174 protein-coding genes, 2 tRNA genes, 2 pseudogenes and 1 riboswitch (1 of these 179 running past the window's edge) are annotated in these 187,930 nt (G+C 42.2%); of the genes and pseudogenes, 48 read left to right on the top strand and 130 right to left on the bottom strand.

The window, feature by feature from the left end; all coding sequences use genetic code 11:
- The 10 genes and pseudogenes from HMPREF9186_RS04435 to HMPREF9186_RS04475 all read right to left on the bottom strand — a co-directional run.
- Positions 1–532, bottom strand: the start of a protein-coding gene (locus HMPREF9186_RS04435) for an AAA family ATPase (protein WP_009731613.1). 2,405 nt of this gene lie to the left of the window's left edge; 532 of the gene's 2,937 nt are visible here — the first part of the coding sequence; it begins with the start codon at positions 530–532; its stop codon lies off the left edge, out of view.
- 131 nt (positions 533–663) lie between these two features.
- Entirely contained in the window at positions 664–1,539 is an 876-nt protein-coding gene (gene metF / locus HMPREF9186_RS04440; protein WP_009731614.1) for a methylenetetrahydrofolate reductase [NAD(P)H], read from the bottom strand.
- A gap of 71 nt (positions 1,540–1,610) precedes the next feature.
- Positions 1,611–3,860 (bottom strand): 5-methyltetrahydropteroyltriglutamate--homocysteine S-methyltransferase, encoded by a 2,250-nt coding sequence (metE, locus tag HMPREF9186_RS04445; protein WP_009731615.1) that lies wholly within the window; start codon positions 3,858–3,860, stop codon positions 1,611–1,613.
- 311 nt (positions 3,861–4,171) lie between these two features.
- Entirely contained in the window at positions 4,172–5,779 is a 1,608-nt protein-coding gene (locus tag HMPREF9186_RS04450; RefSeq protein ID WP_009731616.1) for an alpha-glucosidase, read from the bottom strand.
- Between the two features lie 69 nt (positions 5,780–5,848).
- Positions 5,849–8,080, bottom strand: a complete 2,232-nt coding sequence (locus tag HMPREF9186_RS04455) for a glycoside hydrolase family 31 protein (RefSeq protein WP_009731617.1) — start codon at positions 8,078–8,080, stop codon at positions 5,849–5,851.
- Positions 8,081–8,226: 146 nt separating this feature from the next.
- Positions 8,227–8,322, bottom strand: a pseudogene (locus HMPREF9186_RS11620) (CPBP family intramembrane glutamate endopeptidase); the annotation flags it as partial.
- A 345-nt stretch (positions 8,323–8,667) separates the two neighbouring features.
- Positions 8,668–9,342, bottom strand: coding sequence for a potassium channel family protein (locus HMPREF9186_RS04460; RefSeq protein ID WP_009731618.1), 675 nt, complete (start codon positions 9,340–9,342; stop codon positions 8,668–8,670).
- Positions 9,343–9,351: 9 nt separating this feature from the next.
- On the bottom strand, positions 9,352–10,734 hold the full coding sequence (locus HMPREF9186_RS04465) for a TrkH family potassium uptake protein (RefSeq protein ID WP_009731619.1): 1,383 nt from the start codon (positions 10,732–10,734) through the stop codon (positions 9,352–9,354).
- A 32-nt stretch (positions 10,735–10,766) separates the two neighbouring features.
- A complete protein-coding gene (locus HMPREF9186_RS04470) occupies positions 10,767–11,531 on the bottom strand; it encodes a nucleoside phosphorylase (RefSeq protein ID WP_009731620.1) in 765 nt (254 codons plus the stop codon).
- Complete coding sequence (locus HMPREF9186_RS04475; protein WP_009731621.1) at positions 11,528–12,097, bottom strand: sugar O-acetyltransferase; 570 nt, start codon at positions 12,095–12,097, stop codon at positions 11,528–11,530. The genes HMPREF9186_RS04470 and HMPREF9186_RS04475 overlap by 4 nt, the downstream gene beginning before the upstream one ends.
- Before the next feature lie 177 nt (positions 12,098–12,274).
- Here HMPREF9186_RS04475 and HMPREF9186_RS04480 point away from each other — a divergent pair, with 177 nt between their 5' ends.
- The 4 genes from HMPREF9186_RS04480 (at position 12,275) to HMPREF9186_RS04495 (ending at position 18,396) form a co-directional block, all read left to right on the top strand.
- Entirely contained in the window at positions 12,275–13,018 is a 744-nt protein-coding gene (locus HMPREF9186_RS04480) for a DeoR/GlpR family DNA-binding transcription regulator (RefSeq protein WP_009731622.1), read from the top strand.
- 12 nt (positions 13,019–13,030) lie between these two features.
- Positions 13,031–13,840 (top strand): Cof-type HAD-IIB family hydrolase, encoded by an 810-nt coding sequence (locus HMPREF9186_RS04485; protein WP_009731623.1) that lies wholly within the window; start codon positions 13,031–13,033, stop codon positions 13,838–13,840.
- A gap of 271 nt (positions 13,841–14,111) precedes the next feature.
- Complete coding sequence (locus HMPREF9186_RS04490; protein ID WP_037613930.1) at positions 14,112–15,530, top strand: vWA domain-containing protein; 1,419 nt, start codon at positions 14,112–14,114, stop codon at positions 15,528–15,530.
- Between the two features lie 151 nt (positions 15,531–15,681).
- Complete coding sequence (locus HMPREF9186_RS04495) at positions 15,682–18,396, top strand: DEAD/DEAH box helicase family protein (RefSeq protein ID WP_009731625.1); 2,715 nt, start codon at positions 15,682–15,684, stop codon at positions 18,394–18,396.
- A 56-nt stretch (positions 18,397–18,452) separates the two neighbouring features.
- On the opposite strand, the gene HMPREF9186_RS04500 is transcribed toward HMPREF9186_RS04495, so the two are convergent.
- The 4 genes from HMPREF9186_RS04500 to HMPREF9186_RS04515 all read right to left on the bottom strand — a co-directional run bounded on the left by HMPREF9186_RS04500 (position 18,453) and on the right by HMPREF9186_RS04515 (position 24,546).
- Positions 18,453–19,490, bottom strand: a complete 1,038-nt coding sequence (locus HMPREF9186_RS04500; RefSeq protein WP_009731626.1) for a zinc-binding dehydrogenase — start codon at positions 19,488–19,490, stop codon at positions 18,453–18,455.
- A gap of 89 nt (positions 19,491–19,579) precedes the next feature.
- Entirely contained in the window at positions 19,580–20,674 is a 1,095-nt protein-coding gene (gene hemH, locus HMPREF9186_RS04505) for a ferrochelatase (protein WP_009731627.1), read from the bottom strand.
- Positions 20,675–20,994: 320 nt separating this feature from the next.
- Positions 20,995–23,520: an ABC transporter ATP-binding protein/permease gene (locus HMPREF9186_RS04510; protein WP_009731628.1), complete on the bottom strand. Its 2,526-nt coding sequence runs from the start codon at positions 23,518–23,520 to the stop codon at positions 20,995–20,997.
- A 111-nt stretch (positions 23,521–23,631) separates the two neighbouring features.
- Positions 23,632–24,546 carry a cation diffusion facilitator family transporter gene (locus HMPREF9186_RS04515; RefSeq protein ID WP_009731629.1) on the bottom strand — a complete coding sequence of 305 codons (915 nt, stop codon included), beginning with the start codon at positions 24,544–24,546 and terminating at the stop codon, positions 23,632–23,634.
- Positions 24,547–24,678: 132 nt separating this feature from the next.
- Here HMPREF9186_RS04515 and HMPREF9186_RS04520 point away from each other — a divergent pair, with 132 nt between their 5' ends.
- Together HMPREF9186_RS04520 and HMPREF9186_RS04525 are read left to right on the top strand one after the other, a co-directional pair.
- A complete protein-coding gene (locus tag HMPREF9186_RS04520; RefSeq protein ID WP_232198426.1) occupies positions 24,679–25,218 on the top strand; it encodes a TetR/AcrR family transcriptional regulator in 540 nt (179 codons plus the stop codon).
- A 38-nt stretch (positions 25,219–25,256) separates the two neighbouring features.
- A complete protein-coding gene (locus tag HMPREF9186_RS04525) occupies positions 25,257–25,589 on the top strand; it encodes a hypothetical protein (protein WP_009731631.1) in 333 nt (110 codons plus the stop codon).
- Between the two features lie 63 nt (positions 25,590–25,652).
- Here the strand turns inward: HMPREF9186_RS04525 and HMPREF9186_RS04530 are convergent, their stop codons facing one another.
- The 8 genes from HMPREF9186_RS04530 to HMPREF9186_RS04565 all read right to left on the bottom strand — a co-directional run bounded on the left by HMPREF9186_RS04530 (position 25,653) and on the right by HMPREF9186_RS04565 (position 37,961).
- Positions 25,653–26,525 carry an SDR family NAD(P)-dependent oxidoreductase gene (locus tag HMPREF9186_RS04530; RefSeq protein ID WP_009731632.1) on the bottom strand — a complete coding sequence of 291 codons (873 nt, stop codon included), beginning with the start codon at positions 26,523–26,525 and terminating at the stop codon, positions 25,653–25,655.
- 1 nt (position 26,526) lies between these two features.
- Positions 26,527–27,363 (bottom strand): alpha/beta fold hydrolase, encoded by an 837-nt coding sequence (locus tag HMPREF9186_RS04535; RefSeq protein ID WP_009731633.1) that lies wholly within the window; start codon positions 27,361–27,363, stop codon positions 26,527–26,529.
- Between the two features lie 13 nt (positions 27,364–27,376).
- A complete protein-coding gene (locus HMPREF9186_RS04540) occupies positions 27,377–28,381 on the bottom strand; it encodes an NADP-dependent oxidoreductase (RefSeq protein WP_009731634.1) in 1,005 nt (334 codons plus the stop codon).
- Between the two features lie 77 nt (positions 28,382–28,458).
- A complete protein-coding gene (locus tag HMPREF9186_RS04545) occupies positions 28,459–28,890 on the bottom strand; it encodes an Rrf2 family transcriptional regulator (RefSeq protein ID WP_009731635.1) in 432 nt (143 codons plus the stop codon).
- A gap of 95 nt (positions 28,891–28,985) precedes the next feature.
- A complete protein-coding gene (locus tag HMPREF9186_RS04550) occupies positions 28,986–29,924 on the bottom strand; it encodes an AEC family transporter (RefSeq protein WP_009731636.1) in 939 nt (312 codons plus the stop codon).
- Between the two features lie 147 nt (positions 29,925–30,071).
- Positions 30,072–30,863, bottom strand: coding sequence for a nicotinamide riboside transporter PnuC (pnuC, locus tag HMPREF9186_RS04555; RefSeq protein ID WP_009731637.1), 792 nt, complete (start codon positions 30,861–30,863; stop codon positions 30,072–30,074).
- A gap of 338 nt (positions 30,864–31,201) precedes the next feature.
- Positions 31,202–36,601 carry a Cna B-type domain-containing protein gene (locus tag HMPREF9186_RS04560; protein WP_009731638.1) on the bottom strand — a complete coding sequence of 1,800 codons (5,400 nt, stop codon included), beginning with the start codon at positions 36,599–36,601 and terminating at the stop codon, positions 31,202–31,204.
- 304 nt (positions 36,602–36,905) lie between these two features.
- A complete protein-coding gene (locus HMPREF9186_RS04565) occupies positions 36,906–37,961 on the bottom strand; it encodes an acyltransferase family protein (RefSeq protein ID WP_009731639.1) in 1,056 nt (351 codons plus the stop codon).
- 118 nt (positions 37,962–38,079) lie between these two features.
- On the opposite strand from HMPREF9186_RS04565, the gene pabB reads away from it, so the two are divergent.
- The 5 genes from pabB (at position 38,080) to HMPREF9186_RS04590 (ending at position 42,612) form a co-directional block, all read left to right on the top strand.
- Complete coding sequence (gene pabB, locus HMPREF9186_RS04570; RefSeq protein WP_009731640.1) at positions 38,080–39,807, top strand: aminodeoxychorismate synthase component I; 1,728 nt, start codon at positions 38,080–38,082, stop codon at positions 39,805–39,807.
- Positions 39,807–40,424 carry an alpha/beta fold hydrolase gene (locus tag HMPREF9186_RS04575; protein WP_009731641.1) on the top strand — a complete coding sequence of 206 codons (618 nt, stop codon included), beginning with the start codon at positions 39,807–39,809 and terminating at the stop codon, positions 40,422–40,424. Before pabB ends, HMPREF9186_RS04575 begins: the two co-directional genes overlap by 1 nt.
- Before the next feature lie 273 nt (positions 40,425–40,697).
- On the top strand, positions 40,698–40,883 hold the full coding sequence (locus HMPREF9186_RS04580) for a hypothetical protein (RefSeq protein WP_009731642.1): 186 nt from the start codon (positions 40,698–40,700) through the stop codon (positions 40,881–40,883).
- A gap of 12 nt (positions 40,884–40,895) precedes the next feature.
- Positions 40,896–41,804, top strand: coding sequence for an ABC transporter ATP-binding protein (locus HMPREF9186_RS04585; RefSeq protein WP_009731643.1), 909 nt, complete (start codon positions 40,896–40,898; stop codon positions 41,802–41,804).
- 55 nt (positions 41,805–41,859) lie between these two features.
- A complete protein-coding gene (locus HMPREF9186_RS04590; protein WP_009731644.1) occupies positions 41,860–42,612 on the top strand; it encodes an ABC transporter permease in 753 nt (250 codons plus the stop codon).
- 20 nt (positions 42,613–42,632) lie between these two features.
- Here the strand turns inward: HMPREF9186_RS04590 and HMPREF9186_RS04595 are convergent, their stop codons facing one another.
- Both HMPREF9186_RS04595 and HMPREF9186_RS04600 read right to left on the bottom strand, forming a co-directional pair.
- Positions 42,633–43,520, bottom strand: coding sequence for a sensor histidine kinase (locus HMPREF9186_RS04595; protein ID WP_009731645.1), 888 nt, complete (start codon positions 43,518–43,520; stop codon positions 42,633–42,635).
- Positions 43,520–44,209 carry a response regulator transcription factor gene (locus HMPREF9186_RS04600; RefSeq protein WP_037614048.1) on the bottom strand — a complete coding sequence of 230 codons (690 nt, stop codon included), beginning with the start codon at positions 44,207–44,209 and terminating at the stop codon, positions 43,520–43,522. The genes HMPREF9186_RS04595 and HMPREF9186_RS04600 overlap by 1 nt, the downstream gene beginning before the upstream one ends.
- Before the next feature lie 203 nt (positions 44,210–44,412).
- Here HMPREF9186_RS04600 and HMPREF9186_RS04605 point away from each other — a divergent pair, with 203 nt between their 5' ends.
- Positions 44,413–44,946, top strand: coding sequence for a hypothetical protein (locus HMPREF9186_RS04605; protein WP_009731647.1), 534 nt, complete (start codon positions 44,413–44,415; stop codon positions 44,944–44,946).
- 114 nt (positions 44,947–45,060) lie between these two features.
- Here HMPREF9186_RS04605 and HMPREF9186_RS04610 read toward each other — a convergent pair whose 3' ends face one another.
- The 6 genes from HMPREF9186_RS04610 to HMPREF9186_RS04635 all read right to left on the bottom strand — a co-directional run bounded on the left by HMPREF9186_RS04610 (position 45,061) and on the right by HMPREF9186_RS04635 (position 52,906).
- Positions 45,061–46,500 (bottom strand): 6-phospho-beta-glucosidase, encoded by a 1,440-nt coding sequence (locus tag HMPREF9186_RS04610; RefSeq protein ID WP_009731648.1) that lies wholly within the window; start codon positions 46,498–46,500, stop codon positions 45,061–45,063.
- 524 nt (positions 46,501–47,024) lie between these two features.
- The gene (locus tag HMPREF9186_RS04615) at positions 47,025–47,372 is read right to left on the bottom strand and encodes a VOC family protein (protein ID WP_009731649.1); all 348 of its coding nucleotides are present in this window, start codon (positions 47,370–47,372) and stop codon (positions 47,025–47,027) included.
- 110 nt (positions 47,373–47,482) lie between these two features.
- Positions 47,483–49,258, bottom strand: coding sequence for a pyruvate oxidase (gene spxB, locus HMPREF9186_RS04620; RefSeq protein WP_009731650.1), 1,776 nt, complete (start codon positions 49,256–49,258; stop codon positions 47,483–47,485).
- A gap of 629 nt (positions 49,259–49,887) precedes the next feature.
- A complete protein-coding gene (locus HMPREF9186_RS04625) occupies positions 49,888–52,110 on the bottom strand; it encodes a heavy metal translocating P-type ATPase (protein ID WP_009731651.1) in 2,223 nt (740 codons plus the stop codon).
- Positions 52,111–52,120: 10 nt separating this feature from the next.
- A complete protein-coding gene (locus tag HMPREF9186_RS04630; RefSeq protein WP_009731652.1) occupies positions 52,121–52,492 on the bottom strand; it encodes a cupredoxin domain-containing protein in 372 nt (123 codons plus the stop codon).
- A gap of 18 nt (positions 52,493–52,510) precedes the next feature.
- A complete protein-coding gene (locus tag HMPREF9186_RS04635; protein ID WP_009731653.1) occupies positions 52,511–52,906 on the bottom strand; it encodes a CopY/TcrY family copper transport repressor in 396 nt (131 codons plus the stop codon).
- Between the two features lie 230 nt (positions 52,907–53,136).
- Between HMPREF9186_RS04635 and HMPREF9186_RS04640 the strand changes: the two genes are divergently transcribed.
- Genes HMPREF9186_RS04640 through HMPREF9186_RS04655 form a run of 4 tightly spaced genes read left to right on the top strand, consistent with a single transcriptional unit; the run spans position 53,137 to position 56,135 of the window.
- Entirely contained in the window at positions 53,137–53,415 is a 279-nt protein-coding gene (locus tag HMPREF9186_RS04640) for a hypothetical protein (protein WP_003008749.1), read from the top strand.
- Between the two features lie 5 nt (positions 53,416–53,420).
- Entirely contained in the window at positions 53,421–53,768 is a 348-nt protein-coding gene (locus HMPREF9186_RS04645; RefSeq protein WP_009731654.1) for a hypothetical protein, read from the top strand.
- On the top strand, positions 53,759–55,492 hold the full coding sequence (locus HMPREF9186_RS04650) for a hypothetical protein (RefSeq protein WP_009731655.1): 1,734 nt from the start codon (positions 53,759–53,761) through the stop codon (positions 55,490–55,492). Before HMPREF9186_RS04645 ends, HMPREF9186_RS04650 begins: the two co-directional genes overlap by 10 nt.
- A 4-nt stretch (positions 55,493–55,496) precedes the next feature.
- The gene (locus HMPREF9186_RS04655; protein ID WP_009731656.1) at positions 55,497–56,135 is read left to right on the top strand and encodes a TipC family immunity protein; all 639 of its coding nucleotides are present in this window, start codon (positions 55,497–55,499) and stop codon (positions 56,133–56,135) included.
- 163 nt (positions 56,136–56,298) lie between these two features.
- On the opposite strand, the gene HMPREF9186_RS04660 is transcribed toward HMPREF9186_RS04655, so the two are convergent.
- The 10 genes from HMPREF9186_RS04660 to HMPREF9186_RS04710 all read right to left on the bottom strand — a co-directional run bounded on the left by HMPREF9186_RS04660 (position 56,299) and on the right by HMPREF9186_RS04710 (position 67,092).
- On the bottom strand, positions 56,299–56,931 hold the full coding sequence (locus HMPREF9186_RS04660) for an SGNH/GDSL hydrolase family protein (protein ID WP_009731657.1): 633 nt from the start codon (positions 56,929–56,931) through the stop codon (positions 56,299–56,301).
- Positions 56,932–57,780: a Cof-type HAD-IIB family hydrolase gene (locus tag HMPREF9186_RS04665; protein WP_009731658.1), complete on the bottom strand. Its 849-nt coding sequence runs from the start codon at positions 57,778–57,780 to the stop codon at positions 56,932–56,934.
- A gap of 136 nt (positions 57,781–57,916) precedes the next feature.
- On the bottom strand, positions 57,917–58,495 hold the full coding sequence (locus tag HMPREF9186_RS04670; RefSeq protein WP_009731659.1) for an HD domain-containing protein: 579 nt from the start codon (positions 58,493–58,495) through the stop codon (positions 57,917–57,919).
- Between the two features lie 225 nt (positions 58,496–58,720).
- Entirely contained in the window at positions 58,721–59,263 is a 543-nt protein-coding gene (locus HMPREF9186_RS04675) for a ClbS/DfsB family four-helix bundle protein (protein ID WP_009731660.1), read from the bottom strand.
- Between the two features lie 40 nt (positions 59,264–59,303).
- On the bottom strand, positions 59,304–60,146 hold the full coding sequence (locus tag HMPREF9186_RS04680; RefSeq protein ID WP_009731661.1) for an AraC family transcriptional regulator: 843 nt from the start codon (positions 60,144–60,146) through the stop codon (positions 59,304–59,306).
- Positions 60,147–60,294: 148 nt separating this feature from the next.
- Positions 60,295–61,017 carry a DUF554 domain-containing protein gene (locus HMPREF9186_RS04685; protein WP_009731662.1) on the bottom strand — a complete coding sequence of 241 codons (723 nt, stop codon included), beginning with the start codon at positions 61,015–61,017 and terminating at the stop codon, positions 60,295–60,297.
- A 23-nt stretch (positions 61,018–61,040) separates the two neighbouring features.
- Positions 61,041–62,705: a MutS-related protein gene (locus HMPREF9186_RS04690; RefSeq protein ID WP_009731663.1), complete on the bottom strand. Its 1,665-nt coding sequence runs from the start codon at positions 62,703–62,705 to the stop codon at positions 61,041–61,043.
- 3 nt (positions 62,706–62,708) lie between these two features.
- Positions 62,709–64,052 (bottom strand): CapA family protein, encoded by a 1,344-nt coding sequence (locus HMPREF9186_RS04695; protein ID WP_009731664.1) that lies wholly within the window; start codon positions 64,050–64,052, stop codon positions 62,709–62,711.
- 675 nt (positions 64,053–64,727) lie between these two features.
- Positions 64,728–65,663, bottom strand: coding sequence for a peptide-methionine (R)-S-oxide reductase MsrB (gene msrB, locus HMPREF9186_RS04705; RefSeq protein ID WP_009731665.1), 936 nt, complete (start codon positions 65,661–65,663; stop codon positions 64,728–64,730).
- A 493-nt stretch (positions 65,664–66,156) separates the two neighbouring features.
- Complete coding sequence (locus tag HMPREF9186_RS04710; protein ID WP_009731667.1) at positions 66,157–67,092, bottom strand: dihydroorotate oxidase; 936 nt, start codon at positions 67,090–67,092, stop codon at positions 66,157–66,159.
- Positions 67,093–67,468: 376 nt separating this feature from the next.
- Here HMPREF9186_RS04710 and gdhA point away from each other — a divergent pair, with 376 nt between their 5' ends.
- Together gdhA and HMPREF9186_RS04720 are read left to right on the top strand one after the other, a co-directional pair.
- Positions 67,469–68,815 carry an NADP-specific glutamate dehydrogenase gene (gene gdhA, locus HMPREF9186_RS04715; protein ID WP_009731668.1) on the top strand — a complete coding sequence of 449 codons (1,347 nt, stop codon included), beginning with the start codon at positions 67,469–67,471 and terminating at the stop codon, positions 68,813–68,815.
- Between the two features lie 280 nt (positions 68,816–69,095).
- Entirely contained in the window at positions 69,096–69,416 is a 321-nt protein-coding gene (locus HMPREF9186_RS04720) for a hypothetical protein (protein ID WP_009731669.1), read from the top strand.
- A gap of 192 nt (positions 69,417–69,608) precedes the next feature.
- On the opposite strand, the gene HMPREF9186_RS04725 is transcribed toward HMPREF9186_RS04720, so the two are convergent.
- Positions 69,609–70,457 carry a mechanosensitive ion channel family protein gene (locus HMPREF9186_RS04725; RefSeq protein WP_009731670.1) on the bottom strand — a complete coding sequence of 283 codons (849 nt, stop codon included), beginning with the start codon at positions 70,455–70,457 and terminating at the stop codon, positions 69,609–69,611.
- A 137-nt stretch (positions 70,458–70,594) separates the two neighbouring features.
- Between HMPREF9186_RS04725 and sstT the strand changes: the two genes are divergently transcribed.
- A complete protein-coding gene (gene sstT / locus HMPREF9186_RS04730) occupies positions 70,595–71,812 on the top strand; it encodes a serine/threonine transporter SstT (protein ID WP_009731671.1) in 1,218 nt (405 codons plus the stop codon).
- A 53-nt stretch (positions 71,813–71,865) separates the two neighbouring features.
- Here sstT and HMPREF9186_RS04735 read toward each other — a convergent pair whose 3' ends face one another.
- The 5 genes from HMPREF9186_RS04735 to HMPREF9186_RS04755 form a co-directional block, all read right to left on the bottom strand.
- Positions 71,866–73,050 (bottom strand): alanine/glycine:cation symporter family protein, encoded by a 1,185-nt coding sequence (locus HMPREF9186_RS04735; protein ID WP_009731672.1) that lies wholly within the window; start codon positions 73,048–73,050, stop codon positions 71,866–71,868.
- 102 nt (positions 73,051–73,152) lie between these two features.
- Positions 73,153–73,247, bottom strand: a riboswitch (glycine riboswitch).
- A 129-nt stretch (positions 73,248–73,376) separates the two neighbouring features.
- Positions 73,377–74,795, bottom strand: a complete 1,419-nt coding sequence (locus HMPREF9186_RS04740; RefSeq protein ID WP_009731673.1) for a C69 family dipeptidase — start codon at positions 74,793–74,795, stop codon at positions 73,377–73,379.
- 440 nt (positions 74,796–75,235) lie between these two features.
- On the bottom strand, positions 75,236–77,575 hold the full coding sequence (locus HMPREF9186_RS04745; RefSeq protein ID WP_009731674.1) for an endonuclease MutS2: 2,340 nt from the start codon (positions 77,573–77,575) through the stop codon (positions 75,236–75,238).
- Between the two features lie 73 nt (positions 77,576–77,648).
- Complete coding sequence (locus tag HMPREF9186_RS04750) at positions 77,649–78,203, bottom strand: CvpA family protein (protein WP_009731675.1); 555 nt, start codon at positions 78,201–78,203, stop codon at positions 77,649–77,651.
- 10 nt (positions 78,204–78,213) lie between these two features.
- Complete coding sequence (locus tag HMPREF9186_RS04755) at positions 78,214–78,504, bottom strand: hypothetical protein (RefSeq protein ID WP_009731676.1); 291 nt, start codon at positions 78,502–78,504, stop codon at positions 78,214–78,216.
- A gap of 137 nt (positions 78,505–78,641) precedes the next feature.
- Between HMPREF9186_RS04755 and rnhC the strand changes: the two genes are divergently transcribed.
- The 3 genes from rnhC to recD2 all read left to right on the top strand — a co-directional run bounded on the left by rnhC (position 78,642) and on the right by recD2 (position 82,691).
- The gene (rnhC, locus tag HMPREF9186_RS04760) at positions 78,642–79,538 is read left to right on the top strand and encodes a ribonuclease HIII (protein WP_037613938.1); all 897 of its coding nucleotides are present in this window, start codon (positions 78,642–78,644) and stop codon (positions 79,536–79,538) included.
- Positions 79,539–79,541: 3 nt separating this feature from the next.
- Positions 79,542–80,192, top strand: coding sequence for a signal peptidase I (lepB, locus tag HMPREF9186_RS04765; RefSeq protein WP_037613940.1), 651 nt, complete (start codon positions 79,542–79,544; stop codon positions 80,190–80,192).
- A 66-nt stretch (positions 80,193–80,258) separates the two neighbouring features.
- Positions 80,259–82,691 (top strand): SF1B family DNA helicase RecD2, encoded by a 2,433-nt coding sequence (gene recD2 / locus HMPREF9186_RS04770; RefSeq protein ID WP_009731679.1) that lies wholly within the window; start codon positions 80,259–80,261, stop codon positions 82,689–82,691.
- An 8-nt stretch (positions 82,692–82,699) separates the two neighbouring features.
- Here the strand turns inward: recD2 and dinB are convergent, their stop codons facing one another.
- Positions 82,700–83,806 (bottom strand): DNA polymerase IV, encoded by a 1,107-nt coding sequence (dinB, locus tag HMPREF9186_RS04775; protein ID WP_009731680.1) that lies wholly within the window; start codon positions 83,804–83,806, stop codon positions 82,700–82,702.
- A gap of 260 nt (positions 83,807–84,066) precedes the next feature.
- Between dinB and pflB the strand changes: the two genes are divergently transcribed.
- The 6 genes from pflB (at position 84,067) to HMPREF9186_RS04805 (ending at position 90,988) form a co-directional block, all read left to right on the top strand.
- Positions 84,067–86,382 carry a formate C-acetyltransferase gene (pflB, locus tag HMPREF9186_RS04780; RefSeq protein WP_009731681.1) on the top strand — a complete coding sequence of 772 codons (2,316 nt, stop codon included), beginning with the start codon at positions 84,067–84,069 and terminating at the stop codon, positions 86,380–86,382.
- 418 nt (positions 86,383–86,800) lie between these two features.
- Positions 86,801–87,559, top strand: coding sequence for a threonine/serine exporter family protein (locus tag HMPREF9186_RS04785; RefSeq protein ID WP_009731683.1), 759 nt, complete (start codon positions 86,801–86,803; stop codon positions 87,557–87,559).
- A 4-nt stretch (positions 87,560–87,563) separates the two neighbouring features.
- Entirely contained in the window at positions 87,564–88,031 is a 468-nt protein-coding gene (locus tag HMPREF9186_RS04790; RefSeq protein ID WP_037614050.1) for a threonine/serine exporter family protein, read from the top strand.
- A gap of 106 nt (positions 88,032–88,137) precedes the next feature.
- On the top strand, positions 88,138–88,362 hold the full coding sequence (locus tag HMPREF9186_RS04795; protein ID WP_009731685.1) for a hypothetical protein: 225 nt from the start codon (positions 88,138–88,140) through the stop codon (positions 88,360–88,362).
- 191 nt (positions 88,363–88,553) lie between these two features.
- Positions 88,554–89,726 carry a hydroxymethylglutaryl-CoA synthase gene (locus tag HMPREF9186_RS04800; protein WP_009731686.1) on the top strand — a complete coding sequence of 391 codons (1,173 nt, stop codon included), beginning with the start codon at positions 88,554–88,556 and terminating at the stop codon, positions 89,724–89,726.
- Positions 89,726–90,988, top strand: coding sequence for a hydroxymethylglutaryl-CoA reductase, degradative (locus HMPREF9186_RS04805; RefSeq protein ID WP_009731687.1), 1,263 nt, complete (start codon positions 89,726–89,728; stop codon positions 90,986–90,988). Before HMPREF9186_RS04800 ends, HMPREF9186_RS04805 begins: the two co-directional genes overlap by 1 nt.
- A gap of 48 nt (positions 90,989–91,036) precedes the next feature.
- Here the strand turns inward: HMPREF9186_RS04805 and HMPREF9186_RS04810 are convergent, their stop codons facing one another.
- From HMPREF9186_RS04810 to HMPREF9186_RS04850, 9 genes are all read right to left on the bottom strand, one after another.
- Positions 91,037–91,864, bottom strand: coding sequence for a PrsW family glutamic-type intramembrane protease (locus HMPREF9186_RS04810; RefSeq protein ID WP_009731688.1), 828 nt, complete (start codon positions 91,862–91,864; stop codon positions 91,037–91,039).
- Positions 91,857–93,518, bottom strand: a complete 1,662-nt coding sequence (locus HMPREF9186_RS04815; RefSeq protein ID WP_009731689.1) for a C69 family dipeptidase — start codon at positions 93,516–93,518, stop codon at positions 91,857–91,859. Before HMPREF9186_RS04815 ends, HMPREF9186_RS04810 begins: the two co-directional genes overlap by 8 nt.
- 598 nt (positions 93,519–94,116) lie before the next feature.
- Positions 94,117–95,121 carry a type 2 isopentenyl-diphosphate Delta-isomerase gene (gene fni / locus HMPREF9186_RS04820; RefSeq protein ID WP_009731690.1) on the bottom strand — a complete coding sequence of 335 codons (1,005 nt, stop codon included), beginning with the start codon at positions 95,119–95,121 and terminating at the stop codon, positions 94,117–94,119.
- The gene (locus HMPREF9186_RS04825; RefSeq protein WP_009731691.1) at positions 95,118–96,125 is read right to left on the bottom strand and encodes a phosphomevalonate kinase; all 1,008 of its coding nucleotides are present in this window, start codon (positions 96,123–96,125) and stop codon (positions 95,118–95,120) included. Before HMPREF9186_RS04825 ends, fni begins: the two co-directional genes overlap by 4 nt.
- Positions 96,115–97,065 (bottom strand): diphosphomevalonate decarboxylase, encoded by a 951-nt coding sequence (gene mvaD / locus HMPREF9186_RS04830; protein ID WP_009731692.1) that lies wholly within the window; start codon positions 97,063–97,065, stop codon positions 96,115–96,117. The genes HMPREF9186_RS04825 and mvaD overlap by 11 nt, the downstream gene beginning before the upstream one ends.
- Positions 97,047–97,925, bottom strand: a complete 879-nt coding sequence (gene mvk, locus HMPREF9186_RS04835; protein ID WP_009731693.1) for a mevalonate kinase — start codon at positions 97,923–97,925, stop codon at positions 97,047–97,049. The genes mvaD and mvk overlap by 19 nt, the downstream gene beginning before the upstream one ends.
- Before the next feature lie 172 nt (positions 97,926–98,097).
- Positions 98,098–99,039, bottom strand: coding sequence for a serine hydrolase domain-containing protein (locus HMPREF9186_RS04840; RefSeq protein WP_037613944.1), 942 nt, complete (start codon positions 99,037–99,039; stop codon positions 98,098–98,100).
- A 10-nt stretch (positions 99,040–99,049) separates the two neighbouring features.
- Positions 99,050–99,817, bottom strand: a complete 768-nt coding sequence (locus HMPREF9186_RS04845; RefSeq protein WP_009731695.1) for a CppA N-terminal domain-containing protein — start codon at positions 99,815–99,817, stop codon at positions 99,050–99,052.
- Positions 99,818–99,923: 106 nt separating this feature from the next.
- Complete coding sequence (locus HMPREF9186_RS04850) at positions 99,924–101,201, bottom strand: HdeD family acid-resistance protein (RefSeq protein WP_009731696.1); 1,278 nt, start codon at positions 101,199–101,201, stop codon at positions 99,924–99,926.
- Positions 101,202–101,302: 101 nt separating this feature from the next.
- Between HMPREF9186_RS04850 and HMPREF9186_RS04855 the strand changes: the two genes are divergently transcribed.
- From HMPREF9186_RS04855 to HMPREF9186_RS04865, 3 genes are all read left to right on the top strand, one after another.
- Entirely contained in the window at positions 101,303–103,591 is a 2,289-nt protein-coding gene (locus tag HMPREF9186_RS04855) for a Xaa-Pro dipeptidyl-peptidase (RefSeq protein ID WP_009731697.1), read from the top strand.
- Positions 103,592–103,695: 104 nt separating this feature from the next.
- On the top strand, positions 103,696–104,190 hold the full coding sequence (locus tag HMPREF9186_RS04860; RefSeq protein WP_003008835.1) for a DUF536 domain-containing protein: 495 nt from the start codon (positions 103,696–103,698) through the stop codon (positions 104,188–104,190).
- A 53-nt stretch (positions 104,191–104,243) separates the two neighbouring features.
- Positions 104,244–104,837: a 3'-5' exonuclease gene (locus HMPREF9186_RS04865; protein WP_009731698.1), complete on the top strand. Its 594-nt coding sequence runs from the start codon at positions 104,244–104,246 to the stop codon at positions 104,835–104,837.
- A gap of 205 nt (positions 104,838–105,042) precedes the next feature.
- Here HMPREF9186_RS04865 and HMPREF9186_RS04870 read toward each other — a convergent pair whose 3' ends face one another.
- The 17 genes from HMPREF9186_RS04870 to HMPREF9186_RS04950 form a co-directional block, all read right to left on the bottom strand.
- Positions 105,043–105,342 (bottom strand): YbaB/EbfC family nucleoid-associated protein, encoded by a 300-nt coding sequence (locus tag HMPREF9186_RS04870; RefSeq protein ID WP_003005613.1) that lies wholly within the window; start codon positions 105,340–105,342, stop codon positions 105,043–105,045.
- A gap of 78 nt (positions 105,343–105,420) precedes the next feature.
- On the bottom strand, positions 105,421–106,572 hold the full coding sequence (locus HMPREF9186_RS04875) for a site-specific integrase (protein ID WP_009731699.1): 1,152 nt from the start codon (positions 106,570–106,572) through the stop codon (positions 105,421–105,423).
- Position 106,573: 1 nt separating this feature from the next.
- Complete coding sequence (locus HMPREF9186_RS04880; RefSeq protein ID WP_003005186.1) at positions 106,574–106,822, bottom strand: DUF3173 family protein; 249 nt, start codon at positions 106,820–106,822, stop codon at positions 106,574–106,576.
- Between the two features lie 16 nt (positions 106,823–106,838).
- The gene (locus tag HMPREF9186_RS04885; protein WP_009731700.1) at positions 106,839–107,951 is read right to left on the bottom strand and encodes a CHAP domain-containing protein; all 1,113 of its coding nucleotides are present in this window, start codon (positions 107,949–107,951) and stop codon (positions 106,839–106,841) included.
- 16 nt (positions 107,952–107,967) lie between these two features.
- The gene (locus tag HMPREF9186_RS04890) at positions 107,968–108,192 is read right to left on the bottom strand and encodes a hypothetical protein (RefSeq protein WP_009731701.1); all 225 of its coding nucleotides are present in this window, start codon (positions 108,190–108,192) and stop codon (positions 107,968–107,970) included.
- Position 108,193: 1 nt separating this feature from the next.
- Positions 108,194–110,077 (bottom strand): hypothetical protein, encoded by a 1,884-nt coding sequence (locus HMPREF9186_RS04895; protein ID WP_009731702.1) that lies wholly within the window; start codon positions 110,075–110,077, stop codon positions 108,194–108,196.
- An 11-nt stretch (positions 110,078–110,088) separates the two neighbouring features.
- A complete protein-coding gene (locus HMPREF9186_RS04900) occupies positions 110,089–112,593 on the bottom strand; it encodes an ATP-binding protein (RefSeq protein ID WP_009731703.1) in 2,505 nt (834 codons plus the stop codon).
- 13 nt (positions 112,594–112,606) lie between these two features.
- Positions 112,607–113,017 carry a conjugal transfer protein gene (locus HMPREF9186_RS04905; RefSeq protein ID WP_006149323.1) on the bottom strand — a complete coding sequence of 137 codons (411 nt, stop codon included), beginning with the start codon at positions 113,015–113,017 and terminating at the stop codon, positions 112,607–112,609.
- Between the two features lie 2 nt (positions 113,018–113,019).
- Positions 113,020–113,244, bottom strand: a complete 225-nt coding sequence (locus HMPREF9186_RS04910; RefSeq protein WP_001095596.1) for a TcpD family membrane protein — start codon at positions 113,242–113,244, stop codon at positions 113,020–113,022.
- A gap of 9 nt (positions 113,245–113,253) precedes the next feature.
- Positions 113,254–114,249 (bottom strand): conjugal transfer protein, encoded by a 996-nt coding sequence (locus tag HMPREF9186_RS04915; protein WP_009731704.1) that lies wholly within the window; start codon positions 114,247–114,249, stop codon positions 113,254–113,256.
- An 11-nt stretch (positions 114,250–114,260) separates the two neighbouring features.
- Positions 114,261–114,818 carry a hypothetical protein gene (locus HMPREF9186_RS04920; protein ID WP_009731705.1) on the bottom strand — a complete coding sequence of 186 codons (558 nt, stop codon included), beginning with the start codon at positions 114,816–114,818 and terminating at the stop codon, positions 114,261–114,263.
- Position 114,819: 1 nt separating this feature from the next.
- On the bottom strand, positions 114,820–115,053 hold the full coding sequence (locus HMPREF9186_RS04925; RefSeq protein ID WP_000456042.1) for a hypothetical protein: 234 nt from the start codon (positions 115,051–115,053) through the stop codon (positions 114,820–114,822).
- A gap of 14 nt (positions 115,054–115,067) precedes the next feature.
- The gene (locus tag HMPREF9186_RS04930) at positions 115,068–116,300 is read right to left on the bottom strand and encodes a replication initiation factor domain-containing protein (RefSeq protein ID WP_009731706.1); all 1,233 of its coding nucleotides are present in this window, start codon (positions 116,298–116,300) and stop codon (positions 115,068–115,070) included.
- A 207-nt stretch (positions 116,301–116,507) separates the two neighbouring features.
- A complete protein-coding gene (locus HMPREF9186_RS04935; protein ID WP_009731707.1) occupies positions 116,508–118,196 on the bottom strand; it encodes an FtsK/SpoIIIE domain-containing protein in 1,689 nt (562 codons plus the stop codon).
- A gap of 13 nt (positions 118,197–118,209) precedes the next feature.
- Positions 118,210–118,671, bottom strand: coding sequence for a hypothetical protein (locus tag HMPREF9186_RS04940; RefSeq protein WP_009731708.1), 462 nt, complete (start codon positions 118,669–118,671; stop codon positions 118,210–118,212).
- A 21-nt stretch (positions 118,672–118,692) separates the two neighbouring features.
- Positions 118,693–118,989, bottom strand: coding sequence for a hypothetical protein (locus HMPREF9186_RS04945; protein WP_009731709.1), 297 nt, complete (start codon positions 118,987–118,989; stop codon positions 118,693–118,695).
- Between the two features lie 34 nt (positions 118,990–119,023).
- Positions 119,024–119,206: a hypothetical protein gene (locus HMPREF9186_RS04950; protein WP_009731710.1), complete on the bottom strand. Its 183-nt coding sequence runs from the start codon at positions 119,204–119,206 to the stop codon at positions 119,024–119,026.
- 659 nt (positions 119,207–119,865) lie between these two features.
- On the opposite strand from HMPREF9186_RS04950, the gene HMPREF9186_RS04955 reads away from it, so the two are divergent.
- On the top strand, positions 119,866–120,195 hold the full coding sequence (locus HMPREF9186_RS04955) for a helix-turn-helix domain-containing protein (protein ID WP_009731711.1): 330 nt from the start codon (positions 119,866–119,868) through the stop codon (positions 120,193–120,195).
- A 133-nt stretch (positions 120,196–120,328) separates the two neighbouring features.
- On the opposite strand, the gene HMPREF9186_RS04960 is transcribed toward HMPREF9186_RS04955, so the two are convergent.
- A complete protein-coding gene (locus HMPREF9186_RS04960) occupies positions 120,329–121,084 on the bottom strand; it encodes an SDR family NAD(P)-dependent oxidoreductase (RefSeq protein ID WP_009731712.1) in 756 nt (251 codons plus the stop codon).
- Between the two features lie 282 nt (positions 121,085–121,366).
- Here HMPREF9186_RS04960 and HMPREF9186_RS04965 point away from each other — a divergent pair, with 282 nt between their 5' ends.
- The 3 genes from HMPREF9186_RS04965 (at position 121,367) to HMPREF9186_RS04975 (ending at position 123,448) form a co-directional block, all read left to right on the top strand.
- Positions 121,367–121,729 (top strand): MerR family transcriptional regulator, encoded by a 363-nt coding sequence (locus HMPREF9186_RS04965; RefSeq protein ID WP_009731713.1) that lies wholly within the window; start codon positions 121,367–121,369, stop codon positions 121,727–121,729.
- Positions 121,730–121,892: 163 nt separating this feature from the next.
- Positions 121,893–122,753 carry an ImmA/IrrE family metallo-endopeptidase gene (locus tag HMPREF9186_RS04970; protein WP_009731714.1) on the top strand — a complete coding sequence of 287 codons (861 nt, stop codon included), beginning with the start codon at positions 121,893–121,895 and terminating at the stop codon, positions 122,751–122,753.
- An 8-nt stretch (positions 122,754–122,761) separates the two neighbouring features.
- Positions 122,762–123,448 carry a helix-turn-helix domain-containing protein gene (locus tag HMPREF9186_RS04975; RefSeq protein WP_009731715.1) on the top strand — a complete coding sequence of 229 codons (687 nt, stop codon included), beginning with the start codon at positions 122,762–122,764 and terminating at the stop codon, positions 123,446–123,448.
- A 169-nt stretch (positions 123,449–123,617) separates the two neighbouring features.
- Here HMPREF9186_RS04975 and HMPREF9186_RS04980 read toward each other — a convergent pair whose 3' ends face one another.
- The 3 genes from HMPREF9186_RS04980 to HMPREF9186_RS04990 are packed head-to-tail and all read right to left on the bottom strand — an operon-like array spanning position 123,618 to position 125,977.
- Positions 123,618–124,406, bottom strand: a complete 789-nt coding sequence (locus tag HMPREF9186_RS04980; RefSeq protein ID WP_009731716.1) for an ABC transporter permease — start codon at positions 124,404–124,406, stop codon at positions 123,618–123,620.
- Entirely contained in the window at positions 124,407–125,177 is a 771-nt protein-coding gene (locus tag HMPREF9186_RS04985; RefSeq protein ID WP_009731717.1) for an ABC transporter permease, read from the bottom strand.
- Positions 125,178–125,185: 8 nt separating this feature from the next.
- Positions 125,186–125,977, bottom strand: coding sequence for an ABC transporter ATP-binding protein (locus tag HMPREF9186_RS04990; protein WP_009731718.1), 792 nt, complete (start codon positions 125,975–125,977; stop codon positions 125,186–125,188).
- Positions 125,978–126,056: 79 nt separating this feature from the next.
- Here HMPREF9186_RS04990 and HMPREF9186_RS04995 point away from each other — a divergent pair, with 79 nt between their 5' ends.
- Positions 126,057–126,908, top strand: a complete 852-nt coding sequence (locus HMPREF9186_RS04995) for a helix-turn-helix domain-containing protein (protein WP_009731719.1) — start codon at positions 126,057–126,059, stop codon at positions 126,906–126,908.
- A gap of 119 nt (positions 126,909–127,027) precedes the next feature.
- Here HMPREF9186_RS04995 and HMPREF9186_RS11110 read toward each other — a convergent pair.
- Positions 127,028–127,246, bottom strand: a pseudogene (locus HMPREF9186_RS11110) (helical hairpin domain-containing protein); the annotation flags it as partial.
- 308 nt (positions 127,247–127,554) lie between these two features.
- Here HMPREF9186_RS11110 and HMPREF9186_RS05000 point away from each other — a divergent pair.
- Entirely contained in the window at positions 127,555–128,094 is a 540-nt protein-coding gene (locus HMPREF9186_RS05000; protein ID WP_232198427.1) for a hypothetical protein, read from the top strand.
- Positions 128,095–128,626: 532 nt separating this feature from the next.
- On the opposite strand, the gene HMPREF9186_RS05005 is transcribed toward HMPREF9186_RS05000, so the two are convergent.
- The 3 genes from HMPREF9186_RS05005 to HMPREF9186_RS05015 are packed head-to-tail and all read right to left on the bottom strand — an operon-like array spanning position 128,627 to position 131,018.
- Positions 128,627–129,355, bottom strand: coding sequence for an ABC transporter permease (locus HMPREF9186_RS05005; protein WP_006149384.1), 729 nt, complete (start codon positions 129,353–129,355; stop codon positions 128,627–128,629).
- Entirely contained in the window at positions 129,352–130,101 is a 750-nt protein-coding gene (locus tag HMPREF9186_RS05010; protein WP_009731722.1) for an ABC transporter permease, read from the bottom strand. Before HMPREF9186_RS05010 ends, HMPREF9186_RS05005 begins: the two co-directional genes overlap by 4 nt.
- A gap of 5 nt (positions 130,102–130,106) precedes the next feature.
- Positions 130,107–131,018, bottom strand: coding sequence for an ABC transporter ATP-binding protein (locus HMPREF9186_RS05015; RefSeq protein WP_008534392.1), 912 nt, complete (start codon positions 131,016–131,018; stop codon positions 130,107–130,109).
- A 223-nt stretch (positions 131,019–131,241) separates the two neighbouring features.
- On the opposite strand from HMPREF9186_RS05015, the gene HMPREF9186_RS05020 reads away from it, so the two are divergent.
- The 3 genes from HMPREF9186_RS05020 (at position 131,242) to HMPREF9186_RS11745 (ending at position 133,645) form a co-directional block, all read left to right on the top strand.
- Entirely contained in the window at positions 131,242–131,940 is a 699-nt protein-coding gene (locus HMPREF9186_RS05020) for a response regulator transcription factor (protein WP_002892257.1), read from the top strand.
- Between the two features lie 2 nt (positions 131,941–131,942).
- The gene (locus HMPREF9186_RS05025) at positions 131,943–133,307 is read left to right on the top strand and encodes a sensor histidine kinase (RefSeq protein ID WP_232198428.1); all 1,365 of its coding nucleotides are present in this window, start codon (positions 131,943–131,945) and stop codon (positions 133,305–133,307) included.
- Between the two features lie 164 nt (positions 133,308–133,471).
- Entirely contained in the window at positions 133,472–133,645 is a 174-nt protein-coding gene (locus HMPREF9186_RS11745) for a DUF6609 family protein (protein WP_009731724.1), read from the top strand.
- A gap of 78 nt (positions 133,646–133,723) precedes the next feature.
- On the opposite strand, the gene HMPREF9186_RS05035 is transcribed toward HMPREF9186_RS11745, so the two are convergent.
- A complete protein-coding gene (locus HMPREF9186_RS05035) occupies positions 133,724–134,086 on the bottom strand; it encodes a hypothetical protein (protein ID WP_009731725.1) in 363 nt (120 codons plus the stop codon).
- 227 nt (positions 134,087–134,313) lie between these two features.
- Between HMPREF9186_RS05035 and HMPREF9186_RS11750 the strand changes: the two genes are divergently transcribed.
- Positions 134,314–134,547: a DUF2513 domain-containing protein gene (locus HMPREF9186_RS11750; protein WP_198006030.1), complete on the top strand. Its 234-nt coding sequence runs from the start codon at positions 134,314–134,316 to the stop codon at positions 134,545–134,547.
- A gap of 418 nt (positions 134,548–134,965) precedes the next feature.
- Here HMPREF9186_RS11750 and HMPREF9186_RS05040 read toward each other — a convergent pair whose 3' ends face one another.
- Both HMPREF9186_RS05040 and HMPREF9186_RS05045 read right to left on the bottom strand, forming a co-directional pair.
- Positions 134,966–135,661: an LrgB family protein gene (locus HMPREF9186_RS05040; protein WP_009731726.1), complete on the bottom strand. Its 696-nt coding sequence runs from the start codon at positions 135,659–135,661 to the stop codon at positions 134,966–134,968.
- A complete protein-coding gene (locus HMPREF9186_RS05045) occupies positions 135,654–136,034 on the bottom strand; it encodes a CidA/LrgA family protein (RefSeq protein ID WP_009731727.1) in 381 nt (126 codons plus the stop codon). The genes HMPREF9186_RS05040 and HMPREF9186_RS05045 overlap by 8 nt, the downstream gene beginning before the upstream one ends.
- Positions 136,035–136,270: 236 nt before the next feature.
- On the opposite strand from HMPREF9186_RS05045, the gene HMPREF9186_RS05050 reads away from it, so the two are divergent.
- Together HMPREF9186_RS05050 and gla are read left to right on the top strand one after the other, a co-directional pair.
- The gene (locus HMPREF9186_RS05050; RefSeq protein WP_009731728.1) at positions 136,271–137,443 is read left to right on the top strand and encodes an NAD(P)/FAD-dependent oxidoreductase; all 1,173 of its coding nucleotides are present in this window, start codon (positions 136,271–136,273) and stop codon (positions 137,441–137,443) included.
- A 123-nt stretch (positions 137,444–137,566) separates the two neighbouring features.
- Entirely contained in the window at positions 137,567–138,439 is an 873-nt protein-coding gene (gla, locus tag HMPREF9186_RS05055; RefSeq protein ID WP_009731729.1) for an aquaglyceroporin Gla, read from the top strand.
- Positions 138,440–138,485: 46 nt separating this feature from the next.
- Here the strand turns inward: gla and HMPREF9186_RS05060 are convergent, their stop codons facing one another.
- The 9 genes from HMPREF9186_RS05060 to tsaB form a co-directional block, all read right to left on the bottom strand.
- Positions 138,486–139,136 carry a hypothetical protein gene (locus HMPREF9186_RS05060; RefSeq protein ID WP_009731730.1) on the bottom strand — a complete coding sequence of 217 codons (651 nt, stop codon included), beginning with the start codon at positions 139,134–139,136 and terminating at the stop codon, positions 138,486–138,488.
- A 100-nt stretch (positions 139,137–139,236) separates the two neighbouring features.
- Positions 139,237–139,563: an AzlD domain-containing protein gene (locus HMPREF9186_RS05065; RefSeq protein ID WP_009731731.1), complete on the bottom strand. Its 327-nt coding sequence runs from the start codon at positions 139,561–139,563 to the stop codon at positions 139,237–139,239.
- Positions 139,550–140,245: an AzlC family ABC transporter permease gene (locus tag HMPREF9186_RS05070; RefSeq protein WP_009731732.1), complete on the bottom strand. Its 696-nt coding sequence runs from the start codon at positions 140,243–140,245 to the stop codon at positions 139,550–139,552. Before HMPREF9186_RS05070 ends, HMPREF9186_RS05065 begins: the two co-directional genes overlap by 14 nt.
- A 100-nt stretch (positions 140,246–140,345) precedes the next feature.
- The gene (locus HMPREF9186_RS05075; protein WP_009731733.1) at positions 140,346–141,257 is read right to left on the bottom strand and encodes a hypothetical protein; all 912 of its coding nucleotides are present in this window, start codon (positions 141,255–141,257) and stop codon (positions 140,346–140,348) included.
- A 44-nt stretch (positions 141,258–141,301) separates the two neighbouring features.
- A complete protein-coding gene (locus tag HMPREF9186_RS05080) occupies positions 141,302–141,847 on the bottom strand; it encodes a hypothetical protein (protein ID WP_009731734.1) in 546 nt (181 codons plus the stop codon).
- A gap of 45 nt (positions 141,848–141,892) precedes the next feature.
- Positions 141,893–142,873, bottom strand: a complete 981-nt coding sequence (locus HMPREF9186_RS05085) for a hypothetical protein (RefSeq protein ID WP_009731735.1) — start codon at positions 142,871–142,873, stop codon at positions 141,893–141,895.
- A gap of 136 nt (positions 142,874–143,009) precedes the next feature.
- Positions 143,010–144,020, bottom strand: a complete 1,011-nt coding sequence (gene tsaD / locus HMPREF9186_RS05090) for a tRNA (adenosine(37)-N6)-threonylcarbamoyltransferase complex transferase subunit TsaD (RefSeq protein WP_009731736.1) — start codon at positions 144,018–144,020, stop codon at positions 143,010–143,012.
- Positions 144,010–144,450, bottom strand: a complete 441-nt coding sequence (gene rimI / locus HMPREF9186_RS05095) for a ribosomal protein S18-alanine N-acetyltransferase (protein WP_009731737.1) — start codon at positions 144,448–144,450, stop codon at positions 144,010–144,012. The genes tsaD and rimI overlap by 11 nt, the downstream gene beginning before the upstream one ends.
- Complete coding sequence (gene tsaB, locus HMPREF9186_RS05100; protein WP_009731738.1) at positions 144,447–145,130, bottom strand: tRNA (adenosine(37)-N6)-threonylcarbamoyltransferase complex dimerization subunit type 1 TsaB; 684 nt, start codon at positions 145,128–145,130, stop codon at positions 144,447–144,449. Before tsaB ends, rimI begins: the two co-directional genes overlap by 4 nt.
- 293 nt (positions 145,131–145,423) lie before the next feature.
- On the opposite strand from tsaB, the gene HMPREF9186_RS05105 reads away from it, so the two are divergent.
- Both HMPREF9186_RS05105 and rnjA read left to right on the top strand, forming a co-directional pair.
- Entirely contained in the window at positions 145,424–145,654 is a 231-nt protein-coding gene (locus tag HMPREF9186_RS05105; protein ID WP_009731739.1) for a DNA-directed RNA polymerase subunit epsilon, read from the top strand.
- A 3-nt stretch (positions 145,655–145,657) separates the two neighbouring features.
- A complete protein-coding gene (gene rnjA, locus HMPREF9186_RS05110; protein WP_009731740.1) occupies positions 145,658–147,340 on the top strand; it encodes a ribonuclease J1 in 1,683 nt (560 codons plus the stop codon).
- 252 nt (positions 147,341–147,592) lie between these two features.
- Here the strand turns inward: rnjA and glnA are convergent, their stop codons facing one another.
- From glnA to HMPREF9186_RS05130, 4 genes are all read right to left on the bottom strand, one after another.
- Positions 147,593–148,939, bottom strand: a complete 1,347-nt coding sequence (gene glnA / locus HMPREF9186_RS05115; protein WP_009731741.1) for a type I glutamate--ammonia ligase — start codon at positions 148,937–148,939, stop codon at positions 147,593–147,595.
- 39 nt (positions 148,940–148,978) lie between these two features.
- The gene (locus HMPREF9186_RS05120) at positions 148,979–149,338 is read right to left on the bottom strand and encodes a MerR family transcriptional regulator (RefSeq protein WP_009731742.1); all 360 of its coding nucleotides are present in this window, start codon (positions 149,336–149,338) and stop codon (positions 148,979–148,981) included.
- A gap of 67 nt (positions 149,339–149,405) precedes the next feature.
- A complete protein-coding gene (locus HMPREF9186_RS05125; RefSeq protein WP_009731743.1) occupies positions 149,406–149,939 on the bottom strand; it encodes an FUSC family protein in 534 nt (177 codons plus the stop codon).
- A 568-nt stretch (positions 149,940–150,507) separates the two neighbouring features.
- Positions 150,508–151,707: a phosphoglycerate kinase gene (locus tag HMPREF9186_RS05130; protein WP_009731744.1), complete on the bottom strand. Its 1,200-nt coding sequence runs from the start codon at positions 151,705–151,707 to the stop codon at positions 150,508–150,510.
- Between the two features lie 139 nt (positions 151,708–151,846).
- On the opposite strand from HMPREF9186_RS05130, the gene HMPREF9186_RS05135 reads away from it, so the two are divergent.
- The gene (locus tag HMPREF9186_RS05135; RefSeq protein WP_009731745.1) at positions 151,847–152,554 is read left to right on the top strand and encodes a hypothetical protein; all 708 of its coding nucleotides are present in this window, start codon (positions 151,847–151,849) and stop codon (positions 152,552–152,554) included.
- A 369-nt stretch (positions 152,555–152,923) separates the two neighbouring features.
- Here the strand turns inward: HMPREF9186_RS05135 and gap are convergent, their stop codons facing one another.
- From gap to rsgA, 11 genes are all read right to left on the bottom strand, one after another.
- Positions 152,924–153,934 (bottom strand): type I glyceraldehyde-3-phosphate dehydrogenase, encoded by a 1,011-nt coding sequence (gap, locus tag HMPREF9186_RS05140; protein ID WP_009731746.1) that lies wholly within the window; start codon positions 153,932–153,934, stop codon positions 152,924–152,926.
- A gap of 287 nt (positions 153,935–154,221) precedes the next feature.
- Positions 154,222–156,303 (bottom strand): elongation factor G, encoded by a 2,082-nt coding sequence (fusA, locus tag HMPREF9186_RS05145; protein ID WP_009731747.1) that lies wholly within the window; start codon positions 156,301–156,303, stop codon positions 154,222–154,224.
- 276 nt (positions 156,304–156,579) lie between these two features.
- Complete coding sequence (gene rpsG / locus HMPREF9186_RS05150) at positions 156,580–157,050, bottom strand: 30S ribosomal protein S7 (protein ID WP_003003105.1); 471 nt, start codon at positions 157,048–157,050, stop codon at positions 156,580–156,582.
- A gap of 19 nt (positions 157,051–157,069) precedes the next feature.
- A complete protein-coding gene (gene rpsL / locus HMPREF9186_RS05155; protein ID WP_001142332.1) occupies positions 157,070–157,483 on the bottom strand; it encodes a 30S ribosomal protein S12 in 414 nt (137 codons plus the stop codon).
- Between the two features lie 206 nt (positions 157,484–157,689).
- A complete protein-coding gene (locus HMPREF9186_RS05160; protein ID WP_009731748.1) occupies positions 157,690–158,268 on the bottom strand; it encodes a hypothetical protein in 579 nt (192 codons plus the stop codon).
- 23 nt (positions 158,269–158,291) lie between these two features.
- On the bottom strand, positions 158,292–159,107 hold the full coding sequence (gene purR, locus HMPREF9186_RS05165) for a pur operon repressor (protein ID WP_037613949.1): 816 nt from the start codon (positions 159,105–159,107) through the stop codon (positions 158,292–158,294).
- Between the two features lie 132 nt (positions 159,108–159,239).
- Entirely contained in the window at positions 159,240–160,187 is a 948-nt protein-coding gene (locus HMPREF9186_RS05170; protein WP_009731750.1) for a 3'-5' exoribonuclease YhaM family protein, read from the bottom strand.
- Entirely contained in the window at positions 160,174–161,424 is a 1,251-nt protein-coding gene (locus HMPREF9186_RS05175; RefSeq protein WP_009731751.1) for a DNA recombination protein RmuC, read from the bottom strand. The genes HMPREF9186_RS05170 and HMPREF9186_RS05175 overlap by 14 nt, the downstream gene beginning before the upstream one ends.
- 1 nt (position 161,425) lies before the next feature.
- Positions 161,426–162,058, bottom strand: coding sequence for a thiamine diphosphokinase (locus HMPREF9186_RS05180; protein ID WP_009731752.1), 633 nt, complete (start codon positions 162,056–162,058; stop codon positions 161,426–161,428).
- The gene (rpe, locus tag HMPREF9186_RS05185; protein WP_009731753.1) at positions 162,051–162,710 is read right to left on the bottom strand and encodes a ribulose-phosphate 3-epimerase; all 660 of its coding nucleotides are present in this window, start codon (positions 162,708–162,710) and stop codon (positions 162,051–162,053) included. Before rpe ends, HMPREF9186_RS05180 begins: the two co-directional genes overlap by 8 nt.
- 14 nt (positions 162,711–162,724) lie before the next feature.
- On the bottom strand, positions 162,725–163,603 hold the full coding sequence (gene rsgA / locus HMPREF9186_RS05190; protein WP_009731754.1) for a ribosome small subunit-dependent GTPase A: 879 nt from the start codon (positions 163,601–163,603) through the stop codon (positions 162,725–162,727).
- A gap of 198 nt (positions 163,604–163,801) precedes the next feature.
- Here rsgA and HMPREF9186_RS05195 point away from each other — a divergent pair.
- Positions 163,802–163,884: transfer RNA gene (locus HMPREF9186_RS05195), tRNA-Leu, on the top strand.
- Positions 163,885–163,888: 4 nt separating this feature from the next.
- Positions 163,889–163,977, top strand: a tRNA-Ser gene (locus HMPREF9186_RS05200).
- A gap of 446 nt (positions 163,978–164,423) precedes the next feature.
- Here the strand turns inward: HMPREF9186_RS05200 and rsmA are convergent.
- The 22 genes from rsmA to HMPREF9186_RS05310 form a co-directional block, all read right to left on the bottom strand.
- Positions 164,424–165,299 carry a 16S rRNA (adenine(1518)-N(6)/adenine(1519)-N(6))-dimethyltransferase RsmA gene (gene rsmA, locus HMPREF9186_RS05205; RefSeq protein ID WP_009731755.1) on the bottom strand — a complete coding sequence of 292 codons (876 nt, stop codon included), beginning with the start codon at positions 165,297–165,299 and terminating at the stop codon, positions 164,424–164,426.
- Between the two features lie 63 nt (positions 165,300–165,362).
- Positions 165,363–165,989, bottom strand: coding sequence for an immunity protein Imm33 domain-containing protein (locus HMPREF9186_RS05210; RefSeq protein WP_009731756.1), 627 nt, complete (start codon positions 165,987–165,989; stop codon positions 165,363–165,365).
- 20 nt (positions 165,990–166,009) lie between these two features.
- Positions 166,010–166,594: a ribonuclease M5 gene (gene rnmV / locus HMPREF9186_RS05215; RefSeq protein WP_198006035.1), complete on the bottom strand. Its 585-nt coding sequence runs from the start codon at positions 166,592–166,594 to the stop codon at positions 166,010–166,012.
- Positions 166,566–167,336 carry a TatD family hydrolase gene (locus HMPREF9186_RS05220; protein ID WP_009731758.1) on the bottom strand — a complete coding sequence of 257 codons (771 nt, stop codon included), beginning with the start codon at positions 167,334–167,336 and terminating at the stop codon, positions 166,566–166,568. Before HMPREF9186_RS05220 ends, rnmV begins: the two co-directional genes overlap by 29 nt.
- A gap of 125 nt (positions 167,337–167,461) precedes the next feature.
- Positions 167,462–167,596: a 50S ribosomal protein L34 gene (gene rpmH / locus HMPREF9186_RS05225; RefSeq protein WP_003003086.1), complete on the bottom strand. Its 135-nt coding sequence runs from the start codon at positions 167,594–167,596 to the stop codon at positions 167,462–167,464.
- 147 nt (positions 167,597–167,743) lie between these two features.
- Positions 167,744–168,373 (bottom strand): hypothetical protein, encoded by a 630-nt coding sequence (locus tag HMPREF9186_RS05230; RefSeq protein WP_009731759.1) that lies wholly within the window; start codon positions 168,371–168,373, stop codon positions 167,744–167,746.
- 76 nt (positions 168,374–168,449) lie between these two features.
- Entirely contained in the window at positions 168,450–169,397 is a 948-nt protein-coding gene (jag, locus tag HMPREF9186_RS05235; protein ID WP_009731760.1) for an RNA-binding cell elongation regulator Jag/EloR, read from the bottom strand.
- A gap of 15 nt (positions 169,398–169,412) precedes the next feature.
- Positions 169,413–170,228 carry a YidC/Oxa1 family membrane protein insertase gene (locus tag HMPREF9186_RS05240; protein WP_037613952.1) on the bottom strand — a complete coding sequence of 272 codons (816 nt, stop codon included), beginning with the start codon at positions 170,226–170,228 and terminating at the stop codon, positions 169,413–169,415.
- A gap of 1 nt (position 170,229) precedes the next feature.
- Positions 170,230–170,571 (bottom strand): ribonuclease P protein component, encoded by a 342-nt coding sequence (gene rnpA, locus HMPREF9186_RS05245; protein ID WP_009731762.1) that lies wholly within the window; start codon positions 170,569–170,571, stop codon positions 170,230–170,232.
- A 78-nt stretch (positions 170,572–170,649) separates the two neighbouring features.
- The gene (locus HMPREF9186_RS05250) at positions 170,650–171,327 is read right to left on the bottom strand and encodes a CPBP family intramembrane glutamic endopeptidase (protein ID WP_009731763.1); all 678 of its coding nucleotides are present in this window, start codon (positions 171,325–171,327) and stop codon (positions 170,650–170,652) included.
- Positions 171,328–171,410: 83 nt separating this feature from the next.
- Complete coding sequence (locus HMPREF9186_RS05255) at positions 171,411–172,304, bottom strand: TDT family transporter (protein WP_009731764.1); 894 nt, start codon at positions 172,302–172,304, stop codon at positions 171,411–171,413.
- Positions 172,305–172,698: 394 nt separating this feature from the next.
- Positions 172,699–172,923, bottom strand: a complete 225-nt coding sequence (gene asp5 / locus HMPREF9186_RS05260) for an accessory Sec system protein Asp5 (RefSeq protein ID WP_009731765.1) — start codon at positions 172,921–172,923, stop codon at positions 172,699–172,701.
- Position 172,924: 1 nt separating this feature from the next.
- Positions 172,925–173,116, bottom strand: a complete 192-nt coding sequence (asp4, locus tag HMPREF9186_RS05265; RefSeq protein ID WP_037613955.1) for an accessory Sec system protein Asp4 — start codon at positions 173,114–173,116, stop codon at positions 172,925–172,927.
- A complete protein-coding gene (gtfB, locus tag HMPREF9186_RS05270; protein ID WP_009731767.1) occupies positions 173,109–174,464 on the bottom strand; it encodes an accessory Sec system glycosylation chaperone GtfB in 1,356 nt (451 codons plus the stop codon). Before gtfB ends, asp4 begins: the two co-directional genes overlap by 8 nt.
- Positions 174,448–175,962, bottom strand: a complete 1,515-nt coding sequence (gene gtfA, locus HMPREF9186_RS05275; RefSeq protein ID WP_009731768.1) for an accessory Sec system glycosyltransferase GtfA — start codon at positions 175,960–175,962, stop codon at positions 174,448–174,450. Before gtfA ends, gtfB begins: the two co-directional genes overlap by 17 nt.
- 11 nt (positions 175,963–175,973) lie before the next feature.
- A complete protein-coding gene (secA2, locus tag HMPREF9186_RS05280) occupies positions 175,974–178,358 on the bottom strand; it encodes an accessory Sec system translocase SecA2 (protein WP_083890002.1) in 2,385 nt (794 codons plus the stop codon).
- A gap of 25 nt (positions 178,359–178,383) precedes the next feature.
- Positions 178,384–178,854 carry an accessory Sec system protein Asp3 gene (gene asp3, locus HMPREF9186_RS05285; protein WP_009731770.1) on the bottom strand — a complete coding sequence of 157 codons (471 nt, stop codon included), beginning with the start codon at positions 178,852–178,854 and terminating at the stop codon, positions 178,384–178,386.
- Positions 178,851–180,395 (bottom strand): accessory Sec system protein Asp2, encoded by a 1,545-nt coding sequence (gene asp2, locus HMPREF9186_RS05290; RefSeq protein ID WP_037613957.1) that lies wholly within the window; start codon positions 180,393–180,395, stop codon positions 178,851–178,853. The genes asp3 and asp2 overlap by 4 nt, the downstream gene beginning before the upstream one ends.
- Positions 180,388–181,977 (bottom strand): accessory Sec system protein Asp1, encoded by a 1,590-nt coding sequence (asp1, locus tag HMPREF9186_RS05295; protein WP_009731772.1) that lies wholly within the window; start codon positions 181,975–181,977, stop codon positions 180,388–180,390. Before asp1 ends, asp2 begins: the two co-directional genes overlap by 8 nt.
- Before the next feature lie 8 nt (positions 181,978–181,985).
- Positions 181,986–183,203: an accessory Sec system protein translocase subunit SecY2 gene (gene secY2 / locus HMPREF9186_RS05300; protein WP_009731773.1), complete on the bottom strand. Its 1,218-nt coding sequence runs from the start codon at positions 183,201–183,203 to the stop codon at positions 181,986–181,988.
- Between the two features lie 227 nt (positions 183,204–183,430).
- On the bottom strand, positions 183,431–184,432 hold the full coding sequence (locus HMPREF9186_RS05305; RefSeq protein ID WP_009731774.1) for a sugar transferase: 1,002 nt from the start codon (positions 184,430–184,432) through the stop codon (positions 183,431–183,433).
- Between the two features lie 187 nt (positions 184,433–184,619).
- Positions 184,620–187,930 (bottom strand): LPXTG cell wall anchor domain-containing protein (locus HMPREF9186_RS05310; RefSeq protein WP_009731775.1); only part of this gene is annotated, 3,311 nt, incomplete at its 5' end.

Raw genomic sequence — 187,930 nt, forward strand, 5'->3', positions numbered from 1 at the left:
CTTCAAATTCATCCAGCTCTACTAAATGGTGGAGTAAGGACTCTATACCAGGGTCTCCCAACCCCTCTTTGTCAATCTTTTGATAACAGCTTTCGATATAGAGTTGCTTATACGTGCTCTTTTTTCGAGAAGCCCATTGATCAAAATCTTCATCATCCTTTACATAGAAACCTTCTAGAAACTCTCCCTGGTAAAGCTCTAAATTTCCTATTGGATCCCTTTCAAAGAGCTGAACATCCAAAGAAAGTCTCAAATCAGGATTAAGAGCCAAACTGCTCCTAGTCGGAGAGACGATAACATCTCCTTCAAAGATTTTATTGGCTTGATAAACTGTATTCCGTAAATTTTTTCGAGCTACTTGGTTTTCTTTATCTCCCCAAAGAATACCGGCTATTTCATCACGATTGACCTCCCCCATTACAGCTAAGTAATAGAATAAAGCCTCCATCTTCGAGAAGGAAAAACGAATATCTTTCTGATTAAAAATAACCTTAGGGGGTCCAAATAACTTCAACGTGAGTTCTCTCTTCATTGCAAGCGCCTCCAAAATCTTCATATTAATACTATAAAAAAAAAGTTGCCTTTTAGCAAGCGATTGGCCCAAGAAAAAAGAGACTGAGAAAAATTTTTCTCAATCTCTACAATTCCTACTTAGACTGTTGATTAAATCACTTCCAACTTTGGTTGGTGTTCAAATAAGGCTTTTGTTGCATGGTGGACATGATAGGCTACATCTTCATTGTTCATGGTGTAGAGATGGACACCGGCAACATCTTGTGTGACCAAATCAACGATTTGATCCACCGCATAGGCCAAACCAGCCGCACGAAGGGATTCTGGATCATGTTCATACTTATCCAGGATGGCTTTGAACTTCCGTGGGATATGAACATTTTCACAAGTCTTCAACAAGCGAAGGGCCTGATTTCTGTTAAGAATTGGCATCACCCCTGCATGAATAGGTACATCGATCCCTGCCAAGGTACACTTATCTTGGAAATCATAGAAGCGTTCATTATCAAAGAAAAGCTGCGTCACCAAGCTCGAGCATCCAGCATCTACCTTCTTTTTAAGGTTTTGAATGTCTGAAATTTGACTAGGTGAATCCGGGTGACCTTCTGGGTAACAAGCACCGATCACATCAAAGTGAGGAGCTTCTGTTTTAATGAATTCAATTAAGTCCGTTGCATAACGAAAGTCTTTTAAAGGCTCAATACCAGGAATAATATCACCACGAAGGGCCAAGATCCGATGAACCCCTACTTGATCTAATTCATGAAGGGTATCTGCTACTTTTTCCTTGCTTAGATAGATGGCAGGTAAGTGGGCAATGGTCGGAATAGACAATTCATTCTGAATATGATTGGCTAAAGCAACCGTCGTCTCTTTGATATTGTATTTATTATTGCTAGCTGTCACACTGATAAAGTGAGGAGCTAATTCCTGCATATTTTCCAAGGCACGTAAGAGCTTGGCATTGCCTACTTCAGGATTTGGAGGGAAAACCTCAAAGGAGAGCGACGGTGTTTGCTTAGTCATCAAATGTATTCCTTTCTTGATTGAGCAATTCTTTCTTTGCTATCGAGCAAGCTTAGGAAGTTCTGCTTGCCTTATAGCGCTTTACGAGCAGCTTTTGCCGCTTCTACAAGACGGATCAAGCTTTCTCTCGTTTCTTTGATACCACGTGTTTTCAAACCACAGTCAGGGTTGATCCATACTTTTTTGCTTGGTACTTTAGCAAGGATGGCTTCGATGGTGTGGTCGATTTCGCCTTCGTTAGGCACACGAGGAGAGTGGATATCGTAAACTCCAGGACCCACTTCTGTCTGGAAGTTTTGAGCTTTGAGTTCGTCCAAGATTTCAAGGTTTGAACGGCTCGCTTCAAATGAGATCACGTCCGCATCCATGTTATCGATGGCTGGGATGATATCTGTAAATTCTGAGTAACACATGTGTGTGTGGATCTGTGTATCTGGCGCAACTGTTGAGTGTACCAAACGGAAGGCTGGAATAGCCCAGTCAAGGTAATCTTCATACCAGTCGCTACGACGGAGTGGCAATTTCTCACGAAGAGCAGCCTCGTCGATTTGGATGATTTTCACGCCTGCTGCTTCAAGGTCAAGAACTTCCTCCTTGATGGCAAGAGCGATTTGAAGAGTTGAATCCTTAATAGAGATGTCTTCACGTGGGAATGACCAGTTAAGGATGGTCACAGGTCCAGTCAACATCCCTTTAACAGGTTTGTTCGTACGGCTTTGTGCGTAGCTAGACCATTTCACAGTGATTGGGTTGAGACGAGTGACATCACCCCAGATAATTGGCGGTTTCACCCCACGCATACCGTATGATTGTACCCAACCGTTTTTAGAGAAGAGGTAACCTGACAAGTTTTGACCGAAGTACTCAACCATGTCGTTCCGCTCGAATTCACCGTGTACAAGCACGTCAAATCCAACTTCTTCTTGCCATTTAATCCATTCGTCGATGGTTTCAGCAAGGAATGCATCGTATTCTTCTTGAGTCAATTCACCCTTACGGAAGGCCAAACGTTTAGCGCGAACTTCCTTCGTTTGAGGGAAGGATCCGATGGTTGTTGTTGGAAGAGCTGGAAGTTTGAAGGCATCTTCTTGGATAGCTTCACGTTCAGCAAAGGCTGGCAAACGAGTGTAGTCTGCGTCAGTCAATCCTGCAATACGAGCACGAAGTTCCACATTTTCACCAACACGTTCCGTCGCAAAGAGTTCTTTGTTGGCAGCAAGAGCTTGTTCTCCTTGGCCGTTGCGGATAGCATCCAAGTCACGAAGTTCTTCCAATTTTTCAACTGCAAAGGCAAAGTGGTTTAAGATAGCTGGCTCAAAGTCTTCGTTAGCAGTTGTAAATGGCACATGAAGTAGTGAGCAAGAAGTTGTCAAAACAAGGTTTTCAGCTGGCACTTGTTTCAAGATTTCCAAGCTTGCTTCGTAGTTGTTGCGCCAGATATTCTTACCGTTGACAATCCCTGCATAAAGCGTCTTGTCAGCTGGGAAGCCACCTTTAACGAGTTCAAGAGTCTTCTTACCTTCAACGAAGTCCAAACCAATCGCATCTACTGGCAAGTTCACAAGGTCAGCGTAGATGTCACGAACATCACCGAAGTAAGTTTGAATCAAGACCTCAAGACCTTTCTTGTCAGCCAAGAGCTTGTTGTAAAGGTTCAAGAAGAGCGCTTTTTCTTCAGCTGTCAAATCTTTAACAAGAGCTGCTTCATCCAATTGAATACGAGTCGCACCAAGTTCAGCCAATTTAGCAAAAACATCTTGGTAAGCAGCCACTAAGCTATCGACGAAGTCTTCTGCTTTCACGCCTTCTTCAAAGTCTGATAATTGAAGGAAAGTGAAGGGTCCAACCACAACTGGGCGAGTGTCAAGACCCAATTCTTTGGCTTCTTGGTACTCATCAAAAATCTTGTGACCAGCCAATTTAACTTCTGTTGTTTTTTCAAATTTTGGAACGATATAGTGGTAGTTCGTGTTAAACCATTTCTTCATTGGAAGAGCACGCACATCCCCTTTTTCACCTTGGTAGCCACGCGCCAAAGCGAAGTAGCGTTCAAGATCTGTCAATTCTAAGTTTTGCACAGACTCAGGAACCACGTTGAAAAGAAAGGCTGCATCTAGGAAGTTGTCATAATGTGAAAAATCATTTGATGGGATTTCAGTGATCCCTTTTTCTTTGACAATATTCCAGTGTTTGGCACGCAATTCTTTTGCAGCATCCAACAAATCTGCAGCTGTGATTTCATTTCTAAAGTATTTTTCAGTTGTAAATTTTAATTCACGGAATTCACCCAAACGAGGGAAACCGATAATTGTAGTTGACATGTTGTGTCCTCCAAAAATTCTAATTGAGACTATCATATCAGAAGATAGCAGTCTTGTATAATTGCTTTTACACGAATCTTGATATAGCCAAAAACTATAACATCGATTTAATAGGCCTTTAGAGCAAAGATTAAATGCAAAAACTAGGACTTCTTATAAAAATTTCCTATACCCCTAATCTAAGCTGGTATCACTAAACCATCTTTAAGTCAATGCTCTACAATGACATTTGCAAAGAAATAAAGCAGGCCTTCTCTAAGGAGAAAGACCTGCTTCTACAAGGAAGTGATTTCCTATTTTTCTTACGTTCATTAGGCTAATTTGACACAGAAAGCATCCCAAGGGGCCAACTTGCCTGATTCGAGGACTTGTTCCACCTTGGTATTGGCAATGAGAACCTCTTCAACCCCATTGACGAGTGGCAACTCTTGCTCTTGACTTGAGAGATTGACAACCACCAGATAGGCTTGCTCTCCTTCTACTCGCTTGTAGGCAAAAACCTTTTCGGCTGCGTCCACCAATTCATAATCAGCTGTCACAAGCCAAGGATGCTCTTTTCGCAAGGCGATGAGAGCTTGGTAGGTATAGAAAATGGAGTCTGGATCTGCAAGAGCAGCTTCTACATTAATCTCCTTATAGTTTGGGTTGACCGCAAGCCATGGACGACCTGTTGTAAAGCCGGCTTCTGCTTCATCATTCCACTGCATCGGTGTCCGTGCATTGTCCCGACCAATATGGCGGATCTGATCCATAATCACTTCGAGTAGCACACCTTTTTCTAAGGCTTCATGGGAATAGTTGATTGACTCGATATCTTCTACGTCCTCAAGGGTCTTAAATGGATAATTGGTCATTCCTATTTCTTCGCCTTGATAGATATACGGAGTTCCCTTCATCAAGTGAAGCAGAATTGCTAAAGCCTTGGCAGATTTGACACGGCAGTCGCCATCATCCCCCCAAGTTGACACAATCCGTGGGAGATCGTGATTGTTCCAAAAGAGGGAATTCCAGCCTTCGTCTGTCCCCAATTCTGTCTGCCACTTGGTAAAAATTTCCTTCAATTTAGGCACATCCAATTCTTTAGCGTAATGCCATTTTGGTTGACCCGGTTGGTATTGAAGACCAATGTGTTCAAATTGGAAGACCATGGACAATTCTTGATTTTTTGGATTGGAATATTGCTTAGCAATCTCAGGTGTCGCCCCCCAAGTTTCTCCCACGGTGAGCAGATCCTTATCGCCAAAGGTGGCTTGATTCATTTCCTTCAAGTAAGGATGAAGCATGGGACCATTGCTGATGATTTCCTGATCTGGGATCTTACCGATCATATCGATGACATCCATACGGAAGCCACCAATCCCCTTGTCAATCCAGAAATTCATCATGTCATAGATCTGATGACGAAGCTCCTCGTTTTCCCAGTTGAGGTCTGGTTGCTTCTTACTGAAGTTATGCAGGTAGTATTGGCCTGATGCTTCATCCAATTCCCAAGCAGAGCCACTAAAAGCAGAAATAATACCATTGGGCTCATCGCGCCAAATATAGAAATCCCGCTTTGGACTATCTGGATTTTCACGTGCTTCGATAAACCAAGCATGCTCATCAGAGGTATGGTTGACCACCAAGTCCATGATGATTTTGATCTTGCGTTTATGGCCTTCTGCGATCAATTCTTCCATATCTTCCATAGTCCCAAAGATGGAGGCAATATCCTCGTAATCCGAGATGTCATAGCCGTTATCATCCATGGGACTCTTGTAGACTGGTGAGAGCCAGATCGCTGTAATCCCTAATTTTTCCAAGTAGTCTAGCTTGCTCGTGATCCCCTTGAGATCCCCGATGCCATCGCCATTACTATCCTTGAAACTCTTTGGATAAACTTGGTAAATTACGGCATTATGCCACCATTTTTGTTCCATTTTTTTCTTCTCCTTTATGATTGTGAAATCACTTTCATCATACAAAAATAGGGATGAAATTGCAAGAATTTACAAGTCTTCATTCTCTTCACTGGAATAAATCACTTCAAAGAGACGTTGACGCAAACCTTCCTCTAAAGGCGTAATGACCTTCATCAACTGTTTCCAATTCTTGGCTGTTGAACAAGCCGCAAATAATTCATTCTTTCTATCGTAGGCCAGGTTGGCAGATTTCAAGAGCTCAAACATCCGATCTTCTTTTGCAGTAGGACGCGATTGCAGCTCACCCATCGCAATCTCCTGACTGTGATTGTCCACTAAGATAGGGGCTGTCTCAAAGGTATGGAGGAAGAACCGGTGCTGTCTCTTTTCAGGAAGCAGCGTTCGATCACCTGTTAAATCCAACCTAATCTTTCTTTCATCCCAATTGACAGTTAGGCGGGTTTCAACCCTGTTATCTCCTTCTCCTTCAAGGAGCACGAAGGAACGATTGTCACCTGGGAAAAGATGCCAGTCCAGCATTTCTGGGAGCTCTACCCCTGTCTGCGGTTGTGCATCCATAGGGATGACGGCTCCTGCACGCGCAAAGACCGGAATATCCTGGCTAGCTCTAAAGACTGTAAGCTTGCCTTTTCCTTCGTACTTCCAATCATGGAAGAAATCATACCAAACTCCGTCTGGGAACCAAACACTCACAGAAGCACTATGATAGACAGGATCCAGAGCCTCTGAAATTGGGGCCACCATGAGTTCACTACCAAAGAAATATTGATTTTTAGCCTCATAAGCATCTTCTTCGTTTGGATAGTGGTAATAGAGGGGCTGAACCAAAGGCAGTCCTTGTTCATGCGTCGCCACATTCATGGTGTAAAGATAAGGTAGTAAGCTGTGACGCAGGCGTAAATATCGCTTCATCCAGCGACAGGTCTCAGACGAGTAAAACCACGGTTCCTTGCTGTTAAAAGCATTACAAGAACTATGGAGACGATTGATCGGGCTAAAGACCCCAAATTGCAACCAGCGAAGAGCCAAGTCTTCATCATAGTAACCCCGCATATGGCCACCAATATCGTGACTCCACCACGTATAACCGATATTTGAAGCTGTGCTGGTAAAATAGGGTTGAAAGGCTAGGGATTCCCAAGTCACAATGGTATCCCCTGAAAAACCGATCGGATACCGGTGGCTGCCAGGACCTCCATAACGCGATAAGATAAGACCAGCTTGACCTGTACGACAATTGTCTAGATAATGATAATGATTTAACAACCAAAGGGGATCCATCTTGCCATGACTTCCCTGTTGCCAATCAATCCACCAAAAGTCGACTCCTTGATCTTCCAAGGGATGATGGACATCTTCGAAATAAGCTTCGCGAAAGGCTGGACTGTAAAAGTCAAAGCTAGCCGCTTCTTCTTTTTCCGCATCTAATCCCAAGCGTTTTGCGACCATGGGGTAAGCATCCTCGAAGGCACGAATGCCATCTGCTGGATGGACATTTAAGGTCACCTTTAAACCACGCTCATGAAGACCATGTAAGAAGGCAGCTGGATCAGGAATCAAGTCCCGGTTCCAACTATAGCCCGTCCAACCACTTCCAAAGCGAGCAGGAATCGCTGTCTTGTGCCAGTCCATATCGATCACACTGACAGCCAAAGGCACCCCTTCAGCCTTGAAACGATCCATTAAATCTGTGTACTCCTGACTGGTATAAGGCCAATACCGACTCCACCAGTTTCCCAGAGCATAACGTGGCAAGAGAGGGGGTTGTCCCGTCAGATGGTAAAAATCTTTCAAGGCCCCTAGATAATCGCGCCCATAACCGAAGAAATACAGATCCACTTCTGGACATGGCCGTGCTCTAAATCCGCTTTCGACATCATACAAGTAGGAGCTGGAATCGTCTAAAAGAGCATAACCGGCCTTGCTCAAGATCCCATCTTCCAACTCCATAGCTCCATCGACCTCGTCAAGCGTCCGACTGGTCCCTTTCAAGGTCTCAGGCTGATCACCATAGTGCCACCGGCTACCATAGACTGCATACTGACCCTTGAGCTCGATAAAAAGCCGATCCGGTGTAAAAGGTCCCTTTTCAAAATGAAGGTGGAGATGCTCCGTATGCAGATCGAGGACCTCTTCTGTCTCTACGACCTCACAGGCAACAGGTCCAAAATCACGATTTTGCACAACTTGCGTCTGACCATCTTCAAAAACACCACCCTCTGAATATTCCAAGCGCACCAAAGATTCCGTTAATACGGAGATTCGGTAGTTCTCTCCCTGTATCACTGATCCTGCCATTTGTCTTTCCTCCTCTTTTTATGGAGCATCTGACTGCCCGCTTTTTATCTGCTTCACCTCACCGTGTAAGCGTTTACGATTTTACTATAGCACTCAAAAAAAGGCCTGTCAACACCTGACAGAACCTTTCCTAAAATATTATAAGATCAACTTCCCCAATGGATCAAGAGATACATGAGACTCGATCCAAACATATCTGCCAAGACATGCATGAGGAAAAATGGCAAGAGATTCTTGACGACCTTGAGGACGGACGTTAGGTGAAATTATCCAGTGGATGATTTCAGCAATTCAGGAAGTTCCATGACTAAATTAAGATACAGAGGGCATCTGCGGAGTAAAAATTAAAAATCATATTTCTGCAGAATCATTTCACCTATTTTAGTTAAAAAATAGGTTATCAACATTCTGAGGCTGGGACAAAAGTCCTAGCCTCTTAATTGTTTTTGTACTGTTGAGCAAGACGCAGTGGTTGAGTGGGCTCTACTACGCTGATTTCATCAGCTTTTACAGCCCTACTCAACTATGCGGAGGTGGGACGACGAAATCGAATTCTAACGAATTCCCGATTTCTGTCCCACTCTCTCTCAGTTTGTTTCCTCTAAGAGGTCTTGGATTCTATCCAGATACTGGTTGTCTGTCACCGCCATCACGCGCACCCCTTCTGGCCAGATAAAGTCGGGACCAATCTGACTTCGCAAAGGCTGGTCTTCCGCATCTCGATAGCCAATAATATTGAGTTGAAATTGGTCTCTGATTTCCAAGTCTCGGATGCTTTTTCCTACCCAGCTAGCTGGAACCGTAAACTCGACCACCACCACTGCTTCATCCAACTGGAAAACTTCAATCCCATGTTGGAAGAGGATCATCTTAGCTAGAGACATGCCCGCTTCTACCTCTGGTAGGATGACCAAATCAGCCCCAATCCTCTCAAGGACTTCCTTGGTCACTTCATTTTTAACCTTGGCAATGACGTGCTCGACTCCAAGGGCCTTACAGTGCATGACCGCCAGCACACTGGACTCTAGGTTTTCACCCGTCGCGATCACGACTGTGTCACAGGTACCGATATCAGCCGCATCCAAGAGGTCCATTTCTGTAATGTCTCCAACAATTCCAGTCGTAATCATGGATTCATATTGGTTGATCACATCTGCGTGATCGTCAATTGCAATAATATCCACATCCTGATCCTGTAAGGTTTTCAGGACACTCTGTCCAAAAATTCCCAATCCTAAAATTCCAATGGTTCGATTCGCCATGAGTTTCTCCTATCCGATAATGATGTCTGCCTTGGCATACTGCAAGGTATCTGCTTTCTTGGCTTGGTAATTGTTCAAACTGACCATAAGGGTCAAAGGACCAATCCGTCCGATAAACATGAGGACCATAATAATGGCTAGTCCCGCCCCATTTAAGGTCGAGGTCACATTGGCTGTCACGCCTACTGTCGCTAGAGCGGATACCACCTCAAAGACCAAATAAATAAAGCGTTGGCCATCCGGCGTCACCAAACAGATTCCTAATAGACCCACTAAGAAGGTCAACTGGAAAATCACCGCCGTCCCAAAGGAACGTTGAACAATGTCTGGTGAAATGGTACGTTTTCCTAAATTGGTATGTGGTAGCCCTAATAGTTCCTTCCGAGCCAGGAGCAAGAGGACCAGGAAGGTGGTGATCTTCATGCCCCCTGCTGTCCCACCCGGTGCTCCACCTAAAAACATCTGCAAGAGATAGACGAAGAGCGTCACTGGCCGGACTGCTGTATAATCTAAGGATGCAAAACCAGCTGTCCGCATACTGACAGTTTGGAAGAAGCTGACCAAGATCTTCTCTCCTAATGGAAGGGACCCAATCGTTGCTGGATTATTAAACTCGGTCAAGAGACTGGTTACTGTCCCAAAGAGAAGGATCGCAGCTGTTAACCAGAGAACCACCTTGGTATGGAAGCGAAGAGTCCGCCGTCCTGATTGATTACGGGCCTTGGTAGCCAGGTCAAACCAGACCATGAAGCCCAAGCCCCCAGTAATAATAAGGGCAGATAAGGTCATATTGACCAACCAATCGGTCTGGAAGCTCATCATACTATCGCCCCCAAAATTATCAAAGCCCGCATTACAAAAGGCCGAGACCGCAACAAAGATAGAGTTAAAGATTCCATGGCCCCAACCAAATCGAGGAATGAAGCGAATCATGAGGAGCAAGGCCCCCAGTCCTTCGATGGTAAAGGTGGTAATGAAAATAGAACGGACAAAACGGGCCAAGCTCTGGTTATTGCTAAAGCTAAAGCTGTCCCGGATGGTCTGTCGGTCCTTGTAGCTAAGCTTTTGGCGACCTTCCATAAAGAAGAGACCGATAAAGGTCAAGATCCCCAGGCCACCAATCTGAATCAAGAGCATACAAATCAATTGCCCCCAACCATTATAGGTCGAAGCTACTGATTGGGTAAAGAGCCCTGTCACACAGACCATGGAGACTGCTGTAAAAAGGTGGTCGACATAACCTGCTTTTGAGATTGCTTGCTGGACAAAAGGCAGACTCAATAAGAGGGAGCCCACCAGGATAACCAAGGCAAAGCTGAGAAAGATTCGCCTTGCCGGAGACAGGCTTTTAATTTTGGCCTGCCATTGTTTAAAAAATAATTTGACTAACATAGCTTCATTGTATCATAAAAAGGTGAAAAGACCTACAAGTGATGAACCATCTCTAGGCACAATTCTAGGGCCTTCTCAAAAGCTTCAGCACCCCAGTCACGCTGGTCATAATTTTCCAGGTCTGCAAGAGAATCTGCGGTAAATAGGAGCAAGCCCCAAACTACATCACGAAGCTGGGCGACTGCTGCCAGTGAGGCGCACTCCATCTCCACAACACTGCACCCTTCTTGAATGCGATAGGCTACCTTGTCAGGCGTTTCTCGATAAAAGCCGTCCGTCGACCAGGTCATGACTTCTTGATAGGGAATGGACGCTTGTTTTAGAACCCTTTCAATAGCAGTCAGTGCACGACGATCCACTTCCATATAACGAGAAGGCGCCACATAATGGTAACTGGCTCCCTCATCTCGCAAGGCCTTGGTCGGGATCAAAAAGGAATTTTCTTCTATGTCTACCAAGACGCCACAGCTGCCTGCGGAAATGATTTTCTTCACCCCATAGCCAATCAACCAATCCATGAATTGAGCTGCTGGTGCAGATCCAACTGGCGCTTGGGCCAAGCAGAGTTTCTCCCCTTGGTGCTCCAGAACATAGACTGGATAAGCCTTGGTAGCTGAGACAAAGGTAGCCACTTGCTCAGCTCCAACAGCTTTGGCAAAGCGATCAATTTCATCCTCTAAAAAAGCATAAACGCATTTTTCAGGCAGGTGCAGGTCTAACCCCTCATGAGTCGGCATCAGGACTGCCTGTGGGTTGTCGTCAAACTCTAAAATAGGAATTTCATGTTTATGGATCATCCCTTCTCCTTTTTAACGGGTATTTCTTTAATGACACGGGCTGGGTTTCCTCCAAGGACCACATTATCTCCAAAGGACTTGGTCACGACTGCCCCAGCACCAGCGACCACATTATCACCCAGCGTCACACCAGGAAGGATGGTGACACCTCCTCCTGCCCAGAAATTGTCCCCAATAGTAATCGGAGCCCCATACTCCAGACCAGAATTGCGTTCATCTGGATCCAGTGGGTGCAAGGGTGTCAAAAATTGGCAATTAGGACCAATCATGGCATTCTTTCCAATCGTAATGGGACATATATCCAACATAGTCAAATTGTAATTGGCATAGAAATGCTCTCCCAGATGGATGTTGATCCCATAATCCACAAGAACCTGACGGTTGAGATAGAGGTTTTCACCGGTAGAGCCAAACCACTCTTTGATGATGGCCGCCCCTTTTTTAGGGTCTACTTCTTGGTTAAAGGCCTCTTGTTTCTCCCGAGAGGCTTTGGCCAAAGCCCGTAATTCAGGGTCTGCAGGTCTATAATAGTCACCTGCAATCATTTTTTCATATTCACTGGCCATAAGGAAACCTCCACGTTATTTTGACATATTATAGCAGAATTCCCCCTTTAAAACAAACGTCAGAAATAAGGTTTTACAAGAAAAAGATCATAAACACTTAAATACACTTAATAAAACTTGCATCCACTTACAAAATGATGTACAATGAAGGCAAGAACAGCAATAAGGAGCGAATTCATGTACCAGGAACAACGGCTCGAAAAAATCCTAGAACTTTTAGAAGAGCGAAAACAGCTATCCGCTAAAGAAATGGTCGATTATTTCAAGGTCTCAAAAGATACTATCCGCAGAGATTTTGCCCTTCTGAGCCAACGCCAGCTAGTCCGTAGGACCCATGGTGGACTTCTCCCCTTAAACAAAGAACCTGGCCCTTCTTACCTAGACCGCAGTCAGAAAGCCAACAAGGAAAAGACTGCCATGGCTCAAAGGGCCCTGCAATTGATCCAAGATGGACAAGTGATCTTTCTCGACGTTTCCACCTCGATGACCCTGCTTGCTGGCATGCTGAATAAGGAAGTCACGGTCTATTCGCATTCTCTTGACAATGCCATCCAGCTCAGTAGCCATTCCCAGGTTGACGTTCATCTCCTAGGCGGGAAATTCTACCCTAAAAACCGCTTCTACTATGACGCGAATCAAGCACACATACTGGACAATCTTCGCTTTGATCTTGCTTTTTTTGGAGCGAGTAGCTTAGCCAATGGCGAAGTCACCTTTGAGGATGCTGAAGACGTTGCAGTCAAGTCCCTCGTTTTTGAACGGACTCGTACCAAGGTGCTGGTAGCAGAAAGTGCAAAGTTCCACAAACATGCCAACTACTATCTCGCTCGTCTCAAGCAATTTGACTATTGGATTACTGATCAAAAACCAAGCCCTGAAATCCTTAAACAAATCGGCAGTGAAACCACTATTCTCTATTAGGAGGTCCTCATTATGTCTCACATTCGTCTCATCATCAGCGACATCGATGGTACTATCTTAAATGATCACCATCAGATCGATCCACAGTTGGTAGCATTGATCCCAGATTTAAAACGCGAAACCATTCCTTTCGTACTGGCTTCTGCTCGTTCTCCAAAAGGAATGGCTCCCATTGCCAAAGAACTCGGTATAGAAGACTGCCCCATAGCTTGCTACAATGGCGCCTTGATCCAAAAGGGAGAGCAGGTTCTTTTCGAGCACCCTGTGAACAAGACGGAGGCCCGGAACTTTATCGACTGGGTCAACCAACACTTTCCTCAGGTTTCGATCAACCTCTATAGTGGAAAAGACTGGATGACCGACCGACTTGACCAATGGAGTCAAGAGGAAGCCCGGATTACAGGGGAAAAACCTCTCATTCTTCCCCTATTGGATCCTTTGCTGGATGCGACTAAGCCCCTCCACAAATTGCTCTTAATTGGAGAGCCAGAAGAGATCCAAGCTCTCTATCGCACTATTTCTGCCGACGACTTCCCTTCTACCGCCTTTTATCTCTCCAAAGCCAACTACCTAGAAGTCACGGCTAAGCAGGTCTCCAAAGAGGATGCTCTGGTTGAGCTAGCCAACCACTACCACTTGTGCTTAGAAGAAGTCCTCACCATGGGAGACAACTTCAACGACCTCCCTATGCTCAAAAAAGCAGGCATCGGGGTCGCTATGGGCAACGCTCCACAAGAAGTGAAAGACGGAGCGACTGTCGTGACAAAGACCAACAATGAAAATGGTGCTGGACAAGCGGTTGAAATCTATGTGTTGATTTAGAGACATAAATAAAGTGACTAGCTAGTATTTTTTACAGCAAAAAAATAGAGTAGAAATACTGATAGAATAGGGTTTCTTGCCAATTGCTAGGAATCCTATTTTTTATTGTATATTTTGTATATTAAACCTATTTTATGCATATTTTTCTTGTTTGGTTATTTATCAATAATTAGGAATATAAAAGTCAGTGAAACCCTTGATTATTATACCGTTGACAAGTTTTTCAAAAACCTGTATGATAGAAAAAAGTTTATTAAAAAGGGGACGTATTTTGAAAAAATATACTATTTCACGTAAACAAACTTTAACTTTAGCTTCCGTTGTTTTAGGAACGATCTTCACAGGAACGACTATTGCTTCTGCTGATGAGGTTGCACCTAGCACAACCCAAGCCGCTCCTGCAACTTCTACAGAAACAAAATCACCTATCACTGCTGCAACAGAAGAAATCAATGCCAAAGCCAATACACCAGTTGTTCCTGCTGATAAAGCAAAAACCGGCGATGTCATCGCTGTGGACGTCAAGAAAACTGGCCCATCTGCTAAAACAGACGGCGCAGACACAATCACTACTTCAACAGCAACTATCAAAACCACTAGCTTAGCAGATCAAGACACACCTGTTGGCACTTCAAAACCAGTGTCATCTACCAAGACAGCTACATCAACTAAGGAAACAGCTGACTACACTGAGACAACTACAGAAACAGTTAATAAAACAACTGTAGTCGAAGTGACAAAAGAAGCAGATGTCGTCAACAAAAAAGAAGTCCAAGGAACATCAGATATCGTCTTTGTCATTGATAAATCAAGTTCGATGGATTCTCACATCAAGGATACGATGAAGAATATCGAGACCTTTGTTCGTAATCTTTCTGCTAAAAATATTCAAGCTCGTTTAGGGTTGGTTGAATATGAAGACTCAAAACAACAAAAATACCACGATTTTAATGGATCAAAATTCACAAGTGATCCAGAAAGCTTCATTTCTGCTCTGAAAACTATCAAAATCTGGGGTGGTTTTGAAGATGCAACTGTTCCATTGCACCACATCGCTACTTCAAAAGACTACGACTGGGGATCTGGTGCAAACAACCATCGCTTTGCTTTCCTCATCACAGACGAAGACATTGATCTTACACCATATACACCAACCAAAGAAGCGACACTGAAGGCTCTTCAAGATGCTGGTATCTCTTTGACAGTGGTTGGTGAAACACGTGATAAAAAAGACTTTGATCCATTGGTCAATGGAACAAATGGTCTTTACCTAGATATCCGCAAAAATTTTGGTGACTTGTTGAACGTTCAATTTGCCAATAAAGTGGTTGAAACTGTCCAAAAAGGTCGTGTCTTCAAAGTCCAAACAGACAAGTATGAGTTGATTTCAAAAACTCACCGCGTGGCGAAAGCAAAACCACAAACGCCTAGCATCCAAACACCTGCAACACCGACTCCTACTCCTCAGAAACCGGCTGTTGTCACTCCTGCGAAACCGACAGTCTTCACACCAGCTAAAAACGAGCCTGTGAAAACAGAAGTCTATATAGCACCAGCAACTCTTCCTCAAAAAGAAGCAAGTCTTCCAAATACAGGAAGCAAAAATTCAATTGCCTTGACAACTCTTGGCCTTGGTCTTCTTAGCATGGGTGCTGCCTTTGGTCTCTCTCGTAAAACAAAAAAAGACTAACATGCAGAGCCTAATCAGTTGATTGGGCTTTTTAACTCACTCAAAATTTCCCCTTCGCTATTTTTATTAGAAAGCGGAAATCTTCAACTTCAACCAAGGGATTCTTGTCCTCCGCTATGATATAATGGGGACAGTACAAGGGAGGAAACCTATGTTACAAGAACTAGCCTTTACAGGCCAATGGAGACACTACCAAAAACGCGTCCTCGATAAGAGTGAGGCTTTTATGGCGGATGGCCACCTGCATTTGGTAGCAGCTCCTGGCTCTGGGAAAACAACCCTGGGTATCGAATTTATCCGGCGCTTTGGGCAACCAACTCTGATCTTAGCTCCTACGGTCACGATTCGTCAGCAATGGGTCGACCGGATTGTCCAGGCATTCTTGAAAGATGAAAGCCAAGCGGAGCAATTGATATCTCAGGATCTCAAACATCCTAAGCTGATTACAGTGGCTACCTATCAGGCCCTCCACAGTGCTATGAATCAAGTCGTCGGTCAATCGCAAGCTGAGGATACCGATGACCAGGCAGAGATTGAAACATTTGATTTCAAAGGCTTTGATATCTTTACTACTTTCAAAGACATCTCACTTGGAACCCTCTGTTTAGATGAGTGTCACCACCTGCGCAATGAATGGTGGAAGAGTTTGGAAGCCTTTCGCCAAGCCTTCCCTGACTTAAAGATGATCTCCCTCACTGCTACCCCTCCCTATGAAGGGGACCCTGCTCTTTGGGAACGCTATATCCGCATGTGTGGGGAGATTGATGAGGAAATCACGGTTCCCGAATTGGTCAAGGAAGAGACCCTTTGTCCCCACCAAGACTATGTCTACTTTGCCTTTCCAACAAAGGAAGAGCAAAAGCAGTTAGATGCCTTTAGCCAACAAAAGCATGCTCTCTTGCAACAACTGACTTCCGATCCCCTCTTTTGTCAATACCTGCAATCCTGTCAGGCCTTATCTGGTCAGATCAGCCATGATGAATTGCTCAATGAACCCAAGTATCTCTCTGCTACCCTGATCTTTCTTCGAAGCAAGGGAATCGCCTTTCCCAACCGTTTCCAGGACCTTTTAGGAGCTAAAAAACTACCTTCTTTCACTCTGGACTGGCTTGAAATTCTCCTGCAAGGCCTGCTCTTTCAGGTTCCCCACTGGTACAATCTACCAGAAGAATACGAAAAGCAACTCCTCCATGAATTAAAAGCAGCTAGCTTAATCGATCGAAAACAAGTCAAACTGGTCCGCAACAAAAAACAAGATCTCCTGCTGAATCAATCCCTTGGAAAACTCAATGCGGTTCGAGAGATTTTCAAGGCGGAATACCAGGCTCTTGGAAGCCAACTGCGCCAACTGGTTTTAACAGACTATATTCGCCAAGACTTTGAAGTTCATCTAGGGGACAAGGACGCCCAATTCACTCAGTTGGGAGTTCTCTCGTATTTTGAATCCATTCGCAGGGAAAGCATAGAGCTAACGACTCCTCCTGCCATCGCTGTCTTAACAGGTACTATCGTCATCATCCCAACAGTTGCTAAGCCAAGATTAGAAGAGCTTCTAGGAGCGGATCGACTGACTTACCAAAATGTCGGCCAATTATCTCCTGATGATTTTCTCAAGGTTCGCTTGGTAGGTTCGCAACATGATTTGGTGACAGCTGTGACCCAGCTCTTTCAAGAAGGGCTCATCCAAGTTGTCATTGGAACCAAGTCTCTTCTAGGAGAAGGCTGGGATGCTCCTTGCGTCAATTCTCTGATCCTAGCGAGCTTTGTCGGCAGTTTTATGCTCAGCAACCAAATGCGAGGCCGTGCCATTCGAGTGTGGCCTGAGGATCCAGACAAGACCAGTAACATCTGGCATCTTGTCTCCATCAATCTTTCCCTAAAGAAATGGTATGAAAAGTCCGATCTTGAAAAAGAAGAGATCGAAGCCATCACTGATCAGCTGAAACAATATAGTCCTGATCTGGAGCTCTTAGAAAGACGGATGAAGCAATTTTTAGGCCTCCACTACAAGGAACCCTTTATCGAATCCGGTATCGAGCGTCTGGCCTTTGACAATATCCGCTATACTAAAAAACAGTTACAGAAACTCAACGAAGAGACCTTAGAGCGCTCCACCCATCGTCAAGAACTCCGGGATGGCTGGCAAAAAGCTCTTCCGATTCTGGAGAATATGGAGATTGCAAACGAGGTCCAAGTGGATAAACACTTCCTACCTCTTGCCCTATTTTTTGACGCCAGAAAGCTAGCTCGTTGGCTGACGGCCGCTGCTTTGACCGATTCTTTCGCCAACCTTTTTTACTATTCACATAGAGGAGGAGGGAATAAAGCGTCTCTAATTCTTCTATTCGTCTTAGCTGTTCTCGCTCTCCTTGCTTGGCTCCGCTACTATCTCTATAAGAGTCCTTATAAACGGTTAGAAGTCTTCGGCCAGGCTATTCACCAAGCCCTGCTCCTTTCTGGGCAGATTCAGACCCAGGAGACCCGTATCCAAGTGGTCCGAGATAGGAAGGATGCCATCAACACGCTGATCTATATGAAGGGCGGAACCATGCGAGAGAAAGAGCTCTTTTCGCAAACCATGATCGAATTTTTCGCACCGATTGAAAATCAGCGCTACATCCTAAAAGCACAGGAAAAGGTATCCGATCAGACAGAATATTTCGCCGTACCAAGCCTCTTTGACAAACGTAAAGAAGAGGCCCAATCCTTTGTCGAGCAAATCCGAAAGAGCCTAGGTAAGTATGACCTCGTCTATACCCGAAGTGCCGAAGGTCGTGCCATTCTCCTAGATGCTCGCATCAAGGCCCTAGCCAACAAACAAGAGCGCACCTTCACCAAGAAGCAAGTGATGTCGGATTTGAAATAATAACTGATTTCACTACAAAAAAATTCTAGTAGACAACCTCTACTAGAATTTTTTCATTACTCAATGACAATCATAGCCTTAATGGTCTTGCGTTCATCCATGTCTTTGTAAGCTTGATTAATATCGTCCAAGCTATAGCTATGGGTGAAGACGCGTCCTGGATTGATATCGCCATCAAGAACGGCCTTGAGCAAGAACTGCTTGTCATAGGTAGTGACAGAGGCTGCTCCACCTGCCACTGAAATGTTTTGGGCAAAGGTCGAACCTAGAGCACGGTTATTGTAATGAGGCACACCGACAAAACCTAAACGTCCACCATTGTGAAGAACCCCAAGGGCCTGATCAACAGCTGCTGCGGTACCGACACATTCAAGAGCGGCATCCGCTCCTCCTCCAAGGATTTCACGGACCTTGGCAATCCCTTCTTCCCCACGCTCTGCTACAACGGCTGTAGCACCAAATTCTAATGCCATTTGTTGGCGGTCTTCGTGACGGCTCATGAGGACAATTTGCGATGCTCCCCGCATCTTGGCAGCAATCACAGCGCATTGCCCCACGGCCCCGTCCCCGATGACAACCACTTTGTCGCCCCGTTTTACATGAGCCACACGCGCTGCATGGTAGCCTGTCGGCATGACATCTGCTAGCGTCAAGAAGGATTTGAGCATGGCTTCGGTATAATCTGACGGTTGCCCAGGGATTTTGACAAGGGCCCAGTTGGCGTATTCAAAGCGCATGTACTCTGCTTGAACCCCATCAGACCAGTTGATGCCAATATGGCGGTCACAGGTCCCGTCATAGCCAGCACGACAAGCATCACACTCCCCACAACCATGAGTGAAAGGGGCGATGACAAAATCTCCCGGTTTCACCGTTGTAATAGCTTCTCCGATTTTTTCAACGATCCCAATAGCTTCGTGGCCACTATTTTGATGACCCGCTTCAATATCTGGATTGCGGTAGCTCCAGAGATCAGATCCACAGACACAGGTACGAACGATGCGGAGAATGACATCATCCGGTGCTTCTATGTGTGGACGCTCCACTTCTACAAGGCCCACTTGCCCAGCTTTTGTATAAACTGTTTTCTTCATAGGAACAACCTACTTTCTATTGCTTACTTTTCTATAGTATACACTTTTTATCGAGCTCTAGCCCACTTCCTGGTTTAAAACTCCGTCATTTAATCATATTTTTTCCCATACTTCTTTTCTAGCATTTTCTTAATCAGATAGGGCATTTTGACATTTTCGCGGCCTTTCTTATCAATCAATTTTCTGACAAAATCGGGCATTTGAATATCTTTTTCTGCTTCCAAAATCTGACCTGTACTTGAAGGAGCTTCCAACTCATCAAAAGTCTCTAGCTGAGGTTGATAGTCACTATAGTCACCATCTATATGAGACTGAATGGTTGACAGAAGGGCTTTAATCAGTCGTGAATCGCTATTTGGCATAGGAGGTCGGTGATAAGCCACTCCGAGCTCCTGGCATAGCTCCTTACACTCCACATCATTATCAAAAAGAACTTCAATATGCTCACTAATAAAAGCAATCGGAACAAAAATATAGTGGTCAGGGTGTTCCTTCTCATCATGAAGGTATTCTAAGACATCAGGTTTAATCCAAGGAATACCAATATCACTCTCACTCTGCCAAGTATTGGTGTACTGATCCTCTTCAAGCCCTAAAATCTCTGCAATCATGCGACTATTGTCATAAATCTGATCGATATAAGGATCACCAAAATCAAGTGCCAAAACTGGGACACTATGAGCTGAAAAAATCACCCTAAAGCTGTCATCTCTAATTTGATCTAAAATATTTCGAATCTCATCAGCCCAGTAGTGAAGAAGTGAAGGTTCTTGGTACCAATCCTTGATAATTTGGAACCTAATCTGCTCACTTTCTAAAAATTTTTCATATCCCATGACAGAATAGTAGGAATAATGAGGCTCTAAAATCAAGCACAAACATTCTTCAATTCCGTCATTCTCCATCTCTTTGATTACATCAGTGATAAAAGGGCGGGAAAATTTATTAGCAAAGTAAACCGACGCTTGATTTCCAAGAGCAGTAGCAACCATGTCCACTTCTTCTCTAGTTATCCTTTGGAGTGGGGTTCCACCGATTCGGACGTAATTGTCATATAAAGTCTGAATTTCATGTGGTTCAGGACGAACCCCACGGCGTATATTTGTGAAAAATTCCGCTACTCCTTCATAGGTAATCTCTTCTGGTGAACCAAAGGTCATCATCAACACAGCTCTTTTACTCATAACTGCTCCTTACTATATCCTTTCCACTATTTTACCATGAAAAGGATTTCTTTAGGAAGCTCTTTTATAAATCATTTGGAAGAAGCAACCAATTTTCTAGGTAAATACACAAGCTATTAAAAGAAATCATTCAAAGAAGGTGGAACAAATATCTTTTTATGTCCAATCCGATACTGTATTATTCTTTGAAAACAACATCTATTTGAAATGACCATCTTTCATGTAAGGAGAGAAGATTTGAATCTCTTTCTAAGAATTTCTACACAATAGAAAAAGTGGATAAAGAAACATTCTTCTATCCACTTTATTGTTTACAGCTTTTATTCGCTACGTAAAGATTCCACTGGGTCTTTCTTTGCGGCGATGCGTGAAGGGATGAGACCAGCTAACATGGTAAGGACAATGGAGATACCAATCAGGATGATCGCTGCTTCCCATGGTAACTGCGCTACGTTTTCCACGTTAGTCATTTTCGCAACGACGGCATTGATTGGAAGTGTTGCAAGGAGTGTAATTCCGATACCGAGCACTCCGGAAATAAATCCTTCGATAGCTGTTTCGGCCGTGAAGATACGACGGATGTCTTTCTTCGAAGCCCCCATTGCACGTAAGATTCCGATTTCTTTTGTACGTTCGAGAACCGAGATGTAGGTGATAATCGCAATCATAATCGATGATACGATGAGCGAGATGGCTACGAAACCAACGAGTACGGTTGTAATCACGCCCACCATTGTCGTAATCGAAGACATAATGGTTTGAATATCGTCGGAGTAGGCGAGCACTTTGTCGTCTTCGCCAGCGTCTTTTTTCGCCGTGTTATAAGCGTTGATGAAGTCCTTCAACTCTTGTTTTTGTTGGAAGGAAGAGGTGTAGAACTCGATGGCAGCCGGTTTGGATTTGTCGATGACACCCAATTTCGCGAGATTTTCCTCGTAAGTGGCAGCCGAGTTTTCGTTGTATTGTTGGATATATTGTGCTTGTTGTTCAGGCGTCAATTTGACCAACTTGATTTTTTCTTCTTCGGTTAAATCAGCCGAATTGAACGGTTTTGGATCTTTGGCAAATTCTTTTCCAGTAAATACATTGATAGTTGGGTTAGCTTCTTGCTCCTTCACGATGTCACTGTTTTGAATTTGTTCAGAAGTGTCATCGATAAGGGCGCTTGTATAAGCTACCCCACCAGAAGGAGAGTTCACCCCAGAACTGGTGCCTTCTTTTTGACGAAGAACGCCGACAATTTTAAGCTCAAGGCCATTCTCTATTTGCGTCTTCATATAGGCTTCGTCGTTAATTTTATTTATCCATTGGTTGTTTTCTTTGACGAAGCGATTCGTGTTGACAACAGCTTTGAAAGTTTTTCCAATGAAATCCCTATACTGATAGGTTTGGGATTTGAGTTCATCCAGTTTCTTCGCATCGTTTAATTCGCTAGGGTCTTTGATGCGTAAGCTATAAAGGAGGAGGTCACTGATTTGGTTCTCTTCATCCACGATCAGGACGATTTCAGATTTATCCTTCGGAAGGCGACCTTCTAGCACATCATATTGCGCCTTAAGCATTTCCTGGTCGCTTGACAGTTGGCTCCAGTAGTCGATGTTTTGCAAATAGCCTTTAATTGTTTGGTTGGCCGTATCGACTTCGTCCGCGAGGTTAGACGGAAGAATGCTCTTTGGACCGTTAGAGGTGTCACTGGCGTAAATATAGGGTTGTAAATTGTACTGGTAACGAATATCTTTTGTAAGGTGTGCGGCTTCTGAAGCGTGTTTATCTAAGTAGGTTTTGAAGGACGCGAGGTCATTTTTCCCTATTTGTTTTTTCAATAGATTCGTTAAAAGCGTATTGACACCGAGTTCGTTTTTATCCCTATAAGGCTTTTCACTCAAGTCTGGAGAGGTTGCCATCAGATTACTCTGGTTCTGCTCGCTAATCGTCAATGGCAAAGAGACAAGAGTGTCTTCTTGCACCTTTTTCACATAATCGCTCACACCGTTTGAGAGGGCCAAGATCAGGGCAATCCCGATAATCCCGATGGAACCAGCAAAGGCAGTCAGAAATGTCCGACCTTTCTTCGTCAATAGGTTATTAAACGAAAGGGACAAAGCCGTCAGAAAGCTCATCTTTGTCTTTGTAAACTGAATGTCCCCTTGTTTGGGTTCTTCGGTTGGTTCGTATGGATTCGAGTCGCTTAAGATATTTCCATCTAATACTTGTACGATACGTGTAGAGTAGGTTTTCGCCAGTTCTGGATTATGCGTCACCATGATCACGAGACGTTCTTTGGCGATGTCTTTTAATAACTCCATGATTTGAAGAGAAGTCTCAGAATCGAGCGCTCCTGTTGGCTCATCAGCTAAAACGACTTTAGGATTATTGACAAGAGCACGCGCAATCGCGATTCGCTGCATTTGTCCGCCAGACATTTGGCTTGGTTTCTTATATAAATGATCTTTTAGGCCAACGCGTTCAAGTACTTCGATGGCACGCCTCTTACGTTCCGATTTAGAAACGCCAGAGAGCGTCATCGCAATTTCGACGTTTGAGAGTGCCGTTTGGTGACCAATCAGATTATAGGATTGGAAGACGAATCCGATGGTGTGGTTTCTGTAGCTATCCCAATCGCGGTCTTTAAATTGCTTGGTTGATTTTCCTTGGATGAGTAAATCACCCGATGTGTATTGGTCGAGTCCACCGATGATATTTAAGAGGGTGGTTTTCCCTGAACCCGATTGTCCGAGAATCGAGACGAACTCATTTTCACGGAAACGAATCGATATATCCTTCAAAGCGTGAAACTCTTGATTCCCCGTATAATAAACTTTTGAAATACGTTGTAGTTGTAACATATACTCGATCCTTTCATAAATATGAGTAGTCTATCACAATTTGAATTGGGAGTCAATATATTAAATCGATGATTTCTAAAATATCCTCAACAAAGGAAAGATCGATTTCCATTAATGATGGTGATGGTGGTGGTGATCATGTCCATGACTTTGACTGGCTTCCAGCTCTTCGATATTTCGCTTGTGGGAGCGGTGAGTTGCTAGGTCTTCATCCACTTCGATGGTGACATTTTGAAAGCCACTCTCTTTGAGCAAGTCTCGAATAGACTCTTTACAGACCTCCATATATTTGACATGGTCCAGACAAACATGGACAATAGCATTTTTCTCTAAGCCATCCATGGTCCAAAGATTAAGCTGATTGATACTAGCTACATTGTCCAACTGCTCTAAATCATTCTTAACTTGATTGATATCTACCCCTTCTGGCACAGCATCCAGGAAAATCTTGAGCGTGCTCAAAAAACGGGGAATAGCTTTGGACAGAATAAAGAAGGAAATAGCAAGAGACAAGAGGGGATCTAGGATATACCAGTCAGTAAATCGGAGGACAATGGCCATCAAGATGACAGCCAACCAACCTAAGGTATCTTCCAAAAAATGCAGGCTGAGAATGGATTCATTCTTAGTTTGCCCCTTGCGAATAACCAGACTCGCCAGCACATTGACACTGATAGCAATCATTCCCAACCAAAGAAGCCCTTCGTCATTGACGGGCTGAGGGTGGAAAAGCTTGCTTACATTTTCTAAAATCACCATACCAGACCCGGTCATCAGAATGACTGCCGTTACTAAAGCCCCTAATAAGCTAAAACGCTTGTAGCCTAGGGTATAGCGGCTATCTTCTTGACGATTGGAGATCGTTTCTAGAAAGGCCGAGAGGCCAATGGCTAGAGCATCCCCCAAGTCATGGACAGAATCAGCGAGAACAGCACTGGAACCAAAGATTCCCCCTGCAATAAACTCAACAATGGCAAAACTTAGATTCAAGAAAAAAGCCAGCCAAACAGCACGTTTTGAACTCATTTTTTTACCTTCCTTTGGTATAATAGTAATAGTATTATCTTCTCACTAGTATTATCTCTAACTCTAAAAAGAAAGGATAGGGGCAAACTGTTTAGGATGTACGTTACTGAACAATTTGTTCAAAGTGTCCATATGACAACACAGGATCGTCGTATTACCAAAACTAGGAAAGCTATCTATCATGCTTTTTTACACTTACTCAACCAAAAAGACTACGACATTATTACCGTTCAGGAAATTATTGACCGTGCTGATGTGGGGCGTTCAACTTTTTACAGCCATTACGAGAGTAAGGAACTCTTGCTGGATGAACTCTGCCAAAAACTCTTTCACCACCTCTTTGAGCGAGATGATCAGCTCTCTCCCCAAGACTACCTAGCCCATATCTTTCAGCATTTCAAGAAAAACCAAGACCATGTGACCAGTCTCTTGCTTTCCAAAAATGATTATTTTATCCGGCAACTGAAAAAAGAACTGGAGCACGACGTCTACCCCATGGTAGCTGAGAAACTGATTCAATCTCACCCCAACATCCCCCACTCCTATCTCAAACACCTGGTCGTAACCAACTTCATTGAAACCCTCAGCTGGTGGTTGAAAAAAGGCAAGACTTATACCGAACAAGAAGTCATCCAGTTTTATTTGGAGATTTTAAACGTCGCTTCTAACTAAGGTGCGACTTTACATCATGTATCATAGAAAGGAAAACTATGCTCCTCCCCATTCTTCTCGGCTTTTTCACAGCCTTATTTGCCCTTGTTTTTGCTCTTCTTCATTTATTGGTCAGCCTTTCCGAATTAAAAAATGGCAAAAAGACCCTTGGAATTTACCTACTTTTTCTAGGAAGTAGCCTTGCGACCTTCTCTCTCATCCTCTACTTCCTTTTGCCAATTCTTGCTTTATTCATTTGGCTGATCGGAGTTAGCTTGATTTGCTACGGAGCCTATTGGAATGGCAAGCACAAAGAAAACTTCCATCTAGCCCACCATGTCATTCGGATCGGAATTGCTCTGATTCTTACCATTTTATTAGCCCTTATCTAAGAAAAACTCAAGTTTTATCAATGAAAACTTGAGTTTTTTGATAGTTACGAAATCAATAAGGAATTAAAAATCCTGCTTTTCTTTAAACAGTTTAATCTTTTCTTGGCAGTAATCCATCAATTTCTGTGCTTTTTCAAATGAGTAGCCTTTTTCAGATACAGACTTGACTTTCTTTTCATCAAAATAGTAGCCTGTCAAGCCCCTGACTTCCTCTGATAAGGTGAGATAATAGCCTGTTTCGATTCCCTGATCTAGATCTTTCGAGAGAGATTTCATCAGGCGTCCGAAGAGAGACTTTTTCGTCTTTGCATCACTAGAATGATTCCCTAAGTTAGTCGAATTTAAGCCGGGATGGTAGGCATTAATAGTGATATTTGAACCTTTTAAAAAGAAATCTCTTGCTAGATAGCGTGTCATCCAAATGGTATAGAGTTTGGAATTATTATAGGCCAATCCTGGATGATAGTTGTTCTCAAATCCAAAGTCCAAATCCTTGACTTTGGCAAAATGATGCATATAGGAAGAGGTATTAATGACACGGCCATCAGTCGCTTTTTCTAACAAGGGGCTTAGCTCAGTTGTTAATATATAGGGAACGAGAACGGATAACATAAATGTCAACTCGACATTTTCAGCACTCGCTTTTCGGTCTTTTCCTGCATACAGTCCCGCATTGTTAAATAAGACATCGATACGTTGAAAGTCTCGCTTAATTTCCTCTACAAATCGATAAACATCCTCTAATTTTGAAAAATCGGCCAAGTAACCAGACACTCTGCCTCTCAAGGAAACTGCCCGAACCTCTTGAAGCACTAATTCCAGTTTTTGAGGATTGCGACCATGAAGAATGACCTGATGACCTTCACTGGCCAGTTTCTTTGCCAAGTGCTTTCCAATGCCATCCGTAGCACCTGTTATTAGAATGGTTTTGACCATATTAGTCCTCCAAGAAAGCAATGAGTTCTTTTGAAAACTCCTCTGCATATTGGAAGATCGAACCGTGACCAGCATGTGGATAGATGATGAGTTTACTATCTTTTATTTTCTCATGCATATCATAAGAATTTTCCGTTGGAACCTGCATATCCTTGTCTCCGTTGACGATTAAGGTTGGTTGGGTGATTAATCTTAGGTCGTCTTGAGAATCTTTCCCCCAACGTTTAATAGCTTTGAGTTGAGTCAAGAAACCAGGCACACTCATGTCTTTGTCCGCAAATTCCTTGGTTCGCATTCCCATTCGTCCGAGAACTTTCAAGGCTTCGATTTTTCCTTGTTCATCATGTTTATAGAAGATATAGCGTTTAGGATCGATGCGCTCGAGTCCAGCTTTAAACATATAGTTAAAGGTTTTCCCTGTAACCTTATCGACCTCTTTTCCTCCTCGAGGTCCTGTTCCTGCCAAGATGAGACGGTTGACCAAATCAGGCTTGATTCGGACCATTTCTTGAGCAATCATGCCTCCCATAGAAAGACCAAGGAGATTGATTTTATCGTAACCAAGGGCTTTTACAAAGGCAATTGTCTGCTCAGCCATTCCAGGAATGGTTGGCGCCACTTTGCCTTGACTGGCTCCCACACCAGGAAGGTCGACCACAATCACATGGTGTTTTTCAGCAATCAATTCCAAGAGTTTTGGATCCCAGTTGTCGAGGGTTGCTGCCAAATGGACTAGCATCAGAGGAGGTAGTTTTGATTTGCCTTTGCTGAGTTCGCGATAGGCAATTTGATTTCCTTGGACAGTGATGTATTGATTTTTAGTTGTAAGATATGACATTGTCTTTTCCTTTTTATTTCTTAAAGCTGAGGACTGTTTTTCCACGTGAGCGCCCATTAGCGACCTTGTCTAAGGCGCTATTCACCTCTTCAAATGGATAGACTGTATCGATAGAGGGCTTGATTTCGAGTTTGCTAAAGAGGTCAGCTACCTCTTGTAATTGAGCACCATTGCTTTCTACAAAGATAAAATGGTAGTGAACGCCGTATTTGTCAGCCATCTTATCAAATTTGCGACCGGCTAATCCAAGAATCATCTGTTTCCATTTTGGCAGGTTCATGCGTTTGGCAAAGTCACCATTTGGCATAGCACGGAGGGAAACAAGCTGACCACCTTTTTTCATGATAGACATTTGTTTTTCAGTCTCAGCGCCACCAAGGGTATCGAGGACATAATCAACCTGGCTAACAGTTTTTGCATAATCCTCTGTTTTGTAATCGATAAAGCGGTCTGCTCCTAGCTTCAAAACTCGCTCAGCACTATCTCCAGCCCCATTGGTAATGACTGTCAAGCCCTTGGCCTTGGCAATTGGAATGGCCATTCCACCGACACCTCCAGTACCACCAGAGATAAAGATCGTCTTGCCAGCTTGAGCTCCCATGAGTTCTAAGGCTTGCATAATGGTTAAGGCAGTCAAAGGCACAGCAGCGGCTTCCTCGTCAGACAAATAGTCTGGAACCTTGGCTAGAGCCTGATTATCGACGGCTACGTACTCTGCAAAGGCACCAATATGATCAAGTGGTAAACGTCCAAAAACTCGGTCTCCAACTTTGAGATTTTTGACTTGTCTACCGGTCTCTTCAATGATACCGACCACTTCATTTCCAGCAGTTTGTGGGAGTTTGTAAGGGACGATCATCTTGACTTCTCCTCGGGAAATCATATTATCCAGAGGATTAACACCAGCAGCGGTAACTTTGACCAAAACTTCTTTGTCTGTGATACTTGGTGTAGCGATTTCTGTGATGTTCAGTGTGATATTCTTTTTGTTGTATGATGTATGTTGTGCGGCTTTCATTGTCTTCTCTTTTCTATTTTTTGTTGTATCTGATTAAGATACAAGTTTAGTCTTTTTAAAACTGATCTGCATGCAAATCAGTTTCGTTTTTGTTTGGCTTCTTTATAAAGATTGTTAATGACTTCTTCTAAGGTTTGCTGGGCTAATTCCTTCTCAAGTTGAGCTTCAGCGCTAGTAAATAGTGGCGAAACGGCAGCCTGGATATGTTTTCCAACGGGACAATCGGGATTGCTATTTTGGTGAACAGGAAATAAGCTGATGTGGCTGACTTCTTGTGTCGCAAAATAAATGTTAAGTAAGTTCACTTCCTTTGGGGACTTACTGAGTTGATAGCCTGTTTTTCCTTGATGAGACTGGATTAGTCCAGCATTTTTCAATAAGGCAATCACCTTACGAATATAACTAGCGTTAGTCCCAACGCTCTCAGCCAGAGCTTGTGAACTTAGGTTTTCCTTACTCTCACTAATCATGGTTAGGATGTGCAAGGCTACTGAAAATTTCGTATCCATATAAACTCCTTTAGATGACTTGTATCTGATGCAAGAACAAGTATAACACAAATAAAAAGAAAAGCAAGACTTTTGCTTCACTTTTTTTAAAACGATCAAGCCATCAACACCATGAGTATCGGAATGACCACCATGGTAGCAAGGGTCGTCTCTGTCACCATGACCGCTGCGTAATCACTATCAGCTCCGTAGAGTCTGGCAACGACCGGGGCATTGGTCATCACTGGCATAGCGGACTGGATGATAAAGACTTGCTTCATCAAGCTTGGAAGAGGGGCCCAGTAAACAATGGTCGCCATTAGGAGTGGAGCAACCACGAAGCGTCCTAGTAGAATGAGGAGCTGATCTTTTCCAAGCACCAACTGCTTCACGCCTACATGAGATACCGACAAACCGATGAAAATCATGGATAAGGGGGTTGTTAAATTGCCCAGATACTGCAAATCACTGGCTAGAAATGCAGGGAGCTTTATCTGCAGTATCACCATGACTAGTCCCAAGATGAAGCCCATCAGAGGAGGTGAAAAGACTTTTTTCACACTCGTTTTGAGATCAAACTGAGCTTCTCCTTCGCCATCCCGCTGGATCAAGTAGGTCCCCAAAGTCCAGAAAAAGGTCGTATTACACATGTAATAGATCAAAACATAAGGAATACTAGCATCCCCGAAGAGGGCTTGGTTAATGGGGAGCCCCACAAAAATCGTATTGGAGTTAAAGAACATGGAAATAAAGAGGCCACGGCGGTCCTGTCTCACTGCAAAGATCCTGGCTACTGCTGTCGCTATTCCAAGCAAAACGACCATAGACAGGGCAGGAAACCGCAATGCTGGCAACATTTTTAGGAGGTCAGCCGCTGTAAAACGCTGTGTAATGGTATAAAGCATATAGCAGGGCAGAGCGATTTGAGTAACTAATTTTGCGATCAAACCACGTGACTTGTCATCAAACCAGCCTTTTTCACCTATGACAAAGCCCACTAATATCATCCCCAGAATGACCAGAATCCCCGATATGCTCTTAAGAAAGATATCCATGTTCTCTCCTTTTCTTTTTATAAATTTGAACTAGAAAACCCATTATTTTCAAGTCTCAAAAACTACTCTAGTATATCACAAATAGAGCTCGATTTTTCAAACAAAGAGGACCTCTCGGTCCTCTTGATAAATTAATTCAAACGGTTATTAAGCTTTCTTAGCTGCCTTGCTCCATTGGTACCAACCAACTAGACTGTTGATTAAGTAAATGAAGTATTTCCCTTGAATTTGAAGGCTCTCTCCCCACCAAAGGTAGATAGAGAAAACGTTGGTCGCTGCCCAGAAAATCCACTGTTCACGGTAAACAGCTGTCATTAAGAGTTGGCCGACCCCATTTGTTGCATCCGTAATGGAATCCCGATACGGACGATTGGCCCCAATTGACTGATAAATAAGCCCGAAAACTAACCACCAAAGCACGCTAATAGATAGATACTTGGTCCATCCGACCTTATCTAATTTACGGGCAACAAATTCTTGTTGTTCATTTTTGAATTGAGCTTGATAAATCCATACCAAAAGGCCAATCGGCTGCATGACTGTGAAGTATAGGGTTGTCAAAACCTCACCATAAAAGCCTTTTTGTAGGGCCAATATCAGATAGATAATAGAATTGATCAAACCGAAGAGATAGTTACTAGCACGACCTTCCGATACGAAGATCACACAGATAATCCCTGTTAAACTACAAATCATCCCTGTCCAATCTACTATGCGGTGCTCGTATATAAGCTCCAACCACAGTGGGAAACTCCCCAACACCAGGAGGTAGATCCAGGCTCCAAGACTTCTATGGGCAAAGAGGTCTTCCCAGATTGCTTTTAAGCTCCCAAGAAAGCCAAGCTTCTTCATCCCGGCAACCATCCTGTGATAACCACCTGACATCTCACCAAGAGTCAATTTGGCATTTGCGAGTTTCTTTTGGAAATAAGTATTCATTTTTTCTCCTTTTGTTTTTAAAGAGCCGTGTCTGTTTAGACTTTCGGACGCAACGCTCTATAGATTTTTGTTTTAAACTGCCTCCCCTTTCACAGATCCCTTAGTCGACATTAGGAACTATATTGAAAATGATTGTTCAACAGTTCACAACTAATCATACGCCGATTTCATCAGATGTCAAGAATTTTCTGATTTTTTCTTGAAAACGTTCGGAAAATGGATTTCAACTACTCCCCTAATCCTAATTGAAAGGGTTGTAACCCCCATCATCCGATCATTTAAGGCCAGAAGAACAAAAACAAACACCATTTCTGGTGTTTGCTTCATTTTAGACTAGCTTATTTTTTCTTTTTCTTCAAAATATAAGCAGCGATACTTGCCAAAACAAAGGCTAAAACAAGGCTAATAATGGAGATCGTCGTACCCGTATTTGGTAAGAATCCTAAGATTTTGCCTGGTTTCTTCGGCTCTGGTTGGCTTGGTTTTTTAGGTTCAGGTTGACCCGGTTTCTTTGGTTCAGATGAACTTGGCGGAGTTGGTTGTTTCGGATTTTCTTTTGGAACATGCTTGTTTGTAATCACCACATTTCCTTTACCATCCCCGTCATTACGAGCTTCATAGCCCTTTGGAACACTGACTTCTCTCACTGTATAAGTGATTGTGTTTCCATTTGCTTTTTCATCCAAATCTGCAAAGGTATGGGTCCACTTGTTTTCAGCTGATAATTCTATTTCTTGGCCAACTCTTTGATCATTGGCATAGAGCTGAACATGAATGTTCTTCGGACGAAGACCATCCTTGTCATTCTCATCATCCCACTTCTTGGTAACAGTGATGCTTGTCTTACCAGGTGCATGGGTGTTGGTGATGGTATAAGCAGCTTGATCGATCGCAGTTGTATATTCAGCTACTTTCTCTTCTTGAATTGTATAGACGATTTCTTTACCATCCTTGAATTTTGGAAGACCTGTGAAGTTCTCTTTCCAATCTGCCGCATTGGTGAGTTCTTTTTGGGCAACTTTTTCACCATTGGCTAGAAGATTTACCACGATACTTGCTGGGCGAAGACCATCTTGATTGTTTTGGTCATTCCAAATCTTGGTCACTGGAATATCGATCACCGCTGGCGTATGCGTATTGGTCAAGATCGTGTGAGCAGGATCAGAGGTATCAGCAGTTACTTGGTAGTCTTCAGGAACAGCCACTTCTTCCACACGGTAGCTAATGGCTTGGCCAGCTTTCTTTTCAGGCAACTTGCTGAAGGTGTGGGTCCACTTATTGTCCGCTGATAATTCAACTGGATCTCCTACTTTTTCATCACCAGCATAGAGTTGAACCTGAATTGATTTTGGACGGAGGCCATCTTGGTCATTGGCATCATCCCACTTCTTAGTGACTTTCATCTCTGTAAGAGCTGGTTCATGCGTGTTGGACAAGACAACATTAGCCTTGTCCTTATCATTTACCGTCACCTTGTAACCATCTGGAACAGCTACTTCTTTAACCGTATACCTAATGGCTTTTCCAGCAGCCTTGGCATCAAGGTTTTCAAACGCGCCTTTCCAATCATTCGCTGCAGAAAGTTCTAATACTTGGTCAGTAGGAACGCCATCTTTGTATAATTGAACTTGAATGCTGGCTGGGCGTAGACCATCTTGGTTATCAGCATCTTCCCACTTCTTGCTCACTTCTACCTTGGTCTTTTCTGGAGCGTGCGTATTGGTCACGACTACTTGGCCTGGATTCGTTGCTTCGACTGCTTGGGTGTAGCCTTCTGGGACATCGATTTCTTTGACGGTATAGTTGATAACTTGGCCAGCTTTCTTCTCGTCTAGGTTTGAGAAGGTATGGGTCCATTTGTTATCTGCTGACAATTCAACAGCTTGACCAACTTTTTCATCCCCAGCATACAATTGAACCTTAATCGTTTTTGGACGGAGGCCATCTTGGTTATTGGCATCTTCCCAGTTTTTGGTAACGGTGAGGCTTGTCTTACCAGGTTTGTAGCTATTGGTGATCGTTGTTCCATCAATCTTAGTGGTGTAATTATCCACCTTGTCTTCTGTCACTGTGTAGACAACTTTTTGGCCATCTTTGTAGACTGGTAGGTCTGTGAAAGTATGCGTCCATTCATTTCCTTGACCAGCAAGATCGATTGATTGCACTTCTTTTCCATTGGCTAAGAGGTGAACTTTGATAGTTGTAGGACGAAGACCATCTTGATTATCGGCATCATCCCAGACTTTCTTGACGGTAACTGTCGTTGTCTCAGGAGTGCGTTTATTGGTGATGGTTGCTTTTCCATCAGTAAAGCTGGCTTCTTCTGTATCGGCCGTATAATGAGTCGGAACTTTCACTTCTTTGATAGTGTAGGTGATGAGCTTGCCATCACTGTCTTTATCTGGAAGGTTCGTAAAGTGAGCTTTCCAGTCTGTTGCAGCTGAGACCGTGACTGGTTTTCCTTGCGCTTTTCCATTCTTGTAGAGTTGGAATTCCACACTTTCTGGGCGAAGCCCTTCTTGGTTGTCTTGGTCATCCCAAACTTTTGAAGCTTCAAGATCAATATACTTGATATCTGCTTCATTCGCGATTTCTAAAGGAAGAGCTTTTGAGCCAACAGCTTTTCCATCCACCGTGACGTGGTAGATTTGCTTGTCTGCATCATAGGTCACAACCACTGCATGTTCTGTTTCATCCAACTTGTAATTTTCAGGTGCTTTGGTTTCTTTGAGCGTATAGTTTCCTTCTGTTAAGGTGTTAAAGGAAAGTTCTCCATTCTTATCAGAAGTTGCCGTCGCAACAACAGCTCCATTTGCATCTGTTAAGGTGAATGTAGCACCTTCAAGGACTTCCTTCGGATTGTCCTTATCCACTTTCTTGACTTGGAAAGCAGCTGAGAAGATTTGTGCGGATACGGTATTCGATTCACGGTTTCCTTCGTGGCCTTTGGCCTTGTAACCAAATTGGTTATGGGCTTGGACTACACCTGAACGACCACCGTTGTCTTCATTATCTTTGGTGCGTTTTTGCATCAAGTCTTTGACGTCTTTGGTCAACTCCGTTGGATTAACAACTGGGACACCAAAGTTTGCTTCGCTACGTGCTGGGATCGTCGTTCCTTTATCCGCCACAAACTTGATACCCGTCACTTGACTGTAATCTGCTACAGCTGTCGTCCAGATATCCTTATCTGCTGCCTGCTCCATAGTGTCACTTGTGACGCTAGAGTCTGTCGTGTAGTAGACTGTCCAGCCTTCAGGGGCAGATACAGGTCCACGGAGGCTAACCGTATATTCAGTCAAACGATTTGAACCATCTAGGGTATTGACATCGTGTACTTTTGGTAGGGCATCGTAAACAACTCCGTCTTCGACTGGCTTATCTGTATTGTTTTTAATGGTGATCTTGTAGTTAAAGGTTTCACCAGGTTTGAAGGTACGAGTAACAGTAGATGCATCGGATAGATCATCATTTTTAGCGATGTATTTGCGGGCATAAATCCCTTCTGCTGCGACAATCGTATAATTTGATTGAGCATAAGGAATCTTATCGGTTGTTGAACCATTACCGTTTAAGTCATAGACGTCTTCGGTAACTCGATCAGGATTGGCATTTTCAAGATCGTGGATTCCGTCTCCTGCAACATAAAGCTTATTGGTAAAAGTTCCACCATCATCTTTCCCTTTTAGTTTTGCATAGATGAATGGCAGACGAATTTGACCATTTTTTTCAAGAGAAGCTTTAATAAACTTTTTCTGGTCAAAATGCATCACAATAGCCGTGCGACCAGAGTTGCGATAGTTTTCAACGACATCGTAGCTCTTGAAGGAGTTCATACCGTTCTCGCTAGAAGCAAGGGAACGATTTAAATTTTTAAAATCGACATCCAAAGTATTGGGATCATAAAGATCGATCACCCGAAGATCGCCATAATTCTTATCAGGATCAAGGATAACTCTTGTTGCTACCAGACCGAAACGAATTGTCTTCCCATCTGTGTATTCCACATCGTTGTAATCCGTCGTTTTGGAAATCTCAAAACTTTCCTTCAATGGGATGAGTTTGAAGGACCAATCTGCCGACTGATCTTTGGCAACGTTTGACTGTGTTTTATAAGTCACACGACCTGTATTCTTGTAGACATTTTGGGTTGCATCATTTTCATCGTAACGCGTCTTTTCAGGATCCTTGAAGCTTGTATAGCTATGGAGGCGAATTCCCTGACCAGATTGAAGGACAAAATCATCCTTCATTTCCATCCGCCAGCCCACAACAGTTCCATACTTGGTCAAATCAATCAGACCATTTCCATCTTTATCTGCTTCTGACTGGATTTCTTTGGTGCTACCATCTTCCATGGTCAGGATAATTCGTTTGACAATGGTATGGATTTGCTTCCCAATACCATAGCCTCCTTCCATCAGACGAGTATAATCGATCTTAGTAAACTTCAAGCGAGGGTCCACAGCCTCATCGTAAAAAACAAAATTCTTCTGCGGTGCAGGGGTATTGTTTTCGAAATTTAAAAGCCATTTATAATTAGCAGCCTTGTATTCGGTTGAGTCATAAACATTCCCATCTGCCCGTTTAGCAAAGCTTCCAGCACCTTCAAGGTCACGTGAAGTCAAACGGAAAATAAGGGAATCTTCCGCTGTAATATCTGGTTCTCCCTCTCCACGGTTGTCAGGAATTCCTACGATGCTACCAGTATTGGTCAAATCCTTACTAAGAACGTCCTTGAGGGTTTGGTCTTTTTCTAAGACCAAATCAGGGAATTTCAAGTAGAGGTAACTTGTATCCTTGATTTTGGTCATAAATTCTTGGTGATAAGCTGCTGGATTGTTGTTTGCATCCGCCTTGAAAGTCTTCGTAACGGTACCATCTCCATTGTCTACCCAGCCTTCAGACTTGGTTGTATCAAGAACAGCTGTGCGAGTCTTCCCACTCTTGTCTGTATAGGTTGGTAACTTATCAGTGATCGTTGCTGATTCTAACTGACGGTATTGACCACCGTATTGACCACGCATTCCGTCCAATTGGAAGGCAAATGGGACAGAAGTTGGTGTTTCAATATAGTTCTTACCATCCGCACCTTTGACAATACCTGGCATTGCTTCCGCATAGTCCTTAGACATGGCTTCGTTCAAGTTTTGGTTGATGTACTTGGTGAAACGATAATCGTTGTACTTAGGCTTCCAAATGATATCATTGAGCGCTGTTTCTTGCCCATTGATGTTCAGGGTCCCCGTAATATCTAATGAATAATTTGTTGGTGCATAACCAATATTAAATTTTCCAATAAATGGCAGAGTTAGGACTTCTGACTTTTGGTAATTGTTAAAGTGAAGGGTGACTTGATAATCATCTCCAACTTTTGTAACCGTTGGTTTATCATGCTCTGAAGCACTATTGAAGTCAGGAATACTAACTTCTCGTAGGTACTTCCCAGGGATATTCAAGGTAACCGTTACCTCATTAATATCCGTTGTCAAATTCTTAGGGGTAATCTGGATGTAACCAGACATGGTGTCACCTGTATAATAAGACATGCCACTTGGATGATCTTGTTTGTCCCCATATAAGAGAGTGACATCCAGAGCCCCACTATCTCCGACCGCTAGCTCGTTCGCAAAAGCTGTAATAGCTCCTTGCCCAATTTGACCTAGCATCATGAGAATCGTTAAAATGGCAAAACCTTTTTTCAAAAAGTTTTTCCATAATAAACTAAGCTTTTTCATGTTTTATCTCCTTTACTTTTGTTAGCCTTCCAAAAAGGCCCTCCCTTTAATTTTATCAATTATTTTTTAGAATATCTATTTCTTTTCAAATTAAATAATAAATATTTAATAATATAGACATTGTTTGCACTAATGTCTATATTATAAGTCACTATCTGGTAATGATTTCCCCTTCCTTCTATCCAAGGGCAATCAAATAAAACATCTATAAAAGAGGTAGAGCAAGCCTAACAATCCTTATCCCCCCTTAATTTGTCCATACAAAAAAAACTCAAACACAACTGTTTGAGGTTTGTACACCCTACTATTGGTTGGTTATTTCATCTAACTCTTCACCATTTGAAGGAATCTTTTGTATTTTCCTTCTATCTCGTACCCACAGCATGGCGAGGCCAAAGAGATGACTGCCAAATAGGGCTACCACAAAAATCAGTTTTCCCCTGTCTGGATAAGAAAGAGGGAGAGTTCGAAACCCGTAGCGAGCCAACTCAATAAAGATAGGATGAGAAAAGTAAAGGGCCATACTCATCTGTTTTAAATACTGTAGGTCATAGGTTTTTAGAAAAGACGATTTCAGGCAAGCATTGACCAAATAGACCGTTACAAAGGGAAGGAGAAAGAAAAAATTCTTATCAATTCCTTCATGTTGAAAAATGATCATGCCTTCTAAACAGAAGAGTCCAAAGGCAAGAGCTACTTTTTGCCAACGGTGAACCCGAAAGCTCGGTGAATCAAAATGATCATAGAGATAGTAACCCATAAAGATAAAAATAGGCGTATAGAAGAGACCATTTCGCGCTGTGAAAAATAGGTTGCTATAGAGTTGGTAACCCTTGAGAAGACTGGTGGTGTCCAAATAAGACGAATAAGTTTCGATCAAGCCCCAGCAGTATAGAAGAAGGGTGATCACCCCCGTCCAAACCATACCTAGCCGTTTGACTAATTGATTGACCAAAAACAAGCCCAGCAGAAAAGCAGGGATATACCAGAGTTGGTAGCACATCCCCAGGTAGACTAGAGCAATCAAGACTCCTGCTGGAAAGAGATAGACAGGGAGTTGGAGACTAGAAAAAAAGATCCAGGCATAGGGGAGATAGACACAACTCCAAAATACATAGGTTTTAACGATTCTAACCAGATAAGCTTTCATTTTCCTTGCATCCTTTATGGATTGCTTAAGGAAAAAGCTGGCACAGATGATAAAAAATGGCACCGCTAGCCGTCCAAGGATGCTCTTTAAACCAAAATGGACTGGTTCATAAGAAGTTAAGCGACCACTATGCACCAAAATCACTGCAATCGCAAAAAGGTATTGAAAGAGACTAATACTAGAAGTATTGTAGAGGGAATTCTTTTGCATGTTCCTGCTCCTTGCAAAATGCAGATTCTAAGGTTATTTTAGCATGAAAGAGAGGCCGGAGCATGGAATCTTGTATCCTGATCTACCTTTTTTCCTCTATTTTTGATATACTCAAAGCATGCATAAACAAACGATTATTGATTTTAAAGAACTTGGATTGAGACACCTTTTCACCAAGCCCATAAAAGAATTAAAAACCAGAGACCTCGACCGGGTAGAGGCTCTTCTAAGAGAGGTAGAAGCCTATCAGGAGGCTGGTTTTTATGCCGTTGGCTATGTCAGCTATGAAGCCGCTCCTGCTTTTGAGAAAAAATTAGCCGTCCACCCTGCACCCCTCATGGGAGAGTATCTCCTCTACTTCACCATCCATGAGGAAGTCGAGACCCTTCCTTTCCCAGAGGACTACGAGGCTGTGGATCTTCCAGCCAATTGGAAGGAAGAGGTCGAGGCGCCTGCTTATCAAAAAGCCATCGAGACCATCCATCACCACATCCGCCAGGGGGATACCTATCAGGTCAACTACACCGTCCAGCTTTCTCAAGAACTAAAGGCAGATCCTTTGGCCATCTACAATCGCTTGGTGGTAGAGCAGAAGGCCCATTACAATGCCTTCATCCAACACGATGATGTCGCCATCCTCTCCATTAGTCCTGAGCTCTTTTTTGAACAAGAAGATCGTCTATTGACCACGCGCCCCATGAAGGGAACGACGCGTCGCGGTCTCACCAACCAAGCGGATCTCAAAGAGGCAGCCTGGCTAGAAGCAGACCCCAAAAATCGGGCGGAAAACATGATGATTGTGGATCTCCTGCGCAATGACATGAATCGGATTTCGGAAATTGGAAGTGAGCAGGTGACCCGCCTCTGCCAAGTCGAGCAATACTCCACCGTTTGGCAGATGACGTCGACCATTGAAAGCCGCTTGCGACCCGAAGTCGATCTGGTCCAAGCCTTCCAAGCCCTCTTCCCTTGTGGATCGATCACAGGCGCACCGAAGATTTCTACTATGGAAATCATCCAACAGACAGAGATTGCTCCTCGAGGCGTCTACTGTGGCACGATTGGGATCCTTCTTCCAAGAGGGAAACGGATTTTTAATGTGGCCATCCGGACCCTTCAAATGCAAGGCACCAAAGCTATCTATGGCGTTGGTGGTGGCATCACTTGGGATAGTAAATGGGAAGGCGAATACCAGGAAACCAAGCAAAAATCGGCTGTCCTCTACCGACAAGAGCCTCGATTTGAGCTCCTGACGACCGGTCTCATCCATCAAGGAAAGCTGACTTTCCTAGAGCAACACCTGACCCGTTTGAGAGAGGCTAGTCGCTACTTTGCCTATCCTTTTGACGAACCAAAACTCCTGAACGACCTTCAAGAAGAGCTCGCTCATGTAGATCCTAGCCTTGACTACCGTTGTCGCATTGCCTTGCAGAAAAACGGAAGCTTCCAACTGACGATCACCGAGCTAACAGACTTGCCAGCGAGCTATCTGCAGGCCCAATTGAGAAAACAAACAGCTCCATTAGACCGACCTTTTACCTATTTTAAAACGAGCCAGAGAGACCACCTCATCCAGTCAGATCGGGAGCAGATTTACTTTTTAGAAGATGAGACCTTGCTAGAGACAACCATTGGCAATCTCATCCTAGAGATCAAGGGCAAGCTCTATACCCCACCAGCTCATCTCCCTATCCTCGATGGAATCTACCGCCGCCATCTTCTTGAGAACCAGCAGGTTGAAGAAAAACTCTTGACGCTGAAGGATTTAGAAATTGCTGACAGAGTCTATGGCTGCAATGCCCTTCGTGGCCTCTATCCACTCGATTTTACAAGAAAGGACTCCTAATGAAACTGATTTTTTTACACGGGCTAGGGCAGGATGTCCTCTCTTGGCAAGGGGTCCAATATGCCCTTTCTCCCTTGCACTCCAAAACTTTTGATATTTTCTCTCATCCAAGCGAAAGCTATCAGGAGGTCAAAGCAAGGCTGATGGAACGCCTCCAGCAGGAGAGCGAGCCCTTTATTCTGGTAGGCCTCTCACTAGGGGGTGTTCTCGCCCTTGATCTCTCTAGACAAGATTTCCCGCAGCTCAAGGGCTTGGTCCTTGCAGGGACACAATACAAACTCAACACCAATCCCCTCTACAGACTCCAGATCCTCCTCTTTCGTCTGCTTCCCAAGCATTTCTTTGAAAGGCAAGACGCCAATAAACAACAGATGCTTCAAATCTTGACTGAATTAAAAGGACTCAATTTAACCGATACCGTTAAAGCTTGCCCTCTTCCTAGCTTGGTGATTTCTGGCAGCAAAGATTGGGCCAATCAATCTTCTTCTAAGAAGTTGGCCAAGCTCCTGCCTAAAGGTCGTTATCAAGAAATCGCAGACGGAGGCCATCTACTCAATACAGAGAAACCCTTTGAACTCGCGCAAGCCATCAAGCAGTTTGTCGGTGAATTTAAATAGGAACAGAGGCTGGGCATAAAGTGTCCAGTCTCTTATATATGATAGTTATAACTGCAAGACGCAGTAGCTGATTGGCATCTTTGTTCGCCTTTTAAGCTCCAAAGATGACCTAATCAGCCTTGCGGGGGTGGGACAACGAACGATTTTTAGTCAAAATTCGTTCTGTCCCACTCCCGTTTTTTTTTAGAAATATTTTAGAATTACTTGATAGTTATTTGAAAAGCAAGCTGTATACTAAGAGTGTAAAGAAATTAACCAAGAAGGAGTTCACTTATGAAAAAGAAACTAATGATTGTCGCCATCGCCTCTATCATTGCTCTTAGCGTCTGGAGCCTCGTACATAACGATTTTAACTTTGAGGTCACATTCAACGATAGTCAAACAAATTTTACAGAGCATAGCTACGAGCATGAAGCCTACGGAATCGTTTTCGATTTGCTAGAAAATAAGCTGTACTAAGGAGAAGAAGCCATGGAAAAAGTATTAGAAATTAAACACTTGAGCAAAAAATTCGGTCAACAGTACGCCTTAAATGATGTGAATCTGAGCATTCGCAAAGGCGATGTCTACGGCCTCATCGGTAAGAACGGAGCTGGGAAAACCACCCTCATCAAGGTCATCACCCAGCTGATTCAAGAGACTGACGGAAGCGTCTCCCTCTTTTCTTCTACAAATCGCTCCCAGTGGACGCAAGCGCTGAAACGGGTCGGATCTGTCATTGAAAGCCCTGTGGCTCACAAGCATATGACCGCTTATCAAAACTTAGTCTACTATTGCAAGGCTCGCCATATCCCAAATCCCGACCAGGTCATCAAAGAAACCTTGAATTATGTTGGCCTGAATAATACGGGTAAGAAGAAATTCCGCGATTTTTCACTCGGGATGAAACAACGGTTGGGAATTGCGATTGCGCTGATTGCCAAGCCCGACTTCCTCATTTTGGACGAACCCATCAATGGTCTCGATCCTGTCGGAATTAAGGAATTCCGTCAGATGATCAAGCGCCTCAACGATGAACTCGGCATGACCATCCTCATTTCCAGTCACATCCTCTCTGAACTCTATCTGGTTGCCAATCGTTTTGGCATTGTCGACCAAGGACGCCTGATAAAAGAAATTAGCAAGGCTGAATTCGAGGAGCAAGGCGAAGACTACATCATCCTCAAGACCAGCCAGCTTGCCCTTGCGAGTCAACTGATCCAAGATCAACTCCATCACCGTATCAAAGTCATCGATAAGGATGGAGAAATCCATATTTTCGGACAAACTCACGATATTAAAGTCATTGTCAAAGCTCTCGTTCAAGCAGATATTGATGTGGACGAAATCTACTATGCCCGCCAAGATTTGGAGAAATTCTTTACGGACTTGGTAGACTAGTCAAAGCACCGTCTTGTATTACTTATCCCACACATTTCATTTTAGGAGATTTATCATGTTGCATACCATTCAAGCAGATTTTTATAGACTTTTTCGCTCCAAAGGTTTTTGGATTACAGAAGCCATTCTCGTTCTCAACATCCTGTCTGGAGTCATTTTTGGCGCTACCGGTCACGTCGGTGTCAATACGGAATCCAAATTACCCCAAGCAACCGAAGTTTGGACGGGCTTTAAAGCCTTGACCAACTACTCCGCCAGCATCAGTGTGACCATTCTCTTTACCATTATTGTCATCACCTTGGTCCTGGGAACAGACTTAACGCAAACCTTATACAAGAACAGTCTGGCCTACGGCGTTTCGCGCACCAGCTACTACTTTGCCAAAAGTGCCGTTGTTCTGACCATTGCTCTCTTCCAATTCCTTGTTTCTTATGCTCTTGTCTTCTTTCTCGCGACCCTCTACAATGGAATCGGGACCATGCCTGAGCACTTCCTTGCTCATTTTGGACTAACCGTGCTGATTCAGTTCCTCTCCACCCTGGCTTGGGTAAGCATTATTTCCTTCCTCCTTTATGCCAGCCAATCCATCACCTTGGCCTTCGTTGGCTACTTCATTGGAAATATCTTCTTAAGCCTTCCTGCGCTCTTCTTTAAAAATATTGATCTTCTCCACTATCTAAACTTGGAATTCCAATATTCCATGGTCCAAAGTACGACAGCAACAAATAACACCCTCTCGATCGCCCTTGGTTTCATCCTTGTTTTCGGCTTCCTAGGACTAACTACGTTTAAACACAAAGATTTATAACAAAAAGGCTTGAGCAGTGCTCAAGCCTTTTTTCTTAGTGTAATGGTTAAGATAAACCAGTCTGCCTCAGTAGCCAGTTGCAAGTCTCCCCCTAAGATCTCTACAAAATTTTGAATGATGTAGAGACCCAAGCCAGAAGACTCTTCTGTATCCGATAGATTTTCTGAGTAGAATCGACTAGCCAGTTGGTCTAAGTGCTGAATCGGTTGTTGCACAATATTGCGTAGCTCAACCTGAATAGTGTCCGCGTCCGACATCAGGGTCAGACGGGCCTGCTCCTTCCCATGCTTGAGGACATTGCTGAGCATATTTTGCAAGAGGCGCTCCCAAAGCTCAGGATCGGTAGCATAATGGAGATGCTCTTCTAACTCTACCTCTAAGGCAATCCCCGCCTCAGACAAGCTATCATAATACTGGAATAACTGCTGGGTTAGGACTTGGCTGAGATTGACGTCTGAAAGCCGAGGCTGGATGGCTCCCTCCATCAAGCGTCTGTACTCCAAGAGAGATTCCAAGCGTTTTGAGACGACTTGAAGATTGGAAGCAATTTTCTTCAGCTTTTCCTCTTCTTGCGTCCCACCCTTGATGATTTGTTGGGTATAGCCCGATGCAATGGTCAAAGGCGTCCGGATATCGTGAGCAATATTACTGATGGCCATATCCAAGGTTTTCTTCTCTTGAAAGGCAATCCGATTGGTCCGCTCGATCTGTTCAAACAGATCACTGACCTGCTTGGTCAAGGCGACCAATTCTTTTTTTGAGACCTGAGAGGTCAACCGTACCCCACTCCCATTTTGGAGCTTCTGTTGAATCTGCTCCTGCAAATCTTTGAGAGCAGAAAGCAAGCGAGCATAGCCCAGTCCCAAGAAAAGGACAAGGACGACTAGAACTAGAACCAATCCCCACATTACTGGTCTCCTTTCAAGCGAACACCCAAGCCCCAGACGGTTTCAATATAGTCCTCATCTGGATCTAATTGGGCAATTTTCTTTCGGAGATTGCTCAATTGGGCATTGAGGGTATTGTCTCCTGGCAGATAGACTTCTTCCCAGACCGCTTCATACAATTCTTCTTTGGTGAAAATCTTCTTTGGATGCGCCAGCAAGGTTTCAAATATTTGAAATTCTTTTTTGCCCAAGCGAAGCGTCTGTTCTCCAGACTCCAATTCAAAGGTTTCTGGGTTCAGGACCAGATTTTTAAAAGTCAGCTTTTTCGATGATGGAGGTTCCTGTGCCGGAGTGTTGTTATTTCTCAGCTGCACCGTTACCCGAGCTGCCACTTCGTCCAGATTAAAGGGCTTGACGATATAATCATTAGCACCTGCAAGGAGATACTGGCTAATGAGGTGTTTGTCTCCAAGAGCGGTCATCATGATGACCGGCACTTGACTCTGCAAACGGATCTCCTCCAAGACCTGATCGCCATTTTTTCCAGGAAGCATGATATCGAGAAGGACCAAATCAATGCTTTCTTGCTGGAAGAGTCGCAACCCTTCTGTACCTGAAAAAGCCTGAAGCACCTCATGGTCTTCACTTAAGAGACTGTATAAAATTTCTTGGATATCATTATTATCCTCGATTAATAAAACCCGTGCCACTTGCCACACTCCTTTTTCCTTTGAACTCCAAATCATTTCTATTCCTCTAGCCTATCAAATAAAGGGACCTTCGTCAATGAAAATCTGATAAAATTCCATAGTACTTAGATAGATCTGAATGTTAGGTCATCACAAGATGAACTTGACGATCCTTTCTTTCAAAGGGTATAATAGGACCAATGACACAATAGGGAGACCAGTTTATGAAAAATAATGCTAAAACTAAAATCAGCCTTGTATCCATCCTCGTCATCCTGGGCGTTGCTGCAAGAATGATGCGAATTATCCACCGCCAGCAAATCAGGGAGCAAAACAGACAAACCATTCAAACGACTAAAAAGGTTGCAGAGTTTCAGAAAAAACTAGACGAGGAAGAAACGAAGAAACGGAACGAAACCTTCAACAAGATTTATAATGAATCCCTTGTTCGGAATAAGTTCGAGAATTGGCAAAAAGTCGATGAACTTCATGGTTTGGGACAAAGAACTGGGCAATTTTATATCTATAACTTTGAAAAAAAAGAAGAGATTCTCTTAGAGAATACTGATCAAGCATTTGTTCTACCTATTCGACACAAGAGTGATAACGTCACATTTCAGGCTATCTTTGCCCACAAGGACGGTCAGTGGCACATCATAAATCCAGACGGAAGTTCGCAGTTGCAACTAGGAGAAGCCAGCATTTCCGCTGAATCTAAGTTTGTCATCGAAAACAATGTCTTAGATTATGACCAGTAAATCAGTAAGGAATTGGCTTAGCTACATACAAAAAGCTTAGGACCCCAACTTGTGGTTGGAATTCTAAGCTTTTTAGTTTATAGGAGAGAGTCGGCCAGCAAGTAACGAAAACTTTTATTTAACAGATGCTCCATTGGTCGCAATGACCTCTTTGTACCAATAGAAGGATTTCTTGCGCGAACGAGCTAAGGTTCCCTTGCCTTCGTTGTCCCGATCGACATAGATAAAGCCGTAGCGCTTCTTCATTTCTCCAGTCCCGGCAGAGACCAGGTCAATACAGCCCCAAGTCGTATAGCCCCAGAGGACAACACCATCTTCGTTAATGGCATCTCGCATGGCCTTGACATGGGCAGCCAGGTAGTTAATCCGGTAATCATCAGCTACATAGCCATTTTCATCTGGAGTATCCACTGCACCAAGACCATTTTCCACGATAAACATGGGCTTTTGATAACGATCCCAGATGGTATTGAGGGTAATGCGGAGACCAAGAGGGTCAATCTGCCAACCCCATTCCGAGCTTTCTAGGTAGGGGTTCTTCAGAGAGGCAAAGATATTGCCCGCTGTTTTTTCCCTTTCAGCTGGATCCCCTGAAGCGACCCGACTAGCATAGTAGGAGAAGGAAATAAAGTCCACCGTATGCTCTTTCAATAATTGAAGATCCTGCTCGGTCATCTCAACCGTGATTCCCTGACGCTCCCACTCTTTCTTAGCATAGTTTGGGTATTCCCCACGCGCCTGCACATCGATGAAGAAATAGTTCTTGCGGTCTTCTTCTAGACCAGCCCAGACATCTCGCGGAGCACAGGTATGAGGATAGTTTGGTCCTGCTGCCAACATACAGCCGACCTTGTTGTTCGGATCAATCTCATGGGCTAGCTTGGTGGCAATGGCTGAAGCCACCAACTCATGGTGAGCTGCCTGGTATTTGACTTGCTCTTCATTCTCCCCTTCTTCAAAGCAAAGGCCCGCTCCCATAAAAGGCGCGTGAAGGATCATATTGATTTCATTAAAGGTCAGCCAGTAGTTGACCAAGCCCTTATAGCGAGTGAAGAGGGTTCGGCAGAGACGTTCATAACATTCCAACATCTTGCGACTACGCCAGCCACCGTACTCAGTAATCAAATGCATGGGGCAGTCAAAGTGAGTAATGGTCACCAAGGGTTCAATGCCATACTCGTGGCACTCCTTAAAGAGATCTTCATAAAATTGGAGACCCGCTTCGTTTGGCTCCAGTTCATCCCCTTTTGGGAAGATCCGAGACCAGGCAATGGACAAGCGATAGGTTTTAAAGCCCATTTCCCCAAAGAGGGCAATGTCTTCCTTGTAGCGATGGTACATATCAATGCCTTCTTTAGCCGGGTAAAAATAGCCCTCTTCAAAGTCGAACATCTTTTTCTGACCCGTAATAATCGCATGACGATCAGGCCCAATCGGTACCACATCCACATTAGCCAAGCCACGGCCATCTTCATTATAAGCTCCCTCACACTGGTTAGCAGCCGTCGCTCCACCCCAAAGGAAACCATCTGGAAATTGAAGTTTGTCGGTCATCTCTCTACCTCACTTGATTTGATAGTTCTATTATACCCTTCTCCTTCCAAAAAATCCTACAAGATCCTATGAAAAACTGATACTATTCTAAGGTAACTATCGCTTTCATGCAACACAAAAAATCCGGAGGACTCCGATCTTTTAAAATGCATACAAATTATTTTTTGCCAAATATAATATTGGACTTTCTTAAATCTAATAAATTCTGTTAAATATAGAAAAATTATATTCGTTAGAATTATTCAATCATCTACTGAAACTTTCCGCCGTGAGAAAAGTGCTAGAAACAATCGTGTTTCTAGCACTCGGGAGTTTTGAAACTTTAGGTTCAAAACTAAGTCATGGAACTTCCTGGATTGCTGAAATCATCCACTGGATAATTTCACCTAACCTCCGTACTCACCTAAGGAAAGTTTCAAAGAAGATTTTGTCTTTAATAAAAAAGACCGGATGACTCCGATCTTTTTAAGTTCCACTCCAAGAACGTTTAAATTTTTTGATGAAAAATTTGATAATAGAATTACCTACTTCATACGATAAAAATCAAGCACTAGTCCGGAAGGGCCTTCAACTAGCAGGCTTTCTGTTCCCCAATCGGTTACAACTGGACCGTTTAAAACCTGGATACCAAGCTCTTTCAATCGTTTGTAGTTCTGGTCCACATCCTCAACCTCGATATGAAGAATGATTCCTGACTGAAAGTTTTCCAAAGGAACCAAATGATTTTGAGACAACATGAGACAGTGACTGCCAATCGTGAACTGAGCAAAACTATCATCAACATAATCAGCTTTTTTATCCAAAATACGCTCCAAGCTAGCACAAACTTGGGTAACATCTGAAACGATAATATCTAATTGATTTAAATTCATTTCTTATCCTCCACAAAAAGACCGGATGGCTCCGATCTTTTCAAGTTTCTCTCTATGAAAATCAATGCATAAAATCTACAATGTTTACATTTGATTTTCGACGAGAGAAATTATTTGATTGCGCGTGATTGCAACCCTTCTTCTTCCAAGAAGAGGCGGAATGGTACGAGTTCTTCTGCTTCGTATTTTTCCTTGAAGGCTTTGATTGCTTCTTCTGAGTGTTGTTTTGGATCCAACTCAAGTACTTCTACTGGAAGTGGACGGTGTTGAGTGATGTGAGCATCGATCACAACAGTTTTACCTTCTTTGTTCAATTTAACAGCTTCTGCAACAACTGCATCGATGTCTTCGATACGGTCAACTGTAAATCCAACAGCTCCTTGCGCTTCAGCGATTTTCGCATAGTCAGCATTAGGGAAGTCACAACCAAACAAGTGTTTGTTTGTGTCTTCGTATTTGTCCTTGATGAAGGCATATTTACCATTTGAGAAGACAACGTTGATAACTGGAAGGTCGTATTGAACGTTTGTGATAACGTCTGGGTAAACCATGTTGAAGGCTCCGTCACCCATGATGTTCCATACTTGGCGATCTGGATTGTCTTTCTTAGCAGCGATACCACCAGGAAGGGCAATACCCATTGTCGCAAAGAGTGGAGATGTACGCCACATGTTCTTAGGTGTCATGTGAAGGTGACGAGTAGATGTTTGAGTAGTGTCACCTACATCGATTGAGTAGATAGCGTCTTGATCAGCATGTTTGTTGATTGCATTGTAAACTTGATACAATTGCAATTCACCCTCAGTTTTACCTTCGAGTTTGTTCATGTAATCACGCCAGTTTTGGTTGTTCTTAACGTTTGCACGCCACCATGGAGTAGATTCAACTGGGTTTACTTTATCAAGGATAGCTTTAGCTGCTTGACCTGCATCACCAAGGATTGAAGCGTCAAGAGCGTGACGTTTACCAAGTTTGTAAGGGTCGATATCCACTTGGATGAATTTTTCAGTGTTTTTGAATGCTTCGTAAACTTCAGCAAATGGGAAGTTTGAACCAAGGAAAAGAACTGTATCTGCTTCAAAGACCACTTCGTTGGCTGGTTTCCAACCAACACGGTAAGCAGAACCTGTCAATCCTTCGTAGTTCCATTCAAAGGCTTCAAAGTTTTTACCAGTTGTGATGATTGGTGCTTTGATTTTACGTGACAATTCAGTGATCACTTCACCAGCTTTCACACCACCGTAACCAGCGTAGATCACTGGACGTTCAGCATTGTTCAAGATTTCAACAGCTTTGTCGATTTCAACTTCGTTCAAAGCAGGAGCGATGAATGAACGCTCGTATGAACCTGATCCATAGTATGAGTTTTCGTCGATTTCTTGGAAACCGAAGTTTACTGGAATTTCAACGACAGCTGGACCTTTTTTAGAAACGGCAGCACGGCAAGCTTCGTCGATTACTTTTGGCAATTGCTCTGCGTAAGCTACACGTTTGTTGTAAACAGCGATACCGTTGTACATTGGGTTTTGGTTCAATTCTTGGAAGGCATCCATGTTCAATTCGTTAACTGGACGTGATCCAAGGATAGCAAGGAATGGAGTGTTATCCATAGCTGCATCGTAAACACCGTTGATCAAGTGAGTCGCACCAGGTCCACCTGAACCAACTGCAACACCGATAGAACCGCCAAATTTAGCTTGCATAACCGCTGCAAGAGCACCTGTTTCTTCGTGGCGAACTTGCAAGAAACGGATATCTTTGTCTTCAGCCAAAGCGTCCATGAGTGAGCTAAGTGTTCCTGATGGGATCCCGTAGATGGTATCTACGCCCCATGTTTTCAATACGTTAAGCATTGCTGCAGATGCAGTAATTTTCCCTTGAGTCATTCTAACTCTCCTTTAAATCTATTTTGATCCTTTAAAATGCAGCATAGCGCTTCTACTTCATCTTTGCGATCATCTCGCCTTGAAAATGAGTTTTTTCTGACTTTTCTCATGAAAACGATTTACAAAACGATTACAGTATTAATTTATCACAAAGAGATTCACATGTATAAGGATCTGCTCAGAGATGCTCAATCCCTATTCCATAACAGATGCTCTTTTTGAGAAATTTTCACAAACTATCCTACAATAGGGTATTTTACTATAATTTAATGCCCCCTCTTTTCCCTTAGAGCTGTAAGGAAAGATAAAAAAGTGCTACAGCATGCTGTAGCACTCCGAACGTATAAAAATGATTTTTTATATAAAATAATATAAAATAAGAAAACTCTGTAAAAATAAAAGTACTTCCCTATTGTTTTCATTATTTAAATATATCCTGAGAATTTCCGCCGTGAGAAAAGCGCTAGAAACAACTGTGTTTCTAGCGCTCGGGAGTTTTGGAACCTTAGGTCCAAAACTAAGTCATGGAACTTCGTAGAAGTTCGCTGACGTCCGTACTCACCTAAGGAAAATCTCAGGAAAGATTTTATCTTCACTCTACGTGATATGTGTATCACTTTTTGTTCCCATTAATCAATTTTCGCAACATTGAGAAGCAGCGAGCTAGTCAAAACAGACAAAGAACTAAGGGCCATAGCAAGACCTGCTAGTTCTGGATTGAGGGTCAATCCCAGTCCTACAAAGACTCCAGCAGCAATTGGAATCCCAAGGATATTGTAGATAGAGGCCCAGAAGAGATTGAGTAAGATCCTGCGGAAGGTCTTTTGACTCATGTCAAAGGCGCGCACAACGCCAAGCAAATCATTTTGCGTGAGCACGATGCCACCGGACTCGATCGCAATATCCGTTCCAGATCCCATAGCGATCCCCACATCCGCGATCGAGAGAGCTGGAGCATCATTGATCCCATCTCCAACAAACGCGACCTTGCTAGTTTCTTGCAGTTTTTGGATGGCGCTAGCTTTTTCTTGAGGAAGGACATCAGCAATGACGGTGTCAATTCCCACTTGCTTTGCAATAGCTTGGGCCACCCGTTCATTATCCCCCGTTAACATGACCGTTTTCAAGCCCCGTTCTTTGAGCTTTTTGATCGCTTCTTTTGAGCTGGCCTTCGGAGCATCTTGAATGGCAATCAAGCCAATCACTTGCCCATCCACAGACAAACTGATCACTGTTTTGGCCTGCTCTTGCAACTCTACCATCCGTTTTTCAAGCTCCGGATCCATCGCTGTCCCGTCATGAAGTTTGCCATTTCCCAAGGTCACCAACTGCTGGTCGATCTGACCTTGGACCCCTTTTCCTTCAATCGCTTGGAAGTTTTCCACAGGGGATAACACCAAACCTTTTTCTTCTGCTTGGGATAACACCGCTTGGGCTAGTGGATGTTCTGAAAAAGTTTCAAGACTAGCAGCCAGTGTCAAGACACGCGCTTCATCTCCTACAACATCGGTTACAAGTGGTTGGCCAATGGTAATAGTCCCTGTCTTATCAAACACAACGGTTTGAATCTTTTGCACTTCTTGAAGAACTGTTCCATTTTTAATCAGAACCCCCATCTTGGCACTACGGCCGGTTCCGACCATCAGGGCTGTTGGGGTTGCTAAACCAAGGGCACAAGGGCAGGCAATAATGAGGACAGAGACTGCATAGAGCATGCCCTCTTGAAGCGACGCGCCCAGAAGCACGGACCAAACCCAGAAAGTCGCAATGGCAAAAATCGTCACCACTGGAACAAAGATACCTGAAATCTTATCCGTCAAATCTTGAATGGGAGCACGACTGGATTGGGCCATTTTGACAAAGTCCACAATTTGAGATAAGAGGGTCTCACTACCGACTTTTTCAGCCTTAAAGAGAATGGTCCCATTGCTGTTGATAGTGGAGCCGATAACTGCATCACCAACTGATTTTTCCACAGGCAAGCTTTCACCTGTCACCATCGACTCATCAATGGTCGTACTTCCTTCTACAATCGTCCCATCAACCGCGATCTTTTCCCCAGGACGGACCCGAATCAAGTCATCAATTTGGATATCTTCCGCCGCCACCTCGACATAGTTCCCATCACGGAGAACTTGAGCCGTTTTTGCCTGCAAATCCAACAACTTTTCCACAGCCTCGGAGGCATTGTTACGCATCCGTTCTTCAAAGATTTGCCCTAAGAGGATAAAGAAGATGATAAAACCCGCAGCCTCAAAGTATACTGGCTGACCAGTAAAAAGGGCAAATACACTATAGACATAGGCTACCAGGGTTCCAAGAGCTACCAAGGTATCCATATTGGAATGGTGCTTCTTAAATGAGGCCCAGGCACTCTTGATAAAAGGAACTCCTGCTACCAACATGATCGGCGTTGTCGCTAGAAAAGTCCCCCAGCGACTGACTGGATGGGATACAAATCCTGCCATCATCCCGATCATCAAGATCAATAAGGGAAGAGTAAAGATACTAGTAATCCAAAAGCGACCCAGTAAACCTAAGACACGACGGCGTTTTTCCACAACCGTGTAGGAACCCTTTTGCATCTTCATTCCACATGAAAACTCGAAGTCCCCTGTTTCTATCGGGGTAAAGGATATCACCTTATCCACACCGACTTCCAAAGGCTCTAAAATCCCCTGATCTTCAAACAAAATTTCCTTGTAACAGCCGGAAGGATTGACCCGATGGAAGGTGATTTCAGCAGGGATCCCTTTTTGAAGTTGAAATTCTTTGGGACTATAGCCTTTTTCTGCTGTAATACGGATCTTTTGCACTCCGTTTTCCACAACTGCTTTTTGTTTTTCTACCATACCTACTCCTTTATTCCACAATCATGTGACCATGCATCATGTTCATTCCACATGAATACCCATATTCGCCCGCTTTTTCTGGCGTAATTTCAATGACATGTTTTTCACCTAAAGGCAAATCTTCATGAACGCCAAAATCTGGAAAGATCACTTGAGCCAGACATGAAGATGGATCCTTGCGATTAAAGATGATCCGGGCTGGAACATTTTTTTTCAGGACAATGGTTTCAGGCGAATAGCCCCCCATGACTTCGACTTCAATTTCTTGATAACCTGATTTCTGACGAGCGTGGCCGCTTACCTTTTCATGCTCTGCAAAGAACCACCAAGCAATAAAAGCAACCAAAAGTAAACAAACAATACTAATCAACAATCCAAACATGGAATTTCCTTCTTTCTATTACATACAATTGCAAGGGACTGTTTCGACAGCCTCTGCTTTCTTTTCTTCCAGGACCTGCTGCAGCTGATTAAGATCTGCAAGCGTAAAGTCACTCTCCTGAATCAAGTTTTCAAGCACCTGGACAATCCTTTTGGAGCAAACCTTGTCTTTCACCTCCTCAACGACCAAGTCTAAACTCTGGTCCTGCTTCAACAAAGCCGAGTAGACAAAGGCTTTGCCTGATTTTTCTCTGGTCAGACAGCCTTTCTCCACCAAGCGCGTCAAGAGAGTCTTGACCGTCGACTTCGACCAGTCAAAGCGCTCGGACAAGACTGCGATCAAATCCCTGCTGGTCTGCTTGCCTTCCATCCAGATAATCTTCATGATGCGCCATTCCGCATTGGAAATTTGCATGGTTTCTCCTTTCAAAATCTACATTTGTAAACCTTATGATGTTATTTTACACCTAAGATTTACATTTGTCAACCAAAAGTTTTAAAAAAAACAAACCTTCCTTTGAAGATTTGTCTGGTTGGGCTTTTTGCTATATCATTCGTATCTCTTCTACATGGAATATAAATGTCTTTTCCTAAAAAGTATGATAAGATAGAACTTAAAATGAATTGTTAGAGGAGGAACGTATTATGGATAAAGTTCAAATTAAGTCCAGTCCAATAGAAGCTCAGGCTGCTATTGGTGAATTACTTGGTTTAGATGTATCTCAGAAAGACAACAAACAAGTAGAGTTTAGTTATTCTTCTGGTATTACAGGGATGGAAAATGGTAAGGAAGTGACCAATCAAATGCTTGAAGCAGTTGGAAAATTTAGCGAAGCTGTTTTAATTCAGGCCAATAAATTTCCTCAAATTGCTGAAACAATGGAAAAAAGAGATATTGAGCAGGCTCAACGTTGGAGGAGTTAAGTCTAGTGAAACAAGACATTAATGAAAAAGAGAGAGATAGACTATTTCACCAAATAGTTCAACTCGAACATGAAGAAGATGAACTTCGCAATTTGAAAAAACGTCGTGAACAATCTTTGGAGAATTTTATAGAGCAATTTAGAAACATTTCTATTAATGCAGAACAAAGATTATCAGTAAATTTACAAAATCAAAGATTCATCCAAGAAACGAGAGAGCTAGAATTGAAAGTTGAACAATATGTGAATAATCAGATTGACGGCTTTGATTATGAAGCAAAGAAATTATTAAAAGATATAGACATGAAAAAAGAAAAGTTAATACATGAAAGGAATAGTCTACCATGGGAATAAAGTATAGTTCTTCAGAGTCAAGTTCATTGATTGAGGCAATGAATAGTAATATTGAGATTGCAAATGTGATAACAGATAGACTCTCTAGTGGTAGCGATCATTTAATTTCTGCACTTGAATCAGGTAAATTACAGGGTGCAGCATACACTGCAGGGAAAAATTTATTTTCAGAGATCATCATTCCATCAATAAAAAAACTTCAATCTGCCATAGATGACATTCAGACAGAGTTGTCCTCATATAAGAGTGCAGATGCCGTCATTTCAGGATTTGGCGAGTTAGATTTAGATGATTTGAAAACTCAGAAAGAAACAAGAGAAAAACAGTTAGCAGAAGTGAAATCACAGATAAGGGAAAACGAAAAATTTTTGAGTCTAACGGGTGCTCTAATTACTGGGAAATTAGGAGATCATATTTCAAAAAATAATGCCTTGCATGAATTGGAATACCAATTACAGATGGGGATTGACGAACTAAAAGATAAAATTGAGAAGTTAGAATGGTTTGTGTTACAGGTTTCTCAATATTTCAGTGATAGCCTACAAGTTTTATCCTTAGCAATCCAAGGAGCAACACAGCTAAGTAAGATTATTGTAGATAATAATGGTAACTATTATGTAGACGGTATAGACATGACTTGGTTTGATAAAATGAAGGAGCAGAAGATTGAGATGCACAAGTATTTATCATATAGCCAAAAGAATAAATTTGTACAACAGTTAGAAGAACAATATGGATTCGATAGAGAGACGAGCGAACAAATTGCTAACATATCTAGATTAATTGATGAAAAATTTCCAAATTTATCTCAATCGGAACGTGATCAACTTTTGTTGGTAACACTAGGAAGTTTTGTATATACAGAAGGACAACAGAATGCTAATACAACGTTTGATAAGATTATAGGATTTTTAAGCGATACAAGTTGGACTAATGTTGCTGGTACACCTTCGGGAATAACAGAGCTCCCAGTTGATGGAAAATTGCTGTTAGAACTTTTAGGGGTATCTGATAAACAAATAGCTAAGTTACGATATAATATTCGTTTGCAGAGTCAAATGGCATCGGGACAACTTGAAAATTATGATGAGATAGATGATGAAAAGGTTTGGCAATCTTATAAAGATAATTATGAAAAAAATAATTCAGTTAAAGTGAGTGAAGAATCATTTAAAAAGGAGTGGAATAAAAAGTATCAGTCTTTTAAAGGAAAAGGGGACTTTGCTCACTTTGCAATTACATCAGCAACGAATTTATATGATAATCCTAGAGTAGTTGACTTGACAAAATTCGGGCATGAGAATGTTAACGATTTTGCAGGTTGGTTAGGTGATGCGACAATTACTGATAGCAATGATATTAGTTTTGGTAATGACGACTATAAAGCAGACTTGGATGCGGTAAATATCACCCAAAAATTGAAAAGTGAAAAAATATCTTATATTGAGGCTTCAAATGAGTACTACTCAGAAATGAAACGAGGTGAATACACTCGTGCAGAAAAATTTGTAGAATATAAACCGATAGAAGAAATTAAACAAAAGATTTTTGTAAAATTATTGCCAGATAATATGAAAAATGTTGAGGATCCTGGTATGCAATCGCATTTTGAATTACCCAGCGAGGAACAGTGTATGGACTATCTACAGAAAAATTACCCAAGTACTTATAATTTCATTCGAAATATTGAAACAGGTAATCAAGAATTGACAGATGTGAGGTGATTGGATGAAGAAAAAAAGACTACTACTTATTTCAATTTTTATAGCCTTGTGTTTATCTTTTGGTGGCTTTCAGTACTATAAGCATCAGCGGATTCACAATATTTTTGATGAAATATATTATGAGAAGAGTGATTACCAGAATATTGAATTTTTATGGCGTAAAAGTGTGTTTAATAATTTAAATGATGTCCATATTACGGATAATGATTCAAAGGATGTTTATAAACATAGTGTTGAATACACAGCATCATCCTTGCCTAGAAACATTGGGAAATTAGGTTATCAATTTTATTTTTCGAATTATAGAGCACCCGAAGTTTTTATTTTTATGAGAATAAAACTCCCTGAGACAAAAAATACAATAAATGTAAGTTATACATATAGTGTAACAAATAAAAAAATGGAACGCTATATGTGGTATCACGATGAAAATAGCGTGAGATATTATCGTAAGTCTCAAGTAGAAGACTTTCTGGCAGAGCATGGAAAGACTGTTGAAGACATTCGCAAGGAAGCAGATGATGTACTCCGTAATAAAGTCCTGAAAGATTGGACCTCCATCTACTCCAGCCGCTTTAGCACCAAAAATTGGGGCGATGTGACCGTCAAGGATATTTGGAGAGATGATTTATCGAAGAACTAGAAAATAAGTTATTTCTTTCATAACAGAAAAAGCGAGCTTTGTCATGAAGCTCGCTTATTTGTATGCATAAAAAATTGGGTTAACTCTAATTATAGACAAGCCAAAAACCATGTAAACCATGGCTTTTACTGTTAACGCTAGTTCCCCGCTACAGACGCTATCTCTATACTATCTCCTGCAAAGCTTGAGCTAGGATGCGGTAACCGGCCACACTTAGATGGAGACCATCTGTCGTATAGGCTTCTGCTAACTGCCCCACTTCATCCAATAAAGACGAATACACATCGACATAGCTGACCTGGTGGTAGGCTTGGGCCAATTCTCTGTAGGCCTGATTGAGGGCTTGAATTTTTTCATTGGTCCGCACATAGACCTTTTGTTTGTAGCGCTCTTCTTGACTCACCGGTAAAACCGAGATCAGGTTGATGTGGGTCAGTGGAAAAGCCCGCATAATTGCTTGTAAGACCGCTTCTACATTGTCTAAGGTTTCCTTTTGAGGAATTTCTTTTCCGATGTCATTGGTCCCGATCAAGAGAAATATCTGATCCACCGCCGTTCCAAAGACATGGGCGTCTAGATGCTTACGAAGGAGATCCGTCTTATAGCCTCGTACTCCTCGATTGACCATGTGTTTGGGTCTTTGTAATAGTTCATGAATGGGGAAATACTCTACGATGGAGTCTCCGATAAAGATCAAACCAGGCTCCTTCAGAGGGGTTTGATTGAGCTCCCGATAAGTTGTTATGATTTTCTCCTGCTCCTTTAAGAGCCAGTCTTCTAACAGTTGTACCGCCATCTACTTCTTTCCTTTCACTTGTTCCCAGGGGGTCAATCCTAGATACTCTTCGATCACTTGGTAGACACCGCCTTCTTGATGGCTCGGTGCTGAGTGCGTCGCGACCGCCTTGACAGCTTCTTCTGCATTGGCCACCGCATAGGAGTGACCAGCCATTTCAAGCATTTCCATGTCGTTTCCACTATCCCCAAAGGCCATGACCTGACTAGCATCAAGCTGCCATTTCTCCATTAATTGAGCCAGTCCCCAAGCCTTGTGAATACCTGCTTGCAAGAGATCCATGCTGCCGAAACCGCTCGAAACCGCCATGAGCTGATCTCCAAAAGCCTGTTGGACTTCGTGACTCACTTGATCAAGACGATCCAAGCCAACCACCAAGCTCATTTTAAGCACCTGATCAAACAAATCGGCTGTCAATTCCGGAACAAACTTCATTCGCTTGTACAAGGCTTCAATCACTTCCGGCTGCATGAATTTTTCAACTTCTGTAAAGACCGTTCCTTCCTTGACAAAGCCACCATTGACAGCTGATACAACCAACTGATCTGAAATTTCCCGGCCCTTAAAATAAGCAAGAACCGCCTCCACCAATTCCCGATCCCAGAATTTTCCTAGAATCATCTGGTCATTCTCAAAAATCCGAGCTCCGTTGGCGACGACCAGGGTCACCCGCTTGACCAAGGGACCCAAGAGCTGGCGCATGCGATGGATTTCATTTCCCGTCGCAATGACAAAGCGAATCCCTTTTTGATCTAAGTGGTCCAACAGCCTCTCCAGACGCGGAAGGTCCACCTCTCCTCGTTCATCTAATAAGGTTCCATCCATATCTGTTGCAATCAACTTAATCATACAATCTAACCTTTTCCCTTTCATAGGGTGCAAACTATCTGTTCCCATTATACCACAGATCAAGCAAGTCAAAACCACCCGTGAAAACAGGTGGTTTACTTTTAGTCTGAAAGTTGCTACTAAAGACCAAGTGATATCATAAATATACTCCCTTTTCTACACTTTCCTGAACCAACTCTTCCGTTAGTTTCCACAACTCTTTGGACTCACTTTTTATAAATTTTTTCTTTTCTAATACCATCTCGGAACGGATATGATCGGGATTGTAGTTTACTTCTGATGCTTCCAAGTGATTGATCAGTGTTACCAATGCATCAATCACTCTTGCATATCTTGCCTCAGGACTCTGCCCTTTTTCAAACTCCAACCACGAATTTTTCATATTCAAATAGGTTGCTTCCGGAAGGAGGCTCATTGTTTTTTCTATAGATGCTAGCTCTCTATCATGAGCATGAACCTTTTTTTCATCATCAAACACCCAAGTATCTCCGGCATAAATCTCACCTAAATCATGAATCAATAACAGAAACATGACCTTTTCCATATTCAATTTTTCAGGATAATAATCTTGAAAGACCATCGCAGCTATCGCACCCTGCCAGGAATGCTCGGCACTATTTTCGAACCGTCCATCAAGGGTTCTATTAAACCTTGTTACTGACTTTAATTTCTCGATTTCTTTAATAAATTCAACTGTCTGATTCAAATCACTCATGGCGACTCCAACCTCCCTATTCGAAATTATGACTATCATACCAAAAATCAGGGTTTCCATAAATGAATTCCCGTATTTGCAAAAAGATAATGCCCCTCTTTTTCTAATTCCGAGAATTGATTTGAAATGAAAAAGAATGCTGATAAATCAACATTCTTTTTAAGTATTATTTGCAAAAAACAAGATATTTTGTCTGTTTAGCTACCAAAAAGATACCATATCTGCTTATTTTTTCTTACAATTTTTTTGATGTGCTTTTAATTTCTTCATCGCCCAATCATAATGACTTGAAGTAGCGCTTACAAAATACGAACCAAGTACACTTCCTCCTACCCACTTATAGACATCTTTTGAAAACAATTCTTCGTTTGTAAATCTCTCAGCTAATTCTAAAACACCTTTATGGGATTTATGAAACATTTCTTTTGCATCTTCAAGAGAAGTATTTTGATGTTTTTTCCAAAACTCGACATTCATATCTCCATAAGTTTTCCAATTATATGGAGCTGGAATAAAAGGTTTTGCCACTCCCTTTAAATTTGTATCTACCCAATTCAAAAGAAGTTGGTGCCATTCATATAAATGAATCAAAATATCTCTTAAATTTTTGTCTCTTTTCCAATGAGCCTCTTTCTTTTTTTCATCACTTGAAAAGTCAAGAGGTGTGTTTAATTCTTCGTCAGATAGCTTAGCAATTAATACGTTCAACTTATCATAGTTTTCTTTCGCTGCAATCATTAAATCTTCTTTTGTTCTTGGTCTTGGCATAATATTTCCTCCTACTTTACGCTATATCTCAATATGGTTTTTAAGCTTTAGTTATCGGAATCCAAAGTTCCATTTTGTAGTCTTTGCTGTGCATATCACCTTCATAGTAATATTCAAAGTCAGATTTTCCTGAATGAACATAGCCATGCTCAGGGAAGAATACTTCCATTGCATATTTCCACCCGTTATGAATGCACTCCGGAACACTTCCTACTAATTCTACAACTGCATACTCTGCTTCTTCCACTTCCAAAACATCTAAGCCCATACTTGTGGCTTTATCTACATCATTAACGATATAACCAGCCATATAGTTTATTGTGCTTGGGTTTTCCACATCATGGCAAACGCCAACACTTTGACCGTTTCCCAAACTTGCAAGTTCATCGTGGCTATATTTTTCATACAGCTTATCCCAGACACTTGGACATAATGATGAATTGATGCTTTGTTCATTTACCCCTGCAACTGTAAATGCTTGTTTCTTTTGAATTGTAATGTTCATGCTTCTTCCTCCTCTTACACTTAGTGCTAATTGCACTCGTGATACTAATTTGAATGGTTTTCCATTCCTTACCTCAGAAGGAGTAAATCCATGAAAATATTTAAAAGCTGTTCCAAATGAATCTGATGACTCATATCCAAATTTGAAAGCAACATCAATAATTTTTTCATCCGTATTTCTTAATATAACGGCTGCTTCCGTCAATCTTCTGCTTCTTAAATATTCTGAAAGCGTTGTTTCAGTCAGAATAGAAAACAAGCGACTGAACATTGAATACGAATATCCGGATAACTGAGTTACTTTCTTTTCATCAATTTCATCATCAAGAACTGTTTCAAGATAATCAATCGTATCGTTAAACGACTTGATAATATTCATTTCGATTCCCCCTTTCCTTCAGTTTATTTTAGTATAGAGGAAGATTTCTTTTCTTACCCTACAATATCCGTACAAGTTTTGTAGGTTTCATTTCATAGAAATTTATACCTTGCTAAATTCAACAAATTCAAATAACACTTTTGTTTTATCAATAAATCCATCGAAAGGCCCAAATAATGGCAATCAGCACTGCCGGAAGAAGATTGGCGACCTTGATTCGTTTGCCCCAGATGAGGTTGATCCCAACACAGAGAATGAGGCTGGAGCCAACTAGGGACAGATTCGAAAGGGCTTGTGGGGTCATGATCGGTGCGATCAAATGGGCCAACAGCGTGATCAAACCTTGAAGGATCACGAGTGGAACCACTGCAAAGATCGCACCCTTTCCTTTTGAAACGGTCAAAACCAGAACAATAACCATATCCAGAATAGCCTTAGCCAACAAGGTCGAGGTGTCACCTGTCAAGCCATCCTGGACTGCTCCGACTACCGCCATAGCCCCGATACAAATGGTCAAGGCCGTGGTCATAAAGGCATCAACAAAGCTGGAATCGCCTTGGTTGCCCGTCTTTTCCTTCAGCCAGGTTCCCAGGCGCTCAAAACCCTCCTCAATCTTCAAGAGTTCCCCGATAACGGACCCGATTACTAGACTCAGAATCAACATCATACTGCCGTGACTCTCCACATGACTTCCATGCACCACCAGCATCTTTTCCAAGGTCCCTGCGATGCCCAAGACAAAAACAGCAACTCCTGTCACTTTCAGAAGGGTCTCATGAAAATCTTCTGATAAACGTTGACCGATGAGCAGTCCTAAAAGCCCTCCAAATACAACTCCTAAGGCATTATAAAAGGTGCCTAAACCGATCATTTACAAACTCCTTCGTTCATTTTTCATTCTTTTTCAATTTCTTTCAAAGACCAGTGCCCCGTCTCTTCATACTGGTCAATCAAGTTCTTGGCTGTTTGCGTAATCTCCTCTGGATAATGCAAGCTTTCTAGAGTATTGACCGCATTCTTGGTTACGGCTGATCCTGGCTTGATCTGGTAGTCAAAGACGATCTTGCCATCCACATAGCGACTGTCAAAATGGTAATTATCATTGACTTCACCGGAGGCTGCGACCAGCTCAATATCATGGCTGGAAATCATGTAGAGGCAGTTTTGGGTAGCTAACCAGCGGACAATCCCAAGGCCTGATCCAATCCGCTCGATCGTATTGGTCCCCTTAAAGAGCTCATCAATAAAGAAGTAGTGAAAACCTGGCTCTTTCAGATGCTGAATCATACGCAAAATAGCTTTGCTCTCCATGATAAAGTAGCTATCTCCAACTTCAATATCATCGCTTACATCCATAGCCGTTAGGACATGACCGTAAGGCAGGGCCAAGGATTCTCCATAGGCAAAGCCCAGCCCTTGAGCCAGAATAGCATTGATAGCGACGGTCTTCAAATAGGTCGATTTCCCAGACGCATTGTCCCCACTGATGACCATATTTTTTTGAAAATGCACATCATTTGCAATCGGATTGGACAGCAAGGGATGATAGAGCGTCTCACCTTCAATCCCACCCGTCTCTGTAAAAACTGGCTGACAGACCACTTCTAGATCCCGCTTATGGCGCAAGAGACTTATAGCGACTTCCATCTCCCCTAGCAGATCCAGAAGTTTCTGGGCCTCTTTTTGATAAGCCTTCACCTGATTGTAAATATAAACCTGAGCGATCTGCGGGAGTAAAAAGAGGTCATTGAGGTAGAGGAGAACAATTTCCATCTCAGAAGTCCCCGTTGGACTCTGCAAGACACTGGCAAGGATCCGCGTTTTCTTAAAGGCTTTGACCGCTTGCTTGAGTTCTTCTTGTTGTGGTAAAACTAGATGGCTCAAGCGTTCTGCCGAAGCAAAGATGCGGACCAGATAGCTAACATTGTCCAGACGGTTTTTATTGGACCAATTGCGCAAACTTGAAAAGACGATATTAAAGATCACACTGATCACCAAGAGGGTAATCGCCCCAACTGGCTCAAAGGGAATGGCAAAGAGACAGAGGAGTGGAAGACAGGCCAAGGCTATATAGAGGGGTAAACCTGCATAATGCTTGCCAGGATTTGCGACAATGCTACGCGCCATGTTGTGGTTCTTCTTGCCCAGTTGGTTGAAAATGACCTGGACCTTGAGCCGCAAATCCGGTTGCTCTTCAAAGAAGGCTTCTAAGTCATGAAGCTGATCCTGAGGCTGGAATTCCAGCAGGCGCATTTTTTGATAGAGAGCTTCTGCCCCAAGGCTCGATTGGGTGTAATTGAGCTGATCAAAGACCGCATCCAAAGCCAAATCATGCCAGGTCTGATCATCCACTTGGCTATCAATCGTCCTTCCCTTAGCTGGATAAGCCAGACTGTCTATCAAACTTTCTTCCGTGTCTTTCTTACGAAAGAAAGGCGCTCCATCCCAAGCTTTTTTCAGCTTTTGCTTGAGGCGGATGGCCGTCAGAAATTTGGTTGCCCAAATCACCAACATCAATCCTAGAATCCCAAGCGGAATCCAGTTCACATTTCCTTCCATGCTCTATTCCTTTCCACTCTGAGGCCAGTCCAAGTGAACATGTTCCTTCATTTCTCGGTAAGCCGTGTCCACTCTCTCCTTGGTCTCCTCATCTAACTTGTCGCGGTATTTGCCACCCTGGATAAAATCTTCCAAAATATAGGTCTGGTACTTGTACAACTCATAGCCTTCAGGAGAATAGGCCCCCTTCGGAGTTCGACTAACCCAGGTTGGATGAGCAGTAGCCGTCTTAATTCGTGTCTTGCGGCCGACCTTTTCGATGGTCACATCCATCAAGACTCCTCGCTCTGTCCACTGGGCAGTCTCCACGTCCCCCATGGTTTCCAGACGCTGATTAGAAAGGAAATTCCCCATCGAGTAGATGATGAGCTTGTTTTGACCATCTTTATTGACCACTTCAGCAGGCTCTACAACATGAGGATGTCCGCCAAAGATAATATCAGCTCCCCATGAAATCATCTTATGGTAGAGCTCTTTTTGCTCTTCTGTCGGCTCCAACTGGTATTCGATTCCCATCTGGGGCATGACAATGGTGATATCAGCCTCTTGCTCTGCCTTTTGGATCTCCGCCTTCATCCGCTCTTCATCCAAATCAGACAAGGCGTCTGCTTGCTCCTCTGAAGTGAGCGTCGTTTCCATCCCATTAAAGCCGTAAGCATAGGCTAGAATAGCAATCTTGATGCCATTCACTTCCTTGATCACCAAGGGAGCTTGCCCTCTCTTTTCATGCGTGTAGACACCGACAGGTGTGATGCCTGCATCTTCAAAGGCCTTGGCTGTCGAATAGACCCCATCAAGGCCTGAATCCAAGATATGGTTGTGTCCCAAATCCATGACATCATAACCAGCATCCTTGATGGCTGGTACGACTTCGCTCGGCGCATTAAAGAGAGGATAACCTGACAAATAGTAATCCGGGTTAATAGTTCCCTCAAAATCACCCAAGGCCAGATCCGCTTTTTGTAGCCAGGGTTTGACATACTCATAATTTTCATGAAAATCATAGCTTCCGTCTTCTTTTTGCGCGCTCATATAGACCAGATCGTGGTAGAGCTGGTCTCCATTGGCCATGATCCGCGCTGTATGAGGAATCTGCTCAGCCGGTGTATTTGCCTTGTACACAACCTCTGGCCGTTCGGTTGCGGTGATCGGAAAGCCTTGAAACTTTTGCACCCATAAGATAGCATTGGCCACGATAAAAACGACAGACAAGAGCACATAGACAAACTGTTCATTGGTCAGCTGAATTCTTGAAAAGAGACGATCAAAAACCCAATCAAAGGCCGCCGATAGCTCTTTTCCCATCGTTTTGATGATCCCTTTCATATTCTCCCACTTCTCTAACATTCCTACCTCTTCTTCGTATCTGATTTCCCCAATGATCCGCCAACAGATGGAGTTGTCATTGAAATACTTTCTCTTCATTGTATCACAATTTTTAAGAGGAGAAAAAAAGTTCTGCAAAACAGAACTTTTAAATGATTGGATAGTAAAAGAATGGTTTCTTCAAAGCAGAAAACATCATCACGATTTTCAACTGATGCAAGCATCTACTGAAACTTTCCGCTGTGAGAAAAGTGAGAGTGGGACAGAAATCGGTCATTCGTTAGAATTCGATTTCATCGTCCCACCTCCGCACAGTTGAGTAGGGCTGTAAAAGCTGATGAAATCAGCGTAGTAGAGCCCACTCAACCACTGCGTCTTGCTCGATAATCCAAAGACAATTGAGAGGCTAGGACTTTTGTCCCAGGCACTCGGGAGTTTTGAAAGTAAAACAGTTCGGGGAACTGTTTTAGCCTGAGCCTAAAAATTGAAAAGCGAAGGGGTTCAAAACGAATTGAACACGGGCTGCGGATTGTGTCAAAAAGATAAGTTTTCCTAGAATCAAAAGATTCTGCGTCAAACTTCCTATTTTGACTGTATCCGCGGACGCCCTTTGTATCATAATTTAGTCATGGAACTTTTATGAAGTTCGCTGACGTCCGTACTCACCTAAGGAAAGTTTCTAAGATGCTTTTTCTATTATTTCAATGTCTTTAACAAATAACCATATCCTTTTCGCTCCATTTCCTCTTTTGGAATAAAGCGCAGAGAGGCCGAATTGATACAGTAACGAAGGCCTCCTTGCTCTCTTGGCCCATCGGTGAAGACATGGCCGAGATGGGCATTGCCGGAGCGGGACCGAACTTCGATCCGCTCCATCCCGTGGCTATGGTCCTGGTAATAATGGACGACATCTTTGGCAATGGGACGAGAGAAGCTTGGCCAGCCACAGCCAGACGTAAACTTATCCTTGGCAAAAAAGAGAGGTTCCCCAGTCGTAATATCCACATAGATGCCCTCTTCAAAAGTCTGGTCATAGGCATTGTGGAACGGGCGCTCCGTCGCGCTTTCTTGGGTGACTTGGTACTGTTCTGGTGTCAATTTTGCCTTTAAGGTTTCTTGATCTGGTTTCTGATAGGCTGCCGGATCAATCAAGGGCTGCTCAGCATCCGTCACATCGATATGGCAATAGCCTCCAGGATTCTTCTTGAGGTAGTCTTGATGGTAGTCCTCCGCCAAAATATAGTGGCGCAAGGGTTCCAACTCAACCACAATTTTGCGGCCCAGTTGCTTCTCCTCTTCCGCAAACACTCGGGCGATCACCTCACGATCCGCCTCGTCCAGGTAATAGACGCCCGTTCGATATTGGCGACCTCGATCATTTCCCTGCTTGTTAATAGACAAGGGATCGATCACACGGAAATAGTAGAGCAGAATTGCGCGTAGAGTGATCTTGTCTGGATCGTAGATGACTTGTACGGTCTCTGCATGATCCGTTTCCTTGATTAATTGGTAATTGGTCGTTTCTACCTGGCCATTGGCATAGCCCACCGTCGTCTGTTCTACACCGGGGATCCGTGAAAAATACTCCTCTAAGCCCCAAAAACAGCCCCCTGCTAGATAAATCTCTGCCATCTTTTTTCCTCGCTTCCTGCATTCTCTATTTGGAACGCTTGACATCTATTAGCTCCATCATAATCCAAGAGCCTCAGATTTTCAAGGATTCTGCATCAAAAATCCCTTCTACTATACTAGTAAAAGGGATAGAGGCATTCCCACTTATTTTTCAAATAAGAAAAAGAGTGAGTAATAGAAATTCCAAAACGAAATGCTTAGCTGATGTAGAAAATCATGAAGGACTACCATGACCAACACCTCCTTTGAATATCTGTGGATAAACACAAAGCTAGCATCAACTACAAAACCACCGTCGGTCCATACACCTGCAGTTGAGGCTTCACAACCTCGTAATGCCAGTGATCACAAACTCCTTCTCACCTCCATTGTACTCCTTTTTCTCTCTATATAAATGGAGAATTCCTAAAACTAGGAACAGAATGCACTCTCTGGATAAGAAATCTAAAAAAACTTCCCCAAGAATCTACTTGAGGAAGTTCTTTTAGAAAGATTAGTCAATGTAGTGCAATTTCCCACGGAAATCTTCCAGGCTTTGGTAGCCTTTTTCCTCCATAATAGCTTTGAGCTCAGCTGTAATACGCTCGAAAGCCCCAACTCCTTCTTTATGAAGTGTGGTTCCGATTTGCACCATACTAGCGCCACAAAGGATATGTTCAAAGGCATCGCGACCAGTCAAGACCCCACCGGTTCCCACTATCTGAATTTCTGGATTCAAACGTTGGTAAAAGGCATGGACATTGGCCAGAGCAGTTGGTTTGATGTACTCGCCACCAATTCCACCAAAACCGTTCTTCGGACGGATCACAACGGATTCATCCTCGATATAGAGGCCATTTCCGATCGAGTTGACACAGTTGACAAACTTGAGCGGGTATTTGTTAAAAATCGTTGCAGCTTGATCAAAGTGGACAATATCAAAGTAAGGTGGTAACTTGATCCCAAGAGGTTTGGTGAAATAGGCAAAGACCTCTGACAAGATCCGATCAGTCGTCTCAAAGTCATAAGCAATCTGAGGTTTTCCAGGGACATTAGGGCAAGAAAGGTTCAGTTCTGTCAAGCCTTTAAAGTCGCTGTCTTGCACCTTTTTCAAGATGGTATGGGTCTCTTCGGGCGACATGCCGACAAGAGATAAGAAGAAGGTCCGGTCAGGATCTGTTTCTTGCAACTCTAATAGGTAATCCAAATAATAATCCAATCCTTGGTTAGGTAGCCCCATCGAATTGATTGAGCCAAGTGGCACATCTTGGTAGCGTGGCTCTGGATTTCCAGCACGGAATTCCAGAGTTGCTGTCTTGGTCACAAAAGTCCCAGCAGCTGAATTCTTCACTTCCTCTAATTCCTCAGTAGTCATACAGGCTACACCTGCCGCATTCATCAGGCAGTTGTCAAATTCAAAACCAGCAATTTGCGTCTTTGTCGATACCATCTTCTTCTCCTTGAAATGAATTCTTACAGCCATTATAGCACGAAAAGAAGGATTCATGGCTAGAAAACTAAAAAAGAACAAGGATCGTCCGGAAATAGTAAGAAATTACTCAAGAAGGAGTAGCTTTTTTCCCTGAGAATAGCTAAAAATCGTATCATCATTTCAAGCGGACTCAGTCTAAGATAGGGATCTTTTTCCCATCGTCTATCAGCTGTGAAAATTTTCAGAAAATTCAACTTTTTTCTTTACAAGTCAAAAAAAGTCTGTTATAATGATCCACGTAATAAAACATGACATTGCTTTCAGCAGTGCCTCCATATACCAGTATGTTCGCTAACCTACTGGCATTCGTTTCAATAAAAAAAGGAGAAACAAGATGACAACTGCAAAAGAATATATCCAAAGCACTTTCGAAACCGTAAAAGCTCGCAACGGCCATGAAGCAGAATTCCTTCAAGCTGTCGAAGAGTTCCTTAGCACTTTGGAACCTGTATTTGAAAAACATCCAGAATACATTGAAGAAAATATCTTGGCTCGCATTACTGAGCCAGAACGCGTGATTTCTTTCCGTGTTCCTTGGGTTGACCGTGATGGAAAGGTTCAAGTAAACCGTGGTTACCGTGTTCAATTTAACTCAGCTGTCGGTCCTTACAAAGGCGGGCTTCGTTTCCACCCAACTGTTAACCAAGGGATCTTGAAATTCCTCGGATTTGAACAAATCTTCAAAAACGTCTTGACTGGCCTTCCTATCGGTGGTGGTAAAGGTGGATCAGACTTTGATCCTAAAGGCAAGACTGATGCGGAAGTGATGCGCTTCTGCCAAAGCTTCATGACTGAATTGCAAAAACACATCGGTCCTTCTCTTGACGTGCCTGCTGGTGATATCGGAGTTGGTGGACGTGAGATTGGTTACCTTTACGGACAATACAAACGCCTTCGCCAATTTGACGCTGGTGTCTTGACTGGTAAACCTCTTGGTTTCGGTGGTAGCTTGATCCGTCCAGAAGCAACTGGTTATGGTTTGGTTTACTATACGGAAGAAATGCTCAAAGCCAACAGCGACAGCTTTGCTGGTAAGAAAGTCGTGATCTCAGGTTCTGGTAATGTAGCTCAATACGCGCTTCAAAAAGCAACAGAACTTGGTGCAACTGTCATCTCTGTCTCTGACTCAAACGGTTATGTCATCGACGAAAACGGTATTGACTTCGACCTGCTTACAGACGTCAAAGAAAAACGTCGTGCTCGTTTGACTGAATACGCTGCTGAAAAACCAACTGCTACCTACTACGAAGGATCTGTATGGACTTACGCTGGTCACTATGATATCGCTCTTCCATGTGCAACTCAAAACGAGATCAATGGTGAAGCAGCGAAACGCTTGGTTGCTCAAGGCGTAAAAGTTGTTTCTGAAGGAGCCAACATGCCTAGCGACCTTGATGCGATCAAAGTCTACAAAGAAAACGGCATCCTTTATGGACCTGCTAAAGCTGCCAATGCTGGTGGGGTAGCTGTATCTGCTCTTGAAATGAGCCAAAACAGCCTCCGTCTTTCATGGACACGTGAAGAAGTGGATGGTCGTTTGAAAGACATCATGACCAACATCTTCAACACTGCTAAAACAACTGCAGAAACTTACGGACTTGGTAAAGATTACCTTGCAGGTGCCAACATCGCTGCCTTTGAAAATGTCGCAAACACGATGATTGCACAAGGTCTTGTATAATCAATCGATATTTTTCTTTGAGACCTTCGGGTCAAAGCCTCTCAACTCCTGAAAGCATTCTGTTTCAGGAGTTTTTTGTAGCTACTGATCTCTTTAGGGACAATTGATCCCAAGGGAAGAAAGTCATTTTTAAAGAAAGGAATCTTGACCATCATTAGTGGTGAGAGACTTGAGTCTTGTCTTTTTCTGTATCTTTTTCTAAAAAAATTTTATTTTTTTACGTTCCCCCCTTGCATTTTTAATAAATTAGTATTAAACTATAGCAAAAGGAGGTGCGCTTATGTTTCATTTTGCTCAAGACAAGTCAACTACCATTGAGTTCCTTAAGTCTGAATTGATGCAACTGCTTTCTGATATGCGTCAGGAGATTGCAGCAAGCCGTCAAGCACAGACTTGTACTGCTTGCCAGCACATCCAACACTGCATTAACAAGATCCAAAGGGCAAAAAGTTCCGTAGCCATAGCCCTCACCATCGAATCACTGGATCTTGAAATCACTGCCCTATTGCGCAAGCAATTATTGATCTTACCACCTGAGGCTCGAAAGATTTGGGATCAGATTAAATATTTGGATGACAAATACTGCCACTTAAGATCGTAACATCGATTAAAAAGAGAGTGGGACAGAAATCGGTAATTCGTTAGAATTCGATTTCGTCGTCCCACCTCCGCACAGTTGAGTAGGGCTGTAAAAGCTTATGAAATCAGCGTTGTAGAGCCCACTCAACCACTGCGTCTTGCTCGACAATCCAAAAACAATTAAGAGGCTAGGACTTTTGTCCCAGCCTCTTTTTTACATGATTCCGTTATTTCCTGTTGGAAGGTTGATTCCTGCTTCCATCAAGGCATCATGATAGAGTTTATAGTAAGTATGATAAACAGTAACCTGGGTTCCATTTTGAGCGGTCATAGCAATACGGAAGGAATAGCGACCATTTTTTTCGATCTGTGGGCCTAAAATGGTAGGGCCTGTCAATACTTCTGGATGCTTGTCTTGTTGAGACTGATTGACCTGAGCGATAACCTGGTAGATCTTGTCGAGATCTGTATTCGCATCTAGCGGAATATCCACCAGCACGCGCATATCTCCACGCGAGAGGTTGCTGACGACAGTGATATTGCGGTTTGGGACAAAGTGGAGACTCCCGTCAAAATCACGTACTTGAGTTGTCCGAATTCCCACACTGCTTACGATGCCGGCAATATTAATAGAACCATTGGTAAGTCGGACATTGTCCCCCACATCCAGCTGGCGTTCTAAAAGGATAAAGAAACCATTGACCAAATCGGAAAGGAAGCCCTGGGCTCCCATCCCGATAGCCACCCCAGCAATCCCAGCACCAGCCAATAGACTAGAGACTGGAAGACCCAGGATCGACAAAATCCAGTAAATCAAGATAAAATACAAGCAGTAGTTCAAGAGACTCTCTACTAAACGGAGAATGGTTTTTTTACGGGCTTCATCCTGCACCGTATACTTAAAGGAAGGAGTTAATATCCGCTTGACCAGGCTATGGATGACCTTTTTAGCGATGAAAAATAAGAGAAAGACAAAAATCAGGGAGATGCATTTTGAAATTAGATCATCAAAAATCTTTGTCCAGTCTATTTTACTGAAATAACGTTGGAAAGCTTGACTCATTTATTCGGGCCCTTCTAGCAAATAATAGTATGATTATATCAAATATTCGGAAATATGGCTATTTTTTGAAAATTTCATTGCTTTCACCCCCTAACTATCGTATAATATTCCTTAATTATTTTTTAAGGAGGCCTTACATGATTCATCGACTGATTACCACTTGGAATAAAACCAACCTTATGAAAAGGATCGCAATCGGGATTGTACTTGGTGTCGTTCTAGCACTTGTATTTCCGAAAGCAACTGGGATTGGACTCCTGGGAGAGTTCTTCGTTGGAGGGCTCCGTGCCATCGCACCCCTTCTGGTCTTTGCGCTCGTCGCAAATGCTCTCTCCCAACACCAAAAAGGAACAGAGACCAATATGAAAAAGGTCATCGTCCTCTATCTCTTAGGAACCTTTGCGGCAGCCTTTATTGCTGTCTTGGTCAATTATCTATTCCCAATCACCATTACCTTAACTGGGAAAGCGGCCGAAGGCTCCTCTCCAAATGGAATTGGCGAAGTCATTAGTAACCTTTTGCTCAAGATCGTCGACAACCCTGTCAATGCCTTGCAACAAGCCAACTACATTGGGATCCTTTCTTGGGCAACTGTCTTTGGAATTGCCATGAGAGAAGCCAGTGAACATAGTAAAGACCTCTTGCAAACCCTAGCAGATATCACATCAAAAATTGTCGAGTGGATTATCAACCTAGCTCCTTTTGGGATCTTGGGCTTGGTCTATACGACGATCGCTGGCCAAGGACTTAGCGCACTGAGAAACTATGGAATTCTCTTGCTAGTCTTAGTGGGAACGATGGCTTTTGTCGCTCTGGTCATCAATCCTTTGATTGTTTTCATGATGATCCACAAGAACCCTTATCCCCTTGTTTGGAAATGTCTTCGCGTCAGTGGGGTGACAGCCTTCTTCACCAGAAGCTCAGCGGCGAACATTCCTGTCAATATGCGCCTTTGTGAAGAGCTGGGTCTCAATCCAGATACCTACTCTGTTTCTATCCCTCTTGGATCGACCATTAACATGGCAGGTGCAGCGGTAACCATCAATACCTTAACCCTTGCAGCAGCCAATACTTTAGGGATTCAGGTTGACTTTGGAACGGCGCTTATCCTCAGTGTTGTGGCAGCTATCTCAGCCTGCGGGGCATCCGGAGTTGCGGGAGGATCTCTCCTTCTGATCCCTGTTGCTTGTAGCCTCTTTGGCATTAGCAATGACTTGGCCATGCAAGTCGTCAGTGTCGGCTTTATCATCGGGGTCATTCAAGACTCTTGCGAAACAGCCCTCAACTCATCAACAGATGTACTCTTCACAGCAGTCGCTGAGATGAGTAGCTGGCCAAAAGAAAAACGCTATTAAAAGATCCTATCTCAAATAGACAATAAAACCCAGACCTCGCGATCTGGGTTTTATTATTTCTTAAAGTAGCCTTTACTTTCTTTGATAATGACTGGGGAGAGGGCCAAGAGCGCAATCAAGTTGGGTAGAGCCATAAGCCCATTGACGATATCTGCAATCACCCAGACCAGATCTAATTTTAGGAAACCGCCTAGTCCAACCATTAAGACAAAGAAGATCCGGTAGAGATTGATATGTTTGACACCAAACAGGAATTCGAAACACCGTTCTCCGTAGTAAGACCATCCAAGAATGGTCGTTGTCGCAAACAGCACCAAGCACAGCGTTAAGATAATGCCTCCAACTGGGCCAAAGACACCTGTAAACGTATCCTGAGTCAAGGTACTCGTGCTGCCCTTGGCCATCCACTCACCTGATACCAGAAGAGACAGCCCTGTCAAACTACAGATGATAATGGTATCAATAAAGGTCCCTGTCATCGAGATCAAGCCCTGCTCGACAGGTTCATTGGTCTTCGCAGCAGCTGCTGCAATGGGGGCCGATCCAAGGCCCGATTCATTGGAGAAGACACCACGCGCCACCCCTTTTTGGATGGCCATTTTGACCGTTGCTCCTGCAAAACCTCCCATGGCTGCAGTCCCTGTGAAGGCACCTGAAAAGACCGATTTTAAGGCTGGAAGCAATTGGTCTAGATGCAAGGAAATGATCGTGACAGTCGCAAAGATATAGGCAGCAGCCATAAAAGGAACCACTTTTTCAGAGACTTTGGAAATCCAGTGAATCCCACCAAAGATAACGGTCGAAACCACCAGAGCAATCACTACGCTAGCCACTTCTGGAGCCGTTCCAAAACTCGCTTGGAGGGATCCCGTAATGGAATTGACCTGGGTCATAGTTCCGATCCCAAAGAGGGCCACTAGAACTCCTGCAACCGCAAAGAAAATAGCTAGCGGTCGCCACTTCTCTCCCATTCCGTGAAGAATGTAGTACATCGGACCACCCGAGATATGGCCATTGTCATCCTTGGTCCGATAACGAATGGCTAAGAGCCCTTCTGCGTACTTGGTCGCCATTCCAAAGAAGGCCGCCATCCACATCCAAAAGAGGGCCCCTGGGCCACCTGTCTGAATCGCTGTCGCTACCCCTACAATATTCCCTGTCCCTACCAAGAGCACCAAAAGCGGGGCGCCCCACACTAGATTATCGAGTTGCTGAAAAAACTGCAATACATGATCCATTCTTTGCCTCCTTTTTCATCGACCGCTCGACAGAAAAGAGAAAAAGAAAGAGCACATGTCAAACATGCACTCTGGTCCTGCTTAAAATAGGGGACTTCCCCTATTCTTCGCTCTGTCCTTTTACCTGAGAGTTTGAGTAGATGCATCCTCTACCTTGCCCCTTCGGTGCCATTTCTGGTCTCTCCAGAGTTCCGTCCATTCACAGTCACTCACGCTCCTGCAAACTTCATTCGGTCGTATGTAATTTTCTCTATTCTAATTGATTTTCAAAACTTTGTCAAAGATTAATGAAAATATCTTGCAAGATTTCTGCAAATGCACGGTTTTTAATCACTCAAGGAGAAGTGATTGGTCATGAGGTTGCTAGCATCTAGCAAAATCTTGTCTAAGAGTTGATCTGTCGCTTCCTGGATTTGATCACTCATGGCTTGGTTTTCCGCCTCAAAATCGACGGTTTCACCTGCTGCAAGGGCACGATCGACTTTATTGATGCGTGCATGTCCCCAAGCCATTGTCGATTCTTGGTAATCATCTAGATCGCCAACATGGTGGGCATAGTGAGGATCTGCTAGTCCTGCAATAATCCGGTTAGCCCAGTAAAAGGAATTAGTCGTGACTTTAGCTGTCGTATTGGCAAAGTAGTCTGGCGTTGTATTCACTTGGGTAAAGAAAGGGACAGCTGTGTTGTATGGCATGGAGCCGTAAGAAAGCCATTGGATGCCTGTCGTTTCCTGTGGTTTATTGGGACGCAATTGAAGAATCGCTGTCTGACTGGTCCGGTTGATCCCGATCGTCCGGAAGGTCCGCTGACTTACCTGATCTCCTTCTGGTCCATATGGATCGTAGATGGTATCTTGGTAGTGGTTGCTCAAGACATATTTGACATCTTCAATCGTCACCTTGCGATAGGGCTTTTGACACCAAGGAATCTCAAAATTCCGTGGATCCTGCTCGATTTCAGGATTTAGGAAACGCTGGATGGCCCAAGCCCGCGGTGTATTGTAGTGGCGGTCCTTGTCTTTTTGGCTACCAAAAGCATAGCGTGGATTGAAACCTTTGCCTTTTTGATCCAGAATCAAATGGTGCTCTGCGACAAAGTTCTCAAGATCTGGGTCACAGAGAAACTCGGCTGGATTTCCAAATTCAAAATAATCACTTCCCAGTTGGTTCGGGTTGGTCACATAGGCATCATCTGGGACACGGCGTGCCATCCAGTGGTGACCTCCGATGGTTTCCAACCACCAGATTTCATGGACGTCTGAAATAGCAATCCCATTAGACTCATAGGTTCCGTACTCTTCTAAAATCTTTCCGAGACGCAAAACCCCTTCGCGGGCAGTCTTGACATAAGGCAAGACCAAGGTCAGCATGTCTTCCTCACCGATGCCACTCTCTACAAGAGGATCTGCCCCTAGCACACGGCTATTGGTCGTAATGGTCTCTGTTTCACTCATGGCAACATTATAGACATTGATCCCAGCTTCTCCCCAGATCCCGTCCTTAGGAATGGCATCTGGAACTGCTGTATAGCGAACTGGATTATCTGGTAAGTCAATCTCAAAAGTGGATAAGACAGACTTGTAATGACGCGGTTGATCTTCTGGTTTGACCACGATCCATTTCTTAGGTGTAAAGGCCCCATTTTGAGAATCCTCTGTCCGTGCTACAATCGTTGAACCATCATAGCTAGCATTTTTTCCGACTAGAATCGTTGTACACGAATCTGCACTTTCACGTTTACGCATGTGTATCCTCCCAAATCATTCATTGCCTTTATTATAGCACTTTTAAAAAGAAGGACCTACTGAAAATCAGATTTAAAAGCGAATCCTTTTCATCGGCTCTCAATCATTTTCATGATGTCAGATGTAAAAAAACCTAGCTGATAAACAGCAAGATTTTAGAATGTAGATAAAATTTTTACTTAAAACAACTTAACTGATATAGAATAATTAAAACTGATACATACTAATAGGCTCATTCAAACATACACTGAAACTTTCCGCCGTGAGAAAAGTGTCTGAAACACAATTGTTTCAGACACTCGGAAGTTTTGAGACCTTAGGCTCAAAACTAAGTCATGGAACTTCTTCGAAGTTCGCTGACGTCCGTACTCACCTAAGGAAAGTTGCTAAGATAGCTTTTTCTTTAATCTGAATCTAGCTGATAAACAGCTAGGATTCGATTAGCCTTTAAACGTGACAATAGTTGCACCGCTTCCACCTGCATTTTGTGGGGCATATTCAAAACTCTTGACATGCTTGTTGCGGCGGAGGTATTTGGTCACCCCTTCACGGATGACCCCTGTCCCAATCCCGTGGATGATATCGACTTGGGCCATGTTGTTGAGCAGAGCCTGATCGATAAAACCATCTAGCTCTTGCATGGCCTCTTCATAGCGTTTTCCACGGAGGTCCAGACGCGCTCTCGGCCCGCTCGTGTTTGAGCGCTTGACGACATTCACCTGGCGTTTCTTAGGTTGAGCCGCTTCTTTTTCAACCTTGATAAGGTTGAATTCTTTTTCTTCCAAGGTCATCTTGATCAAGCCGACTTGCGCCTCCCAGCGCCCATCTTTGAGTTGCTTGACTAGGGTTCCGCGTTGCCCATAGCTGATAACCAGGATTTCATCTCCGACCTTAGGAGCACGCGCCTTCTTGGCTTTTTTCAAGACCTTATTTTTAGAAAGATCGACGGTCTCAGGAGCTAGTTTTTTCAACTGAGCCTTGGCCTCAATGATCTCATGTGGCTTCAACTGAGATTTGGCGTGAAGACCTTGAAGGATGCGGTCACTCTCTGAAAGTGCCATGTCCACAATTTCCTTGGCTTCTTCTCTTGCCTTATTGAGCTCTGTTTCCCTCTCTCGAGTCAGCTCGTTATAGAGCTTTCGAAGAGCGCGATTGAATTTGAGATTTTCTTGCTCCACTTCTTGAATGGTATCCAAGCGCTTGCGACTCTCTAAGGTCTGCGCCTCCAGTTTTTCAATAATCTGATTGACATCATTGTCCGTATTGGTCATCTTCATGGCATCCTGGATAATGGTCTCAGACAAGCCCAAACGGCGGGCGATCTCAAAAGCATTGGAGCGACCAGGAACTCCTTGCATAAAGCGATAGGTCGGGCGCAGACTCGTTGTGTCAAACTCCATGCTAGCATTTTGCACCCCATCAGTCTCAATTCCATAAGCCTTGAGCTCTGGATAGTGGGTTGTCGCCATGGTCTTAATCCCGCGTAAGCGCAGGTCTTCTAAGATGGCAATGGCAAGGCCAGCCCCCTCTTGGGGATCGGTTCCAGCACCCAACTCATCCAGAAGGATCAAGGAGGCGGTATCTACTTGATGTAAGATCGATACGATATTGGTCATATGACTGGAGAAGGTCGACAAGCTCTGCTCGATCGATTGTTCATCTCCAATATCTGCAAAGACTTGTGAGAAGATGCCCACACGACTACCTGGATCCGCTAGGATGGGAAGACCAGACTGGGCCATAATTTGCGCTAGTCCCAGCGTTTTTAGCATGATGGTTTTACCACCTGTATTGGGACCAGTAATCACGATTTCAGTCAAGTCCTCGGTAAAATGCAGGTCATTCGCGACGGCATTTTCAATCAAGGGATGACGTAGTTGCAAGAGCTGAATAGAGCGATTACTGCTAACCTCTGGTACCACTGCCTTGAAATCACGCATAAACCGATACTTGGCCTTGATCAAGTCCAAGTGACCGATAATCCAAGCGTTGTTAGCAATCTCTGCCGCATGGGGGCGTAGGCTATCAGACAATTCCTCCAGAATCTGAATGATTTCATACCGTTCATCTGCCCTGTGGTTGGCGATTTCTTCATTGAGATTGACCACTGCACGAGGTTCGATATAAACGGTATTCCCACTGGCTGAGATATCGTGGACCACCCCTGCAATCCGGTTGCGATAGGTGTTTTTTACCGGTAGAACATTGCGTCCATTCCGGCTAGCAATCACAGCATCCGCCAACATATCGGCCTTGCTTTTCAGCAGGTCTTGTAGAATCTCTCTGACCTGGTATTCATTTTCCTGGATGCGGCGACGGATTTTAGCCAATTTTTCGCTGGCAAAAGACTCGACAAAGCCTCCTTCGTTGATAGCTTGAAGCCCACCTTGTAAGCGGGGCAAATCCACCAAGTTGTCAAAGAGGCGATGGAGCCTTTCCAGACGGACATTTTCCAAGTTGTCGTAGAAATCCTTGAGCTCATGTGTTACCCGAAGGACTGCTTTTAGCGCTAATAATTCATCGATATTGAGGGCCGCCCCCATCTCCAAACGCTTGGCCACTGGACGGACATCTTGAATGGTCGACACGGCAAAACGAGGCTCTTCCAAGAGGATCTGCTCCATATCTTCTAGCTCCATAAAGGCCGTTTCGATGGTTTCTTTTTTATCAGTTGGAGTAAGGACTGCTAGCTCCATCTCCCCTTGTTCTGTCTGTAGATAGGGTTCAAAAAGTTGCTTGACCTTGTCAAACTCCAGAATATCTAAGATTTTTTTATTCATGTTTCTCCTACAAAAAAAGTGAGCGTCCTTCCTTGAATCGGACTTGTCTCACTCCTTTCTTCATTTTTGCTCCTTAAGCTCCGATAATCGCAGTCACCCACAAGTTGTGGAACAGACTGGAACTGATCGGGGTATGAAGGATGATAAAGCGGATCAATCCACTTGCATTTAGTCTATTTTGGATGGAAGCCATGGGAACCGTTGAGAGAACAGTCAAGCCCATCTGAATCACCAAGAGGGTTATCACGACGGCGATCACACCTGCTCCAATTTGATACTTGCGATCCTCCAATTTTTCTGGCTGGGGAACCAAGTGCATAAAGATTCCAATCACGCGGCCGATCAAATAAACCAGCACAAAAATCAACACATAAGCCATCCCTGCATAAAAGATGTCATCTAATTGAAACAGGTAGCGGTTGGCATAAAAATAATTTACCGATTGCTGGGTGGGACTCGAAAAAGGAACCCATAGAGACAAAACCTTAGCCAGTCCCTTGTAGCTACCACCTGCAATCAAGAGGGCTACCAAGGTCACTAGAAAGTAATAGGATTGGAGGATGATGCCTCTTGCATAGCCAATATAAAAGCTCCATGCCAAAATCAATAAGATTAAGAAAGTTAACATGTATCTCCTCTTATTTGGATGATTTATCCTTTAAGTCGTCTAAAGCTTTGCGACGAAAATCATCTAGTTCTGTTTCCTTGTCGTCAAACTCAATCTCTCGATTCAGTTGCATAGACAAACTATTTACTGCCAATAAAATGGCGATGGTTTCATCGTCAGCCTCCGGCATTTGTTCTTTAATTGCTTGGTATTTTTCTCTTGCAACACGTTCGACTTCTTCCATAAACAAATTATCATGGTTGGTTGTTAAAGTGAGCGCTTTGTTTCCAAATGTAAATTTATATCTATTTAAGCTCGCCATAAAAATCACCTCACGGTATTATATCAAAAAAGGGGCGCTTTGTCAGTAGCAAAGGCCCTCTTCAAGGCGATTTTCTTAAGGGATTCTTTCTTTCTTTTTGCTCCCTCTCTCCCTGAATTTGTGGTACAATAGTGGTTATGGAAAGTATGACACTCACTCCAACACAGGAGCAAATCCTTGATTTTGTCCATACCTATCGCAGTTCTCTCACTCAAAGCAAGAACCCACATATGGATTATTTCTTTCGACTAGAGGGAGCGACCGTTTCGATCTACAAGTCTGGAAAGGTCCTGCTCCAGGGCAATGACCTCACTCCTTACCTGACCTTTTTCGGGCAAGATGCTGGGAACCTTAAGCGTTCTACTTCATCTGCACGACAAGATCTAGCCATGATCGGAACCGATGAGGTCGGAAACGGCTCTTATTTTGGTGGACTCACCGTTGTCGCATCCTTTGTGACACCTGACCAGCACGACTGGCTCAAAAAGCTCGGTGTTGGAGATTCGAAGACCTTGGATGATCGAAAAATTCAGCAATTGGCTCCTCTCCTTGAGGAAAATATCCAGCACCAAGCACTCTTATTGTCTCCAAAGAAGTATAATGAAGTGATCGCTTCTGGTTACAATGCTGTTTCGGTCAAGGTAGCCCTGCACAATCAGGCCATCTACCTTCTGTTAAATAAAGGAGTCCAAGCAGAGCGAATTGTGATTGATGCCTTTACAACTGCTAAAAACTACCAAAAATACGTAAAAGCTGAAAAAAATCAGGTCACGCAAACCATTGATTTGGAAGAAAAAGCTGAAAGCAAGTACCTAGCTGTTGCAGTTAGCTCCATCATCGCCCGCAATCTCTTCCTACAAAATCTGGAAGATCTGGGCAAGGAACTAGGCTTTAATCTCCCAAGTGGAGCAGGAGCTAAGTCCGATCAAGTAGCGGCTAAATTGCTCCAGTCTTATGGGATGAAGGCTCTGGATTATTGTGCCAAACTCCATTTTAAAAACACAGAAAAAGCAAAGAAATTACTAGAAAGATAAGTTATGTCAAAAAGAAGTTCAAAACAGAAATCGAGCTCACCAGTGGTGAGATTCCTTAAAGAATGGGGCCTCTTCAGTATTATCGTTGGTCTTATCATCGCTTCTCGCATCTACCTCTGGGCTCCCGTCAAGGTGGATGGCCATTCGATGGATCCTACCTTAGCTGATAGCGAGTACCTTCTTGTGGTCAACCATCTCTCGATCGATCGCTTCGACATTGTCGTTGCTAGCGAAAAAGACGACGACGGCAAAACCAAGGACATTGTCAAACGGGTCATCGGTCTTCCTGGAGATACCATCCAGTATGACAACGATACCCTCTATATCAATGGAAAGAAAACCGATGAGCCCTATTTAAAAGACTACATCGCTCGCTTCAAAAAAGATAAATTGCAATCGACCTACACTGGAAAAGGGTTCGAAGAAAATGGAGAACTCTTCCGCCAATTGGCCAATACAGCCCAAGCCTTTACGGTAGACAAGGATGGCAATACAAAATTCACCTTGAAGTTACTGGACAATGAATACCTCTTACTTGGAGACGACCGGATCGTTTCAAAAGATAGCCGTCAGGTCGGAGCTTTCAAAAAAGAACAAATCAAAGGGCAAGCCGTCTTTAGACTTTGGCCTATCTACCCCTTCAAAACGTATTAGTATAGATTAACAGACTGAGGCTGAGACAAGTATGTCCCAGCCTTGCTTTATAAAAAGGAAAAAATGATGGAATATTATTTTTCAGGCACCATCGAGCGCATTATTTTTGAAAATCCTAGCAGTTTTTTTCGAATTCTCTTGCTCGATATCAGCGATACAGATGCCGAAGATTTTGACAATTTTGAAATCATTGTAACGGGGACTATGGCAGACATCATAGAAGGCGAAGACTACACCTTCTGGGGAGAGTTGGTCCATCATCCCAAATACGGAGAACAACTTAAAATCAGTCGCTACGAACGAGCTAAACCCACTAGCAAAGGATTGGTGAAATATTTTTCCAGTGATCACTTTAAAGGGATTGGTCTCAAAACCGCTCAAAAGATCGTTGATCTCTATGGCGACAACACCATCGATAAAATTCTTGAGGCTCCTGAAAAATTAGAAGAAATCGCAGGCCTCTCCAAGAAAAACCGCTTGGCTTTTGTGGGCAAGCTCCGTCAGAATTATGGAACAGAACGCATTCTCGCCCAACTAGCTAATTACGGAATTCCCAATAAATTGGCCTTTCAGATCCAAGATTTCTACAAAGAAGAAACGCTCCAAATTGTGGAGCAACAGCCCTACCAATTGGTGGAAGATATCCAAGGCATGGGCTTTAAAATCGCGGACCAATTGGCCGAAGAGCTTGGCATTGCCAGTGACGCCCCTGAACGTTTCCGTGCGGGGCTGATTCACAGCCTCTTTAGCTATTCTATCGAGACAGGAAATACCTATATCGAAGCCAAGGACCTCTTACGCTACACTATTGATCTCTTAGAATCTGCACGACCAGTAGAATTGGATCCTTCCACTGTCGCCCAAGAATTAGGCCACCTCATCGAGGAAGACAAGGTCCAAAACATGGATACTAAGATTTTTGACAACAGCCTCTTCTTTGCGGAGGAAGGCATTCGCAGTCACATCGGTCGATTGTTGGAAAAAGGAAAGCAAGCTTCATTTGAAGCTGAGAAAATCAACCAGGCTATTGCGCAAGTTGAAAAAGATTTGGGGATCCACTACGATGCCATTCAAAAAGAGGCCATTCACCAAGCCATCCAAAACAAGGTCTTTATCCTCACTGGGGGACCGGGGACAGGAAAGACCACGGTTATCAAAGGGATGATTAGTGTCTATGCCCAACTCCACCAGTTGGATCTTCGGAAGAAACAAGACCTGCCGATCCTCTTGGCTGCCCCAACGGGACGGGCTGCTCGGCGCATGAATGAACTGACAGGACTTCCGAGTGCTACCATCCACCGCCATTTGGGGATGACAGGAGATGATGACACCAGCCACTTAGAGGACTATCTGGACGCCGACTTTATCATTGTGGACGAATTTTCCATGGTTGATACCTGGCTGGCCAATCAATTGCTCAGCAATATCGCAACCGATACCAAACTCTTGATTGTGGGAGATGCAGACCAATTACCATCTGTCAGTCCTGGCCAGGTCTTAGCTGATCTCTTGCAGATCCCAAGCATCCCTCAGACCAAACTCGAACATATTTTCCGACAGAGTGAAGATTCGACCATTGTCTCCCTGGCAGGAGACATTCGCCAGGGTAAACTTCCCCATGACTTCACGGAACGAAAAGCCGACCGCTCATACTTCGAAGCTGGAAGCGAACATATCCCTAAGATGATTGAACAGATCACCTCTGCTGCCCTTCGCAGTCAGATCCCGGCTAAAGATATCCAAGTCTTAGCTCCTATGTACAAGGGCCAGGCCGGCATTGACAACATCAATACACTCATGCAAGACCTTCTCAATCCAGCTGTCAAAGATCAGGTCGTCTTTGACACGCCAGACTGCCAATACCGTGATGGGGATAAGGTCATCCATCTGGTCAACGATGCGGAAAGCAATGTCTTTAATGGAGATATTGGCTACATCACCGACCTTCTACCAGGAAAATATACAGAATCCAAGCAAGATGAATTGACCATTCAATTTGATGGCAATGAAATCGTCTACCCGCGCAATGAATGGTACAAAATTCGCCTAGCTTACGCCATGAGTATTCACAAATCGCAAGGAAGCGAATTTCCTGTGGTGATTTTACCCATTACTAATCAAAACCACCGGATGTTGCAGCGTAATTTGATCTATACCGCCATCACGCGCTCAAAGAGCAAGCTGATTCTCTTAGGAGAATACAGCGCCTTTGATTTCGCCACTAAAAATACAGGTACAGCGCGCAAGACCTATTTGGTGGAGCGCTTCAAGGACCTGGATGGAGGCGCAGGCACCAAAGACTCTTCTTCAGCCGTTACCACAGCTTCTGCTACAGTCGAATCTGCACGAAGAAAGGAAGAAACTGTTGAAAGGAAGGCTGATCCTGACGAACCGACTGTCTATCGACTGACTGAAGACAATCTCCACACCATCTCTCCTATGATCGGACTGACTGAAGAAGAGATTGCATCCTTTTTTGACAGTAAAAAAGACGACTAGTGAATAGACTAGTTGTCTTTTTCTTCCTCTACCAGAGGCAGTTCAGTATGATCAACAAAGTTAGTCATGGTGACCCCCAAAAGGCGAATTCCCATATTTGTCGACTCAATCTCTTGGAAAATGTGACGAGCTGATCGGTTGATGCGCTCAGCATCTCGCGTTGGCTCCGTCAGGGTGATGCGCTTGGTCAGGGTGGTGAAGTCTGCATCGCGCACCTTTAAGACTAAAGTCTTGCCTTGCTTCCCATGTTTTTCAAGCGATTGAGCTACCTTGCTGGACAGATTGGCAATTTCTTCTAAAATATCATCTTCTGCATAAAGGAGCTTGCGGTAGGTCCGCTCTTTTCCAATAGACTTCCGGATTCGATGATTTTTGACAGGGCTATTGTGAATACCTCTGGCCTTACGGAAGAGATCGTAGCCAAAGCGACCAAAACGATCGATCAAGGTCATCTCCGGAATATCCAACAGATCGGCACCAGTATAGACCCCCATCTCGTGTAGACGCTCCACTGTCTTTTTTCCCACCCCATGAAATTTGGCAATGTCCATCTGGCCCAGAAAATCCTCAGCATCCTCCGGCAAGACCACCGTCAAACCACGGGGTTTCTGATAGTCACTTGCCATCTTGGCCAAAAACTTATTATAAGAGACCCCAGCAGAGGCTGTCAGATGTAGCTCTTCCCAGATAGCGTGCTGAATCAAGCGGGCAATTTTGACAGCTGATTTGCTCTGAATTTTATTTTCCGTCACATCCAGATAGGCTTCGTCAATACTCATGGGCTCGATGAGATCCGTATAGCGCCTAAAAATCTCACGAACTTGCTCACCCACTTCTCGGTATTTTTCATAATTCCCAGAAATAAAGATTGCTTTGGGGCAGAGTTCCAACGCTTCTTTGGAACTCATAGCCGAGTGGATCCCGTATTTTCGAGCCTCATAGTTGCAGGTTGATACAACCCCTCTTCCCCCTGACTGTCGAGGGTCCTGGCCAATCACAAGCGGTTGGCCTTTCAAACTAGGATTGTCTCTTTCTTCGACAGCTGCAAAAAATGCATCCATATCAATATGAATAATCTTACGACTTGTATCGTTCACTAATGGAAATATCAGCATTTTTCGCCCTCCTTTTTCTATTATAAAAATAAAATTTCGGAATTGCAAAAATCGACATTCACCCAATTCTTGGAAATTGATGGAAATAATTTTCGGTTTTCAAAAATATAGTACAGTATGGGAAGAATATCAAAACTGTATTATAAAAGAATCTGCCATTTTCCGCGATTCTTCTTTGTGTAACCGATTTCTGTATGGTATACTACTAGTGTAAATGCAACAGATGTAGTTGCTAGAAAGACAAATAGAGGAAAATACAAATGGTTGTTAAAACAGTTGTTGAAGCACAAGATATTTTTGACAAAGCTTGGGAAGGCTTCAAAGGTGAAGATTGGAAAGAAAAAGCAAGCGTTTCTCGCTTCGTTCAAGCTAACTACACTCCTTATGATGGAGATGAAAGCTTCCTAGCTGGTCCAACTGAACGTTCTCTTCATATCAAGAAAATTGTTGAAGAAACGAAAGCTCATTATGAAGAAACTCGTTTCCCATACGATACACGTCCAACTTCTATCGCTGATATTGATGCTGGATACATCGACAAAGAAAACGAAGTGATCTTCGGTATCCAAAACGATGAGTTGTTCAAATTGAACTTCATGCCTCGTGGTGGTATCCGTATGGCGGAAACTACTTTGAAAGAAAATGGCTATGAACCAGATCCAGCTGTTCATGAAATCTTCACTAAATATGTTACAACTGTAAACGATGGTATCTTCCGTGCTTATACTACAAACATCCGTCGTGCACGTCACGCTCACACTGTAACTGGTCTTCCAGATGCATACTCACGTGGACGTATCATCGGGGTTTATGCTCGTTTGGCCCTTTATGGTGCTGACTACTTGATGGCTGAAAAAGCAAACGACTGGAACGCGATTACTGAAATCGATGAAGAATCAATTCGTCTTCGTGAAGAAGTAAACCTTCAATACCAAGCACTTAAAGAAGTTGTTAAATTGGGTGAACTTTATGGTGTAGACGTACGTCGTCCTGCCTTCGATACAAAAGAAGCAATCCAATGGACAAACATCGCCTTCATGGCTGTCTGCCGTGTGATCAACGGTGCTGCTACTTCTCTTGGACGTGTGCCAATCGTTTTGGATATCTATGCTGAACGTGACTTGGCTCGTGGTACATTTACTGAATCAGAAATCCAAGAATTTGTTGATGATTTCGTTATGAAATTGCGTACTGTTAAATTTGCTCGTACAAAAGCTTACGACCAATTGTACTCAGGTGACCCAACCTTCATCACAACTTCTATGGCTGGTATGGGTAACGACGGACGTCACCGTGTTACTAAGATGGACTTCCGTTTCTTGAACACTTTGGACAACATCGGTAACTCTCCAGAACCAAACTTGACAGTTCTTTGGACTGACAAATTGCCATATAGCTTCCGTCGCTACTGTATGCACATGAGCCACAAACACTCTTCTATCCAATACGAAGGGGTAACAACAATGGCTAAAGACGGATACGGTGAAATGAGCTGTATCTCATGTTGTGTATCTCCACTTGACCCAGAAAACGAAGAACAACGTCATAACATCCAGTACTTCGGTGCTCGTGTAAACGTGCTTAAAGCTCTTCTTACTGGATTGAACGGTGGTTACGACGACGTTCATAAAGACTACAAAGTATTTGATATCGATCCTATCCGTGACGAAGTTCTTGAATTCGAATCTGTGAAAGCAAACTTCGAAAAATCACTTGACTGGTTGACTGATACTTACGTAGATGCTTTGAACATCATCCACTACATGACTGATAAGTACAACTACGAAGCGGTTCAAATGGCCTTCTTGCCAACTCACCAACGTGCTAACATGGGATTCGGTATCTGTGGATTTGCTAACACTGTTGATACATTGTCAGCTATCAAGTACGCTACAGTTAAACCAATCCGTGATGAAAATGGCTACATCTACGATTACGAAACAATCGGTGAATACCCACGTTGGGGTGAAGATGATCCTCGTTCTAACGAATTGGCAGAATGGTTGATCGAAGCTTACACTACTCGTCTCCGCAGCCACAAACTTTACAAGAACGCTGAAGCAACAGTTTCACTTTTGACTATCACTTCTAACGTTGCTTACTCTAAACAAACTGGTAACTCTCCAGTCCACAAAGGGGTATACCTCAACGAAGATGGTTCTGTGAACTTGTCTAAATTGGAATTCTTCTCACCAGGTGCTAACCCATCTAACAAAGCGAAAGGTGGTTGGTTGCAAAACTTGAACTCACTTGCTAGTCTTGACTTTGGTTATGCAGCTGACGGTATCTCTTTGACAACTCAAGTATCACCTCGTGCTCTTGGTAAAACTCGTGACGAACAAGTTGATAACTTGGTAACTATCCTTGATGGTTACTTCGAAAACGGTGGACAACACGTTAACTTGAACGTTATGGACTTGAACGATGTTTACGAAAAGATCATGAGCGGTGAAGACGTTATCGTTCGTATCTCTGGATACTGCGTAAACACTAAATACCTCACTCCAGAACAAAAAACTGAATTGACACAACGTGTCTTCCACGAAGTTCTTTCAATGGATGATGCATTGAGCTAAGATTCAAGCAAATCATATAAACCAGTCGGAAACGGCTGGTTTTTTTCATCCCATCGTAAGACTATTCTGAATTTTGAAAGAGTTTGAGAGCTTACAGTATAGCGTTTGACAGCGTTTTCTCCAAGTGTTATAGTAGAGCTGTAAATAAGATAGAAGGGGTGATCCTATGTTTTTAACATTTATTTTCGCTATTATTTGGCTCTTTATTCTGATTGCACTGATCTTTTTAGCAACCCTTCTCGTCCAGGATACGACCGTGCAGCATCACCACCCGAGTTAACGAATGATAAAGCTAAACGAATAGCTCTCTAAAAGGAATTCATAAGGACAAGAAACAAACTAGAATTGTCAAATTTTAGTTCTGTCTCTCGTCCTTTTTTGCTATAATAGAAACAGATTATTTAATAAGAAGGAAATTATGGAAGAGTCAAAACAGATCAACCAAGTGATCGACGTCCTGATGTTAGCTGGAACCCTCCTTATTGAGAGTGGTTCTGAGATTCACCGGGTCGAAGATACCATGATCCGGATCGCCCATTCACAGGGAATCATCGATTGCAATGTTTTAGCGATGCCCGTCGCTATTTTCTTTTCAATTGAAAACGCCAATGTGACGCGCATGAAACGGATCTTACGGACCAATTACAACATTGAAAAAGTCTGCGATGTCAACCAGATCTCTCGTCAACTGGTTTCTGGAGAGTTGGATCTTGACCAAGCCTACCAGGCCTTGAGCGAGTTGAAAAACAAGCGTGTTCCTTATACCAATCTCCAGTTGACCATTGCGGCAACCCTTAGTGCGCCTTTCTTCTCCATCATGTTTGGTGGAAATTTCTACGATGCCATTGGAGCGGGCATTGCAACTGTCTTTGCCTTTGCTTTTTCACTTGTCGTTGATAAATATGTGCGCATTCCTTTTGCCACTGCTTTTGCGGCAGCCTTTGTCTTTGGCTTTTTGGCTCATATCTGGACGCGCTATAGTGGTTTCCCTTCTAATACCGATCTCATCATTGCCGGCTGTGTTATGCCCTTTGTTCCTGGTATTGCCATGACCAATGCTGTTCGCGATCTCATGAATTACCACCTCAACTCTGGGATGAGTAAGCTCTTTGAGACTCTCCTCATTACTCTTGCCCTTGGTGCCGGAACGACCGTCGCCCTTGTCCTTATGAAATAACATGATGAACCTAACTGAATTTTTAATCCAAGCGGTGGCCAGTTTGATTGCCATCATCACCTTTTTAATCGTCCTAAATGTGCAGCGCTCCATGCTGATTCCTGGAGGAATCTTAGGGATGGGCATCTGGCTACTATACTATATTCTAAAAGGGCCTACCAATGTCATCGTAGCAACTTTTATCGCGGCCATTGTCGGCTCCTGTATTAGTCAGATTTTAAGTATCGTCCTCAAGACACCTGTCGTGGTCTTTATGCTGGCTATTCTCGCGCCCTTGGTTCCTGGATATATTTCCTATCGAACCACTTCCTTCTTTGTTAGTGGCCAATACCGGCAAGCAGTAACCAGCGTGACACTGGTTGTTATCCTGGCCTTGGTCATCTCCATCGGGATGGCTAGCGGATCTGTCGTCTTGAAACTCTACCATTCCTACCAACGCTATCAAAAAAGAAAAATGACCAATGCCAACTAGCATTGGTTTTCTAATTTTTATCTATGTAATCGCTTGCTTTATCGCTTAAAAGGAGTACAATAATAGTGGAAAAACAAATTCTTTAAAGGATGCGAGGTGCTGTAGGATGGTAAACAAGTATATCAAGTATCTTCCTTGGATGATCCTAGGAGCCTTCCCCTCCTATCAATCAGCGACTTACTATGCCCGCAATTCATTTGACTTGTTTTATCTGACCTTGAACTTTCTGATTGTGTACATCGCTTTAATCGTCTTCTACGAAAAAGTTCTAAGAGACAAATGCAAAGAACTCTTCATACGGGTCATGAGTAACCCTAAAAAAGATAGCTAAGCATCAGAGTTGAAAAGTCATCTGAGGATGGCTTTTTTATAGATTCTCTATTTTTTATTTGAAACATTGCAAAATCGGTCCCGAGAATGATTTCCTTGCTGATCTAGCTTTTTCAAGGGAGTTTTACCCTTAAATATGGTAAAATAGTAAGGAAATATACTAGTAGATATCAAATTAAAAAGAGGTTAAGAATGACAATTGGGATTGATAAGATTGGTTTTGCGACGAGCCCTTATGTCTTGCGTTTAGAAGATTTGGCCGCTGCTCGGAATACCGATCCTGAAAAATTAAGCAAAGGTCTTCTCTTAAAAGAACAAAGTATTACACCGATCACTGAAGACATTGTCACACTGGCTGCAACTGCTGCAGATGACATTTTGACAGATGAAGATAAAGAAGCGATCGATATGGTGATTCTTGCGACGGAATCTGGGATTGACCAGAGTAAAGCTGCTGCTGTTTTTGTACATGGTTTACTAGACATTCAGCCCTTTGCTCGCTCTTTTGAGATGAAGGAAGCTTGCTATGCTGCAACTGCTGCTTTGGATTATGCCAAACTCCACATTGAAAAATTCCCGCAAAGTAAAGTCCTGGTCATTGCCAGTGACATTGCTAAATACGGAATTGGAACTCCTGGAGAACCAACACAAGGGGCTGGATCAGTTGCTATGCTGATCAGTCAAAACCCGCGTATTTTAGCTTTTAATGATGACAATGTAGCTCAAACACGTGATGTCATGGATTTTTGGCGCCCAAATTATGCAACAACCCCCTTCGTGAATGGTCTCTATTCTACCCAACAATATCTGGATTCCCTAAAAACCACCTGGGCAGAATACCAGAAACGAACAGGTCTCAACCTAAGAGACTTCGCTGCTGTTTGTTTCCATTTGCCTTATCCAAAATTGGCCCTTAAGGGCATGAAAAAAATCTTGGATAAGTCTCTGCCAGAGGATCAAAAGGCCCAGTTACAATACAATTTTGATCAATCTATCTTATACAGCCAACGCATCGGAAATATCTATACTGCATCTCTTTTCCTAGGCTTACTATCTCTGCTTGAAAATCAACCACAACTCAAAGCTGGAGATCGGATTGCCCTCTTTAGCTACGGAAGTGGAGCGGTTGCTGAAATTTTCAGTGCCAATCTTGTCCCTGGATATGAGCAGATGTTGGATTCTAAGCGGATGGAAAAATTGGATCAACGGACGGTTCTCAGTGTTGAGGACTATGAACGACTCTTTTATGAAGAAGTAGACTTAGACCCTAATGGGAATCAAGTTTTTGAGCCTGCTGCTCATCAAACTTATGCTTTGACAGAGATTAAAGAGCACCAACGCATTTACCAGAAAGTAGAAAAATAATGGCACGATTACCAGGTTTTGCAAAACTTTCTCCCACAGAACGCATAGAGGCCTTACTTAGGGAAGGTCTCTTATCTTGGGATGAAGCTCAAATTTTAAAAGAACAAAAGGGACTTCCGATCTCCATTGCAGATCAACTGACAGAAAACGTCTTGTCGACTTTTGACTTACCTTTTAGCCTCGCTCCTTATTTTCTGATCAATGGCCGCGACTACCTCCTTCCCATGGTCACTGAAGAGCCTTCTGTGGTCGCTGCAGCTAGCTTTGCGGCCAAGCTCATTCAACGCTCAGGCGGTTTTACTACCCAAGTGCACCAACGCCAAATGATCGGTGAGATTGCTCTATCGGATGTTGAGGATGTAGAAGTTGCCAGCAAGCGCATCCTCGAAGACAAGGAAACCCTGCTTCAGCTCGCTAATGAGGCCTATCCTTCGATCGTCAAGCGTGGAGGTGGAGCACGGGATCTTTGGCTTGAACACAAAGGGAACTTTCTCATTGTGTACTTGGCGGTTGACCCAAAAGAAGCCATGGGAGCCAATATGCTCAACACCATGCTGGAAGCTCTAACGGATCGAATCCAAAAACTCTCTGGTGGGCAAGTCTTAATGGCGATTTTATCCAATTTAGCTACTCGCTCCTTAGTGAGTGCACGGTGTGCTATCGATTTTAAAGCACTGAGTCGAAATCCTGAGGAAGCCATTGAGATTGCCCACCGGATGGAGCTAGCTAGCCAACTGGCTCAAGTGGATCCTTACCGTGCAGCCACTCATAACAAGGGGATTTTTAACGGAATTGATGCCTTGGTCCTTGCGACAGGTAATGACTGGCGGGCCATCGAAGCAGGAGCCCATGCCTATGCCGCACAAAGCGGCCCATACAAAGGCTTGAGTCACTGGACAAGTCAGCCAGAAGAGAAAAAACTCTATGGAGAGATCACCCTACCAATGCCAGTTGCAACAAAAGGAGGCTCCATTGGCCTCAACCCTACGGTTCAAGTCAGCCATCGTTTGCTGGGGGAACCTACCGCTATCGAATTAGCAGGTATCATCGCTTCTCTCGGTTTAGCACAGAATTTCGCTGCCTTGAAAGCCTTAGTGACTACAGGTATCCAAGCAGGACATATGAAGCTCCAAGCACGCTCTCTAGCCCTTCTAGCAGGAGCCAAGGAAGAGGAAGTTCCCCAATTGGTCAACCAACTCCTTGAAAACAAACCCTTTAACATAGAAAAGGCACAAACACTCTTACAAGAATTGAGAAAATGAAAGAACTAAGACGCACGTCTTAGTTCTTTTGTGTTTGAAAAAATCCTCTTATTGTTTTAAAAATGGCAGATCAGGCTCTTTCTTGGTATAGAGCACCACTTCGATAAAGGTCCCTACTTGGACGGCAAAGAGCAGTCCGACGAGAAGATTAATCCGATGGTCTGTTTCATAAAATGGAGAGTTCCATAAGAAATGATTTGCTACTGTTGAGAGAACACACCAGAGTCCAAAGAGTTTTTCCTTTTGCTGGGTCACTTGAGACAACAAGAGGAAGACACCAACGGATACAACAGCTGTATAGAGGGCGTGTGAAGCTAACCCACCAGAAATACGGTTAATGGCCTCAGTAACGGCGGCTAATTGGCTAGTTTTTGTTTGGCGGGCAACGTACCCTAAATCCTCAATGATTTGAAAACCAAAACCAGAGCCCAAGCCTGCAATTAGAATCGCTTTTAGATCTTTCTTACCAACCATCAAGACAACCCAAAAGGCAACCAGAGCCTTAAAGAATTCCTCAGAGAAGGGGGCTGTCAAGGCATCGGTCCACTTGTTAAAGACAGTGGCATCCTTGATCACATGGCTATTTAGGATGTCAATTAAGCTATTTCCTGAAAAACTCAACCAGCCTGCTACGAAAGCCCCCCCAAACATAGCAATCCATAAGAGATAGGTTGGGACAGACAACTGCTTGGCCAAACGTTTTGAAAAAAGATAGAGTGGGATAATAATAGCAGCTAAAACAGACAAGTTCAAGACCAAGTCTCTGCCTGCAGACTGGCTAAATTCTTGTTGAGAAAGATGACCGAGTTCAAACTCCAAGCCAATTCCTGCAAATAGTAGAAAGAGATAGATCGAGACTCTTTGAATTTTAGTCATCTTGTTTTCCTCCCTTTTGTTTCTTTGAGCGAATTAGGTAGATCACAATCGCTAGAAGGGTTGCTCCGAACAAGCCTGCTGCTAGGATGTAATCATAGTCAAAATCAACCAGATCAATCTGTTCTTCGTAAGCAGCATCTTCTTCGTCATCTAGATCTTGCAGGGCACTTTTTCCGTGCTCATCTGCTACCTTTTGTTCTGCTTCTTTTCTAATTTCTTGCAAACGTTCGAAGGTTTTCTCAGCTCTTGCCATCCCTTCTTCTGTTGCCTTCTTACTCGCTTCTTCAGGCTGAGAAGCAAGGGCAATTTGTTCCTGATCACTCAGATCTTGTTCAACCATCCACTGAGATTCCAATCGTTCCATTTCAGTACGAATCGCCCCATCTTCGAATAAATCAGGATACTTGGCTACAAGGTCATTGATTCTTGAAATGGTCCAATACCAGGAGCGGTCATTGTAATGATCCCCTAATTCTTGGTAGGCTTGATAGGTGTTGAGAATATTGCCATAGTACGGTAGGTAAGGAGCATTCCGCGGACTGCCCATCGACAGCCACATGGTGCCTCCACCCGCACTTGCTGGGACCTCGTCTTTCAGTTGGAAAATATGGGCCTCCATGACATTTGGATTGGAGATGGGGTATTTATAAACAGCATCAAACTCTCCTTTTTTCGGGATGCCTTTTCCATCCAGCTCCATTTGATCCTGTGGTTTGTATTTGGTTCCTTCCAAACGATTGCGTTGGAGATTCATGGCATCGCGGAGAGTTAATTTTCGATCCGTTTTATGAAGAAGGTCAAAGGACGCATCGTCATATTTAACAGGAGAGCTTGGGTCTAGAGATTTGATCCCCGACCAAACCCGCGAGCGATCCGCTTCTTGCAAAGGCGGATTATAGGATTGAGAAACATGGAATTTTCCATCCACTTCCTTATAGCTATTTGCGTCCTTGGCAACTGTTTCAAGATCTTTTGAGGCAATCGTACGCTCTGTATCTGATACATCTACATGACCTAAGAAGAAAGTATTTGGAAAGACTGCAAAGCGATCTTCTGGAAAGAGAATGGCCGCATATTGGTGACCGGATAGGATTTCCATATACCAGACGCCTTCTTTATCGGCAATGGTCACAATATTTCCTTCTGCAGCGCCTTTTTCTTCGACGATTTTAGCAATGAGTTCAACCCCTTCTCTTGCGGTTTTCACACTTGGGAGAACGATACTGGTCAAGCCCGATTCTGCGAGGCCATCCTCGACATAGGGATCCACTTTTTGGATCTTGTCATTTGCTGAAGCAGATACAGTAGCAGAAATGGAAACCCCATATTCATTGAATCCTGCTTCGTCAAAAATTCCCTGATCTGGGGTGACATCTGGGACTGCTGTATACTTATAGCTAATCTCTGGCAAGGGATATTGAAAACCGTTGGCGGCATCCTCAAAGATGGCACCTTTTTTATTGTAGACGCGCTCTCTGACCACAAAGTTTTTATTATGGTTGGGCTCTAAATCTTCGGTACGCCCTACCAAGGTCGAGCCGTCGGCCGTCAGTTTCTTTCCGATGATGAACCCCGTACAGGCCTCAACAGGTTGAGCAATCAACAAAAGCGGAAGCAAGGCTGCTACAGCTGAGCGAAAATAGTGCTTCTTCATCCTAAACTCCTTTTTTAAAATGTTTTTCCTTATTTAGTATACTCTTTTACGATCCTGTTTTGCAAGCGATTCCAGCAACCGTAAAGGATTCGTAAACTATCAGAATTTTTGAGGGAAAACACTTTTTCAAAAAAAGAAAGGATTGGCTCATTTTGCCAATCCTTAGAATATAGATAAAGTCAACTTAAAAACTTTCCTTAGGTGAGTACGGACGTCAGCGAACTTCTACGAAGTTCCATGACTTAGTTTTGAACCTAAGGTTTCAAAACTACCGAGTGCTTGAAATTATCATGTTTCAAGCACTTTTCTCACGGCGGAAAGTTTTCGTATATCATGAATCATTTTAAAAATTAGAACTCTTTTATAGTTCTTTGAAGAATAACTTAACCTATTTTACTTAAAAATTAGTTCCTATACGTTTAGAGAGTGGGACAGAAATCCTAGCCTCTTAATTGTTTTTGGATTGTCAAGCAAGACGCAGTGGTTGAGTGGGCTCTACTACGCTGATTTCATCAGCTCTTACAGCCCTACTAACTGTGCGGAGGTGGGACGACGAAATCGAATTCTAACGAATGACCGATTTCTGTCCCACTCTCTTTCATTTTTTCTGTTGCTTCGCTTGCCACAATTTTCCATAGAGGAGATAGTCGACTTCTCGGAGCTCTTTCAGGTTCTGACAACCGAGCGCACAAAGGAGTAATTTAAGGTCTTCTTTCCATCCTTGGACAATAGCAATCACTTCTTCGATGCTCTTGGTCTCTACCATCTCAAGAAAAACGCGGGAAAGTCCTACGCCACGCGCTCCAAGGACCAAGGCCTTGACCATATCAAGAGGATGACGGATGCCACCACTAGCGAGGATCTCAACCTGATCTATCTGATCTTGTAACTGTAAGAGACACTGCGCAGTTGATTGTCCCCAATCATCCAGATAAGCGCGATTTCCACCACGACGATTCTCAATATAAGCAAAACTAGTGCCACCACGGCCAGAAATGTCAACGGTTTTGATCCCAGCCTCTAGTGCCAGCTGGACTGTTTTGGGATCCATACCAAAGCCCACTTCTTTCAGGACTACAGGCACAGGAAAGCCCTGCCCATAGCTCTTGAGATGGTCTTTCCAAGTGTGGAAAATCCGCTCCCCTTCTGGCATAAGCAACTCTTGCATCAGATTCACATGAACTTGAAGAAAGAGAGGTTGAAGCTCTTCCACTGTTCTTAAGCCCAAGTCTGGCTCTTTATCGAGGCCAATATTGGTCGCTAACAGAAGACGAGGGTGATCTGTTTTGACAGCGTACGATTGATCGCTCGGATCCTTCAGCCCTGCACTGTAAGAACCAGTCACAAAGAGAATCCCACAGGCTTGGGCTACTGCTGCCAACTTTTGATTGATCTCTTTAGCCCGTTTACTCCCGCCTGTCATGGCATTGATATAAAAAGGAAACTCCCAATCACGCCCTGCGAAATGGGTTGTCAAATCAATCTCCGCTAGACCCACAAGTGGGAGGGAACGGTGAATTAGCTCGATCTCATCAAAGCTATTATAGGAAGAGCTTTGCTCCAAAGCATAGCGAATATGCTGGTCTTTTCGATTTTCGCTCACGAATCTCCCATCCTTTCTTGGTAAATGACTTCAATATCCTGTTCCTTCCAGCGATCTATCAAGGTCTGAGTCTCAACTGGGTCAAAACTAAGGGCAATCCCACAGTCGCCTCCTCCAGCGCCACTGCACTTGGCACAGGCAGAAAGGCCCTCTGTCGCTTGCTGCAGGACTTTTAGAGCCTGGGTATAGATCAGATGGTTTAAGGATTTTAGGTTCTGATCTGCACGTTGGATACTGGCCTCGATCTCATTTTGGCTCCCTTCACGGAGACCTTTTTCAAGATTCTTCACTGCAGTCTGACTCTCCTTGAGAAATTCTTCCTTGATCGCTCCCTTGACCTGACGGATCAAATCACTTGAAATCGCTGGTTCCTTGGTCCAACCAACCAGAAAATCATAAGCGATGGCTGGCTGGATCGAGCAGATCTGGTAGTCCCAATCCAGGTCTAAAACTTGTGACAGGGGCTGAGAAGTCAAGACTTCATGCAACCAAGCCCGATCAAAGGATTGGTAATAAATCAAGTCCTCGTAGGCAATACAAGCCAAATCGCCCATGGAACCATTGTCCCCTCTTTGCACCAAGACCACTGCTGCTAGTCGAAAGAGCAGGTCCGGATGTAGGTCTAGTTCATACAGAGCGGCCACGGCCTTGATCACGAGCAAGACCACACTTCCGCTGGAACCAATCCCATACTTTTTCCTCTCTTCGCCCAACGTCCCTCTTAGGTGAAGATCAAACGGTTTAGGGGCTATCCCCTGATCTTTCAGCCACTTTTCCATGAGCTGAATGGTCTCTTGAATCAAGGCGTAGTCCTTATTTGGGGTCAAATCCACCTGGTAACCAAAGAGATCTGAGACTAGCTGATAGCTTCTAGATTCTTGGATAGTAGCTGACAGATAAATGGGAATAAACTGAATCACGGCTCCATAGCCAGGCGTTAGCACTGCGTATTCTCCAGCTAGATAGAGCTTGCCTCCAGTCTGTACCTGATACTTAGTCTTCATCTTGAGGGTCCTTTGTCTTAGATACGATGGTCCGATAGCGGGCATCAAATAAAGGTACCAGCTGATCCAAGTCTTCTTCTAAACAGAGAACCTTAACATTCGGCCCTGCATCCATAGTAAAGTAACAAGCATGGCCTGCAGCGCGAAGCTCACGGACAAAGTCCATAGCTTTATGGCTTTCTTCTGTCAAGTAGCTAAAAGCTGGAGTGGCTGTTCTAGTCGTCGCATGCATAGCAAGGGCATTGCGCTCTGTCAGATGACCGACCCGTTCAAAATCATTGGCAACTAGATAGCCCAGCATGTCCTTATAATCTTGTCGAGACTCTTCGATCCATTCTTTGAAATTAGTCGAAGTCTCCATGCAGCGTTTCATCCCTTCGCGGCTGGAAACAGGCTTTTGCTTGTCATTGAGGACCAGCATGATCATCGCGAGTTTTAGGTCTGTTTGGACCTTATAAATTTCTCCACTTTCTTTGTCCCAGGCTGCTAAAGGGCCAAAGAAAGACCGCGAAGAAGAGCCCGAAGCAAACTTGGCTTTTTGAGCTAATTCCTCCTGGGTCAAGCCCAAATCATAATACTGATTGCAGGCCTTGACAAGAGCAGAGAGGCCGCTTGAGCTAGAGGACAAGCCTGCGGCGGTTGGCATGTTGTTGCTGGTATCCACCCGAACAAATCCTGCTTCATCTGCTGGCTTCAAGCCATCAATCACAGCTCCAATTTTGGCTTGCTCAGCTGGATTTTGGAATTCCCCATCGATGTAAAATTCATGCGCAGTCGCATCTGCTGGCAAGGGAGAGAGACTGGTCTCTGTATACATATTCTCTAAGGTCAACGAAATCGAACTGGTCGAAGGGACCATCTGTTTGGCATCTTCTTTTCCCCAGTATTTGATAATCGCGATATTGGCATAGGACTTAGCCTTTACAGGTTTTCGATCCATGTATGGTGCGCTCCTTCTTTTTCTAATGCATGGGCAATGGTTTCTGCTTCACGAGAATCCTTGACGAGGGCAATCACACAGCCTCCAAGACCGCCCCCACTCATTTTAGCCCCTAAGGCCCCATTTTCAAGGGCAACGGCGACCAGGTGATCTGCTTCTTTACAGCTGACACCAACGGCTCTCAAGTGGTCATGACAAGCTGTAAGAGCCTGCCCAAGGCCAATGAGATCTTTTTCTTTCAGAGCCGCTTCTACCTGCTGGGTCAACTGACCAATCTCATGGAAATGGGACAAAACTTCCTGCCCTTTAGCTTCAACCTTTTGAATCGCCTCACGGGTATTGCCGTGAATCCCCGTATCCGCAATCACCAAACTCGCTTTTATACCCAGCTCCAGCGGGTAAAAGCCGACATTCCGGATGAATTTAATGGCTTGATCGCTCAGACAAGTCTTGGCATCCAGACCGCTTGGATTCATATGGGCAATGGTTTCTGCTCGATTGACCAGGATTTCTAAGGTCTCATCGTCCAGCTCCTCTTGATAATAGTCAAAAACTGCACGAATAGCTGCGATACTGACCGCCGCAGAGGACCCCATCCCCCGTTTTTCCGGTACCATAGACTGAATCCGACAGCGAATCCGGGCCTCACGAATCCCGAGGTGCTCAAGAGACGCAAAAACCGCCATGGACAATGTGTCATCTTCAAACAAAATCCATGGACTGTCTGCCGGGATGATCTGGCAGATCACTTCGATATGATGGAGTGGCAGGGCAATAGCCGGATAACCATAAACCACCGCATGCTCTCCAATTAAGATAATTTTACTATGCGCCTTTCCGACGCCTATCTCTTTATGCATATTCATCTCGCTCTACTAAGGTCATTACTATTTTAATATAAATCAGCCAAAAAAGCGATGCTTTTGAAGGAAATCCAACCTAAGACGGAGTCCAAAAATGAATCACCCAGAAGAGCTCCTTCTTATGGACAGACAAGAAAAGGCCGGGATCCGTCATCCCAGCCATCCATTTCTATTTTTCACATTCTTGTTTGATCAAGTCCATCAAAGAGTTGCGGTCTAAGATCCATTGGGCCCGTTCGTCCTTCTCATAGGTCCGGTTAGACAAAAAGATCACAGCTTCCTGCCTCTTTCGATTGTACATGATGAAGGTTCCAGTATAGCCCGTATGATCCAACCAGTCACCCTCTAGATTCCATCCGAGAGCGCGGGTCTTGCCCTCTTCACGCGCAAAATTCTGAGACAAGTCACGCGCAAAATCATCCTTCAGATAATGCTCTAAGAAGCGCTCTAGATCAGCAACAGTTGAAAAAAGTCCAGCACTTCCCGCATGACAGCCCAATACTCTCGCTTTGGGATCATGAACACTTCCAGAAGCAAGGCCACGGACCGTTGGCACCGCCTTTTCGACCGGTCCAAACCGTGTCTCTGTCATCTTCCAAGGTGTAAAGATCAGCTCTTCAAATAAACGATCCAAGGGCTGGTGAAACCTGTCTTCTAACCAAAAGCCCAGCAGAAGAAAATTGACGTCGGTGTAATGAAAACTCTTGTCTTCTTTCAACTGCAAATTTTCAAGAGCTGTTTTCAACTGTCTCGCATCCAATTGATCCCGGTTGGGGATAAAAGGATCCAGCCCAGAAGTATGGGTCAAGAGTTCCCGGATGGTCGTCTTCTCATGAGCAAAACGCGGGTAAAACTCTTTAAAGGGACGATCGAGCGGAAGCTCCCCTTTCGCATACAAAAAAGCACAGATGGTAGCGACTCCGACGACCTTACTGACACTGGCCAAATCATAGACCAGGTCAGCCACTACTGACTCTCCTTTTTCAGGATCCGCTAGTCCCAGATAGTGCTCACTCCACTGACCCTTGCGGTAAAGCGCAAGAGAGGCACCTGGATAGATGCCTTCTTGGATTTGTTCGGTAATTTTTTCGATGATTGCATTCACGCTCATCACTCCATTCTTATTCTTCATAAGAAATATGGACCTGATCTTGATTGGCTTCAAACCAGAGTTCAATCTGGCTTGGATCCTTGGCAATCAAGAAAGTTCCCTTACGGTGCACAAAATCGACAGTTTCTCCCAAGCGTTCTTTCACGACTTCCACATCAAAAGATGCCAATTCGACCTTGATCATGCTCAAATCCCAAGTCACCTTGTTCTCCACTTGGAGATCTTCTCCTTGAGCTTCCTGCAAATGGATAAAGTGGGCCAAAGCTGGCAAGTTGCTATAGAACTTCTCAGCCTCAGCAAAATCGGCCACATTGACCTCAAGAAAGTCCACATCAAAGCTGGTCAAACCTTTGAAATCTTCTGGCACGTCAACAAGAGGCGCTTTCTCCAACGGTTCTAGGCTTTCAAGATTTTCTTCAGCATGCACGAAAATGGTATCTCCTTGAGGAGACACAACTTCAAAGGCGCGACCATTAGCTCCTTGGTAAAGGGCGCTTGTTTCTGGCTGGCGGGCCAACAAATAATCAATTTCTTGAGCTTGTGCCACTTTCACCACGATGCGACCCAATTTCTTTGGACCTTGGACCTTACGCGAACGCATACTCGGTGACTCTTCTAAGACAATTTTCTCTACTTTTGAGGCATCTCCTAAAGATAGGAGAGCTCCTTCTTCCACTAATACTTTCATTCCCAATGTCTCTTCATAAAAGCGTTGATTGACATTTCGGTTATTCACTTTCAAGACTGGGATCACTCTTACGATCTGATTTGCTGTCATACTTTCCTCCAAGCACTTTTTATTGTAAAAGATTTTCTGGCTTTTTACAAGAAATCTTGTGCAAAAAAGACAGATTTTTCAAAAATAAAAATCTGTCTTTCTTTTTTTAGTATACTGTTCGTGTATGGACCCGCCCGTTTGGAGCTTCAAATTCGTATTCTAAGTAATCCTGATAGGTCCCTGGTGCAATCACTCCACGCACATCTAATACAGCCGTTCCTGCCTGTCCCACAATGGAATCTGCTAACAGGCAGCAATTAGTAGACAGAACAAAGTAAGATTTAAAACGCGAAGAAGTAAATTTATATAGCTCAGCCCCTAAATCATATTTCAATTTGTAAGCGTAGGTCGGCTGACCGTCTTCCAGTAACCTCCTAGGTGGATCCCAAGGTTCTAACAACTGATCAATTTCAGCTAGACGCTTCTCTACTGCCTGATTCTCTTCTTCGGTAAGGGATAGGCTGTAGCCAAACAGCGTCTTTTGACTCTCTTTTTTACATAGTTCGATGTATGGTTCCTTATCCACTTTAAACAGTACGCCATCCCCAATCGTCCCAAATAGACGCTCTGAAAAGGGATCGTAACTTCCGTAAGAAATGACCTTCCCCTGATAACAAATATCTACATGCCCAATCGCTCCAAATAAGTTGCTGTCAGAAGTATGAACCAAAATTTCTAATTCCCTTGCCTCTTCTTCTTTTTTCACCAATCGATAAGGGCCTGTGTGTCCCGCCGAGCTCCCTTTTTGAAGAAACTGGTTAAACCGTTTTAACTCCTTAGCAGGGATAAAGGCTGCAAAGATAACCGGTAGGCTAATACGAAAGCGACGTTTTAACTCTTGGCCTTGTTGGTCTTTGTCAAATAAAATACCATCTCGAATATTAGAAATCCCCAACAAGACCAGATAAGCCCCCAAGAGGATAAATTGGAAGTGCCCATCTGAACCAGGTTCCAAGACAGTTGCTAGACCAAGCCCACCGTTTAAAAGCGCATCCCATAAATAGAGCCAGCCTCCTTTTACCCGATTGGCCTTATAAAGCCAAAATGTGATCCCATAGACAATGGCACTCCCCAACTGATATGCCCCTAAACAAATCACAACTAAGTTTACGGGCAGACCACTCAGTCGATTCAACCAGATCAACGCAAGTGAAAGAAAAATAAACCAAATAGAGTGGCTATAGGAAATAGACTTGCTACGTAACAAAAAGCGAAGAAGAAAGCTTCCTAGTCCATCAACTAAAAAGTAAATGGCTAATAGATCCAAGGAAAATTTGGTGAAACCAACGCCGTTTCGAAAAATGAGAATCCCAAAAATGACGGCAAGAACCCCAAACAATAAGGTCCGTCTTCTTGCAACTTGTTCAAAAGATATTTTTTTCAATATTCCTTCTCCTTATAGACGAAAGGTCTTTAGACAAATACTATTTTATCAAGTATAATATAAAAAGTAAAGAAAAAAGAAACTGATAAAAGGAGCAGTCTATGAAATACAATCAATATAGCTATCTATCTGTTGACCAAAAAGACATTCTTAAGGAACTAAAAGAAATTGGGTTTGACCTTCCCACCCACCTCCCAGAAAAAGAACTGTTTGAATGGTTTGTCCGCAAGGTTTACTTCACCTATAAAGATACAGATTATCCCCTCTCTAACCTAGTGGTGGATTCTAAAACAGACTTTTTAACGTATATCCAATCTGACTGCGAATGGTCTCCGAACATTTTTTACACAGTAGCCCTCCAATTACTCGGTTTCCGCTATTTTATTGATTTTGAAGATACGGATAGCTTCTTGAAAGAAGTCCAATTTCCGATTGAGTATGGAAACTTGGTAGAAAACCTCTATCACCTTCTCAATACTCGAACAGTAAAAGGAAATTTACTCATCGATCAGTTGGTCAGCGATGGCTTGATTCCTGAAGATAACCAGTATCACTATTTTAACGGCAAGAGCCTCGCAACCTTTACGAGCCATGATGCCATCCGCGAGGTCGTCTATGTGGAAAGTCGGGTCGATACCGACAAAGATGGTCTGCCAGACTTGGTCAAGGTCAGCATTATCCGTCCTCGCTATGAAGGCAAGATTCCAGCTGTTATGACCGCAAGTCCTTATCACCAAGGGACCAACGATAAGGCCAGCGACAAGGCCCTCTACAATATGAATGTCGACCTCGAGGTCAAAGAACCTCATACCATTCAAGTAGAAGTACCTCAATTAGAATTGGTGGATCCTGTCGGTTCAGCTGAGCTAGTCGATGAAGCTGAAGAAACTCTCACCCATATCAATTCCAGCTATACCCTCAACGACTACCTCCTTCCACGCGGCTACGCTAATCTCTACGTATCTGGAGTGGGGACAAAAGATTCGCAAGGCTTGATGACCAATGGAAATTACCAACAAATCGAAGCCTACAAGAACGTTATCGACTGGCTCAATGGCCGTTGCCGGGCCTTTACAGATCACACACGCAAACGCCAAGTCAAAGCTGATTGGTCTAATGGAAAGGTCGCAACCACCGGGATCTCTTACCTTGGAACCATGTCTAACGGCCTTGCGACCACAGGTGTGGACGGTCTTGAAGTCATCATTGCAGAGGCTGGGATCTCTTCTTGGTACAACTACTACCGCGAAAACGGCCTCGTGACAAGTCCTGGTGGCTATCCAGGTGAAGATTTCGATTCCCTTGCCGAATTGACCTACTCGCGCAACCTTCTAGGTGGAGACTATTTGCACCATAATGCAGCCCACCAAGCCGATCTAGACATCGTGAAAAAAGAGCTGGACCGCGCTTCTGGAGACTACAATCAATTCTGGCACGACCGCAATTATCTCTTACATGCTGATCAGGTGAAGGCTGAGGTGGTCTTCACTCATGGTTCGCAAGACTGGAACGTGAAACCTCTTCACGTCTTTAATATGTTCCAGGCTCTTCCAACAAGCATCAAGAAACACCTCTTCTATCACAATGGTGCCCATGTCTATCTCAACAACTGGCAATCCATTGACTTCCGCGAAAGCATGAACGCCCTCCTCTCTAAAAAATTGCTGGGCTACGATTCAAGCTATGAATTGCCTACTGTCATCTGGCAGGACAATACAGGAGAACAAAGTTGGACTTCCTTGGATGATTTTGGCAACCAAACAAATCAGCGGACCTTCCTACTCGGAGACGGTGAAAAAGTCATCCAAAACCGCTATGCGACGGAAGATTACGAGCGCTATGGCAAGGCTTATCCGACCTTCTTAAGCGATCTCTACCAAGACAAGGCGCAACAGGTGACGATCGATCTTCCAATCGAAGAAGACCTGCACCTCAACGGGAAAGCTCGCCTTCACCTGCGACTTCACTCCAGCATCAATAAAGGCCTTCTCTCAGCCCAACTCTTAGAGCTTGGAAGCAAGAAATACCTCCAACCCTATCCTGCAGTCTTATCGGTCCGTACACTGGATAACGGTCGCTACCATATGCTAGACAACTTGACCGAGTTGCCATTCAAGGAAGCGGGCCAACGAGTCATTTCGAAAGGTTATCTCAACCTCCAAAACCGGCATGACCTCTTACAAGTCGAGCCTGTCACACCAGGAGAGTGGATGGAATTTGACTTTGATCTCCAACCAACCATCTACAAGCTCGAAAAAGGAGCGACCCTTCGCCTGGTCCTTTACACGACGGACTTTGAAATCACTGTGCGTGATCAAACCGATTACCAACTCACCATTGACTTAGCACAATCAAGCCTCCATCTTCCTGAAATGACAGAGGCCCACTAATCGTACTCTCAAAGCTTGTCCTCTCTTTGCTTCATTTGACAGCTTAGCCTACTTATGTTACTATCTAATAGAGTATTTCATAGAAAAAGATATTAGAGGAAGTTATGGCGATTGAAAAAACTGTCAGCGAAATTGCTGAAATTTTAGGAGTCAGCCGCCAGGCGGTCAATAACCGTGTCAAGGCGCTGGCTCCAGAAGATACACAAAAAAACGAAAAAGGGGTTACCGTTGTAACCCGTAGTGGCTTGATCAAGCTCGAAGAAATCTACAAAAAAACTATTTTTGAAGATGAGCCAGTCAGCGATGATGTGAAGCAACGCGAATTGATGGAAATTTTGGTGGATGAAAAAAATGCTGAAATCGTCCGTCTCTACGAGCAACTCAAAGCCAAAGACGAGCAACTCGCTAAGAAAGATGAACAGTTGCGCGTGAAAGACGTTCAAATTGCTGAAAAAGACAAGCAATTGGACCAACAACAACAATTGACTTTACAAGCAATGAACGACCGCGATACCTTGAAACTTGAACTTGAACAAGCCAACGAAAAAGTTCAAGAGCAAGAAAGCAAAGGTTTCTGGGCACGCGTTTTCCGTCGATAATCCGGGGCTGGATCCTACCAGTCCCTTTTCTTTTCTACCACAGGAGATTTTCCATGAAAACATTAGAAGATTATATTGCCTTCGATCTCGAATTTAACCAATACGAAGGTGCCTATCAGATTATCCAGGTGTCTGCCGTACGCTTTACGGACGGTAAAGAAGTCGACCACTACGACTCCTACGTCTACACCGATAAGCCTCTAAAAAGCTTTATTAACGGCCTGACTGGCATTACCCAGGACAAGATCCAAAATGCCCCTCAACTCGAGCAGGTCCTCAGTGAATTCAAGGCCTTTGTAGGAGACCGGCCCTTGATCGGATACAATGCCAAAAAGAGCGACCTACCCATCCTACTTGAAAATGGCTTGGATTTAGAAGAGCAATACGCTGTCGATGTCTTTGACGAAGCCTTCGAACGTCGTCCATCTGACCTTCATGGCATTAAAAATCTCCAACTCCACACCGTTGCAGAATTTTTGGGAGTTGCAGGAAAATCACACGATAGCTTAGAAGACGCCCGCATGACAGCTCTTGTCTACCAACAATTCCTCGAATTTGATCAAGGCCGTACCCTCCTTGAAGAGCAAGAGAACTTCTCCATCAACCCCTTTGGAGGCTTGGACTTATCCGGATTTTTTGATGAATAAAAAGAGAGAGTGGAACAGAAATCGGTAATTCGTTAGAATTCAATTTCTTCGTCCCACCTCCGCACAGTTGAGTAGGGCTGTAAAAGCTGATGAAATCAGCGTAGTAGAGCCCACTCAACCACTGCGTCTTGCTCGACAATCCAAAAACAAGAAGAGGCTAGGACTTTTGTCCCAGCCTCTTTTGAGTTGATGAAACTTTCTTTGCTTAAAATGGTAATTTCCCTGCGAAAGCACCGAGTTTTTTCTTGGTTGCCGCATCAATTTCTTCAATGGCAGCATTGATGGCTTGCACCGTCATATCAGAAAGCGTTTCTGTATCTTCTGGGTCAACCACTGCGGCGTTAAAATCGATGGAAACTACCTTCTTATCACCTGTAAGAGTCGCGACAACCAAATCTTGAGCAGATTTTCCTACAAATTGAGTTGCAGCTAATTCTGCTTGGCTTTGCTCCATTTGCTTTTGCAATTTTTGAGCTTGCTTCATCATATTTTGCATATTCATCATAATTTTTTCTAGATTCCTTTCGTATCAAGGGTTTAGACCCTATTGCTTAATTTTCACTGCCCACTTCTGCCCATTTTTCTAAAAATCGTCAAATGCGTTAGCGACCTCTTTTTGTTGTGATGGGAACAAATGTGAGTAGATATTTATTGTTGTATTGATAGAACTATGTCCTAGTCGTTTCATCAGTGTGAAAAAGATATAATCCTTTCCTTCTCCTCTCCTCAATCCCTGATTTATCAAAAAGGCTACATGCGAATGCCTAAAATCATGGTTTCGGATCAATTTGAAATCTTCTGGCAATCTTTTCTTGAATGACGCTCTAAAGTTAGAGACATTCGGAGCAGTCATAGGTTCCCCTGAAAATTGGAAAATCTGCAAATCATCTATTGAATCAGTGAGCTTAGACAGCCTCTGACTTTGTACTGACTTCCAGGTTTTCAACTCATCCACAAAAGCTTTATGAATGTAGATTTCTCTATTTGATTGAGTTGTCTTTACAGATCCAATATGTGTTTTTCCATTGCGATAATAGGCTGACTTACGGATCTTAATATATCCCTCATCAAGAAAAATATCTCTCCAAGTTAAGGCAAGTGCCTCCCCCATACGAATTCCCGTAAACATGAGTACACGATATAAAAGTTTAAAAGGATATTCACTTTCTTCGAAATAGGACTCAAACTCCTTGAATTGTTCAGGAGTATAGTAGGACATTTCTTTATGCTTTTCTGGAAGTTTCCGAATAGCATCACATGGATTATCTTGTCTAAATCCTTTCGAAATAGCAATATCAAACAACTTATGAACAAAAATCATTTGTTGGTTAATATGTGTTGGTGTAAGCGTCCCACCTTTTACACTAGGCTGTTCAATTAACCAATCTCGATATTTTTTTACATCTTGAATGGTAACTGAAGACATATCAGCATTTTCAAAGAATCGCGATACATATTGGGTATAGTATGAGTTCTGAGTATCTATTGTACCTCTTTTATTTCCACGAAGCTCATCTTCTTCTTTTAACATTACATAAAGAGAGGAAATGGTGAGTTTTTTTGTATTCTGTATCTGATTTAACTTATGGATACGGTAATAAGCCTCATATTCCTCTGCTTCTTTTTTCGTTAAAAAATTAGATTTGCGGTGTCGTATACGTTTGCCAGTTAAGGAACTTTTACCATCACTAATATCAACTAGCCACAGTCCATCGTCCTGTTTTATTACCGCCATGCTATTTTTCTCCTTCAGTCATGACAGCGCTTTGAAGGTTCCCTTCAATTATATCATTTTTTAATTGTATTTGAAAACCAAGAATGGATTCAACTGTAATAATCGGTACACGTCCAATACGTTTATTCTTATACCATTCAAATCCTTCTTGTACAAGCTGGCTTTTAGCCTTTCGTATTAATTTACTAGCTTGTGTTTCAGAATATCCAATCAATTCCATTAAATCATTTTTATCTACAACTTGAATCATCTATATCTATTCCTTTCTAATGTCCTATTACATAGGTAAATTGTTTGGCAGTTTCTGCGTCAAAAGTACGGTAACTAATGATCCCTAATCCTTTCACATTACACTCTGAGATGAGAATTGAACCGTCTGATTTGACCTGTTCCACAAATGAAACATGTCCGTATATTGGATCAGCTCCAGCTTGGCTAGGGCTAAATGATAGTGCAGAGTGCTCAGTTGGTGTATGGGTTGTTGTGAAACTTGGCTTATTCATCCATTGACCACCATTTCCCATAAATGGATCAAAGTTGACTCCGACTTGTTTCCCACGGTTGAAGACATACCAGGTACATTGTCCCCATGGATAGGTGCTAGCGATATATCCTGCGGTATCAATAGCTGTTGTCAGACTGTAACCTACCGGTATATCATTTGAAGTTACTCCTCCACCATCTCTAGTTTTTCCTGTAGTTTGTTCAGGAGCTTTTGGTGTTCCTCCGTGTTCATCTATATAGGCATCCAGTTTTTGCATGGTTTCTGCACGTCTTTTTCCGGATCCCGTAGTATCTGTAAAATAGACACCGCCATCGGTAGCTGGATTTAGAGTACCATTCGCAAATTTCTTAGCCTTGTCATCTTGGATTTTAAAGGTTTGGTTTTTATTCCCAATAATAGTTTGTTGGGTTAGTCCGACAACAGCAATCTCATCATTAAAGTTATTGGCATATTCTGGGTTGGAGTCATAGGCACCAAAACCAAACATATTAGCTCCAGGATTAGTGGCTACTCCAGCAGTTCCAAGGGAACTTTCATTCAGTGCGATCGCAACGATTCCACGGACATCAAGATTAGATTTAGCTTCCCATTCGAGGAGTTTCTTTCCATTAATTCGGGTCTTATCATAGGAGATTCCTAACGTATCTAAAAAGCCGTCTAATTGCTCTGCTGTAATACCGAAGCGATGAACCAGTAGGTTATGAGTATAAGGGTCTCCATCTGACCAGTGATCCGCATAAGTCACTCCATTTTGGGATTGGGGTGAGCCATTTGTTCCACCACCTCCGACAGCCCCCATAAGGATAATAATAATGAGGACTGGTAGAAAGAGAGGAATGAGACCAGCTAATAGAAACCATTTTAGTTTTTTCATCGAATCTCCTTTCTAGTTAATGTCTTATATAAGCAGTGAACAAAACAGTCCCAAAGCGCCATTTTGCATCTAGAACGACTGAATAGGACTTAGCCTGTAGGATGATTTGGTCCCGCTCTTGTTCTGAGACTGGAAATAAAAGAAGGAAATCGACTGAGCGTTTTCCTTCTTGGTAGGCTTGATAAAGAGTTTCTTCAAGAACTCTTGGAAAAGCAGTTCTTGAGCGTATTTTGGTATTCATATCATTCTCCTCTGAGTTGTTTTAAGCGTTCTGTTAATCGGTCTCTTCGTTCAATATTGGATCTCAATTTATCGTCTCGTGTCATAGTCTTTCTATAAGCACGAGTGAAAGCATTCGACCCTTGAGCTTTGTACATAGCTTGAGGATCTTTATATTCCTCTAATTTGCGCTCAATACTATTAATGCGGAGTTGTTTAAATGGAGAAATCCATTCTTCTTTAAGAGTTTGAAATTCCTCGTTTGAACTTGGTGTTGGCTCCGCTGTGATTGGGGATTCCATTGAAGGAGTTGGTATTTTTTCTTCAACTGGTTTAATCCCTTCTAGCGCTGGCTTTGTTTTCGGAATGTTTGGTCCAGGAGCATCCGGACTTTCTGAAGTTTCAAGCGTTTCTGTTGGGAGCACTTCATCGGGTTGGTGCTCTGATTCCTTATTAGTAAAGAAAGAACCAACATTTTGGAAGTGACTCTTGGCATTCATCATCATCCCAGCTCCAAAACCCGCACCTGCTAGGGCAAAGTTTCCAAGGTGTTGAGCAGATGAAAGACTTCTCGATGGTACTTGTGAAGCCACCTCTCTAGTCTTTGTGACTCCTTTTTCAACTTTGTTTCCAATGTCACTTGCCACCATTCGAGCTTTGGATCCAAGAATGAATTGGATCAACTCAGCTTTGTATTTCCATAGAAGGAAGTATACAAGTCCTTTTGATACAACTGAAATGAGTAGTTTAAAGACAAGACCGAAGATAATCAAAGATGGAAGTGTTTTAAGGATGCCATCAAAACCTGTAATGACAATGTTTTCTATCATTTTTTCAATGTAGAAGACCAAAAGAGTTAATAGACTCGTGATAGCTGGGAAAAGCAGCCCACCAAACATGACTTTCAGAACTCCAAAAATCAAATCTTGCATTCTTGGTATAAAGGACATTAGTAGCACAATTGGAAAGAGCAGGATCATCATCAGGACAAGTGTTTGAGCGATGACGTTTAACATCTGAATCAAAATAACCGGTATCGCTAATACGAAGGCTTCACAGATTTTGAAGATAACGTAAAACATACGAGTAAAGATGAAATCTGGCATAGCTGAAACCCAACGGTTCTTTTCACCATCATCATTGGCTCCATTTCCTAGTTCATCTAGATATTTATTGCGATCTTTCGATTTAACTGCTTTAAAGTTTCCATTCTTATCGCCTGTTCCTAATACCTTACTATCATCAAAAGTTTCTTGTTTCCCATCTTGGCTATTCTTATATTTTCCATTTTCTTGACCTGTATTGACAAAGACATATGCTTTATAAGAGGTTTCTGCAATATAGCTATCTGCCATGGAATCGCCAATTTTAATGGATTTATTATTGCCATACTCCACCTTGATATTCGTGATATTTTTGGTAACATCTTGAGAGACATGGTTGATGGTATCTAGTAGATACAGACCACCTGATGTTCCAGCGATTGTTCCAAAGTAACCAAAACCAAGGATGAGAACTAGAAAGACATGAAGGAGAGTTCTTGAAAAAGCTCCTTTCGAAAAGAAAAACTGGTAAAAGAGATAGAACGCTAGAATCAGAAGCAACATCGAAACGAGTGATTGTTTTGCGACTCCGCCAGAACTTGAACCGATGAATCCTTTCCAGATGTTCATTGCTCCATTAAAGACATAGTTCTTGTAGTTGGAGTAGAGATCAATCTTTTCGAGAATTCGAATCAGCAAAGAAAAGAATCCCACCACTGCGTTTAGAATGAAAAAGAAGAAGTTGACGAAAAGCTCATTAATCAGAACCCAAGCCCCGTTAAAGGAAGCGAACCCAGTAGGCTCCATATAGGACTTGAGAGAGAAGATATCGACTCCTCTTAGTTTGTCAAAAGCTTCTTGCATGGGTTCACCTCCTAACTAGCGTATTTATTTTCAAGGCTTGATGATACCGTAGCTTTCATAGGTTTTAGAAGCATATCAATATCTTCAAAGATGTTGTGTACGGAAATCATATTGAGATTGCCATAGACGTCATAGTATAGGCATTGACCAGAGATCATATTGTCAATCCATTCGAGATTGCTTTCAGTGACTTCGAGATTGACGTGTTTTAGAATATCTTCTCGTTCAGACTTTTCATAAAAAGCAAAAATAGTCCCAAATCCAGTTGTATCATCGTCATTTTCTGCATCATGTACAGATTGAGTAATCAGTGCCAAGGTATTATTTTTGGAGCGTCCAATCCGACGCATATTTTTGATAACGGCTTTTCCTTCTGCCGACTTCATAAGAATCCATGCTTCATCAAAGAACTCAATGGTATCTTCATTTTCATTTCGTTCTCCAAAGTGGGTACAGAAGGCACCCAGCGCAAACATGAGAGCGATAGAGTTGCGTTCATGATCTGAAATTTTTGTGGAATCGTCTTTTGGTAGTTTGAGGTTATTGACCTCTAGGATGGTCACTCGTGACTCGTAGTTAAGTCCTTGAGTGGTTCCATCTGAAAAGGCTAGTTCCAAGATAGAGTTCGTCACAATTGATGTCAGATAACGACCAACTGAAGCAATTTCAGAGGAAGTAGAGTCTCTCAGAACTTTTAGGACGTGTTTAAATCCGACCTTCTCACCAGCGACTCGTTTTTCTACAATCGCATTAATAGCTTCTGTGATAGCTGTTTTCTGGTCCATCGTGACATCATCTACAGCTTGTAGTAAAAACTCAAGCATGTTTTTTGCGACCTCTACAGCTTGTTCTTTATCTAGAACAACAATAGGATCTAAGACTCCGTGGTTTGATGGAAGTGAGCTATCTAGTGTCACAAAGTTAAAGTTCTCTATCTGTTTCTTGCGTTCAGGATAGAGACGTGCAAATTCAGGTGAGTTGATCACTTCTTGGTAGTGATTTCTAAGTTCACGTTTAGGGTCAATATAAAGTGTCTTGACATTCTGTAAAGCCACACTTAAGAAGATGATCTGGGCAAGGAAGGATTTTCCTTGACCTGTTGCCCCCGTAATAATGATGTGTGGGTTCTTGGTAATCTTTCCAGCGATATCTTCCTTATTTCCCACTGTCGCATTGTAGAGGACGATGTTCTTTGAGGAATCAATGGCTTTTGCAATATTGTCCCAACGGCCTGTCCAGTTATCTACTCGGCCGATATACCAACCGATACGGTTTCCAGAAGAGGTATTGGTGAAGGGCATGAGTTCTGAAAATCCACGAGCTGTGACCATATGTGTCCAGGTGCGAGTTTTCTTTTGGAGGTTTTCTCCATAGAGCAGCGCTTGAAATAGATAAGGTCCGTCTTGAGAGGCCTCACTGATTTCAACGCCCATATCATCAAAGTAGTTCAAAACCACTTGTCGTCTTTGACGGAGTTGGTTCACACTAGAAGCAGAGATAATCAGATAGGCTCCATATTCGATGATATCTTCCTTGTTTCCGACTTTCTTCATTAAGTCCTTTAGGGAGATGGAACCCATGATAATCTCGTCTTGTTGGACAGTATCTGTATTTTCTGCCTCTTCCATGATGTTTCTGTAACGTGTATTCGATCGTCCCATTCGACCCTTGATTTTACCTGTATCAATAAATTCTGCCTTGATTCGTAGCTCTACAGGAAAGTTCAAACGTTGGATAAATTCGCCTAGGTGAAAGCCGTTGAATTGAACAGGAAATTTACCAACCGGAAGAATCGTCACAAAGGAAGATCCATAAGGGCTTTCTAGCTTGAGGAAGCCACCTTTTAGAACTTTGATCAAGGTGTCTGTGATATTGAATTGAGCACGATTAGCTAGCACCTCTTTCTTGTAGTGAGGGATATAGCGGAGGTACTGCATCCGCTGGTAATAAAAGAGTTCTTCATTAGATAACCGTTTTGCCCGAAGGACGGAGAAGGCTTGGAAAATAGTGAATTCATCACTTTTATAGTCTTCATACCAAGTGGGACTTAATTCATATTCATAGCCAAGGCCCTTTGCGATTTTTTCTGAGAACTCATTAAAGCTCTCATAGGCCAAGTCTTTAACGGTAGCTCCGTGATTTTGTTTGCGTAAAGTCACTCCTACTACCCAGTCAAACTGATATGGAATTTCCATTTCATCTGTTAGGCGATCCACTGTGTAGAGAAGCAGTTCTTCTCCTAGTTCACGACTGTCATCTGCTAGAGCATCTGAAAAGTCCCGCATTTTCTCTTCTAAGAGATAGTCTTTAGGGATCAGAGATATTTCAAAGAACTTGTTTTTCTGGAGCTTCTTCATCATTTGAGCAACAGTGATTTTATGTTTGCCCTTTTTTTCATCATCCGTAATGGTGATGGGAGTATTTGGAATACGGTAATACGCAATGACTGTTTGATCTTTTTTGAGAGCTAGATTTTCATGTGTTTCCCTAATAGGATAAGTTAAAGTAATACTCATAGGTCCTCCTTTTCTATAGATTTGTTTTTTCAAAGACAATTTCTTCTACAGGCTCTATTCGATCTTCGTGGTAGATAGCTTTTTTGTTTAGCTTAAAATCCCAGAAGTAAATCAGGTAATCTCCGATAAAGACGTGCATCTTTTTACCGTGAGGCTCGTATTCAGTATAGAACTTGGCCAATTTGTAAGGGAGATACCAATAGAGCAAGAGAGAAATTGAGTGAGTGATTTTTGCGAGTGGCACAAAGATAAATCCTCCAAAGAGTAACATGGCCACAAAGACGATGATAAAGACAATGAAAAAGGACAACTGCATAGGTGTCGCAAAGTACCATAGTCGAGTGCCCTTTTTTGTCTTGATTTCTTGGATCCAATAAGGAGCATTTAGGCCCTTACTGTAATCATAAAGTCTTTCTTCATTCATACTTAAAGTCCTGATTCAATACCGAAGAGTCGTAGGAACCAGCCGACTGCTTTTAGGATATCTTGTCCTTTCGCAATTGAAACAATAACGGCATAGAAACCAACGACAGAGAAGAGTTGAAGCCAAGAACTGTTCCGCCAAGCCTTGATTGCCAAGAGCACGGCAATAGCTGTTAGGATCCAAATTCCATCACCCTGAAGGAAGGTTCGTAGATTGTTTGTATTCATAGAGTTCTCCTATTCTTTATCATTTGCATAATTCAGTGGAATGGTGTGTTCTAGTTTTGAGACATAGTAGGTCTTTTCTTTTTCTGATAGAGTAAAGGTGAAGTTTTCCGAGTGAGTGGTACCTCCAACTTCAAAGGTGGCTTGGACATAAGCGATTAAATCATCACCGTCCTGTTTGAGATAAGTGTAGTCGATCGTTTTGAAAGTGCTATTTGCGATGATATCCACATCCTTAGCAATCAGATTGAGGTTGTCTTGGTTAGTAGTATAGTTGGTGAAAAAGACCTTGAGGAACTTTTCAACCTTCTTACGCTGAGCATCTGAAAAGTGGTCATTAGCGGTTAGTTGAAGCTGATCGTCTTCACTAAAGTGTCCAGCTTGTGAGGATTCAATGGCAGAAAACCAAGGAAGGCCAGAAATATAATATTTCCCATCTTTTTCATCAAATGGAATATTGAAACCTGTCACGATTTCTTTTTCTTCCGTGTTATTGTCCCGACGGATGATTTCCTTGTATTTAATCTTATAGGTCGCAACCTTTCCTTCTACAGTCACTAACTGAGAATAGAGGAGTTCACTAGGATTTCGAACTTGACCTTGAGCTTTCACATCAGGAATGAAGTTGTAAAAGCTATTTAAGTATTCCACTTGAGCTTGTTGTTTATCCCCTTCTTGTGGAAGAGTGAAATAGGCATAGACGTAGTCATTCAAGTAGTACTGGAGTTTGTAGTCATATTTTCTACTAGACTCCATTGGCTGTGCCTTTTGTTTTTTAGTAGCCTCCACTTGAGCTTGTAGTGCTCCGACTTTATTTGATAGTGTGATAGCACGAAGAGATCCCAAGAGACCAACAAAAAGGAGGAAAGAAATTCCTCCTATGACTGCAATATTGACGGTCTTTTTATTGGTGACTTTTAGCTTTGGTGGGCCTCCTTTTTTCTCCACCTTTTTGAAGTGTGAGAGATATTCTTTTGCTTGAAGCAAATAGCGTTTGGCTTTATCCATAGATCCTCCTTTTAGAGACTAGAAAGTTCAATGAGCTTTGAACCTTTTGCATAGAGGCGCTTATTGGCTTTTTCGATCTCACCGTTAATGTAATAGTAGCCTCGCAACTCAGTTTGGAGTTGTTCGATCAAGTCAGGTTTTAGGCCTTTGGCTTCTTCTTTTTTTAGGAGACTATTTAATTCTCCAGCCTTGGTCCAAGCCTCTCTGTGATCTTTCTTTTTAAGTAATTCTCCCAGTTCATTCGTGACTTGAGAGACTTTCTTTTCAAAAATAGTTTTAGTAGCCATTTCAATTTCCTTTCTAAATGTTTCTTGATTGTCTTTGATGGTCTTTTGGATATAAGTAATGAGTGAGGGGCGCATTTTTTTATTTACACTCAATACTTGACCATCTAAGGTAAAACAGGCATGTTCATAGTCATAAAAACCTTTCGCATCCGGTAGCTTCTCGGTAGATCTTCCAGCACATTCATAGTAGAAGTTCTTGCCTTTTCGTAAGAGAATGTACATATGCCAGAATTCTTGTTCTGGAAGAAGCAGAAAGTCTGCTTGATAAATCTTCTTCAGCATCTCAAGAAGCCTCAAGCAAATCATCGTATCCTAGAGCTTGGTAGATAAAATCTGAATCAAACCAGAGCCAGTCATTGATTTGTCCTTCTGTTGGCGTATCACCAGAGAAGATATCTTCACAAATGACGGTTAGAGTATCCACTCCACCACGTTCACGGACGGTGTTCAAGGTGGTTAGTCCACCAGACCAAGCTTTAAAGTTTTCTAGTGAATTGATTTGAACTTTGTATTCCATATAGCTTTTCCTTTCTAGTGTTCATAGTGTTTATTAGCTTTGAGAAGTCGTAACATGGCTTTCCCTCTATCTGTTATTTCTCCACTGTTTTGAATCATCTTCATGTATTCTGTTTGCAGGATTTTATCTGCTTCAGTGACTAGTGCAAGGGAGTTAGCAACTTGATAGGTCAGCCAGCGAATCGTTCTCTCAATACTATAAGGTTGTGGGTTGGTTGAGAGTTTCAAGGGTTCGACTCCTCCAAAGAGTTTTTGCCATTTTTCATCGGGTTTATAGGCTCCAAATCGAGTGAGACCATCATAGACTTGAATTTCTTTATTGACGATACCTCGTGCAATTTCTCCGAGGTCTACACCATTAATGTATTCCTCCACAATGCCTTGAGCTTTCTGATCTGAAAACCGCAATTCATAGCGATTCCAGATACCAAAAATCTCCAAGGATTCATCCAAGGAGATATTTTCCATTCGAGCTATTTCATAGCGCTTTTCATAAAAGTTGAAGTAGAGTTGACTTTGACGGCTCCCAAAGTAAATGGACAAGCCATGATTCGCTTCCATGTCTTCATTATCTGTAAATGATCCACCACCCGTGATATTCCATTTCTTGATCGTGTCTAGGACAATCTCTTTGGAATAGAGTTTATCAATCAATTTGGGAATTTGAATTTGTTCATCCTCGTGACCGTAACCCTTATAGAGTTCATCCAGAGCAATATCGAGCCGTTTCACCCGAACATCCTCATAGGAATAAAGAATGTTTTGAAGAAAGATCTGCCAAGTGATTCCTTTGTCTTCTAGAAGCAATTCCAACTCACGGCATCCTTGACCAGATAGCTGAAGACAAGTTTGGTAGTCATTGGTCACAGACTTATCAAAGAAATCAAAAATCCAGATGTTTCCTCGTTGCCATAAGTGGGTATAGTTCATAAGACGGGTTTCTTGGTCTGTAAATTCACTTAGGTGACAGTGAAGGAAGTTTTCACAGAAAGCGTCTAAATCCTTTAATCTCGGAAAGGTCAATCGTAGATAGTCGATCTGAGCCCGAAGACTGTTTTTATCGCAGTCTTGATAGTAACCGAGTCTTTCTTTTAGTTCTCTAAACTTATCAATCGTCAGTCCTCTTTCGCCTGTTTCATAAGAGCGATAGGTTCTTGTAGGGAGATCAACAGCTTGTGCAAATGCTTTTTGACTAAGTCCTGTTTGTTTTCTGAAATTCTTAATATGAAAAGGACTAATTTTGTCCATTCATCGCAACACCTCTTTCTAACAAAGTGACACACTTTTTTGACGAAAGTGACACACTTCATAAAAATTGAAAACCCAACTCCCATAAGGAATGAGGAGGGGTGGACTTGGCGTTTTTGCCAAATGTAACCCCCCTATTAGAAAACGGGGGTTGAAGTTTCATCATGGCCTAGAGACTTCGGGCTACGGTCTGCGCCTGACCTGCGGTCAGGCTTGCCCTTGCCCTTGTCCTAGCCCATGATGAACAATCGTCGCTTCAACTGCTTTTGGATAAGACCTGCGTCCTCCCTCTTCAAATTGAGCGAGGATTTCAAGAAGAAGTTTTTCTTGAAAAGGATCCACTAGAATAGCGGATACAGTCCGTTCAAAGATGATCCCTTGTTCTGTTAAGAGATAGATAATCTTGCGTAAGGTTGGCATTTTAAGATTTTGTTCGTCCGCAAATTCCTTGAGTGGTCTCTTGTTTGATTTGTTTTCTATAGCCTCCTCTTCCTCTATAGGATCAATTGTTTTAACCGTTGGTTTATATTCTTCAAATACTGAGAATTCTTCTCCTTCAAACTCGGTGATGGGAATTTTAGAGTAGGCATCATAGAAGGAAAAACCTTGATCAAGCGGTACATAAGGAGAGAAAAACTCACCAGCCAGCTCACCGTTGTTTGCGATATAGCCCCGTCCTTTGACCTTGACTCCATTAATTTCATCTAGCTTTTTGAACTCTTTGGTTTTATTAGCATCTCCAAACATCATGTCATATCCTGTTGATTCTAAATGACCGACGGAGAGACGCTTCATAAAGTTATCCCGAAGAGCCGTTTTAATAAATTCACCATCAGGCCGTTGCATAGCAAAGATGATAAAGACTCCAGCTTGACGGCCTTCTAGAACTAACTGGGAGAGGTATTCCATTAGTTCTGACTGTTGGCTATAGTCACGATCGATCTTTGCCATAAGAGCTGCCCACTCGTCCACAAGAATGAATTTTGGTTTCATGTCATAATGAGTAAAATTCTTTCCAGCTTGGAATTTTGGCGAAGTAGACATTAATTCATAGCGTTTTTCCATAAACTCTACATTCTCTTTAAAACAGTTAATGATATCTTCCTTACTAGTGTAAACCCGACCATGAAAGACTGGAATTTTCTTTAATCCAGCCAGGTCCGAATTCTTTGGATCACAGATATCAACAAAGCCGATTTTAGCTAGTGCATAGATAATCGTCATGAGAACAACGGTTTTACCTCCACCTGTTCCACCGCCAATGAGAAGATGAGGTTCTTCAATATAATCCCAAGATACATCTTTCATAAGCTGGAGTTTTGAGCCTTTGACTTTGACTTCATCAATTGTGATTCGGCTATCAATTCGGTTAATAGCAATTTCATATTTGATAAAGCGATTATCAAAGGTTTTATTGCGAAAATCTCCGTTAAACATGACTTCAAGCGTGGCTCCAAGGTTGAGAAAGCGATCTTGAAATTTATTCCCTTCTAGAATGAAGCTCACTTCAATCTTGTAGCGAGACTGTTTGACATACACTTGAGGCAAGGTGATTTTTTCAATGATCTTGTTCTCACGCTTGACCTTTTTAACCAAATAGAGGTTATTCTCTAGCAAAAAACGAGAGAGAATTCGAAGGCTGTTTAGCTTTTGAAAGAAGAGCACTTTCCTATAGCAAACTCGATTGATAAACCAAGATAAGATCAAAGAAAAGATAAATCCAGCTCCTAGAAAATACCCTTGAGGCAAGGGATGAACTTTTAATTCTTCAATATGTAAGTAGCTGTAGTAACTAATAGACAATAAAAAAGGAAACCACCAGATAAACCATGTGATTCCCTTTAGTTTACGATGAAAAGCGTGAACTCTTTTCCCTCGATAGGTAAAGAGTTTCATGATGTATCACCTCCTAGTTTTCCTTCTTATTTTCTACTGGTTTGTTTTCTTTAGTTGGTGTACCTCCAGCTTTTTTCTTGATCTTAGAAGCAAAGAGCTTATAGATATCATTGCGATTGACATGGGTATGCGTGATAACAATATCTTCTAGTTCAACCTCTTCTCGGTATTTAATGCCTAGGTCTTCAATTTCAGACTCTGACATATCTGCGATAGTGAAAAAGAGGGTTTCATGCTGAACAGAAGAGTGAATCCCTACGACAATTCCACGGATCTCACCTGTATTGACTTGGACAAATGATCCATCAGGATTACGTTGTGAGCGATCCACTTCAAAGATGATATCAGGACCTTCAATGCCTCGGAAAGACAGTTTTCCAAGTACTGCTGGGACATCTAGTCCATCTGTAATGACACGATACGTCTTGTCAGCAATTTGTAGTTTTTCTCCGTAGTTTAATCCAATTTTAGCCATGTGATTTTCTCCTTTTATTTCTTATTTTTTGATTACCAATTTTTCCGCAAAGACATTGAGATAAGGTGCAACAGTATTGCCATTTAAAGCAGTGTCTGGGAAAAAGATTGGGTTAACAGTTTCTACTAGAGCATCTTCTGGGAAAACTGTTGTAGAGGCTGGTGTAATGACATGAAAGGCACCGTGCTCTGCGCTGTTTAGAATGTGACGTTGGTATTTGCCTTCTTTTCTAAAAATAAATTTAGGAGCATCTCCTAAACGTTCGTAGTAAGCAGGGCCAATAAATTCTGGTTTCATTTTAAGTGTTTCTGAGATCATAAGATTTTCCTTTCTGAGTGTAAAATAAAAAGAGTTAAGCTAGTTGCTTCACTCTTGAGTAATAGTGGGTAAATAATTTGCGTTTAAACATGCGACTATAAAGATCAATATCACCATGAGCATAGCCATTCCTACGAGCATCTTGAACTAGATGATCTAGATCTACTTGAGCCTGAGCATAAAGTTTGGCCTGTAGTTTATCAGATTCACTAAACATACCATAGGTAAATTCATAGTTATCATAGAGTCGTTTACATTGTAGTGCGAAAAAAGTTTGTCATATCATTCTCCTTTATTGTAATAAGTAAAAAAGCTACTAAGTGAAAAAAGGAAAGAACTTAGTAGCTTGAGAGTAGGTCTATCGAAAGATAGACAGCAGTAAAGAAAAGTTATTTGGTTGGAAAGATCCCTCTTTCCACGGTGGCAACGTTTAGCAAGGTGCTTTGCGTCAATTACCATCGCTTTCCCAGCCAATCTCTTTAGGTAGTCATCATCATACCCAAGAGATTCTCTTACGCCCTTTGGCGAAGCCAGTTCACTTTACTATTCGGAAAAGTGCGAAAGTCCGAAATGCGTGGAAGCCCACAAGAATTGATTCTTGTTTTTCTATCTTCACTTCAACCATAAAACGGACTTGACTTTTCTTATCAAAACATTTACAATAAAGGTACGAAGTTTATGTGTTGTTCTGATGATCAGTCCTCTGGTTGTCAGACGCACTTTTTATTTAATTGTCAATGATCTAAACCTTCTAAAATAAGGTTATTATTTTTAGAAGATATATACTCTTTCGAATATATTTATATTATATACTCGATTGAGTATATTGTCAAGAGATTATTGCAAAATATTTTAAAATTTTTTGAGGAATTAAAAATGGGATTTCCAGAACGATTAAAAGAACTCCGTTTGAAAAAAGGATTGACACAAAAGGAAATTGCGGAAGAATTTGGTATCAAGCAACCTAATTATCAGCAATGGGAAAGTGGAAAAAGAAAACCATCGTCTAAAACTTTAGAGAAATTTGCGAATTTCTTTGGAGTTACGATGGACTACCTTGCGGGAAATGATGAAGAATTAGATAATGTAGAACTGCTTTTTCGTATGAATTCAAAAGGTTTAACTGATGAAGAAAAGGAGATCTTCAAGAAAGAGTTAATCGAATTTATGGAAGAACGGAAAAAAGCTTTTAGTAGAAAGAAATAAAAACAAACATCGTTTTTGATGTTTGTCATCATTCTGAGCTTCTGAAATCTAACATTTCAGAAGCTTTTTTCTTGTCATAAAATGGCTGCAACTATTATTATTCAATACTTATTATCTCTATTTGTTAAAATAATTAATGATTAAGTAGTGGTCCGCTAAGATGAAATTCAAAATTTGTAACATCAACTAAACCAATAACTTTGTCACTTTGATATAATTCCATCAAAAATTGTGCCATCTCTTCACTTGTGTGATATTTAGCAAAATGCTCATCATAATCATATTCTTTAGAATCTGTAGCAACTTGACCGAATTCCGTTTTTGTGGCAGCTGGAGCTAAAACCTTAGCTTTTAATTGATGTTGATTTGCCTCTAGTTCCAATGCCAAGCCTTCTGTAAAAGCACTGACATAAAATTTACTTGCACAGTATGTAACTGCATTTGGAACCATCATGTATCCGCCTCTAGATGATAAGTTAATCAATTGAGCGCCTTTACAATCTTTATAATCTCTCACATATAGAGTTGATAGAATTGTTAAAGCTTCAATGTTTAGATGGATTAATGTTATTATCTTTTCTAAATCTTGAGATTCAACCTTATCATAATTTCCAAAACCAGCATTATTTATTAGAGTAGTAATGTGATATTTTTTCAAGCTTTCATAAAGAGCAAAAACATTACTGGACTTCGATAAATCAACAACTTTAATAACAACATCTAAATCCGGATAATGGTTCAAAATCTCTTGCTTCAATTTTTCTAGTCGTTCTTGACGCCGAGCAATTAAAATAAGATTCGTTCCTAATTTTGCAAATTGTCTTGCTGTCTCCGCTCCTATACCAGCACTGGCTCCAGTAATACAAGTATAATTCTTCGTTTGTTCCATACTATTTTCTCCTTTACAGATTGCTATTTGCATTTTTTATAAGAGTCGCTGCTCCCATCAAGGTTCTTGACAGCCTTATCACTAAGCCCCTCTGGAGCTCTCTATTCCTTCAAACCAATTTTTCGTCTATATGGTATTACCTCCTCTCCTAGCTTTATATCAAATTCCTTTGATGCTATGTATTTTACATAGTAAAGTGCACTTTATGTCAAGAGAAAACTGAAAATTTTTTGATTTTTTAAAAATTATGCTAAAATAATAAAAAAAAGGGGGGGAAATATTATGGCTCACTATTCTATTGGAGAATTTGCTAAAAAAACTGGACTTTCTATTTCCACACTTCGATACTATGAGCAAGAAAAATTGATTTACTCACATAGAGAAGAAAATAATCGTAGATACTATGATGACTCTGATATAGCGTGGGCTCAATTCATTATTAGATTAAAAAAGACGGGAATGTCTATTAAAAATATGCAAGAATACGCCGACCTAAGATATAAAGGAGACTCCACAATTCCTCAACGACTTAGACTACTATTTTTTCAACTTGATGAACTTCATAAGCAACAAACTGAAATTAACCAACATATTGATTTTCTTGAAAAGAAAATTAAAACTTATTTAGGTATTAATCCTAATTAGCACCATTATTATTTTCTTTATCCAAAAAAGAGATTGAAGAAAGTTACCCAAAATGGACTTTTTCTTAACTCTGAAAAGTGGACAATCGTCTACTTTTTTTATATAATTAACTCAACCAAATCGGTTTAGTTTTGTAATTTGTACTTAAAGGAGGTATCATTCTTTGGATGAATTGTATACAAGAATAAGTAAGGCTACAAAGCATGTGTTATACCAGTACATGAAAGATAATGATATTTCATTACTAAATTATAATTTCAATTACTTTTTTCAACATTGTATTCAGAAATATCAGATTCAAGTGATTAGTCACCACTTCTCGAATCACAAGATTGAGGGATTAACTGTTATAGATGAATTAGGTATTAGTTTTTCTTATGAGAAGGATAATCCTATTGTTAAGCAAAATTTTACTATGTGTCATGAGCTTGGACATTTTATATTAGAGCATGAAGGTAATTATTTTGCAGAATCTATTGATAATCAGGAAAATATACTAGAACGTGAAGCGAATATATTTTCAGCTGTAGTATTAATGCCTGACATTGTTTTGTTATCTAAAATTTATTATAGTTGTGACACCTTTCAACACATTCAAAATAGTCTGGATGTTTCAAAGCAGGCATTGTTCTTTCGCCTTTTAGATCTTCTTAGAGAGTATTATCCTGAACAAGAAAGTACCCTTAAGCAGGCTATCGATGCTTATATCGATGGACAAAATGCCACATTACTCCTTTTGTTTCACGGTATCAAAGAACAGATTATAAAGGAGTTTAACAACTACCAGACTTCTCTAATAAAGAAAATTGAACAATCTGTGAACAAAAGAGGCTTCGTTACTAGTCAAGAGTATCCTGAACTTTTAAATCAAAAGAATTGGAAAACCATAAAGGATTGTCATGACAATCTAAGAGTATGGCTCATTTATGATAGAGGGAAATCAATAGCTTATGTTTGGGATAAAAATAAGCTAACAGAAAAAGAGGCAAAACAAAAAGCTGAATTGAAACTACTGTTAATGTGAGGTAAGTGATGTATCAACCAGAAAAACTAAAAACTCGTAGAAAAGAATTGAAATTAACACAAAAGGATATTGCAGATCAATTGGGTATTAGTTATCAAGCTTATTCCGCATGGGAGCGTGGAGTAAAACAACCATCTAAAGAAAAAGTAAAGCAGTTAGAGCAGATTCTAGATGTCCCAATAGGTTATTTTACAGAGCTTGAATTCGTTCGGCTATATAATGCACTATCAGATGAAGGAAAAGATCAAGCACTTAGCTATATCAAAAAAATAGTTCAGAAAGAACAATGTAAGAATGTTATTTCAATAGCAGAGAAACTATACGAATACCACGTTTACGAAAAAATGTCGGCTGGTATCGGTTCATCAGTTTATAATGATCAGGACTATGATACTGTTTATTTTGATGAAGAACTAGCTCATGACTTTGCTTCATGGGTATCTGGAGACTCGATGGAGCCCAAATATAAAAATGGTTCTGTTGCTCTCATTCGTGAAACAGGATTTGATTATGATGGTGCAGTTTATGCCGTAGTCTGCAATAGCCAGACCTATATTAAACGAGTTTATCGTGAGGAACATGGATTAAGATTAGTTTCTATCAATCCAAAATATCAAGATATTTTTCTTTCATATGATGAAGATCCACGAATTGTGGGGATTGTCGTTGGAAACTTTAGGCCAACAGTTGATTAAAATATTTAATTTACAAATAATTACTAAATGTGGCTCATAAGAATCCTCAAGAAATTGAATAAAAATAGTTAGAATAGTATGAAATCAATAATACATACTATTCTAACTATGGTAGTGTAAAATAAGTTGTGTAAACACAAAATTATTGACAGTATCTAAAGAATTAAAGTTATGTAAACTCTAGTTTCCCAGAGGTACGTGACCGTCTTTCCATATATTTTAAAAGAATATATGCTACTAGAATGAAAGAAAAACCTAAGGTTAACTCTTCATAAATTAGTTTATTATATTCTGAAAGACTATTCCCTTCAATTAAACCTTGAGCAATCTGAATAGACCTTGTCAAAGGTAATATTTTAGAAAACCACTGGAAAATATAAGGCAATTTACTAACTGGAAAATTAGCTCCAGTAAAAATCAACAACAATCGACTGACTAAATTCAATATAAGATTTGTTTCACTTGTTATTAAAATAAAGCATGAAAAAATATATCCAAAACTCATTGCAACGAAAGAAGATAGGAAAAGAACACCAATAAACGATGAAATCAATTCTAAATTCCAATTAATTCCCAAGATCAAACTCACTAATACCACGCCTATAGTTACAGAAATCATACTAGTAACCATTGTGCTAATTGCACTAGAAAATAGGATCGAGCTTAACTTTGTTTTTGAAGCAATTAGAAAACTCAATGTTCCATTATTTTTTTCATCCATCAGTTGTGTGCCTACACCAAACAAAGCTCCAAAAGATGCTATTAGTATCGCATTTCCAATCATCCATTTTTGAATATAATCAGTTCCGTAAATATATCCAGCAACCAAGGAGAAAAGCAATGTTTGTGAAACTGGGGGAATTAGATCGAACATCATATAAGTTTTCCAATCCGACATCACTGAGGATTGTTTATAAGAAAAGATGATCCTTCTGAAAAATCTAAAAATGCTTTCCATTTAATATACCTCCAAAGTTGCGTCAATTCTACTTTTTTTCTCTATACTAATAAATGCAAAGTAAGCAATTATAAAATTAAATACGGTAAGTAAGGAGAGAATTGATATAACAATAAATATCTCCTTTGAATTCCCACCGTATACAGCAAGTTTAAAGCCCTCCATTACCCATGTTGGAGATAAAATATATGAAATCCACTTTATATATTGGTTTATAAAATCTAAAGGGAATACCATCCCTGTTATTAAAAGTAACGGATACTCTATTAAGTTCATTAACAAACGTGCACTTCTTGATAAGGTAAATACTGAACACATTAGCATTCCTATACTAACGAAGGTCAATATTGCTAAGACAATCACAATTACTAATAAGCTATAAATCTTAACAGCCATTATGCGACCAAATAATATCATTACAAAAAATACATTCAACAAAAATGCTATTACTCCCCAAAGACTGTTACCAAGTAATTTACCCAAAATAATCTTTTTAAAACCTGACGGTGACGTGAATAAAATAGGTAACGTTCCTAAATACTTTTCTCTGTTTATATCTGCAGCTGATGAAAAACAAATAATGGTCCAAAATGAAGATAGAGAGGTTCCCAAAATAGCATATAAAGTAAATTCTTGATTGGATTTATTACTATACATTAGACCTAAGAGGACAGCGTTACACAGAGGATTTAAAAATAGACAATAGCGAAACATACTTCTAGCAATTGCTTGCTTCATGTGTACAATAGCACTAGCAAAAATAACTTTCATACTTACGACTACCTCACTAAATGTAAATAAATATCTTCCAGAGTTACATCTATCTCTTTTTGTTCTTTTACTTTATCTTGAAGAATTTTTGTTCTCTCTTCATCCGAAATTAATGATGCAATTTCTGGTAATGTGCCACAGGTTACAATTTCTCCATGATTAATAATTGCAATTCTATCACAAAGTTCCTCAGCTTCAGCCATATAATGGGTTGTTAAAAGAATAGTTTTTCCTTTTTTAGCCAACTCTTTTATTATATTTCTCAATTCAAGAGCTCCAACTGGATCGAGACCAATGCTTGGCTCATCCAAAAAAATTATCTCTGGATCATTTAATAATGCGCGAGCGATTTGAAGCCTTTGTTTCATACCTTTAGAAAAAGTTTCAACTCTGCGTTTTCCTACATTGCCTAAACCTACTAATTCAAGAAGTTCAGGAACTAATTCCAATTGTTTTTTTCGAGAAATCTTATATAAATCTGCGAAATAAAACAAATTATCCTCGGCAGAAAGTCTAAAATATAAACTTCTTTCTCCTCCAAAAATGAAATTTATTCTCTCGCGAATTTTTTGCTCATCTTTATAGATATCAAATCCAGATATTTCTACTTCACCTGATGTAGGAAGAAGCATTGTTGAAAGGATTTTTATTGTAGTTGACTTGCCTGCACCATTCGGACCAAGTAATCCAAAAATCTCTCCTCTCTGTATTGAAAATGAAATACCTTTTAATGCTTCGAAAGCCTCCCCCGTATCTCGAATAGAAAAAGTTCTTTTTAAATTTTTTACGCTAATTACCATTTTAGACTTCCTTTCAGTTTTCATTTATTGTACAATAAATGAAACTAAGTAAACTTTTTGTTGGGAAAACGGGAAAAATATGAAATCAAAACTTGGCATTACACTTAGAAAAGTTCGTAAAGGGAAACAAATGAGTATTTGCTCTCTAGCAGATGAGTATCTATCTAAATCACAAATATCTCGTTTTGAACGAGGGGAATCAGAAATATCCTGCGCTCGACTTATCAATATATTAAATAAATTACACATTACATTGGACGAATTTCTTATTTTACATGACAAAGACTACCCCCAAACTGAGTCATTTGCAAACTTGGTACACTATATCCGTAAACAATATTCTGTACAAAACTTTGACAAGATAAAAACTTTACTTTCAAATTCCTCAAATTACACTTTAAATCATTTTGAAAGAACGATGGTAAAATCCATTCTACACACCGTGGATTCCAATATTTTTCCAACTGATGAAGAATTACTTCAACTGACAGATTATCTTTTTAAGGTTGAGAAATGGGGTTACTATGAAATCATATTATTAGCTAACTGTGTGCGAACAATTAACTACAAATCTTGCTACTTACTAACAAAGGAAATGTTAAACAATCACATCTTTTCTTCTTTAAATAAAACAAATAAACGAATTGTTTCTCAACTTGCCATAAATTGTTTCATTCTTAGTATCGATAAAGAAGAATTTTCAAATTGCTCCTATTTAATTGATAAGATAAAGGAGTTGCTAGATAACGAATTAAACTTTTATGAACAGACAGTTTTCCTCTATGCAACTGGTTACTATGAATTTAAGCTTCAATCAAGTACTGGAATCGAAAAAATGAAACAGGCTATAAAAGTTCTAGATATTTTAGGTGAAGACAAGTTAAAACTACACTATACTGACCATTTTAATAAATTGGTAAACAGAGAATAAGTGAAACTATAATCGATCTTTTAACGTTTTATTAATCAGAAAGGCTCAATAAAATAGCGATTCAACTATATTTTACTGATACTTCCACTATCAGACTAACTACTTGATAGGACTATTTTTTATTCTAGATAGATATCTCCTTGGACATTGTAATATATGTGTTTATGTGTATCGAGAATCTTCACAAATGTTTCTAACCTTCGAGCTAGTTCCTCATACTCATCAAGATAACATCCTAGCTCCTCTTGCAATACTCTTATTTCTTCAGTCACTTGTTCTAGTGTAATGGATTCTGTTAAACTCCGTTTTGAAAAGTCATACTTTGCTAATTTTCGACTGCAATGATATCAAGACCTAAAGAATCTTAAATTAAGTCTTTCTTTCATATGATGAAAATCCGCGAATAGTAAGAATTATTGTTGGTAATTTTGTACCAATAAAACTCTAACAACATTTTATTTACGTTTATTTTCTATTTCTGATGATTATGTAATAGAGGAATGTAGATATCATTTACATGGAAACTCTATACGCCAACCCCTTAAATATTTAGATAAATTACAAATATTACAGAAATATTTCAAAAAACACTTGACAATATGTAATTTCGTAATATAATAGTGTGTATCAAATGAAGTGAGGTATCATGATGATGAAAAAATGGACAAGTTTAGCACTTCTAGGATTAGCTTCTGCAAGCCTACTCGTAGCTTGTGGTTCAAAAAAAGAGGAGAGCAAATCCTCTGCCAAAGAAGCACAAACAACGGTGAAGTCTAGTCAGAAAAAAGCAAAAGCATCTTCTGGAAAGAAAGAGACAAAAACTGCTGAAGCTAGTGCCGCTTCTAGTGCAACAACTACTGCACCAACACAAGCGCAAGCTCAAACACCAACGCAACCAAGTCAAGGTAACAGTGCTAATCAAGCTGGAACCACAACTTCTAAATCTGATCCGAAAACAGGTTATGGCGGTTGGGAAGCCACTTCTGGTACTTTGGAGTTGTTAAAAGATACCCCTGTCTATGCTTCACCTGATAAAAGCAGCGGTGTTGCTTATGTACAACCTCAAGCAAACATTGAGTGGGACAATTACATGTACGAAAACGGTGAGTGGTGGTACAGCTTTGTTCAAAAAAATCGTGACCAAGAAGTTCGATATTACATTGCTTATTCAGATGTAGGCTATTGATAGAAAAAGAGAGGGCCATTACACACCAATTTTATTTGTAACAGGGCTTAATGAAGATTTTGATTATAGCAAATACACTGATTTCCGTGTTTCCCTTACAAAATAAAAACATATTCAATGCTCTTAAAATTAACAACACCCCAAAAGTTAGATTTTCCATCTATCTTTCAGGGTGTTTTTTATATCCTAATTAAGTATGAAATTAAAACTTCATAGCTCTGTTTCTACTTATATTGTTGAAGTGCTTTATTATATGCTTCACTACTTTTTTGGTAATATTCATGTTCTATTCCTGATATATCGACTGTAATGGTACCATCCTTAACTTTATATTTAGTGGCACCTTCTCCTGATAAATGGAAGGTGTTATTTTCTTGATCAATTATAAAGCTATATATTTTTTAATCTAGTTCAAAAGAAAGTTGTTCTTTATTTAACATCTTAGACCTTCTTTCTATAAAAACTAGGTCAAGCATACCAGATAAAGCTTGGAGCTTTTATCACAAGAAAAAGACTCCGAAGAGTCTTCGCATTACTTATGCAATTCTTTATTACTCAATGTATGAAAAATCCCCCACAGAAGAATATTTACAATGATAAACAGCAATATTTCCACTAAATTAAAGTCTATCAAATTCCGTGACCGCATTGCCACCATAGCTTGGGAGTAGGGATAGATTAAAGATAATTTATCAGATACAAAAATCATCATAAATCCTACGAAAGTACCAATAGAACCAATTCCCACAGATTTACTAAATACACGAGTTTTAGCTGTCACAAAAAACTGTACTGCCATCATACTAATTGTTCCAAAAATCCCCAATAAATCCCACTTAAGGTAGGTGAACAAATTAGAAATTTCTAAATGAATTAGGTGAGCACTGACATAAAAAATACCAAACAAGAACAACTGTAAAACAGCAATAAACAAGATAATTACTATTTCTTTTGCCAACAATAATTTCCCAAGACTGACATTATTAGCTCTGAGAAATTCAATATTTTTCCTATCAAACTCTTTTCCTAACATCATGGCTACATAAATGCTGACCAAAATCGGAAAGAAAAGCTGGCTATAATAGAAGGTCAATTGTCCCCATAAAACAGGCACTTTTTCACTTTCTGCAACCATAGAATAAGCTGCACCTAAGTAAATACCAAGACCAATCAGGCTACAAAAAGCTAAGAAGAAAATACCAATCATCAACATGGAAAATTTTTGGGTTTTCCGCCATTCTACTGATAGATAAGACATCATAGCTTGCCTCCTTTCTTTTCAACTAGATAGAGAGATAAGAAGAGATAGATTAGGGCTATTGGCAAATATGTAAAGAGTTTAAATCCTAGGTTTGTCGCCAAAACATAACTCACTTGACTGGCGACTTTCTGGTAATCCACCAGAGACAGATATGCTATACCACCAAATGGGAAAATCAGCTGTAGAAAAGCTGTTGCATGACCAAATCCAACTCCAAGAAATCCTCCGAAAATCCCTAATGCCATTATCAATGCCTGCTTTTTCAGTAAAAACTGCAAAGTCAAAAACAGACAGGTTAAGACAAAAGATGCTAGCAAGAAAATGACGATTTGCCAGAGGATTAGGCTAACAGGCATTTCTAGACCAGAAAAGTTTGCAATCAACTGGACTACTACTCCCTCCAAAATAGCGAGAAAGGTCAAAACGAACATAGTCAGGCCAAGCTTACTCAGAAAGATATGCAGTGCATTTTCACCATTTGCCAAAAGTAGTTTGAAAGTGTTGCCCTCCTTTTCGTTCTTGACAATCCGGGATACAAAGAGAGCAATCACGATAGGGAGAATCAAGCCATTTACTTCTTTTATCATATAGAAAATTAGGTTAATCTGGTGCATGTTTGGATTACTTAGGTAACGTGTAGCGGCTGCAATTGCCCAAGCAAATCCGACTCCCATAACTAGTATGCTAATGAAGAAGGATTTGGTTCGTTTTGCCTTGAGCAATTCAATAGACAAATTATTCAACATAAGACTCACTCCTTGGTTAAGTTAAGGAAGATAGATTCCAAGGTTTCTTGTTCTTGCTTCACTTCATAAATTGGAACTTTCTCGACTATTAAATCTCGCAACAAACTAGAAATCTGCTGATCGGCAAGGTTAGTCAGCTTGAGTTTATCCTCTTGTATCTCTAACATCTTGCACGGATAACCAAATAACACTTGGCTAATGACTTCACGTCGATCTCTAAAATCCCCACGCACTTCCAGCCATTTATTGGACTGAATTTTACGAATTTCTCCCTCGTAAACCAGTTGACCATGATTGATAATCCCCACACGGTCAGCGATATGCTCTACTTCAGAAAGGATATGGGTAGAGATGAAGACAGTAATGCCCTGTTCTTTTGCCAACTTGATAATCAGTTCCCGAATTTCATGAATCCCTGCTGGGTCTAGCCCGTTTGTTGGCTCATCCAGTATCAACAAACGTGGTTTCTTGACTAAGGCAAAGGCTAAAGCCAAACGCTGTTTCATACCCAAGGAATAATCTTTAACCAATTTTTTCTTGTTTTTAGGTTGATCTAACCCCACAATTTTCAAGGTTTCCTGAATATTTTTCTTATCAAATCCAAGGATTTTTTGGAAGACCAAGAGATTTTCATAGCCTGTCAAATTAGGATAATAAGACGGTTCTTCAATCATAGAGCCAATCTGATTAAGATACTGCTTGTCCGTACCTATGGGTTGACCGAACACTTCAATCTCCCCAGCTGTACGAGAAATCAAAGACAAAATCATCTTCATGGTGGTTGTTTTCCCAGCTCCATTTGGACCTAGAAAACCATAAATCTCACCTTGTTGAACTGATAAGGAACTAAGGTTAACTACCTGAGTGTCCTTAAATCCCTTTTGTAAGTTTTTTATCTGTAAAACATTACTAATCATTATGAACTTCCTCCTCAACGAGATTCATTTGTTGTTTAGCCATTTGGAAATACCTCACTGATTAAAATTTATTTGAGAAGTATCTCTATCTAGGTTATGTCTTTATTATAGACATGCTAGATTAATTTTAAACTAAGCTAACCTTAATTTTACATTAATATTAAAGTGTTTTACCTTTTTTCACTCTTTTAAATGGTATAATATAGATAAGTGAGGTAAGATTATGAATTTCGAACAACAACTCCTGAATAAGCACATCCTTATCATTGATGACGATAAAATTTTAAACTCTTCCATAAGAGATATTCTCACTGCCTACGGATTTTCCAATCTAACATCAGCCTATGATATAGAATCTAGTTTGGACATGATTGAAACAGAGCAGTTCGACCTTTTCCTTTTGGACATTATGCTCCCCGATGGTGATGGCTACACATTAGCAAAACATATCCGAAAAAAAGGCGATACACCTATCCTCTTTCTGACTGCCAAAAATAATCCTGAAGATGAGGTAGCTGGTTTCAATGCTGGTGGTGATGATTATGTCATGAAACCCTTCATTCCAAAAAATCTTATCTATCGGATTATGGCTCTGCTCCGGAGAAGCTATAAATCAGAACAGGAAGCAATACAGATTGGACAGACTTTGGTGAGTTTTCGGAATGCAACAGTACAAAAAAATGGAGCAGAAATTTCTATTACGCCAATTGAAATTCAGATTTTGAAAAAACTTTACGATAATAAAAATTACATCGTTTCAACCGAATCTCTCTGTGATACGATTTGGGGAGTGGATAGCTTTGGTTATGAAAACACTTTGACTGTACATATTCGGAAAATTCGAGAAAAAATAGAAGAAAATCCTTCAAAACCTCAATATTTAAAGACAGCTAAAGGGCTGGGATATAAATTGTTATCATGATTATGAACCAAACCAAAATTTTAAGGTATTCACTAAAGAAATTTATCTTTTTTTCCATCATTATCTTCATTACCAATATTCTTCTAATTGCCAGTTTTGTTTTCTACATTAAGGAAAAGCAAACTGCTACTGAGACTGTGAAAATAATTTCTGAACACATTACCATCACAAAAAATAACGTCCACATACCCAAAAATGATGTTTCTAGTCTAAAAGAACAAAAGTTATGGCTCATGGTATTGGATAAGCAGACTGGCAAACAAGTGTTCGAACAGTATAAACCTACAGAAGTTCCTTCGCAATTTGACTATGGGGACATTTTACAATTTTCTCGCTATTATCTTTCAGATTATCCTGTTTTTAGTCAGATAAAAGGTGACTACATCATTGTTGTTGGTTTTCCAAAAGATAAAATTGCTCGTTATAGTTATAATTACTTAGATATAGATAGTATTCGCCTGATTCCGCTAGTAGCATTTGGAGTATTGCTTTTCAACTGCCTTTATTTCGCTTTTCTTTACTACTATGGTGTGACGCATATCAATCGTAAAATTGCGCCTCTTGTAACTGCTATTCAGAATCTCCCGGATGGTCTGAAAAATCCAATAAATTCTATATCAGAACTAGAATATCTTACAACTGCAATTAATCAAACTGATACTCTACTCAAAGAGAATGAAGTCTTTAAAGAGCAATGGATTTCAGGTATTGCACACGATATCAAAACACCTCTTTCTGTCATCATTTCTAACGCGTCCTTGTTAAATGATTCTGAACTAGATACACAGTCTAAAAAACATATTCCCCCAATATTGACGGAATCCTATTACATCCAAAATATTTTAAATGACTTAAATATAGTAGCTCGCCTTTCATCCGGTCATCTTCAATTAAATCAGACTGAAACAAAAATTATCCCCTTCTTCAAAGATATTCTCATCCATATTTTAAATCAAGAAATCTGGAATGATTTTGAATTTGAATTTGATTACGATTATTCACTTGTTAATCAATCTATCATGATTGAGCAGTTTTTAATCACAAGAGTTATCCATAATATCATCTACAACTCTGTTTTACATAACGAAAAGGGTTGCACAATAAGAATCCACTTATTCAAAAAAGATACAAATGTAATTGTCGAAATCAAAGATAATGGACAGGGAGCTTCACCAGAAAAAATTGCTGAACTTAATGAATTATCTTTTAAAAACATTGATATTTCTAAAATTAGAACGACTGGAATTGGGCTAAAAATTTCAAAACAAATTGTTGATTTGCATCAGGGCTCTATTTCATTTGCTAGTGTCCAAAATGAATTCTTTGAAAGTATCATTTCACTTCCAATTTTCAACATTACCAATTAGCCAAAAAATGGAGAAGAACCATTAGAGTTTTCTCCATTTTTTCATCTTATCTTCCACTTATACCCGGCCCAACCTGCCAAGACAAGCAAAGCAAGGTTAAAGAGGATGAAGAAGATTGTAAAACTGAGGAATCCATTTTTTGCTACGGAGAATTGGAGATTGATATGGTTGGGGGCATTATTAGCCACAGCATTGCATTTTTTCCATTCTATTTTGTACATGGGAAATCAATGATTTTATTAGGAATTTTGTGCACTATTAATATTATCATGGGGTATATTTTTTCTGCTGTCTCTTTGATTAAACTAATTTGCATGAAATATAAACTATTCGGTTAAGAATAAGCTTAAAAGTTTTTTGAAGTAATCTATTCAGCACAAAAAAACACCTATTCGGTAAAATAGGTGTGAATGATGTTATTTATATCCATATTGTTTCAGAGCCTTTTTATATGCTTCGCTATCTTTAAGATAGTAGTCATGCTTAATTCCACTAATATCAACAGAAAAGACCCCATCTTTAAATGAATATTCTTCTGTTCGACTAGCAATGTTTTGTCCAGTTAATTCGATCGTATTCTTTTGTTTGTTAATGGTAAAGCCGTCGGCTTCTCCATGCTCAATGGAAGCATTATTTCCTTTAATAGTAAACGCTAACTCGTTTCTTTCACTTGAGATCCAATAATACTCACCATCTAAAGATTGGTAGTTGTTTTTAGAGCAAGCAATTAACGTAATTATTGATAATGAAAGTAGTAATATACCTATTAATTTTCTCATAATCTGTGCCTCCTTCTATAATTTTAATTATACCAAAATAATATTACAAGAGTATGTCAGTGTCTGTTATAACGGAAAAATGAAGAAATGTCTATTATAACAGCAAATATTAAACTTTCGTCGATTGATTTTATTTAAGATTGAGACAAAGTATAGATCAATAGCACTATATAATTTAAATATTGATGGATTTGATCTTGATACAGTAGCATATCATTGTAAAAATTTTGGCTGATGCAGGCCTCCTAGATAGTTATGAACCTACATATGGTGATGATAGAATTTATGCTTTTAGTGTAGGATCATTGACTTGGGCGAGACATGATTTTCTAGATAAAATAAGAGAAAATACTTTGTGGAATAGGACAAAAGATAATGCTTTGCCTATGAGTTTAGAGGTAATAGTAATTATTATAAAGTGGGTAACTTCATTTTTGAATAGAGATTGTCATAAAAAATAGATAGATGGCTTTTTCCGTCTAGCATAATTTTATAAAATAAACTAAATATAAACAAAAGAGGCATTTAGGCCTCTTTTTCTCTCCTTCAAACACTCTGTCACTGTCCATTTACTGTCCAATATAATGTAATACATCTATAAATTGTTGATTTTATCGAATGCAAAATCGCTTAAAATCAATATTTTGACGGATAACAAGACTTTAAGAATCTTAAATTAAGTCTTGCATATTCATCATAGCAATCACATTCCTTCCAACTTCTGAAATTTACAGTTCATTATACCATTTTTTAGACGCTTGGAAAAGCCTTGGACACATTGTCATGAAAAGCTCCCTTCTCTCTAGATTGATTTTGATCATTCTCCTAGAAAATGAGAGAGACCCTTCTTGAGCCTCTCTCAGAAAATAATAAAATGTATTAGGATAAAATCATCGAAGCCACAATTGGACTAATGAAGACATACAAAATTCCTGTGATCCCTATTGCCAATCCTGCCATAGCACCAGCCACATGACCATACTTAAATGCCGTCCCTGTTCCTACTGCATGTCCTGTTCCGCCAAGGGCTAAACCAATAGCTACTGGATCTTTTATTTTTAACAGTTTCAATATCGTTGGACCCAAGACACTTGTTAATAATCCAGTTGCTACAACTACCACAAGAGTGATGGTAGTAATTCCTTGCATTTTTTCAGTAATTCCAACTGCCATTGCCGTCGTAACCGATTTTGGAAAGAGCGAAATGGCTAGAAAATACTTCATCCCAAATGCTTTCGCGATCAAGGCTGTAAAAATGGTATTCACAACTACTGCCAATGTCGAGCCGACTAGAATACTCCGTACATGATGCTTCATCAAATGGAAACTTTTATAGAGAGGAATCCCCAAGGCGACTGTTGATGGGCCAATCAACTGATTTAACAGGGAACCACCGACATAGTAATCTTTATAAGAAATTCCTGTCATCAGTAAGAATGAAATCACGATTACTGTGGCCACTAAAAGTGGCGTTGTGATAGGATGAGGAAATCTGCGAAAGATTAACATCCCAATCAAATAAGCCCAAATAGATAAGACAATCCCAAATAAAGGATTACTCGCAAAATTAGCCATGCTTGCGTCCCCCTTCTGGATAATCACCCTCCAAACGATTTTTTATAAAACTAACCACGATTGCAATTAAAACCACATTGATGACCAAGGCTCCAAGTAGAATCAACATGATCGGAAATAGATAAGGCGCAATCACATGAAACTTATCCATAATACCAACAGCAGGGGGCAGAAACAGAATCGTCATATTGGCTAATAAAAAATTTCCCACCATATTTACATGGCGCATGCGTAGTAACTTAAACTGTAATAATAAAAATAGGATCAACAGCCCGATCATACTTCCAGGAATTGGTAAGTGCAACCCATCAGAAATGATTTCACCAATTAATGAAATCGTGAATATAATCGTCAGTTGTACATATAATTTCATCTTCATCTCCCTTTTTTTGGATCATTTCCAATAAGGATTCGTATCCTCGCTTCTGCTTACTTAGAAGTAAACATCCATTTATCCCTATCAGTTTACTCCTTTTCGGAAAATTTGCAAGCTTTTTTCTAAAAAAATAAAACAAATTACCAAAAATTGAAGCTACTATTTTGATTCATGACATCCATTTTATGATACAATGAAACCAAAAACGGTTAAGTTAACATGAAAGGATCTACATGACTCATTTTCACACCATTGTCATCGGTGGTGGTCCAGCAGGTATGATGGCGACCATTGCCAGCGCCTCTTATGGCCAAGCCACCCTTCTCATCGAAAAAAATAAAAAGCTGGGTAAGAAACTCGCTGGTACCGGAGGAGGCCGCTGTAATGTTACGAATAACGGGACCTTAGACGATTTGATGGCTGGTATCCCTGGAAATGGCCGTTTCCTTTACAGTGTGTTTTCTCAATTTGATAATCATGATATCATCCAATTTTTCACCGATAATGGCGTCAAGCTAAAAGTCGAAGATCATGGCCGGGTCTTTCCTGCTAGTGATCAATCTCGCACCATTATTCAAGCTTTAGAGAATAAGATCCTGGAGCTAGGTGCTAGCATTGCCACCAACTGCGAAGTGGTCTCCGTCACCAAACCAGAAGACGTCTTTATCGTCAAGTCTGCTGAAAAAACTTGGACAGCTGACAAGCTGATTGTCACAACTGGGGGCAAATCCTATCCTTCTACCGGCTCTACTGGCTACGGACACGAAATTGCCCGCCACTTCAAACACACCATCACCGATCTCGAAGCGGCAGAAAGTCCTCTTTTGACAGACTTCCCACACAAGGCCCTCCAAGGGATCTCTCTGACAGATGTGACTCTTAGCTATGACAAGCACATGATCACCCATGACCTGCTCTTTACGCATTTCGGTCTTTCTGGCCCTGCAGCCCTTCGGATGTCTAGCTTTGTCAAAGGTGGGGAAATCTTAACTTTAGATCTCCTTCCAACCACTTCTTCTCAAGAGTTAAAAGATTTTCTAGAAGAACATCGAGAAAAGTCCATTAAAAATAGCCTCAAAACCCTTCTTCCTGAACGGTTAGCTGATTTCTTGGTGCAAGAATTCCCTGAAAAAGCTAAGCAACTCACTCCTAGTCAGACAGAAGAGCTCATTCAAAAGATCAAAGAGATGCCCATCTCTGTCACTGGTAAGATGTCTCTAGCTAAGTCCTTTGTGACCAAGGGCGGCGTTAGCCTCAAAGAAATCAATCCTAAAACCCTAGAAAGTAAGCTGGTTCCTGGCCTCCACTTTGCCGGAGAAGTCCTCGATATCAATGCTCATACAGGTGGCTTTAATATCACATCTGCCCTCTGTACCGGTTGGGTCGCAGGAAGTCTTCATTACTGATAAATCATTCTCCATACTTTTTTCTCCACCTATTGAAACAAAATTTTGAAAAAATCTTTACAAGTTAGTATTTACTTGATAGAATGGATTGGTATAAAATTTATAAAGGAGATTATTAGAATCATGGATTTTGATTTTAGTGTTAAACTCATGACTGAGTTTTTCGGTACGGCATTGCTACTGATCCTCGGAAACGGTGCTGTTGCAAACGTTGAATTAAAAGGAACTAAAGGTCATCAAAGTGGATGGCTTGTCATTGCGATCGGGTACGGAATGGGTGTTATGATGCCAGCCTTGATGTTTGGTAATGTTTCAGGAAACCACATTAACCCTGCCTTTACTCTTGGACTTGCGGTTAGCGGGCTCTTCCCATGGGCAAATGTTTTACCATACATCGCCGCTCAACTTCTTGGAGCTATGTTTGGACAATTGGTTGTCGTTGTAAGTCACCGTCCATATTATCTCCAGACTGAAAATCCTAACAACATCTTGGGAACATTCTCAACGATTTCTAGTTTGGATAAAGGAACTCCTGAATCACGTAAAGCTGCTACCATCAATGGTTTTATCAACGAATTTGCAGGATCTTTCGTACTTTTCTTTTGTGCACTTGGTTTAACCAAGAATTTCTTCGGAGCAGAGGTTGCTGGTCTAGCTCAAAAAGCTGCGGCTGAACAAGGAGGAGTCTTTAATGCTACTTCAACAGCAGCCAAATTGGCTTTGTCACAAGCACATGCTTCAGGACTAGGAATTGCCCACTTGGCTCTTGGCTTCCTTGTTATGGCTCTTGTTACGTCACTCGGTGGTCCTACTGGACCTGGTTTGAACCCTGCACGTGACTTTGGTCCTCGTTTGGTTCACGCCTTCCTTCCAAAGTCTGTCTTGGGAGAGCACAAGGGTGATTCTAAATGGTGGTATGCTTGGGTACCCGTTTTAGCCCCAATTCTTGCTGCTATCTTAGCTGTACTATTGTTCAAAGTTATCTATCTTGGATAATCTAACTACTAAAAAACGAACTCGATTTTCCATCGAGTTCGTCTTTTTATTGTTCTTTGGTTAATGAAAAGCGGAAATCATTGTATTTAGTATAGTCAAATTCTGTATTGAGATCCGTTGTGAAAACAATCGGTGTATAGTGTCCGTCTTCTAAGACAAAACCAGGCTCAAATCGGAAGTTTGCTCCACCTAAACCTGTGATCCCAGGGAGTAAGGCATCAGCCCCATCAAAGCCTTCAACATTCCAATAGTAGATATTTCCAGTTGCTTGGACGGCTCTTGCCGTATAGGTCGCTGTCCGAGTCGGTTCGCTATCATTTTTGAAGCTAACCACTGTTGTCACATCTCCATTGGCATCCACTGTCATTTTAATCGCATCCGCTTGTGGACTAGATCCTACCCAAGTTCCCACCAGTTCTGCAGGGACAGTAGCAGAAGCATTCTCGGTCTTACTAGAGTCTTTTGTAGCTGTCGCGCTACTGGCTTGAGTTGAAGAGCTAGCTGTATCTTTTTCCTGAGCAGAAGATGCAGTACTCTTTTTGCTATTACTTTTGGCTTTTTTCTCTACCTTACTTGTAGATGCTTTTGCGGATGAGGAAGCTGTCTTTTTATCCTTAGCACCACAACCACCGAGAGCTAGACCAAGTGAAGCAGCCACCAGAGCAGCGGCACTCCAACGGAAGATTGATTTTTTCATACGATCACCTCTTTATCTTTCTGACTCCCATTATACTCCAATTGTTACAAAAATCAAGTTTTTTTGTAACAATTGTAATTTTTTTGTAACATTTTCCCATTTAAAATGCCAATCGTAATAGAGCGATCAAGACAATTCCAAACAAAACGGTTCCCATAAGGTTTTTGTAACGAAAGGCTACAAAGAGACTGGGAATGGTCACCATGAGATCCAACCAGTGGAACTGCGGGAGGTTTCCAATTTTCCCCTCTACTAAGCTTGATAAAACCAAGGCAAAGATAATGGAAATGGGCAGGTATTTGAGAAAGCGGGTCACAGGAGCCGGCAGTCCCTTGTATTTGACTAAGAGGAAGGGTAAGATCCGAGGAATCCAGGTAACGAGGGCTGAGGCCAGAATGGCCATGAAGATAGAACTATTCACGCGCATCACAAACCACCCCCACAAAACAGCCGATCAAGGTCGCAGCTAGCACAGCAAGCGATTGCGAAACAAAAAAGAGGAAGAACAAGAAACTCACTGCTACTGCTAAGAGCACCATTAGCATGGTCTTGGTCTTTTCTGTCAGTTGCATTCCTTGAAACTGGGCTGCAAAAATCCCAATAAACATAGCCACTAAAGCAAAATCAAGCCCAAAAGCCTTTGGATCAGGTAGGAGAGATCCTAGAGCTGTTCCGATAACCGTCGCACTGATCCAAGCCCCATAGCCTACTAGATTGTTCCCATGCATCCAAGGAACTGTAATGGTATCCGTCTTTAACTTCTCACTCAAGTAGACCCCGTAACTCTCATCTGTCAACAAACTACCAATTCCAATATTATGAACCAGGCTAGCCTCCTTAAAATCAGGGGAGGTATGCAGACTCATGAGCATATTGCGCAAATTGATGAAAAAGACAGTTAAGGCAATATTCATGAGGGACGAATGAACGGCAATCAAAGAAATCATGGCAAACTGAGAAGCCCCTGCGTAAACCAAGAGACTCATCAAGCCCATTTCTAAAGGGGAGAGATAGGGTGATGCTACCACACCACAAGCCAAGCCAATACTGATATAACCTAAGGCTGTCGGAAGGGCATCCCTGACCCCCTGCTGAAAATTCTTCTCCACTCCTTCTTCCTTTCCATTTTATGATGCTAACTATTATAACAAAAGAAAATGAGTAAAAAAAGGATTCTGATAGGAAAGCTAGGGGAGGCAACTGCTCTCTCTAATCGATTAATTCACCACCTTTTCCATTGTAATATTGTTTAAACTCATCATAAGAACGAATTTCATGTTCTTGACCATCTATTGAGTACTGAGCTTCAATTTTTACACCAGGTAAGACGTCCTGTCCTTTAGGTGCAAACCAATGAAGAAGAGTATCAAACCATTCCTTACTACTTAATAACTGTAATCTAGGCTCAATCCAGTACTTACCACTCAACATTTTCTCTTTGAATTCCGGATAAATTGCAAATAAATTAATATCTGTGTTTACATTCTTGGCCTGTTTCTGAAATTTAAATCCTGCTTGAAGGTCAAAACCAGTATTTTTATCGATTAATTCCATTAAATTTGTATAGTCTATAATTTTTTCCTTAACTGCACTGCCCTCTGGGATGGCATACTTGCTGTAGTATTTCTGTTCATCCAACTTGTAATAAATATTTTTCTCATCACCGATATCACGTTCCATTGCTCTACGAGACATATAATATCCCATATCCACAACACTCACTCCGCTATTAATGTTTATTTGATAATCATTAATAAAAGCTTTTGGTGCTGTCTTTCGAATCTCATCTAAAACATTTACGGTTGTTTCTTTAAATTGATTGTCAATATCGTAATATCGAAATCCAATATACTTCTTTTTTATATCTTCATCCCCATTTACATAGTCAAAACCAACCAGATACTTCCCATCAACCAAGGTCAGATCCTTACTCAAAACAAATTGATTTTTCTCACCAAATAGCTGAACATCCTTGAGATTCCCTTCATGAATGACTTCTGTTGAGCTAGGTCTCTTTTCGATAGGTTTTTTATTAGTATCTGAAGGTTTAAAATAGAATACTAAACCGACTACAATAATTGCTAGACAAACCAGTTTCAAACTTAAAATTTTTTTCAACACGTCCACCTACTTTTTCAAAGGCCTCATGCCCATCAGAGATTTCCTTAATTACCGTTTTCCACTTCTTGAGATATGATCTCTATCATATCGAGCCATTTAGATAATTGGTAATCAAATTTGAACATAAATATCACTATAAAACTAATCATCAAAAAGAGTGCTACAATGGTTTCATTTCCGATGACAAACAAAAGAATAGCGGCTACAGTTAGGCACCTAAAAAGATTGACCAGAAATGTAAAGTACACCTTCCGTCTCTTCAAGGACCTGATCAACTTTTTGCTTTGATCCTCTTCTAACTTGGATGTCTGTAATTTCAGGCTTGCATGGTAATATCGAATGATCCAAGCAGCAAGGAAGTAGGAGATAACACCTAAAATTGGAATCGTTCCAAGCCGGACCAACTGATTGTCAAATATTCCATACTCCGCTAATCCATCCGAAATTTTGTTAATAATAAATAATGTAATAGGGAGCAGTACATAAGACCAGTAGTTAGGAGAAGATGTCTCTTCTAGTATGACTTTTTCCTCCCAATCAAAATGGTAATTCTTGTTCTCCCATATCCCTAAATTAATCATTGTTTGCATAACAACCTCTTTTTCACTCTCCTTGTATATGTTCTATAAATCCTCTCAGTACCAATTTGAAATAGGTTTACCGTTATAATACTGTTGAATCTCATCGAACTGAGAGATTTTCGTATCTTTATTTTCTACACTCAGTTCTTTAGGTAGATAGGCATAATCGTACACAGAGGAACCTAATGTAAGAAATTCTGTTTCTAGATCTATCAGTTCTTTCCCATTCGTAATCACACCATTCTCAGAATTAATCACTTTATACGCAAAACCTTCTGGTTTTGAAAAGAGGTTAAATGCAGTCGGATAAGACGCTCTTAAATTGATATCCCCTTTGAAAGATTTTTCCTTCCAAAAATAATTATCAAACGGAAGAACTCCAGCAGTGTAACCCTCAAGGGTAGAAATGGAGAGATACACTCTATTTTTCTCATTTACGTCTTCTTCCGTTATTTCTTTATCAATTTTAAGGGTTTTAAGATTAAGTAAGAAATAACGTGGCTGAGTTTGCTTCCTAATTTTAATGATAGCGTAATCATTCCCATTCATTTTTCGAAGAGTTGGAAAAGATCCATAGAGTTCGAAATCATCATTTTTTACATACTCCACCATCATCTTCCAAAGATCGACTTCCTTTCGTTTCGCCTTACTCCCTGTCAAATCATAAATCTCTAAATGGGCATATTCATCCGACTTCATTTTTTTCGATGGAATAATACCTCTTACTCTGTTTCTTTGTCTAACCAAATAATTAGAGTTCACCTCAACCCAATCTGATGAATCGGGAGACTTCAAAGATTTCTTCCGTTCTTTTTCATCAAACTTCCATTCGACCACAAGCCCATTTTTAGCATGGATAAATTGAAAGTCTTTAATGTCGGATTTCGCATTATAGACCGAAAATTCGTAGGACTCTTTACTCTTATCACTTTTTTCAATTTTCTTTTGTGATTCGCATCCTGCAACCAGTAGCAAACAGACCGCAAAGACAAGCATCGTGCCAATTCTATATTTAGATCTCTTTTCTTTTTTCATCTCTATTCTCTCTTCCACCTCAGTTTTATTCCCTCTATCATACCGAATTTTCTTTCGACTCGCAAATCCGCTACTAGTTGGTGAGATTCCAGCAAAAAAGCCATTGGACCTTACACATCCAATTGGCTCCTTTATCTTATTCAATTCCCTCAAAGGCTAGGCTTGGTTTGGCATTAAGATCCAAGCCTGCGAAGTTTTCTTTGTTCCATTCACTAACACTGGCATAGGCAATCATCCCTGCATTGTCCCCGCAGAGACGCAGAGGTGGGATGATGACCTTAACATCCGTGATGTCAGAAGCCAGGCGTTCACGAAGGCCTTGGTTGGCTGCGACCCCACCCGCAACGACTAAAGTCTTGACTGGATATTTCTCCAAAGCCTTCTTGGTCTTGGCCATGAGAATGTCTAAGACGGCTGCTTGAAAACTCGCTGATAGGTCCGCATTAGAGAGACTTTCTCCTTTTTGCTGGGCATTATGGTGCAGATTGATAAAAGCTGATTTGAGCCCTGAAAAAGAGAATTCCAGATTGTCTTCCTTGATCATAGCCCGTGGGAAATCATAGATATCAGCCCCTTGGTGGGCCAGCTGATCAATCTCACGTCCTGCTGGATAGGTCAAGCCCATCACGCGCCCGACCTTGTCATAAGCCTCACCAACCGCATCATCACGCGTTTCCCCAACAATCTTATAATCACCTGCCTCACTGACGTAGACCAGCTCTGTATGTCCTCCACTCACCAGCAAGGCTAAGAGCGGAAATTCTAAGGGCTCCACGCTTTGAGCGGCCATCAAGTGTCCTGCCATATGATTGACAGGAATCAAAGGGAGGCCGTGCGCCCAGGCAAAGGCCTTAGCCGCTGCTAGGCCGACTAACAGAGCCCCAACCAGTCCTGGACCGTAGGTGACAGCCACAGCTGAGACATCAGCTTCTGTTATGCCGGCTTCTTCCAGAGCTTCTTTAATACAAGCGGTGATGACTTCCACATGGTGACGAGAGGCTACCTCAGGCACTACCCCACCAAAACGCTTGTGACTTTCGATTTGACTGGCAATGACATTGGATAAGAGTTGGTCGTCATTTTTCAAGACAGCCACGCTGGTCTCATCACACGATGTCTCAAAAGCCAAAATATATCTATCTTTCATTCGGGTTCCTCTTCATGATCACGGCATCCTCTATGGGATCGTGATAGTAGTTTTTCCTCCGTGCAATTTCTTCAAAGTGCATTTTTTTGTATAGGCCTTGGGCCGGTTGATTGGACACGCGCACTTCTAAAAAAATCTCTTTTTGGTCCGGCAACTGCGCGAGTAACTGCTGAGCTAGGCCTTGGCCCTGAAAGGCGCGCTTGACTGCAATCTGCAGGACCTCTGCTTCATAGAGAGACTCTTGAATGGCGACAAACCCAAGGACTTGCCGCTCCTCATCCAGAGCTATGAAATAAGTACTTGATGCCTTCTCTAAATCGGCTTCAATCTGCTCCAACTTCCAGGGGCTGTGGCCATAGACATCTTCCATCACAGCAAGAATGGCGGCTGCATCCTGAATTCGTCCCTTTTTGATTTCTACTTTGATCATAGACGCTTGATGTAGGAGGTCGTTGTTTCCTTGTGGTCTTTGAGCCAATTTTCCTCTGCTTCGACCCGTTTGAGATAATTGGGGACAAAATCATGGAGGCTAGCAGGTACTTGTTTGAGGCCGAGACGTCCGATTTTCACTGCATCCGGCAGCGTTTCAGAGCAAGTAGCACTTGGCAGGCTAGAGGCAATCTGATCCTTAAAAGCCGTGACCTCTCCGACAAAGGTGACCTGCTCACTCGTTGCTGCACGCTCTAAGACCTCTTCAAACGGAAAATGCCCTTCAGGTGCGACCAGCTGATCATTTTGGTAAAAACCCGCATAAACGTTGTTCCGACGGGCATCCATGACAGGCACTACTAAACCTTCTAGACCATCTGGCACTAGGGCTAAGAGGCTCGAAACCCCGACCAATTCAATCCCTAAGGTATGAGCCAAGGTCTTTGCGGTTGCGACCGCAATGCGCAGTCCGGTGTAACTCCCAGGACCCTCTGCCACCACGATGTGGTCCAAGTCCTTGGGTTTCAAATCGATTTGTTGCATCAAAAAGTCAATGACCGGCATCAAGGTAATACTGTGATTCTTTTTAATGGTGAGTGTTGTTTCTGCAAGTAGAGTCTCATCTTCTAAAATTGCTACAGAAAGAGCCTTACTCGAGGTATCAAATGCTAATAATTTCATTTCCTACTCCTCTTGAACTGGATTATATTATACTACAAATTCCCTTCAAATCCCAGCGAAACTCTCCTTTAGAGAGGAGGATTTTCATATCCAAAACAGCTCAAAAGCTTACCTATTATAGGACTTTGTCTCTCCGTCTTTTCCAGTCTACCTTTTACTTACAGGCGAATTTATGATATAATGATAATTAATTGTATCGAATCAGGTCTGCTAGTTGCGAGTAGGAAACTCTAGTGATTGCACTCCTTCGCACCCAACAAAATGGACCGAAATAATGAAAGGAAAATTACTTCATGATTTACAAAGTTTTTTATCAGAAAACAAAAGAACGAAACCCTCGTCGCGAAACGACACATGCACTTTATCTTGATATTGATGCACCAAACGAACGCGAAGGACGCATCCAAGCACGTCAATTGGTTGAACAAAACACCGATTTCAACATTGAATTTATCACACCACTTTCTGAGCAACACCTTGCTTACGAGAAAGAGTCAGGTGCCTTTAAACTAACGGAGTACTAATCCATGGCTTATACCTTAAAACCTGAAGAAGTTGGTGTATTTGCCATTGGTGGACTTGGAGAAATCGGGAAAAATACCTACGGGATCGAATACAAAGATGAAATCATCATTGTCGATGCCGGGATCAAATTTCCAGAAGATGACCTCCTTGGAATCGACTATGTGATCCCTGATTACTCTTATATCGTTGATAATATCGATCGTGTCAAAGCGGTCCTCATTACCCACGGACACGAAGACCACATCGGTGGGATTCCTTTCCTGTTGAAACAAGCCAATGTCCCTATCTATGCTGGGCCTTTAGCGCTTGCCTTGATCCGTGGAAAATTAGAAGAGCATGGCCTTCTTCGCGATGCTAAACTCTACGAAATCAACCAAAACACTGAGCTTCAATTTAAAAATCTTAAAGCAACCTTCTTCCGTACGACCCACTCGATTCCAGAACCATTGGGGATTGTGATTCACACCCCTCAAGGAAAGATTGTCTGTACCGGAGACTTCAAATTTGACTTTACACCTGTTGGTGAACCAGCCGACCTCCATCGGATGGCGGCCCTTGGGGAAGAAGGCGTTCTCTGTCTGCTCTCAGACTCAACCAACGCAGAAATCCCAACCTTCACCAACTCTGAAAAAGTAGTTGGCCAATCCATCCTGAAGATCATCGAAGGCATCCATGGACGCATCATCTTTGCTTCCTTTGCGTCAAATATCTTCCGTCTCCAACAAGCAGCGGAGGCTGCTGTCAAGACTGGTCGTAAGATCGTGGTCTTTGGACGCTCCATGGAAAAAGCCATTGTCAATGGAATCGAGCTTGGCTACATCAAGGTCCCTGCTGGAACCATTATCGAGCCAAATGAGATCAAAGACTATGCGGCTAATGAAATCCTGATCATGTGTACAGGAAGCCAAGGAGAGCCGATGGCAGCCCTTTCTCGGATCGCCAATGGAACCCACCGCCAAGTGCAACTCCAACCAGGAGATACCGTTATCTTCTCATCTAGTCCGATTCCTGGGAATACAACCAGTGTGAATAAATTGATCAATACGATTTCTGAAGCGGGTGTCGATGTCATTCACGGGAAGATCAACAACATCCATACATCTGGACACGGGGGGCAACAAGAACAAAAACTCATGCTCCGCTTGATCAAACCAAAATACTTCATGCCTGTCCATGGTGAATACCGGATGCAGAAGATCCACGCAGGACTTGCGCGTGATTGCGGAGTAGAAAAAGACAATATCTTCATCATGAGTAACGGTGATGTCCTCGCCCTTACAGCCAACTCTGCTCGTATTGCAGGAAGCTTTAATGCCCAAGACATCTATGTCGATGGAAACCGCATCGGTGAAATCGGAGCTGCCGTTCTCCGTGACCGGAGAGACTTATCCGAAGACGGTGTCGTGCTTGCTGTTGCAACTGTTGACTTCAAGTCAAAAATGATTTTAGCTGGACCAGATATTCTCAGCCGCGGCTTCATCTACATGCGTGAATCAGGGGATTTGATCCGTGAAAGCCAACGCATCCTCTTCAATGCCATTCGTATCGCCCTGAAGAACAAGGATGCCAATATCCAAACTGTTAATGGTGCGATTGTCAATGCCCTTCGCCCATTCCTATACGAAAGTACGGAACGTGAACCCATCATTATCCCAATGATTCTCACACCAGATGACGAAAATTAAAAAATAACCAGTTGAGGCACCTGTCCCAACTGGTTTTATTCTTGCATTTTGAAAAGCAAAGAAGAGGCTGGGACAAAAGTCCTAGCCTCTTAATTGTTTTTGGATTGTCGAGCAAGACGCAGTGGTTGAGTGGGCTTTACTACGCTGATTTCATCAGCTTTTACAGCCCTACTCAACCGTGCGGAGGTGGGACGACGAAATCGAATTCTAACGAATTACTGATTTCTGTCCCACTCTCTTTGCTCTTGTTTCTTAATAAAGATCTAGATAGTTGTCTACTTCCCATTGTGATACGAAGGTAGCGTAGCTTGCCCATTCAATTCGTTTGGCTTCAAGGAAGCTGGTGTAGATGTGCTCACCCAAGGCGGCTTTTACCACATCATCTTCAGTCAAGGCTTTCAAGGCATTGTGAAGGGTAGAAGGTAGATCTGTAATTCCAGCTGCTCTGCGTTCTTCCGGTGTCATTACATAGATATTTTCTTCGATCGGAGCAGGTGCTTCGATTTTGTTTTCAATACCATGTAGTCCAACTTCAAGCAAGACTGCCAAGGCAATGTATGGATTAGCCATTGGGTCTACGGAACGCAATTCCAAACGAGTTCCCATCCCACGTGAAGCTGGTACACGAACCAATGGGGAACGGTTGCGTCCTGCCCAAGCGATGTAAACGGGTGCTTCATATCCTGGAACTAAACGTTTGTATGAGTTGACAGTTGGGTTGGTCACAGCCGTAAAGTTGTAGGCATGTTTGATCAAGCCACCCAAGAAGTGGTAGGCTGTTTCTGACAATTGCATCCCACGTGGATCTTCTGGATCAAAGAAAGCATTCTTGCCATCTTGGTCAAAGAGAGACATATTACAGTGCATACCTGATCCAGCAATTCCAAATTTAGGTTTAGCCATAAAGGTTGCGTACAAACCATGTTTACGAGCAATGGTTTTTACAACAAGTTTAAAGATTTGGATCTTATCACAAGCACGCAACACTTCATCATATTTGAAGTCAATTTCATGCTGACCAACGGCCACTTCGTGGTGACTGGCTTCTACTTCAAAGCCCATCTTGGTCAAGACATTCACGATTTCACGACGAGTGTTATCTGCAAGATCTGTTGGAGCCAAGTCAAAATAGCCACCTTTGTCGTTTACTTCAAGAGTTGGATCTCCATTTTCGTCCAACTTGAAGAGGAAGAATTCAGGTTCTGGACCAAGGTTAAAGGACTTGAATCCAAGCTCTTCCATATGACGAAGGGCCCGTTTCAAATTACCACGTGGGTCTCCTGCAAATGGCTCCCCTTCTGTCGTATAGACATCACAGATCAAGCCAGCTACGCTACCATTTTCATCTCCCCAAGGGAAGACTGTCCATGTATCCAAATCTGGGTACAGATACATGTCTGACTCGTTGATGCGGACAAATCCTTCGATAGAGGAACCATCAAACATAGCCTTGTTTGACAGAACCTTATCCAGTTGCTCATCGGTAGCTGGAATTTCGACGTTCTTCATCGTTCCCAAAATATCTGAAAACATCAAGCGAATAAAAGTAACATTTTTTTCTTTCACTTCACGGCGAATATCTGCAGCAGTAATTGACATTTTTGTCTCCTTAAAATAGATTACAAGCTTATGAAATGATCAACGAAATTGACCATATGGCGATGGGGAAGATGTGAAGCGACTCTGTTGAACAATATCACGATGAAGAGCCTTACGAATCTCTTCTTGGCTAACCACCTTGTTTTGCTCTTGCTCTTTTTCCGCATATCTCTTCTTGATATCCGCAATATTTAAGCCATCTGAGATATAATCTTTAATCTCCAACAGGCGATCCATATTGTCCAATGAATACATGCGACGATTGCCTTCCGTTCGATCAGGAGAAATTAACCCTTGATCTTCATAATAACGAATCTGGCGAGCTGTCAAGTCGGTCAGCTTCATAACACTTCCAATCGGAAAGACTGCCAGCGAGCGTCGTAATTCCTTTTCCTTCATACCATTCCTCTTTCTATTCTATTATATCGAAAAAAAAATCTATGTCAAGATTAAATGTTACATAATCTCACATAGGTTTTTTGTACTTCTTAAGAAGGTCACGAATGCGATCCACATCTGAATTAACCAAAATCGCAACGAAGACTCCGATAAAGGTTTCAAAGATGCGGGCAAAAACATATAGGAAAGTTTCTCCTGTCGGAATCGAGAGAGTAATAATCAACATGGCTGAAACACCACCGATGATTCCAGCTTTGTTGTTCATAGCGACATTGGTCATAATGGTTAACATGGTCGCAATGGGCACAAAAATCAGGGTTACCCAAAAAGCATTGTGGAAGAGGATCTTAATCATAAAGAACAGCAGAGCATAAAAACCACCGATGCTGTTGCCCATGACACGCGAAGCTCCGAAGTGAACACTCTTATCAAAATCTTCTCTCAAACTAAAGACAGCTGTCAGTGCCCCAATCTGCAAGCCCCGCCAGCCAAAGATCCCAAAAATCAATAGAACCAGAAAAACGGCTATCCCTGTTTTGAAGGTTCGCATTCCCAATCGAAATTTGGAACGGTCAAATTTATGTCGTTTAAAGTAATCCATTGTCCCCTATCTTTCTATCTCTTTTATTCTAACATATTTCCAGAAAGGTTCAAGCAGGGAAATGAAGATCGACTAGCTTCCTTCTACTCTACAAAGTCATCTTAAAAACTTTCCTTAGGTGAGTACGGACGTCAGCGAACTTCGAAGAAGTTCCATGACTTAGTTTTGAACCTAAAGTTTCAAAACTCCCGAGTCCTTGAAACAAATGTTTCAAGCACTTTTCTCACGGCGGAAAGTTTCTGGATTTTCTTGATTAATTTCAAAAATGAGATCACATTTTATTTCGATACAGAATCACTTATCTTATATAAAAATTAGTTTGTATACATTCTAAAAAAAGCACCTTTCGGTGCTTCTTCTATGGTTCATGAGGAACCGTCTTATTTTTCAGTCAAGGCTGCAAGTCCTGGAAGAACTTTACCTTCAAGAAGTTCCATTGAAGCTCCACCACCGCGTCACAAATACCTACACTAACACAAAAAGGTGACAGAGCCACCTTTTTGTTAACGTTTCAGTTTTGTTCCTTTTTCTACAAAATCAGGATTTTGTAGAGACTAACGGGCTGAAATTATTTTTCTGTAAGTGCAGCCAAACCTGGCAATACTTTACCTTCAAGGAGTTCCATTGAAGCGCCTCCGCCCGTACTAATCCATGAGAACTTGTCTGCACGTCCAAGGTTGATCGCTGCGGCAGCTGAGTCACCACCACCGATGATTGATTTAACACCTGGTTGTTTCACGATAGCGTCCATCACACCGATTGTACCAGCTTGGAAGTCAGGGTTTTCAAATACACCCATTGGTCCATTCCATACAACTGTTTTAGCACCAGTCAAAGCTTCGTCAAATTTAGCGATAGATTTAGGACCGATATCCAAACCAAGGAATCCTGGGTCTACTGCTTCACCTTCAGTGTCTTTCACTTCAGTGTAGTCAGCAAATGCGTTCGCTTCTTTTGAGTCAACTGGCAAGATCAATTTGCCGTTTGCTTTTTCAAGAAGAGCTTTAGCCACATCCAATTTGTCTTCTTCTACAAGTGAGTTACCGATTTCGATCCCTTGTGCTTTGTAGAATGTGTAAGTCATCCCACCACCGATAAGAACTTTATCAGCTTTTTCAAGCAAGTTTTCAATCACACCGATCTTGTCTGAAACTTTTGAACCACCAAGGATAGCCACGAATGGACGTTCTGGAGCTTCAACTGCTTCTTGGATGTAAGCAATTTCGTTTTCAAGAAGGAATCCAGCAACTGCTTTTTCAACGTTTGCTGAGATACCAACATTAGATGCGTGTGCACGGTGAGCTGTACCGAATGCATCGTTTACGAAGATACCATCTCCAAGTGATGCCCAGTATTTACCAAGTTCAGGATCATTTTTAGATTCTTTCTTGCCGTCAACATCTTCGAAACGAGTGTTTTCAACCAAGAGAACTTGTCCATCTTCAAGAGCGTTAATCGCTGCTTCTAATTCAGCACCACGAGTAACACCTGGAAGGAAAGTAACGTCTTGACCCAATTTAGCAGCCAAGTCAGCAGCTACAGGAGCAAGTGATTTACCTTCTTTATCTGCTTCTTCTTTCACACGTCCAAGGTGAGAGAAAAGAATTGCACGTCCACCTTGTTCAAGGATGTACTTGATAGTTGGAAGAGCTGCAGTGATACGGTTGTCGTTAGTAATCACGCCATCTTTTACAGGTACGTTGAAGTCAACACGAACGAGAACTTTTTTCCCTTTCAAGTCAACGTCTTTAACAGTCAATTTTGCCATTGGATATGACTCCTTCTATTTTTTATACATGATAATTATATCACAAAAGCTGTAAAAGAGGTAGAAAAACCCAAGCTTTTCCCCTCTAATTGACAGTCCAGCCCAGAGACCCTATAATAGGATAAAAAAGGAGAACAAGATGAAACAAGGATTATCCACTCAACAAAGAGAAGCCGATCAAGATTTAAATATCCTAGCACTTCTCACCTTTCTTCCTCTAATAGGCTTTCTAGCTTTCCAGGAGCCGATCATCAGCTTCAGTCGAAACCCAGACCATTCTCTCTGGATGCGCTTATTCGTTCTCTTACTTTGTCAATTTTCTATAGCGGGCTTGGGAGCTAGCGTCATCCTGATCTATCGCCAGGAAGGTATACAGAAATATGGATTAGTCGGAAAAGAAATCTTCCCAACACTCCTTCAAACAGCCCTGTTTGCCTTACCTCTTCTTATTTTTCTCATGGCTTCAGGCCAGGTACACTCCTATCTTCCTTTTCAATCCATCCTCCTAACTAAAGAAGTCTTAGCTAGTCCCTTCCCCATCAATTTCTTAGGTTATCTCTTCATTTCTCTTATATGGGGATTCTGGGAAGGCTTTCATTATGTCTTAATTGCCCAAAAGATCAACCTCCGCTATCCTCAGAAAGAAAAGGGGATGTGGAATCTTGGAGCCTTTGTTTGCACCTTGATCTGCTTGCTCGTCCACAGGATGATCGGCCGTGACTCCTTGTTACTCCTTCAAGAAGCGACTGTATTCATTCTAATTTATGGAATGCTCCAAGTTCATAGACGTACAGGAAATGCTTGGGGCTGTATTCTGATCTTTTTCTTCCTTTGGAATGCCTTTTAAGATTGTTTAAACAAGATCAAACCTCTCTTGACAAGTACAGAAGAGGTCTTTATATTTTAGTCAGCACATCCAAAAGATCATCGCTAGAGTATACTTCTTTCTATCCAGGAACCTCCTTGTTAGAAGAATCCCTTCTCACCTTTTAGGAGCATGCTCTATACTTGTCTTTGTTGGAACTAGTTTTGAAACTCCCACCTTCAGCAGAGCAGGATCCGCTCTGTAGAAGCACATTTCCTTCATCTGTATTGAAAAGCTCTAAGCAAGAATACGAAAATCTAATCGATTCCTCACTTTCAATTCATCTAGTCTTATGCCATAACTAAAAAAGAAAAAAAGAGGAGGGAACCCTCCTCTCTTCATACACATGAATTATTTAGCAATTTTTGCGAAGTATTCAAGAGTACGAACAAGTTGTGCAGTGTAAGACATTTCGTTGTCATACCATGAAACAACTTTAACCAATTGTTTACCGTCAACGTCAAGAACTTTAGTTTGAGTTGCGTCAAACAATGAACCGTAAGACATACCTACGATATCTGAAGATACGATTGGATCTTCAGTGTAGCCGTATGATTCGTTAGCTGCTGCTTTCATAGCTGCATTTACTTCATCAACAGTAACGTTCTTTTCAAGAACAGCTACCAATTCAGTAACTGAACCAGTTGGAGTTGGAACGCGTTGTGCAGATCCATCCAATTTACCGTTCAATTCAGGGATAACCAAACCGATTGCTTTAGCAGCACCAGTTGAGTTAGGAACGATGTTAGCAGCACCAGCGCGTGCACGACGAAGGTCACCACCACGGTGTGGTCCATCAAGGATCATTTGGTCACCAGTGTAAGCGTGGATAGTAGTCATCAATCCTTCAACAACACCGAAGTTATCTTGAAGAGCTTTAGCCATTGGTGCCAAGCAGTTTGTAGTACATGAAGCACCTGAGATAACTGTTTCAGTACCATCAAGAACATCGTGGTTAGTGTTGAATACGACTGTTTTAACGTCATTTCCACCAGGAGCAGTGATAACAACTTTCTTAGCTCCACCTGCATGCAAGTGTTTTTCAGCAGCTTCTTTCTTAGCAAAGAAACCAGTTGCTTCAAGAACGATTTCTACACCGTCGTTAGCCCAGTCGATTTGTTCTGGATCACGTTCAGCAGAAACTTTAACGAATTTACCGTTAACTTCGAATCCACCTTCTTTAACTTCCACAGTACCGTCGAAACGACCTTGAGTTGTGTCATATTTCAACAAGTGTGCAAGCATAACTGGATCTGTAAGGTCGTTGATGCGAGTAACTTCAACACCTTCTACGTTTTGGATACGACGGAAAGCAAGACGACCGATACGACCGAAACCGTTAATACCAACTTTAACTACCATTCGTGATTTCCTCCTTATGAAAATCAAAAAATTTTTTGTGAAAAAAGTAACTTGACACAGCGCCAAACATCTTTTAACAGTCTCTATTATATACTTTATTGCATTAAAAAGCAACTATTTCCCCAAGAAAAGCACGATTTATCGCAGAGTATATCCTATTTTATTAAAGTTTTTCACAAAGTTCTCGGTCATAGAAAAAATCTTATTTTCACCCTCAAACCTAATATAATCTTTTAAAAAAACAAAAGCCCTTCCCTAACTGGGAGGAGCTTTTGAGTTTAGATGAATTATGCTTCACCTTTAGCTTTTTTAATGATTTCTTCTTGTACTGATTTCGGTACATCTTCGTAGTGGTCAAATACCATCATGAAAGTACCACGTCCTTGAGTTGCAGAACGAAGGACAGTAGCGTAACCGAACATTTCAGCAAGTGGTACATAAGCGCGAACGATTTGGCTTGCACCGTGTGCTTCCATACCGTCAACACGTCCACGACGAGCAGTTACGTGACCCATAACGTCCCCAAGGTTTTCTTCAGGAACTGTGATGGTTACAAGCATCATTGGTTCAAGGATAGCTGGTTGTGCTGATTTAGCTGCTTCTTTAAGAGCAAGAGATGCAGCGATCTTGAAGGCAGTTTCAGATGAGTCGACATCGTGGTATGAACCATCATAAAGCTTCGCTTTCACGTCAACCATTGGGTAGCCAGCAAGGACACCGTTTGCCATAGATTCTTGAAGTCCTTTTTCTACTGCAGGGATGAATTCACGTGGAACCACACCACCGACGATAGCATTTTCGAACTCGAATCCTTTACCTTCTTCGTTTGGAGTAAATTCGATCCAAACATCACCAAACTGACCTTTACCACCAGATTGACGTTTGAAGAATCCACGTGCTTGTGTAGAAGCGCGGAATGTTTCACGGTAAGATACTTGAGGAGCACCAACGTTTGCTTCAACCTTGAATTCACGTTTCATACGGTCAACAAGGACATCCAAGTGCAACTCACCCATACCAGAGATAACTGTTTCACCAGTTTCAGGGTTTGTTTCAACACGGAATGTTGGATCTTCTTCAGCCAATTTTTGAAGGGCAATACCCATCTTATCTTGGTCTGCTTTAGATTTAGGCTCAACCATCAATTGGATAACTGGTTCTGGAACTTCGATTGACTCAAGGATAACTTTTGCTTTCTCATCAGTCAATGAGTCACCAGTTGTAGTATCTTTCAAACCAACAGCTGCAGCGATATCTCCAGAGTAAACTGTTTCAATTTCCATACGAGTGTTGGCGTGCATTTGAAGGATACGTCCGATACGTTCACGTTTACCTTTTGTAGTGTTCAATACATAAGAACCTGAGTTCAAGACACCTGAGTAAACACGGAAGAATGTCAAACGACCTACGAATGGGTCTGTCATGATCTTGAAGGCAAGCGCTGCAAATGGCTCTTCGTCAGATGCTGGACGTTCCACTTGTTCGTCTGTATCTGGGTCGATACCTTTAATCGCTGGGATATCAAGTGGGCTTGGAAGGTAGTCAAGGACTGCATCCAACATCAATTGAACCCCTTTGTTCTTGAAGGCTGAACCACACAATACTGGGAAGAATTCAACGTTGATAGTTGCTTTACGGATACCAGCTTTCAATTCTTCATTTGTGATTTCTTCACCTTCAAGGTATTTCATCATCAAATCTTCATCAGTTTCAGCAACTGCTTCGATCAATTTTTCACGGTATTCTTGAGCTTGTTCAAGGTATTCAGCTGGAATATCTTCTTCAAGAATATCAGTACCAAGGTCGTTGGTGTAGATTTCAGCTTTCATCTTGATCAAGTCGATGATTCCACGGAAGTCATCTTCTGAACCGATTGGCAATTGAATTGGGTGAGCATTTGCTTGAAGACGGTCATGAAGAGTGCTTACTGAGTAAAGGAAGTCAGCACCGATTTTATCCATCTTGTTGGCGAATACGATACGAGGAACTCCGTATTCAGTTGCTTGACGCCAAACTGTTTCTGTTTGAGGCTCAACACCTGATTGTGAGTCAAGAACGGTTACAGCACCGTCCAAAACACGGAGTGAACGTTGTACTTCGATAGTGAAGTCCACGTGTCCTGGTGTGTCGATGATGTTTACACGAGTGTCTTTCCATTGAGCTGTTGTCGCAGCAGATGTGATGGTGATACCACGTTCTTGCTCTTGCTCCATCCAGTCCATTTGTGACGCACCTTCGTGAGTTTCACCGATTTTATGAATCTTACCAGTGTAGTAAAGGATACGCTCAGTTGTAGTTGTTTTACCAGCATCGACGTGAGCCATGATACCGATATTACGAGTTTTTTCAAGTGAAAATTCGCGTGCCATGAGGTTTTGTTCTCCTATATTTTTTATTTCTATACTATTATAACATGATTTAACAAAAACGGATAGGCAGGACCTACCCGTTCTCATTGACTATCCTGTTTGATTGGTTTCAACTTACGAGATGATAAGTTGAATTGATCTCGAACTAAAGTTAGTTAGCCGATTTGAGCCGGAACGGGATGCTGTATGAAAAAGATAAACTTCCTTGTATTCATGGAATACTGCGTCAGTTTCCTATTTTCACCTTGCATCCCTGCCGTTCCTAGCATCATGATCTTACCAACGGAAGTGTGCGAAGGCACGGTTAGCTTCAGCCATACGGTGAGTGTCTTCACGTTTCTTAACTGCTGCACCAGTGTTGTTCGCTGCATCCAAGATTTCTTTTGCAAGGCGATCAACCATTGTGTGTTCACCACGTTGACGAGCGATGGTTACCAACCAACGAAGTCCAAGTGTTGTACGACGTTCTGGACGAACTTCAACTGGGACTTGGTAGTTAGAACCACCGACACGGCGAGCACGTACTTCAAGTACAGGCATGATGTTTTCCATAGCTGTTTCGAATACTTCAAGAGCATCGTTTCCAGTAGCTTCTTTAATTTGTTCGAAAGCTCCGTAAACGATTGAAGCAGCTGTACCACGTTTACCATCAAGCATAACGCGGTTGATAAGACGAGTAACTAATTGTGAATTGTAAAGCGGATCTGGCAATACATCGCGCTTTGGAGCTCTATTTTTACGACTCATTTCTCTTTATCCCCTTTCATTATGCTTTTGGACGTTTCGTACCGTATTTAGAACGGCCTTGTTTACGATCGTTAACACCTGCAGTATCAAGTGCACCACGGACGATATGGTAACGTACCCCTGGAAGGTCTTTTACACGTCCACCACGAAGAAGAACCACGCTGTGTTCTTGCAAGTTGTGTCCGATACCTGGGATGTAGGCAGTAACTTCGATCAAGTTGCTCAAACGTACACGAGCGAATTTACGAAGGGCAGAGTTCGGTTTTTTAGGTGTCATTGTTCCAACACGAGTTGCAACACCACGTTTTTGTGGTGAAGAAACGTTTGTTTGAACTTTTTTATGACTGTTGTAACCAACGTTCAAAGCTGGTGATTTAGATTTTTCTACTTTTGATTTACGCGGTTTGCGAACCAATTGGTTAATTGTAGGCATCTACATTCTCCTGTGATTTTTTTTTATTTTTGGTGATGATACACTTGGTGACAGCTACCATCTGTGTGTACTTTTGCAACATTTGTCAGCACGTCCCTGTACACTCTTGAGAGACCAAAAGTAAAAAGTACCGTCTATTATTATAACATGACGGCACTTTGATTGCAAGATATTTTTTTATTTTTTCAAGAAGTTAGAAAGGTTAATTATTGTCCTGTTTCAACTACTTCTTCTACCCCAGCTTCTGCAACTGGTGCATACTGTGGTTGTGGTTGTATTGGAACTGTCGCATTGCTTACACCCGCTTCTACGTTCGCATTGACATTTGCGTTCGCATTTGAATTCACATTGGCATTTGCATTAGCATCCGTTTGATTTTGCTGTGTAGTTGCTGCATCGCTTGTATAGGTAAGACCATAATAGTTCGCGATGTACTGGATACGAGCCTCAAGTGATTGCTTTTGAGTCGCATCTTTTACTTTCTTCACAGCAGTCTGGGCAGCATTTACAGACTCCTGACTTGGAGCCGTTTCCATTTGAACGACTGCTTTTTCTGCCGCTTCGATATTTTTCTTATCTTCCTTCTTTTCCTTTTCTTCCTTTGTTTCTTTTTTCACTGGAAGGGAACCTGTTTTTTTTGCAGGTTGGATCTCTGTCGTCACTTGGGCTGCTGTGTTCTTTTTGACTGTATACAAACCAGCGACTAAAATAAAGGATAGAGACAGAACTGTCACCAAGCGAATCCACAAAGGGCTATTATCAAATCGATCTAAAATTCTTTTCACTTTTTGATCCTCCTTTGTTCTTCTTAATCAAAGATATTCCCAATTTCGACGTTTAATTTGTTTTCTTTCACATCGATCTTGGTCACGCGCAATAAGGATTTGTGCTCAAAGAATTCACGGTCGGTTGAAGCATTATCTGCAAAGACTGCAACTCCTGCTAATTCAGAATCAAATTCAGACAAGAGGCTGACCATTCCGTTAATCGTTCCACCACCTTTTAGGAAGTCATCAACAATCAAGACCCGACTTCCTGCTTTTAGGCTACGTTTTGAAAGGAACATTTTTTCAATACGATCTCCACTGGAACCTGATACATAGTTGACACTGACGGTTGATCCTTCTGTGATTTTCAAGTCACGACGAACAATAACAAATGGAACATTCAAGACATTTGCAACTGCATTGGCTAGGGGAACCCCTTTAGTCGCAACAGTCATAACAGCATCGATCTTCTTATTACGGAAGGCTTTGGCAATGATGCGACCGATGCTATTTAAAATCTTTGGATTGCTCAATAGATCGGATAAATAAATGTAGCCACCTGGAAGAATACGATCACTTTCAGACAGCTGTTTACATAAATCTTCAACGATTTCTTTAGATTCCTCATCGGAGATAGACGGTGTAAAGACAACTCCTCCTCCAGCTCCTGTAATGGTTTCAATATTTCCGATCTCCATCTCTTCAAAAGCCCGTTTGATAATCACGATATCTTCTGAGATAGAGGATTTAGCCGACTCGTACTTTTCAGCAAAAGTATTGAGACTCGTTAATTCATAAGGATGATTGATCAAGTAATTAGAAATTACGACCATCCGTTCACTTCTTCTTAATTTCATTTTCTCACCATGTAGTTTTTTCTACCATTATACCATAAGAAGCGAAAAAAACGAACATTCTGATTTACAGAAGGCCGTTTTTCCCTAATTTTTTTCTTTTTTTTGGAATAGTTTCCGTATTTATCTCTATTTTTACTGATCGATATTCGGTTTATAGAAAGATCGGTTTTCCATAGCGAAAATCTTGTTGGTCATCTCACCGGGACCAACCAAACCTAGAGCTGTTGTCATCATCATCATCTCTGCATCCAAATTGTCGATCATATGAATAATCTCTGCTTCCATGATCTTTGGACGAACAGGACTACCGTATTCGAGTAATCCATGGTGACTCAAGATCACATGGCGAAGGACAATTACCTCTTCTTTTTGGTCATCAATCTTCAAGTCTTGCAAGACTTTGGTGATTTCTTCATCTATCAAAGCAATGTGACCAATGAGATTGCCCCGAACAGTGTATTCTGTATTTTCAGGGCCCGTTAACTCGATCACTTTAGCCAAGTCGTGCAACATAATCCCAGCAAAGAGCAAACTCTTATTCAACTGAGGATAGATATCGCCGATACTATCTGCCAAGCGGACCATGGTCGCTGTATGAAAAGCAAGACCTGCTTCAAAGGCATGGTGGTTAGTCTTGGCAGCTGGGTAGCTGTAAAACTCTTTCTCATATTTTCTATAGAGGGCACGGACAATCCGTTGCCAGACTGGATTTTCAATTTTGAAAATCATGTTTGACAGGTATTCATGCAATTCCTTAGGATCTACTGGTGGTTTTTCCTTGAAGTCTGCAGGATTGTTGGGTTCTCCTGCTTGTGGCAATCGCATGTTCAATTGATTGACCTGCGGAGTATTATTGTAGACCTCTCTGCGCCCAGACATGTGGACCACACGACCTGCTGTGAAGCTCTCCACATTATGGGGCTGAGCATCCCACAGTTTTCCTTCAATCGTGCCGGTCTCGTCCTGAAAGACGAAGGCTAAGTAATTCTTACCGGCGCGCGTCTGACGCACTTCTGCTGACTTGATCAAATAGAATCCTTCAAACAGCTCATCTTTTTTCATTTGGCTAATTTTGACCATCATCTTCTCCATCTTCTATGTATATATCTAGTCCCAGCAGGTCCTCATCACTTTCGATTTGGCGGAGCGTCCGCTCGATGGCACTGGTCCGTCTGGTTAGTAAATCATCAATATTATTGGAAGCATTCTTTAAATGCCGTTGGGTCTTGGCTAGAACACCTCCAAATTTATGGAATTCTGATTTGACAGATCCCAGTACTTTACTGATATCATCTGCACTCTTTTGAATATTGAGCGTCTTAAAACCAACAGACAAGGAGTTCAAAAGGGCGGATAGGGTGCTTGGACCAGCCACTAAAATTTGTTCTTCCCGACGCAAACGATCGAAAAATTCAGGATTTCGAACCACCTCTGAGTAGAGTCCTTCAGTCGGTAAAAAGAGAATCCCAAAATTGGTCGTCGCTGGTGGAAAGAGGTATTTTTGTTGGATATCTTTGGCAAAACGCTTGATACTAGCCAAAAGAGCCTTGCGGTAACGCTCGATCTCCTCTTTTTGCCCTGACTCATACGCCTCTTCCAGACGATAGTAGTCTTCCAATGGGAACTTAGAGTCAATCGGTAGATAGACTGGCTCCTCTCCTTGTCCCGGAAGCTTGATGGCATATTCCACGCGCTCACTGGACTGAGGAACTGTGATAAATTCCCGCTCATACTGGGTTGGCGTCAAGATATCTTCAATGATTTGGCCCAGTTGCAATTCGCCCATGATTCCACGAGTCTTGGTGTTGGAGAGAACTTTATTGAGGGTTCCAACATCCCGTGCAACTGACTGCATTTCCCCTAACCCTTTGTTGACCGATTCCAACTGTTTCGAAACGGTCTCAAAGGAGGTCTGCAAACGATGCTGCAAGGTTTTCTCCAATTTTTCTTCGACCGTTTGGCGCATTTGCTCTAGCCGCACTTCGTTGGACTCTTGAATCTGTCGCATGCGCTCATCTGTCTTGTCCCGATTTTTGGTAAAGTGCTCATTGATCTCAGCGCGCAGAGCTGTCGTTTGCTGGTGGATCTCCATCCGCATCTCGGTCAAGCGATCTGTCAGGGCAATCTCTAACTGCTGGTTGGCAATTTGACTCGCCTGTCTTTCTTTTTCAAAACGATAGTCTAACTGGTCTGACAAATGATCTTCATGGTCTTCTAACATCTCTCGTAGATCGGGTTGTGTAGCATCTGATCGTTGGAAAAGATAGATGAGAAGTCCCAGATTAAGCAGGCCAATCAGAAGCAGAATGATATTCATATTAACCTCTGTCTTTACTATAAACAATGACAAGATAGCCCCGATCAAGACTCACTTGAATTGCTTGATCCAAAAACTCATTGGAACCATACATAGCCTTCAAAAAATAATTCTCTGGATGGAGCGGATATTTGGCCCCTGTGATCTCTAAACGACCTTGTCCAACAGGCATAAAACCAACATAGGTCATGGTTGGATCTGGCTGGATCTCATGAGAGCCCGCAGGTCTGAAAACTAAGCGATTTTGCTCATCGACTAATTGAATCTGCTCCATATAGGGAGCTAGGTCTGGGTCGGTCGGCAAAAAGATATTAGACAAAAAGTGATCTAAGCGACCACCAAAGGCCCCATAAACGGTGACTGCAGCATCTGGATAGTCTTCAAAGACTGTTTTCAAAGCCAATTCCAAATCCGTATCGTTCTTTTCAGGGACGGATTGAACCACTTGCTTGGCTTGGGCCTGGATCTTGCGCAAATCAACCTCAGAGACGGAATCGAAATCCCCTACAGCTATATCTAAAGGCAAACCTTGTTTCAGTAGCTTCAAACAGCCCCCGTCAACACCGAGGTAAATATCTTGATTTTTTGGCAAGAGAGAGGAATCTCCACCTGCCACTACGACAATCTTAACCATTGATGGCATCTCGGAGGATTTGCACCCGCTCATTGACATCGCCATTAAAGACATAAGAGCCCGCTACAAAGACATTAGCCCCGGCTTCTTTTGCTTGGGAAATAGTTTGGCCATCAATTCCGCCATCGACTTCGATATCAAAGTCTAGGCCTTTCTCTTCACGAAGAGCCGCTAATTCGCGCACCTTGTCCATGGTTTCTGGCAGAAAGGCTTGGCCACCGAATCCTGGATTAACGGTCATGACCAAGACTTGATCCACCAAGTTCAAGACGTGTTTGATACTGTCTACAGGAGTTCCTGGATTAATCACAACACTAGCTTTCACACCGGCTTGACGAATTTTTTGAAGTGCTCCGTGGATATGAGGCGTCGCTTCTACGTGAATGCTGATGATATCCGCACCTGCACGGGCAAATTCTTCAATGTGGTGTTCGGGATTGGTCACCATCAAGTGGCAATCAAAGACCAACTTGCTATGTGGACGCATACTCTCTACGACTCCAGCCCCAAAGCTGATATTTGGCACAAAATGACCATCCATGACATCGATATGAGCATAGTCAGCTCCAGCTGCTTCTAAGCGTTTCAACTCACTTTCAAAATTAGCATAATCTGCACTCAAAATTGAGGGGGCTAGTTTCATTGTTTTCATTCTTCTATTGTCTCCTATTTTGGCATTTTTTTCGAAACCTTTTTGTAGGTTTCGCGACGGTTTTCAATCTCACTTAGAAATTGCAAGTAATCCTCATATCGGAAAGTCGAAATTTCTTCTGTTTCAACGGCTGGTTTCACCGCACAAGCAGGCTCATGTGTGTGGGTACAGGTACGGAATTTACAAGAGTGGCTCACGTCTGCGATCTCTGGGAAGGCTTGATTTAAATCTTCACTGGTCGTCACTTCATAATCAAGGGATGAAAAACCAGGGGTATCCGCAATCTTGCCACCATTTAGATAGTAAAAACTGACAGCTCGGGTCGTATGTCGACCGCGGCCTAAACTATCTGAGATTTCACCCGTTTCAAGTTCTAAATCTGGAGCGATTTTATTGAGCAAGGTTGATTTTCCGACACCGGTCTGTCCCATAAAGACAGTGGTTTTATCTGTCAAAAGTGGCAAGAGTTCCTCAATCGACAAGACAAAGTCATAGCCAATAGCCTGGTAGATTCCTTGGTAGTAGCGAATAGGCTCCAGATCTTCTAGCAAGTCTAGTTTGGAAATATAGACAATGGGATGAATTCCCTTATGCTCCAAAAGGACCAGAAAACGGTCTAAAAGATTGGCGTTGAAATCCGGCTCCTTAGCTGACATGATGACTACTGCCTGATCAATATTGACAATCGGAGGACGCACGAGGCTATTTTTTCGAGGCGCAATGCTCAAGATGTATCCTTCTGAATTCTCTTCAGCTGAAAACTCCACCTGATCCCCCACATAAGGAGTCTGTCCTTTTTTCCTAAAATTTCCACGAGCCCGTGTCTGGTAAATGTGACCGTCTGACTCTACATAGTAGAAGCCAGCCAAGGCCTTGACGATGGTTCCTTGCAAATCGCACTCCTTTGAGATTAATACTATCTATTATACCAAAAAATGAGAAATAAGGCTGGATTGCTTGATAAGAAAATCTGCCAGCACTTCCCGTAACAGGTTGTAGTCTCATATTGTTTATGGTTTTCCTGTTAGGGACTTTAATGTGATTCCTTTTTTTCTTTGGTATTTTTCCTAAAAAGTGTATAATAGAACTATGCGGAGGTGGTGGAACGGCAGACACGCATGCTTCAGGCGCATGTGCCCCTTCGGGCGTGAGGGTTCAAATCCCTTTCTCCGCATCTTGGAAAGGTGGCCCAGCTTGGTACGGCACCGGACTCGAAATCCGGCAAGTGGATTTTCTTCACGCGCGGGTTCAAATCCCGTCCTTTCCTTACGATACAAATAAGAGAGTGGGACAGAAATCGGTAATTCGTTAGAATTCGATTCCGTCGTCCCACCTCCGCATAGTTGAGTAGGGCTGTATAAGTTGATGAAATCAGCGTAGTAGAGCCCACTCAACCACTGCGTCTTGCACGACAATCCAACATCAAAAAGAGGCTAGGACTTTTGTCCCAGCCTCTTATTACTTATAAAACTTCTTTGAGACTTTCCTTAGGTGAGTACGGACGTTAGCGAACTTCTCCGAAGTTCCATAACTAATTTTTGAGCCTCAAGTCTCAAAAATTCCGAGAGCCTAAACTACCTTTTATTTAGGCTCTTTTCTCACAGCGGAAAGTCTCAATTTATAACCGATATCATTCGAAAACACGTAAAAAACATAGTGCTTCATAGTGTATTTAGAATTAAGAAAGAAGATTACGAACCTATGTCTTTTCTATTATTTTATTCCTGCTTCTAGAAGTCCGTCAGCCAAGCGGGCGAAGTCTTCTAAACTAAGGGCTTCTCCTCGTACAGAAGGTTGCAGGCCTGCAGCTTGGATTCCTGCTTCCAGTTTGGCTTTGATTTCTTCAGTCTTGCCAAAGCGACTGGTCAAATTGTTCCAAAGCGTCTTGCGACGGTGGACAAAGCTGGCCTTGCTGACAGAGAAGAAGAAATCTTCATCCTTGACGGTTACTGCTGGTTCTTCGCGACGCACCATCTTGAGGATGGCAGAGTCGACGTTTGGTGCTGGCACAAAGACGGTGCGAGGAACGATAAAGGCTACCTTAGCCGTCATATAGTATTGGACTGCAATGGACAAAGAACCATAAGCCTTGGTATTAGGTTCGGCTGAGATGCGGTCTGCCACCTCTTTTTGCATCATGACCACAAATTCTTGGAAAGGAATTTTGGATTCGATCAAATGCATGAGGATGGGAGTCGTAATGTAGTAAGGAAGGTTGGCAACTACTTTGATCGGAAGCTCTGGATTTTTAAACTCTGCGATGTACTGGTTGAGATCAACCTTGAGGATGTCTTGGTTGACCACCGTTACATTGTCAAAATCCCGCAAGGTATCGGCTAAGATAGGAACTAAGCGGTCATCAATCTCAAAGGCCATGACTTCTGCGGCATTTTCTGCCAAAAACTCTGTCAAAGCACCAATACCGGGACCAATTTCGATGACATTGACCTGCTTATCAATCTCAGCAGTATCCACAATCTTTTGAAGGATGTTGGTATCGGTCAAGAAGTTTTGACCGAAGGATTTTTTAAAGGTAAAGCCGTGACGCTCTAGCACTGCCTTGGTCACGCTATAATCTGCAATTCTCATTTTTTCTCTTTTCTAATCCGTTTAGTGTGAGATATACTCTCTCTTTTTTCTCCGCAGGCTAATCTAACAGTCTTCCACAAAGGCATTCTGCTCCGCTTGATAAACATAAGCCTCCCCGTTCTTATCTAAGATGGTTTCCAACAAGGGCTCCATTTCCAAGGCGTCTTCAAGACTGATAATGGTGATCTTAGATGAATCATCCAAATCTTCCTGGGACTCAAAGTTTGTAAAGAATTGCCAACCACTATCTTGTGGATGATGAGGTTCATCGTGAATGGCCCAATTAATCTCACGTCGTAGGAAGCAATCCTTGGTAATCATGGCTCCTTTTTGTGTATCAAGATTCAGCGGAGGAACCATCAGGCTTGCAATATGTTCCCGTGCAAAATCCAGCTCATCTCCAAGCTGGATGGAGGTAATATAAGCGGGTTGATTGGTTAAACGTCCTTTGAACTTCCCATCGTGGATTTCAGTGAGTTCGACCCACATACGCTCTGCTCGACACCCATTCTCCAAGACTGTATCTAGCACAAGGATAAGGCGAACCTGGTCCCCAAGCTTCAATTGGTTGATTTCTTCTTGGCTCGGAATCAAAAAATGTCGCGGGTTCTTATGGTGCTCTGCTTGAACATTCTCCAAAGAAAAGCCTATCTCTTTTTTCTTATCTTTAAATAGGTCGAACAATCCCATCTTCTACCTCTATCTCTTTTTTAATAACTAGCCATCGTTTCTTCAACTTGGGCCAAACAAATCCCAAACAACTCCAAGCGTTTGAGCAATTGCTTGCCATTGCAGTAGCCGATACGCAAGGCTTCTCCTAGATATTCCCGTCGTTTGCGACTGGCACTGCCCATCAACAGACCAAGACGCATCAGGTCAGTCTTGGTAATATCGAAAAAATACTCATCTTCATAAGAACCTACGAGTCCAGATAGGGCCTTCTCTAAGTCTTCAAAGCTGGCATGCTCCACTCCCAAGGAACGCCCCTTGGTTCTGGATTTTGGTACTGCTTCGCCACGATTTAAAAAGGCATGCTTGGCTTGCGGAATTTCTTGCATGATAATCTTACGAATGCGTTCCCCATTGTAATCCGGATCCGTAAAGACAATGACCCCACGCAACTCTTGCAAGATAGCAATTCGTTCTAGGTCATCCTGGTCAATCGCAGAGCCTCGGGTTTCATAAGTATCTACTTCATAAAACCGACGGAGATTAGCTGTGTCGTCCTTGCCCTCCACGACAATCACTTCGGGTATTATTCTTTTCTCAGTCAAGGCCAAATACCTTTCTTGCATTGTCATAGGTTGCTTGAGCAACTTCTTCTGTCGTCAAGCCACGTAGTTCTGCAATAAAGTCTACTACATAACGGGTGTAGGCTGTTTTATTTTCTCGGCCTCGCTTAGGAACTGGAGCTAAATAAGGAGCATCTGTTTCGACCAATATTTTGTCCAAAGGTAACTCTTTGGCTGCCTCCTGAATGTCTGTCGCTTTTTTAAAGGTTACCACTCCCGAAAAAGAGATCATCATTCCTAGATCCATGAAGCGCTTAGCGTCCTCCAAAGTCCCTGAGAAAGAATGCATGATCCCACCGCGTGGACCCACTCCTTCACTCTTGATGATGGCATAAGTGTCTTCTAGTGAATCACGGGTGTGAACCACAAAAGGTAAGTCCAGTTCCTTAGACAGCTGAATCTGACAACGGAAAACTTTCTCCTGTACTTCTTTAGGTGCTGTCATCCAGTGATAGTCCAGACCGATTTCTCCTAGCGCCACTACCTTGGGATGTTTCAATTGTTCAAGCAAGTAAGCCTCAACTTCAGGACTATAATCGGCCGCCTCAGTGGGATGCCACCCAAGCGTCAGATAGAGTTCTGGGTGCTGGTCTGCCAATTCTAATGCTCGCTCAATGGTCGGTTTGTCAAAACCAACGATATTGTGAGCTACAACCCCCATTTCCTTGGCCAAGTCGAGTTCTTCTTGTTCTTTTCCTGCGAATTCTTCCACATTGAGATGGGTGTGGGTATCAAAAATCTGCATGATCTTCCTTTTCTTCCGATTTTTTCTTCTTTCTATTATAGCAGAAAGCGCCTCTAAATTCACTTTCGGACAAAACAAAAACCAGTAGTCTCGAGTTTCTACTGGTTTTTAGTTTTTTATCTGAATTACGCAGCCAAAACTTTGCGTCCTTTACGACGACGAGCTGCCAATACGCGACGGCCATTTTTAGTTGCCATACGGTGACGGAAACCATGTTTGCGCGCACGACGAAGTTTACTTGGTTGATAAGTACGTTTCACGATGAATACCTCCTCATAGATTTTGTATTCGTTTAGCCGGCTAGTTGTGATCAGTTACTAAACATACTTTACTATTCTATCTGATTCGACTCTATTTGTCAATAGCTATGGCAAAATTGTTGCAAATATAGGCTAGACAAGACTTGCCTATCCTTGACGCGTCGCTAGATAATAGGGTTCTAGTGCTGTCATCGCGCTCTGGAGTTGATCCAAGACATCTTCGATAGATCCTACCTCAACTAAGGGAATGTCGTATTTGACCAGAACCTTGCGAACTACTCCATCTGCTACTGCTTGGAGAAGAGAGAGGCGATTCTTTTCTATTCCTTCGATCCTTCGACTCTCTCCATTTTCTTGAGCAAGATAATAGACTGGCTGAGAAATGGGAAGGGTGAGAACCTTGTGTTGCTTTTGAAGGCTCTGCTCATCTTTTTTTCGCTCGATAAAGCTCACCTCTAAGGAAACACCAAAATCAGCTGCATCTCCATAGAGCCTCAAGGCATACATGGGCTCTGCCAGAGTCCCTTCTCCTTTTAAATAGGCCCAAAAATGAGGCCTTAGGACCTGTCCCTGGTTCATCCACTGGCTGGTTCGCTCCTGCTCTAAGTAAGAATACCGTTTGTGAAAGGCTGAGACTAAATCCGTAAATTCCTTACGAGCCGCCTGCCCCATTGCGCGGTACTGTTCCATCTCTTGGGCTAACACTCCTGCCTTTTCTGGTGACTGGTATTTGATTCCTTGAAGCTTTAAAAACTCTCGAATCGCTGCAAATGCCATCTGTTTCCTTTCTACTCCTAACAAAAAGAGAGAGCGGTTCTATCCCGTCCCTCTCTCATGGGCAATAATAGCTAGATTATCCTTCGATGTCCACAACTACATAGCGGTTTGGTTCTTCCCCTTCAGAATAGCTAGTGACCCCTTCCATCTTGGAGACAATTCGGTGAATGATTTTACGTTCACTATTGGACATTGGATCGGTCTGTTGGGCTTGGCCATCCTCGAGGGCCCGTGTTGCTAACTTCTGAGCATAGCTTTGGAGAACTTCTGCACGATGCTCTACATAGTCATTGACATTAATGGTAATGTAAAAATTCTTTGAGTAGCGGTTATAGAGATAGTTTTGTGCCAAGAGTTGAAGAGCTTTCAAGACTTTACCATGGTAACCAATCACGCGCCCTGGCTCATTGGTATCGATCTGCATATTGACCGTACGACGGTTATGGCTACTTGAAAGCGTTGCATCGACATCCATCTCATCAACAACAGTTTGAACATAAGCAGTTACATCTGTGACAACTTCTTCGATGTCGTAGTTTTCTTCTACTTCAATACCAAGATTTGAGAAATCAGACTCGTTTGCTTCTTTTGCGACTGGTTCTTTAACCTTCTCAAGAATATGTTCATGCCCTTTTTCTTCCAGAACGGTGTCTGCTTCTTTATCATGTTTGAGGATTTCTGTCTTGATTTCTTCAGAGACAACTTCTCCTTCTTCTTCGACCTTTTTGATCGCTGCAACGACACGTCCTAAATCAACTGTTGCTTCACTTACGGTCTTAACCGGTTCGTTCTGCGCGTTAATTTCTTCTGGTACACCCTTTACAGCTTGTTGATTGGCTTTGACAACTGTTGTTTCTGCAATCGGTTCAATCTCTACTTGGGCTGGTTTTTTACCAAATAAGCCAAGAAAACCTTTCTTCTCACGAGCCACAACCGTAATATGTGCCTTCATACGGGGAATATCTAATTCGTTCAAGCCATTTTGGATAGCTTCTTCTACAGTTGCTCCGGTATATAGGACCATATGTCCACCTCTTTCTTATTTTCTTTTTTTCTGTGCTTTCTTTAAGGCACGACGTTTTTGTTTTTCTATTTCTCGAGTAGCTTGCTCTTTTGCTTCACGCTCTGCGATAATCTTGAATGGGTTGTTCAAGAGATAGGTTTGTCCGACTTGGTAAGCATTTGAAGTCACCCAGTATAGAGCAACCCCGCTGGCTGAGAACAAGGCGAAGAAGAAAATCATCACAGGCATCACATACATCATGGTTGTCGCACTCCCGTTACGCTCTGGCAGGGCTTTATTGGTCAACCAACTGCTGAAAAATGTGAAGAGGGCAGCAAGAAGAGGCAAGATATAAGTCGGGTCAATCGCTCCAAGGTCCAACCAAAGGAAGTGACCGACTTTAAGGAATTCCACACGGCTCAGCGCTTGGAATAGGGCCATCAAGACCGGCATCTGGATCAAGAGAGGAAGGAAGGCTGAAGATGTTTTGACACCTTTTTCCTTATAAAGGGCCCGCATCTCTTCAGAAAGCTTGGTCCGACTATCTAGATCCTTGCCAGGATACTTGGCTTGCAATTCCTTGAGTAAGGGTTGAATTTCTTGCATCTTGCGGGTTGAATTCATTTGATACTGGAAGAGAGGCAAGAGGACCGTCCGGATGACAATGGTAAAGACAATAATCCCAACACCGATACTGCCACCAAACGACAAGAAGCGGATGGCTTCTGCAAAGAAGTAGACGAAGCGTTCCCAACCACCTGTCGATTCGGCTGTCACTTGAGAGGTCCCACAAGCTGTCAAGACCATTAAGGCCGCTCCTAATAATCCAGTTAACTTCAGTTTCTTTTTCACATTATTCCCTTTCTTGGTAGACATGCGCTAATTTTAAGACATGTACAAGATTTTTCTCTACTTGATGGAAGTCGAGCTCCTCCACTCCTTTACGAGCAATGACGACAAAATCATCGGTCGTAAGGCAGGCTTGATGTTTGATTAAAACATGGCGAATCAAACGTTTGATGCGATTTCTAGTCACAGCATTTCCTAGTTTCTTACTAACAGACAGGCCGACTCGAAAATGCGGTTGGTCTTTGCTCAGACGGTAAATAACGAATTTCCGATTGGCAACATTTTGACCACTTTTAAAAATAGCATTAAAATCTTTGTCACGTTTGACGCGGTAGCTTTTTTTCAAACCTCCACTCCCTCTATTAAATTTATTCTATTATACCACATTTTCAAAAAAAACCAATCTCCCTTAGGAAATCGGTTGCTACTGGAATACGGATAAAAGTAATGGCAAGGTATAATAGAGATTGAGCAAGATATGGCCTAAAAGCGGAGAAAGAAGCGCCTTGCTCCGATAATAAAGAGTCCCAAAAATCAAACTCGGCAAGAGATAAATCATAAAAGCTCCTAGCGAAAAAGTATGATGGACAAAATGTAGCCCACTGTAGATGAGGGCAGGGAGCCAAATCTCTGCATAGATGGGCCAACCTTTAAAATAGGCATTTACCAAGGCCCCACGAAAGATCAACTCTTCTGTCACCGGTCGGATGATGACCATCGCGACCACTAGGATGACCACCCCTGTCGGGCTGATTTCTCGAGGAAAGAGACTCAAAACAGCTGCCCGTCCCTGAACAAAACCACTGATAAAGTAGTCCAACCAATAGACCAAACAAGCCGCAAAGATAGCTTCCAGCAAGGATTGAAGCGAGTTCTTCCCCCATAAAAACTGGGACTTCTTGGAAAAACGGTAGACCAAAAATCCTGTAAAGACTGCATAGATGGTCTCCAAGCCAAATAAGGTCCAATAATAACTATTTGCGCTCGCTAAGCTATTAGAAACATATTGGGCCAAGGGACGAAATTGGGGCCGGATATAAAAATAAAACAAGAGGAGAAAGAGGGGGTAAAGCAGAGAGAGCTTTTTTTTAATAAATTTCATAGATACCTTTCCTAGAGAATGACAGATCGTATAGTGCATCTTACCATAATCATAACAAGGTTTCAACGAAAAAGGATGCCGTCCTAGTCTCTAAGATAAACCACATATCCCCCCAATACAGCGACTAAAATCAAGAGACATAGAAGAGTTTCCATCCATACGAGACCTGTCAAAAAAGGAATCTGTAGCAGACCTTGAGCCATTTTCAGAGAGGTCGCTGTGATAACGGTTGGAAAGGTAAGAGCTGAAAAAGCAGGTTGAAAGCCTTCTTTGATCATTCTAGGGAGGCGCGTCAAAACAAAGAAATAAAAAGCTTGCGAGACCACCACCATGATCAGTAAGATCCAAGAGGGAAGTCCCCCTCCCTCCACCCGAACCAGGGCAGCTAAAAGAAGAGAAAAGGGAGCACAATAGATACCTTCTTGTCCCAATAAGTGGCTCGGTAAGGGATTGCTTTTCAAATCCTGATAGATAAGCGGGTACAGACACAAGGTCAAAATAAAGCCAAACCCCAGGGTAAGATAGGCTAGCTCCATCACTCCTACCACCGGATAGGTCAAGGCTGCCACTGCAATACCCACATAGAGAACCGTCCAACTCGGAGTAGCCTTGGCCCTTGGTCGCGCCATGACATGGGTCTTAGTAAAATAGAGAATCAGACACAGATCCAAAAGGAAAGCGAACCACCAAACCAACTGAGATAGACCTCCAAAGGCGGGAAAGAGGCGAAAAAGATAAGTGGATAGAATCATCCCTGCCATGGGAAAGGTCGCCATCCCAGATAACAGGGCTGGCTGTTGGAGTTCTCTCTTGCTTTCTTGCCAGCGAATCACATGATAAACTAAAAAGAAAAACCAGAGCAATAAACCTGTTAGACTGAAGGCATGACCCAGAAGGGGTAGCGAGTCTGCAAGAAGGTTTCCAGCACCACCCAAACCTAACAGACAACCTGAAAATACTAAAGGAATCTTTTTCATATTGATCTCCCATCATTTTGTCGCTTTCAGTATACCATAAAAGAGAGGGATGCATGATAAAAAAAGAAGTTGGAGAATACCAACTTCTTTTAGAATGTAATCTACCTGTTTCTTACATAATACAACCTAAATGATACTTAAAAATTTAAAAAGATATCAACTATTAGGCTCACTTAGACATCTACTGAAACTTTCCGACGTGAGATAAGTGCTAGAAACATTCTTGTTTCTAGCACTCGGGAGTTTTGGAACCTTAGGTCCAAAACTAAGTCATGGAACTTCCTCGAAGTTCGCTGACGTCCGTACTCACCTAAGGAAAGTTTATAAGATGACTCTATCTACAATTTGAAAGAAGTTGGAGAATACCAACTTCTTTTATCCATTCTATTAGAAACTAGGCCTGTACGACCATCATATAAAGAAACAAGGATAAGAGAAAGACGATACTAACAACCAGGGTCGCTAACTTAAGCCCTCGGTGGGAGCGCCAATAGCTTGGTTTTCCTAAGTTACTGGTTGCATCTGTTGACAAGGACTGTTGTTGACGCGGTTGCAGAGTAATGAGGACTACTAGCGCCAACGATAGGAACGCGACGACAATCGCAAATACCATTTCCATATTAGGATCCTCCCAACACTCTCAAGAGGGTAAAAATAACTCCCAGCAAAATGACCAAACCAATGACCACGTTAAAGATGACATTGATTTTTTCAGAACGCGTCGTCTTTTCTTTCTCGGCTGGACGGCGTTTAAGAGACTCCATCCGGCCTTCTACTTCTTTGTAAAATAAATCTTTCTTACGATCACTCACTGTGTCCACCTATCCCTTCTTGCAAGCGAGTTTTGAAATCAGCTGGCTCGATGCTACTTGATTGGGCAATTTGTTGTGCCACTGCTTCTCGATAGCTATCAACTGATTGGTAGATTTCCTTGATACGGGCTACCATATCTGCTTCTTTTCCTTGGTCAAAGATATTAGCTTGCGCTAGGAAGTGGCGATCATGCAGAGTGTGACTAAAGGCAAGAATAACTTGCTGGTGTTCAAAGGCCTTACGGACAATTCCTTGCACTTCTGCATAGTGATTGATATCTAGATAAATACTAGAAACCTTGAGCAATTCTTTGATCCGTTCTTGGCTGATGTTTTGATACAAGACCACATTTGGATAGCGGACCATGGACAAGAGACTCGCAGACATCTCTGTCAAAGCCGCTACACGGAAGGTCACATTCGGCAAGTTTTCTACTAGGTAGGTCAAGGCTTCGATCTGATCCGAGTTAGTCAAGACAAAGGCATCTTTGCGGATATCATCTTTCACCTTGAAGTCATACAGGTAGCCAAGAGAAGCAAAGTAGGCGTGCTGGTCTTGTGAGGTCAACTGCAATGCGCGATGGTAGGTTGCATTTTGTGGAATCAAGATCTTCTTGGTCCGGATTTCTGGGCTATTTAGAATCAACTGCATGTTGCCTGGAAGACTATCATGAAGAGGTTCTTGCCATACCAAGACGTCGCGCCCTTTGATCCCTTTATTGCCCAACTGAAGACTAATGCTAAAGGAGGTGGCAAGGGTATTGTAGACCAATCCATCCAAATCAAAACCACGATGCTCTAGATAAAAGACAAAATATTCTAAGCGATTCTTGAAAATTCGCATAGGTTGATGGTCCAAGGTCAAGATCAAATCCCCTGTTTGGTGATTCTCTGTCAAGCGCTCGATATCCCCTTCAAAATAAGTGGTTACCAATTGCTGGCCTTGATCGCCACAGGTTGTCACGGCAATCTTACGACCGTATTGGTCATAGCGCTCGATCATGACCACTTGCCCCTTATCATCCAACCACTCCAGGCGCTCAACGATGCGTTTATAAGAAGCTGTATGGTAAGCAATCCGAGCCTTTTCCTGACCATAGTAGGTCACTTTTCCCGAACTGTTATCCCCAGAAACTTCCCAGAAATCAGGCACTGGTACTTCATTAAAGTAGCGTCCGCGCTTCTCCCCTTTTGGTTGGCCTAAGAAATAGATGAATGGCGATTCAACACCGTCAGGCAGGAAACCGTTTGGCTCTAAAACAACAGTCGGATGGTTAAAGCCAGACTCTCTCATAGAGTGGAGCAAGTCTTGGCTTTCACGAGAATAGCTATCAAATACGTTCAGCATGTGTCACCTCTTCTATCAATTGTGCCCAAGCTTCTTCTACTCGGCTGGTCAAAAAGTCCTCTGCACGCGCATAAGATGCTTGACGCATGCTGGCTAGATCATCTTTTTTGTATAGCTGGATGATTTTTTCCGCAAAGGCAGAAGCGATATGGTCTACTACTTGGTCTGCTGATGGTGGAATGAGATAGCCATTTTTCCCTTCTGTGACAAAGGTTTGGTTGCCATAAGGAACATCAAAACCGATAATCGGAAGGCCAGAACCAATCGCCTCCATCAAGGTCAACCCAAAGCCTTCACTGGTCGATGCTGACAGGTAAACCTCATAATTCTTATAAATTCCCTCGAGATTGGCATGCCCTTTGAGATGGATATAGTCTGCCGCCCCCAATTCATCAATTAGAGAACGCAGCTTGCCTTCCTCTCCACCTTTTCCATAGATGTCAAAGGACAGCTCTGGCAATTCTTTTTTGGCACGAACCACTGCTCGCACCAACCAGTCAATATGCTTTTCAGTCGCCAAACGAGAGGCTGTGATCATAGAAAATGGGGTGCGGTTTTCGTTTTGCGGCAAGCTTGCAAGACTCCCAACTGGAATGGTATAGATGGCCGGCTGATGGTTGGTGTATTTGGCAAACTGCTCGGCCAAGATTTCTTTTTGGCGGTCGGTCGCAACAATAAAGAAGTCCACCTTGTCTGCATTGGTAAATTGGTACTCGTAGTAGTTGTTCCACAGGATATACTGATCGTCGACATTATTGGCACTGAAGTGCTCTGCATGAACGACCACACCCAGGCGGGCCTTTTGCGCTTCTTCAAAGATAGGCTGACCGATGTTGGTTTCCCGATCCAAAATCACCAGATCTTGTTTGGTCAATTGAAGAGTTTGCATGAAGTAGCGGATCAATTCTTGGCGACCAACCAGATAGCGATCTGGGAAACGATAAACCTCTCGGCCATCTGCCATCTGCATGCTGTAGGCAACCGTCCCGTCTTCGTTGTAAAAACGGCGCTCAATCAAGTTAGCTTGGTTGTTCTTAGGAATGAAATACTCTGTACAATAGCGGGTATAGGAGAAATAATCCTTTCTCACCAAGATTCCTCTAGACACATACTCGCAGCGTTCGACATAGGGACTGTTTTCAGACCGCAAGTAGCAGGTCAAAAAATTGTCCTGGTCCTCATAAAAGAAGCGCTTGATCTTGCCGTCGACTTCTTCACGAGTCGGTTTCCCGGTAAATCCTGCTAAGACCTGATCAATGGTATAAGTGGTTGGTGCAATCTTAATATCTGTAAAATGGCTGTAGAGCCAGATGATTTCATCATTTTTAAAACCGATATTTTCTGTCAAATGCTGGATATTATCGGCTAGAATCATATCCATAAAAACAAATTTAGCTGGTTGATGGATATTGCGTAACAACTGGGCCCGGTAGGCTTGGGCGTACTCAACACCACTACTGGCCCAACCGATTCCAAGGTTGATATTGTATACTGTCATAATGTCCTCTTTTATGGGAAATGCAAGACAATTTCCCCTTTTTTATTGATTTCTACTCGACTCAGTAAAAGATTGCGGACCATTTGCTCTTTGGCCGCCCCTTTCATTCGATCAAAGGATTGGTAGGCTTCTTGGAAAAATTCTACCAAAGGATTTTTCTGACTGGTGTATTGACCAGAGAGAGCCATCCGCAATTGTTGCAGATAGTCTACCTGCTCTACCCAGTTTTCATCGATGGCTTTTAAGATGGCCATACGTTGGAACTGTGCGATCACCTCATCGGTGCCTAAGACCTCATACTTGGCCTCTAACTCACTTTTAGCAATTTCCCACAAGAAATTTTCTTTTGCTTTCTTGCTACGGAAGGTTTGGTGGGCTTTTTCAGGATCCACCTGGTAGCTGACATTGTCTAAAATATAGCGATAAAAGGCTACTGGTTCCTTGTATTCTTTTTTGTGGACTACGCTTGAAAAGACGGAACGAAGCGCTTTTTCAACGATAGCATCCAAGCGGCCTTCTTGCTTGATCAAACGATCGCGCTCTTCGTAAACAATCGCACGCTGAATGTTCATGCTTTCCGCAAATTCTAGCGTCATCCGACGACTGGCCTGACCAGAACTTTCACTAGCATTTTGAGCTCGTTCCACCAAGTTTCTATACTTGCGCTTAGTCAGAGCTTTGGCTGAACCAATCCGCTCATCCACATCATAGTCTTGATAGGTATCCTGGATCCAGTCTGGTCCCCAGTTTTTCATCAAATCGTCTTCTAAAGAGACAAAGAACTTGGTCAAACCGGGATCTCCTTGACGACCTGAACGCCCACGAATTTGAAGGTCAATCCGCTGGTTCATCATCCGCTCAGTCCCTACAACTACTAAACCACCTAACTCAGCGACTCCTGGTCCCAACTTGATATCGGTTCCCCGACCGGCCATTGAGGTCGCAACTGTCACCGCTCCTTTTCGACCTGATTCTTTAATGATCTGAGCCTCTCGGGGAGCATTGTTGGCATTAAGAAGATTGTGAGGAATTCCTTCACGCAAGAGAAGATTCGAATAAAGAATCGACATTTCAACCGATCCGGCAAAGACCAGAATCGGATTACCTTTTTCGTGGATTTTCTTCACATAGTCCAAAGAAGCCACGATTTTCTCTGGCAAAGTTTGATAGATTTCATCCGGTAAATCCTTACGGATCTTCTTGCGATTGGTTGGAATCTTGATCACTGACATGGCATAGGTATCGAGAAATTCTGCCTCAGCAACCTTCCCAGTCCCCGTCATGCCTCCCAACTTCCGAAACATCTTAAAGAGGTTTTGGTAAGTAATAGAAGCCATAGCCCGTGTTTCTTGGGTGAGTTTGAGACCTTCTTTGGCTTCAATCGCCTGGTGGAGTCCTCCTTGCAAGCGGGTCATTTCCATCAAGCGACCCGTCGCCTGGTCTAGCAAAACAATCTCAGGTTGTCCTTCGACATTAGGATGGATGACATAGTCCTTATCCTTAATAAAGTTTTTATTGGCCTGCAGGGCTAGGCTGATATGGCGGACCAAGTCACGGTATTGGGGATCATAGAGATTGGGAATGGCAAGAAAAGCTTCTGCTGCATGAGCTCCCTTTCGAGTCAACCAAACCCGTTTCTTTTCTTCGTCAAACTTGAAGTCTTCCCCCTCTTTGAAGGTTTGGATCAGAGTGTCAATAATCCCATAAAGGTTGGACTGGACCCGAGGAGAACCAGAAATAATCAAGGGGGTCTGAGCACTATCTAGGAGCACCGAATCAATCTCATCGACAATGGCGTAATTGAAGTCAGCTAAAAATTGTCCATCTGCAGAAGCGGTCAAATTCTCTGTTAGATAGTCAAAGCCCAGACTGGTATTGGTCGTATAAATGACATCTGAGCGATAGATCTCACGTTTGACTTCTGGATCTAACTCTTCGTCTTCAGATTGTTTTAAAGGTACGCCGACCGTCAAACCTAAGAAACGATAGACCTGTCCCATTTCTTCTGCATCCCGAGTTGCCAGATAGGTATTGGTCGTAATAACCATAACCCCTTTGCCCTCTAGAGCATTGAGATAAACTGGCATAGTTGCCGTCAAGGTCTTCCCTTCACCGGTATTCATTTCAGCGACATTTCCCTGATGCAGGACAATCCCTCCCATGACTTGCACGTCATAAGGAAACATACCCAAGACCCGTTTATCGGCTTCACGCGCAACAGCAAATGCTTCTGGCAAGAGATCATCCAAGGTCTCGCCCTCTGCTAGACGTTCCCGAAATTCTGCAGTCTTCTCCTGTAGTTGTCGATCCGTCAAGCGGGCCATGTCATCCTTCCAGCTATTGACTTCTTTTAAGATTTTTTTGATGTTTCTTAATTTAACGTAATCCAATGTGATCCTCTTTTTTTGCAGTGATGTTCGTCTATTCGAGAACTTCTGCTCCCTCAGACGATATTGGTTGAATAGTAAAATAGTGGAAGGTAAACTCTTGCAAGCCTGCACTGAGCAAGCGTACTTCATAGGCGTAGGCTTGATCTGGATAGGTAAACTGCAAGCGACCTTCTGCGGTTACTCGACGGCCAACGACCTCTCCAAAACGATCTTTGAAGACAATTTCTACCATAACGGTATGGGAGGGAGTCGCTTCCATCGTAATAAGCAGTTCATAATCCTGCTCTCTTTTAAGCAGAGGCAGACTAGGAATTTGACGCGTCGCGCCAAAATTTGTCTGCGAATGCCAGGTTTTCAATACTTGACCAGATGGCATGAGGGGGTTCTGAAAGTGAACGCTCCCTTGGGCAGTCGCTTGAATAGTTGACCCCCAAAGATAATCTGCCAGAACGGTATCGCCCCAGTAGACGCGTCTGGCTTCATTTTCTTTTATTTGTATCATTGGTTTCTTCCAAAGTCTCTTTCCATGATTTCTTTGTACTGGGTCGCAAACCATTCAATGATCGGACCACTCGCGTCGTTGTGGCGACCGGCACGGCTAGTACTAATAATACGAACCGGCAATTCATATAAGGCTTCTAAAATATCTGGATAAGCCTGCTGGTCGTAGTCATCATCTCTCATATAGGCAAGTGCCAAAATTGTATCCTTAAAATCTGCTTGTTCAAACCGATCCCAGAAGCGTTGATTGAGCTGACCAATGCCTTCTTGTGATACTTGGCCGATGATCAACTGCATCATATCTAAGGACGTTCCAAACTCATCTGGACGTTTAAATTTCAGGTTAGCAGCGACATCCCCCAGGTTGACAATGGGTTTTCCGACTAGGATGGCATGAGGGCAATAAAGGGCCCCATAATAAAGTGCACCAAAGGTCCCCATGGACAAACCTGAAAAATTCATCTCTTTGGGCTCGAAACCGAGCAGATCCAAATGCTGATCAATAAAGGCTGTAATTTGATTTTCCAGCTCTTCTGATCCCATGTAGAAAGATCCACCTTCCAGTCTTGGGTCAGAGAAGAGAATAAAGGGACTGCCCATAGCACGCAACATCCCAAATCCTTCAAATCCTTCGGCCGGACGATACCCAGAAAAGTAAATGTTTAAAGGTGGCTTCATATCGCCCGGATGGAAATAAGCAAAAATCTCTTGGCGCTTGTGGTCCCGAAGAGTCTGAGCGCCTACCGTCATCCCTCCTAAAGGACCATGGGACAAGCGTTTGTGTAAGGCTCCAATCGTAAGAGCCCCCTCTCCTTTTGCTTCCAGCGAGAAGGCTAGGTAATAAGGCTCTGCTCCATCCAATTCTAGTGGTTGCAGCATCTCTTCTTCTGAAAAGACCGCATCTTTGACCCAATCACCCAAAGCTCCATAGCGGTAAAATTGGATCCGCAATTGCAGCTGACAGCTTGGATCTTTTTCGTATTCCAACCAAAAATTGATGGGGCGGCTAGCGTCATACACATAATTGTAAACCCACTGGGCAATCGGCGTAAACTCTTCCCCGTATGCTCCATCAAGCTTGAGGAAATGTTGCCCCAAGACTGTTTGCTGACCAGCAAAATCAGGTCTCACTTGCAGATCACGAACTGTAAAGGCATCCCCATATTGATTGTCGTATAAAAAGCGGTCTAAAACATAGAGAAATTGATGCTTGTTTGAGAAATCCCAGGGTCTCGCTTGTTTAAGCGTTAAGAGATGGGCTAATTCTGCAGAAGGCACCTCTAGCTTACGCCTTTCGTCATAAAAAACGGTATAAGGCTGAAAATAGGTCAGGTCTTCTCCTAAAGCCAACAAATCTTCTGGATTCTCTAGGATCAAGGCTTTAAATTTAGAGATTTCCTCTTCTTCCATATAGTCTTTGAGCGATGGAAGAGCGGTGGCCTGAAAAAAGTGCCAGCCAAGTCCAGCAGGAAGTTCCATTTGATCCTGCCAGCTACTTGAGCCGATTTGGAGAATATGGGGTATCTGTAGTTTTTTATCCATGACGTTCTTTCATCCATCCTTCCCATTTCTCGATCAAGCGTTGACCGGTGTATTCTTGAATTTTTTCGATTGAATAGACCAAGGCCTCATTCCAGGGCTTCAATTCCAATAAGAAGTGCGTGATTGCTTTTTCTAATTCCTTGTCTCCCTTAGACAGGACATAGCCATTTTTTAAATGATCCACATATTCTGTTTGAACACGATTGACCTGTGGAATCCCCGCAGAGATCCCTGCAATCTGCGTATAGAGGTTAGGTTCCTCACTCAAATCTACGATCAAGCGTGTTTTTTCCAACTCCTGAATAATGTCATTTTCATTTGAAAAATTCTTGACCACAAAACGGTAGTCCGGTGCGTCTTGTACAAACTCCTTATCAATAATCTGGTTTTCTCCAAGCACTTCTAGCTGGGCTGGCGACTGAAAAAGATTCAAGTTCTGCTCACTAGCGATCAATTCCTCTAGTTGCTGTTCTACTTCTTTGACCCGCTCTGGTGCCCCATTGTAAAATGCAAAGACGACTTCAAATAAGGGATGTTGCCCCAAAACTTCCAAGATTTTTTTGAGCTGGTTCTTGGTTGGAAGCTCGTTCTCCTTGATATAATAATAAATCTTTGATTCCTTACGCTCTTGACTAGAGCCCAAACGGAGGCGAGAGTCAAAAGAGGTAATCCGATGTGTTTTTTGAGCTAAGCTAGGGGAAAAGACCGAAATCGCTTCTTTGGTTTTTTCACTGTCCGTAATTAAAAGCTGGGCATCAATCATATCAAAATAGAGGACAAAGTTTTCTGCAGACAAGGGCTGGCGATCCCCATAGAAAGAGAGGACCTTCTTAACACCACTCGCTGTATCTTGTAAAAAAGCAAGATTGGCTGGATGAGCTGCCAAGACCAACTGATCTCGCCCTGGAATCAAAGCCATCAAGTGTTCCTTCATTTTTTCAGAGACGACTTCCCCAATATTGGCATAGCTTTCTTTTTTGAATGCATGGAAGAAAGCTTCATTGACCATGACAGAGCGATTTTCTTCAATCAACATCTCTCTCAAAATCCACTGCCCATCAAAACGCAGGTACTCATGAAAATAAGGTTTCCCCTCATTGTAGTAGAGTCTGCTAGAGATAAAGCCACGATCATCCATGTAGTCAATATAGATGATTTCCTCATCCTTATAACGGGTCAAGGAGAGGATATTCCCATCCACTCCCATATCAATCTTGGCGAGACATTTGCCTTTTCGAAAGGCTATGGCCAAAAAAGGAGTATAGGAAAAGATAGTCCCACTAGGCCATTCCATATCCTGAAGCTGGAGTGGGCGCATGGACAACTCAGATGGGACACCTTGGATCCCATCAAAAATGGAGATCACATCTGTCTCTAGTATATCTTGGCGGTGTAAAAAATAACGCAGTTGGGGATTGTACTGTGGTAACAATAAAACCCGATCCATTTCTGCTTCTTGAAAAATACGAACTTGATTAATGGTATCGTCAAATTCAATGGACTCGCGCATCCAGTACCAAGGGGTAGCTGATTGCTGCCAGATGCGGTCCGTTCCATACCAGGCTGGTACAAAATAATACATGGTTACTCCTAGAATATTCTTGTATAACGTTGGTTGACGCGAAGGGCACGAATTTCTTCTCGGATATTGTAAATCATTCCGACAAACATGAGGAAAGTCCCTGGGATCATGGTCAAGCGCAAGAGCTCCTTATCCCATAATAAGAGAGAAAAAGGAAGCGCCGTAAAGAGAATCAGATACAAGGTCCCAAAAACTGTTAAGCGGAGGACAATACCATTGATGTAGCGACGTGTATCTGCTCCCGGATAGACATGGTCGATATATTCCGAAGCCTTCATCATCTTATCTGCAATTTCTTCTCCATTTACATTGACAAAGGCAAAGGCAAAAGAAAGCAGGGCAATCATGAGAATGTAAAGTAGAATCCAGATGGGGTCTCCCATCACCAAACGCTTGGCGAGCTGAGCAGCCCATTTAGCATTGGAATCCATCGACAAAATCAAGAGCATGGCATACTGAGGAATCGACACCAAGGTCATGGCATACATGAAGGGCATTCCCCCAGCCGGATTGAGCTTGATATCTAAAAAAGTATAGCTTTTTAGGTTGTTGTGAATCCCTAATTTATTGACAGGAATTTGATACTTGGAATATTCCACTAAGACTGCAACAAAGACAAAAATCAAGAGGGCAATCACACCCACAATATAAGCGATCTCTGGAATATTATTAATATTTGAAATAGTCTTCATCACGTCTTCTGGAAGGTACATAACCATCCCCGCCATCATGATCACAACAGAACTTCCAAGACCCAGAGCAGCATTTAGATCTGAAAGCCAGACCAAAAAGAAGGCTCCAGCTACCATAATCATCGTATTAACTGCAATGACGAGTCCAGGGTTCAACCCTGTCTTCAAGGGCAGATACATGGCCACTGCCAAGGACTGGACGATGGCAAGCGCCAAGGTCACATACATCTTTCGCCGCTCCACAATTTCCGAGCTGGTTTTTTCAAGATTAAAGCGTTTTGAAACGGTAAACATCCGCCACAAAATCATGGAGGACATCCAAGGAGATAAACCGATCGAAAAGATCGACATCCCGCGGAGATTTCCACCCATCACAGCACTTGAGAGCTGTAGACCAGTTGTCGTCCCCTCATTAAGTTTCAAGGCCTTTGATAAATCAACAAAAGGCAGAGAAATTTTACTTCCAAAAACATAAATAAAGACGAAAAAAATCGTCCAACAAAATCGCTTTCCTACTTCAGATCGTTTTAACATTTCTTTTAAACTTTCTCTTCGTCATTTTGGCTCCACCGTCTTGGGATTAGCCTATACATAGGTGCTTCTTAAGCATCTTATCTCAACTTATTTTACCATAATTTGCGACGTTTCCAAACTCATTTGTCACTAATATTTGATAATCTTCCAATTTCGCTATTTGGTACCGCATCCAACAAAAAATTCTCCAGATCTTTGTCTGAAGAATCTTGTTTGATTGGCTGTTATTACCCCAAGGCCATGATGGTATCGACGAATAATTTCTTTGTGAAATAGCCATTGCGGATCAAATAAGAAGTATAGTGAGCTTTTTGGACCATTTGGGCATACGCTTCCTCTGTGCAGTCTTGAACCAAACGATTGGCTTCTTCAAGATTGGATGCTACAAAGCCAAGCCCTTTTTCTCGAATATAGTCTGCATTTGACAAATAGTCTGGCACGACTACCGGAAGACCTGCGGATAAGTAAGTCGATAATTTGTAGGAAATATTTTCTTTGTAGTAATCTCGCTCATCCTCGGGGTTCTCTGAATTTCCCCAGACCAGCCCAAAACCACCCTTAGAAAGCTCCAAAAGCAACTCTTGCTTGGTTCGCCAGCCTTCAATATGGACCTTGGAATAATCAACTCCTTCAACTGGTTCTGCATAGACATGAAGGGGTGTATCATATTTCCAGTCGATGATATGAGGGAAACGCGACGGATTCCCTGAGAAGATCAGTTTTTTCTCAAATTGCGGGGTATAGAGATCCAAACTGTGGGTCAAATCCCACAACTTTTGTACCACATATTTTTTAACTGTAAGCCCTTCTGATACTAGACGATGGTACATTTGCTCTGATGGAACAACGACCAGATCACTCTGATTGTACATGTCGATATAGTTGGGTATCAGGTAATAATTACTCTCAAACATAAGCGGTGGGACATCGTGGATAAACATGACCAACTTGGTTTGAAGGAGTTTTAACTTATCAACCAAACGGCGGTCCCACTCAATCCCATTCCAAGAAGGCGATTGAACGAAGACGATATCCCCAAAAGCAACGCCTGCTAAAATCCCATCCATTCGCGAGTTCAATTCACTAGCTGGTTCATTGCTATGATCATAAAAGTAGATTCCTAATTCATTGACCCCAAGCTCGCGAACGACATTCATGATATCGTTTTGGGCCATCAGGGCTACACTTTGCGAAGATTGCCCAAATAGATTTGTAAAATGGATTTTCATCTCTTTCCTCTGACTCTTCTTTTTTTATCCCATATTTCCTGAAGATATGAAGGCAAACTGAGCTTTTCACAAAGCAACCTTTTTCATACCCTTCACCGAAAACTTCCTCATTCATTATAACATATTTCACAACTTCTTAGACATTCTAGATCAATAAAAGACCGGTTCATTCCGGTCTTTTAAGGTTCTATTTGCCATCTTTTTTACGAATGCCTAACAAAGTTAGTCCAGATAGAAGGAGGGAGGCCCCTATTGCAAGGATACTAGAGGAAGCAACGACTCCTGTCTCTGGGAGAGCAGGTCCTGAAGAATTTGCCACAGGCGCTGGGCTTACATCTGATGAGGACTCTGAAGGACTTGTCCCAGCAGAGAAACTTGACGCATAAGATACACGGATCCATTCAGATGTTTCATGCGATTGAGATTGGTTCACTGTTGACGATGTGCTTGTGGAAACTGAGGCACTCGTCAAAGATGATTCAGACACTAACATCGACCTTGAAAGGGATTGGCTCGTTGAAAAGAGTGAAATAGATTGACTATACGATTCAGATTTCGATGCTACAGACTCTGAATGAGATGTCCATCGCGAATCTGACTGACTCTCAGAAACAGATTGAGAGAGTGATTCGGACTCTGAAACCTGCGATTCAGATACAACATTCGATGTCGAAGCTGATTCAGTTGCAGATACAGATGATTGAACCAGCGATTCTGACTGGCTAGCTGAAACGGAGGCCTGAACCAAGGACTCTGACTGACTGGCTGAAACTGAGGCCTGGACTAGTGATTCTGACTGACTAGACGAAACGGAGGCCTGAACCAACGAGTCCGATTGACTAACCGACACAGACTCCTGAACCAGCGATTCGGATTGGCTGGCTGAGACTGACGCTTGAACTTGCGATTCTGATTGACTAGCTGATACTGATGCTTGGACCTGTGATTCTGATTGACTGGCAGAAATCGATTCTTGAACTAGAGATTCTGATTCACTAGACGATACAGATTCCTGAAGCAAGGATTCAGATTGACTCGTTGAAACGGATTCTGACAGTTTTTTACTCATCGAAATAGATTGCGACAAGGAAACTAGTTGGGAAACTACCTCCTCCGATCCGACTGCCGATGTTGACTGAGACTGAGAAATAGACTTCGATGTCTCTTCAGACTCAATCTCGGATATGGATTCTGAATCAACTTTAGATTGTGAAGCTGACTGGCTAGCTGATACAGATGCGTGAACCAGCGATTCTGATTGACTAGCCGACACAGAATCTTGAACCAACGAATCGGATTGACTAACCGATACAGATTCCTGAAGCAAGGATTCATATTGACTCAACGAAACAGATTTCGAAACTTTTTCAGACTCACTCTTAGATGCTGATTCTGAAGCAGCTTTAGATTGTGAATCAGATTGACTAGCCGAAATCGATGCCTGTACCAATGAATCTGATTGGCTAGCCGAAACTGACTCCTGAACTAGCGAATCAGATTGACTAGCAGAGACTGACGCTTGAACTAACGAGTCTGACTGACTGGTGGAAATAGATGCCTGTACCAATGAATCTGATTGGCTAGCTGAAATAGATTCCTGAACCAACGAATCGGATTGGCTGGCTGAAACGGATTCCTGGGCAAGTGAATCTGACTGACTAGCTGATACAGACGCCTGAATCAGTGATTCCGATCGACTAGCTGAGACTAACGCTTGAACTTGCGATTCTGACTGACTGGCCGAAACTGAGGCCTGGACTAACGAATCCGATTGACTAGCCGAGACAGACGCCTGAACCAACGAGTCTGACTGACTTGCAGAAACAGATTCTTGAACCAACGAATCGGATTGACTGGCTGAGACAGATTCCTGTAGCAACGACTCTGACTGACTGGCTGATACAGACGCCTGAACAATAGATTCAGATTGACTTACAGAGACTGACGCTTGAACTTGCGAGTCTGACTGACTGGTGGAAACAGATGCCTGTACCAATGAATCTGATTGGCTAGCTGAAATAGATTCCTGAACCAACGAATCGGATTGGCTAGCTGAAACCGACTCTTGTACCAAGGACTCTGATTGGCTCGCAGAAACGGACGCTTGTACCAAGGAGTCTGACCGACTAGCTGAAACTGAGGCTTGTACCAAGGAATCAGACTGACTTGCAGAAACTGAGGCTTGGAACAAAGACTCGGATTGGCTAGCTGAAACCGATGCCTGAACCAAGGAATCAGACTGACTAGCTGAAACTGAGGCTTGAACCAGTGATTCAGATTGACTCATCGAAATAGATTGCGACAAGGAAATCAGTTGAGAAACCACTTCTTCCGATCCAACAGCCGATGTTGACTGCGATTGAGACACAGAAATTGATTTGGATACCAAATTAGATAAGGATACCGACTGACTCAACGAAACAGATTTCGAGGCTTTTTCAGACTCACTCTTAGATGCTGATGCGGCTTTTGATTGCGAGTCTGATTGACTGACAGAAACAGATTCTTGTATCAAGGAATCGGACTGACTAGTTGAAACCGACTCTTGTACCAAGGAATCTGATTGGCTTGCCGATACAGATGCCTGAACCAAGGAATCTGATTGACTTGCGGAAACCGACTCTTGTACCAAGGAATCTGATTGACTCTCTGAAATGGACTCTTGTACCAAGAACCCAGACTGACTTGTCGAAACTGAGGCTTGAACCAACGAATCGGATTGACTCGCGGAAACGGACTCTTGTACCAAGGAATCAGACTGGCTCGCAGAAACTGACGCTTGTACCAAGGAATCTGATTGACTCACTGAAATGGACTCTTGTACCAAGGACTCAGACTGACTTGTCGAAACTGAGGCTTGTACCAGCGAGTTTGATCGACTAGCTGAGATTGATGCTTGGATCAACGATTCAGATTTGCTAGCTGAAGCTGATTCTCGAACCTGCGATTCGGATTGACTCGACGAAACCGAAGATTGAACCAAGGATTCTGACTGACTCACTGAAATTGATTCTTGGACTTGTGACTCTGACCGACTTTCTGAAGTTGAAGCTTGAATTAACGATTCAGATTGACTCGCTGAAACGGACGCTTGTACCAACGATTCAGATTGGCTTACGGAAGTCGATTCTTTAATTAACGATTCTGACTGACTCGCAGATGTTGAAGCTTGAACCTGTGATTCAGATTGGCTTGCTGAGATTGAAGCTTGGACCAACGATTCTGACTGACTCGCAGAAGTCGATGCTTGGACCAAGGACTCTGATTGACTCGCGGAAACGGACTCTTGTACCAAGGACTCTGATTGGCTCGCTGAAACCGACTCTTGTACCAAGGACTCTGATTGACTCGCTGAAATCGACGCTTGAACTTGTGACTCAGATTGACTCGCTGAAGTCGAAGCTTGAACCTGCGATTCAGATTGGCTTGCAGAGATTGATGCTTGAACCTGTGACTCTGACTGACTTGCTGAAACCGACGCTTGGACCAAGGACTCTG

The organism is Streptococcus sp. F0442 (assembly GCF_000314795.2).
Taxonomy (GTDB): Bacteria; Bacillota; Bacilli; order Lactobacillales; family Streptococcaceae; genus Streptococcus.

What these genes read in the sequence shown, in the direction of transcription:
- metF (WP_009731614.1), bottom strand. Translation starts at nt 1,539, where the DNA reads ATGACTAAGCAAACACCGTCGCTCTCCTTTGAGGTTTTCCCTCCAAAT.
- metE (WP_009731615.1), bottom strand. Translation starts at nt 3,860, where the DNA reads ATGTCAACTACAATTATCGGTTTCCCTCGTTTGGGTGAATTCCGTGAA.
- HMPREF9186_RS04450 (WP_009731616.1), bottom strand. Translation starts at nt 5,779, where the DNA reads ATGGAACAAAAATGGTGGCATAATGCCGTAATTTACCAAGTTTATCCA.
- HMPREF9186_RS04455 (WP_009731617.1), bottom strand. Translation starts at nt 8,080, where the DNA reads ATGGCAGGATCAGTGATACAGGGAGAGAACTACCGAATCTCCGTATTA.
- HMPREF9186_RS04460 (WP_009731618.1), bottom strand. Translation starts at nt 9,342, where the DNA reads ATGGCGAATCGAACCATTGGAATTTTAGGATTGGGAATTTTTGGACAG.
- HMPREF9186_RS04465 (WP_009731619.1), bottom strand. Translation starts at nt 10,734, where the DNA reads ATGTTAGTCAAATTATTTTTTAAACAATGGCAGGCCAAAATTAAAAGC.
- HMPREF9186_RS04470 (WP_009731620.1), bottom strand. Translation starts at nt 11,531, where the DNA reads ATGATCCATAAACATGAAATTCCTATTTTAGAGTTTGACGACAACCCA.
- HMPREF9186_RS04475 (WP_009731621.1), bottom strand. Translation starts at nt 12,097, where the DNA reads ATGGCCAGTGAATATGAAAAAATGATTGCAGGTGACTATTATAGACCT.
- HMPREF9186_RS04480 (WP_009731622.1), top strand. Translation starts at nt 12,275, where the DNA reads ATGTACCAGGAACAACGGCTCGAAAAAATCCTAGAACTTTTAGAAGAG.
- HMPREF9186_RS04485 (WP_009731623.1), top strand. Translation starts at nt 13,031, where the DNA reads ATGTCTCACATTCGTCTCATCATCAGCGACATCGATGGTACTATCTTA.
- HMPREF9186_RS04495 (WP_009731625.1), top strand. Translation starts at nt 15,682, where the DNA reads ATGTTACAAGAACTAGCCTTTACAGGCCAATGGAGACACTACCAAAAA.
- HMPREF9186_RS04500 (WP_009731626.1), bottom strand. Translation starts at nt 19,490, where the DNA reads ATGAAGAAAACAGTTTATACAAAAGCTGGGCAAGTGGGCCTTGTAGAA.
- hemH (WP_009731627.1), bottom strand. Translation starts at nt 20,674, where the DNA reads ATGAGTAAAAGAGCTGTGTTGATGATGACCTTTGGTTCACCAGAAGAG.
- HMPREF9186_RS04510 (WP_009731628.1), bottom strand. Translation starts at nt 23,520, where the DNA reads ATGTTACAACTACAACGTATTTCAAAAGTTTATTATACGGGGAATCAA.
- HMPREF9186_RS04515 (WP_009731629.1), bottom strand. Translation starts at nt 24,546, where the DNA reads ATGAGTTCAAAACGTGCTGTTTGGCTGGCTTTTTTCTTGAATCTAAGT.
- HMPREF9186_RS04520 (WP_232198426.1), top strand. Translation starts at nt 24,679, where the DNA reads ATGACAACACAGGATCGTCGTATTACCAAAACTAGGAAAGCTATCTAT.
- HMPREF9186_RS04525 (WP_009731631.1), top strand. Translation starts at nt 25,257, where the DNA reads ATGCTCCTCCCCATTCTTCTCGGCTTTTTCACAGCCTTATTTGCCCTT.
- HMPREF9186_RS04530 (WP_009731632.1), bottom strand. Translation starts at nt 26,525, where the DNA reads ATGGTCAAAACCATTCTAATAACAGGTGCTACGGATGGCATTGGAAAG.
- HMPREF9186_RS04535 (WP_009731633.1), bottom strand. Translation starts at nt 27,363, where the DNA reads ATGTCATATCTTACAACTAAAAATCAATACATCACTGTCCAAGGAAAT.
- HMPREF9186_RS04540 (WP_009731634.1), bottom strand. Translation starts at nt 28,381, where the DNA reads ATGAAAGCCGCACAACATACATCATACAACAAAAAGAATATCACACTG.
- HMPREF9186_RS04545 (WP_009731635.1), bottom strand. Translation starts at nt 28,890, where the DNA reads ATGGATACGAAATTTTCAGTAGCCTTGCACATCCTAACCATGATTAGT.
- HMPREF9186_RS04550 (WP_009731636.1), bottom strand. Translation starts at nt 29,924, where the DNA reads ATGGATATCTTTCTTAAGAGCATATCGGGGATTCTGGTCATTCTGGGG.
- pnuC (WP_009731637.1), bottom strand. Translation starts at nt 30,863, where the DNA reads ATGAATACTTATTTCCAAAAGAAACTCGCAAATGCCAAATTGACTCTT.
- HMPREF9186_RS04560 (WP_009731638.1), bottom strand. Translation starts at nt 36,601, where the DNA reads ATGAAAAAGCTTAGTTTATTATGGAAAAACTTTTTGAAAAAAGGTTTT.
- HMPREF9186_RS04565 (WP_009731639.1), bottom strand. Translation starts at nt 37,961, where the DNA reads ATGCAAAAGAATTCCCTCTACAATACTTCTAGTATTAGTCTCTTTCAA.
- pabB (WP_009731640.1), top strand. Translation starts at nt 38,080, where the DNA reads ATGCATAAACAAACGATTATTGATTTTAAAGAACTTGGATTGAGACAC.
- HMPREF9186_RS04575 (WP_009731641.1), top strand. Translation starts at nt 39,807, where the DNA reads ATGAAACTGATTTTTTTACACGGGCTAGGGCAGGATGTCCTCTCTTGG.
- HMPREF9186_RS04580 (WP_009731642.1), top strand. Translation starts at nt 40,698, where the DNA reads ATGAAAAAGAAACTAATGATTGTCGCCATCGCCTCTATCATTGCTCTT.
- HMPREF9186_RS04585 (WP_009731643.1), top strand. Translation starts at nt 40,896, where the DNA reads ATGGAAAAAGTATTAGAAATTAAACACTTGAGCAAAAAATTCGGTCAA.
- HMPREF9186_RS04590 (WP_009731644.1), top strand. Translation starts at nt 41,860, where the DNA reads ATGTTGCATACCATTCAAGCAGATTTTTATAGACTTTTTCGCTCCAAA.
- HMPREF9186_RS04595 (WP_009731645.1), bottom strand. Translation starts at nt 43,520, where the DNA reads ATGTGGGGATTGGTTCTAGTTCTAGTCGTCCTTGTCCTTTTCTTGGGA.
- HMPREF9186_RS04605 (WP_009731647.1), top strand. Translation starts at nt 44,413, where the DNA reads ATGAAAAATAATGCTAAAACTAAAATCAGCCTTGTATCCATCCTCGTC.
- HMPREF9186_RS04610 (WP_009731648.1), bottom strand. Translation starts at nt 46,500, where the DNA reads ATGACCGACAAACTTCAATTTCCAGATGGTTTCCTTTGGGGTGGAGCG.
- HMPREF9186_RS04615 (WP_009731649.1), bottom strand. Translation starts at nt 47,372, where the DNA reads ATGAATTTAAATCAATTAGATATTATCGTTTCAGATGTTACCCAAGTT.
- spxB (WP_009731650.1), bottom strand. Translation starts at nt 49,258, where the DNA reads ATGACTCAAGGGAAAATTACTGCATCTGCAGCAATGCTTAACGTATTG.
- HMPREF9186_RS04625 (WP_009731651.1), bottom strand. Translation starts at nt 52,110, where the DNA reads ATGGTAGAAAAACAAAAAGCAGTTGTGGAAAACGGAGTGCAAAAGATC.
- HMPREF9186_RS04630 (WP_009731652.1), bottom strand. Translation starts at nt 52,492, where the DNA reads ATGTTTGGATTGTTGATTAGTATTGTTTGTTTACTTTTGGTTGCTTTT.
- HMPREF9186_RS04635 (WP_009731653.1), bottom strand. Translation starts at nt 52,906, where the DNA reads ATGCAAATTTCCAATGCGGAATGGCGCATCATGAAGATTATCTGGATG.
- HMPREF9186_RS04640 (WP_003008749.1), top strand. Translation starts at nt 53,137, where the DNA reads ATGGATAAAGTTCAAATTAAGTCCAGTCCAATAGAAGCTCAGGCTGCT.
- HMPREF9186_RS04650 (WP_009731655.1), top strand. Translation starts at nt 53,759, where the DNA reads ATGGGAATAAAGTATAGTTCTTCAGAGTCAAGTTCATTGATTGAGGCA.
- HMPREF9186_RS04655 (WP_009731656.1), top strand. Translation starts at nt 55,497, where the DNA reads ATGAAGAAAAAAAGACTACTACTTATTTCAATTTTTATAGCCTTGTGT.
- HMPREF9186_RS04660 (WP_009731657.1), bottom strand. Translation starts at nt 56,931, where the DNA reads ATGGCGGTACAACTGTTAGAAGACTGGCTCTTAAAGGAGCAGGAGAAA.
- HMPREF9186_RS04665 (WP_009731658.1), bottom strand. Translation starts at nt 57,780, where the DNA reads ATGATTAAGTTGATTGCAACAGATATGGATGGAACCTTATTAGATGAA.
- HMPREF9186_RS04670 (WP_009731659.1), bottom strand. Translation starts at nt 58,495, where the DNA reads ATGAGTGATTTGAATCAGACAGTTGAATTTATTAAAGAAATCGAGAAA.
- HMPREF9186_RS04675 (WP_009731660.1), bottom strand. Translation starts at nt 59,263, where the DNA reads ATGCCAAGACCAAGAACAAAAGAAGATTTAATGATTGCAGCGAAAGAA.
- HMPREF9186_RS04680 (WP_009731661.1), bottom strand. Translation starts at nt 60,146, where the DNA reads ATGAATATTATCAAGTCGTTTAACGATACGATTGATTATCTTGAAACA.
- HMPREF9186_RS04685 (WP_009731662.1), bottom strand. Translation starts at nt 61,017, where the DNA reads ATGATCGGTTTAGGCACCTTTTATAATGCCTTAGGAGTTGTATTTGGA.
- HMPREF9186_RS04690 (WP_009731663.1), bottom strand. Translation starts at nt 62,705, where the DNA reads ATGGAAGGAAATGTGAACTGGATTCCGCTTGGGATTCTAGGATTGATG.
- HMPREF9186_RS04695 (WP_009731664.1), bottom strand. Translation starts at nt 64,052, where the DNA reads ATGTTAGAGAAGTGGGAGAATATGAAAGGGATCATCAAAACGATGGGA.
- msrB (WP_009731665.1), bottom strand. Translation starts at nt 65,663, where the DNA reads ATGGCAGAGATTTATCTAGCAGGGGGCTGTTTTTGGGGCTTAGAGGAG.
- HMPREF9186_RS04710 (WP_009731667.1), bottom strand. Translation starts at nt 67,092, where the DNA reads ATGGTATCGACAAAGACGCAAATTGCTGGTTTTGAATTTGACAACTGC.
- gdhA (WP_009731668.1), top strand. Translation starts at nt 67,469, where the DNA reads ATGACAACTGCAAAAGAATATATCCAAAGCACTTTCGAAACCGTAAAA.
- HMPREF9186_RS04720 (WP_009731669.1), top strand. Translation starts at nt 69,096, where the DNA reads ATGTTTCATTTTGCTCAAGACAAGTCAACTACCATTGAGTTCCTTAAG.
- HMPREF9186_RS04725 (WP_009731670.1), bottom strand. Translation starts at nt 70,457, where the DNA reads ATGAGTCAAGCTTTCCAACGTTATTTCAGTAAAATAGACTGGACAAAG.
- sstT (WP_009731671.1), top strand. Translation starts at nt 70,595, where the DNA reads ATGATTCATCGACTGATTACCACTTGGAATAAAACCAACCTTATGAAA.
- HMPREF9186_RS04735 (WP_009731672.1), bottom strand. Translation starts at nt 73,050, where the DNA reads ATGGATCATGTATTGCAGTTTTTTCAGCAACTCGATAATCTAGTGTGG.
- HMPREF9186_RS04740 (WP_009731673.1), bottom strand. Translation starts at nt 74,795, where the DNA reads ATGCGTAAACGTGAAAGTGCAGATTCGTGTACAACGATTCTAGTCGGA.
- HMPREF9186_RS04745 (WP_009731674.1), bottom strand. Translation starts at nt 77,575, where the DNA reads ATGAATAAAAAAATCTTAGATATTCTGGAGTTTGACAAGGTCAAGCAA.
- HMPREF9186_RS04750 (WP_009731675.1), bottom strand. Translation starts at nt 78,203, where the DNA reads ATGTTAACTTTCTTAATCTTATTGATTTTGGCATGGAGCTTTTATATT.
- HMPREF9186_RS04755 (WP_009731676.1), bottom strand. Translation starts at nt 78,504, where the DNA reads ATGGCGAGCTTAAATAGATATAAATTTACATTTGGAAACAAAGCGCTC.
- rnhC (WP_037613938.1), top strand. Translation starts at nt 78,642, where the DNA reads ATGGAAAGTATGACACTCACTCCAACACAGGAGCAAATCCTTGATTTT.
- lepB (WP_037613940.1), top strand. Translation starts at nt 79,542, where the DNA reads ATGTCAAAAAGAAGTTCAAAACAGAAATCGAGCTCACCAGTGGTGAGA.
- recD2 (WP_009731679.1), top strand. Translation starts at nt 80,259, where the DNA reads ATGGAATATTATTTTTCAGGCACCATCGAGCGCATTATTTTTGAAAAT.
- dinB (WP_009731680.1), bottom strand. Translation starts at nt 83,806, where the DNA reads ATGCTGATATTTCCATTAGTGAACGATACAAGTCGTAAGATTATTCAT.
- pflB (WP_009731681.1), top strand. Translation starts at nt 84,067, where the DNA reads ATGGTTGTTAAAACAGTTGTTGAAGCACAAGATATTTTTGACAAAGCT.
- HMPREF9186_RS04785 (WP_009731683.1), top strand. Translation starts at nt 86,801, where the DNA reads ATGGAAGAGTCAAAACAGATCAACCAAGTGATCGACGTCCTGATGTTA.
- HMPREF9186_RS04790 (WP_037614050.1), top strand. Translation starts at nt 87,564, where the DNA reads ATGAACCTAACTGAATTTTTAATCCAAGCGGTGGCCAGTTTGATTGCC.
- HMPREF9186_RS04795 (WP_009731685.1), top strand. Translation starts at nt 88,138, where the DNA reads ATGGTAAACAAGTATATCAAGTATCTTCCTTGGATGATCCTAGGAGCC.
- HMPREF9186_RS04800 (WP_009731686.1), top strand. Translation starts at nt 88,554, where the DNA reads ATGACAATTGGGATTGATAAGATTGGTTTTGCGACGAGCCCTTATGTC.
- HMPREF9186_RS04805 (WP_009731687.1), top strand. Translation starts at nt 89,726, where the DNA reads ATGGCACGATTACCAGGTTTTGCAAAACTTTCTCCCACAGAACGCATA.
- HMPREF9186_RS04810 (WP_009731688.1), bottom strand. Translation starts at nt 91,864, where the DNA reads ATGACTAAAATTCAAAGAGTCTCGATCTATCTCTTTCTACTATTTGCA.
- HMPREF9186_RS04815 (WP_009731689.1), bottom strand. Translation starts at nt 93,518, where the DNA reads ATGAAGAAGCACTATTTTCGCTCAGCTGTAGCAGCCTTGCTTCCGCTT.
- HMPREF9186_RS04825 (WP_009731691.1), bottom strand. Translation starts at nt 96,125, where the DNA reads ATGAAGACTAAGTATCAGGTACAGACTGGAGGCAAGCTCTATCTAGCT.
- mvaD (WP_009731692.1), bottom strand. Translation starts at nt 97,065, where the DNA reads ATGGATCGAAAACCTGTAAAGGCTAAGTCCTATGCCAATATCGCGATT.
- mvk (WP_009731693.1), bottom strand. Translation starts at nt 97,925, where the DNA reads ATGCATAAAGAGATAGGCGTCGGAAAGGCGCATAGTAAAATTATCTTA.
- HMPREF9186_RS04840 (WP_037613944.1), bottom strand. Translation starts at nt 99,039, where the DNA reads ATGAGCGTGAATGCAATCATCGAAAAAATTACCGAACAAATCCAAGAA.
- HMPREF9186_RS04845 (WP_009731695.1), bottom strand. Translation starts at nt 99,817, where the DNA reads ATGACAGCAAATCAGATCGTAAGAGTGATCCCAGTCTTGAAAGTGAAT.
- HMPREF9186_RS04855 (WP_009731697.1), top strand. Translation starts at nt 101,303, where the DNA reads ATGAAATACAATCAATATAGCTATCTATCTGTTGACCAAAAAGACATT.
- HMPREF9186_RS04860 (WP_003008835.1), top strand. Translation starts at nt 103,696, where the DNA reads ATGGCGATTGAAAAAACTGTCAGCGAAATTGCTGAAATTTTAGGAGTC.
- HMPREF9186_RS04865 (WP_009731698.1), top strand. Translation starts at nt 104,244, where the DNA reads ATGAAAACATTAGAAGATTATATTGCCTTCGATCTCGAATTTAACCAA.
- HMPREF9186_RS04870 (WP_003005613.1), bottom strand. Translation starts at nt 105,342, where the DNA reads ATGATGAATATGCAAAATATGATGAAGCAAGCTCAAAAATTGCAAAAG.
- HMPREF9186_RS04875 (WP_009731699.1), bottom strand. Translation starts at nt 106,572, where the DNA reads ATGGCGGTAATAAAACAGGACGATGGACTGTGGCTAGTTGATATTAGT.
- HMPREF9186_RS04880 (WP_003005186.1), bottom strand. Translation starts at nt 106,822, where the DNA reads ATGATTCAAGTTGTAGATAAAAATGATTTAATGGAATTGATTGGATAT.
- HMPREF9186_RS04885 (WP_009731700.1), bottom strand. Translation starts at nt 107,951, where the DNA reads ATGAAAAAACTAAAATGGTTTCTATTAGCTGGTCTCATTCCTCTCTTT.
- HMPREF9186_RS04890 (WP_009731701.1), bottom strand. Translation starts at nt 108,192, where the DNA reads ATGAATACCAAAATACGCTCAAGAACTGCTTTTCCAAGAGTTCTTGAA.
- HMPREF9186_RS04895 (WP_009731702.1), bottom strand. Translation starts at nt 110,077, where the DNA reads ATGCAAGAAGCTTTTGACAAACTAAGAGGAGTCGATATCTTCTCTCTC.
- HMPREF9186_RS04900 (WP_009731703.1), bottom strand. Translation starts at nt 112,593, where the DNA reads ATGAGTATTACTTTAACTTATCCTATTAGGGAAACACATGAAAATCTA.
- HMPREF9186_RS04905 (WP_006149323.1), bottom strand. Translation starts at nt 113,017, where the DNA reads ATGAATGAAGAAAGACTTTATGATTACAGTAAGGGCCTAAATGCTCCT.
- HMPREF9186_RS04910 (WP_001095596.1), bottom strand. Translation starts at nt 113,244, where the DNA reads ATGAATACAAACAATCTACGAACCTTCCTTCAGGGTGATGGAATTTGG.
- HMPREF9186_RS04915 (WP_009731704.1), bottom strand. Translation starts at nt 114,249, where the DNA reads ATGGATAAAGCCAAACGCTATTTGCTTCAAGCAAAAGAATATCTCTCA.
- HMPREF9186_RS04920 (WP_009731705.1), bottom strand. Translation starts at nt 114,818, where the DNA reads ATGCTGAAGAAGATTTATCAAGCAGACTTTCTGCTTCTTCCAGAACAA.
- HMPREF9186_RS04925 (WP_000456042.1), bottom strand. Translation starts at nt 115,053, where the DNA reads ATGGAATACAAAGTTCAAATCAATTCACTAGAAAACTTTAAAGCTTGG.
- HMPREF9186_RS04930 (WP_009731706.1), bottom strand. Translation starts at nt 116,300, where the DNA reads ATGGACAAAATTAGTCCTTTTCATATTAAGAATTTCAGAAAACAAACA.
- HMPREF9186_RS04935 (WP_009731707.1), bottom strand. Translation starts at nt 118,196, where the DNA reads ATGAAACTCTTTACCTATCGAGGGAAAAGAGTTCACGCTTTTCATCGT.
- HMPREF9186_RS04940 (WP_009731708.1), bottom strand. Translation starts at nt 118,671, where the DNA reads ATGGCTAAAATTGGATTAAACTACGGAGAAAAACTACAAATTGCTGAC.
- HMPREF9186_RS04945 (WP_009731709.1), bottom strand. Translation starts at nt 118,989, where the DNA reads ATGATCTCAGAAACACTTAAAATGAAACCAGAATTTATTGGCCCTGCT.
- HMPREF9186_RS04950 (WP_009731710.1), bottom strand. Translation starts at nt 119,206, where the DNA reads ATGTTTAGTGAATCTGATAAACTACAGGCCAAACTTTATGCTCAGGCT.
- HMPREF9186_RS04955 (WP_009731711.1), top strand. Translation starts at nt 119,866, where the DNA reads ATGGGATTTCCAGAACGATTAAAAGAACTCCGTTTGAAAAAAGGATTG.
- HMPREF9186_RS04960 (WP_009731712.1), bottom strand. Translation starts at nt 121,084, where the DNA reads ATGGAACAAACGAAGAATTATACTTGTATTACTGGAGCCAGTGCTGGT.
- HMPREF9186_RS04965 (WP_009731713.1), top strand. Translation starts at nt 121,367, where the DNA reads ATGGCTCACTATTCTATTGGAGAATTTGCTAAAAAAACTGGACTTTCT.
- HMPREF9186_RS04975 (WP_009731715.1), top strand. Translation starts at nt 122,762, where the DNA reads ATGTATCAACCAGAAAAACTAAAAACTCGTAGAAAAGAATTGAAATTA.
- HMPREF9186_RS04980 (WP_009731716.1), bottom strand. Translation starts at nt 124,406, where the DNA reads ATGGAAAGCATTTTTAGATTTTTCAGAAGGATCATCTTTTCTTATAAA.
- HMPREF9186_RS04985 (WP_009731717.1), bottom strand. Translation starts at nt 125,177, where the DNA reads ATGAAAGTTATTTTTGCTAGTGCTATTGTACACATGAAGCAAGCAATT.
- HMPREF9186_RS04990 (WP_009731718.1), bottom strand. Translation starts at nt 125,977, where the DNA reads ATGGTAATTAGCGTAAAAAATTTAAAAAGAACTTTTTCTATTCGAGAT.
- HMPREF9186_RS04995 (WP_009731719.1), top strand. Translation starts at nt 126,057, where the DNA reads ATGAAATCAAAACTTGGCATTACACTTAGAAAAGTTCGTAAAGGGAAA.
- HMPREF9186_RS05000 (WP_232198427.1), top strand. Translation starts at nt 127,555, where the DNA reads ATGATGATGAAAAAATGGACAAGTTTAGCACTTCTAGGATTAGCTTCT.
- HMPREF9186_RS05005 (WP_006149384.1), bottom strand. Translation starts at nt 129,355, where the DNA reads ATGATGTCTTATCTATCAGTAGAATGGCGGAAAACCCAAAAATTTTCC.
- HMPREF9186_RS05010 (WP_009731722.1), bottom strand. Translation starts at nt 130,101, where the DNA reads ATGTTGAATAATTTGTCTATTGAATTGCTCAAGGCAAAACGAACCAAA.
- HMPREF9186_RS05015 (WP_008534392.1), bottom strand. Translation starts at nt 131,018, where the DNA reads ATGATTAGTAATGTTTTACAGATAAAAAACTTACAAAAGGGATTTAAG.
- HMPREF9186_RS05020 (WP_002892257.1), top strand. Translation starts at nt 131,242, where the DNA reads ATGAATTTCGAACAACAACTCCTGAATAAGCACATCCTTATCATTGAT.
- HMPREF9186_RS05025 (WP_232198428.1), top strand. Translation starts at nt 131,943, where the DNA reads ATGAACCAAACCAAAATTTTAAGGTATTCACTAAAGAAATTTATCTTT.
- HMPREF9186_RS11745 (WP_009731724.1), top strand. Translation starts at nt 133,472, where the DNA reads ATGGTTGGGGGCATTATTAGCCACAGCATTGCATTTTTTCCATTCTAT.
- HMPREF9186_RS05035 (WP_009731725.1), bottom strand. Translation starts at nt 134,086, where the DNA reads ATGAGAAAATTAATAGGTATATTACTACTTTCATTATCAATAATTACG.
- HMPREF9186_RS05040 (WP_009731726.1), bottom strand. Translation starts at nt 135,661, where the DNA reads ATGGCTAATTTTGCGAGTAATCCTTTATTTGGGATTGTCTTATCTATT.
- HMPREF9186_RS05045 (WP_009731727.1), bottom strand. Translation starts at nt 136,034, where the DNA reads ATGAAATTATATGTACAACTGACGATTATATTCACGATTTCATTAATT.
- HMPREF9186_RS05050 (WP_009731728.1), top strand. Translation starts at nt 136,271, where the DNA reads ATGACTCATTTTCACACCATTGTCATCGGTGGTGGTCCAGCAGGTATG.
- gla (WP_009731729.1), top strand. Translation starts at nt 137,567, where the DNA reads ATGGATTTTGATTTTAGTGTTAAACTCATGACTGAGTTTTTCGGTACG.
- HMPREF9186_RS05060 (WP_009731730.1), bottom strand. Translation starts at nt 139,136, where the DNA reads ATGAAAAAATCAATCTTCCGTTGGAGTGCCGCTGCTCTGGTGGCTGCT.
- HMPREF9186_RS05065 (WP_009731731.1), bottom strand. Translation starts at nt 139,563, where the DNA reads ATGCGCGTGAATAGTTCTATCTTCATGGCCATTCTGGCCTCAGCCCTC.
- HMPREF9186_RS05080 (WP_009731734.1), bottom strand. Translation starts at nt 141,847, where the DNA reads ATGCAAACAATGATTAATTTAGGGATATGGGAGAACAAGAATTACCAT.
- HMPREF9186_RS05085 (WP_009731735.1), bottom strand. Translation starts at nt 142,873, where the DNA reads ATGAAAAAAGAAAAGAGATCTAAATATAGAATTGGCACGATGCTTGTC.
- tsaD (WP_009731736.1), bottom strand. Translation starts at nt 144,020, where the DNA reads ATGAAAGATAGATATATTTTGGCTTTTGAGACATCGTGTGATGAGACC.
- rimI (WP_009731737.1), bottom strand. Translation starts at nt 144,450, where the DNA reads ATGATCAAAGTAGAAATCAAAAAGGGACGAATTCAGGATGCAGCCGCC.
- tsaB (WP_009731738.1), bottom strand. Translation starts at nt 145,130, where the DNA reads ATGAAATTATTAGCATTTGATACCTCGAGTAAGGCTCTTTCTGTAGCA.
- HMPREF9186_RS05105 (WP_009731739.1), top strand. Translation starts at nt 145,424, where the DNA reads ATGATTTACAAAGTTTTTTATCAGAAAACAAAAGAACGAAACCCTCGT.
- rnjA (WP_009731740.1), top strand. Translation starts at nt 145,658, where the DNA reads ATGGCTTATACCTTAAAACCTGAAGAAGTTGGTGTATTTGCCATTGGT.
- glnA (WP_009731741.1), bottom strand. Translation starts at nt 148,939, where the DNA reads ATGTCAATTACTGCTGCAGATATTCGCCGTGAAGTGAAAGAAAAAAAT.
- HMPREF9186_RS05120 (WP_009731742.1), bottom strand. Translation starts at nt 149,338, where the DNA reads ATGAAGGAAAAGGAATTACGACGCTCGCTGGCAGTCTTTCCGATTGGA.
- HMPREF9186_RS05125 (WP_009731743.1), bottom strand. Translation starts at nt 149,939, where the DNA reads ATGGATTACTTTAAACGACATAAATTTGACCGTTCCAAATTTCGATTG.
- HMPREF9186_RS05130 (WP_009731744.1), bottom strand. Translation starts at nt 151,707, where the DNA reads ATGGCAAAATTGACTGTTAAAGACGTTGACTTGAAAGGGAAAAAAGTT.
- HMPREF9186_RS05135 (WP_009731745.1), top strand. Translation starts at nt 151,847, where the DNA reads ATGAAACAAGGATTATCCACTCAACAAAGAGAAGCCGATCAAGATTTA.
- gap (WP_009731746.1), bottom strand. Translation starts at nt 153,934, where the DNA reads ATGGTAGTTAAAGTTGGTATTAACGGTTTCGGTCGTATCGGTCGTCTT.
- fusA (WP_009731747.1), bottom strand. Translation starts at nt 156,303, where the DNA reads ATGGCACGCGAATTTTCACTTGAAAAAACTCGTAATATCGGTATCATG.
- rpsG (WP_003003105.1), bottom strand. Translation starts at nt 157,050, where the DNA reads ATGAGTCGTAAAAATAGAGCTCCAAAGCGCGATGTATTGCCAGATCCG.
- rpsL (WP_001142332.1), bottom strand. Translation starts at nt 157,483, where the DNA reads ATGCCTACAATTAACCAATTGGTTCGCAAACCGCGTAAATCAAAAGTA.
- purR (WP_037613949.1), bottom strand. Translation starts at nt 159,107, where the DNA reads ATGAAATTAAGAAGAAGTGAACGGATGGTCGTAATTTCTAATTACTTG.
- HMPREF9186_RS05170 (WP_009731750.1), bottom strand. Translation starts at nt 160,187, where the DNA reads ATGGTCAAAATTAGCCAAATGAAAAAAGATGAGCTGTTTGAAGGATTC.
- HMPREF9186_RS05175 (WP_009731751.1), bottom strand. Translation starts at nt 161,424, where the DNA reads ATGAATATCATTCTGCTTCTGATTGGCCTGCTTAATCTGGGACTTCTC.
- HMPREF9186_RS05180 (WP_009731752.1), bottom strand. Translation starts at nt 162,058, where the DNA reads ATGGTTAAGATTGTCGTAGTGGCAGGTGGAGATTCCTCTCTCTTGCCA.
- rpe (WP_009731753.1), bottom strand. Translation starts at nt 162,710, where the DNA reads ATGAAAACAATGAAACTAGCCCCCTCAATTTTGAGTGCAGATTATGCT.
- rsmA (WP_009731755.1), bottom strand. Translation starts at nt 165,299, where the DNA reads ATGAGAATTGCAGATTATAGCGTGACCAAGGCAGTGCTAGAGCGTCAC.
- HMPREF9186_RS05210 (WP_009731756.1), bottom strand. Translation starts at nt 165,989, where the DNA reads ATGGGATTGTTCGACCTATTTAAAGATAAGAAAAAAGAGATAGGCTTT.
- rnmV (WP_198006035.1), bottom strand. Translation starts at nt 166,594, where the DNA reads ATGCAAGAAAGGTATTTGGCCTTGACTGAGAAAAGAATAATACCCGAA.
- HMPREF9186_RS05220 (WP_009731758.1), bottom strand. Translation starts at nt 167,336, where the DNA reads ATGCAGATTTTTGATACCCACACCCATCTCAATGTGGAAGAATTCGCA.
- HMPREF9186_RS05230 (WP_009731759.1), bottom strand. Translation starts at nt 168,373, where the DNA reads ATGGCATTTGCAGCGATTCGAGAGTTTTTAAAGCTTCAAGGAATCAAA.
- jag (WP_009731760.1), bottom strand. Translation starts at nt 169,397, where the DNA reads ATGGTCCTATATACCGGAGCAACTGTAGAAGAAGCTATCCAAAATGGC.
- HMPREF9186_RS05250 (WP_009731763.1), bottom strand. Translation starts at nt 171,327, where the DNA reads ATGAAATTTATTAAAAAAAAGCTCTCTCTGCTTTACCCCCTCTTTCTC.
- HMPREF9186_RS05255 (WP_009731764.1), bottom strand. Translation starts at nt 172,304, where the DNA reads ATGAAAAAGATTCCTTTAGTATTTTCAGGTTGTCTGTTAGGTTTGGGT.
- asp5 (WP_009731765.1), bottom strand. Translation starts at nt 172,923, where the DNA reads ATGGAAATGGTATTTGCGATTGTCGTCGCGTTCCTATCGTTGGCGCTA.
- gtfB (WP_009731767.1), bottom strand. Translation starts at nt 174,464, where the DNA reads ATGCTGAACGTATTTGATAGCTATTCTCGTGAAAGCCAAGACTTGCTC.
- gtfA (WP_009731768.1), bottom strand. Translation starts at nt 175,962, where the DNA reads ATGACAGTATACAATATCAACCTTGGAATCGGTTGGGCCAGTAGTGGT.
- asp3 (WP_009731770.1), bottom strand. Translation starts at nt 178,854, where the DNA reads ATGATACAAATAAAAGAAAATGAAGCCAGACGCGTCTACTGGGGCGAT.
- asp2 (WP_037613957.1), bottom strand. Translation starts at nt 180,395, where the DNA reads ATGGATAAAAAACTACAGATACCCCATATTCTCCAAATCGGCTCAAGT.
- asp1 (WP_009731772.1), bottom strand. Translation starts at nt 181,977, where the DNA reads ATGTATTATTTTGTACCAGCCTGGTATGGAACGGACCGCATCTGGCAG.
- secY2 (WP_009731773.1), bottom strand. Translation starts at nt 183,203, where the DNA reads ATGTTAAAACGATCTGAAGTAGGAAAGCGATTTTGTTGGACGATTTTT.
- HMPREF9186_RS05305 (WP_009731774.1), bottom strand. Translation starts at nt 184,432, where the DNA reads ATGAAAATCCATTTTACAAATCTATTTGGGCAATCTTCGCAAAGTGTA.